196 protein-coding genes and 1 pseudogene (2 of these 197 running past the window's edge) are annotated in these 228,731 nt (G+C 68.0%); 88 read left to right on the forward strand and 109 right to left on the reverse strand.

Annotated features, from left to right (window positions below):
* Positions 1-934: the 3' portion of an exodeoxyribonuclease VII large subunit gene (gene xseA / locus AC07OC_RS02800; RefSeq protein ID WP_218338503.1), read on the forward strand. Its footprint begins 392 nt before the window's first position; the window shows 934 of its 1,326 coding nt (coding positions 393-1,326); its start codon lies beyond the left edge, outside the window; its stop codon occupies positions 932-934.
* Between the two features lie 181 nt (positions 935-1,115).
* Complete coding sequence (locus AC07OC_RS02805; protein ID WP_218338504.1) at positions 1,116-1,697, forward strand: superoxide dismutase; 582 nt, start codon at positions 1,116-1,118, stop codon at positions 1,695-1,697.
* A 103-nt stretch (positions 1,698-1,800) separates the two neighbouring features.
* On the opposite strand, the gene AC07OC_RS02810 is transcribed toward AC07OC_RS02805, so the two are convergent.
* Complete coding sequence (locus AC07OC_RS02810) at positions 1,801-2,325, reverse strand: DUF192 domain-containing protein (RefSeq protein ID WP_218338505.1); 525 nt, start codon at positions 2,323-2,325, stop codon at positions 1,801-1,803.
* Positions 2,326-2,533: 208 nt separating this feature from the next.
* On the reverse strand, positions 2,534-2,764 hold the full coding sequence (locus AC07OC_RS02815; RefSeq protein ID WP_218294896.1) for a hypothetical protein: 231 nt from the start codon (positions 2,762-2,764) through the stop codon (positions 2,534-2,536).
* Positions 2,765-2,957: 193 nt separating this feature from the next.
* On the opposite strand from AC07OC_RS02815, the gene icd reads away from it, so the two are divergent.
* From icd to AC07OC_RS02835, 4 genes are all read left to right on the forward strand, one after another.
* Positions 2,958-4,220 (forward strand): NADP-dependent isocitrate dehydrogenase, encoded by a 1,263-nt coding sequence (gene icd / locus AC07OC_RS02820; protein WP_494600368.1) that lies wholly within the window; start codon positions 2,958-2,960, stop codon positions 4,218-4,220.
* Between the two features lie 325 nt (positions 4,221-4,545).
* Positions 4,546-6,396 (forward strand): PAS domain S-box protein, encoded by a 1,851-nt coding sequence (locus AC07OC_RS02825; protein ID WP_218338506.1) that lies wholly within the window; start codon positions 4,546-4,548, stop codon positions 6,394-6,396.
* Entirely contained in the window at positions 6,393-6,788 is a 396-nt protein-coding gene (locus AC07OC_RS02830; protein ID WP_218294899.1) for a response regulator, read from the forward strand. The genes AC07OC_RS02825 and AC07OC_RS02830 overlap by 4 nt, the downstream gene beginning before the upstream one ends.
* A gap of 18 nt (positions 6,789-6,806) precedes the next feature.
* Entirely contained in the window at positions 6,807-10,448 is a 3,642-nt protein-coding gene (locus AC07OC_RS02835) for an EAL domain-containing protein (RefSeq protein WP_494600369.1), read from the forward strand.
* A gap of 50 nt (positions 10,449-10,498) precedes the next feature.
* Here the strand turns inward: AC07OC_RS02835 and mmsB are convergent, their stop codons facing one another.
* The 11 genes from mmsB to AC07OC_RS02890 all read right to left on the reverse strand — a co-directional run bounded on the left by mmsB (position 10,499) and on the right by AC07OC_RS02890 (position 20,408).
* Positions 10,499-11,392 (reverse strand): 3-hydroxyisobutyrate dehydrogenase, encoded by an 894-nt coding sequence (gene mmsB / locus AC07OC_RS02840; RefSeq protein ID WP_218294901.1) that lies wholly within the window; start codon positions 11,390-11,392, stop codon positions 10,499-10,501.
* Positions 11,393-11,498: 106 nt separating this feature from the next.
* Positions 11,499-11,888: a DUF488 domain-containing protein gene (locus tag AC07OC_RS02845; protein ID WP_218338508.1), complete on the reverse strand. Its 390-nt coding sequence runs from the start codon at positions 11,886-11,888 to the stop codon at positions 11,499-11,501.
* A gap of 30 nt (positions 11,889-11,918) precedes the next feature.
* The gene (locus AC07OC_RS02850) at positions 11,919-12,362 is read right to left on the reverse strand and encodes a TfoX/Sxy family protein (RefSeq protein WP_218294903.1); all 444 of its coding nucleotides are present in this window, start codon (positions 12,360-12,362) and stop codon (positions 11,919-11,921) included.
* A gap of 71 nt (positions 12,363-12,433) precedes the next feature.
* Entirely contained in the window at positions 12,434-13,600 is a 1,167-nt protein-coding gene (locus AC07OC_RS02855; protein ID WP_369642527.1) for an acyl-CoA dehydrogenase family protein, read from the reverse strand.
* A 45-nt stretch (positions 13,601-13,645) separates the two neighbouring features.
* Positions 13,646-14,026, reverse strand: a complete 381-nt coding sequence (locus AC07OC_RS02860; RefSeq protein ID WP_218339046.1) for a lysozyme inhibitor LprI family protein — start codon at positions 14,024-14,026, stop codon at positions 13,646-13,648.
* 198 nt (positions 14,027-14,224) lie between these two features.
* Positions 14,225-15,748: a CoA-acylating methylmalonate-semialdehyde dehydrogenase gene (locus AC07OC_RS02865; protein ID WP_218338510.1), complete on the reverse strand. Its 1,524-nt coding sequence runs from the start codon at positions 15,746-15,748 to the stop codon at positions 14,225-14,227.
* Between the two features lie 223 nt (positions 15,749-15,971).
* A complete protein-coding gene (locus AC07OC_RS02870) occupies positions 15,972-16,514 on the reverse strand; it encodes a phage tail protein (RefSeq protein WP_218338511.1) in 543 nt (180 codons plus the stop codon).
* 12 nt (positions 16,515-16,526) lie between these two features.
* The gene (locus AC07OC_RS02875) at positions 16,527-17,714 is read right to left on the reverse strand and encodes a type 1 periplasmic-binding domain-containing protein (RefSeq protein WP_218338512.1); all 1,188 of its coding nucleotides are present in this window, start codon (positions 17,712-17,714) and stop codon (positions 16,527-16,529) included.
* Complete coding sequence (locus tag AC07OC_RS02880; protein ID WP_218338513.1) at positions 17,711-18,739, reverse strand: sulfotransferase family protein; 1,029 nt, start codon at positions 18,737-18,739, stop codon at positions 17,711-17,713. Before AC07OC_RS02880 ends, AC07OC_RS02875 begins: the two co-directional genes overlap by 4 nt.
* Positions 18,727-19,575, reverse strand: coding sequence for an aspartyl/asparaginyl beta-hydroxylase domain-containing protein (locus tag AC07OC_RS02885; protein ID WP_218338514.1), 849 nt, complete (start codon positions 19,573-19,575; stop codon positions 18,727-18,729). Before AC07OC_RS02885 ends, AC07OC_RS02880 begins: the two co-directional genes overlap by 13 nt.
* Positions 19,572-20,408: a hypothetical protein gene (locus tag AC07OC_RS02890; protein ID WP_218338515.1), complete on the reverse strand. Its 837-nt coding sequence runs from the start codon at positions 20,406-20,408 to the stop codon at positions 19,572-19,574. The genes AC07OC_RS02885 and AC07OC_RS02890 overlap by 4 nt, the downstream gene beginning before the upstream one ends.
* A gap of 444 nt (positions 20,409-20,852) precedes the next feature.
* On the opposite strand from AC07OC_RS02890, the gene AC07OC_RS02895 reads away from it, so the two are divergent.
* The 4 genes from AC07OC_RS02895 to AC07OC_RS02910 all read left to right on the forward strand — a co-directional run bounded on the left by AC07OC_RS02895 (position 20,853) and on the right by AC07OC_RS02910 (position 23,596).
* The gene (locus tag AC07OC_RS02895; RefSeq protein WP_218338516.1) at positions 20,853-21,776 is read left to right on the forward strand and encodes a LysR family transcriptional regulator; all 924 of its coding nucleotides are present in this window, start codon (positions 20,853-20,855) and stop codon (positions 21,774-21,776) included.
* 114 nt (positions 21,777-21,890) lie between these two features.
* The gene (locus AC07OC_RS02900; RefSeq protein WP_218338517.1) at positions 21,891-22,250 is read left to right on the forward strand and encodes a hypothetical protein; all 360 of its coding nucleotides are present in this window, start codon (positions 21,891-21,893) and stop codon (positions 22,248-22,250) included.
* Positions 22,237-22,689, forward strand: a complete 453-nt coding sequence (locus AC07OC_RS02905; protein WP_218338518.1) for a YiiD C-terminal domain-containing protein — start codon at positions 22,237-22,239, stop codon at positions 22,687-22,689. The genes AC07OC_RS02900 and AC07OC_RS02905 overlap by 14 nt, the downstream gene beginning before the upstream one ends.
* Before the next feature lie 337 nt (positions 22,690-23,026).
* Positions 23,027-23,596, forward strand: a complete 570-nt coding sequence (locus tag AC07OC_RS02910; RefSeq protein WP_218338519.1) for an EF-hand domain-containing protein — start codon at positions 23,027-23,029, stop codon at positions 23,594-23,596.
* A 151-nt stretch (positions 23,597-23,747) separates the two neighbouring features.
* On the opposite strand, the gene AC07OC_RS02915 is transcribed toward AC07OC_RS02910, so the two are convergent.
* The 5 genes from AC07OC_RS02915 to AC07OC_RS02935 all read right to left on the reverse strand — a co-directional run bounded on the left by AC07OC_RS02915 (position 23,748) and on the right by AC07OC_RS02935 (position 29,169).
* Positions 23,748-23,906, reverse strand: a complete 159-nt coding sequence (locus tag AC07OC_RS02915) for a DUF3309 family protein (protein WP_007856361.1) — start codon at positions 23,904-23,906, stop codon at positions 23,748-23,750.
* A 240-nt stretch (positions 23,907-24,146) separates the two neighbouring features.
* Positions 24,147-25,781, reverse strand: coding sequence for a DHA2 family efflux MFS transporter permease subunit (locus AC07OC_RS02920; RefSeq protein WP_255590773.1), 1,635 nt, complete (start codon positions 25,779-25,781; stop codon positions 24,147-24,149).
* A 15-nt stretch (positions 25,782-25,796) separates the two neighbouring features.
* Positions 25,797-27,101: an HlyD family secretion protein gene (locus AC07OC_RS02925; RefSeq protein WP_255590774.1), complete on the reverse strand. Its 1,305-nt coding sequence runs from the start codon at positions 27,099-27,101 to the stop codon at positions 25,797-25,799.
* A 53-nt stretch (positions 27,102-27,154) separates the two neighbouring features.
* A complete protein-coding gene (locus AC07OC_RS02930) occupies positions 27,155-28,624 on the reverse strand; it encodes an efflux transporter outer membrane subunit (RefSeq protein ID WP_370627703.1) in 1,470 nt (489 codons plus the stop codon).
* Between the two features lie 41 nt (positions 28,625-28,665).
* On the reverse strand, positions 28,666-29,169 hold the full coding sequence (locus AC07OC_RS02935) for a MarR family winged helix-turn-helix transcriptional regulator (protein ID WP_218338520.1): 504 nt from the start codon (positions 29,167-29,169) through the stop codon (positions 28,666-28,668).
* Between the two features lie 160 nt (positions 29,170-29,329).
* Here AC07OC_RS02935 and AC07OC_RS02940 point away from each other — a divergent pair, with 160 nt between their 5' ends.
* Positions 29,330-30,016 (forward strand): Pr6Pr family membrane protein, encoded by a 687-nt coding sequence (locus tag AC07OC_RS02940; protein ID WP_218338521.1) that lies wholly within the window; start codon positions 29,330-29,332, stop codon positions 30,014-30,016.
* Between the two features lie 82 nt (positions 30,017-30,098).
* Positions 30,099-31,052 (forward strand): ketopantoate reductase family protein, encoded by a 954-nt coding sequence (locus tag AC07OC_RS02945; protein WP_218338522.1) that lies wholly within the window; start codon positions 30,099-30,101, stop codon positions 31,050-31,052.
* A 35-nt stretch (positions 31,053-31,087) separates the two neighbouring features.
* Here the strand turns inward: AC07OC_RS02945 and metE are convergent, their stop codons facing one another.
* The gene (gene metE / locus AC07OC_RS02950; RefSeq protein ID WP_494600370.1) at positions 31,088-33,466 is read right to left on the reverse strand and encodes a 5-methyltetrahydropteroyltriglutamate--homocysteine S-methyltransferase; all 2,379 of its coding nucleotides are present in this window, start codon (positions 33,464-33,466) and stop codon (positions 31,088-31,090) included.
* A gap of 108 nt (positions 33,467-33,574) precedes the next feature.
* Here metE and AC07OC_RS02955 point away from each other — a divergent pair, with 108 nt between their 5' ends.
* Entirely contained in the window at positions 33,575-34,501 is a 927-nt protein-coding gene (locus tag AC07OC_RS02955; protein WP_218338524.1) for a LysR family transcriptional regulator, read from the forward strand.
* On the opposite strand, the gene AC07OC_RS02960 is transcribed toward AC07OC_RS02955, so the two are convergent.
* Positions 34,479-34,913 carry a nuclear transport factor 2 family protein gene (locus AC07OC_RS02960; protein WP_218338525.1) on the reverse strand — a complete coding sequence of 145 codons (435 nt, stop codon included), beginning with the start codon at positions 34,911-34,913 and terminating at the stop codon, positions 34,479-34,481. The genes AC07OC_RS02955 and AC07OC_RS02960 overlap by 23 nt on opposite strands.
* Before the next feature lie 97 nt (positions 34,914-35,010).
* Here AC07OC_RS02960 and AC07OC_RS02965 point away from each other — a divergent pair, with 97 nt between their 5' ends.
* Both AC07OC_RS02965 and AC07OC_RS02970 read left to right on the forward strand, forming a co-directional pair.
* Complete coding sequence (locus tag AC07OC_RS02965; RefSeq protein ID WP_218338526.1) at positions 35,011-35,877, forward strand: LysR family transcriptional regulator; 867 nt, start codon at positions 35,011-35,013, stop codon at positions 35,875-35,877.
* Positions 35,878-35,987: 110 nt separating this feature from the next.
* On the forward strand, positions 35,988-37,289 hold the full coding sequence (locus tag AC07OC_RS02970; protein ID WP_218338527.1) for a M20/M25/M40 family metallo-hydrolase: 1,302 nt from the start codon (positions 35,988-35,990) through the stop codon (positions 37,287-37,289).
* Between the two features lie 88 nt (positions 37,290-37,377).
* On the opposite strand, the gene AC07OC_RS02975 is transcribed toward AC07OC_RS02970, so the two are convergent.
* The 4 genes from AC07OC_RS02975 to AC07OC_RS02990 all read right to left on the reverse strand — a co-directional run bounded on the left by AC07OC_RS02975 (position 37,378) and on the right by AC07OC_RS02990 (position 40,952).
* Positions 37,378-38,346 carry a 2-hydroxyacid dehydrogenase gene (locus AC07OC_RS02975; protein ID WP_494600371.1) on the reverse strand — a complete coding sequence of 323 codons (969 nt, stop codon included), beginning with the start codon at positions 38,344-38,346 and terminating at the stop codon, positions 37,378-37,380.
* A gap of 76 nt (positions 38,347-38,422) precedes the next feature.
* Positions 38,423-38,884 (reverse strand): nuclear transport factor 2 family protein, encoded by a 462-nt coding sequence (locus AC07OC_RS02980; protein WP_218338529.1) that lies wholly within the window; start codon positions 38,882-38,884, stop codon positions 38,423-38,425.
* A 133-nt stretch (positions 38,885-39,017) separates the two neighbouring features.
* The gene (gene kdgD / locus AC07OC_RS02985) at positions 39,018-39,929 is read right to left on the reverse strand and encodes a 5-dehydro-4-deoxyglucarate dehydratase (RefSeq protein WP_218339050.1); all 912 of its coding nucleotides are present in this window, start codon (positions 39,927-39,929) and stop codon (positions 39,018-39,020) included.
* 51 nt (positions 39,930-39,980) lie between these two features.
* The gene (locus AC07OC_RS02990) at positions 39,981-40,952 is read right to left on the reverse strand and encodes a Bug family tripartite tricarboxylate transporter substrate binding protein (protein ID WP_218294926.1); all 972 of its coding nucleotides are present in this window, start codon (positions 40,950-40,952) and stop codon (positions 39,981-39,983) included.
* Positions 40,953-41,323: 371 nt separating this feature from the next.
* On the opposite strand from AC07OC_RS02990, the gene AC07OC_RS02995 reads away from it, so the two are divergent.
* Together AC07OC_RS02995 and AC07OC_RS03000 are read left to right on the forward strand one after the other, a co-directional pair.
* The gene (locus AC07OC_RS02995; protein ID WP_218338530.1) at positions 41,324-42,430 is read left to right on the forward strand and encodes a lactonase family protein; all 1,107 of its coding nucleotides are present in this window, start codon (positions 41,324-41,326) and stop codon (positions 42,428-42,430) included.
* 81 nt (positions 42,431-42,511) lie between these two features.
* Complete coding sequence (locus AC07OC_RS03000; RefSeq protein ID WP_218338531.1) at positions 42,512-43,504, forward strand: Bug family tripartite tricarboxylate transporter substrate binding protein; 993 nt, start codon at positions 42,512-42,514, stop codon at positions 43,502-43,504.
* A 69-nt stretch (positions 43,505-43,573) separates the two neighbouring features.
* On the opposite strand, the gene AC07OC_RS03005 is transcribed toward AC07OC_RS03000, so the two are convergent.
* The 13 genes from AC07OC_RS03005 to AC07OC_RS03065 form a co-directional block, all read right to left on the reverse strand.
* Positions 43,574-43,873: a helix-turn-helix domain-containing protein gene (locus AC07OC_RS03005; RefSeq protein WP_218294929.1), complete on the reverse strand. Its 300-nt coding sequence runs from the start codon at positions 43,871-43,873 to the stop codon at positions 43,574-43,576.
* Positions 43,874-44,110: 237 nt separating this feature from the next.
* Entirely contained in the window at positions 44,111-44,440 is a 330-nt protein-coding gene (locus tag AC07OC_RS03010) for an EthD family reductase (protein WP_218338532.1), read from the reverse strand.
* A 164-nt stretch (positions 44,441-44,604) separates the two neighbouring features.
* Positions 44,605-46,440, reverse strand: coding sequence for an ABC transporter ATP-binding protein (locus tag AC07OC_RS03015; RefSeq protein ID WP_218338533.1), 1,836 nt, complete (start codon positions 46,438-46,440; stop codon positions 44,605-44,607).
* Positions 46,441-46,548: 108 nt separating this feature from the next.
* Complete coding sequence (locus AC07OC_RS03020; protein WP_370627704.1) at positions 46,549-47,346, reverse strand: sulfite exporter TauE/SafE family protein; 798 nt, start codon at positions 47,344-47,346, stop codon at positions 46,549-46,551.
* An 88-nt stretch (positions 47,347-47,434) separates the two neighbouring features.
* Positions 47,435-48,367 (reverse strand): LysR family transcriptional regulator, encoded by a 933-nt coding sequence (locus AC07OC_RS03025; protein ID WP_218338534.1) that lies wholly within the window; start codon positions 48,365-48,367, stop codon positions 47,435-47,437.
* A 23-nt stretch (positions 48,368-48,390) separates the two neighbouring features.
* Positions 48,391-48,858, reverse strand: coding sequence for a CopD family protein (locus tag AC07OC_RS03030; protein ID WP_218294934.1), 468 nt, complete (start codon positions 48,856-48,858; stop codon positions 48,391-48,393).
* Between the two features lie 112 nt (positions 48,859-48,970).
* Positions 48,971-49,285 carry a hypothetical protein gene (locus AC07OC_RS03035; protein WP_218338535.1) on the reverse strand — a complete coding sequence of 105 codons (315 nt, stop codon included), beginning with the start codon at positions 49,283-49,285 and terminating at the stop codon, positions 48,971-48,973.
* 31 nt (positions 49,286-49,316) lie between these two features.
* A complete protein-coding gene (locus AC07OC_RS03040) occupies positions 49,317-50,681 on the reverse strand; it encodes a sensor domain-containing protein (protein ID WP_218294936.1) in 1,365 nt (454 codons plus the stop codon).
* 199 nt (positions 50,682-50,880) lie between these two features.
* Positions 50,881-51,744 (reverse strand): isocitrate lyase/PEP mutase family protein, encoded by an 864-nt coding sequence (locus AC07OC_RS03045; protein ID WP_218294937.1) that lies wholly within the window; start codon positions 51,742-51,744, stop codon positions 50,881-50,883.
* A 73-nt stretch (positions 51,745-51,817) separates the two neighbouring features.
* Positions 51,818-53,005, reverse strand: coding sequence for a 2-methylaconitate cis-trans isomerase PrpF (prpF, locus tag AC07OC_RS03050; RefSeq protein ID WP_218338536.1), 1,188 nt, complete (start codon positions 53,003-53,005; stop codon positions 51,818-51,820).
* 36 nt (positions 53,006-53,041) lie between these two features.
* A complete protein-coding gene (gene acnD, locus AC07OC_RS03055) occupies positions 53,042-55,678 on the reverse strand; it encodes a Fe/S-dependent 2-methylisocitrate dehydratase AcnD (RefSeq protein WP_218338537.1) in 2,637 nt (878 codons plus the stop codon).
* A 53-nt stretch (positions 55,679-55,731) separates the two neighbouring features.
* Positions 55,732-56,904 carry a bifunctional 2-methylcitrate synthase/citrate synthase gene (gene prpC, locus AC07OC_RS03060; protein WP_218338538.1) on the reverse strand — a complete coding sequence of 391 codons (1,173 nt, stop codon included), beginning with the start codon at positions 56,902-56,904 and terminating at the stop codon, positions 55,732-55,734.
* Positions 56,901-57,305: an acyl-CoA thioesterase gene (locus AC07OC_RS03065; protein ID WP_218338539.1), complete on the reverse strand. Its 405-nt coding sequence runs from the start codon at positions 57,303-57,305 to the stop codon at positions 56,901-56,903. Before AC07OC_RS03065 ends, prpC begins: the two co-directional genes overlap by 4 nt.
* Before the next feature lie 123 nt (positions 57,306-57,428).
* On the opposite strand from AC07OC_RS03065, the gene AC07OC_RS03070 reads away from it, so the two are divergent.
* From AC07OC_RS03070 to AC07OC_RS03105, 8 genes are all read left to right on the forward strand, one after another.
* A complete protein-coding gene (locus AC07OC_RS03070; RefSeq protein WP_218338540.1) occupies positions 57,429-58,913 on the forward strand; it encodes a short-chain fatty acyl-CoA regulator family protein in 1,485 nt (494 codons plus the stop codon).
* Between the two features lie 249 nt (positions 58,914-59,162).
* Positions 59,163-62,318, forward strand: a complete 3,156-nt coding sequence (locus AC07OC_RS03075) for a bifunctional diguanylate cyclase/phosphodiesterase (RefSeq protein ID WP_218294944.1) — start codon at positions 59,163-59,165, stop codon at positions 62,316-62,318.
* A gap of 288 nt (positions 62,319-62,606) precedes the next feature.
* Positions 62,607-66,131 carry a chromosome segregation protein SMC gene (gene smc, locus AC07OC_RS03080; protein ID WP_218338541.1) on the forward strand — a complete coding sequence of 1,175 codons (3,525 nt, stop codon included), beginning with the start codon at positions 62,607-62,609 and terminating at the stop codon, positions 66,129-66,131.
* Between the two features lie 157 nt (positions 66,132-66,288).
* Entirely contained in the window at positions 66,289-67,410 is a 1,122-nt protein-coding gene (locus AC07OC_RS03085; protein ID WP_218294946.1) for a cell division protein FtsZ, read from the forward strand.
* Positions 67,411-67,418: 8 nt separating this feature from the next.
* Entirely contained in the window at positions 67,419-67,886 is a 468-nt protein-coding gene (locus AC07OC_RS03090; protein WP_218294947.1) for a GNAT family N-acetyltransferase, read from the forward strand.
* Entirely contained in the window at positions 67,879-69,966 is a 2,088-nt protein-coding gene (gene ligA, locus AC07OC_RS03095; RefSeq protein ID WP_218338542.1) for an NAD-dependent DNA ligase LigA, read from the forward strand. The genes AC07OC_RS03090 and ligA overlap by 8 nt, the downstream gene beginning before the upstream one ends.
* A 28-nt stretch (positions 69,967-69,994) precedes the next feature.
* Positions 69,995-72,343 carry a penicillin-binding protein 1A gene (locus tag AC07OC_RS03100; RefSeq protein ID WP_218338543.1) on the forward strand — a complete coding sequence of 783 codons (2,349 nt, stop codon included), beginning with the start codon at positions 69,995-69,997 and terminating at the stop codon, positions 72,341-72,343.
* A gap of 885 nt (positions 72,344-73,228) precedes the next feature.
* Positions 73,229-74,038 carry a hypothetical protein gene (locus tag AC07OC_RS03105; protein ID WP_218366890.1) on the forward strand — a complete coding sequence of 270 codons (810 nt, stop codon included), beginning with the start codon at positions 73,229-73,231 and terminating at the stop codon, positions 74,036-74,038.
* 69 nt (positions 74,039-74,107) lie between these two features.
* Here the strand turns inward: AC07OC_RS03105 and AC07OC_RS03110 are convergent, their stop codons facing one another.
* A complete protein-coding gene (locus AC07OC_RS03110) occupies positions 74,108-74,659 on the reverse strand; it encodes an NUDIX hydrolase (RefSeq protein ID WP_218294951.1) in 552 nt (183 codons plus the stop codon).
* A 121-nt stretch (positions 74,660-74,780) separates the two neighbouring features.
* Complete coding sequence (locus AC07OC_RS03115) at positions 74,781-75,476, reverse strand: fumarylacetoacetate hydrolase family protein (protein WP_218294952.1); 696 nt, start codon at positions 75,474-75,476, stop codon at positions 74,781-74,783.
* A 141-nt stretch (positions 75,477-75,617) separates the two neighbouring features.
* Between AC07OC_RS03115 and AC07OC_RS03120 the strand changes: the two genes are divergently transcribed.
* From AC07OC_RS03120 to pgeF, 3 genes are all read left to right on the forward strand, one after another.
* Complete coding sequence (locus AC07OC_RS03120) at positions 75,618-76,073, forward strand: MarR family winged helix-turn-helix transcriptional regulator (RefSeq protein WP_218294953.1); 456 nt, start codon at positions 75,618-75,620, stop codon at positions 76,071-76,073.
* A 110-nt stretch (positions 76,074-76,183) separates the two neighbouring features.
* A complete protein-coding gene (gene maiA, locus AC07OC_RS03125) occupies positions 76,184-76,852 on the forward strand; it encodes a maleylacetoacetate isomerase (RefSeq protein WP_218294954.1) in 669 nt (222 codons plus the stop codon).
* Positions 76,849-77,724 (forward strand): peptidoglycan editing factor PgeF, encoded by an 876-nt coding sequence (gene pgeF / locus AC07OC_RS03130; RefSeq protein WP_218338546.1) that lies wholly within the window; start codon positions 76,849-76,851, stop codon positions 77,722-77,724. Before maiA ends, pgeF begins: the two co-directional genes overlap by 4 nt.
* On the opposite strand, the gene AC07OC_RS03135 is transcribed toward pgeF, so the two are convergent.
* Positions 77,644-77,979 (reverse strand): hypothetical protein, encoded by a 336-nt coding sequence (locus tag AC07OC_RS03135; protein ID WP_218338547.1) that lies wholly within the window; start codon positions 77,977-77,979, stop codon positions 77,644-77,646. The genes pgeF and AC07OC_RS03135 overlap by 81 nt on opposite strands.
* Before the next feature lie 124 nt (positions 77,980-78,103).
* On the opposite strand from AC07OC_RS03135, the gene AC07OC_RS03140 reads away from it, so the two are divergent.
* The 3 genes from AC07OC_RS03140 to phbB all read left to right on the forward strand — a co-directional run bounded on the left by AC07OC_RS03140 (position 78,104) and on the right by phbB (position 82,209).
* Complete coding sequence (locus AC07OC_RS03140) at positions 78,104-79,804, forward strand: PHA/PHB synthase family protein (RefSeq protein ID WP_218338548.1); 1,701 nt, start codon at positions 78,104-78,106, stop codon at positions 79,802-79,804.
* Positions 79,805-79,991: 187 nt separating this feature from the next.
* Positions 79,992-81,170: an acetyl-CoA C-acetyltransferase gene (locus AC07OC_RS03145; protein ID WP_218338549.1), complete on the forward strand. Its 1,179-nt coding sequence runs from the start codon at positions 79,992-79,994 to the stop codon at positions 81,168-81,170.
* A gap of 301 nt (positions 81,171-81,471) precedes the next feature.
* Positions 81,472-82,209, forward strand: coding sequence for an acetoacetyl-CoA reductase (gene phbB, locus AC07OC_RS03150; RefSeq protein WP_218294959.1), 738 nt, complete (start codon positions 81,472-81,474; stop codon positions 82,207-82,209).
* A gap of 490 nt (positions 82,210-82,699) precedes the next feature.
* Here the strand turns inward: phbB and AC07OC_RS03155 are convergent, their stop codons facing one another.
* The 6 genes from AC07OC_RS03155 to dapC form a co-directional block, all read right to left on the reverse strand.
* Positions 82,700-84,757: an ABC-F family ATP-binding cassette domain-containing protein gene (locus AC07OC_RS03155; protein WP_218338550.1), complete on the reverse strand. Its 2,058-nt coding sequence runs from the start codon at positions 84,755-84,757 to the stop codon at positions 82,700-82,702.
* A 111-nt stretch (positions 84,758-84,868) separates the two neighbouring features.
* On the reverse strand, positions 84,869-85,801 hold the full coding sequence (prmB, locus tag AC07OC_RS03160; RefSeq protein ID WP_218338551.1) for a 50S ribosomal protein L3 N(5)-glutamine methyltransferase: 933 nt from the start codon (positions 85,799-85,801) through the stop codon (positions 84,869-84,871).
* Complete coding sequence (gene dapE / locus AC07OC_RS03165) at positions 85,798-87,003, reverse strand: succinyl-diaminopimelate desuccinylase (RefSeq protein WP_218338552.1); 1,206 nt, start codon at positions 87,001-87,003, stop codon at positions 85,798-85,800. The genes prmB and dapE overlap by 4 nt, the downstream gene beginning before the upstream one ends.
* A 156-nt stretch (positions 87,004-87,159) precedes the next feature.
* Positions 87,160-88,323, reverse strand: coding sequence for a PilT/PilU family type 4a pilus ATPase (locus tag AC07OC_RS03170; RefSeq protein WP_218294963.1), 1,164 nt, complete (start codon positions 88,321-88,323; stop codon positions 87,160-87,162).
* A gap of 78 nt (positions 88,324-88,401) precedes the next feature.
* Positions 88,402-89,235 carry a 2,3,4,5-tetrahydropyridine-2,6-dicarboxylate N-succinyltransferase gene (gene dapD, locus AC07OC_RS03175; RefSeq protein ID WP_218294964.1) on the reverse strand — a complete coding sequence of 278 codons (834 nt, stop codon included), beginning with the start codon at positions 89,233-89,235 and terminating at the stop codon, positions 88,402-88,404.
* A 16-nt stretch (positions 89,236-89,251) separates the two neighbouring features.
* Positions 89,252-90,457, reverse strand: a complete 1,206-nt coding sequence (gene dapC, locus AC07OC_RS03180) for a succinyldiaminopimelate transaminase (protein ID WP_218338553.1) — start codon at positions 90,455-90,457, stop codon at positions 89,252-89,254.
* A 168-nt stretch (positions 90,458-90,625) separates the two neighbouring features.
* Between dapC and AC07OC_RS03185 the strand changes: the two genes are divergently transcribed.
* Positions 90,626-92,116, forward strand: a complete 1,491-nt coding sequence (locus AC07OC_RS03185; RefSeq protein WP_218338554.1) for a methyl-accepting chemotaxis protein — start codon at positions 90,626-90,628, stop codon at positions 92,114-92,116.
* A 68-nt stretch (positions 92,117-92,184) separates the two neighbouring features.
* Here AC07OC_RS03185 and AC07OC_RS03190 read toward each other — a convergent pair whose 3' ends face one another.
* From AC07OC_RS03190 to AC07OC_RS03200, 3 genes are all read right to left on the reverse strand, one after another.
* On the reverse strand, positions 92,185-92,838 hold the full coding sequence (locus AC07OC_RS03190) for an RnfABCDGE type electron transport complex subunit B (protein ID WP_370627706.1): 654 nt from the start codon (positions 92,836-92,838) through the stop codon (positions 92,185-92,187).
* A gap of 71 nt (positions 92,839-92,909) precedes the next feature.
* On the reverse strand, positions 92,910-94,448 hold the full coding sequence (locus AC07OC_RS03195; RefSeq protein WP_218338555.1) for a polyhydroxyalkanoate depolymerase: 1,539 nt from the start codon (positions 94,446-94,448) through the stop codon (positions 92,910-92,912).
* Positions 94,449-94,654: 206 nt separating this feature from the next.
* Positions 94,655-95,749: a GTP pyrophosphokinase gene (locus tag AC07OC_RS03200; RefSeq protein ID WP_218338556.1), complete on the reverse strand. Its 1,095-nt coding sequence runs from the start codon at positions 95,747-95,749 to the stop codon at positions 94,655-94,657.
* Positions 95,750-96,000: 251 nt separating this feature from the next.
* On the opposite strand from AC07OC_RS03200, the gene AC07OC_RS03205 reads away from it, so the two are divergent.
* The gene (locus AC07OC_RS03205; RefSeq protein ID WP_494600372.1) at positions 96,001-98,808 is read left to right on the forward strand and encodes a bifunctional diguanylate cyclase/phosphodiesterase; all 2,808 of its coding nucleotides are present in this window, start codon (positions 96,001-96,003) and stop codon (positions 98,806-98,808) included.
* Between the two features lie 6 nt (positions 98,809-98,814).
* On the opposite strand, the gene dusA is transcribed toward AC07OC_RS03205, so the two are convergent.
* Positions 98,815-99,831 carry a tRNA dihydrouridine(20/20a) synthase DusA gene (gene dusA, locus AC07OC_RS03210; protein WP_370627708.1) on the reverse strand — a complete coding sequence of 339 codons (1,017 nt, stop codon included), beginning with the start codon at positions 99,829-99,831 and terminating at the stop codon, positions 98,815-98,817.
* 364 nt (positions 99,832-100,195) lie between these two features.
* Here dusA and AC07OC_RS03215 point away from each other — a divergent pair, with 364 nt between their 5' ends.
* Positions 100,196-100,783, forward strand: coding sequence for a lysophospholipid acyltransferase family protein (locus tag AC07OC_RS03215; protein WP_218294985.1), 588 nt, complete (start codon positions 100,196-100,198; stop codon positions 100,781-100,783).
* Between the two features lie 102 nt (positions 100,784-100,885).
* On the opposite strand, the gene AC07OC_RS03220 is transcribed toward AC07OC_RS03215, so the two are convergent.
* A complete protein-coding gene (locus tag AC07OC_RS03220; RefSeq protein ID WP_218338559.1) occupies positions 100,886-101,338 on the reverse strand; it encodes an Lrp/AsnC family transcriptional regulator in 453 nt (150 codons plus the stop codon).
* A 171-nt stretch (positions 101,339-101,509) separates the two neighbouring features.
* On the opposite strand from AC07OC_RS03220, the gene AC07OC_RS03225 reads away from it, so the two are divergent.
* Positions 101,510-102,640 (forward strand): saccharopine dehydrogenase family protein, encoded by a 1,131-nt coding sequence (locus AC07OC_RS03225; protein ID WP_218294987.1) that lies wholly within the window; start codon positions 101,510-101,512, stop codon positions 102,638-102,640.
* Between the two features lie 187 nt (positions 102,641-102,827).
* Here the strand turns inward: AC07OC_RS03225 and AC07OC_RS03230 are convergent, their stop codons facing one another.
* The gene (locus AC07OC_RS03230; protein WP_218294988.1) at positions 102,828-104,687 is read right to left on the reverse strand and encodes an AMP-dependent synthetase/ligase; all 1,860 of its coding nucleotides are present in this window, start codon (positions 104,685-104,687) and stop codon (positions 102,828-102,830) included.
* Between the two features lie 328 nt (positions 104,688-105,015).
* On the opposite strand from AC07OC_RS03230, the gene AC07OC_RS03235 reads away from it, so the two are divergent.
* Entirely contained in the window at positions 105,016-106,176 is a 1,161-nt protein-coding gene (locus tag AC07OC_RS03235; RefSeq protein ID WP_218338560.1) for a sensor domain-containing diguanylate cyclase, read from the forward strand.
* A gap of 8 nt (positions 106,177-106,184) precedes the next feature.
* On the opposite strand, the gene AC07OC_RS03240 is transcribed toward AC07OC_RS03235, so the two are convergent.
* The gene (locus AC07OC_RS03240; protein ID WP_218338561.1) at positions 106,185-106,820 is read right to left on the reverse strand and encodes a GntR family transcriptional regulator; all 636 of its coding nucleotides are present in this window, start codon (positions 106,818-106,820) and stop codon (positions 106,185-106,187) included.
* Positions 106,821-106,949: 129 nt separating this feature from the next.
* Between AC07OC_RS03240 and scpA the strand changes: the two genes are divergently transcribed.
* The 8 genes from scpA (at position 106,950) to bioB (ending at position 117,167) form a co-directional block, all read left to right on the forward strand.
* On the forward strand, positions 106,950-109,121 hold the full coding sequence (gene scpA, locus AC07OC_RS03245) for a methylmalonyl-CoA mutase (RefSeq protein ID WP_218338562.1): 2,172 nt from the start codon (positions 106,950-106,952) through the stop codon (positions 109,119-109,121).
* A 35-nt stretch (positions 109,122-109,156) separates the two neighbouring features.
* Positions 109,157-109,627, forward strand: coding sequence for a GNAT family N-acetyltransferase (locus AC07OC_RS03250; protein WP_494600373.1), 471 nt, complete (start codon positions 109,157-109,159; stop codon positions 109,625-109,627).
* Complete coding sequence (meaB, locus tag AC07OC_RS03255) at positions 109,624-110,640, forward strand: methylmalonyl Co-A mutase-associated GTPase MeaB (RefSeq protein ID WP_218294993.1); 1,017 nt, start codon at positions 109,624-109,626, stop codon at positions 110,638-110,640. The genes AC07OC_RS03250 and meaB overlap by 4 nt, the downstream gene beginning before the upstream one ends.
* A gap of 40 nt (positions 110,641-110,680) precedes the next feature.
* A complete protein-coding gene (locus AC07OC_RS03260; protein WP_010458871.1) occupies positions 110,681-112,213 on the forward strand; it encodes an acyl-CoA carboxylase subunit beta in 1,533 nt (510 codons plus the stop codon).
* Between the two features lie 21 nt (positions 112,214-112,234).
* On the forward strand, positions 112,235-114,283 hold the full coding sequence (locus AC07OC_RS03265; RefSeq protein WP_218338564.1) for an acetyl-CoA carboxylase biotin carboxylase subunit: 2,049 nt from the start codon (positions 112,235-112,237) through the stop codon (positions 114,281-114,283).
* Positions 114,270-115,115, forward strand: coding sequence for a YdcF family protein (locus tag AC07OC_RS03270; protein WP_370627709.1), 846 nt, complete (start codon positions 114,270-114,272; stop codon positions 115,113-115,115). Before AC07OC_RS03265 ends, AC07OC_RS03270 begins: the two co-directional genes overlap by 14 nt.
* Positions 115,116-115,195: 80 nt before the next feature.
* Complete coding sequence (locus AC07OC_RS03275) at positions 115,196-115,666, forward strand: VOC family protein (RefSeq protein WP_218294996.1); 471 nt, start codon at positions 115,196-115,198, stop codon at positions 115,664-115,666.
* A gap of 409 nt (positions 115,667-116,075) precedes the next feature.
* Entirely contained in the window at positions 116,076-117,167 is a 1,092-nt protein-coding gene (bioB, locus tag AC07OC_RS03280) for a biotin synthase BioB (RefSeq protein ID WP_218338565.1), read from the forward strand.
* On the opposite strand, the gene AC07OC_RS03285 is transcribed toward bioB, so the two are convergent.
* The 3 genes from AC07OC_RS03285 to AC07OC_RS03295 are packed head-to-tail and all read right to left on the reverse strand — an operon-like array spanning position 117,164 to position 121,980.
* Entirely contained in the window at positions 117,164-118,351 is a 1,188-nt protein-coding gene (locus tag AC07OC_RS03285) for a response regulator (RefSeq protein WP_218294998.1), read from the reverse strand. The genes bioB and AC07OC_RS03285 overlap by 4 nt on opposite strands.
* Complete coding sequence (locus AC07OC_RS03290) at positions 118,344-121,418, reverse strand: hybrid sensor histidine kinase/response regulator (protein WP_218338566.1); 3,075 nt, start codon at positions 121,416-121,418, stop codon at positions 118,344-118,346. The genes AC07OC_RS03285 and AC07OC_RS03290 overlap by 8 nt, the downstream gene beginning before the upstream one ends.
* Positions 121,419-121,449: 31 nt before the next feature.
* A complete protein-coding gene (locus AC07OC_RS03295) occupies positions 121,450-121,980 on the reverse strand; it encodes a putative pterin-binding protein (protein WP_255590777.1) in 531 nt (176 codons plus the stop codon).
* A 276-nt stretch (positions 121,981-122,256) separates the two neighbouring features.
* On the opposite strand from AC07OC_RS03295, the gene AC07OC_RS03300 reads away from it, so the two are divergent.
* The 7 genes from AC07OC_RS03300 (at position 122,257) to AC07OC_RS03330 (ending at position 129,937) form a co-directional block, all read left to right on the forward strand.
* Entirely contained in the window at positions 122,257-122,601 is a 345-nt protein-coding gene (locus AC07OC_RS03300) for an ArsR/SmtB family transcription factor (RefSeq protein ID WP_218295000.1), read from the forward strand.
* A gap of 326 nt (positions 122,602-122,927) precedes the next feature.
* Positions 122,928-125,894, forward strand: coding sequence for an EAL domain-containing protein (locus tag AC07OC_RS03305; protein ID WP_218338567.1), 2,967 nt, complete (start codon positions 122,928-122,930; stop codon positions 125,892-125,894).
* A 15-nt stretch (positions 125,895-125,909) separates the two neighbouring features.
* Positions 125,910-126,239: a hypothetical protein gene (locus AC07OC_RS03310; protein ID WP_218338568.1), complete on the forward strand. Its 330-nt coding sequence runs from the start codon at positions 125,910-125,912 to the stop codon at positions 126,237-126,239.
* Positions 126,236-127,078, forward strand: a complete 843-nt coding sequence (locus AC07OC_RS03315) for an HDOD domain-containing protein (protein ID WP_218338569.1) — start codon at positions 126,236-126,238, stop codon at positions 127,076-127,078. The genes AC07OC_RS03310 and AC07OC_RS03315 overlap by 4 nt, the downstream gene beginning before the upstream one ends.
* Before the next feature lie 14 nt (positions 127,079-127,092).
* The gene (locus tag AC07OC_RS03320; RefSeq protein WP_218338570.1) at positions 127,093-128,046 is read left to right on the forward strand and encodes an ATP-binding protein; all 954 of its coding nucleotides are present in this window, start codon (positions 127,093-127,095) and stop codon (positions 128,044-128,046) included.
* A gap of 3 nt (positions 128,047-128,049) precedes the next feature.
* Positions 128,050-129,387: a response regulator c-di-GMP phosphodiesterase, NosR family gene (nosR, locus tag AC07OC_RS03325; protein WP_218338571.1), complete on the forward strand. Its 1,338-nt coding sequence runs from the start codon at positions 128,050-128,052 to the stop codon at positions 129,385-129,387.
* A 16-nt stretch (positions 129,388-129,403) separates the two neighbouring features.
* On the forward strand, positions 129,404-129,937 hold the full coding sequence (locus tag AC07OC_RS03330; RefSeq protein WP_218295004.1) for a response regulator: 534 nt from the start codon (positions 129,404-129,406) through the stop codon (positions 129,935-129,937).
* A gap of 55 nt (positions 129,938-129,992) precedes the next feature.
* On the opposite strand, the gene AC07OC_RS03335 is transcribed toward AC07OC_RS03330, so the two are convergent.
* The gene (locus AC07OC_RS03335) at positions 129,993-133,013 is read right to left on the reverse strand and encodes an EAL domain-containing protein (protein ID WP_218338572.1); all 3,021 of its coding nucleotides are present in this window, start codon (positions 133,011-133,013) and stop codon (positions 129,993-129,995) included.
* Positions 133,014-133,260: 247 nt separating this feature from the next.
* Between AC07OC_RS03335 and AC07OC_RS03340 the strand changes: the two genes are divergently transcribed.
* From AC07OC_RS03340 to AC07OC_RS03360, 5 genes are all read left to right on the forward strand, one after another.
* Positions 133,261-135,135: a TOL_0244 family TonB-dependent receptor gene (locus tag AC07OC_RS03340; protein ID WP_218338573.1), complete on the forward strand. Its 1,875-nt coding sequence runs from the start codon at positions 133,261-133,263 to the stop codon at positions 135,133-135,135.
* Entirely contained in the window at positions 135,132-135,707 is a 576-nt protein-coding gene (locus AC07OC_RS03345; protein ID WP_218338574.1) for a TOL_0243 family YfiR-like periplasmic protein, read from the forward strand. Before AC07OC_RS03340 ends, AC07OC_RS03345 begins: the two co-directional genes overlap by 4 nt.
* Positions 135,708-137,234, forward strand: coding sequence for a sensor histidine kinase, YfiR-like protein-associated (locus AC07OC_RS03350; RefSeq protein WP_494600374.1), 1,527 nt, complete (start codon positions 135,708-135,710; stop codon positions 137,232-137,234).
* Entirely contained in the window at positions 137,221-137,661 is a 441-nt protein-coding gene (locus tag AC07OC_RS03355) for a response regulator (protein ID WP_218338576.1), read from the forward strand. Before AC07OC_RS03350 ends, AC07OC_RS03355 begins: the two co-directional genes overlap by 14 nt.
* 197 nt (positions 137,662-137,858) lie before the next feature.
* Positions 137,859-138,662 carry an SDR family NAD(P)-dependent oxidoreductase gene (locus AC07OC_RS03360; RefSeq protein WP_218338577.1) on the forward strand — a complete coding sequence of 268 codons (804 nt, stop codon included), beginning with the start codon at positions 137,859-137,861 and terminating at the stop codon, positions 138,660-138,662.
* Between the two features lie 75 nt (positions 138,663-138,737).
* Here the strand turns inward: AC07OC_RS03360 and AC07OC_RS03365 are convergent, their stop codons facing one another.
* Genes AC07OC_RS03365 through AC07OC_RS03380 form a run of 4 tightly spaced genes read right to left on the reverse strand, consistent with a single transcriptional unit; the run spans position 138,738 to position 142,497 of the window.
* The gene (locus AC07OC_RS03365) at positions 138,738-140,162 is read right to left on the reverse strand and encodes an MATE family efflux transporter (RefSeq protein WP_494600375.1); all 1,425 of its coding nucleotides are present in this window, start codon (positions 140,160-140,162) and stop codon (positions 138,738-138,740) included.
* Positions 140,146-140,652: a MaoC family dehydratase gene (locus AC07OC_RS03370; protein ID WP_218338579.1), complete on the reverse strand. Its 507-nt coding sequence runs from the start codon at positions 140,650-140,652 to the stop codon at positions 140,146-140,148. Before AC07OC_RS03370 ends, AC07OC_RS03365 begins: the two co-directional genes overlap by 17 nt.
* Before the next feature lie 47 nt (positions 140,653-140,699).
* On the reverse strand, positions 140,700-142,016 hold the full coding sequence (locus tag AC07OC_RS03375) for an MFS transporter (RefSeq protein WP_494600376.1): 1,317 nt from the start codon (positions 142,014-142,016) through the stop codon (positions 140,700-140,702).
* Entirely contained in the window at positions 142,006-142,497 is a 492-nt protein-coding gene (locus tag AC07OC_RS03380) for a MarR family winged helix-turn-helix transcriptional regulator (RefSeq protein WP_218295013.1), read from the reverse strand. The genes AC07OC_RS03375 and AC07OC_RS03380 overlap by 11 nt, the downstream gene beginning before the upstream one ends.
* 79 nt (positions 142,498-142,576) lie before the next feature.
* Between AC07OC_RS03380 and AC07OC_RS03385 the strand changes: the two genes are divergently transcribed.
* Together AC07OC_RS03385 and gloA are read left to right on the forward strand one after the other, a co-directional pair.
* Positions 142,577-143,128: a PaaI family thioesterase gene (locus AC07OC_RS03385; protein WP_218295014.1), complete on the forward strand. Its 552-nt coding sequence runs from the start codon at positions 142,577-142,579 to the stop codon at positions 143,126-143,128.
* On the forward strand, positions 143,125-143,538 hold the full coding sequence (gene gloA / locus AC07OC_RS03390) for a lactoylglutathione lyase (RefSeq protein ID WP_010458830.1): 414 nt from the start codon (positions 143,125-143,127) through the stop codon (positions 143,536-143,538). Before AC07OC_RS03385 ends, gloA begins: the two co-directional genes overlap by 4 nt.
* 129 nt (positions 143,539-143,667) lie before the next feature.
* Here gloA and AC07OC_RS03395 read toward each other — a convergent pair whose 3' ends face one another.
* Entirely contained in the window at positions 143,668-144,186 is a 519-nt protein-coding gene (locus AC07OC_RS03395; RefSeq protein WP_218295015.1) for an OmpA family protein, read from the reverse strand.
* Positions 144,187-144,291: 105 nt separating this feature from the next.
* Here AC07OC_RS03395 and AC07OC_RS03400 point away from each other — a divergent pair, with 105 nt between their 5' ends.
* Both AC07OC_RS03400 and AC07OC_RS03405 read left to right on the forward strand, forming a co-directional pair.
* Positions 144,292-144,879: a gamma-glutamylcyclotransferase gene (locus AC07OC_RS03400; protein WP_218295016.1), complete on the forward strand. Its 588-nt coding sequence runs from the start codon at positions 144,292-144,294 to the stop codon at positions 144,877-144,879.
* A gap of 95 nt (positions 144,880-144,974) precedes the next feature.
* Positions 144,975-145,505, forward strand: coding sequence for a superoxide dismutase family protein (locus AC07OC_RS03405; protein WP_494600377.1), 531 nt, complete (start codon positions 144,975-144,977; stop codon positions 145,503-145,505).
* A gap of 100 nt (positions 145,506-145,605) precedes the next feature.
* On the opposite strand, the gene AC07OC_RS03410 is transcribed toward AC07OC_RS03405, so the two are convergent.
* The 5 genes from AC07OC_RS03410 to AC07OC_RS03430 all read right to left on the reverse strand — a co-directional run bounded on the left by AC07OC_RS03410 (position 145,606) and on the right by AC07OC_RS03430 (position 149,962).
* Positions 145,606-146,202, reverse strand: a complete 597-nt coding sequence (locus AC07OC_RS03410) for a nucleotidyltransferase family protein (RefSeq protein ID WP_494600378.1) — start codon at positions 146,200-146,202, stop codon at positions 145,606-145,608.
* Between the two features lie 36 nt (positions 146,203-146,238).
* On the reverse strand, positions 146,239-146,397 hold the full coding sequence (locus AC07OC_RS03415; RefSeq protein ID WP_494600379.1) for a hypothetical protein: 159 nt from the start codon (positions 146,395-146,397) through the stop codon (positions 146,239-146,241).
* 38 nt (positions 146,398-146,435) lie between these two features.
* Positions 146,436-148,730, reverse strand: a complete 2,295-nt coding sequence (locus AC07OC_RS03420; protein WP_494600380.1) for a xanthine dehydrogenase family protein molybdopterin-binding subunit — start codon at positions 148,728-148,730, stop codon at positions 146,436-146,438.
* Positions 148,731-148,745: 15 nt separating this feature from the next.
* Positions 148,746-149,207, reverse strand: coding sequence for a (2Fe-2S)-binding protein (locus AC07OC_RS03425; RefSeq protein ID WP_192425055.1), 462 nt, complete (start codon positions 149,205-149,207; stop codon positions 148,746-148,748).
* Between the two features lie 182 nt (positions 149,208-149,389).
* Positions 149,390-149,962: a TetR/AcrR family transcriptional regulator gene (locus AC07OC_RS03430; protein WP_192425053.1), complete on the reverse strand. Its 573-nt coding sequence runs from the start codon at positions 149,960-149,962 to the stop codon at positions 149,390-149,392.
* A 93-nt stretch (positions 149,963-150,055) separates the two neighbouring features.
* Between AC07OC_RS03430 and pdxH the strand changes: the two genes are divergently transcribed.
* Complete coding sequence (gene pdxH / locus AC07OC_RS03435) at positions 150,056-150,694, forward strand: pyridoxamine 5'-phosphate oxidase (protein ID WP_492245959.1); 639 nt, start codon at positions 150,056-150,058, stop codon at positions 150,692-150,694.
* A 41-nt stretch (positions 150,695-150,735) separates the two neighbouring features.
* Positions 150,736-151,131, forward strand: coding sequence for a VOC family protein (locus AC07OC_RS03440; RefSeq protein WP_494600381.1), 396 nt, complete (start codon positions 150,736-150,738; stop codon positions 151,129-151,131).
* Between the two features lie 33 nt (positions 151,132-151,164).
* Here the strand turns inward: AC07OC_RS03440 and AC07OC_RS03445 are convergent, their stop codons facing one another.
* Entirely contained in the window at positions 151,165-152,136 is a 972-nt protein-coding gene (locus AC07OC_RS03445) for an AEC family transporter (RefSeq protein WP_494600382.1), read from the reverse strand.
* A gap of 228 nt (positions 152,137-152,364) precedes the next feature.
* On the opposite strand from AC07OC_RS03445, the gene AC07OC_RS03450 reads away from it, so the two are divergent.
* A complete protein-coding gene (locus AC07OC_RS03450; RefSeq protein ID WP_218295024.1) occupies positions 152,365-152,907 on the forward strand; it encodes a DUF1697 domain-containing protein in 543 nt (180 codons plus the stop codon).
* Between the two features lie 25 nt (positions 152,908-152,932).
* Here AC07OC_RS03450 and AC07OC_RS03455 read toward each other — a convergent pair whose 3' ends face one another.
* The 20 genes and pseudogenes from AC07OC_RS03455 to AC07OC_RS03550 all read right to left on the reverse strand — a co-directional run bounded on the left by AC07OC_RS03455 (position 152,933) and on the right by AC07OC_RS03550 (position 174,328).
* Entirely contained in the window at positions 152,933-153,625 is a 693-nt protein-coding gene (locus AC07OC_RS03455; RefSeq protein ID WP_369642454.1) for an HAD family hydrolase, read from the reverse strand.
* Positions 153,626-153,632: 7 nt separating this feature from the next.
* Positions 153,633-154,706 (reverse strand): ABC transporter ATP-binding protein, encoded by a 1,074-nt coding sequence (locus AC07OC_RS03460; RefSeq protein WP_494600383.1) that lies wholly within the window; start codon positions 154,704-154,706, stop codon positions 153,633-153,635.
* A gap of 140 nt (positions 154,707-154,846) precedes the next feature.
* The gene (locus tag AC07OC_RS03465; protein WP_494600384.1) at positions 154,847-156,217 is read right to left on the reverse strand and encodes a sensor histidine kinase; all 1,371 of its coding nucleotides are present in this window, start codon (positions 156,215-156,217) and stop codon (positions 154,847-154,849) included.
* Entirely contained in the window at positions 156,214-156,930 is a 717-nt protein-coding gene (locus AC07OC_RS03470) for a response regulator transcription factor (RefSeq protein ID WP_218295027.1), read from the reverse strand. The genes AC07OC_RS03465 and AC07OC_RS03470 overlap by 4 nt, the downstream gene beginning before the upstream one ends.
* Positions 156,931-157,102: 172 nt before the next feature.
* On the reverse strand, positions 157,103-157,501 hold the full coding sequence (locus AC07OC_RS03475) for a hypothetical protein (RefSeq protein ID WP_494600385.1): 399 nt from the start codon (positions 157,499-157,501) through the stop codon (positions 157,103-157,105).
* 77 nt (positions 157,502-157,578) lie between these two features.
* A complete protein-coding gene (locus AC07OC_RS03480; protein ID WP_369642451.1) occupies positions 157,579-158,280 on the reverse strand; it encodes an IPTL-CTERM sorting domain-containing protein in 702 nt (233 codons plus the stop codon).
* 585 nt (positions 158,281-158,865) lie between these two features.
* Positions 158,866-160,488 (reverse strand): PAS domain-containing protein, encoded by a 1,623-nt coding sequence (locus tag AC07OC_RS03485; protein ID WP_494600386.1) that lies wholly within the window; start codon positions 160,486-160,488, stop codon positions 158,866-158,868.
* Between the two features lie 340 nt (positions 160,489-160,828).
* Positions 160,829-160,951 (reverse strand): annotated as a pseudogene (locus AC07OC_RS03490) (IS481 family transposase); the annotation flags it as partial.
* 97 nt (positions 160,952-161,048) lie between these two features.
* Positions 161,049-162,353 (reverse strand): DUF3526 domain-containing protein, encoded by a 1,305-nt coding sequence (locus AC07OC_RS03495; protein WP_494600387.1) that lies wholly within the window; start codon positions 162,351-162,353, stop codon positions 161,049-161,051.
* A gap of 35 nt (positions 162,354-162,388) precedes the next feature.
* Positions 162,389-163,792 (reverse strand): ABC transporter permease, encoded by a 1,404-nt coding sequence (locus tag AC07OC_RS03500; protein WP_494600388.1) that lies wholly within the window; start codon positions 163,790-163,792, stop codon positions 162,389-162,391.
* On the reverse strand, positions 163,789-164,526 hold the full coding sequence (locus tag AC07OC_RS03505) for an ABC transporter ATP-binding protein (RefSeq protein ID WP_494600389.1): 738 nt from the start codon (positions 164,524-164,526) through the stop codon (positions 163,789-163,791). Before AC07OC_RS03505 ends, AC07OC_RS03500 begins: the two co-directional genes overlap by 4 nt.
* Positions 164,526-166,709 (reverse strand): TonB-dependent receptor, encoded by a 2,184-nt coding sequence (locus AC07OC_RS03510; protein WP_494600390.1) that lies wholly within the window; start codon positions 166,707-166,709, stop codon positions 164,526-164,528. Before AC07OC_RS03510 ends, AC07OC_RS03505 begins: the two co-directional genes overlap by 1 nt.
* Before the next feature lie 160 nt (positions 166,710-166,869).
* On the reverse strand, positions 166,870-168,996 hold the full coding sequence (locus tag AC07OC_RS03515) for a TonB-dependent receptor domain-containing protein (RefSeq protein ID WP_218338596.1): 2,127 nt from the start codon (positions 168,994-168,996) through the stop codon (positions 166,870-166,872).
* Positions 168,997-169,255: 259 nt separating this feature from the next.
* Positions 169,256-169,765 carry a hypothetical protein gene (locus AC07OC_RS03520; RefSeq protein ID WP_370627711.1) on the reverse strand — a complete coding sequence of 170 codons (510 nt, stop codon included), beginning with the start codon at positions 169,763-169,765 and terminating at the stop codon, positions 169,256-169,258.
* 57 nt (positions 169,766-169,822) lie between these two features.
* Positions 169,823-170,419 (reverse strand): DUF3299 domain-containing protein, encoded by a 597-nt coding sequence (locus tag AC07OC_RS03525; RefSeq protein WP_218338597.1) that lies wholly within the window; start codon positions 170,417-170,419, stop codon positions 169,823-169,825.
* A gap of 223 nt (positions 170,420-170,642) precedes the next feature.
* Positions 170,643-170,897, reverse strand: coding sequence for a hypothetical protein (locus tag AC07OC_RS03530; RefSeq protein WP_218295037.1), 255 nt, complete (start codon positions 170,895-170,897; stop codon positions 170,643-170,645).
* A 37-nt stretch (positions 170,898-170,934) separates the two neighbouring features.
* Positions 170,935-172,173, reverse strand: coding sequence for an FtsX-like permease family protein (locus AC07OC_RS03535; RefSeq protein WP_494600391.1), 1,239 nt, complete (start codon positions 172,171-172,173; stop codon positions 170,935-170,937).
* On the reverse strand, positions 172,170-172,850 hold the full coding sequence (locus AC07OC_RS03540; RefSeq protein WP_218338599.1) for an ABC transporter ATP-binding protein: 681 nt from the start codon (positions 172,848-172,850) through the stop codon (positions 172,170-172,172). Before AC07OC_RS03540 ends, AC07OC_RS03535 begins: the two co-directional genes overlap by 4 nt.
* Entirely contained in the window at positions 172,847-173,272 is a 426-nt protein-coding gene (locus tag AC07OC_RS03545) for a Fur family transcriptional regulator (RefSeq protein ID WP_218295321.1), read from the reverse strand. Before AC07OC_RS03545 ends, AC07OC_RS03540 begins: the two co-directional genes overlap by 4 nt.
* Positions 173,273-173,491: 219 nt before the next feature.
* Positions 173,492-174,328, reverse strand: a complete 837-nt coding sequence (locus AC07OC_RS03550; RefSeq protein ID WP_218338600.1) for a helix-turn-helix domain-containing protein — start codon at positions 174,326-174,328, stop codon at positions 173,492-173,494.
* 163 nt (positions 174,329-174,491) lie between these two features.
* On the opposite strand from AC07OC_RS03550, the gene AC07OC_RS03555 reads away from it, so the two are divergent.
* Entirely contained in the window at positions 174,492-175,466 is a 975-nt protein-coding gene (locus AC07OC_RS03555; RefSeq protein ID WP_218338601.1) for a class I SAM-dependent methyltransferase, read from the forward strand.
* Between the two features lie 32 nt (positions 175,467-175,498).
* Here AC07OC_RS03555 and msrA read toward each other — a convergent pair whose 3' ends face one another.
* A complete protein-coding gene (gene msrA, locus AC07OC_RS03560; RefSeq protein ID WP_218295042.1) occupies positions 175,499-176,038 on the reverse strand; it encodes a peptide-methionine (S)-S-oxide reductase MsrA in 540 nt (179 codons plus the stop codon).
* Between the two features lie 93 nt (positions 176,039-176,131).
* On the opposite strand from msrA, the gene AC07OC_RS03565 reads away from it, so the two are divergent.
* From AC07OC_RS03565 to AC07OC_RS03590, 6 genes are all read left to right on the forward strand, one after another.
* Positions 176,132-176,854 (forward strand): TetR/AcrR family transcriptional regulator, encoded by a 723-nt coding sequence (locus tag AC07OC_RS03565; RefSeq protein ID WP_218295043.1) that lies wholly within the window; start codon positions 176,132-176,134, stop codon positions 176,852-176,854.
* A 2-nt stretch (positions 176,855-176,856) separates the two neighbouring features.
* Complete coding sequence (locus AC07OC_RS03570; RefSeq protein ID WP_218295044.1) at positions 176,857-178,023, forward strand: efflux RND transporter periplasmic adaptor subunit; 1,167 nt, start codon at positions 176,857-176,859, stop codon at positions 178,021-178,023.
* Between the two features lie 15 nt (positions 178,024-178,038).
* Positions 178,039-181,245, forward strand: coding sequence for an efflux RND transporter permease subunit (locus AC07OC_RS03575; protein WP_494600392.1), 3,207 nt, complete (start codon positions 178,039-178,041; stop codon positions 181,243-181,245).
* A gap of 25 nt (positions 181,246-181,270) precedes the next feature.
* Positions 181,271-181,984, forward strand: a complete 714-nt coding sequence (locus tag AC07OC_RS03580) for a protein-L-isoaspartate O-methyltransferase family protein (protein ID WP_218295046.1) — start codon at positions 181,271-181,273, stop codon at positions 181,982-181,984.
* 47 nt (positions 181,985-182,031) lie between these two features.
* Positions 182,032-182,373 carry a rhodanese-like domain-containing protein gene (locus AC07OC_RS03585; RefSeq protein ID WP_218295047.1) on the forward strand — a complete coding sequence of 114 codons (342 nt, stop codon included), beginning with the start codon at positions 182,032-182,034 and terminating at the stop codon, positions 182,371-182,373.
* An 84-nt stretch (positions 182,374-182,457) separates the two neighbouring features.
* Positions 182,458-183,792 (forward strand): TolC family outer membrane protein, encoded by a 1,335-nt coding sequence (locus AC07OC_RS03590; RefSeq protein WP_218338603.1) that lies wholly within the window; start codon positions 182,458-182,460, stop codon positions 183,790-183,792.
* On the opposite strand, the gene AC07OC_RS03595 is transcribed toward AC07OC_RS03590, so the two are convergent.
* The 3 genes from AC07OC_RS03595 to AC07OC_RS03605 form a co-directional block, all read right to left on the reverse strand.
* On the reverse strand, positions 183,785-185,146 hold the full coding sequence (locus tag AC07OC_RS03595) for a 3-deoxy-D-manno-octulosonic acid transferase (RefSeq protein WP_218338604.1): 1,362 nt from the start codon (positions 185,144-185,146) through the stop codon (positions 183,785-183,787). The genes AC07OC_RS03590 and AC07OC_RS03595 overlap by 8 nt on opposite strands.
* Positions 185,143-185,928 carry a carbon-nitrogen hydrolase family protein gene (locus AC07OC_RS03600; protein WP_218338605.1) on the reverse strand — a complete coding sequence of 262 codons (786 nt, stop codon included), beginning with the start codon at positions 185,926-185,928 and terminating at the stop codon, positions 185,143-185,145. Before AC07OC_RS03600 ends, AC07OC_RS03595 begins: the two co-directional genes overlap by 4 nt.
* A gap of 75 nt (positions 185,929-186,003) precedes the next feature.
* Entirely contained in the window at positions 186,004-187,392 is a 1,389-nt protein-coding gene (locus AC07OC_RS03605; RefSeq protein ID WP_218339059.1) for a phosphomannomutase/phosphoglucomutase, read from the reverse strand.
* Between the two features lie 144 nt (positions 187,393-187,536).
* On the opposite strand from AC07OC_RS03605, the gene AC07OC_RS03610 reads away from it, so the two are divergent.
* The 4 genes from AC07OC_RS03610 to AC07OC_RS03625 all read left to right on the forward strand — a co-directional run bounded on the left by AC07OC_RS03610 (position 187,537) and on the right by AC07OC_RS03625 (position 194,708).
* Complete coding sequence (locus AC07OC_RS03610) at positions 187,537-189,126, forward strand: DNA-3-methyladenine glycosylase 2 family protein (protein WP_218338606.1); 1,590 nt, start codon at positions 187,537-187,539, stop codon at positions 189,124-189,126.
* Between the two features lie 62 nt (positions 189,127-189,188).
* Positions 189,189-189,758 (forward strand): methylated-DNA--[protein]-cysteine S-methyltransferase, encoded by a 570-nt coding sequence (locus AC07OC_RS03615; protein ID WP_492245938.1) that lies wholly within the window; start codon positions 189,189-189,191, stop codon positions 189,756-189,758.
* Entirely contained in the window at positions 189,755-190,690 is a 936-nt protein-coding gene (locus AC07OC_RS03620) for a DMT family transporter (RefSeq protein WP_218295053.1), read from the forward strand. Before AC07OC_RS03615 ends, AC07OC_RS03620 begins: the two co-directional genes overlap by 4 nt.
* Positions 190,691-190,853: 163 nt before the next feature.
* Positions 190,854-194,708: an EAL domain-containing protein gene (locus AC07OC_RS03625; protein WP_218338608.1), complete on the forward strand. Its 3,855-nt coding sequence runs from the start codon at positions 190,854-190,856 to the stop codon at positions 194,706-194,708.
* 96 nt (positions 194,709-194,804) lie between these two features.
* Here the strand turns inward: AC07OC_RS03625 and AC07OC_RS03630 are convergent, their stop codons facing one another.
* Together AC07OC_RS03630 and AC07OC_RS03635 are read right to left on the reverse strand one after the other, a co-directional pair.
* Positions 194,805-195,971 (reverse strand): pyridoxal phosphate-dependent aminotransferase, encoded by a 1,167-nt coding sequence (locus AC07OC_RS03630; RefSeq protein ID WP_494600393.1) that lies wholly within the window; start codon positions 195,969-195,971, stop codon positions 194,805-194,807.
* Between the two features lie 219 nt (positions 195,972-196,190).
* On the reverse strand, positions 196,191-198,086 hold the full coding sequence (locus tag AC07OC_RS03635; RefSeq protein WP_218338610.1) for a propionate--CoA ligase: 1,896 nt from the start codon (positions 198,084-198,086) through the stop codon (positions 196,191-196,193).
* A 339-nt stretch (positions 198,087-198,425) separates the two neighbouring features.
* On the opposite strand from AC07OC_RS03635, the gene chrA reads away from it, so the two are divergent.
* A complete protein-coding gene (gene chrA / locus AC07OC_RS03640; protein ID WP_218338611.1) occupies positions 198,426-199,802 on the forward strand; it encodes a chromate efflux transporter in 1,377 nt (458 codons plus the stop codon).
* Between the two features lie 118 nt (positions 199,803-199,920).
* Here chrA and AC07OC_RS03645 read toward each other — a convergent pair whose 3' ends face one another.
* Both AC07OC_RS03645 and AC07OC_RS03650 read right to left on the reverse strand, forming a co-directional pair.
* Positions 199,921-200,526, reverse strand: a complete 606-nt coding sequence (locus tag AC07OC_RS03645) for an isochorismatase family protein (protein WP_218338612.1) — start codon at positions 200,524-200,526, stop codon at positions 199,921-199,923.
* A gap of 74 nt (positions 200,527-200,600) precedes the next feature.
* Positions 200,601-201,740: a PQQ-dependent sugar dehydrogenase gene (locus AC07OC_RS03650; protein WP_218295059.1), complete on the reverse strand. Its 1,140-nt coding sequence runs from the start codon at positions 201,738-201,740 to the stop codon at positions 200,601-200,603.
* A gap of 218 nt (positions 201,741-201,958) precedes the next feature.
* Between AC07OC_RS03650 and AC07OC_RS03655 the strand changes: the two genes are divergently transcribed.
* The gene (locus tag AC07OC_RS03655; protein ID WP_218295060.1) at positions 201,959-202,534 is read left to right on the forward strand and encodes a C40 family peptidase; all 576 of its coding nucleotides are present in this window, start codon (positions 201,959-201,961) and stop codon (positions 202,532-202,534) included.
* A 54-nt stretch (positions 202,535-202,588) separates the two neighbouring features.
* Here the strand turns inward: AC07OC_RS03655 and AC07OC_RS03660 are convergent, their stop codons facing one another.
* Entirely contained in the window at positions 202,589-202,975 is a 387-nt protein-coding gene (locus AC07OC_RS03660) for a hypothetical protein (RefSeq protein WP_218338613.1), read from the reverse strand.
* A 257-nt stretch (positions 202,976-203,232) separates the two neighbouring features.
* Between AC07OC_RS03660 and AC07OC_RS03665 the strand changes: the two genes are divergently transcribed.
* Positions 203,233-203,484: a GlsB/YeaQ/YmgE family stress response membrane protein gene (locus AC07OC_RS03665; protein WP_218295062.1), complete on the forward strand. Its 252-nt coding sequence runs from the start codon at positions 203,233-203,235 to the stop codon at positions 203,482-203,484.
* 80 nt (positions 203,485-203,564) lie between these two features.
* A complete protein-coding gene (locus AC07OC_RS03670; RefSeq protein ID WP_494600394.1) occupies positions 203,565-204,065 on the forward strand; it encodes a hypothetical protein in 501 nt (166 codons plus the stop codon).
* Positions 204,066-204,081: 16 nt separating this feature from the next.
* Here AC07OC_RS03670 and AC07OC_RS03675 read toward each other — a convergent pair whose 3' ends face one another.
* From AC07OC_RS03675 to AC07OC_RS03685, 3 genes are all read right to left on the reverse strand, one after another.
* Positions 204,082-205,791 (reverse strand): tannase/feruloyl esterase family alpha/beta hydrolase, encoded by a 1,710-nt coding sequence (locus AC07OC_RS03675; RefSeq protein ID WP_218338614.1) that lies wholly within the window; start codon positions 205,789-205,791, stop codon positions 204,082-204,084.
* A gap of 188 nt (positions 205,792-205,979) precedes the next feature.
* Positions 205,980-206,999, reverse strand: coding sequence for a Bug family tripartite tricarboxylate transporter substrate binding protein (locus tag AC07OC_RS03680; protein WP_494598170.1), 1,020 nt, complete (start codon positions 206,997-206,999; stop codon positions 205,980-205,982).
* A gap of 68 nt (positions 207,000-207,067) precedes the next feature.
* Entirely contained in the window at positions 207,068-207,544 is a 477-nt protein-coding gene (locus AC07OC_RS03685) for a DUF3237 domain-containing protein (RefSeq protein WP_218295066.1), read from the reverse strand.
* A gap of 147 nt (positions 207,545-207,691) precedes the next feature.
* On the opposite strand from AC07OC_RS03685, the gene AC07OC_RS03690 reads away from it, so the two are divergent.
* Complete coding sequence (locus tag AC07OC_RS03690; protein ID WP_494600395.1) at positions 207,692-208,624, forward strand: helix-turn-helix transcriptional regulator; 933 nt, start codon at positions 207,692-207,694, stop codon at positions 208,622-208,624.
* Between the two features lie 26 nt (positions 208,625-208,650).
* Here the strand turns inward: AC07OC_RS03690 and AC07OC_RS03695 are convergent, their stop codons facing one another.
* On the reverse strand, positions 208,651-209,094 hold the full coding sequence (locus AC07OC_RS03695) for an Lrp/AsnC family transcriptional regulator (RefSeq protein WP_010458347.1): 444 nt from the start codon (positions 209,092-209,094) through the stop codon (positions 208,651-208,653).
* 134 nt (positions 209,095-209,228) lie between these two features.
* Between AC07OC_RS03695 and AC07OC_RS03700 the strand changes: the two genes are divergently transcribed.
* The 5 genes from AC07OC_RS03700 (at position 209,229) to alkB (ending at position 215,989) form a co-directional block, all read left to right on the forward strand.
* A complete protein-coding gene (locus AC07OC_RS03700) occupies positions 209,229-210,137 on the forward strand; it encodes a DMT family transporter (protein ID WP_494600396.1) in 909 nt (302 codons plus the stop codon).
* A 50-nt stretch (positions 210,138-210,187) separates the two neighbouring features.
* Positions 210,188-213,031 carry a DEAD/DEAH box helicase gene (locus tag AC07OC_RS03705; protein ID WP_494600397.1) on the forward strand — a complete coding sequence of 948 codons (2,844 nt, stop codon included), beginning with the start codon at positions 210,188-210,190 and terminating at the stop codon, positions 213,029-213,031.
* A 247-nt stretch (positions 213,032-213,278) separates the two neighbouring features.
* The gene (gene ada, locus AC07OC_RS03710; RefSeq protein WP_494600453.1) at positions 213,279-214,406 is read left to right on the forward strand and encodes a bifunctional DNA-binding transcriptional regulator/O6-methylguanine-DNA methyltransferase Ada; all 1,128 of its coding nucleotides are present in this window, start codon (positions 213,279-213,281) and stop codon (positions 214,404-214,406) included.
* Positions 214,403-215,140 carry a 2OG-Fe(II) oxygenase gene (locus tag AC07OC_RS03715; protein ID WP_218338621.1) on the forward strand — a complete coding sequence of 246 codons (738 nt, stop codon included), beginning with the start codon at positions 214,403-214,405 and terminating at the stop codon, positions 215,138-215,140. The genes ada and AC07OC_RS03715 overlap by 4 nt, the downstream gene beginning before the upstream one ends.
* Positions 215,141-215,296: 156 nt before the next feature.
* Entirely contained in the window at positions 215,297-215,989 is a 693-nt protein-coding gene (gene alkB / locus AC07OC_RS03720; protein ID WP_218338622.1) for a DNA oxidative demethylase AlkB, read from the forward strand.
* Here the strand turns inward: alkB and AC07OC_RS03725 are convergent.
* The gene (locus tag AC07OC_RS03725; RefSeq protein WP_494600398.1) at positions 215,986-217,356 is read right to left on the reverse strand and encodes a hypothetical protein; all 1,371 of its coding nucleotides are present in this window, start codon (positions 217,354-217,356) and stop codon (positions 215,986-215,988) included. The two genes, alkB and AC07OC_RS03725, sit on opposite strands and share 4 nt — an antisense overlap.
* Before the next feature lie 769 nt (positions 217,357-218,125).
* On the opposite strand from AC07OC_RS03725, the gene AC07OC_RS03730 reads away from it, so the two are divergent.
* Positions 218,126-218,638, forward strand: coding sequence for an EVE domain-containing protein (locus AC07OC_RS03730; protein ID WP_218338623.1), 513 nt, complete (start codon positions 218,126-218,128; stop codon positions 218,636-218,638).
* Between the two features lie 18 nt (positions 218,639-218,656).
* Here AC07OC_RS03730 and AC07OC_RS03735 read toward each other — a convergent pair whose 3' ends face one another.
* Positions 218,657-220,465, reverse strand: coding sequence for a GGDEF domain-containing protein (locus tag AC07OC_RS03735; RefSeq protein WP_218338624.1), 1,809 nt, complete (start codon positions 220,463-220,465; stop codon positions 218,657-218,659).
* Positions 220,466-220,765: 300 nt separating this feature from the next.
* Here AC07OC_RS03735 and AC07OC_RS03740 point away from each other — a divergent pair, with 300 nt between their 5' ends.
* Positions 220,766-221,164 carry a nuclear transport factor 2 family protein gene (locus AC07OC_RS03740; protein WP_218338625.1) on the forward strand — a complete coding sequence of 133 codons (399 nt, stop codon included), beginning with the start codon at positions 220,766-220,768 and terminating at the stop codon, positions 221,162-221,164.
* Positions 221,165-221,209: 45 nt separating this feature from the next.
* Here AC07OC_RS03740 and AC07OC_RS03745 read toward each other — a convergent pair whose 3' ends face one another.
* From AC07OC_RS03745 to AC07OC_RS03760, 4 genes are all read right to left on the reverse strand, one after another.
* Entirely contained in the window at positions 221,210-221,848 is a 639-nt protein-coding gene (locus AC07OC_RS03745) for an exosortase H-associated membrane protein (protein WP_218338626.1), read from the reverse strand.
* Positions 221,838-222,359, reverse strand: a complete 522-nt coding sequence (xrtH, locus tag AC07OC_RS03750; RefSeq protein WP_218295076.1) for an exosortase H — start codon at positions 222,357-222,359, stop codon at positions 221,838-221,840. The genes AC07OC_RS03745 and xrtH overlap by 11 nt, the downstream gene beginning before the upstream one ends.
* A gap of 185 nt (positions 222,360-222,544) precedes the next feature.
* Positions 222,545-223,498 carry a class I SAM-dependent methyltransferase gene (locus AC07OC_RS03755; protein WP_218338627.1) on the reverse strand — a complete coding sequence of 318 codons (954 nt, stop codon included), beginning with the start codon at positions 223,496-223,498 and terminating at the stop codon, positions 222,545-222,547.
* 165 nt (positions 223,499-223,663) lie between these two features.
* Positions 223,664-224,779 (reverse strand): helix-turn-helix domain-containing protein, encoded by a 1,116-nt coding sequence (locus AC07OC_RS03760; RefSeq protein ID WP_255590797.1) that lies wholly within the window; start codon positions 224,777-224,779, stop codon positions 223,664-223,666.
* A gap of 139 nt (positions 224,780-224,918) precedes the next feature.
* On the opposite strand from AC07OC_RS03760, the gene AC07OC_RS03765 reads away from it, so the two are divergent.
* Positions 224,919-227,291, forward strand: a complete 2,373-nt coding sequence (locus AC07OC_RS03765) for a penicillin acylase family protein (protein WP_218338629.1) — start codon at positions 224,919-224,921, stop codon at positions 227,289-227,291.
* A gap of 307 nt (positions 227,292-227,598) precedes the next feature.
* Complete coding sequence (locus tag AC07OC_RS03770; protein ID WP_218338630.1) at positions 227,599-227,850, forward strand: GlsB/YeaQ/YmgE family stress response membrane protein; 252 nt, start codon at positions 227,599-227,601, stop codon at positions 227,848-227,850.
* A gap of 74 nt (positions 227,851-227,924) precedes the next feature.
* Here AC07OC_RS03770 and AC07OC_RS03775 read toward each other — a convergent pair whose 3' ends face one another.
* Both AC07OC_RS03775 and AC07OC_RS03780 read right to left on the reverse strand, forming a co-directional pair.
* The gene (locus AC07OC_RS03775) at positions 227,925-228,557 is read right to left on the reverse strand and encodes an NUDIX domain-containing protein (RefSeq protein WP_494600399.1); all 633 of its coding nucleotides are present in this window, start codon (positions 228,555-228,557) and stop codon (positions 227,925-227,927) included.
* On the reverse strand, positions 228,554-228,731 hold the 3' end of the coding sequence (locus AC07OC_RS03780; RefSeq protein ID WP_218338632.1) for a DUF4406 domain-containing protein. Its footprint extends 233 nt past the window's final position; only the last 178 of its 411 coding nucleotides appear in the window; the start codon falls outside the window, past its right edge; the stop codon is at positions 228,554-228,556. Before AC07OC_RS03780 ends, AC07OC_RS03775 begins: the two co-directional genes overlap by 4 nt.

Raw genomic sequence — 228,731 nt, forward strand, 5'->3', positions numbered from 1 at the left:
CAGCGGCGACCGCAAGCGTCCGCTGCCGCTGCAGCCGCGCGGCATCGGCCTGGTCACCTCCACGGGGGCGGCGGCCCTGCACGACGTCGTCACCGCCTTGCGCCGGCGCGTGCCGCACATCCCGGTGGTGCTGGTGCCCGCGCAGGTGCAAGGGGGCGCCGCACCGGCCTCGCTGGTGGCGGCGCTATCAAAACTGTATCTGCTGGCGCAGGCTGGACAAGCGCCAGGGGCTGATCTGACCCGCAACCCGCCGATCGACGTCATCCTGCTGGTGCGGGGCGGGGGTTCCATCGAAGACCTCTGGGCCTTCAACGACGAGCAACTGGCCCGCACCATCGTGCGCAGCCCCGTGCCGCTGGTCAGCGGCGTGGGGCATGAAACGGACTTCACCATCGCCGACTTCTGCGCCGACCTGCGCGCGCCCACGCCCACCGCGGCCGCCGAGCTGGTGGCCCAGCCCCGCGACGTGTGGCTGGGCGCCCTGGGCCTGCTGGGCGGGCGCATCGGCGACGCGGTGCAGCGCCAGCTCGATGCACGCCACCAGCGGCTGGACCAGGCGGCGGCGCGGCTGGGCCGCCCGTCCGGCCTGGTGGCGCGCCAGCAGATGCAACTGGCGCGCCTGGCCCAGCGCATGCGGCATGAAGTGCTCCTGAAATTGCAGCGCCTGGCGCAGACGCAGAAAGCGCTGGAGGCCGATTTGCCCAACAAGCTGCAGCGCTGCGCCGCGCGGCAGTCGGACCGCCTGGACCGCGCGGCCCTGCGGCTGGAGTTGCTGGATCCGCGCCTGGTGCTGCAGCGCGGGTACGCGCTGCTGACCGATACCGAGGGCCAGGCCGTGACCAGCGCGCGGCAGGCGCACCCCGGCGACGCCTTGCGCGCCACGCTGGCCGACGGCGTGGTGGATGTGACGGTGTCCCAGCCGCGCCTGCTCTGACGGGGGTGCCTGTAGGACAGTGGCGGGTTGTGGCGCTTCGGCACCGATCCGTGTGGCCTCACGCTGCACAGGTCACCTGATCTTCCTACAATGCCCCCTTTGTGCTGTGTCCGACTGCATTGCTCAGGAAAGATCGCGGTGCAGATGGCATCCCAGAATTTCAAACCACGAGGAAACCACCATGGAACATACCCTTCCCCCGCTGCCTTACGCCATCGACGCCCTGGCGCCGCACTACAGCCAGGAAACCCTGGAGTACCACCACGGCAAGCACCACAACGCCTATGTGGTGAACCTCAACAACCTGCAAAAGGGCACTGAATTCGAATCCATGACGCTCGAAGAGATCGTCAAGAAGTCCAGCGGCGGCATCTACAACAACGCCGCCCAGATCTGGAACCACACCTTCTTCTGGAACTGCATGGCACCCCAGGGTGGCGGTGAACCCTCCGGCGCGCTGGCTGCGGCCATCAACGCCAAGTGGGGCAGCTACGCCGCCTTCAAGGAAGCCTTCGTCAAGAGCGCCGTGGGCAACTTCGGCTCGGGCTGGACCTGGCTGGTGAAGAAGGCCGACGGCAGCGTGGACATCGTGAACACCGGCGCCGCCGGCACGCCGCTGACCACGGCCGACAAGGCGCTGCTGACGGTGGACGTGTGGGAACACGCGTACTACATCGACTACCGCAACATGCGCCCCAAGTTCGTCGAGACCTTCCTCTCCAGCCTGGTGAACTGGAAGTTCGCGGAAGCCAACTTCGCCTGACGGATTGCTTGCGCGGTGCCGTGGCAGCCACCTGCCGCGGACAAGAAAAACGGCCCCGCGGGGCCGTTTTTCTTTTGCAGTCCCCCCGGCCCGGGGGGCGGACCTAGGGGCGGCGAAACAGCGCGCCCGAGAGCTTGGCCCCTGCCTTGATGCCCTTCTGGGCAAACCAGCCCTGGTTCATTTCCAGCACATAGCGCACGGGCTTGGCGGAGCAGTGGGAGTCCAGTGTCTGCGGCTTCATGTCCGCCAGGTTCACGATGGTGCCGTCATCCTCCACGAAAGCCGCGGTGAGGGGCAGCAGGGTGTTTTTCATCCAGAAGCACTGCTGTGCCGGCTGCTCGAACACGAACAGCATGCCTTCGTGCTGCGGCATCTCCTTGCGGTGCATGAGGCCGGTCTGGCGTTCCTGGGGTGCAAGGGCGACCTGGGCGTCGATGCGGTGCATGCCCGCCGTCAGTTCGACGCGCCGCAGATTCAGCTGCGGTCCTTCCTGGGCGGCAACCCCGCCCGCATGCAGCAGGGCGGTGGCGGCCACCAGGGTTGCGGCGGCCAGGGCGGCGCGGCGCGCGAAGGACATCACGCGGGCGGTGCGGGCCTGCGGGGCGCGGGCCGGGTGAAGATCGGTCATGGGCAGGGCTTTCATGAAGGCAACACGGACGATGGCAATGAACGGGCAGCGGAAAAATCACGCTGCGGACGATGGCAGATTAGCGCAAACATGCCGGCATGGCGGCACAACGGGGCATTGCACGGCCCCCATCAACAAAAACGCCCGCGGCAGCGGGCGATCTTGAAGCGGCGGGCCCTGGCCCCGCGCGGGCCTGGCGCCCGGCGTTTCAGGCCACCTTCTTGGTGGTTTTCTTCTTGGCGACCTTCTTGGTGCTGTGCGTCTTCTTCTTGGCCGTGGTGGCGGCCTTGTGGGTCTTGGCTACCGGTGCGGGAGCCGCGGCGGGCGCAGCCATGGGGGCTGCGGGAGCAGCAGGGGCGGGAGCGGTTGCTGGCGCTTGCTGTGCGAAAGCACCCGCAGCAAACAGACCAGCCACCAGTACAGCGAGGAGTTTTTTCATATGTGCCGTTTCCAGTGTGAACAAGGGTTGAGGGCCATGCGAAACCCCGCATGGCTCCACCCCCAACGATAGCAGCGGCAGCCGCGTTGACAGGGTCTTGGGCAGAAATATTTGTCATTAGAATTGACCAGATTCAGAGCGCTTTGCCCAATTCGCTGAATCCCGTTTCAGCCACCCCAGGAGACACCCGCCCATGACCAGCTACCAGCACATCAAGGTGCCCGCCGAAGGCCAGAAAATCACCGTCAACGCCGACATGTCGCTGAACGTGCCGGATCAGCCCATCATCCCTTTCATCGAAGGCGACGGCACGGGCCTGGACATCACGCCGGTGATGATCAAGGTGGTGGATGCCGCGGTGGCCAAGGCCTATGGCGGCAAGAAGAGGATCCACTGGATGGAGGTGTACGCCGGCGAGAAATCCACCAAGGTGTATGGCCCCGACGTGTGGCTGCCCGAAGAGACGCTGCAGGTGCTGCGCGAGTATGTGGTTTCCATCAAGGGCCCGCTGACCACGCCCGTGGGCGGCGGCATCCGCTCGCTGAACGTGGCGCTGCGCCAGGAGCTGGACCTGTACGTCTGCCTGCGCCCCGTGCAGTATTTCAAGGGCGTGCCTTCGCCCCTCAAGGAGCCCGAGAAGACCAACATGGTGATCTTCCGCGAGAACTCGGAGGACATCTATGCCGGCATCGAGTTCGAGGCCGAGTCCGACAAGGCCAAGAAACTCATCAAGTTCCTGCAGGATGAGATGGGCGTGAAGAAAATCCGTTTCCCCAACACCTCGGGCATCGGCGTCAAGCCCGTGTCGCGCGAGGGCACCGAGCGCCTGGTGCGCAAGGCCATCCAGTACGCCATCGACAACGACAAGCCCAGCGTGACCATCGTGCACAAGGGCAACATCATGAAGTACACCGAAGGCGGATTCCGTGACTGGGCCTATGCCCTGGCGCAAAAGGAGTTTGGCGCGCAGCTGATCGATGGCGGCCCGTGGTGCAAGTTCAAGAACCCCAAGTCGGGCAAGGACATCACCATCAAGGACAGCATCGCCGATGCCTTCCTGCAGCAGATCCTGCTGCGCCCCGCCGAATACTCGGTGGTGGCCACGCTCAACCTCAACGGCGACTACATCTCGGACGCGCTGGCGGCCCAGGTCGGTGGCATCGGCATCGCGCCCGGGGCCAACATGTCCGATTCGGTGGCCTGCTTCGAGGCCACGCACGGCACGGCGCCCAAGTACGCCGGCAAGGACTACGTGAACCCGGGCTCCGAGATTCTCTCGGCCGAGATGATGCTGCGCCACATGGGCTGGATCGACGCTGCCAACCTGATCATCCGCTCGCTGGAAAAGTCGATCGCCTCCAAGAAGGTGACCTACGATTTCGCGCGCCTGATGGATGGCGCCACGCAGGTGAGCTGTTCCGGTTTTGGCCAGGTGATGATCGACGCGATGGACTGACCGCCGCCGGCGCGCCGCGCGGCACGGATGGAGCCCCTGATCTCCGTGAGGATTTCAGGGGTTTTTGTTTTTCGGCCTCCCACGGCGGATGGCGAAGATGGGTCGGGGTATGGCGCATCGCGGCTTGGGCCGCGCGGTCCCGGGGCGGCCCGCGCCCAGGCGGCCGGGGCGGGTGATCCGCGGGGCAGTTGAGTGTTGGCTATTTGGAGATTTCCCGCCTAAGATGGGATCCGCCATTGGCGAGGGCAATGAGGGCGAAGGCCGCTGCCGTCTGTGCGCGTTGGGCGCGCTGCGCAGGGAGATGGCCTCACACAGGGAGGGCTGCATGGCATCTGATTTTTCCGCCGCATACTGGGAGCAAAACCCCGATGCGCTGCTGGTGCTGTCGCCCGAGGGCATGGTGCTCAACTGGAACCCCGCCGCCGAAGCGATCTTTGGCTACGCGCTGGCCGAGGTGCAGGGCCGGTCCCTGATGGATCTGATCGTTCCCGAGGGACGGGCCCATGAGGAAGACGAGATCCGCGCCGAGGCATTGCGCGGCGTGACGGCGGTGCACGAGTCGGTGCGCCGCCGCAAGGACGGCTCGCTCGTGCACGTGAATGTCTCCACCAAGGCGGTGCGCGATGACGGCGGGCAGCTGCTGTACTTCCTGTCCAGCAAGAAGGATGTCACCCAGCTCAAGGTCCAGCGCGAGGCCAAGTTGCTGGAGGCACGGTTTCGCGACCTGCTCGAATCCACGCCGGATGCCATCGTGATGGTCAATGTGACCGGACGCATCGTGCTGGTGAATTCGCAGGCCGAGCGCGTGTTCGGCTACGAGCGGGCCGAGCTGCTGGGGCAGGCGGTGGAAGTGCTTCTGCCCCACCGCTACCGGGGCGCGCACCTGGGGCACCGCAGCGGCTTCTTCGGGGCACCGCGCACGCGCACCATGGGAGCGGGCCTGGAGCTGTATGGCCTGCGCAAGGGGGGCACCGAGTTTCCGGTGGAGATCAGCCTGAGCCCGATCCACACCGAGGAAGGCGAGATGGTGATGAGCGCCATCCGCGACATCACCGACCGCAAGCGGGCCGACCAGAAGTTCAAGGACCTGCTCGAAGCCGCGCCCGACGCCATGGTCATCGTCGACCGGGATGGCAGCATCGTGCTGGTCAATTCCCAGGCCGTGAAGCTGTTCGGCTGGAGCCGCACCGAGTTGCTGGGCCAGAAGATCGAATTGCTCGTGCCCGAACGTTTCAATGCCCGGCATCCCGAGCACCGCCACCGCTTCTTCGTCGAGCCACGCACCCGCTCCATGGGGGCGGGCCTTGATCTGTACGGACTGCGCAAGGACGGCTCCGAGTTCCCGGTCGAGATCAGCCTGAGCCCGCTGCAGACGGAGGAAGGCCTTTTCGTCTCGAGCGCGATCCGCGACGTGACCGAGCGCAAGCGGATCGAGCGGGTCTTGCGCGACAAGAACCTGGAGCTTGAAAATGCGGCCTTGGTCAAAGACCGCTTCCTGGCCAGCATGTCCCACGAACTGCGAACCCCGCTCAACGCCATCATCGGTTTCACGGGCACATTGCTGATGAAGCTGCCGGGCCCGCTCAATCCCGAGCAGGACAAGCAATTGCGCATCGTGCAGACGGGGGCGCGGCACCTTCTTTCCCTCATCAATGACCTGCTGGATGTGGCCAAGCTCAGCGCCAACAAGGTGTCGCTCAACATCGAGGCGCTCGACTGCCGGAGCATCGTCGCGGAAGTCGCGGCCACGCTGGAGCAGGAGGCCGGGCGCAAGGGGCTGGCGTTCAGCGTGCGCGCGCCCGCCCAGGCCGTCACCCTGCACACCGACCGCCGGGCGTTCAGCCAGATACTCATCAATCTGGTGGGTAATGCCATCAAGTTCACGCCGGAGGGGTCCGTGGAGGTGGTGCTGGAAGAGACGCTGTCGCCGCAAGGCCGCACCGTGCAGGTCCGGGTGCGGGACACGGGGCCCGGGATCGCGCCGCAGGAGCAGTCCCGGCTGTTCGAGGCGTTCTCGCGCGTGGAGACCGCCGACCGGCGCCACCACGAAGGCACGGGCCTGGGCCTGCACCTGAGCCGCAAGCTGGCCGAGGCGCTGGGCGGCAGCGTCGGCTTTGAAAGCACCGAAGGGCAGGGCAGCACGTTCACCGTGGAATTCCAGGAGACCAGCGCATGAAAGCCACCATCCTCGTCATCGAGGACGATGACGCGAGCCGGGAACTCGTCACCTACCTGCTGGAGGCCGCGGGCCACCGCGTGCTGGCCGCCGAGAATGGCGCGCTGGGCATGGGGCTCGCGCTGGCGGAATCTCCCGACCTGATCCTGTGCGACCTGCAGATGCCCGTCATGAACGGCTACGAGGTGGCGCAGAGCCTGCGCTCCCACCACGCGTGGCGCGTGGTGCCGCTGGTGGCCGTCACGGCGTTCTCCATGCCGGGCGACCGCGAGAAGGCGCTCGACGTGGGTTTCGACGAGCACCTTTCCAAGCCCATCACGCCCGAGACCTTCGTGAAGCAGGTCGAGGCATTTCTGGGCTCCTCGTTTCACGCGCCGCCTGCGGCGGCCTGAAGCAGCTACGGCGGCAGCATGGCCAAGATCCTTGTCGTGGATGACCTTCCGGCCAACCGGGCGCTGGTGGCCACGCTCATAGGACACAGCGGCCACCAGGCGCTGGAGGCGGCGGACGGCGCCCAGGCGCTGGACGTGGTGCGGGCAGAACGCCCGCAACTGGTGATCTCCGACATCCTGATGCCCACGATGGACGGCTATGAGTTCGTGCGGCAGTTGCGTGCCGATCCCCAGCTCGCCGCCACGCAGGTGATTTTCTACAGCGCGCATTTCCGCGAGCAGGAGGCGCGCAACCTGGCCCTGGCCTGCGGGGTCGCCCAGGTGCTGGTGAAGCCCTGCGAGCCGCAGGACATCATCGCGGCCATCGAGCAGGCGCTGTCGCAGGTTCCGCCACAGCCCGTGCTCCCGCTGGAGCACAGCTTCCAGACGCGGCACCTGCAGCTCATGGCGGACAAGCTCACCGGCAACGTGGCCGAGCTGGAAGCCATGAACCGCCGGCTGGCGGCGCTGACCGACCTGAACCTGCAGCTGGCGTCCGAGCGCGACCCGCAGGTGCTGCTGGCCAGCGTCTGCCGGGGTGCGCGGGACCTGGTGGGCGCGCAGTACGTGGTGCTGTGCGCCGTGCGCAAGGATGGCCATGCGGCCCTGGTCTGCACCAGTGGCATCGATGCCGCCGCGACGGGGGTGCTGGACCTGCCCGTGGTGTCGCACGGCCTGCTGGGCAGCGTGCGCGCCGAGCGGCGGGCGCGGCGGGTGGCCAACGCCAGCGGCGACCCCCGCGAGGTGGGCTTGCCGGCGGGCTATCCGGCGCTGCACTGCGGCCTGATCGCGCCCATCACATCGCTGTCGTTCTCCTATGGCTGGATCTGCCTGGCCAACAAGCCCGGGTCGCACGAGTTCAGCGCCGAGGACGAGAAGATCCTGTCCATCCTGGGGGCCCAGGTGGGGCGCATCTACGAGAACGGAAGCCTGTACGCGGAGGTGCAGCGCCATGCCGACCAGCTTCAGTTCGAGGTGATCGAGCGCAAGCGGGTCATCGAAGAGCTCCGGGCCAGCGAGGCGGGCCTGCACCGCGCGCAGGTGCTGGCCAAGATCACCCATGTGATCAGCAGCCAGGACGGCGTGTTCGAGAGCTGGCCCGACACCTGCCCCCAGATGCTGGGCGTGGAGCCGTCGGCGATGCCCCGGTCCGCGCGCGAATGGCTGGCCCTCGTGTATCCGGACGACCAGCCCTTGTTCCGTGAGCGCGCGCTGGAGGCTGCCACCGAGGGCGTGCGCCTGGATTTCAACTACCGCCTCGTGCGCGCAGACGGCGCGGTGATCCACCTGCGCCAGGTCATGGAGCCTTTGCTGGCCGACGATGGCGTGGGCAGCGACACCGTCCGCTGGTTCAACACCATCCAGGACATCAGCGTGCAAAAGCGCGCGGAGGAAGAACTGCGCGAGAGCGACCGCCGCTTCAACGACATGCTGGACAAGGTGGAGATGATCTCGCTGATGCTCGACTGCGAGGGGCGCATCACCTATTGCAACGACTACCTGCTGCGCCTGACCGGGTGGCGGCGCGACGAGGTGTCCGGCCAGAACTGGTTCTCGCTGTTCGTGCCGCCCGAGCAGGTGGATGTGCGCGACGTGTTCGCCGACCTGCTGGCCGACCGCCCTTCTGCCTGGCACTACGACAACGAAATCATCACCCGCGGCGGCGAGCGCAGGCTGGTGCACTGGAACAACACCGTGCTGCGGTCGGCGGGCGGCCAGGTGACCGGCGTGGCCGCGCTCGGGGAGGACATCACCGAGCGCAAGGAGGCCGAGCACAAGATCAAGCGGCTCAACCGCGTGTACGCCATGCTCAGCGGCATCAACACGCTGATCGTGCGCGTGCGCAAGCGCGAGGAGCTGTTTCACGAGGCCTGCCGCATCGCCGTGGAGGAAGGGCAGTTCAAGATCGCGTGGCTGGGCAAGGTGGACGCGGCCCGCCAGCAGCTGGTGCCGGTGGCGCTCTCTGGCGCGGGAGAGGACTTCCTCGCGCACATCCGGGACCGGCTGCGGCTGCACGACAAGCCCACCCCGGGCGAGAGCCTGAGCGCGGAGGTGGTTCGCACCGGGCTGCCCGCCGTGTGCGACGACGTGGTGGGCGACCCCCGGATCTTGCTGCCCGGCCTGCTGGCGCAGCGTGGCGTGGCGTCGCTGGCCATGCTGCCGCTGGTCGTGGCCCACGAGGTGGTGGGGGTGCTGGCCCTGTTTTCCGAAGAGATGGGGTTTTTCGACGAGGCCGAGATGAAGCTGCTGACCGAGCTGGCCGGCGACATCGGCTTCGCGCTCGACCACCTCGACAAGGAAGACCGGCTGAGCTACCTAGCCTACTACGACGAGATCACCGGCCTGCCCAACCGCACGCTTTTCCTGGAGCGCGCCGGCCAGCACCTGCGGCCCCGCGAAGGGCCGCGGCCGCTGCTCGGGATCGCGCTGATGGACATCAGCCGGTTCCGGTTCGTCAATGACACGCTGGGGCGGCAGATGGGGGACGAGCTTCTCAAGCAGGTGGCGCAGCGGCTGCAGCATGCGGCGGCCGATGTGCACGGCGTGGCGCGCATCGGGATCAACAGTTTCGGCATGGCCGTGGCCGGCGCCCGCGATGCCGGGGCCGTGGCGCTGGTGGTGGACCATCTCATGCGCAGCTGCTTTGATGCGCCCTTCCTGCTGGGGCAGACCGAACTGCGCATGGCCGCCAAGGCAGGGGTGGCCCTGTACCCCATGGACGGCGTGGATGCCGAAGCGCTGCTGCGCAACGCCGAGGCCGCGGTCGGCAAGGCCAAGGCATCGGCCGACAGCCTGCTGTTCTACACCTCTGAAATGAACACCCGCGTGGCCGAGGCGCTGAGCCTGGAAGGCCGCCTGCGCGAAGCGCTGGAGCAGGGCCAGTTTGTTTTGCACTACCAGCCCAAGCAATGCCTGGCCAGCGGCGTCGTGGCGGGCGCCGAGGCGCTGATCCGCTGGAACGATCCGCACCGGGGCCTGGTGCCACCGGGGCTTTTCATTCCCATCCTGGAGGAGACAGGCCTGATCTACGACGTGGGCCGCTGGGCCCTTCGCCAGGCGCTGGCGGACAACCGGCGCTGGCGGCAGGCGGGCCACGCGCCGCTGCGCGTGGCGGTCAATGTGTCGTTCCTGCAGCTGCGGCACCGCAACTTCGTGGCCGAGGTGCGCGAGGCCTTGGCCCTGGACCCGGGGGCAGGCAGCGGGCTGGAGCTGGAGATCACAGAAAGCATGGTGATGGAGGACGTGGAGCACAGCAGGCGCAGCCTGCACGCCCTGCGCGAGATGGACATCACGATCGCCATCGACGATTTCGGCACCGGGTTCTCATCGCTGAGCTACCTGGCCACGCTGCCGGCCGACACGCTCAAGATCGACCGCTCCTTCATCCTGGGCATGGACACCGGAGCCCAGGGGCAGGCGCTGGTGTCCACCATCATCAACATGGGGCACTCGCTGGGGCTCAAGGTGGTGGCCGAGGGGGTCGAGACGGACGACCAGTGCCGCCGGCTCGCACTGCTGGGCTGCGACGAGATCCAGGGCTACCTGCTCAGCCGGCCCCTGCCCGCGGACGTGTTCGAGGCCCAGTTCCTGGCGGGTTCCGCCGGCGTGCCCGCGCATTGAGTCCGGCGGCGGTCCCGTGGCGGGCCCCGCCGCCGCGCCGCCGCGTGGTGTCAGTGTTTTTGCACCAACTTGATGATGCTGGAGAAATCCAGCGCGCCATGGCCCGCCAGGCTGTGTGCGGCATACAGGCTGCGCGCCAGGCCGCCGAGCGGGGTGGAGGCCTTCACGGCCGCGGCGTTCTCCTGCGCCAGCCCCAGGTCCTTGAGCATGAGGTCGGTGCCGAAGCCGCCCGCATAGCCCTTGCTCGCCGGCGCGGTCTCCATCACGCCGGGCATGGGGTTGTACTTCTCCAGCGCCCAGTTGCCGCCCGAGCTGCGGCGCATGATCTCGGAGAGCACCTTCGGGTCCAGGCCATTGGCCACGCCCAGGGCGATCGCCTCGCTGGTGCCGGCCATCAGGATGCCCAGCAGCATGTTGTTGCAGATCTTGGCCGTCTGGCCCGCGCCCACGGCGCCGGCGTGAAAGATGTTGGCGCCCATCTTCTCGAGCACGGGGCGCGCGCGTTCCAGCGCCGGGGTGTCGCCGCCCACCATGAAGGTCAGCGTGCCGGCGATGGCCCCGCCCGTGCCGCCCGAGACGGGCGCGTCGATGAAGTCCATGCCCCGTGCCTTGGCGGCCTCGGCCACCTTGCGCGACGTGGCGGCGGCGATGGTCGAGCAGTCGATCACCAGCGTGCCCTCGGCCAGCAGCGGCAGCAGGCCGGGTTGCCGGTCGCTGCCCAGATAGAGCGTTTCCACGTGCTGGCTGGCGGGCAGCATGCTGATGACGACCTCGGCCCCTTGCACGCAGGCGCCGGCGTCCGTCGCGATGCGCACGCCATCGGCGGCGAGCTTGTCGCAGGCCGGCTTGGAGAGGTCGAAGGCGCCCACGTCGTGGCCCGCCTTGTGCAGGTTCAGGGCCATGGGGCCGCCCATGTTGCCGAGGCCGATGAATGCAATCTTCATGGTGTGTTTCTCCTGGATGTCGTTGTGGTGGTGAATCGGGTTGGTATGAAATTGATAGCTGCCAGCGCTTGTTTTCAAAGGGCTACCGGCCGAAAAGGCTTGAAAATCACTCGGCGAAATCTGCGCCGCGGGCTTTCAGCTCCGCGCGCAGCACCGAGCGGTGACAACGCGATTCGTCCTCGCAGTAGCAGCCCAGCGACATCGCGGCGTGGCGCGAGAGCGCGGCCAGCAGGTCCAGCGTGCGGCTGGCCTCGGGCTGGGCCAGTTCCTTGCGGAACTGCTTGACGAACGCGTCCCACTCCTTGTCCGTCTGCGCCTGCTGGCCCTGGGCCATGAGTTCGGCCGTGGGGGACAGCAGGGGGTACCACACGTCGTAATAGTCGCGGCTGGCGAACTCGGTCTTGGGCACGCCACGCGGCGGGCGGCGCACGGTGCCGATGCGGGTGCCTTCCCCGGCGGCGCGCGGGGTGCCGAGGCGGACGATGCGAAGGGGCATGGTGGTGGGCTCCAGGGAGGGTGGGGCAGATCAGTCGTCGGCTTCGAAGATGCTGTGCTTCTTCGCGGCGGTTTTTTTGGCGGGCGCTTTCCTGGCCGCGGCCGGGGTGTTGGTTGTTTTCTTCTTGCGCGGCGATGCCTTGGCCAGCGGGTTGTAGGCCAGGGCTGCTTCGAGCCAATGGTTCCACTGTGCGCGCGTGGCGTAGCCATTGGGCTCCACCCAGAAGTAGCCCTTCATGCCGCCGCCGGGCGAGAGCTCGCGGGTGTTCTGCATCTCCTGCACCTCGCCATGGCGCTCCGGCGGCAGGCGCACCAGCAGTTCCTCGCCCTTGACGGCGACACACATCTTGCCGTCCACAAAAAACGCATGGGTGCCGAACAGCGGGCGCTCCTCCACGTCGCTGCGGTGCGCGAGCGCCGTGCGCACGGCGTCGATCAGGTGCAGGGTTTCGTCGGAGAGGGGGCGGGCGGGCATGGTTTCAGGTTAAATAGGCCGCTAGCGCTTGATGGATAAGCGCTGGCAGCTATAAAAACAGGAGTTTTTGCCTAGCGGATGGCCTCCGTCGCATCCCCGTCCAGCATGCGCCGCGCAATGATCACGCGCATGATTTCGTTCGTGCCTTCCAGGATCTGGTGCACGCGCGCGTCGCGCAGCAGGCGCTCCAGCGGGTATTCGCGGATGTAGCCATAGCCGCCGTGCAACTGCAGGGCGTCGTTGATGACGGTGAAGCCCGCGTCGGTGGCGAAGCGCTTGGCCATGGCGCAGTAGGTGGAAGCGTCGCGGGCCCCCGCGTCCAGCTTGCTGGCGGCCAGGCGCACCATCTGGCGCGCGGCCACGAGTTCCGTCGCCATGTCGGCCAGCTTGAACTGCAGGGCCTGGAAGCTGGCGATGGGTTTGCCAAACTGCTTGCGGTCCTGCATGTATTGCTGCGCGGCGTTGAGCGCGCCTTGCGCCGCGCCCACCGAGCAGGTGGCGATGTTGATGCGGCCGCCGTCCAGGCCCTTCATCGCGATCTTGAAGCCTTCGCCCTCGCGGCCCAGCAGGTGGTCGGCCGGGATGCGCACGTTGTCGAAGCTGATGGTGCGCGTGGGCTGGCTGTTCCAGCCCATCTTGTGTTCCTTCTTGCCGTAGGTGATGCCGGGTGCATCGGCTGGCACGGCAAAGGCGCTGACGCCGCTAGCGCCCGAATTCGCGTCGCCCGTGCGCGCCATGAGCACCAGCACGTCGGTGCTGCCTGCGCCGCTGATGAAGGCCTTGCTGCCGTTGATGACGTAGTCGTGGCCCACCAGTTCGGCACGCGTCTTGAGCGAGGCGGCGTCGGAGCCTGCGCCGGGCTCGGTGAGGCAGTAGGACGCGAGCTTCTCGCCCGTGGTCAACAGCGGCCCCCAGTGGTCGCGCACGACGGGGGTGGCCCAGGTGCCCAGCATCCAGGTGGCCATGTTGTGGATGGTGATGAAGGCGGTGGTGCTGGGGTCGATGGCGGCCATTTCCTCGAACACCAGTGTGGCGTCCAGGCGGGGCAGGGCGAGGCCACCGGCGTTCTCGGGTGCATACAGGCCACAAAAGCCCAGCTCGCCCGCCTTGGCGATGGCTTCCTTCGGGAAGATGCCCTCGGCGTCCCACAACGCCGCGTGGGGCGCGAACTCGGCTTGCGCAAAGTCGCGGGCCGTCTGGGCAAAGGCGCGTTGTTCTTCGGTGAGTTCAAAGTCCATGGTGTTCTGTCTCGTCGTCGGTTCTTGTTGTTCTGGGCGCCCGGTTCAGGGCCTGGCGGATGGGTGGTCCAGCGTCAGCCAGCGCATCAGGCCCTTGCGGCGGGTCTCGGTCTCCGTCGTCAGACACTCGTGGTACAGGCGCGGCCACTGGGGCTGCGACTCGGCACTGCGCGTGGCCTGCTTGCAGCGCGTGGTGCGTTTGCGCTGCCAGGTCGTGTGCTCCTGCCGCAGCTGGGGCCGCTCGTGGGCCGACAGGGCGCGCATCACATCACCGTAGAGGATCGCGATCTGCGTGTCTGCCGCCTGAAAGGCCTGCACGGCGCAGGCATTGGTTTCGTCCACGCTGCCGCCGGGCTTGCAGGCGGCACCGGCCTGCGCGTGGGCATTGGCTCCCACCAGCATCACGCAAGCCGCACCGAAGACCATGGCCCATCCCCGCATCATTGTCAGATCAATTTGCATGCCCCGCTTTTACCATCGACCACAGTGGTCACGACTGGCGCGGCCTAAGGCCAGTGCCACCGTGCAAGGGCCGCCCCGCCGCACGGGTGGCGTCCCCCTTCCGCATCGCGCAGCGATGCAAGAGAAGAGAAGGGGGAAGGCGCGCAGCGCCTCAGGGGGATGTCACTTCAAGCTAATCGTCGTGTTCACACCATGCGACGTGGTGCTGTCATCAAACCAGCGGGCCGTCACCGTCTTGGTCTGCGTGTAGAACATGACGACCTGCTTGCCGTAAGGGCCCAGGTCGCCTAGCTTGGACGCGCGCGAACCCGTGAACGAGAACAACGGCACTGGCACGGGGATTGGCACGTTGATGCCGACCTGGCCCACGTCGATTTCTTCCTGGAACTTGCGCGCTGCCGCACCCGACTGCGTGAAGATGGCGGTGCCGTTGCCGTTGGGGTTGCTGTTGATGAACTCGATGGCTTCGTCGATGTCGGCGGCGGGCACCAGGGCCAGCACGGGGCCGAAGATTTCCTGGTCGTAGATGGCCATGCCGGGCTTCACGTTCGAGAAGATCGTCGGGCCCACGAAGTTGCCCTTTTCATAGCCGGGCACCGTGGGCTTGCGGCCGTCCAGCTCCAGCGTGGCGCCGTCGGCGATGCCGCGTTCGATCAGGCCTTCCACACGCGAGAGCGCCGCACAGGAAACGAGCGGCCCCACGTCCGTGCCCTTTTCGGTGCCGCCGTTGACCTTGAGCGTCTTGGCCTTGGCCACCAGATCGGGAATCCACTTTTGCGCCTCGCCCACCAGCACCACCACGGGCAGTGCCATGCAGCGCTGGCCGGCGGCGCCGAACGCGGCACCGGCGATGGCGTTGAGCGACTGTTCCTTGTTCGCGTCGGGCAGGATGATCGCGTGGTTCTTGGCGCCCATCATGCATTGCGCGCGCTTGCCGGCCAGGGTGGCGCGGTTGTACACATGGGTGCCCACCTTGGTGGAGCCCACGAAGGAGACTGCCTTGATGTCCTTGTGGTCGCAGATCGCGTTCACGGCCATTTCGCCGCCGTGGATCACGTTGAGCACGCCGGGTGGAATGCCCGCTTCGAGCGCCAATTCGACCAGGCGCATGGTCACCATGGGGTCCTGCTCGGAGGGCTTGAGCACGAAGGTGTTGCCCGTGGCAATCGCCATGGGGAACATCCACAGCGGGATCATGGCCGGGAAGTTGAAGGGGGTGATGCCCGCGCACACACCCAGCGGCTGGAGCAGGGTGTAGGTATCGACGCCACCGGCCACGTTGTTGGCCAGCTCGCCCAGCTGCAGGTTGCCGATGCTGGCGGCGTGTTCCACCACTTCCAGGCCACGGAACACGTCGCCTTCGGCGTCGGGCAAGGTCTTGCCTTGTTCGGCCGTGAGGATGGCGGCCAGCTCGGCCATGTTTTCGCGGATGAGCTGCTGGTACTTGAGGAAGATGCGGGCGCGCGTGCCGATGGGCGTCTTCTTCCAGGTCTTGAACGCTTCCTTGGCCGAGGCCACGGCGGCATCGATTTCTTCGGCCGTGGCAAAGGGCACGCGGGCCAGCACCTCTTGCGTGGCGGGGTTCACCACGTCGCGCCACTCGGTGGTCTTGGACTCGACGAACTGGCCGCCGATCAGCAGCTTGACGGTGGGGGCCAGTGCGGCCACGTGGGTGGGTGCGTTCATGGTTTTGTCTCCGGGGGGTTGCAAACGGCCCGCGGTGCAGGCCAACCCGTGCATGTTATGCGTGCAAATATGTAATTACAATGCCGCAAACTGCAACGCCAATGTGCCTTTATGCACATCGTCAGGACAACCTGGAGCAAGCTCGGAGCCGTGTGGGATGCCAGAAAAAAAAAAGGCAACCGCTGCCGTTTGCCTTTTTTCGCTTGCTCCCGCTGGGGAGCACTCAGTTTCTGGACGGGAATATGCCCTCCAAGGCGATGATGTAGTTGAGGCCCAGGTAGGGCTGCATAACGGAGAACGGCTGGTTGCCCCCGGTACTGCCTGTCGTCGCGCTGCTCATGGCCAATTGGGTATTCGCGGTGCTGCTGGCTGCATACTGGGCATTGCGCTGGTTGGACCCCGCTGGTATGGCAAGGGGGCCGGGCTCCTGCACCGTGCCCAGGGTGGTGGATGCCGGGATCGTGGGCGCGGCATGCGTATGCGCCGGCATTTCCGTGCTGTTGAGGGTATGTGTGGGGCTGCCTGAAACTTCCCCCAGATCCACTAGCGAAAGTCCCGGACCCTGCCCCGTGCCAACGGGAACACGGCCCCGGAGGTCTGGAAGCCCAAAGGTGGTCTGCCCATTGCCGCCATAGGTGGTGCCCAGCAGGGAGAACAGGGCCGTGTTCTGGGAGATGCTGAGTAGCTGCCCGTTGCACAAGGCCCATCCACGGGGGGCGAAATTGCCGGCGAACATCCTGATTTCAGCAATAAGCGGGTTACTCATAGTCGTTCCTCATCAAGTCAAAAAGTAGCCAGTGGTCCAGCCTCCGTTGGCGCGGGCGGACGGGGATAAAAGGGGTGCGGCGTGGCGCTGGAGCCAAGTTGAGGCATTTGGAGCAGCGCGTTCCCACAGGCTGCCCGTGCTGTCACTGCTGGCGCTTGACCATTGGCGCTCGCCGCGGGGGCCCGACAGGGGGGTGGCGCGCAATTCAGACCAGACATCCTTCGCGTTGCTTCCCGGCAAAGCTGCCACCAGCGCAGAGCCCACGCTACTGCCAGCCTCGGCCCCCAGCAGGGCCGGGGCGGTCCACGCCAAACCTGCCCGCTCGAACTGCAACTTCCAGCGTGGCTCGGCATGTTCGGGTGTAGGCCAACTGGAAACGGACCAGGCGCGCATGCCGGCGTTTTGTTCAAGAAGCCATGGAAACCCCGCCAGCTCGGTGCGCAGCAGGGGCTGCTGCACTTGCCACCACTGCGTGAACCGTTGCGTCTGGCTGCCCGAGAACAATGCGACCACGACGTCTGGCTGCTGGGAAATGATGGCCTCGCGCAGTTCGCCGAACTCGTGGAGTCGCCCTGGTGCGCCTGCGATATGGCGGCCCACGATCTGCCCGCCCAGCGTGCGCCAGCGGTGCTGGAAGGCCTGGATGAAGTCATACCCCGACTCGTGCCAGCCCATCGACAGGAAAGCGCGTGGACCGCACTGCGCATACACCTTGTCGGCAAGCGCTGATGCCATGGCGCATAGCTCGAGGCTGTGGCGAACTTGCAGGGGGGTGTGCTCCGAAGGGGCTGCGATGTCGGCCCCGCTGTCGCTGATCCAGAGGGGTACACCGGCCTTTTCCGTCAGGGCTGATACCTTTTTCGCCAGCAATGGGGGCATCCACCCCATTACCGCATCGATCCTGCCGCCCTGCAGCGCAGACCCGATGGCTTGAGCGGGGGCTGCAGGCAAGGGGCCTGCGGACAGCCAGGTCAGCCCGACCTGCGAGGCGCCAGCCTGTGCAAGGCCCAGCTCCACGCCCCGCCGGTAGTCGTGCGCAAGCTGCGGCAGCTTTTCTGACGCGGGCGCGATGCCCAGAATGTGCCACTGGGGGCGGGACGAGCCGGTGGATGCGAGAACAGGTGCCGAGAGCTGGACGCCAGTAGCCGCCACCGCTCCGCCCGTGGCCAGGAAATGGCGCCGATGCAGGGGCGCGATCATGGCAGTGCCTCCTCAACCAGCGGATGGGAGGCCGCCGGACGGTGGGACTGGCGCAAGTCCTGAATCCTCTGGTAGTGAGGGGCGATCCATTGCGCGGTCAGGGATTGGAGATGGTCGCTTGCCATGCTGTGTTTGGTTTCCGTGTCTGGAACGTAGGCTTGGTGGGGGTGCTTGCCGTGCCGCGTGATGCGTTCGCGCATCCGCGCACGGTCATCTGCCGGCATCTGCCAGCGCATGTGGGCCAGCAGGTCTGTTTCGATGGCGCCGGGTAGCTCGGTGTGGTCCAGCAGCAGTGTGCGTGCGGGGTCGAACTCCCGGGCCATGGCTCCATAGATGTCGCCCAGTACCCGTGCGCAGTAGAGTTCATGGGGCATGAGGGCCAGTTCCTGGAAGCTCAGGCCTTCCAGGCAGGCGCCCAGCGTGCCCGGCACCAGGAAGAACGCGCGCTCCCGCATTTGCGACACCAGCACCGACAGCGGTTCCCGGGCGAGAAACACCCAGCGCGCTTCGGGCCAGGCATCGGCCACCAGCGGGGCCTTGTCCGTGTTCCAGGCGTCGAGCTTGATGCTCACGGATTCGAGCCGTGGGCTGGCGCTGTCGCAGCGCTGGGCCCAGGCGCTGACCCATGCGCGCAATGCACGCACGACCTGCGCCTTGTCGATGAGCCCGCTGGGCAAGGCCTGGCGCAGCAGAAAGTCCACCGGAGCGGGCTCCGACAGTTGCAGATGGTGCGGGCTTTCCGCCAGCGCCTGCGTGATGAGCGTGGAGCCACAGCGCGACACGTGGAAGATGACGAGCGAGGGGTCCAGGCCCGGCGACCGTTCATGCCAGGCCAGCAGGTCGTGAAGCGGCGTCTGGCGCCGGAACGCCAGATGGAAGGGGTGCTGCATCTGGCTCTGGATGCCGTGCTGGAAGAAGGGCTCGCGCAGCGGCTCGTCGAGCATGCGGATCCAGTCCACCATCACCTGGCCCTTGGCGATGTAAAAACGGATCGGGCGCCAGCCGCTGAAGTTCACAGAATCCATTGTTCCACCCACGCGCGGCGCCCGGCCTTCATGGCCGACTCCACATCCGATGCGTCAAATTGAAAGCCGGCGTCCTGTCCCATGCGCACCGATTCCTGCACGAACTCGGCGGTGTTGGTGATGGCGCTGAGCCTTGCGGAGTGTTCCGCATCCGCTCCCACGAAGTCGCGAAACCGGATGAACTGGCTCCACGGGTCGCTGGGGTCGGGCAGGGGCTCGCCGGCATCGCTGGCGCGGAAGGCCTCGAACAGGCGCATGTCCACCGAGGTGTCCGCCACCAGGTGGACCCGGGTCTGGCTGCCACGGTTGCGAACCCGGTGCGGGCGCGATACGTCGACGTACCAGCACTCGCCAGCCCGCAGCGGGATGCGCTCGCCATCGACATGGAAGAACACCTGCTCGCCCGTCTGCAGCGGCACGTGCAGGCGGGCCTCGCCCCGCGCCGCGCACACGCCGGCATCGGTGTGCTCCTTGATTTCGCAGCCCGGCAGCAATTGCATGAGCCGCACGGACTTCCAGGGCAAGGCCATGGTGTCCAGCATGGCGCGCAGCGTGGGGCACTGTTCCAGCGCGGGCGTGTCGGCATAGCCCGATGCCGGCACTTCAACAGGAACGACATCGATGGGGGCCTCGGGCGCGGAACGCAGCGCGAGGGCCTGCCAGCCGCCATCGTGGCGGCCCTCGTTGAAATGGGTGCGCCACAGCGAGGAGGGCAGGGCGTTGACTTCGGCCAGGGCCGCAGCGGCGTCGAACCGCCAGGGCAGCCGGGCTGTTTGCATGCCCTGCACCATCAGGCCCTGGGGCTGTGCTTGCGCAGGTGATTCCAGAGGCGTCATTGCGCGCAGATGGCGTAGGCGATGCAGGCCGACGTCAGGGTGGGAACGCGGTAGGAGTTCAGAAGCCGGATGCTCCAACTTTGCACCGAAGCGCCGCAAGCGCCGCCCGCCGTGGGGTAGTTGGCGGCCATGAACACGCCGCCCGTATCGATCCCGCCAGCCCCGCTGGCACCCTCGTACCCTCCCCCTACAACCTTCTCCCCGGGCAGGCAGCAGGCGGTCGCATTGCAACTGTCCGTGGTGCCGGTGCCGGTTGCGGTCCGCACATTGACACTGAGCGAGCCCGCAGGGCCTGGGAGGCCGGTCGCGCCCGTGGCACCCGTGGCGCCCGCAGGGCCTGTGGCGCCCGTGGGGCCGGTGGCTCCCGCCACGCCCGGAGCGCCGTTGCTACCCGCCGCGCCCGTGGCGCCGGCGGGGCCTGCCGTTCCGGTCGCGCCGGTCGCGCCAGTGGGGCCGGCGGCCCCGGTAGCGCCCGTGGTGCCTGCCGGGCCGGTGGCGCCGGTCGTTCCGATGGCTCCCGTCGCGCCGGTCGGGCCGGTCGCTCCCGTGGCTCCGGACGCCACGCCGGGGGCGCATTGCCCCAGCCGCCCGGACGGGCCGTCAAAGCACAGGACGCTGGTGTTCGTATTGGGCGTGCCCGACAGGCTGGGGACCAGCACTTCGCCGGAGCCTTGCACGCGCAGCCTGTCGGTGTTGGAGGGGCCTTTGATCACAAAGCCGCCACCGACAGGCGGCGTGATGCTCACATCCGCCGCATGGGCACCCAGGGTGGCCAACGCCAGGCAGGCCTGGCCGGCCCAAAGCGACTTGTATGAGAGAGTGGTGCGTGTCATAGATGTCTGAGGCTAAGGAAGCGGGGAGGCAAGAAAAGCGGGGCGTGGCCCGGGATGCGCGGAAAGGAAGCCCGCCGCGCGCGGCTTCCCGAAAGATGCAAGGAATGGGCCCGGGGCGCGGAGGCTGGCGCGGAGAAGCCCGGCACGGGCTTGTTTCTGGCGGGCAGCCGCGGGGGGCTGCATGAATGCATTCATCCTGTCCTCCCTGTGTATCGGCGGCCTTGGGGAATCCCTGGGCTCTTGTGGCTGTGCGCGGTCCCGCTGCTCGGTGCCGGGCGCGGCTGGAGTGTGCAACAAAAAACACAGAGTGTAAATTTTTAACAATCATCGCGTTTACAGCGAAAGGCGCCTGGTGCAGGAAAGGAGGAGGGCGAGCCCGGGGGCGTGCAGGCGTCGCATCCTCTTCTTCCTGGCGACGGGCTCCGAGGGCGCCACAATCGGCCCATGGATTGGGATCATTTCCGCTACTTTCTGGAGCTCGCGCGCGCCGGCACGCTGGTGGGCGCCGCACGCCGCCTGGGCGTGGAGCACACCACCGTGTCGCGCCGCCTGCAGGCGCTGGAGAAACAGGTGGGATCGGCCCTTTTCGCCCGTGAAGCCGGGGGCCACCGGCTCACGGAAGCAGGGCGGCAGCTGATGCCCAAGGTGGAGGCCATGGAGGCCGCGTTCCTCGCGGTGGAGAGTGCGGCGCCTGGTGTGCGGCAAGGGCTGCACGGCCTGGTGCGCATCGGCACCACCGAGGGTTTTGGCAACCTGATCCTCGCGCCGCAGCTGGCCCGCTTCGCACAGAACCACCCGGGCCTGGTGGTGGACCTTCTGGCGCTGCCCCGCCTGGTGCACCTGTCGCGGCGCGAGGCGGACATCGTGATCTCCCTGGAGCGCCCCGTGCGGGGCGCGGTGCTGGTGGTCAAGCTCACCGACTATGTGTTGCAGCTCTACGGCGCGCGCGACTACCTCGCCGGCCATGCGCCCGTCCACACGGCCGACGACCTGCGCGGCCACACCTTCATCAGCTATGTGGACGACCTGCTGTTCAGCAAGGAACTGCAAATCCTCGACGAGCTGCACCGCCCCGCGCATTTCGTGCTGCGCAGCACGAGCATCCTCGCGCAGTACGAGGCGGCGCGCGCCGGTGCCGGGCTGGCGGTGCTGCCCGCGTTCGTGGCGGCCCAAGATCCCTCGCTGGTCCCGGTGCTGCCCGGGGTGGCGCGGTTCCAGCGCACGTTCTGGATGTCGATGCCCGCCGAGAACAAGCACGTGGCGCGCATGCAGGCCACCTGGGCGTTCTTGCGCGAGGCCGTGGCGGCCCGGCAAGGGTTGCTGCTGCCTTCCATTGGTGCTACTGATTTGGGAGCTGCTAGCGCTTGATGGAAAATCCTTACGGGCGCTTTTCATGAATTTTTTGCAGTGCCGCGTGTCCCGGCACCGGTGATTGCACCGCGGGGCCTGGCACGGCGGCATCGCCGATGAAGGAGACCTGTGATGGCCAAGTACCGGATATTGAGCCTGGACGGCGGCGGCCTGCGCGGCCTGATCACGGCACGGCTGCTCGCGCGGCTCAACGGCCATCCGCAGATCGCGGGCTGGCCGGACGTGCTGCTGCTGCCGCGGACTACCAGACCGCGCAGTTGCCGCAGGCGGCGGCTGCCATCGTGGACACGCAGGCGCAGCGCCCTTGTGCAGCCCGTCCACCCCTTGCGTGAGGCTGCCCATGCGGGCCGGCCCGGCCTGAAAGCGGCGCCCCTGCGGGCCCGCCGTGGCAAAGTGGCGGCTTGCGGCGGGCCACACTTCCGCCAACGCTTCCCCGTGACCCTTCAGAGTGCACGCCGTGACTCCCCTTGACCTCCAAGCCTATCTGCACCAGCACATTCCCCTGTCCCACGCCATGGAGGTGACGGTGGTCGACGCCACGCCGCAGCAGGTGGTGCTGGCCGCTCCGCTGCGGCCCAACATCAACCACCGCGATACGGTGTTTGGCGGCAGCGCATCGGCCGTGGCGATCCTGGCCGCCTGGTCGATGCTGCACTTGCGCCTGTCGGCCGAGCAACTGGGCAGCCGCCTGGTGATCCAGCGCAACACCATGGACTACCTCGCGCCCATGGCCGGCGCCTTCACCGCCGTGGCGCAGGCGCCCACGCCGCAGGCCTGGCGCTCTTTCACCCGGATGCTGCAGCGCAAGGGGCTGGGCCGGATCGTGCAGGCGTCGGCGCTGCACTGCGATGGGCGGCCAGCGGGGCGGCTGGAAGGAGAGTTCGTGGCGTTCGGGCCGGGTTACCCGTAGGGCAGGGCCCTGGGCGCACGCCGACTGCGGCGGGCCGCCGGGGCATCCAGCCCCCGGGTTTGTCCCCGCGCTCCGGGCAGGCGAGACGCCGGCGTGCTCCAACGCTGGGGCACGGAGCGCCGCATCGCAGCCGGGATGTGCCTGACAGGTGCCTGACAGGTGCCGAAATGGGGTCCAAAGGGTGCTTTCATCCTGCCACTGCGTCGTGGGGCGCGGCGTACCCTTCATGTCCTGGGCGAAGCGGTGATCACGGTGGCCTTGTCCTTTTGTCTTCTCCAAGCAAGGACCAGCAGGAAGGGCCAGGACACCGGGCTTTGTCCCACAGGAGTCCATGGCGATGTCACCTCTTATCTCCGGCCTTGCGTCCGTAGCCTCTCTGATCTTCAACGCAGCCTCCAGCGGGCCGGGCAAGTCCGCCGCATCGCGGCGCGGCGCTGGCGCGACCGAGCCTGAGCCCTCCACGGTCCTCACCCTGAGTCCGCAGGCCGAGGCACTGGCGGGGTTTGCAGGAAAAGGCATTCTGGTCTCGCAGGGCAAACTCGACGGCCCCGCCGTGGGCGCGGTGGGGCGGGGCGGCGGTTCGGTGCCGGCGGGGGCTTCCGGCGCATCGGGCGGCCGGTCGGTCTCCAGGGAGGATTTTCGGGACCTGCTTGCCCGCTTTGGTGCCACCGAGGCCCAAACCGAGCAGCTGACGGCAGGTTTTGACACCAACAAGGACGGCTCCATCTCGCAGGATGAATTCCTCAAGGGCCTGGCCAGTACCAAGGGCGCCCAGGCGGGCAGTGGTTTTTCGCAGGCGGTGATGCAGCTCATGGACCAGGGCGGCAACGCGGATGGCACGGTGGCGCAGAAGGAGTTCGCGGCGTTCTCGACAGCCTTCGTGGCAGCGGGCCAGCGCCGGGCGTGAAAAGCCGGCCGCAGGGGCATCGAACCCGGTGCCGCCAACGGGCATAAAAAAACGGCGCTTCCAAGGAAACGCCGTTCTCTTGCGGGGCCGACAGGTGCCGCCACCCCCTTGCGGGAGCAGGGCCCCCGGCCTCAGCCGGGAGGCGTCGTCGTCATATCCTGCCCATCAGCAGCAGGATCACGAGAATCAGCACCACCAGCCCGATCCCGCCGCTGGGTCCGTAGCCCCATGAGCGGCTGTGGCCCCAGGTTGGCAGTGCGCCAACCAGGATGAGGATGAGGACGATCAGCAGAATCAGCGAGAGCGACATGGCAGTTCCTTGTTGTGTGTTGCGGTGACTGCATTGTTGGGGCGCCCCCCGGGGGCCGGCCGAAGGTGCCACGCCCGCCTGGAGGTCAGGTTTTTCCGACGTGGCCTGTGGGAGGCCGCGCAGTGCCGCAGGGCGCGGCAGGTGGCTTGAGTGCTATAAAAAAAATAGCTGCCAGCGCTTGTTGTTAAAGCGCTGCAGCCATTTTCCGGTGTTATTCAGCTGCTGCCGGCCCGCTGGCCCTCAATGCGCTCCGGCCGCGTCGGCGGCGCCCGGGCCCTGGGCCCTGGGCGGCCGCCTGGTCAGCCAGATCAGCCCGATCAGCAGCAGGAACAGCCCGGCCGATCCGAGGAAGATGTCGTTGGCCGCGCGGGTGAATGCCTGCTGGTCGATCAGCCGGTTCACCTGCGCCAGCGCCTGCAACTGTGTCAGGCCCGATGCCATCAGGTTGTCCAGCGTGATGGCGAACACGCCCTGGCCCTGCACCAGGCCCTCGGTCAGGTGCGCATGGTGCATGGCGGCGCGGCTTTCCCACAGCGTGGTGGCGATGGACGTGCCCATGGCCCCGGCGGTGATGCGCACGAAGTTGCTCAGCCCGGCGGCGGCCGGAATGCGCTCGGGCGCCACCCCTGCCAGCGTCAGCGTGGTCAGCGGGATGAAGAAGAACGCCATGGCCGCACCCTGCAGCAGCGTGGGGATCAGGATGTGGATGAAGTCGGTCTGCACGGTGAACTGCGAACGCATCCACAGCACGATGCCGAACACGATGAACGCGCCCGTCGCCATGCGCCGGGGGTCCCACTGGCCGACCTTGCGGCCCACCAGCGGCGTGAGCAGGATGGCGAAGATGCCCACCGGCGCCAGTGCCATGCCGGCCGAGGTGGCGGTGTAGCCCATCCACTGCTGCAGCCACAGCGGCAGCAGCACCACGTTGCCGAAGAAGAGGGCATAGGCCACCGACAGCGCGAGCGCGCCGAAGGTGAAGTTGCGGCCCTTGAAGAGCTTGAGGTCCACCACCGGGTGCTTGTCGGTGAGCTCCCAGACCAGGAACACGGCGAACGCCACCACGGCGACGACGGCCATGATGATGATCTCGTTGGAGGCGAACCAGTCGAGCTCCTTGCCCTTGTCGAGCATGAGCTGCAGCGCGCCCACCCACAGCACCAGCAGGGACAGGCCGACGGTGTCGATCGGCAGCTTGCGGATGGGTGTCTCGCGCTTGCGGTAGATGCCCCAGGTGAGCACGCCGGCGAGCAGCCCCACGGGCACGTTGATGTAGAAGATCCACGGCCAGGAGATGTTGTCCGTGATCCACCCGCCCAGGAGCGGCCCCACCACGGGCGCGACCAGCGTGGTCACGCCCCACAGGGCCAGCGCCGTGCCGGCGAGGGCACGCGGGTAGCTGGCCAGGAGCAGCGTCTGCGACAGCGGGATCATCGGCCCGGCGACCAGGCCCTGCAGCACGCGAAAGAAGACCAGCATCTCCAGCGACGAGGCGAAGCCGCACAGCCAGGAGGTGAGCACGAACAGCAGCACGCTCATGGTGAACAGCCGCACTGCGCCGAAACGCTGCGTGAGCCAGCCCGTGAGCGGCACCGAGATGGCGTTGGCCACACCGAAGCTGGTGATCACCCAGGTGCCCTGGCCCGGGCTCACGCCCAGGTCACCGGCAATGGCGGGGATGGAGACGTTGGCGATGGACGAGTCCAGCACGTTCATGAACGTGGCCAGCGACAGCGACAGCGTGCCCAGCAGCAGGGCCGTGCCCTGCAGCGGGGGGTAGGCCGCAGGCGGCCCGGGCGGGGCGGCTGGCGGCGGCGGCGCGGCGGGCAGCGCCGAGGCGCCGGCCTGGTCCGCGGTGGGGTTGGCGGCAGTCATGGAAAAGACTCCGGCTTACTGCACCACAGGGGCGCGCACGGGGGCGGAGGCGTGGTTCTGTGCCTGCCCGGCGCTGCCGCCCGGCGTCTGGACCACCTTGGGCGAGGCCACGGCCAGGGCCTTGCGGCCCAGGTTGGCGGCGATGATCTGGGCCACCTCGTCGTCGGCGGCCTTGAACTGCGCGTCGAACACGGCGGTGGCGGCCACGGGCGTGGTGCGCTGGGTGTCGGACAGGGTCTTGCCGCTCTGGTCGGCCGTGTCCACCTTCACGTCCATCGACAGGCCCACGCGCAAGGCGTGTTCGCTGACTTCCTTGGGGTCGAGGGCAATGCGCACGGGCACGCGCTGCACCACCTTGATCCAGTTGCCCGTGGCGTTCTGCGCGGGCAGCAGCGCGAAGGCGGCGCCCGTGCCGGCACCCAGGCCGGCGACCTTGCCGTGGTAGACGACCTTGGTGCCGTACACGTCGGCCACCAGCTCGGCGGGCTGGCCGATGCGCAGGTTCTGCAGCTGGCTTTCCTTGAAGTTGGCGTCCACCCACAGGTCGTTCAGGGCCACCAGTGTCATCAGCGGGGCTCCGGCCTGCACGCGCTGGCCGACCTGCACGCCGCGCTTGGCGACGTGGCCGTCGAGCGGCGCCACCAGCTGGGCGCGCTGCACGGCCAGGTAGGCCTCGCGCACGCGGGCCGAGGCGCGCTGCACGTTGGGGTGCTGCTCGATGGAGGTGCCTTCGGTCTGCGTCTGGCTGGCGGCCAGTTGCTCCTGCGCGGCCACCACGGCGGCCTGGGCTGCGGCCACGGTGCTTTTGGCGGCGGTGACCTGGGCCGTGGCGTGCTGGAACTCTTCCTTGCCCACGGCGCCGCTGGCCATCAGCGGCGCGCGGCGGGCCACGTCGTCCTGCAGGCGGGCGGCTTCGGCCTGGGCGCGCGCCAGGTCGGCGCTGCGCAGGCTGACCTGGGCCTTCAGCGTGGAATTGTTGGCGAACAGGGTGCGCACTTCACGCACGGTCTGCGCCAGCTGGGCCTCGGCCTGCTCCAGCGCCACGCGGGCATCGGCGGGGTCGAGCTTGACCAGCAGCTGGCCGGCCTTCACGTAATCGGTGTCGTCCGCGCCGATGGAGACCACGGTGCCGCCGATCTGCGGCGTGATTTGCACCACGTTGCCCGCCACGTAGGCGTTGTCGGTGGTCTCCACATGGCGGCCATTGGCCCAGTGCCAGCCGCCCCAGCCGATGGCGGCCAGGGCCACGGCGGCGGCGATCAGGGTCAGGCCCCGGCGGCGGGCGGTGTTGGCTTCTTGGGAGGTGAGGGGTTCGCTCATGGCTGTGATCTTTCGGTAGGTGTTTGTTGTGTGTGTTTTTCGTGTGCCAGGAATCAGCGCGCGGCGGTGCGCAGCGTGTCGGTGTCGTCCGTCCAGCCGCCGCCCAGGGCCTTCATCAGCATGAGGCGGGTGTCGAGCTGGCGCGCGCGCAGGTCCACGGCCAGGCGGCGCTGGGCGAGCACCTGGCTTTCGGTGGACAGCACCACCAGATAGTTGCCCAGGCCCGCGCGGTAGCGCTCCTGCGCGAAGCGGTAGGCCTTCTCGGCGCTGGCGGCGGCATCGTCCTGCAGCGCCTGCTGGCGCTTAAGCGACTGCACCGAGGCCATGGCGTCGCCGGCTTCCTTGACCGCGTCGAGCACCATGCCGTTGTACTGGGCGATGGCGGCGTCGAGCTCGGCCTGGCGGCCGCCCAGCTGCGCGCGCAAGCGGCCGCCGTCGAAGATTGGCAGGCGCAGCGCGGGCGTCACGCCCATCTGGCGCGAGCCGGCGTTGAACAGGTTGTCCAGCCCCAGCGAGTTCAGGCCGATGAAGGCGCCGATGTTGATGTTGGGGTAGAACTCCGTGCGCGCGACCTTCACGCCCTGGGTGGCGGCTTCCACGCGCCAGCGCGCGGCCACCACGTCGGGGCGGCGGCCGAGCAGGTCGGCGCCCAGCGCCTCGGGCACGGGCGCGGGCTGCAGGGCTGCCAGCTGCGGGGTCAGGGTGGTGAGCGCATCGGGCGCCTGGCCGGTGAGCACGGCCACCTGGCGGCGCGCCAGGGTGATCTGCTCGTCCAGCGCCTCGATCTGCGTGCGCGCATCGGGCACGGCGGCCTGGGCCTGGGTCAGCTCGACCTGGCTGTCCAGGCCCGCGGCCACGCGGTCATTGGTCAGGCGGCGCTGCTCTTCGCGCTGCTCCAGCGCGCGCACCGCGACTTCGCGTTGCGACACCAGGCGCGCCAGGGCCACGTAGCTGCGTCCCACCTGGGCAGCCAGGGTGTTGGCTGCCGCGGCAGCATCGGCCTGGGCCGCGCGCGCCTGGCCCAGGGCGGCCTGCAGCTCGGCGGCGTGCTGGCCAAAGAAGTCGGGCGACCAGCTGAACGTCGCCTGCACCGTGCCACTGTTGTAGGTGTTGCCGGCCACCGGGGCGGGCACCAGGCCGTGCGCGGTGTAGCGCTGGCGCGTGGCGTCCACGCCCAGGTTCACCTGCGGGCCGCTGGCGGCTTCGCGCACCTGGCTCAGCGCCACGGCCTGCTCCAGGCGGGCGCGGCTCACGGCCAGGCTGGGGCTGCCCTGCAGGGCCTTGTCGACCAGGGCATTGAGCTGTGCGTCGCCCAGGGTGGTCCACCACTGCGACGGGGCGGCCGATTCGCTGGCCGAGGCGTTCAGACCCGCCCCGGCGGGCGTGGTCTGTGCCAGCGGCGTGTGTGCCGGCCCGGGGCTGGCGCAGCCGACCAGGAACAGGGCGGCCGCCAGCGCGACGGCCGAGACGGCGAAGTGGGCCGCCACGGCGGCGCGGGTTGAAAAGGGGGTGGGTTGGGACACGTCAATCTCCAGGGATTCGAAAAAAGTACGGGGCACCGCGATCAGGGCTGCGCGGGCGGCTGCTGGCGCAGCGCTTCGCCATTGGCCAGCATGCGGCGCAGCATGCGCAGCAGCAGCTGCCATTCGTCGTGGGTGAAGTCGCTCAGGTGGCCGTTGAGCACGTCCGCCAGCACGGCGGGCACCTGGGCGGCCACGGCCTGGCCTTCGGCCGTGAGCGCGAGCTGCACCACGCGGCGGTCCGTGGTGGAACGCTCGCGCAGCACCAGGCCCTTGGCTTCGAGCCGGTCGAGTGCCCGGGTCATCGACGCCGGATCGGTCTCCAGGTCGCGGGCGAGGCTGGCCACCGTGGTCTTGTCGCAGCGCGAGATCTTGTACAGCGGCAGCCACTGGGCGTAGGTCAGGTCGCGCGGAGCCAGCTGCGCATCCGCCTGGGTGCGGATGGAGGACATCACCTTGCGCATGAGGTAGCCCACGCTGTCCTCGGGCTGGAGGTGGTCGGGGCTGTAGAAGCCCTGGATCGAGGGGGTGGGGCGCGCGGAAGTCATGGGCAGGAATTTAATTGACTAGACAATGATTGTCTTTGCAATCAACTGATTCCCGAGTTGTTGCCAGGGGTTATTGCAACTTCCGTCCCTGGGTGAGATGGCCGTGCCACGGCCTTTGGGCTATGGTGCTGGCACATCCCATCGAGAGCAGGGCACACCCTTGAATCCTTCGCCACCCCCGTCTGCGCACGCCGCGCGCCCCACCCCGGCCGAAAGGCGGGCCACCTTTTCCCTTGCACTGCTTGTCTGGTTTGCCGTGCTGCTCCAGCTGGTGCTTTCCCTGCGGCTTGCATTGGCCGGCGGCCAGTCCGCCGTGCAGGGCCTGGTGGCCTATCTGGGGTACTTCACCGTGCTCACGAACATCCTGGTGGCCCTGGTGCTGACCTTGCCGGCGGCGGCCGCAGCCTCCTCCTGGGGGCGGTTCTTCGCGCGCGCGCCGGTGCAGGCGTGTGCCGCCATCAGCATTGTTCTGGTGGGCCTGGCCTACCACTTCCTGCTGCGCAACATCTGGGATCCCCAGGGCTGGCAGAGGCTGGCCGATGTGCTGCTGCACTACGCGGTGCCCGTGCTGTTCGGCCTGTACTGGCTGGGGGCCGCGCCCGGCAAGCGCGGGTTGCGGTGGTGGGTGCCTCTCGCAGCCTGCGCCTACCCGCTGGCGTACTTTGCCTATGCGCTGGTGCGTGGCGTGTGGCTGGGCAGCTACCCGTATCCGTTCATCGATGTGAACGCCCTGGGGTATGCCACGGTGCTGCGCAATGCGGCTGGCCTGCTGGGCGGCTTCGTGCTGGTGGGTTTCCTCTTCCTGGGGGCGGGCAGGTGGGCGGAGCGCGTGCTGCGCGGCGCATGAGCGTGCGGGCGGGCGGCCGATCGCCCGATATAGTCTCAAGGCCCATCGGCCCAGCCTTCTTTTTGTGTCCCCCGGACTTTCCATGACCACAGCCGTTTCCTCCAGCGCCCCGCCCACCCCCGGCCCCTTGCTGCGCATCGCCGTCATGGGCGCGGGGGCGGTGGGCTGCTACTACGGCGCGCTGCTGGCACGCGCCGGGCACCCGGTGACGCTCATTGGCCGGCCCGCCCATGTGCAGGCTGTGCGCGAACGCGGGCTGCGCCTGCAGACAGCCGTGCTGGATGTGCAGGTGCCGCTGGCGGCCAGCACCGAGGCCAGCGCGGTGCTGGGGGCCGACGTGGTGCTGTTCTGCGTCAAGTCCTCGGACTCGGAGGACGCCGCGCGCGGGATGCGCCCGCACCTGGCGCCCGGCGCGCTGGTGCTGACCCTGCAGAACGGCGTGGACAACGACGAGCGCGTGCGCGCCGTGCTCGGCGCCAGCACCCCCGTGGCCGCCGCCGTGGTGTACGTCGCCACCGCCATGGGCGGCCCGGGGCATGTGGTGCACCATGGCCGGGGCGAGCTGGTGATTGCGCCATCGCCACGCAGCGGCGAGGCCGCCCGCCAGCTCACGGCGGCGGGCATCCCCACCCAGGTGTCAGACAACGTGCGCGGTGCGCTGTGGGCCAAGCTGGTGCTCAACAGCGCGTACAACGCGCTCTCGGCCCTGTCGCAACAGCCTTATGGCCCGCTGGTGCAGGTGCCCGGCGTGACGCAGGTGATCGCCGACATAGTGGCCGAATGCCTGGCCGTGGCCGCTGCGGACGGAGTGACGATTGCGGGCGACGTGCAGGCCGCCGTGCGCGGCATCGCTGCCACCATGCCCGGCCAGTTCTCGTCCACCGCACAGGACCTGGCGCGGGGCAAGCCCACCGAGATCGACCATCTGAACGGCTACGTCGTCAGGCGCGGGGCCGCCCTGGGCGTGCCCACGCCCCTCAACCACGCTTTGCTGGTCCTCGTGAAATTGGCGGAGATGAAGGGCGCTGCGGGCTGAGTGGGCGGCCAGGCGATCTCGCGGTCGGGCCTCCGTCATGCCAGGGCCGCTTCCTCCAGCAGCCGCTCGCGCACTTCCTGCGCCGCCTGCACCATGTGGCGCAGCGCGGCTTCGGTCTCGGGCCAGCCCCGGGTCTTGAGGCCGCAGTCGGGGTTTACCCACAGGTGCTCCACGGGCACCACCTCGGCGGCTTTTTCCAGCAGCGCGGCCATCTCCTGCACGCCGGGCACGCGGGGCGAGTGGATGTCGTACACGCCGGGGCCGATCTCGTTGGGATATTTGAAGTCGCCAAAACCCTGCAGCAGTTCCATGTCCGACCGGCTGGTCTCGATGGTGATCACATCGGCATCCATGGCCGCGATGGCGGGCAGGATGTCGTTGAACTCGCTGTAGCACATGTGGGTGTGGATCTGCGTGTCGTTGCGCACGCCGCTGGCGCTGATGCGGAAGGCGCGGGTGGCGCGCTCCAGATAGCTCTTCCACCCGGCGCGGCGCAGCGGCAGGCCCTCGCGGATCGCGGGCTCGTCGATCTGGATGATGGCGATGCCTGCGGCTTCCAGATCGCACACCTCGTCGCGGATCGCCCAGGCGATCTGGTCGGCCGTGGTGGCGCGCGGCTGGTCGTCGCGCACGAAGCTCCACTGCAGGATGGTGATGGGTCCGGTGAGCATGCCCTTCAAGGGGCGGTCGGTCAGGCTCTGCGCGTACTGCGTCCAGGCCACGGTCATGGGCGTGGGGCGGGCCACGTCGCCGTAGATGATGGGCGGCTTCACGCAGCGCGAGCCATAGCTTTGCACCCAGCCGTTGGCGGTGAAGGCAAAGCCGTCGAGCTGCTCGCCAAAGTATTCGACCATGTCGTTGCGTTCGGCCTCGCCGTGCACCAGTACATCAATGCCCAGCGCTTCCTGCTTGCGCACTGCGAGTGCAATTTCGGCCTCCATCTTCTGTTGGTAGTGGGCCGCGTCGAGCGCACCACGCTTGAAGGCGGCGCGTGCGGCGCGGATCTCGGCCGTCTGTGGGAACGAACCAATCGTGGTCGTGGGCAGCAGCGGAAGTTTCAGCCGTGCGCGCTGTGCCTTTTGCCTGGCGGGAAAGGCGTCGTGGCGCTGGTCGGCCCCCGGCGCAGCGGCGGCCAGGCGGGCGGCCACGGTGGCACGGTGAACGCGGGGGCTGGCGCGGCGGGCGGCCAGGGCGATGCGGGCGGCGTGCAATTCATCGTCCACCGCAACCTCGCCTTGCGACAAGGCGGTGGAGAGCACACGCAGCTCGTCGAGCTTTTCGACGGCAAACGCCAGCCAGGATTTCACTTCGGCATCCAGCTGCGTTTCGGCCTCTAAGCTGAACGGCACATGCAGCAGCGAGCACGACGGTGCCACCCACAGCTCGCCCTGGTGCTTGTCGGCCACAGGGCGCAGCTTGGTCAGAGCGGCATCGAGGTCGGTGCGCCAGATGTTGCGGCCGTCCACGATGCCCACCGACAGCACCTTGTGCGAGGGCAGCCAGTCCGCCACGCCCACCAACTCATCCGGCGCGCGCACGGCGTCCACATGCAGGCCCGCCACGGGCAGCTGGCAGGCCAGGCGCAGGTTTTCGGCCAGTGGCGAGAAGTACGTGGCCAGCAGCAACTTGGGCGCGCTGCGCGCCAGATGCCAGTAGCTGGGTTCGAACGCATGGCGCCAGGTGTCGGGCAGGTCCAGGCCCAGGATGGGTTCGTCGATCTGCACCCATTCCACGCCCTGGGCTTTCAGGCGCGCCAGCACGGTTTCGTACACCGGCAGCAATGACTCCAGCAGGCTGAAGCGGTCAAAACCCGCCGTTTTGGATTTGCCCAGCCACAAAAAGCTCAGCGGCCCCAGCAGCACCGCCTTGACGCGGTGGCCCAGGGCCTGGGCCTCGGCCACTTCGGCGAACAGGCGTTCGCTGGCCAGGTGGAACTGGGTGTGGGCGCTGAACTCGGGCACGAGGTAGTGGTAGTTGGTGTCGAACCACTTGGTCATCTCCAGCGCGGGCTGGCCGGTGGTGTGCTTTGCGGTGCAACCGGCGCTGCAGCCTTGGTGGTCTTCGGCGGCGTGGGCCGACACGCCCCGCGCCATCGCAAAGTAGCGCGCCAGCTCGGGCGTGTGGGCGTCAAAGCCAAAGCGCGCAGGCTCGCAGCCCAGCAGCTGGATGTGGTTGGCCACGTGGTCGTACAGCGCAAAGTCGCCCACCGTCACACAACCCAGGCCCGCATCGGCCTGCGCCTGCCAATGCAACTGGCGCAATTGGGCGGCGGTGGCCTGCAGCTCGGCCTCGGTGCTGTCGCCGCGCCAGAAGGACTCGAGCGCGAATTTCAGTTCGCGCTGCGCCCCCATGCGCGGAAAACCCAGGGTGTGCGTGAGCACAGGGCGAGAGGAGGATTGGGCGGCGAGCGACATGGTGATTTCCTTCTTCTGAATGGAGCAGTGCAATGAAGGCACCGATGGTCGCGCGGGCTCGTTTATTATTCAAACGAAAGTTTTATGCGATCAACTTGAAAATTAATAATGAATCAGTCGATTCTGGAAGTGCGCCACCTGCGCACCCTGGTCGCCCTGCGCGACAGCGGCAGCCTGGTGCGGGCCGCGCAGCTGCTCAACCTCACGCAGTCGGCGCTGTCGCACCAGATCAAGCTGCTGGAGGACCGCTACGGCCAGCCGCTGTTTGAGCGCAAGTCCGTCCCGCCGCAGTTCACTGCCGTGGGCGAACGCCTGCTGGCGCTGGCCGATGCGATGCTGCCCCAGGTGGAAGGGGCTGAGCGCGACATTGCCCGCCTGGTGCTGGGGCAGGGCGGGCAGATGCGCATTGCGGTGGAATGCCACACCTGCTTTGACTGGCTCATGCCCGCCATGGACGCGTTTCGCACCCGCTGGCCCGAGGTGGAGCTGGACATCGTGAGCGGCTTTCACGCCGACCCCGTGGGCCTGCTGCACCAGGGCCGGGCCGACGTGGCCATCGTGTCGGAGGTGGATGCCGACGAGGCGGGCGTGGACTACCACGCGCTGTTTGGCTTCGAGATCCGCGCGCTGCTGGCCAACACGCACCCGCTGGTCGCCAGGCCGCACCTGATGGCGCAGGACTTTGCCGACCAGACCATCATCACCTACCCCGTGCCGGACGAAATGCTGGACCTGATCCGCCAGGTGCTGGAGCCCGCCGGGGTGCGCCCGCCGCGCCGCACCACCGAGCTGACGGTGGCCATGCTGCAGCTGGTGGCCAGCGGGCGCGGCGTGGCGGCGCTGCCGCTGTGGGCGGTGCAGAGTTACCTGGACCGGGGGTATGTGACGGCCAGGCCCATCGGAGCCCGGGGGTTGCGGGGCGAACTGCACGCCGCCTGCCTGCCCAGCCTGTCGGCCAAGCCGTACCTGCAGGACTTTGTGCAGGTCACGCGCGAGACGAGTTTTGTCACGCTCAAGGGCGTGGAGTTGTTGTGATAATCGGATCCGGCGCGTACTTGTCGCCCACCTCTTCGCGCAGCGGGTGGGTGTCGTAGACGATGTTCATGTCGCGGATGCGGGTGCTGCCCGCGTCGAACGTGAACACATCCACGCAGGTGAAAGTCACCTCGCGGCCATCGTTCAAGGTCCAGTCGTAGCGGAAATAGGCGGCGACCCGCACGGCGCCGCCGCTTTCTGGTTGGGCGGAGGCGAACAGATCCAGCACGGTGATCACGCTGCGGCTGGAAGCCTGGGCGAGCTTTTGGAAAAAGCCCCTCGCGCGCATGGTGCCCAGAAAGGGCGAATGCACCATGCCATCGTCTTCAAAACAGGCAATCAGCCCGTCGGTATGACTGGCATGCAGGTGGGCGAGGTAGGTGCGGACGGTGTCGATGGGGGAATGGCTCATACGTGGCGATGCAAAGGGCGTGGAGTGGAGTGCGTAGCTTCGCCAACTCCGCGCCGCACGACAAGAGACAATGGTGGCTTGTACATAAAAGGTGTTTATGTATCTGCGCTACCTGCAATACCTCCGTGCGGTCATCGAACAGGGCTCGTTCGCCTTGGCGGCCAAGGCCTGCGGCGTGTCGCAGCCTGCGATCAGCCATGGCATGAAGGCACTGCAAGTCCACTTCGCGAAGCCCTTGCTGGTGCAGGAAGGGCGCCGCCATGTGCCCACCGACCTGGCCCGGGCTGTAGCCGCGCAGGCCCTGCACCTGGCACAAGGGGTTGAGGCGCTGCCCCGCGCGTCAGTGGCTGCGGCAGACCGCTACCTGCTGCGGGTAGGGCTCACGTCTTCAGCGGCGCTGGTCTGTGGCCCGCTGCTGTATGCCAGCTGGTGCCTGCCCAACGCCCGGCGCTCGCTGGAGATGGCGACGGCCGATGAAGGCAGTCTGCTGGAGGGCCTGCTGCAGCGGCGCTTTGATGCGGTCATTGCCCCCAAACCGCGCAAGTTTGCGCATCCCGATGTGACGGAGCGCCCCCTGTACGAGTTGCATCCCCAGGTCTATGCGCGCAAGGGCCACCCATGGGTCCGGGCCCAGTCGCTGGCGCAACTGCAGGGCGCTGCGTGGGCCTGTGTGGGGCCCAGTGTCAGCGGGCCGGTGGATGTGTTGACGGAAGCGCACCGTGTGCGCCGCATGCCCGCGCCCAAGATGTCCGTGCGCTGCCCCGACTTTGCCAGCCTGCTGCACCTGGTGGCGCAGTCCGACCTGCTGGCTGTTGTGCCGCACCCTGCGTTGCTGGGCGGTGCGTCCACGCTGGTGGCGCCCCTGCGGCTGGCGGAATCTCTGCCGCTGTATGGCATGTGGCTGTTCGAACCCCGGGGCTACAAGTCACGGCTGGGTCCCGAGGTGTTTGCGCCCGCGGGCTGAGTCTGGCGCGCAGGCGCTGACCGAAACATTGCAAGGGGGATCAGTGTTTGAAATTGGTGTTGCAAGACTCCATAATCGCTTTCCTCATCCCTTCACCGAGCCTTTGCACCATGCACCATCCGCAGCGCCGCCCACACTCAGCCCCTTCGTTTGTCCGCCCCCTGATGGCCTCGCTGGCGCTGGCGTTTGCCGCCGCCCTGGCCCACGCTGCGCCGGTGGCTGATGTCCATGCGCTGGCCCAGAAGGAGCAGCAGCCGCTGCTCGACACCCTGCGCGACCTGGTGCACATCGAGTCCGGCAGCAAGGACATCGAAGGCCTGAATCAGATCGCCGAGCGCATTGCCAGCCAGCTCAAGCAACTGGGCGGCACGGTGGACGTGCTGCAGACCAGCGACATCTACCGCCTGGACGACACGCCCGAGAAGGTGGGCCCTGCCGTGCAGGCCGTGTTCAAGGGCACGGGCAGCAAGAAGATCATGCTCATCGCGCACATGGACACGGTGTACCTGAAAGGCATGCTCAAAGGCCAGCCGTTCCGCATCGATGGCGACAGGGCCTATGGCCTGGGCATTTCGGACGACAAGCAGGGCATCGCGCTCATCATCCACACCGTGGCCTTGCTGCAAAAGCTCAGCTTCAAGGACTACGGCACGCTCACCGTGCTGATCAATGGCGACGAGGAAATCAGCTCGCCCGGCTGGCGCAGCACCATCACCCGTGTGGCGTCCGAGCAGGACGTGGTGTTGTCGTTCGAAGGCGGCGGCACCGACGGCACGCTGCGCCTGGCCACCAGCGGCATCGGGGCGGCCTACCTCACGGTGCAGGGCAAGGCATCGCACGCCGGGGCCAAGCCCGAGGATGGCGTGAATGCGCTGTACGAACTGTCGCACCAGCTGCTGCAGATGAAGGATTTGTCCAAAACGGACGAAGGCCTCAAGCTGAATTGGACGGTATCCAAGGCAGGCACCAACCGCAACGTGATCCCCGCCGAGGCCACGGCCCAGGCCGATGCGCGTGCGCTGCGCGTGTCCGACTTTGATGGGTTGGAAAAAAGCTTGCAAGAGAAGGTCAAGAGCAAGCTGCTGCCAGCCTCCAAGGTGGATGTGAAGTTTGAAGTGCGCCGCCCGCCGCTGGAGGCCAGCGACGCATCCCGCCGCGTGGCCGGCTACGGCAAGGTCATCTACCAGGAGTTGGGCCTGCCGCTCAATGTGGTCGAGAAAGCCACCGGGGGCGGCACCGATGCGGCCTTTGCGGCGCTCAAGACCAAGGGCGCGGTGGTGGAGGGTATGGGCCTGTCGGGCTACGGCGCCCACTCCAATGATGCGGAGTACGTGCAGATCAACACCATCGTGCCGCGCCTGTACCTGGCCACGCGCATGATCATGGACATCTCGCGCGACAGGCTGAAGTGACTCCCTGAGCCGCTTCGTGCCTCCCCCCTGCGGGGGCGTCTCCGGTGCTGCAGGGCGAGGAGCCAGGCACGGAGGCGCTGTTTACGGCTTACTCAAGTACCAAGGTGCCAGGCACCGGCGCCAGCACGGCACCGGTGGTGTAGAACGATTCCAGGTTTTCCAGCACCAGGTCGGCCATCGCGCGTCGGGTTTCGTGCGTGGCGCTGGCGGTGTGGGGCGTCAGCACCACGTTGTCCAGCGCCATCAGCGCGGCGGGCACGGTGGGCTCGTTCTCGAACACGTCCAGCCCTGCACCGGCGATGCGGCGTTCGGTCAGCGCTTCGGTCAATGCGGCTTCGTCCACCACGCTGCCGCGCGCCACATTGACGAGGTAGCCGTTCGGCCCCAGGGCATCCAGCACATCGCGGTTGACGAGGTGGCGCGTGCCAGCGCCGCCCGCCACGGTCAGCACCAGATAGTCGGCCCACTGCGCCAGCGCGGTCAAGGACTCGAAATAAGGGAGTGCGCAGCCCTCGGCCTGCCGACGGTTGTGGTAGCCCACCTCCATGCGGAAGCCGCCCGCACGATCGGCCACCGCCTGGCCGATGCGGCCCATGCCCACGATGCCCAGGCGCTTGCCCGACACGCGGCTGCCGAGCGCAAACCTGGCCTTCGGCCATTCGCCACGGCGCACAAAACAGTCGCTGGCGGCAAGGTTGCGCGACACATCCAGCATCAGCGCAAACGCCATGTCGGCCACGCAGTCGTTGAGCACGCCGGGCGTGTAGCCCACCTGCACGCCACGCGCCTTGGCCGCATCGATGTCCAGCGCGTCAAAGCCCACGCCAAAGCTGCTGATGACCTGGAGGTGGGGCAGCGCGGCGATGACCTCGCCCTTGAAGCCGATGGCGGCGGTGGTCACCACCCCGGTGAACTCCGCACCGTGTGACGCCAGAAAAGCCGCTGGATCGGGCTGTTCGGCCAGGCAGGCGACGCTGTAACGGGCCGCCAGTTCGGCCTCCAGCGCGGGAAGGGGCAGGCGGCCGATTTGCAGGATGCGGTGGGGAGTCGTGGTCATGGTTTCGTGGGGCAGCAGTGCCAAAAAATGCAACGGGCGGCATACGGCGGCACACAGCCGCCCCGATGTGTCTACATCATGCCGCGACGCGCACGGCCTGGCGCGCCAGCAGCTTCCACTGGTCGCCTTGCTGCTGCCACACGCCCAGGATCTTGATCTGCACCTTGCCGGGCTTGCCCGAGTCATTGGTATCGGCCGTGAGGGTGTGGCGCACGATGGCAGTGTTGCCCACGACCTTGATGGTCTGGTCGGAGATGGCGATGGTGACGAAGTCGGATTTTCCTGCGATCAGGTCGCCGATGAAACTGTCCTTGGTGTCCACGCGGCCCCCCGAATGGCCGTAGCTCAGGTCGTCGGCGACGAGTTGGGCGAGGGCCGTGGGCGTGGGATCGATCATGGCCACGCGCAGTTTTTCCGCAGCCGCGGCCACCGATTGCTCGGACGATGCCGAAGATGCAGCGGGTGCGCTGGCGGCGCAGCCCGTGAGCGCGGCAATGGCCAAGGCGGCGGCCGTGGCGAGAACGATTTGCTTGAACATCTTGTCTGTCTCCGTTGTGGTGTTGGGGATGTGTGTGCGTGCCACGGCTGCACCACGCGCCCGTGCACGGCCAGGCGCGTGGTGGAATGCAACCAAAGAAAAGGGGCCTGGCTTGCCAGGCCCCTCGGCGCGCTTACTGCGGGCCGAGCTTGTCGATGAGCGCCTTGAGCTCTTCCATCTCGCTGGGCTTCAAGTCCGTCAGCGGCGCGCGCACCGGCCCACCGTCATGGCCCACGATCCTGGCGCCCGCCTTGATGATGCTCACGCCATAGCCTTCCACCCGGTTGCGGATGGCCAGGTAGGGCATGAAGAACTCCTTGAGCAGCTTATGCTGGGTGGCCGTGTCGTCTGCCGCCACGGCCTTGTAGAAGTCCATCGCCGTCTTGGGAATGAAGTTGAACACTGCGGACGAATACACCGGCGTGCCCAGCGCCTTGTAGGCCGCCGCATACACCTCGGCCGTGGGCAGGCCGCCCAGGTAGGAGAAGCGGTCACCCATCTTCATGAAGATGGAAGACATGGTCTCGATGTTGCCCACGCCGTCCTTGAAGCCGATAAGGTTGGGGCAGCGGTCGGCCAGGATGGCCAGGGAATCGGCGGTGAGCTTGGTGCGGTCGCGGTTGTAGACGATCACGCCGAACTTCACGCTGTTGCACACGGCGGCCACATGCTCGATCAGGCCCTCCTGGCCGGCTTCGGTCAGGTAGTGGGGCAACAGCAGGATGCCGTGGGCGCCCAGGCGCTCGGCCTCCTGGGCATGGGCGATGGCGGTGCGGGTGGGGCCGCCGGCGCCGGCAATGATGGGCACCTTGCCACGGCAGGTGTCCACGGCGGTCTTGATGACCTGGCCGTACTCGGGGCCCGAGAGCGAGAAATACTCGCCCGTGCCGCCGGCGGCGAACAGGGCGCTGGCGCCATAGGGGGCGAGCCATTCCAGGCGCTCGATGTAGGTCCTGGGGCGGAATTCACCCTGCTCGTCGAAGTCCGTGATGGGGAAGGACAGCAGGCCGGAGCCCATGATGGATTTGAGGTCTTGCGGGGTCATGGTCATTGCAACGAGGGAGAAAGGTGAATGAAACAGGGGGGTGTGAAGTGCTCAGTCGAGCTTGATGTTGGCGGCCTTGACCACGCTGGCCCAGCGCGCACGCTCCTTGACGAAGAACTGGTCCTGCTCGGCGGAGGTCATGGTCACCACCTCGGCGCCCTGGCCGGCCAGGCGCGAGCGGATCTCGGGTGCGCGGATGGCGGTGATGAGGGCCTTGTTGAGCTTTTGCACGACGGCATCGGGCGTGCCGCGTGGCAGCAGCACGCCTTGCCAGGTGCCGGACTCGTAGCCGGCCACGCCCTGCTCGGCAATGGTGGGCACGTCGCCGATCAGGGGCATGCGCGTGGACTTGGACACGCCCAGCACCTTGAGCTTGCCGCTCTGCACCTGGGGCAGGGTGGCCAGCATGCCGTTCATCAGCACCTGGGTCTGGCCGGCGACGGTGTCCTGGATGGCGGTGACGCCGCCCTTGTAGGGGATGTACTGCCAGCGCGCGCCGCTGGCGCGCTCCAGCGCCACGCCAGCCAGGTGGGGAGCGCTGCCGGTGGCCGTGACGGCAAAGTTCAGGTCGTTCTTCTTGGAGTAGGCGACCAGCTCCTTGAGGTTGCTCACGGGCACCGAAGGGTGCACCACCAGCAGGTGGGGCGAGTAGGCCAGCATGGTCACGCCACGCAGGTCCTTGGAGGGGTCGAACGACAGCTTGGTGTAGACCGAGGGGCTGATGGCCAGCGCGCCCACGTCGCACAGCAGCATGGTGTAGCCGTCCGGCTCGGCCTTGGCGACGAAGTCCGCCCCCAGGTTGCCGTTGGCCCCGGGCTTGTTCTCGACGATGACGGTCTGCTTGAGCGCCTCGGACAGCGACTGGCTGATCGAGCGCGCAATGATGTCCGAGCTGCCGCCTGGAGGGTAGGGCACCACGATGCGCAGCGTCTTTGCTGGCCATTCCGCCGTCTGGGCGGTGGCGGAGGCTGCTGCCAGGGCGGCGGTACAGGCCAGGAGGATGGCGCGTCGGTTCAAGGTCATGGAATGTCTCCGTTGCATGGATTGTTGTTAGTCATCGTACAACTAGACGCGATCCAAAACAACCGACCAGCCTGGAAATGTCGGGTTTACCCTTAAAAAATCAGGGTAAGTACCAGGGTTTTGGGAGGCTGTTTCCTTATGGCGACAGGGGCTCGGCGCACCAATCGAGTGTCAAGAAACTTCGGGTAATCCCTTTAGGGTTCCGGGTGGGAGTGGCTCCACAATCGCCTCTTTGTTGTATGACGACATATGACAAAAGACTCCCACCCCGCGCCCGGCAGGCCGTGAAATCGCCCGGCGGGAAACGACCACCATGGCAACGCGAGTGCGCTGTTCCCCAGCCTTCGCCGCCATCTGCCCAAGGAATACGGATGATTGCAGCACTTCGCTCCCGCCGCAGGGCCGCACGGCTGGCGCATGTGGCCGTTGCCGTGGCCGCCGCACTGGCCACGCCGGGCGCCTGGGCCGCTACCTGGGTCTATGTCTCCAACGCGGACAGCCAGGACGTGTCGGTGTTCGAACTGGACCGCAGTGCCGCCGCGCTCAAGCCGGTGGACACCACGCCGCTGGGCGGTATGGCGATGCCCATGGCCGTGAGCCCGGACAAGAAGATGCTGTACGTGGCGCTGCGCTCACAGCCGTTCAGGGTGGTGAACCTGGCGATCGATCCCGCCAGCGGCAAGCTGCGCAAGCTGGGCGAGGCGCCGCTGGCCGACAGCATGGCCAACATCGACACCGATGCCACCGGGCGCTGGCTGTTCGCGGCCTCGTACCCCGGCCACAAGATCACGGTCAACAGCATTGGCAAGGACGGCGCGGTGGGGGCGGTGCAGCAGCTCATTCCCACGGCGCCGAATGCGCATGCCATCCATGCGGATGCCGCCAACCGCCATGTGTTCGCCACCAGCCTGGGCGGAGACAACCTCTCGGCCTGGCGCTTCGATGCCGAGACGGGCAGGCTCAGCGCGCACGAGCCCGCCCTCACCACCGTCGCCCCTGACAAGTCGGGCCCGCGCCACTTCGTGTGGGACAAGGGCCAGCGCTTCATGTATGTGCTCAACGAACTGGACGCCGCCGTGCACGTGCTGGCCTACGACTCGGCGCGGGGCACGCTGCGCCCAGTGCAGCGCGCCACGGCGCTGCCCGCAGGGTTTGCGGGAAAGCCCTGGGCCGCTGACATTCACCTGTCGCCCGACGGCCGCACGCTGTATGCGTCGGAGCGCACTTCCAGCACCCTCAGCAGCTTCCGCGTCGACGCGGTCACGGGCCAGCTGCAGCCGCTGGGCCAGGTGCCCACGGAAAAGTCCCCGCGCGGCTTTGCGGTGGACTCTTCGGGCCGCTTCCTGGTCGCGGCGGGGCAGGAGTCCCACCAGGTGTCGCTGCACCCCATCGACCCTGCCACCGGCGTTCCGGGCACCCCCACGCGCGTGCCAGCGGGCAAGAACCCCAACTGGGTCGAGATCGTTGACCTGCCTTGAGACGGACTGAACCGTGGAAATGCCTGAACGGTTCTTCCATTCGGTCCCGCCATCCACCATCCACAAACCAGGAGACCCTTCATGCAACGCAGAACCCTCATCCACACAGCGGCCCTGGCTGCCGCCGTGGGCCTCATCGGCCTGCCCACCGCCGCCCAGGGCACCTGGCCCACGGGCAAGCCCATCAGCTACGTGGTGCCGTTTGCCGCTGGCGGCACCACCGACACGCTCGGCCGCCTGATCGGCCAGCAACTGGGCACCGCCCTGGGGACCACCGTGGTGGTCGAGAACAAGGGTGGCGCGGCCGGCAGCATCGGCTCGGAAGCCGCGGCGCGCGCCGCGCCCGACGGCTACACGCTGCTGGGCGGCACCGTCAGCTCCCACGCCATCAACGTCAGCCTGTACCCGAAGCTGGGCTACGACCCCATCAAGTCGTTCAGCCCCGTGACGCTGATCGGCACCAATCCGGTGGTGCTGGTGGTGTCGGCCAACAGCCCGCACAAGACGCTCAAGGACGTGCTGGCCGCCGCCAAGGGCAAGGAGGGCGGCCTGTCGTCGGCCTCCGCCGGCACCGGCAGCTCGCAGCACCTGGCCGTGGAACTGCTGGCCTACAAGTCGGGCGTGAAGTTCACGCACATCCCGTACAAGGGCAGCGGCCCCGCCATCCAGGACGTGATCAGCGGCCAGGTCGACATGATGTTCGACACCACCGTGGTCGCCGCCCCGCACATCCAGAGCGGCAAGCTGCGCGCCATCGCGGTGACCTCGCCCAAGCGCCTGGCCTCCATGCCCGACGTGCCCACGGTGGCCGAATCGGGCGTGAATGGCCTGGCGGACTTCCAGGTGCAGTCGTGGCAGGCGATCTTCGTGCCGGCCGGCACGCCCGCGCCCACCGTCACGCGCCTGCACGACGAGATCCGCAAGATCCTGGCCCAGCCCGACATGCAAAACCGCCTGAAGGGCTTTGGCATGGAGCCGGCCGACATGACCACCGCCCAGATCGCCAGCTTCCAGAAGGCCGAGGTGGACAAGTGGGCCCAGGTGATCAAGGCCGCCAACATCAAGGTGGACTGAGCCACCCGCTGTTTCGGCGATCTCCCTGCAAGCAGTTCGCGGAAGGGTCTTTGGACCGTTCCGCTTTTTTCATGGGGCGACGGCGGATGGGGCCGCACCGGAGCGCCGGGCCAGCACGTAGTCGGGATGCTGCCCCGTGAGCAGCAGGAACATCGCGTAGACGGGCCCCTGCATGTTGCGCTCGTCGGTGGTGCTCTCCAGCGCCTGCCAGGTGCGCGACTGCACGCCCCCCCGGCTGCCGGTCTGCAGCGGATAGCCCATCAATTCCGCGGCCTGGGCCTGGCTGAGCCCGGCAGCGGCGCGGCTGGCCTTGAGCTGGTCGCCGGTGGGCGCGGGCATGTCGAGTGGGATGGGGGTGCTGGTGGTCATGGAGCTGCGGCCTGGAATGTATGTTGCTATTAAATTTATAGCTTGATGCGCAATGCAAACCTGCGCGAGGGCCTATTTTTATCCATGTGGGGCCAGGCGGCGCTGCCGGTTGCCTTCCCCGGGCCTTGGACTGGCCGTCCACCGCGTGCCACGTGCTGGCCGCCGTGCCGGGGCCGGGCAGGGCGGTGTGTGCGCCTGTTGCCCAAGGCCGTGCGCGAGCGGTGGATCGACGCGCTCTCAGGCCGTTGCCACCTCGTGCGCCAGCATCTGCGCGAAGTAGGACTCGGGCGTGATGTTGGTGTAGTTGGGGATGTCCACCGTCAGTTGCGCCGCCGTTTGCCTGGCTGCGGCCTGGGCCTGCTTCAGGTCGCTGAAGAACGCGTTGGTCAGCGCCACCACCTGGCCGGGGCGGGGCTCGCCGGGGTAGAGCACGCGGTCGCTCTCGAGCCGCACCAGGCCCAGGGGCTGAAGCGCCGCGCGGGCGATGCGCATGTGTTCGCCGTGGTAGTAGTCGTGGTTGAACGTGGCGCCTTCGCGCCAGCGGTACACCGCCGTGACCTTGATCATCGGATCGTCTCCTTCGGTTGGCCAGGCCACCATGGCCCGTGCAGGGCTGCAACGGTAGAACGTGCGCGGGCCGCGCACAGCCGCCTGGGCGACAGGCCGGTGCCGTGCTGTCGCGTGGGTGGCAGGCAGCCCGGCTGGCTGGCTGGGCGGCGAGGCAGTGGCTGTCAGTCTTCTTCCGATTCGCCCAGGAATCCGCCGCTCTGGTGCCCCCACAGGCGTGCATACACGCCGCCCTGGCCCAGCAGCTGCGCGTGCGTGCCTTCTTCCACGATGCGGCCCGCGTCCATCACGATGAGGCGGTCCATGGCCGCGATGGTGGACAGGCGGTGCGCAATCGCGATCACGGTCTTGCCCTGCATCAGGCTGTCCAGGCTTTGCTGGATGGCGGCCTCCACCTCGGAGTCGAGCGCGCTGGTGGCTTCGTCGAGCAGCAGGATGGGCGCGTCCTTGAGCATCACCCGCGCGATCGCGACCCGCTGGCGCTGGCCGCCCGACAGCTTCACGCCGCGTTCGCCCACATGCGCCTCGTAGCCCGTGCGGCCTTGCAGGTCGGTCAGCGTGGCGATGAAGTCCGCCGCCTCGGCGCGCTCGGCCGCCTTGTGCAGGTCGGCCTCGCTCGCGTCGGGGCGGCCGTACAGGATGTTGTCGCGCATGGAGCGGTGCAGCAGCGAGGTGTCCTGCGTCACCATGCCGATGGAGCGGCGCAGGCTGTCCTGCGTGACGTGGGCGATGTCCTGGCCATCGATGAGGATGCGGCCCGAGCTGACGTCGTGAAAGCGCAGCAGCAGGTTCACCAGCGTGGACTTGCCGGCGCCCGAACGGCCGATGAGCCCGATCTTCTCGCCCGGCCGGATGACCAGGTTCAGCCCGTCGATCACGGGCCGGCCGTTGCCATAGGCAAAGCTCATGTTGTCAAAGCGCACCTCGCCCTGGGTCACGGCGAGTGGCTGGGCATCGGGTGCATCCACCACCGTGCGCGGCCTGGTCAGCGTGTTGATGCCGTCCTGGATGGTGCCCACGCTCTCGAACAGGGTGGTCATCTCCCACATCACCCAGTGCGCGTGGCCCGACACGCGCAGCGTCATGGCGGTGACGGCGGCCACGGCGCCCGCGCCCACCTCGCCGAGCGACCACAGCCACAGCGCCGTGCCGCACGCACCCAGGATCATGACCACCACCAGGATGTGATTCACGATCTCGAAGAGGCTCACCAGGCGCATCTGCGCGTAGCCGGTGAGCTTGAAGGCGTCCATGGCCGCGCGCGCGAATTCGGATTCGCGGCGCGTGTGCGAGAACAGCTTGACGGTGGCGATGTTGGTGTAGGCATCGGTGATGCGCCCGGTCATCACCGAGCGCGCATCGGCCTGGGCCTTGCCCACCTTGCCCAGGCGCGGCACGAAATACCAGCAAGCCAGCCCGTAGGCCACCATCCAGGCGGCGAACGGGGCCAGCAGCCGCACGTCAAACCCGGCCAGCAGCACGAGGATGGTGACGAGGTAGACGCCCATGCCGATCACCACGTCGGTGGTGGTGAAGATCATGTCGCGCACGGCCAGCGCGGTCTGCATGATCTTGGTGGTGATGCGGCCCGCGAACTCGTCGGCATAGAAGGCCATGCTCTGGCCCAGCATCAGGCGGTGGAAGTTCCAGCGCAGGCGCAGCGGGAAGTTGATGGCCAGCACCTGGTGCTTGATGGCCGTCTGCAGCGCCACCAGGCCCACGGAGCCCAGCAGCAGCGCGGTGATGCCGAGGATGGAGGCCTTGTGCTGCGTCCACAGCGCACCGGGTGCGACGGTGGAGAGCCAGTCGACCACATGGCCGAGCACGGCGAACAGCAGGGCTTCGTACACCGCGATGGCGGCGGACAGCCCCGCCATCGTGGCGACGTAGCCACGCAGGCCACGCGTGCCATCCCAGACGAAGGCCATGAAGTCCTTCGGGGGCAGGTGGGGTTCGGCGGGGGGATAGGGGGGAAGGCGGTTTTCGAAAAACTTGAACACGTAGCGCGGCTCCTCTTCGCCCGATGGTAGAGGACCGGGGCGCGGCGCGCGCGCCGGCGGGCCCTTGTCCGCAACCCAAGTAGGTGAACCGGCGGCCGGGGCCTGCGGCTATGCGCCCGCCCACTGCCGCCACAGCAGCAGCACGCCCGAGCACAGCACCACCCCGTGGACCACGCGCAGAAATTGTTCGCGCGACAGGCGCAGCGTGATGCGCCGCCCGATGGCCGTGCCCAGCAGCATGGCCGGCACCAGCGCGGCCGCCAGCACCAGCATCGGCGCCTGCGCGTACACACCCGCCAGCAGGAACAGCACCGCGCGGGTCAGCGTGCTCAGCCCGATCAGGGTGGACTGCGTGACGCGGATACGGTCCTTGTCGTCCAGCCGCCCCGCCAGGTAGATGGCATAGAGAAAACCGCCGCTTCCAAAGAGGGCCGAGAAGATGCCGCCGATGAAGCCAAAGGGGAGGGCCGCGCGCGGGGGCAGCGCCGACCGGGGCTTGTGGCCGCTCAGCGCATGGAGCGCATAGCCCGTGGCGAATGCGCCCAGGGCCCACTGCAGTGCATCGGGCCTCCCCCAGAGCAGCAGCGCGGCCCCCGCGAGGCTGCCCGCGGCCAGGAACGGGACCAGGCGGCCCAGCTCGGCGCTGTCAGCCGCATGGCGGTCGCGTGCGATGTTGGTGGCGGCGGCGAAAAAATCGAGCAGCGCCAGCAGCGGCACGATGGTCGCGACGGGGATGAAGTGGGCCAGCACCGGCCCGGCCACCAGGGCGGTGCCGAAACCGGCCATGCCGAAGATCACGTAGGCGGCGGTCACCCCCGCGCAGATGAGGGCCAGTTGCCACGGCTGGACGGCGGGCAGAAAGTCGGCAAGGGTGGAGAGCGGCATGGTGGCGGGGGCAACAGGCACGGTGGACGAATGCGATGCACTCTACCGGCGGTCCCCCTGCACATCCAATACCGAATGGGGCGGGTATCTATCTCGAAATCAGCTGGGTTCAGCCCGCAGGCGGGTGGGAGCCGGGGGCCTGTGGCAGCGGGGCGAAGCTGCGCACCATGGCATCCGCGAACTGCTGCACCAGGGGCGCTGCGTCCTGGCGCCACAAGACCAGCACCGCCGTGCGGTGACCCGTGCTCCCGGCCAGTGGGCGCACGGGCACACCCGGCGGTGCCCATGCCGCCAGCGATTCGGGCATCACCGCCACGCCAAAACCTCCCTGCACCAGGGCCAGCTGCGACCATTTGCGCGAGCGTACCCGCGCGCTGCGCGGCTCGAACCCGGCCGCCCGGCACAGCTGGGCCACGTGGTGGCTGAGGCCGCCCCGGTCCAGGTGGGGCGTGGCCACGAAGGACTCCCCGCGCAAGTCGCCCAGTGCGATCTCGGGCGCTTGCGCCAGCGCATGGCCGGGGGGCAGGGCCACCACCAGCCCCTCGGTGTACAGCGGCTCATAGTGCATGCCGGGGTAGCGGCGCAGCACCGGCGCGCGCGCCAGGCCCATGTCGGCGCGCGCCTGGGCGATGTCGGGGGCCTGGTGCTCGGACGAGGATTGCGATACCTCGACCGACACCCCCGGGTGCTGCGCCAGATGGCGGCGCAGAAAGGACTGCAGCGCGGGCGTGAGCGGCACCGAGCTGGCATGCAGCAGGTGCACCGTGCCCTCGATGCCGCGCTGCGCATCGCGCGCGTTGACGGCGGCCTGCTGCAGGTCGGCGAGGATGCGGCGCGCGTCGGCATACAGCGACCGCCCCGCGGGGGTGGCCTGCAGGTGCCGCGTGCCGCGCTCGAGCAGGGGTACCTGCAGCGCCTGTTCCATGTCCTTGACCTGGCGGCTCAGCGCCGACTGGGCGATGAACAGCCGCTCGGCCGCCAGGCTGAAGCTGCCCGCGTCCACGATGTCCACGAAGTAGCGCAGCTGCTTGTGCGTGAGCATGGGCAGGAAGCGGCGGCGCGCCGTCAGGCCAGCAGGGTGACGACGATCGTGACCACGCCCAGCGCCAGATTGACGCCCACCCAGCTGCGGATGCTGGCGAGGGCCTGGCCGCCGGCAGGCCAGTCCGAGGCGGCCACCGCACGCTGCAGGCGCCTGAACAGCGCGAAGCGGATGTGGCCGAAGATGGCCATCATCACCAGGCCCAGGGTGGCCATGACGGTCCAGTCCAGCGGCATGGAAAACGAGCCGCCGGCCTGCACGGCCTGCCTGGCCACGCGGCCGATCATCCACAGCCCGCTGGCCAGCACGACCACGACGGCCACCGACACCGCCGCGAGAAAGCGCTGGAGCACGTCGTGCATCAGCCGCACGCGCTGCGCGGGCTCCAGCGACTGCGCGGCGGGGCGCAGGAAGAAATGCGCGAACACCATGCCTCCTATCCACACCACGATGGACAGGACATGGGCGAGCTTGAGGGCGTTGTAGAGCATGGGGGCGGGGCCGTAGGCCGTGGGTGAAGGGCGCGGGTGCGAAAGGCGCATTGTGCAGCGACATCGCCGCCAGCCGCCGGGGGGCGTGGCGCAGCGGCTTGCCGGGCGGTGGCTAGTGCCCCGCCCGGTGGCCCCGGGCCGGGCGCAGGCTTCGCACGGCGCGCAGCAGGGCCGGCCCCGCCAGGGCGAGCGCGAGCAGCCCCCAGGTGGCCAGGTAGCACCAGCTGGCTGGGCCTTCGCGGCCCATGCTTTCGATGCCGGTCGTGCGCTCCAGCCACGACCAGAACGGAAAGGCCGCGAACGTGAGGACCATCGCCACCGGCAAGGCCAGCACGGCAAGGCCCAGCCGCTTCAGCAACTGCAGGGCCGCCGCGCGGCGGCGGGGCGTGGGCGCGGCGCAGGTGTCGCCGGGGCGTGGGGCGTGCATGGCGGTCCGGTGGTGCGGGCGGCCCAGGCCGCTACGGGCCCCTGTCCGCGCGGGGCTGCGGCGCAAGCCGCACCTGGTTGCCCCCGTTTTTCTTCGAGAGGTACATGGCGGCGTCGGCGTGGCCCAGCAGGTGGTGCACCTCGCTGCCGTGCTCGGGGTGCAGGGCCACCCCGATGCTGGGGTGGATCGCCAGCCTCGTGCCCTCCAGGTCGAAGGCCTGGCCGAATGCCGCCAGGATCTTTTCGGCCACCGCCGTGGTGTGCCCTTGCGCGGGGCCATGCTCGAGCAGCACCACGAACTCGTCGCCGCCCAGGCGGGCCACGGTGTCGGAGCCGCGCACGCATTCCAGCAGCCGCTGCGCCACCCGCTGCAGCAGCAGGTCGCCCATGGCATGGCCCAGGGTGTCGTTCACGTCCTTGAAATGGTCCAGGTCGATGAACAGCAGCGACAGCTGGCCCTGGTCCCGCCGGGCGCGGGCGAGGGCGGTCTTCAGTCGGTCCAGGAACAGCTGGCGGTTGGGCAGGTGCGTGAGCTGGTCGTACTGCGCCATGTGCTCCAGGCGCTCGTGCATCTGCTGGCGTTCGATGGCGGCCGCGACCTGGGTGGAGACGAACTGCAGGAGCTCCTTGTCCTTGTCGGTGTAGCGGTACTGCCCGGTATGGCTTTGCAGCACCAGCGCGCCGATGGCGCCCTGCGGTGTCTGCAGCGGCACGCCCAGCCAGTACAGCGGAAGGTGTTCGTGCGGCACCTCCACGGGCAGCCCGGCCCGCGTGGTGGGCGTGAGCAGCAGGGTGCTGCCGTTGCGGATGACCTCGGCGCACAGCGAATCGCGCACCAGCGCCATGGGGGCGGGCATGGGCAGCCCGTCGCTCACGTGGTAGGGAAAGCTCAGAGCGCCGTTCTCGCGGTCGTACAGCGCCACCGAAAAATCGGTGGCGGGCAGCAGCTGCCCGACGGTGTGGTGGATGCGCCCGAACAGCGTATCCAGGTTGGGCGCTGTCTGCGCCGCTTCGGAGATCGCGTAGATCGCCCCGCGCATGGACTCGGTGAACTTGCGTTCGGTGATGTCGTGGGCCACGGCCAGCCGCAGCTGCCGGTCGGGCAGCCAGCGCGCCGTCCAGCGGATGTGCGCGACGGTGCCGTCCTTGCGCACATAGCGGTTCTCGAACTGAAGCTGCAGATGGCCCTCGGTCACGCTGCGCGCCTGGCGCTCGGTGGCCTCGAGGTCTTCGGGGTGGACCATGTCCAGCATGCGCCGCCCCACCACCTCCTGGGGCGCATAGCCAAAGATGCGCTCGAAGGCAGGGCTCACGAACACGATCCGGCTGTCGGCTTGCACGATGCAGACGGCATCCAGCAGCAGGTCTACGATGTTCGCGGAAGAAATGCTTTGCATTGGCAGGGCGCGCACAAGGTACGGAAAACCCATTGTGCAGCGCGGCCCGCGGCTGTGCCGTGGCGTGTGCGTAAAACGCTACGCCGTCGCGCGCTGGCTTGACGCCCGCGGATTGGCCGCACCGCGTGGCGTCAGGCCGTTTGATTGCTATTGAATATGTAGCTGCTTGCGCTTTTGCAGCAAGCGCCAGGACTGCTTTTTATTGGTATTTGCGCTCCAGCGCATCCCATTCGGGCTTGCGCACCAGGCGCTGGCGTTCTGCAAAGGGCGCGACCAGGGCGGGGTCTTCGTCGATGCGCCGGGTTTCGCGCAGCACCGCCAGCGCCTTCTGCATGCCGGCCACGGCACCTTGCAGCGCGGCATTGGCGTACAGCACGATGCCGTAGCCCAGGCCCGCCAGTTCCTCGGCGCTGACGATGGGGGTCTTGCCGCCGATCACCATGTTCATGAGCTGGGGCCTGTCGGCCAGGCGCCGGGGCAGGGTGCGGATTTGCTCGGCCGTGGTCACGGCCTCCACGAACAGGATGTCGGCGCCGGCCTCGCCGTAGCGCTGCGCGCGCTCCACGGCGGCTTCGAAGCCCTGGGTGGCGCAGGCGTCGGTGCGGGCCAGGATCAGGGTGTCCGGGTCGCGGCGCGCGTCCACCGCCGCCCGGATCTTGCCCAGCATCTCCTCGGTGGAGATGACCTCCTTGCCGTTGAAATGCCCGCAGCGCTTGGGGCTGACCTGGTCTTCGAGCTGGATGCAGTCGGCGCCCGCGCGCTCCAGCGTGCGCACCGCATGGTAGGTATTGAGCGCGTTCCCGAAGCCGGTGTCGGCGTCCACGATGAGCGGCAGCTCCACCGCGTCGCGGATGCGCGCCGTGTGGTCGGCGATGTCCGTGAGGCCCATGAAGCCCTGGTCGGGCAGGCCGAACCACATATTGGTGACGCCCGCGCCGGTGACGTAGAGAGCCTCGAAGCCCAGGTCGGCCACGACGCGGGCGGAGAGGGCGTTGAACGCGCCGGGCACGAGGATGCCGCGGCGGGCTTCGGCCAGGGACTTGAGTCGCTGCTTGGTGTTCATCATTTTCTTCTTCGCTGTTGGTTCAATGGCGGCACGCAGGCGTGCCGCACTTTTCCTGAAACCGCGCCGCCGCTCAGGGGACGGGCACCCTGACCCAGCCTTCCATGAGGATGCGGGCGCTGCGGCTCATCACGGCCTTGGTGACCTGCCACCGGCCGTCGACCTGTGCGGCCTCGGCGCCCACGCGCAGCGTGCCGGACGGGTGTCCGAAGCGCACGGCACCGCGCGGGCCGCCGCCCGCCGCGAGGTTGACCAGCGTGCCCGGGATGGCGGCGGCGGTGCCGATGGCCACGGCCGCCGTGCCCATCATGGCGTGGTGCAGCTGGCCCATGGAGAGCGCCCGCACGAGCAGGTTCACGTCCTGCGCCTCGACGCGCCTGCCGCTGGAGGCCGTGTAGCCGGCGGGCGGTGCCACGAAGGCGATCTTGGGCGTGTGCTGGCGCGTGGCGGCCTCGGCCAGCTCCCGGATCAGGCCCATCCTCAGCGCGCCGTGCGCGCGGATGGCCTCGAAGCGCGCGAGCGCCTGCGCGTCGCCGTTGACGGCGGCCTGCAGCTCGGTGCCGGTGCAGCCGATGTCCCGGGCATTGAGGAAGATGGTCGGTATGCCCGCGTTGATCAGCGTGGCGTGGAAGCTGCCGACGCCCGGCACGTCCAGGCGGTCGACCAGGTTGCCCGTGGGGAACATCGCGCCGCCGTCCTCGCCCTCGTCCGCCGGGTCGAGGAATTCAAGCTGTACCTCGGCGGCCGCGAAGGTCACGCCGTCCAGCTCGAATTCGCCCGTCTCCTGCACCTGCCCGGCGGCCATCGGCACGTGCGCCACGATGGTCTTGCCGATGTTGGCCTGCCAGATGCGCACGGCGGCGGTGCCGTCGCGCGGCACGCGCGCCGCATCGACCAGCCCCATGTGGATGGCGCAGGGCCCCACGGCGGCCGAGAGGTTGCCGCAGTTGCCGCTCCAGTCCACGAAGGGCTGGTCGATGGAGACCTGGCCGAACAGGTAGTCCACGTCATGGCCGGGGCGCGTGCTGCGGCTGAGGATCACGGCCTTGCTGGTGCTCGACGAGGCATTGCCCAGGCCGTCGATCTGCTTGCCATAGGGGTCGGGGCTGCCCAGCACGCGCAGCAGCAGCGCGTCGCGCGCGGCGCCGGGCTGCCGGGCCGCCTCGGGCAGGTCCTGCAACTGGAAAAAAACGCCCTTGCTGGTGCCGCCTCGCAGGTAGGTGGCGGGGATCCGGATCTGTGGCGCAAAGAGTGTCGTCATGTCGGATTTTTCAAATTTGATAGCAGTCAGCGCTTGTCATGACTGCGCCAGGGGCTGTTTTTGCTTGACATTCTGGGCCAGGAAGTCCTGGGCGAAGCGCTGCAGCACGCCGCCCGCTTCGTACACGGAGACTTCCTCGGCGGTGTCCAGGCGGCAGGCCATGGGCACGTTCACCACCTCGCCATTCTTGCGCCGGATGACGAGCATGAGCGTGGCGCGTGGCTGCGGCTGGCCTTGCACGTCGTAGGTTTCGGTGCCGTCGAGCCCCAGGGTCCGCCGCGTGGTGCCGTCCTTGAACTCCAGCGGCAGCACGCCCATGCCGATCAGGTTGGTGCGGTGGATGCGCTCGAAGCCCTCGGCCACCACGGTTTCGACGCCCGCCAGGCGCACGCCCTTGGCGGCCCAGTCGCGGCTGGAGCCCTGGCCGTAATCGGCGCCGGCGATGATGATCAGCGGCTGGCGGCGGTGCAGGTAGGTTTCGATGGCCTCCCACATGCGCATGACCTGGCCTTCGGGCTCCACCCGGGCGAGCGAGCCCTTGCGGACCTGGCCATCCACCACGGCCATCTCGTTGACGAGCTGCGGGTTGGCGAACGTGGCGCGCATGGCGGTGAGGTGGTCGCCGCGGTGGGTGGCGTAGGAGTTGAAGTCCTCCTCGGGCAGGCCCATGCTGTGCAGGTACTCTCCGGCCGCGCTGTCGGGCAGGATGGCGTTGGAGGGCGAGAGGTGGTCGGTGGTGATGTTGTCCGGCAGGAGGGCCAGCGCCCGCATGCCCTTCAAGGTGCGCGGGTTCGCGGCCAGCGCGCCCACGCCTTCGGTGTCCCAGTAGGGCGGGCGGCGGATGTAGGTGGACTGCGCCCGCCAGCCGTACTGCGGCGATACGCGCTGGCCGTCGTCGTGCCGGATGGCGAACATCGGTTCGTACACGGCGCGGTACTGTGCGGGCTTCACGGCGGCCTTCACGACGGCGTCGATTTCCTCGTCGGCGGGCCAGATGTCCCTCAGGCGCACGGGCTTGCCGTCCACCACCGTGAGCACGTCGTTCTCGATGTCGAACCGCACCGTGCCCGCGATCGCATAGGCCACGACCAGCGGCGGCGAGGCCAGGAACGCCTGCCGGGCATAGGGGTGGATGCGCCCGTCGAAGTTGCGGTTGCCCGAGAGCACGGCGGCCGTGTGGAGGCCGCGGCCGATGATCTCCTGCTGGATGGCCGGATCGAGCGCACCGCTCATGCCGTTGCAGGTGGTGCAGGCGAAGGCCACGATGCCGAAGCCCAGCTTTTCGAGGTCCTGCAGCAGGCCGGCTTCCTTCAGGTACAGCTCCACGGCCCTGGAGCCGGGGGCCAGCGAGGTCTTGACCCAGGGCTTGCGCGCCAGGCCCAGCCGGTTCGCATTGCGGGCGAGCAGGGCGGCGGCGATCACGTTGCGCGGGTTGGAGGTGTTGGTGCAGCTCGTGATGGCCGCGATGATCACGGCGCCGTCGGGCATCGTGCCTTCTTCCGGCGTGGGCATGCGCCAGGCGCCCGCGATGCCCTTGGCCGCCAGATCGGCGGTGGCCACGCGCGCATGCGGGTTCGACGGGCCCGCCAGGTTGCGCACCACGCTGGACAGGTCGAACTCCAGATGGCGTTCGTACACGGCCTCCCTGAGCGAGTCCGACCACAGGCCGGCGTGCTTCGCGTAGGTCTCGACCAGCCTGACCTGCTCCGCCGCGCGGCCCGTGAGGGTCAGGTACTCCAGCGTCTGCGCGTCGATGCTGAACATGGCGGCGGTGGCGCCGTATTCGGGGGCCATGTTCGAGATGGTCGCGCGGTCGCCAATGGTCAGCCTGGCCGCGCCTTCGCCATGAAACTCCAGGTAGGCACCCACCACCCTGGACTTGCGCAGGAACTCGGTCAGGGCCAGCACCACGTCGGTGGCGGTGATGCCGTCCTGGCGCTGGCCGGTGAGCTTGACGCCCACGATCTCGGGCAGGCGCATCCAGCTGGCGCGGCCCAGCATCACGTTCTCGGCCTCCAGGCCGCCCACGCCGATGGCGACCACGCCCAGGGCATCCACGTGCGGCGTGTGGCTGTCGGTGCCCACGCAGGTGTCGGGATAGGCCACGCCGTTGTCCGCATGGACCACGGGCGACATTTTCTCCAGGTTGATCTGGTGCATGATGCCGTTGCCCGCGGGGATGACCTGGACGTTGGAAAACGCTTTTTTCGTCCACTCGATGAAGTGGAACCGGTCCTCGTTGCGGCGGTCCTCGATGGCGCGGTTCTTTTCGAACGCATGGGGGTCGAAGCCGCCGCACTCCACGGCCAGCGAGTGGTCCACGATGAGCTGCACGGGCACCACGGGGTTCACCTGGGCCGGGTCGCCGCCCTGGGCCGCGATGGCGTCGCGCAGGCCCGCCAGGTCCACCAGCGCGGTCTGCCCGAGGATGTCGTGGCAGGCCACGCGTGCCGGAAACCACGGAAAGTCCCGTTCGCGCCTGCGTTCGATGATCTGCACCAGGCACTCGCCGACGATGGCCGGGTCGGCCCGGCGCACGATGTTCTCGGCGTGCACGCGCGCGGTGTAGGGCAGGCGGTTCCAGGCGCCGGGCTGCAGCGCCTCGACGGCTTGGCGGGCGTCGAAATAGTCCAGATCGGTACCGGGCAGGTTCTTGCGGAAGAGGGTGTTCATGGCGTGGGGCGGGCGCGGACGGTGGCACCGTCCGTCGCCGCTGGGGGGCGAATTTACTTGCGGTCCTGGATGGGCACGAACTGCAGGTCGTCCGGGCCGGTGTAGTGCGCGCTCGGGCGGATGATCTTGTTGTCGATGCGCTGCTCGATGATGTGCGCCGCCCAGCCGCTGGTGCGCGCGATGACGAACAGCGGCGTGAACATCGCGGTGGGCACGCCCATCATGTGGTAGCTCACGGCGCTGAACCAGTCGAGGTTGGGGAACATCTTCTTGGCCTCCCACATCACCGACTCCAGCCGCTCGGCGATGTCGAACATCTTGGTGCTGCCGGCATCCTCGGAGAGCTGGCGCGCCACGCGCTTGATGACCTCGTTGCGCGGGTCGCTCACGGTGTAGACCGGGTGGCCGAAACCGATCACCACCTCCTTGGCCTCCACCCGGCGGCGGATGTCGGACTCGGCCTCGTCGGCGTTGTCGTAGCGCTTCTGGATCTCGAAGGCCACCTCGTTGGCGCCGCCGTGCTTGGGCCCGCGCAGCGCGCCGATGGCGCCGGTGATGCACGAGTACATGTCGCTGCCGGTGCCGGCCACCACGCGCGCGGTGAAGGTGGAAGCGTTGAACTCGTGCTCCGCGTACAGGTTCAGCGAGGTGTGCATGGCGCGCTCCCACGCGGCGGGCGGCTTTTGGCCGTGCAGCAGGTGCAGGAAGTGCGCGCCGATGGAGTCGTCGTCCGTCTCCACCTCGATGCGCTTGCCCTGGGTGGACCAGTGGTACCAGTACAGCAGCATCGAGCCGAGCGATGCCATCAGCCGGTCGGCGATGTCGCGCGCGCCGGGCGTGTGGTGCCCGTCCTTCTCGGGCAGCACGCAGCCCAGGGCCGACACGCCCGTGCGCATCACGTCCATGGGGTGGCTGCTGGCGGGCAGCTGCTCCAGCGCCTCCTTCACATTGGCCGGCAGGCCGCGCAGCGCTTTCAGGCGTGCCTTGTAGCCGCGCAGTTCGGCGGCGGTGGGCAGCTTGCCGTGCACCAGCAGGTGGGCGATCTCCTCGAACTCGCAGACATCGGCGATGTCCAGGATGTCGTAGCCACGATAGTGCAGGTCGTTGCCCGTGCGGCCCACGGTGCACAGCGCCGTGTTGCCGGCGGTCACGCCCGACAGGGCGACGGATTTCTTGGGCCTGAAGCCCGCGGGTGCGCTGGTGCTCGGGGTTGCGGTATCGCTCATGGTGTCTCCATCGGGGAAAAAGGGGTGGGGCGGCCCGTGGCGTCCACGGCCACCATTTCAAACGTGCCGCACAGGGCGGGCAGGTGCCGCCCCGAGGCCAGGTCATGTGCCGCGCCTTCGACCTGCACGGTCATTGAGCTGGCACCGGTGCGCACCACGCGGGCCTGGAGTTCCAGCGCCTGCCCCTGGGGCACGGGCGCCAGAAAGTCCACGCCGCCGCAGCGCGCCATCACCACGGCGCTGCGCGCATGCCGGCTGGCCGTGACGAAAGCGGCCTGGCCCATGAGCAGCAGCGCCTGGCCGCCAAACAGGGTGCCGTAGTGGTTGGTGCGTCCGGGGAACACCATTTCGGTGAACGCCTGGGTGCCGGGGGGCTGGTGGGGGTGGGTCGCTTGGTGCATGATTCGCAATGTACGCACCCGGGATTCGCGGCACCACCCCTGAATCGGCGAATGATTGCGAAGTATTTCTGGATGATTTGCAAATATTGCAAATATTCATCTTCTTGACCCCTGGACCTTGCGATGAGAAAAACCTTCATGGGCGTGCGCCTGCGCCGCCTGCGCGAAGAACGCGGCATGACGCAGGTTGCGCTGGCACGCGCGCTGGACCTGTCGGCCAGCTACCTCAACCAGCTGGAGCAGAACCAGCGGCCCCTCACGGTGCCGGTGCTGCTCAAGATCAACGCGGTGTTCGGCGTGGATGTGCAGCGCTTTTCGGACGACGACGAGGCGCGCCTCATCACGGGCCTGCGCGAGGTGCTGGCCGACCTCCCCGCGGGCCTGGGCGGGGAGGGGGCGGGCGATGCCGTCTCGCTGGCCGAAATCCGGGAGCTGGCCGCCGGGATGCCCGCCGTGGCCCGCACCTTGCTGGCATTGCACCAGCGCCACCGGCAGGCCCTGGAGCGGCTGGAAGCCCTGGGCGCGCTCAATGCGCAGTGGGGCCTGGGCGACGAGCGCGGCATGCCGCCGCTGCAAGGCCACCCCCCCATGGCATACGAAGAAGTGCGCGACTTTTTCTTTGCCCGGCAGAACCATATTGCCGAGCTGGACGACGCGGCGGAGCAGTGCGCCGCCGATTGGTCGCTGCAGCCCGGGCGCTCGGACGAGGGCCTGGCGGAGCGGCTGCTGGCCGCCCATGGCGTGCGGGTGGGCAGCGCGGCGGATGCACTGCCGGGCAATGCGCAGCGCGTCTTCGAGCCCGGGACGCGGGTGCTGAAGCTCGCCGCGGGGCTGGAGCCGGGCCAGCGCGCCTTCCAGATGGCGACGCAGCTGGCGTTCCTGGAGCAGGGGCCGCTGCTGCGGCGCATCGCCGACGGCGCGGGACTGTCCGGCGACCAGGCCCGGGCGCTGGCGCGCATCGGCCTGGCGAACTACTTTGCGGGCGCCCTGGTGCTGCCGTACACGGCCTTCCTGCGCGCGGCCGAAGCCGTGCGCTACGACCTGGACCGGCTGGGCCACCAGTTCGGCGTGGGGTTCGAGACGGTGTGCCACCGCTTGTCCACCCTGCAGCGGCCCAGCGCGCGCGGGGTGCCGTTCTTCTTCGTGCGGGTGGACCGGGCGGGCAACATCTCCAAGCGCCAGTCGGCGACGCACTTTCACTTCAGCAAGATCGGCGGCACCTGCCCGCTGTGGAACGTGTACGAGGCGTTTGCCCAGCCCGGGCGCATCGTGCCCCAGCTGGCGCGCATGCCCGACGGCCGCGCCTACCTGTGGGTGGCGCGCACGGTCTCGCGCGGCGGCGGCGGCTGGGGGGCGCCGGGCAAGGAGTTCTCGGTGGCGCTGGGCTGCGATGTCCGCCACGCGCCGCAGCTGGTGTATTCGCAGGGGCTGGATCTCGCGAACCCGTACGGGGGCGTGCCCATCGGCATGGGCTGCAAGGTGTGCGAGCGCGACGCCTGCCCGCAGCGCGCGTTTCCTCCCATTGGCCGGGCGCTGGACGTGAACGAGAACTGGAGCCGGTTCGCGCCGTACCCCGTGGCCGACAGCCGCACGGGGCCGGCGTCCTGACGCAGGTTATGAAATGTGCTCATCAATTCATAGCTGCTGGCGCATGAGGGTGTTGCGCTGACGGCACTTTCCACCAAATAACTCATTGGTAACCAGTTGTTCTGCCGCAGGTTGCTCCAAAGGGCTGCGGATTGCCGCTATCCTGCGCCTTGCGGCCGGGCCCTGGCGCGGCCAACAACCCACCGCAACACCACCCACCACCACGGCCCAGACGCTGTTCTGATTCTGCATGCCCACCCGTTTCCTGCCATGGCTTCCTTGACGCCAGACGGTCGCTATCGGCACTGGCTGGCCGGGCTGGGCGTGGCCGTGCTGGGCGTGGCGGTCAGCCTGTGGCTGGCCTGGCAGCAGGCCGACTCGGTGGCCCAGGCCGGGCAGACCCGGTTCATGCAGGAGGCCCGCGCGTTCGCCGACGCGCTGAGCCAGCGGATCGAGGGGCATACCGAAGTCGTCAACGGCCTGCGCGGCCTGTTCACGGCCAATCCGCACCTGACCCGCGCGGAGTTCGAGCGCGCGGCGAGCGACCTGGAAGTGGGCCAGCGGTATCCCGGCGTGCGCAACCTGTCGTTCACCCGCTGGGTGCCGGGCGCCGAGCGAGCCGCCTATGAAGCCCGGGTGCGCGCCGACACCTCGCTGTCCACCCACGGCTACCCCGACTTCGCCATCCGGCCACCGGGCGAGCGGGCCGAGTATTTCGTGGCCGAGTACCTGTGGCCCATGGCGGGCAATGAAAGCGTGCTGGGCCTGGACATCAGCGCCCAGCCCACCAACCTGGCCGCCATGCAGTACAGCCGGGACAGCGGCCACACGGTGGCCTCGGCCCCGTTCGACCTGCTGCAGGAGGACAAGCACCGCGCGGGCTTCGTGATCCGCGTGCCGGTGTTCGACTACACGGCGGGCACGCCGGAGCCGCGCTTCCTGGGCGCGGTGGCGTCCACCATCCGGGTGTTCGACCTGGTGCAGGCGCTGGGGAGCCAGGGCCTGCTCAACGGCATTGCCGTGTCGATGGAGGACCATGGCTCGGTGCGCGCGGGCTCCACCGACACCACCGTCCGGCCCCTGCTGGCGCAGTCGTCGGCGGCGCTGCCCGATGCGCAGCCGTTTGTGCGCGACCTGCTCGTGCACGACCGGCGCTGGCGCCTGACCTTCCATCCCGCGCGCTCGTTCCTCTCGCCGTCCGAGGCGCGGCTGCCGGTCCTGGCGGGGCTGGGGGGCATCCTGGTGTCCCTCCTGCTGGCTTCCACGGTCGGGCTGCTGGTGCGCCAGCGCACCATGGCGCTGGTGCGCGCGCAGGCGTCGGACGAGGCCCGCCACGAGAGCGAGGAGCGTTTTCGCGCCCTGTTCAACCAGGCCAGCGTGGGGGTCGCGCTGCTGGACACCTCCACCGGCCGGTTCCTGCGCGCCAACCAGCGCTATGGCGACATCGTGGGCTACAGCCCCGAGGAGATGCAGGAGCTCAACATCCGGGCCATCACGCACCCCGACGACCTGGAGACGGACGCGCAGCACCTGGAGCGCCTCAAGTCAGGGGAGGTGCCCGAATACCGGCTGGAAAAGCGCTACATCCACAAGCGCGGCCATTCGGTGTGGGTCGACCTCACCGTGTCGCCGATGTGGGTGCCCGGGGCCACGCCCGACCACCACATCGCCGTGGTGCAGGACATCACCTCGCGCAAGCGCATGGAGGACACCCTGCGCACCAACGAACACCGGCTGCGGGGCATTCTGGAGCGCCTGCCCATGGGCCTGTGCCTGGTGCAGCCCGACGGGCGCATCAGCTTTCGCAACCAGCGCTACGTGCAGATCTGCGGGTACACCGAGGCCGAGGTGCCCGACGTGGACACCTGGTGGGAGCGCGCGTTCCCGGAGCGCGAGGAGCGCGAAACCGTGCGCCAGGGCTGGCGCGAGGCGGCGCAGAGCGCCCAGGCCGGCGACGGCGTGATCCCCGGCGCCGAGTACCTCATCCGCTGCCATGACGGGCAGCTGCGCCCCGTCGAAGTCTCGGGGGTGCAGGTGGAAGGCGGGCACCTGGTCACCATGCAGGACCTGAGCCAGCGCAAGGCGGCCGAGGAGGAGATCAACCACCTGGCCTACTACGACCCGCTCACGCGCCTGCCCAACCGCCGCCTGCTCATGGACCGGCTGCAGCAGGCGCTGGCCACCAGTGCCCGCCACGGGCGCAGCGGCGCCTTGCTGCTGCTCGACCTGGACAACTTCAAGACACTCAATGAAACCCGGGGCCATGACAGCGGCGACCACCTGCTGCTGCAGGTGGCGCACCGCCTGCGTGGCTGCGTGCACGAGGACGACACCGTCGCCCGCCAGGGAGGCGACGAATTCGTCGTGGTGCTGGAAGACCTGGGCGACAACCCCGAGGAGGCCGCGGCCCGCAGCGAAGAAGTGGGCCAGCGCATCCTGGCCACCCTGCGCGAGCCCTACATGCTCAACGGCACCGCGCACCACAGCTCGCTGAGCATGGGCGTCACCATCTTCAGCGGCATGCGCGAGACCGTGGACGAACTGCTCAAGCGCGCCGACCTGGCGCTCTACCAGGCCAAGAACGCCGGCCGCGACACGCTGCGCTTCTACGACCCCCAGATGCAGGCCGCCGTGAGCGCACGGGCTGCGCTGGAGCGCGACATGCGCATTGGCCTGGCGCAGGGCCAGTTCGAGCTGTACTACCAGCCGCAGATCGACCGGGGCCGCATCACCGGTGCCGAGGCGCTGCTGCGCTGGCGCCATCCACGCGACGGTTTTGTCTCCCCCGCGCATTTCATCCCGCTGGCGGAGGAGACAGGCTTGATCCTCCCGCTGGGCGAATGGGTGCTGCAGGTGGCCTGCGGGTGCCTGGCCCGCTGGGCCGCGCAGCCCGAGCTGGCCGTGCTGAGCCTGGCGGTGAACGTGAGCCCGCGCCAGTTCCACCAGGGCGATTTCGTGGCCCAAGTCCTGGCCGCGCTGGCCAGCTCGGGCGCCCAGGGGCACCAGCTCAAGCTGGAGATGACCGAGGGCCTGCTGCTGGACGACGTGGAAGACACCATCGAGAAGATGGGCCAGCTCAAGGGCTACGGCGTGGGCTTCTCGCTGGACGACTTTGGCACGGGGTACTCGTCGCTGGCCTACCTCAAGCGCCTGCCGCTGGACCAGCTCAAGATCGACCAGAGTTTCGTGCGCGACGTGCTCACCGACCCCAACGACGCCGCCATCGCCCGCACCGTGGTGGCGCTGGGCACCAGCCTGGGCCTGCGCGTGATCGCCGAAGGGGTGGAAACCGAGGCCCAGCGCGAGTTTCTGGAGCGCCACCACTGCCACGCCTGGCAGGGCTACCTGTTCAGCCCGCCCGTGCCGGTGGCCGAGTTCGAGGCGCTGGTGCGCAAAACGAATGGGACGGGCGCGCAGCACGCGTAGCCCTGGCACACCGGCCCGCACCAGCCCGCCCGCCACCCTGCCGGTACAGAGTTTGTCAAAATAGATAGCATGAAATCAAGGCGGGATAAGTGCAATAGCTGGTTTTTGCCAAATGTTTGCGCTGCACCCCGGCCGTGTGCCCCTGCCCGTCAGCCGGGGGCCGGGGGGCTGCAGGCGGCGCGGTATCATTCCGCCCTTGCTGCGGCCTGGGTGTTCCGGCCTGGAACGTCCGCCTGGCGCCACTTTTGCACCCCCGCCTTCATTCTCTTTTTGCCCGTTCCCTGACCCGTGCGTCTTACCTCGATCAAGCTTTCCGGTTTCAAGTCGTTCGCTGAACCCACCAATTTCATGCTGCCCGGGCAACTGGTCGGTGTGGTGGGCCCGAACGGCTGCGGCAAGTCCAACATCATGGACGCGGTGCGCTGGGTGCTGGGCGAGAGCAAGGCCAGCGAGCTGCGTGGCGAGTCCATGCAGGACGTGATCTTCAGCGGCACCACCACCCGCAAGCAGGCCAGCCGCGCCAGCGTGGAGCTGGTGTTCGACAACTCCGACCACCGCGCGGGCGGCCAGTGGGGCCAGTACGGCGAGGTCGCGGTGCGGCGCGTGCTCACGCGCGACGGCACCAGCAGCTACTACCTGAACAACCAGCCCGTGCGCCGCCGCGACGTGCAGGACGTGTTCCTGGGCACGGGCCTAGGGCCGCGCGCCTACGCCATCATCGGCCAGGGCACCATCAGCCGCATCATCGAGTCGCGCCCGGAGGAACTGCGCCTGTTCCTCGAAGAAGCCGCTGGTGTCTCCAAGTACAAGGAGCGCCGCCGCGAGACGGAAAACCGCCTGTCGGACACGCGCGAGAACCTCACGCGGGTCGAAGACATCCTGCGCGAGCTGAACGCCAACCTCGAAAAGCTCGAAAAGCAGGCCGAGGTGGCCGCCAAATACAACACCCTGCAGGCCGACGCCACGCTCAAGCAGCACCAGCAGTGGTTTTTGAAGCGCGCCGAGGCCGAAGAGCAGCAGAACAAGGTGCGCCTGGACGGCCTCCAAGCCGTCAACGACCTCGAATCCCGCATGGCCGACCTGCGCGCCGTGGAGTCCGACCTTGAAACCATCCGCCAGGCCCACTACGCGGCCGGCGACCAGGTGAACCAGGCCCAGGGCCGGCTGTACGAGGCCACGGCCGAGGTCGGCAAGCTCGAAGCCGAGATCCGCTACGTGATCGAAGGGCGCCAGCGCGTGGAGCAGCGCCTGGTCACGCTGGCAGAGCAGATCGCCCAGTGGCAGGCCCGCAAGGAAGAGGCCGATATCGAACTCGAAAACCTGGCCGGTGCCGGTGTGGACGCCGAAGAGCGCGCCGAGATGCTGGCCGCCCAGGTCGAAGAGCAGGCCATGCAGCTGCCCGACCTGGAAGAAGCCCTGCGCCAGGCCCAAAGCCGCACGGCCGAGCAGCGCAGCAGCGTGGTGCAGGTGCAGCAGCAGATTGGCGTGCTGGCCGCCGAGCAGCGCAGCATCGACGAACAAAGCCGCCAGCTCGACAGCCGCTTCGAACGCCTGCGCACCGACCGCAATGCGCTGGCCGCGCCCGATGAAGCCCGCCTGACGAACCTGCGCGAGCAGCTCGAAGAGGCGCAAGAGATCGCCGAGACCACGGCAGCCCGACTGCACGAGCTGCAGGAGTCCGTGCCCCAGCTGGATGACGACCGCCGCGCCCGCCAGCAGGCCGTGAACACCGAAAGCGCGCGCCAGGCCGACCTGTCGGCGCGCATGGAAGCGCTCAAGGCGCTGCAGGAAAAGGTCAAGACCGACGGCAAGCTGCGCCCCTGGCTGGCCAAACACGGGCTCGACGGCCTGCAAGGCCTGTGGAGCCGCATCCACATCGAGCCCGGCTGGGAAAACGCGCTGGAAGCCGCGCTGCGCGAGCGCCTGGCTGCGCTGGAAGTGGGGCGCCTGGACATGGTGCGTGGCTTCCTGGGCTCTGGCGGCACCGACGCGCCGCCCGCGCGCCTGGCCTTCTACAGCGCTCCCGCCGCGGGCCACCCCGAAACCTCGTCACCCCACGCCCGCCTGTCGGACCTGCTGCGCCTGAACGATGCCGGCCTGCGTGCCGTGCTCACCGACTGGCTGCAAGGCTGCTACACCGCGCCCACGCTGGACGAAGCCCTGGGCCGCCGCGGCACGCTGCAACCCGGGGAGGTGGTGTTTGTTCCTACCGGCCATGCGGTCAGCGCCCACAGCGTGAGCTTTTACGCGCAGGACTCCGAGCAGTCCGGCATGCTGGCCCGCGCGCAGGAGATCGAGCACCTCGAAAAAGAATTGCGCGCGCAGGCGCTCATCGCCGAAGAATCGCGCACGGCCCTGGTGCGGGCCGAAGCCGCGTACGCCGATGCCTCGCAGCGCCTCGTGGTCGCGCGCCGCGAAGCCACCGAAACCCAGAGCCGCGCCCACGAGCTGCAGGTCGAGACCCTGCGCCTGACCCAGCTGGCCGAACAGACCCGCGCGCGCAGCCAGCAAATCGACGGCGACCTGGCCGAGGTGGAGGCCCAGCTGGCCGACCTGCAGGAACGCCGCGTGGCCGCCGAGGCGCGCTTTGAAGAACTCGACATGCAGCTGGCCGACAGCCAGGAGCGCGAGGCCCAGCTGGGCGACCGTGTGATCGAGGCCGAGCGCAAGCTCACCGCCTGCCGCGAACAGCAGCGCACGCTGGAGCGCCAGGCACAAGAGGCCACGTTCTCGCAGCGCAGCCTGGAGGCGCGCCGCGCCGAACTCAACCGTTCCATCGAAACCGCCACGCAGCAGGCCACGGCCCTGGCCGACGAGCAGCAGCGCGCGCGCGATGAGCTGGCCCGCCTGTCCGACGCCGCCGCGCAAGGTGGCCTGCAGGCCGCCCTGGAGGTGAAGATGGAGCGCGAAAAAGCGCTCGGCGCCCAGCGCAGCGAATACGACGACCTCACCACCAAGCTGCGCGCCAGCGACGAGCGCCGCATGCAGCTCGAACGCGCGCTCGACCCGCTGCGCGCCCGCATCACCGAATTCCAGCTCAAGGAACAGGCGGCGCGCCTGGGCCTGGAGCAGTACACCACCTTGCTGGCCGACGCGCAGGCCGACCTCGAGGCCGTGGCCCAGTCGATCACCGACGGCAATGTGCGCGTGGGCGGTCTGCAAAGCGAAATCGACCGCCTGCACCGCGAGATCGCCGCCCTGGGCGCTGTGAACCTCGCCGCGCTGGACGAACTCAAGCTCGCCAGCGAGCGCAAGGTCTTCCTCGATGCGCAGACGGCCGACCTGACCGAGGCCATGAACACGCTGGAAGACGCGATCCGCAAGATCGACGGCGAAACACGCCAGCTGCTCTCGGGCACCTTCGACACCGTGAACGCGCACTTTGGCCGCATGTTCCCCGAGCTGTTCGGCGGCGGCCAGGCCAAGCTCATCATCACCGGCGACGAAATCCTTGATTCCGGCGTGCAGGTGATGGCGCAGCCGCCCGGCAAGAAGAACCAGACCATCCACCTGCTGTCGGGCGGCGAGAAGGCTCTCACGGCCATCGCGCTGGTGTTCGCCATCTTCCAGCTCAACCCGGCGCCGTTCTGCCTGCTGGACGAGGTGGACGCGCCGCTGGACGACGCCAACACCGAGCGTTACGCCAAGCTGGTGTCCAGCATGAGCAAGGGCACGCAGTTCCTGTTCATCAGCCACAACAAGATCGCGATGGAAATGGCCGAACAGCTGATCGGCGTGACCATGCAGGAGCAGGGCGTGTCGCGCATCGTGGCCGTCGATATGGAGTCGGCCCTCTCCATGGCGGAAATATGAGCACCCCCCTGAGGCGCTTCGCACCTTCCCCCCAGGGGGACGACGCCCTTGCTGCGGGGCGGCCCTTGCTCGGCGTCTCGCGCACAGGCCGCGCGCATTTTCACCGCGGCGGCCCTTGCGCCATGCAGCGGATAGCCGTTAGCCGAGAATTTCTTTTATGAGCACATTGCAACTGAGTCTGGCCATCATCGGCGGCCTGGTGCTGGCCCTCATCGTGGCCTACAACACCTGGACCTCGCGCCGCAACGCGCCCAAGCGCGCCTTGCCGCCAGAGCCGGAACGCGAGCGCGCGGCCGAGCCCGCGCTGCGCCAGGAGCCAGGTTTCGAGGCGGGCGCGGCCGCCGACCTGCCCCCCGGGGACTTCCACGGCCTGGACCGCGGGCCCGAGCCTTCCGAGCACACGGTGGATGCCAGCGAGGCCCTGCAGATGCCCGTGCCGCCGTTCTCGCTGGAGCGCCGCCCCGGGCTGGACCCGCTCATCGACGTGATCGCACCGCTGCAGCCGGAGGTGTCCGTGTCCGGCGATGCCGCGCTGGCGGCGCTGCCTCCCACGCGCCGGGCCGGCAGCAAGCCGTTTGCGATCGAAGGCCTGAACGAAGCCACCCAGCAGTGGGAGACGCCGGCGCCCGGCCAGCGCTACCAGAGCTTCCAGGCGGGCGTGCAGCTTGCCAACCGCATGGGCGCGCTCAACGAGATCGAGTTCTCGGAATTCGTCGTCAAGGCCCAGGCGTTTGCGGACGCCATCAATGCCGCCCCCGATTTTCCAGACATGCTGCAGGAAGTGGCCCGCGCCCGCGAGCTGGACCAGTTCGCCAGCGACCACGACGCGCAACTGGCCTTCATGCTGCGCGCGCGCCAGGCCGCCTGGAGCCCCGGCTACGTGCAGCAGAACGCCGCGCGCGTGGGCTTCGTGCCGGGCGCCATGCCCGGGCGCCTGGTGCTGCCGGCCGGCGCGCAAGGCCTGCCGCCATTGCTCACGCTCGGCTACGACACGCAGGCGGCACTGGCCGAAGACCCGGACCAGTCCGCCATCCGCGACATCACCCTGAGCCTGGACGTGGCGCAGGTCCACCGAACCGAACAACCCTTTGCGCGCCTGCGCGAGGCCGCCGCCGCGCTGTGCGAGGCCATGGACGGCGTGCTCTGTGACCAGAATGGCCAGCCGCTGCCTGCCATGGCCATGGACCCGATCGCCTCGGACCTGGAGCTGCTGTACGACCAGCTCGACGGGCGCGACCTGTCGGCGGGGTCGGTGCTGGCGCGCCGGCTGTTCAGCTAGGCCGCCGCATGAGCGCAACGCTGGTCCGGCTGGCGCACGAGGCCGATCACGGCGCCGTCAGGGCGCTGTACCGCGAACTGCGGCCCCAGGACCCTGTGCTGGGCGACGATGCATCGCTGGACAGCTTTCGCGCCGTGTTGCGGTCCCCCAGCGCGCGGCTGGTGGTGGCGCTGCGGCATGGCGAGGTCGGCGCGACCTGCATGCTGGCGCTCGTGCCCAATTTCGCCAGCGCCGGGATGCCCATCGGCGTCGTCGAGCATGTCATCACGGGCGGGCGCTTCCGGCGCCAGGGGCTGGCCCGGGCAGCGCTGGAGTTCGCCCTGGACGCGGCCTGGGCCCTGAACTGCTGCAAGGTTTTCCTGCTGTCGGGCGCGCAGCGCGCGCAGGCCCACCGGCTCTATGAATCCGTGGGCTTCGCGGGCGGCAGGGAACTGGGGTTTGTCAAAAGGAATCCCAGCTTGGGCCACCATGACTGAACAATCAGAACTTTTTTCGGCCGCAGCGCAGACCAGCCAAGCGCAGGCAGCTATCAAAATCAAAGCGCTGCGCGAGCAGCTCCACCGCTGGGCGCACCAGTACTACGTGCTGGACGAGCCCACCGTGCCCGATGCCGAGTACGACCGCGTGTTCCGGGAGCTGCAGGCCCTGGAGACGGCGCACCCCGACCTCATCACGTCCGACTCGCCCACGCAGCGCGTGATCGGGGCGGTGATGGAAGGCCTCACGCCCGTGCGCCACGCGGTGCCCATGCTCAGCATCCACACCGAAACCGACACCGAGGCCACCGGCGCGCAGGCGTTCGATGCGCGCGTGCGGCGCGAGCTGGGCCTGGCGGAATCGGACCCCGCCATCGAGTACGTGGCCGAGCCCAAGTTCGATGGCCTGGCCATGAGCCTGCGCTATGAAAACGGCCGCCTCGCGCAGGCCGCCACGCGGGGCGACGGCGAGGTGGGCGAGGACGTGACGCATAACATCCGGACCATTCGCCAGATACCCCTGACCTTGCCCGAGGGCGTGCCCCCGCTGCTCGAAGTGCGTGGTGAGGTCTACATGCGCCGCGCTGATTTCGATGCGCTCAACGAGCGGCAGCGGGAGCAGGGCGGCAAGACCTTCGTGAACCCGCGCAACGCCGCAGCCGGCGCGGTGCGCCAGCTGGACTCGAACATCACCGCCCAGCGCCCCTTGAGCTTTTTTGCGTATGGCCTGGGCGCCGTCACGCCGCCCGGCGAGGGAGGGCCGGTGTTCCGCACGCACTACGAGATGCTGCAGACCCTGAAGTCATGGGGTTTTCCGGTGGCGGCGCAGGTGCAGATTGCGGCGGGTGCTGCGGAATTGGTAGCATTTCACCAGCAGGTGGGCGGCAGCCGCGATGCGCTGCCCTACGACATCGATGGCGTGGTCTACAAGGTCAACTCGCTGCAGCTGCAGCGCGACCTGGGCTTCAAGACGCGCGAGCCGCGCTGGGCCGTGGCGCACAAGTACCCGGCGCAGGAGATGGCCACCAAGATCGAAGGCATCGACGTGCAGGTGGGCCGCACCGGCAAGATCACGCCCGTCGCGCGCCTCGCGCCCGTGTTCGTGGGAGGCGTCACCGTCACCAACGCCACGCTGCACAACCTGTTCGAGATCCGCAAGAAGGGCGTTCGGGTGGGCGACACCGTCATCGTGCGCCGCGCGGGCGATGTGATTCCCGAAGTCGTGGGCGTGATGCCGGGCAACCGGACCGGCTACGTGCCCAACTTCAAGATGCCCAAGGCCTGCCCCGTCTGCGGCAGCGCCGTGGTGCGCGAAAAGGGCGAGGCCAACCACCGCTGCACGGGCGGCCTGTTCTGCGCCGCGCAGCGCAAGGAGGCCATCCTGCACTTCGCCGCGCGCCGCGCCATGGACATCGAGGGGCTGGGCGACAAGCTGGTGGACCAGCTGGTGGACACCAATGTGATCCGCACGCTGCCTGACCTGTACCGCCTGGGCCTCACCTCCCTCATCGCGCTGGAGCGCATGGCCGAGAAGTCGGCCCAGAACGTGCTGGCCGCGCTCGAAAAATCCAAGCAGACCACCTTGCCGCGTTTTCTGTTCGGCCTGGGCCTGCGCCACGTGGGCGAGGCCACGGCCAAGGACCTGGCGCGGCACTTTGGCACGCTGGACGCCATCATGGACGCCAGCGTGGAGCAGTTGCTGGAGGTGAACGATGTGGGCCCGGTGGTGGCGCAGAGCCTGCACACGTTCTTCCAGCAGCCGCACAACCGCGAGGTGGTCGAGCAGCTGCGCGCCTGCGGCGTGACCTGGCCCGAGGGCCCGGTGGCCGAACGCGCCCCGCAGATCCTTGCCGGCAAGACCGTGGTGCTGACCGGCACCCTGCCGACCTTGAGCCGCGACGCGGCCAAGGACATGCTGGAAGCCGCTGGCGCCAAGGTGGCCGGTTCGGTCAGCAAGAAGACCAGCTATGTGGTGGCGGGCGATGAAGCCGGCAGCAAGCTGGCCAAGGCCCAGGAGCTGGGCGTGCCCGTGCTGGACGAAGCGGGCATGCTGGCGCTGCTGTCGGGCCCGCGCGCCTGAGGCGCTCTCCCCTTACTCCGAGTTCTTGATGCGCACATTGCTGCTTTCCTTCCAGGCCCGCGCCGCGGCCCTGTTCCGCTGGCTGGCCGGCCTGTTTGCCTGGATGCCCCGCCCGCTGCGCCGCGCGCTGCTATGGTGCGCCCTCGCGCTGCCTGCCGCGGTGCTGGCGTACACCCTGGTCCTGATCCCGTTCACGCCCTCCATCAGCGACATCCGCAAGGCCAAGAGCGAGCTGCCCGCGCAGCTCATGTCGGTGGACGGAAAGCTGCTGGCCGAGTACCGCTGGGCCAATCGCGAATGGGTGGAGCTCGACAAGATTTCTCCGCATGTGGTGAACGCGCTCATCGCCACCGAGGACCACCGCTTCTACGACCACTTCGGCCTGGACTGGAGGCGCACGGTATCGTCGGTGGTGCACACGCTGCGCGGCGCCCCGCAGGGCGGCTCCACCATCACGCAGCAGCTGGCGCGCAACCTGTTTCCGGAGGAGATCGGCCGCTCGCGCGTGTTCCCCCAGGCCCTCACGCGCAAGCTCAAGGAGGCCATCACGGCGCTCAAGATCGAGTTGTCGTATTCCAAGGACGAGATCCTGGAAACCTACCTCAATACCGTGCCCTTCCTGTACAACGCGTTTGGCATCGAGATGGCCGCGCGCACGTACTTCGACAAGTCGGCCGACAAGCTCAATGTGCTGGAAAGCGCCACGCTGATCGGCATGCTCAAGGGCACGGCCTACTACAACCCCGTGCTCAACCCCGAGCGTGCGCAGGCCCGGCGCAACACCGTGCTGTCGCAGATGGTCAAGCGCGGCAAGCTGGAGCAGGCACAGTTCGACACGCTGCAAAAGCGCCCGCTGCGCGTCAACTTCGAGCGCCAGACCGAGGTCATGGGGCCCGCGCCGCACTTTGCGATCCAGCTGCGCAAGCAGCTCATCGACTGGGCCGACAGCAAGGGCTACAGCCTGTATTCGGATGGTCTGGTGATCCGCACCACCATCGACTCGCGCCTGCAGGCCTATGCCAATCAGGCCGTGGCGCGCCAGGGCCGCCAGCTGCAGGGCGTGGCCGATGCCGCCTGGAGCAAGCGCGATGGCTGGGGGCCCCAGAACGAACTGGTGCAGACCCTGGTGCGCGAAAGCAGCGAATACCGCGCCGCGCTGGACAAGGGGGAAGAGCCCGCCGAGGCGCTCAAGGCGCTCCTGGCCGACGACGCCTTCCTGCAGAAGCTGCGCCTCGAGAAAACGCGCGTGCAGGCGGGGTTTCTCGCGCAGGATCCCGTCACGGGCCATGTGCTGGCCTGGGTGGGCAGCCGCGACTTCGCCCAGGACCCCTTCGACCACGTGCAGGCGGCCCGGCGCCAGCCCGGCTCCACGTTCAAGCCCTTCGTGTACGGCGCGGCCTTTGCCAAGGGGGCATCGCCCGGCGACACGCTGATGGATGCCGCGGTGGAGATACCGCTGGGCGGTGGCCGCGTGTGGCGCCCCACCGACGGGCGCCCGCCCAGCGACGAGCCCATGACGCTGGCGGATGGACTGGCGCTCTCCAAGAACACCATCACCGCGCAGGTGATGCAGCAGGTCGGCCCCGCCCGCGTGGCCGAAGTGGCGCGGGCGCTGGGGGTGCGGCAGTCGCCGCTCGAGGAAGTGCCATCGCTGGCGCTGGGCACGAGCCCGGTCACGCTCAAGGAGATGATCTCGGCCTACAGCAGCATCGTGAACCTGGGGCGCTATGTGGAGCCGGTGCTCATCACCAGCATCGAGGACCGCCACGGCAAGGTGCTCGAGACCTTCGCGAAGCCGGTGCCCGAGGCGGTCTTCGAAGGCCGCGCGGCCCAGACGCTGCGCAACACCATGCGCGGCGCGGTGGACAGGGGCACCGCCACCGCGATCCGCTCACGCTATGGCATCCAGGCCGATGTGGCGGGCAAGACCGGCACGACGCAGGACAACACGGATGGCTGGTTCATCCTCATGCATGCCCGCGTGGTGGCGGGGGCCTGGGCGGGCTTCAACGATGGCCGCATCACGCTGCGCAGCGACTACTGGGGGCAGGGCGCCCGCAGCGCGCTGCCCATGGTGGGCGAGTTCATGCAGCAGGCGATCCGGGCCAAGGTGATCGACGGCCAGGAGCGGTTCTTCGATGAGTTCGACACCACCCCACCGCCCCCGCCGGCGGATAGCTCGCTCGGCGTCATGCGCGACTGGATACGCGGGCTGTTTGGCAGCGACACGGCACCGCCAGCACCGGTGCCCTCCGCGCCAGCAGCGTGGCCCCTGGGTCCTGCTGCGCCCCGGCCGCCTGGAGGCCAGGGCCTGCCTCCCGTCACGACCGATCCGGGCTATCCCCCGGCACCCGCCGAAGAGCGCGTGGGCGGCTGAGCACGGCTGCGGGCGGCTCGCGGTCCCGGCCGGGCCGGTCACTTTTTGCTGGCGCCAGCCCATGACCGCCGCTAGGATGCGCGGCGATGAAATTGTTACGTGTGCCGTCCCCGGGGGGGCATTTTCCGCAAATGTGCTTTGCCTGGGGCCGGGCGCTCCCGCCGGGTGCTTTTACGGGCCACCGGAGACCCGCCGTGACCCATTTCATTCATCCCTTCACCGCGGTGTGCCTGCAACCGGTCCTGTCGCCCTTGGCAGGGAGCGAAGCTCGCCGCGTCCCGCCCATCGTGCATCCACGACCCACAGAAAATGACTCCAAGACGCTTTCGTTTCTCGCTGCCGAGCTATGCCCTTGCTTGCGGTTTTGCACTGACCCCCTGCCTCGGCGGGGCCGCAGATATCCGGTTGACGCCTCCACCTGGCGGCGCCCTCGTGGTGACCGATTCGGCAACCCAGACCGTGCGTTTTCGCGTGGACGATGCGGGCAGGATCCGGATGCCCGGACTGGCTGGTGCGCCCGCACAAGGCAGCCTGCTCTGTTTTGAAAGCGCAAGCGGCGCGGTGGGAGGCTGCACGGCGGGCGTCGCCACGGGGCCGATGGGGCCCGCAGGGCCTGCCGGAGCGGCAGGCGCCCCGGGAACCCCGGGAGCGGTGGGCCCTGCAGGCGCGGCCGGTCCTGAGGGTGCCACCGGCCCCGTGGGCCCAGCGGGCGCCACGGGGCTGCAAGGGCCTGCAGGTGCGCAGGGGCCCGCGGGGCCCCAAGGGCCCGCAGGCTCCGTCGCGGCGTATGGTGATGGCTCCGCGGGGGCCTATACCGTGTCGATCGCCTCGACCATCGACCTGTCCACGACAGCAGGGTTCAACAGCCTTGGCGGACGGCACCACATGCAGTTTTCCACGATCGACATCGCGGGAGCGCTGACGCTTCCCAGCGGGACCGTGCTGCGCGCGACCGGCGACGTGACCATTTCCGGCTCCATCACCGTCCTTGAAGGGTCGCAAGGGGCCAGCAATGTCACGCCACACCCCGGTATTGCGCTGTCGTCACCCGGGACACCCCAAGGCGGTATCGGACTGCCAGCACTCTCTGCCGCGCGGCTCTTGAAACCGCCAGCCGCCGCGGGTGGGGCGGGTAGCCGGCCGAACGCGCAGGACACGGGTGGAGGCGGGGGCGGATCACTTGTGATCCTTGCCGGGGGCAATGTGACCGTCACCGCATCGGGCGTGATCAAGGCCAATGGCGGCAACGGGCAGAACGCCATGACCCAGGGCGCGGACGCCGCCGGGGCCGGTGGCGGGGCAGGAGGCGTGATCGTCATCGCGGCCGGCGGCGACATCACGGTGGCGGGCGCACTGTTGGCCAATGGCGGGCATGGCGGAAATGGCTTCAACGGCAACCTTGGCAACGCGGTGGGCGCGGGCGCGGGAGGTGGTGGTGGGGGCGGCATCATCCACCTGGTGGCGTCCTCCACGCCCGTGGTCACGGGATCGCTGCTGGTCAATGGCGGCGCGATGGGTCTGGACGATTTCTCGGGGGGATCGTCCCTTGCTGGAGGGGGCGGCGGGGCCAGCGGCGGAAACGGCGGCAACGCGGGCGTGGTGAATGCGTCGGTGGTTCAGCCGGCGCAGGCGGGCTTCAGCGGCCGCTCCATCCTCACCACCGTTCCTGCACCCTGGAACCTGTTTCTCCACTGAGGCAGGGTCGGCACGTCCGGCGGACCGGGGGCACGTACCCCCCGGGCTGGGCCGTCCAGGGGCCGGGCGCTATTCGATATCGATGCAGTGCAGCCCGAAGCTGCCCGCCTTGCGGTCGGCAAAAAACGCTTCCAGCGTTTCCTTGACGGTACGGAAGGCGATCTCGTCCCAGGGCACCTCGTCTTCGGTGAAGAGCCGCGCCTCTATGGTTTCATACCCGGGGTTGAACTGGTCGCTGAGCAGGTGGGCCCTGTAGAACAGGTGCACCTGCCCCACACGGCGCACATTGAGCAGGCTGAACAGCGGGCCCATCTCGATCTGTGCGCCGGCTTCCTCGTCCGTCTCGCGCGCAGCGCCCTGGGCCGTGGTTTCGTCCAGTTCCATGAAGCCCGCCGGCAGCGTCCACTTGCCCCAGCGCGGTTCGATGTTGCGTTTGCACAGCAGCACGCGTCCATCGGGCAGGGTCGGCACGGTGCCCACCACGTTGAGCGGGTTCTCGTAGTGCACCGTGCTGCAGGTGGGGCACACCGCGCGCTGCTTGGTGTCGCCGTCGTCCGGCAGGCGGTAGACCACGGCGGTGCCACAGGCGCGGCAGTGTTTGATGGGGCTGCGGAAGGTCATCGGGGGTTTTGATTCAAATAGGCTGCTGGCGCTTGTTCCATCAGCGCTGGCAGCTATGAAAAGGATAGCTTTTGGCTGCGCGCCGGGGGCCTGTGCGCCAGGTGGCCCAGGCCGCAGGGCGTCACACCACGCTCAGCCGCAGCGTGCCCAGGCCGTCCACGCCGCCCTCGAGCACGTCGCCGCGCACCACGGCGCCCACGCCTTCGGGCGTGCCGGTGTAGATCAGGTCGCCGGGCTGCAGCTCCCATGCGGCCGACAGGTGCTCGATGGTCTCGGCGATGTTCCAGATGAGCTGGGCCACGGTGCTGCGCTGGCGGTCCGCGCCGTTGACCTGCAGCCAGATGCCGGCCTTCTCCACGTCACCGGCCTGCGCGGCGGGCGTGATGGGGCCGATGGGCGCGCTCGCGTCGAAGCCCTTGCCGATGCACCAGGGGCGGCCCTGTTTCTTCATGTCGTTCTGCAGGTCGCGGCGCGTCATGTCCAGGCCCACGGCGTAGCCGTAGATGTGGGTGAGCGCATCGGCGGCCTGGATGTTCTTCCCGCCCTTGCCAATGGCCACGACCAGTTCGATCTCATGGTGCAGGTTGGCCGTGAGGCTGGGGTAGGGCAGCTGGCCCGTCTCGCCCGCATTCACCACCACGATGGCATCGGCCGGCTTCATGAAGAAAAACGGCGGCTCGCGACCGGTGAAGCCCATTTCCTTGGCGTGTTCTTCGTAGTTGCGGCCCACGCAGTAGATGCGGTGCACGGGGAACCGGTCGGCGCTGCCGGCCACGGGTACGCTGGCCACCGGTGCGGGAGAAAACACGTAGCTCATGTCTGCCTTTCTTCTTGTCTCTGGGTGCGATGGAACGGGTGCGGGCCTGGCGTGCGGGCGGGTTGCCCTGCGGGCCGGGCCGAAGTGTGGCAGTGTGCCATGGGTGCGGGCGTCTTGCTGTGGGACGCTACACTCGCGCCCATGGCAAAGAGCTTCGATTTCCACAACACGCCAGGCCACCTGGTGCGCCGTGCCCACCAGCGTACCGTGGCGCTTTTCATGGAGGAGACAGCGGGGTTTGACGTGACGCCCGTGCAGTTCGCCATCCTGCATGAACTGCTGGCCCGGCCCGGGGAAGACCAGGTCACCTTGGCATCCCGCGTGGCGTTCGACGCGGCCACCTCGGGGTCGGTGATCGGGCGCCTGGAAAAGCGCGGCTGGATCCGCCGCGAACCCGACACCCGCGACCGCCGCCGCAAGCTGCTGTGGATCACGCCGGAAGGCGAAGTGGCGGCCCTGCAGATGCGCGATGCCGCCCAGCGCGTGCAGGAGCGTCTGATGGCGCCCCTCAACGCGCAGGAGCGCGGCGACCTGATGGTGCTGCTCACCAAGGTCGTCTACAACCACCAGGACCCGGCCGGCGCCTCGGGCGCATGACGCCGGCCCCGCCGGGCCGTGGCAGGGCTTGCGGGACGCACCGTACAACCGCCGCTCTCCACGGCACGCACGCCCACCGATCCATCGACGCAATCCCCATCCCCATCCCCATGCAGCTGTACAACTACTTCCGCTCCTCGGCCTCGTTTCGCGTGCGCATCGCGCTGCAGATCAAGGGCCTGGCCTACGACTACATTCCCGTGCACCTCGTGAAGGGCGAGCACCAGCAGCCTGCCTATGCGGCCCTCGCCGCCGATGCCCTGGTGCCCACGCTGGTGACCGATGGCGGAGAGGCATTGTCGCAATCGATGGCCATCATCGAATACCTGGACGAGACCCATCCCACACCCGCCCTGATGCCCGCCACGGCCCTGGACCGGGCGCGCGTGCGGGCGCTGGCGCAGATGGTGGCGTGCGAGATCCACCCGATCAACAACCTGCGCGTGCTCAAGTATCTGGTGCGGGAGCTGAAGGTGGATGAAGCCGCCAAGAACGCGTGGTACCACCACTGGCTGCGCAGCGGGCTCGAGGCCTTCGAGCGGCAGCTGGTGCTGCTCTCGCAGGAGCGCGCGGCCCAGGGGCTGGCGCCCTCGGTGCTGTGCTGGGGCGGCACCCCCACGCTGGCCGACTGCTGCCTGGTGCCGCAGATCTTCAACGCCCAGCGTTTCAAGGTCGACCTGGGCGGCCTGCCGCTCACCATGGGCGCGTTCGACGCCTGCATGGCGCTGCCCGCATTCCAGAAGGCCCAGCCTTCCGCCTGTCCGGACAACGAAGCTTGACCCTTCGCACGCACTCCCCGCAGGCCACCGACTGGCTGGTGCCGGACTGGCCCTTGCCGCCGGGCGTGCATGCGCTGTGCACCACCCGCGCGGGTGGTGTGAGCCTGCCCCCGTATGACAGCCTGAACCTGGGCATGCATGTGGGGGACGACCCCGCCGCTGTCCGCGCCAACCGCCTTCGGCTTCAGTCCGCCCTCGAAGGAGTGACAGCGGGCACGCGGCCCGTGTTTCTGAGCCAGGTGCATGGCGATGGCGTGGTGCAGCTCGACGGCGGCACGCCCGACGGCATCGAGGCCGACGCCTGCGTGGCGGCGGTTCCCGCGGTCGCCTGCACCATCATGGTGGCCGACTGCCTGCCGGTGCTGTTCGCCCACCGCTCAGGCCGGGCCGTGGCTGCGGCCCATGCGGGATGGCGCGGGCTCGCGGGGGTGGACGGGCAGGGGGTGCTGGAATCGGTTTTCAAGCGTTTTGTCGCGCTGGCCAAGGCGGATCAAGCGCACGATGCTATAAAAATTGAAGCAATCCTGCCCTTGCAAGGGGTGGCGCAGGACACGCTGGCCTGGCTGGGGCCCTGCATCGGCCCGCAGGCGTTCGAGGTGGGTCCCGAGGTGCGGGCGGCTTTTTGCGACACCGCCCCGGCCTTGCAGGATTGCTTCGCGCCCAGCGGCCACGCCAGCGGCAAGTACCTGTGCGATCTGGCGGGCCTCGCGCGGCGGCGGTTGCAGGCGCTCGGAATCACCCATGTCCACGGCAATGACGGAACACCGCCATGGTGCACCGTCACGAACGCATCAAGGTTCTTTTCCCACCGGCGCGACAGCGCCACCCTGGGCGGCAGCGGGCGCTTCGCTGCCTGCATCTGGCGCGGCTGAGGAATCGGGGCCGCCAGCCTCGCGGGCCGCCGCGGCCTGCTCGGCATCGTGGGCAGCCTGCTCCGCGGCTTCACGCGCCTTGATCGCGCGCTTGCGCGAAGGCGTGCCCAGGATGTACACCAGAATGCCCATGGGCAGCAGCCCATACAGCGCGAACGTGATCACGGCGCCCAGCAGCGTCCCGGTGGGGCTGGTGGCTTCGGCCACCGCCATCATGAGGGTGACGTAGGTCCAGGCGATGACGATGAGGTACATTGGTTTATGTTCGCTGCAAGCGTTGAATCCGTTGCCATGCTGAAGTGGGTCGGCAACAATGAACCCGAGACACAAAAAACAAGAAGCCCTGCCGCTGCGAGCGACCAATCACTGAGGAAAGAGCATGAATTCTGAATCACCATGGGCCGAGAGCGCCCAGCAGTTCCAGCAGATTTTCGGGCAAAGCTGGTCACAGGCACTGCAGTCGTTCCAGAAGCTGGACCTTGGTACGCAGGTACCCGCCACCCCCCCTCTGAAGTTTTCACCCAGCAAGCTGCAGGCGCTGCAGCAGCAGTACCTGAAGGAAGCGCAGGAACTGTGGGCCCAGGGCCTGCAGGGCGCGCCCGAGGTCAAGGACCGCCGCTTCGCCGGCGAGGGCTGGGCCAGCAACCCCGTCGCGGCCTTCTCGGCCGCCGCCTACCTGCTCAATGCGCGCACCCTGATGGGCCTGGCCGAGGCGGTGGAGTCCGACGAAAAGACCAAGGCCCGCATCCGTTTCGGCGTGGAGCAATGGATGGCCGCCATGGCGCCGAGCAACTTCCTGGCCTTCAACGCCGAGGCGCAGAAGAAGGCCATCGAAACCAAGGGCGAGAGCATTGCCAAGGGCATGCAGAACCTGCTGCACGACATCACACAGGGCCATGTGTCGATGACCGACGAAAGCCTGTTCGAGGTGGGCCGCAACGTGGCCACCACCGAGGGCGCCGTGGTGTATGAGAACGAGCTGTTCCAGCTGCTCGAATACAAGCCGCTCACCGCCAAGGTCTATGAGCGCCCCTTCCTGCTGGTGCCGCCGTGCATCAACAAGTTCTACATCCTCGACCTGCAGCCCGAGAATTCGCTGATCCGCTACGCCGTCGAACAAGGCCATCGCACCTTTGTCGTGAGCTGGCGCAACCCCGGCGATGCCCTGGCCCACAAGACCTGGGACGACTATGTGGAAGACGGCGCGATGGCGGCCATCGACGTGGTGCGGAACATCACCGGCGCCGAACAGATCAACGCGCTGGGCTTCTGCGTGGGCGGCACCATCCTGAGCAATGCGCTGGCCGTGCTGGCGGCACGGGGCGATGAGCCCGTGGCCAGCGCCACGTTCCTCACCACCCTGATCGACTTCACGGACACCGGCATTCTGGATGTGTTCATCGACGAGGCGTTCGTGAAGTTCCGCGAGATGCAGATGGGGCAGGGCGGGCTGATGAAGGGGCAGGACCTGGCATCGACCTTCAGCTTCCTGCGTCCCAACGACCTGGTGTGGAACTACGTGGTGGGCAACTACCTCAAGGGCGAGACGCCGCCGCCGTTCGATCTCCTGTACTGGAACAGCGACAGCACCAACCTGCCCGGGCCGTTCTACGCGTGGTACCTGCGCAATTTCTACCTGGAGAACAACCTGGTCAAGCCCGGCAGGCTCACCGTGTGCGGCGAGAAGATGGACCTTGGAAACCTCACGCTGCCGGTGTACATCTACGGCTCGCGCGAAGACCACATCGTGCCCATCAACGCCGCCTATGCATCCACCCAGGTGCTGCCTGGCAAGAAGCGCTTCGTGATGGGGGCCTCGGGCCACATCGCCGGCGTCATCAACCCCCCCGCCAAGGGCAAGCGCAGCCACTGGATCCGCGCGGACGGCAAGCTGCCCGCCACGCTGGACTCGTGGCTGGAGGACGCGACCGAACACCCCGGCAGCTGGTGGACCGATTGGTCCGGATGGCTCAAGGGCCATGCCGGCAAGCAGATCGCGGCCCCCAAGGCCTACGGCAAGGGCACGAAATTCAGGGCTACCGAGCCGGCACCGGGCAGCTACGTCAAGCAGAAGGCGTGACATGCGCAAGCCCCTGGGTCGCCTCTGGCGTGCATTGCCGATCAGGGACGGCGGCGCCGCCCCGCATTGCGGCACCTGTCTGGCGCCCCGCGCCGGGGCAGCGCCGGCACCGGCGGATACGCAAAAGCACTGATCCGCGGCGCTGCGAGAATTACCAAGCAACAACCCCCAACCACAAGGACATTCCATGGAAGACATCGTCATCGTTTCGGCCGCCCGCACCGCCGTGGGCAAGTTTGGTGGCGCACTGGCCAAGACGCCCGCGACCGAGTTGGGCGCCATCGTGATACGCGAAGTCATCGCGCGCGCGGGCCTCTCGTCCGACCAGATTGGTGAAGTCATCATGGGCCAGGTGCTGACCGCGGGCGTGGGCCAGAACCCGGCGCGCCAGGCCTCCATGAAGGCCGGTGTGGCCAAGGAGACCCCCGCGCTCACCATCAACGCCGTGTGCGGCTCGGGCCTCAAGGCCGTGATGCTGGCGGCGCAGGCCGTGGCATGGGGCGACAGCGAGATCGTCGTGGCCGGCGGGCAGGAGAGCATGAGCCTGTCGCCCCACGTGCTCAACGGTTCGCGCGACGGCCAGCGCATGGGCGACTGGAAGATGGTCGACTCGATGATCGTCGATGGCCTGTGGGACGTCTACAACCAGTACCACATGGGCATCACGGCCGAGAACGTGGCCAAGCAGTACGGCATCACCCGCGACATGCAGGACGCCCTGGCGCTGGCGAGCCAGCAAAAGGCCGCTGCCGCGCAGGATGCCGGCAGGTTCGCTGACGAAATCGTGGGCGTGAGCCTGCCGCAGAAGAAAGGCGATCCCATCGTCTTCAATGCCGACGAATACCTCAACCGCAAGACCAATGCCGAAGCGCTGGCCGGCCTGCGCCCCGCGTTCGACAAGGCAGGGAGCGTGACGGCGGGGAATGCCTCGGGTCTCAATGACGGCGCGGCCGCCGTGGTCGTGATGAGCGCCAAGAAGGCCGCCGCACTGGGTCTCAAGCCCCTGGCACGCATCGCGGCCTTCGGCACCAGCGGTCTGGACCCCGCCACCATGGGCATGGGCCCTGTGCCTGCATCGCGCAAGGCGCTGCAGCGCGCGGGCTGGAGTGCCGCGGATGTGGACCTGTTCGAACTCAACGAAGCCTTTGCCGCCCAGGCCTGTGCCGTGAACAAGGAGTTGGCCATCGATCCGGCCAAGGTCAATGTGAACGGCGGCGCCATCGCCATCGGCCACCCCATCGGCGCGTCCGGCTGCCGCATCCTCGTGACGCTGCTGCATGAAATGCAGCGCCGCGACGCCAAGAAGGGGCTCGCCGCGCTGTGCATTGGCGGAGGCATGGGCGTATCGCTCGCGGTGGAGCGCTGAGGCGCCAGGGGGGCGCGGCAGTCCATGCCGCGCAACCTCCACCGATCCCGGGCCGACGCCGCGTTCGCGCGGCTTTTTTTATTTCCGGACGCTAGTCAGGCTGCGGTCCGCATGCCGGTATGGCCGTGGACCTTTTTTGTATCAAGGCGTGGCAGCGCGCGCCGAATTCAGGGCGTCCTGGCCGCGGTGCAGGCCAATCTGTCAAAAAGGAAAGGGCTTCAGTGTTTTCCTTCACGGCAGTGTCCGATTTCTTGGGTAGAGTGGACGCTGAAGGCATCACCAATCAACAAGGAGAAATCACATGAGCCAGAAAGTTGCATACGTCACCGGCGGCATGGGCGGCATCGGAACCGCCATTTGCCAGCGCCTGCACAAGGAGGGCTTCAAGGTCATTGCCGGTTGCGGACCGACCCGCGACCATGCCAAGTGGCTGGGTGAGCAAAAGGCCCTGGGCTACACCTTCCATGCGTCAGTGGGCAATGTGGGCGATTGGGATTCCACGGTCGAGGCCTTCGGCAAGACCAAGGCGGAACACGGCAACATCGACGTGCTGGTGAACAACGCGGGCATCACGCGCGACCGCATGTTCCTCAAGATGTCGCGCGAAGACTGGGATGCGGTGATCGAGACCAACCTGAACAGCATGTTCAACGTCACCAAGCAGGTGGTGGCCGACATGGTGGAAAAGGGCTGGGGCCGCATCATCAACATCAGCTCGGTCAATGGCGAGAAGGGCCAGGCAGGCCAGACGAACTATTCGGCCGCCAAGGCGGGCATGCATGGGTTTTCGATGGCCCTTGCGCAGGAACTGGCCACCAAGGGCGTGACGGTCAACACCGTGAGCCCTGGCTACATCGGCACGGACATGGTCAAGGCGATCCGCCCTGACGTGCTCGAAAAGATCGTGGCGACCGTTCCCGTCAAGCGCCTGGGCGAACCCAGCGAAATCGCATCGATCATTGCCTGGCTGGCATCGGAAGAAGGGGGCTATGCCACCGGGGCTGACTTCTCGGTCAATGGCGGCTTGCACATGGGCTGATGGCCTGGGCCCGCTGTTTGCCGTAAAGAACAAAAACCCCGCAGCGCGGGGTTTTTTGTTGGGGAGGAGCAAGAGGGAAGGACTGCCGGGCGTCTTGCCTCGATGGGGCTATGAAATGCGCCACCCGGTGCAAGCATGGCCCACACCTTGGTATGGTTCGTGCTTCATGGTGGTGGCTGGCATTTGAGGGCCTTCGGGCGGGAAACGCTGGCTGCGGCGCCTTCAGAGGCGGGCGGGAGCGCGCTTGCGGTCGCGTTCGTCTTCGGGCCAGGCGGACAAGATTGCGGTGGTATTCATGCTGAAAACTCCTGTGATGTACCAACAACGCAGCCAATCCACAGTCCGTTGACAGCGTTTCGCAAAAAAATGCAACCGCCAGTGCCCGTCTGTTTACAATGTAAATCGCTATCAAAAATGAAGCACTAAATGCTTTCCAGGTATGCGCCAACGCCAAAAAATAGAGTCTTTTGGCTTACATGGATTTACATTTTCAACCCGCTGCCGACGCCGACATTTCTTCCAGGACCGAAGAAATTTCCAGCCAACGCTCCTCCAGCCTGGCTGTCTCGTCGTTCCCTGCCTTGAGGTTGCGGCCACACTCGGCGATCTCCGCCGGCGCAAGGGCCTGGGTGAGCTTGTGCTCCAACGTGGCCCGCTCGGTGGACAGGGCGGCCAGGCGCTTGTCGATTTGTTCCAGCTCCTTTTTCAGGGGCCGGGTTTTTTCCGCCTGCTGCTGACGCACCTGGGCATCGAGCTTGCGCTGCTCCCGTCCATCGCGCGAAGGGGCGGGGGCGGCGGCCGGTGTGGGGGCCGGGGCGGTCACGGGGGCGGGATGTGCCACCGCTGGCGAAGGTGCCACGGCGGCTGGGGGTGGTGTCTGGCTCGCCGCTGAGGATGTCTGCGCCTGCTCGGCCAGGCGGGCCTCCTCGCGCAGGCGTTTGGATTCCTCGAGCAGGTAGCGCTGGTAGTCGTCCAGATCCCCGTCAAAAGGCCCCACGACGCCCCGGCCCACCATCCAGAAGTCCTCGCAGACCGAGCGCAGCAGCGCACGGTCGTGGCTGACCAGCATGACCGTGCCATCGAAGTCGTTGAGCGCCATGGCCAGGGCTTCGCGGGTTGCCAAGTCGAGGTGATTGGTGGGCTCGTCCAGCAGCAGCAGATTGGGGCGCTGCCAGACGATCATCGCCAGCACCAGCCGCGCCTTTTCGCCGCCGCTCATGGTGCCCACGGCCTGCTTGACCATGTCGCCTGTGAAGTTGAACGTGCCCAGGTAGCTGCGCAGGTCCTGTTCGCGGCTCGGTTGCTTGATATCGGGCCCCAGCTCCTTGGCCAGGCGGATCATGTGCTCCAGCGGGTTCTCCGCGGGGCGCAGCACGTCCAGTTCCTGCTGGGCGAAGTAGCCGATGTTCAGTCCCTTGCCCTCGGTCACGCTGCCGCCCAGGGGTTTCATGGTGCGGGCGATGGTCTTGACGAGGGTGGATTTGCCCTGGCCGTTGGCGCCCAGGATGCCGATGCGCTGGCCCGCCAGCACCGAGCGGTTCACGCCCCTGAGAATGGTGGTGGCCGCGCCCTCGTCATCCACATAGCCGAACGATGCGTCGCTGATCGCCAGCATCGGATTGGGCAGGTTGGTCGGCTCCTTGAACTCGAACGTGAAGTCCGCTTCGGCCAGCACCGGCCCGATCTTCTCCATGCGTTCGAGCTGCTTGACGCGGCTTTGCGCCTGCTTGGCCTTGCTGGCCTTGGCCTTGAAGCGGTCGATGAACTTCTGCAGGTGGGCCATCTTCTCCTGCTGCTTGGCAAAGCTGGCCTGTTGCAGTTCGAGTTGCTGCGCGCGCAATTCCTCGAACTTGCTGTAGTTGCCGCCGTAGCGGTTCAACTCGCCTTGCTGGATCTGCAGGGTGACGTTGGTGATGGCGTCGAGGAACTCCCGGTCGTGGCTGATCACGATCATGGTGCCCGCATAGCGCTTGAGCCAGGCTTCCAGCCAGACCAGCGCGTCCAGGTCCAAGTGGTTGGTGGGCTCGTCCAGCAGCAGCAGGTCGCTGGGGCACATCAGGGCCCGCGCCAGCTGCAGGCGCATGCGCCAGCCGCCCGAAAAGCTGTTGACCGGCTGCTCCAGCTCGCTCACGCGAAAGCCCAGGCCCAGGATCAGCGCCTGGGCGCGCGCCACGGCGTCGTGTGCGCCGGCGTCGTGCAGGTCGGAATACGCATGGGCAATGGCCATGCCGTCGTCGCTGGCCTCGGCCTCCACCAGCTGCTGCTGGACCTCGGCCAGCCGCGTATCGCCTTCCAGCACGAACTCGGTCGCGGACTGGTCCGTCTCGGGCATGTTCTGCGCGACCTCGGCCATGCGCCAGCTCGCGGGGATGTAGAAGTCTCCACCGTCTTCATGGAGCTTGCCGCTGAGCAGCGCGAACAGGCTGGACTTGCCCGCGCCGTTGCGGCCCACGAGTCCGACGTTCTCGCCGGGGTTGATGGTGGCGGAAACGCTGTCGAGCACGACTTTGGCGCCGCGTCGCAAGGTAACGTTCTTGAGGGTGATCATCCGGAGTTCACAAAAAGGCGCACCCGCGCTGGGCGGGTGGCATGAAAAAGCAGGGGGCCAGCGCTGCTGCAATCGGTGCAGCCGATGCAAGCGGCAGCGGCGCGCAACCCTCTATTGTGCCGCGAGACGGGATTGGGCGGCCAGGGCCCGCCGGGTCACCAGCAAAACCTGGTCTTCGCCAGCGCTGGTATCGAGCCAGAACACGGGCAACTGGGGGAAGGCTGCTTCAAAGTAGGCACGCTCGTTGCCGATCTCCAGAATGATCACGGCATCCTCGCTCATGCAGGCGGGCGCGGCAGCAAACAGCTGGCGCACGAAGTCCATGCCATCACTGCCGCCGGCCAGGGCGAGTGCGGGCTCGGCGCGGTACTCGGCGGGCAAGGTGGCCATGCTGGCCGCATTCACGTAGGGCGGGTTGCACAGGATCAGGTCCCAGGGGCCGGGCAGGGCCTGAAGGCCGTCGGAGAGCTGCAGCTGGATGCGGTCCTGCAGGCCGTGCTTGTCCACATTGATCCGGGCCACGGCCAGGGCGTCGGGCGAGATGTCGGCACCCGTCACCAACACCTCGGGCCAGGCCATGGCGGCCAGCACGGCCAGGCTGCCGTTGCCCGTGCACAGGTCCAGCACCCGGTGGGTGTGGTCGCTCAGGTACTCGTCCGCGCCGCCGTCGACAAGCAGCTCGGCGATGAAGCTGCGCGGGACGATGGCGCGTTCGTCCACGTAGAACGGCACGCCCTGGAGCCAGGCCTCCTGCGTGAGGTAGGCGGCGGGCTTGCGCGTGCGGACGCGTTCTTCGAAAAGGGTGGCCACCAGGGCGACCTGCTCGGGTGCGACAGACTGGTTCCTCAGGGAATCGGGCGCGTCCGACAGGTCGCTGTCCAGCGGCAGGCCCAGGCGCCACAGCACGAGCCAGGCGGCTTCATCGTGGGCGTTCGTGGTGCCATGGCCAAAGGAAACGCCAGCTTCGGCCAGCTGCCGGCTGCCCGATTCGACGAGCGCGCCGACCGTGGTGCCCGCCACGGCGTGGGGTGCCGCCGTGCTCATGCACGCACCGCCGGGGCGGCCTCGGGGGCTGCCAGCGCCTGCGCATGCAGGTTTTCCAGTGTGCGGCGGTAGATATTCTTGAGCGGCTCGATGTCGGCCACCACCACGTGTTCGTCGATCTTGTGGATGCTGGCGTTGGGCGGGCCCAGTTCGATCACCTGGGGGCAGACCTGCGCGATGAAGCGGCCATCGCTGGTGCCACCCGTGGTGGAGAGCTCGGTCGTGAGGCCGGTCTCCGCCGCGATGGCCTGTTGCACGGCGTCCACCAGTTCACCCGGCGTGGTGAGAAAAGGCTGTCCGCCCAGCGTCCAGCGCAGGTCGTACTCCAGCCCGTGGCGGTCGAGCACGGAGTGCACGCGCTGCTTGAGGCCTTCCGCCGTGGATTCGGTGGAGAAGCGGAAATTGAAGTCCACCACCACGTCCCCCGGGATGATGTTGGTGGCGCCCGTACCGCCATGCATGTTGCTGATCTGCCAGCTGGTGGGCGGGAAGAAGGCATTGCCCTGGTCCCATACCGTCGAGGCCAGTTCGGCCAGGGCAGGCAGCGCCTGGTGGATGGGGTTGCGCGCCAGTTGCGGGTAGGCGATGTGGCCCTGGATGCCCCGCACGGTGAGCTTGCCGCTGAGCGTGCCGCGCCGGCCGTTCTTGATCATGTCGCCGGTGCGCTCGACCGACGTGGGCTCGCCGACGATGCAGTAGTCCAGTTGCTCGCCGCGCGCCTTGAGCTGCTCGACCACGACCTTGGTGCCGTCCACCGACGGGCCTTCCTCATCGCTGGTGAGCAGGAAGGCGAGCTGGACCAGGGGCTCTGGCGTGTGCGCCAGGAATTCCTCGACCGCCACGACGAACGCGGCGATGGAAGTCTTCATGTCGCTGGCGCCCCGGCCGTAGAGCTTGCCGCCACGGTGTGTGGGGACGAAGGGATCGCTGCTCCACTGCGCCAGCGGCCCCGTGGGCACGACATCGGTGTGGCCTGCGAATACTATTGTTTTGATAGCTGATGGCGCTTTTCCAGACTGGGCTGCAGCCCGTTTTGCCCACAAATTGCTGACGCGGAAATCCGCCGGGCCGCTGTCCAGCCGTTCGCACACGAATCCCAGCGCGGCCAGGCGGGCCGCCAGCACGTCAAGGCAGCCCGCGTCCTCGGGGGTGATGGAGGGCAGGGCGATGAGCTGTTCGGCCAGATGCAGTGTGCGGGACATGGGAAGGGGTGGGTAAGACAGGGGGCGTTTAAATAGTCGATTGTCCCAGACGCCGCGTCATGCACCGGCGCGGCCCGGGCGTGTGGCTCCGGGCACGCGCCGCAGCCAGGGCGCCGTCACCCCGGGGGCAGTGCGCCGAAGGCGACTCAGGAGGGATCATGCAGCCGGTTTAACGTCCAAAACGATCTCGGTGAACGAAGGCTGGTCGTCCGGGGTATCCCGCGCTTCTTTCTGGGCCTTGGCCGCATTGGCCGCCAGGGAGAAGTCGTTCTGCAGGCGCCACATGAGGTTGGTGGGGGAATCCGCGTACGCCAGGCCTTCCTTGCGGTCGATCTTGGATTCCATGATCAGGTGCGCCAGCGCTTCCTCAAAGGTCTGCGAACCTTCCGCCATGGATTTCTCCATCGCTTCCTTCACGCCGGAGAAATCGCCTTTCTCCACCAGCTCGGACACCAGCTTGGAATTGAGCATCACTTCCACCGCGGGGACGCGGCCGCCGTCCGATTTGCGGACCAGGCGCTGCGACACCACGGCCTTGAGCGCGGAAGCCAGGTCGCCCAGCATGGTGGGGCGCACTTCCACGGGGTAGAACGACAGGATCCGGTTGAGCGCGTGGTAGCTGTTGTTGCCGTGCAGCGTGGCCAGGCAAAGGTGGCCCGATTGCGCATACGCAATGGCGGCGGACATGGTTTCGCGGTCGCGGATTTCCCCGATCAGGATCACGTCGGGCGCCTGGCGCAGCGCGTTCTTCAGGGCCGTCTGCAGCGACTGCGTGTCGCTGCCGATCTCGCGCTGGTTGACGATGGATTTCTTGTTCTTGAACTGGTACTCGACCGGATCCTCGATGGTGAGGATGTGGCCGGTCAGCGCTTCGTTGCGGGTGTCGATCATGGAAGCGAGCGTGGTGCTCTTGCCCGAGCCCGTGGCGCCCACCACCAGGATGAGCCCGCGCTTTTCCATGATCAGCTCGCGCAGCACGGGAGGCAGGCCCAGGGAACTGAATTCCGGGATCTGCTGCGAGATGAAGCGGATCACCACCGCATAGCTGCCCCGCTGGCGCATGGCGCTGACGCGAAAACGCCCCACGCCGCTGAGTGGCACGCCCATGTTGAGTTCGCCGGTTTCTTCCAGCTCTTCGATGCGGTCCGGAGGGACCACTTCGGAGAGCAGGTTGCGCGGAGCATCCGGCGGCAGGATCTGGTTGTTGATCGGCACGCACTCGCCGTTGATCTTGATCAGCGCCGGCGCATTGGCCGACAAATAGACGTCGGAGGCTTTTTTCTCGGCCATCAGGCGAAGAATCCGTTCCATCGTGCTCATGGTGTGTCCCTCTGTTTGTCGTCTTTGTCTGGGGTGGCGCTGATCGTGCCGGTCAGGTGCGGGGCCGGTCAGCCGCGATCAGTCGCGCAGCAGGTCGTTGATGCTGGTCTTGGAGCGCGTCTGCGCGTCCACCTGCTTGACGATGATGGCGGCGTACATGCTGTAGGGCGCGCCGTTGGCGGCCGTCTTGGGCAGGTTGCCGCTGACCACCACCGAGCCAGAGGGCACGCGGCCATAGCTGATCTCGCCCGTGGCGCGGTTGAAGATGGGGGTGCTCTGGCCCAGGTACACGCCCATGCCCAGCACCGAGTTTTCTTCCACCACCACGCCTTCGACGACTTCGGAGCGCGCGCCGATGAAGCAGTTGTCTTCGATGATGGTGGGGCCGGCCTGCAGCGGCTCCAGCACGCCGCCGATGCCCACGCCGCCCGACAGGTGCACGTTGGCGCCGATCTGCGCGCACGAGCCCACGGTGGCCCAGGTGTCGACCATGGTGCCTTCGCCCACGTAGGCGCCGATGTTCACGTACGACGGCATCAGGATCGCGCCCTTGGCGATGAAGCTGCCGCGGCGCGCTACGGCGGGGGGCACCACGCGCACGCCCGTGGCTTTCATCTCTTCTTCGGAGAGGTGGGCGAATTTCGTCTGCACCTTGTCGTAGAAGCCCAGGTCGCCGGCCTTGACCACTTCGTTGTCCTTGAGGCGGAACGACAGCAGCACGGCCTTCTTGATCCACTGGTGCACGGTCCACTGGCCCACGCCTTCGCGCGTGGCCACGCGCAGCTTGCCGTTGTTCAACTCGGCGATCACGTGCTCGACAGCGTCCTGGATTTCCTTGGGGGCGGCGGAGGGCGAGAGGCTGGCGCGGTTGTCCCAGGCGTTGTCGATGAGGGTTTGGAGTTGTTGGGTCATGTCGTTGTCGATCAGATCAGGCAGTACGGGATTGGATGAATTGCACGATGCGCAGCGCGGCTTCCACGCATTCTTCGGTTTCGGCCACCAGGGCCATGCGCACGCGCTGGGCGCCGGGGTTGCTGCCCTGGGCCTCGCGGGCCAGGTAGCTGCCGGGGAGCACGGTGACATTGTATTGAGCCAAGAGGGCGCGCGCGAACTCGGCGTCGTCCATGCCCAGGGCTTCGGGCACCTTGGCCCACAGGTAGAAGCCGGCATCCGGCAGGGCGACTTCCATGACGCCCGCGAGCAAGGGCGTGACCTGGGCGAATTTCTTGCGGTAGCGCGCGCGGTTCTCCACCACGTGCTGTTCATCGCCCCAGGCGGCAATGCTGGCCGCCTGCACGATGGGGCTCATGGCGCTGCCATGGTAGGTGCGGTACAGCAGGAACGCCTTGATGAGGGCCGCGTCACCCGCCACGAAGCCGCTGCGCATGCCGGGCACGTTGCTGCGCTTGGAGAGGCTGGTGAAGGAAATGAGGTTCCTGTAGCCGCCGCGGCCCAGCTGGTCTGCGGCTTGCAGGCCGCCCAATGGAGGTTCGTCGCGGAAGTAGATCTCGCTGTAGCACTCGTCCGAGGCAATGACAAAACCATAGCGGTCGCTCAGTTCAAAGAGCTTCTTCCATTCGCCGAGCGGCATGACCGCGCCGGTGGGGTTGCCGGGGGAGCACACGAAAAGCAGCTGGGTCCGCTGCCACACCGTTTCCGGCACGGCGTCCCAATCCACCGCGAAGTTGCGCGCCGGATCGCTGGCCGCGTAGTAGGGGGTGGCGCCCGCCAGCAGCGCGGCGCCTTCGTAGATCTGATAGAACGGATTGGGGCAGACCACCAGCGGCTGGCCCTGTGAAGGGTCGATGACGGTCTGCGCAAACGAGAAAAGCGCTTCCCGCGAACCGTTCACGGGCAGGACCTGGGTCGCGGGGTCCAGGGTGATCGCATACCGCTGATTCAGCCATCGGGTGAAGGCCTCGCGCAGAGCCGGCTCCCCCGCCGTGGCCGGGTAGCTCGCCAGCCCACTGAGGTTGTTACTAAGTGCATCTTTGATGAACTGCGGTGTAGGATGGCGTGGCTCGCCCATGCCCAGGCTGATGGGACTGTAGGCTGCCGGGGGAGCCACCCCCGCGAATAGCTGCCGCAGCCGCTCGAAAGGGTAGGGCTGGAGATGGGAAAGCAGGGGATTCATGGGGCGCCATTATGGGCGATGGGGCCCGGTCCATTGCTGCAGCATGCGCGGGCTGCGGGCCCGGGTGGGCGGCGCCCCGGCAGGCCCCCTGCACCCGGTCTGTCAATCCGCCGTAAGTGCCGGCCCCTAGGATTCGCGCCAGTTGCAAGAACGACAAGAGGAGACATGATGTCAGGATTCCTACCGCTGCGTCCGGGACTTTGGTGGATGCGCAGGTGGCATCTGCCTGGCAAACTGCTCTCGCTGGGTTTCCTGGTGGCGGCCGCGCTCGCCATCGCGGCATGGGGATCGCCCTGGTGGCTGTTCGCGCTGGGTGCCGGAGTGGTGGCCTATGCCCTGCTGGCGCTCTACATCAGCCTCTCGAGCGACCTCGCCGGGCTGGCGCGGACCATCGAGCTGACCCAGGGCGGGGATCTGCGCGCACAGGCCCGCGGCGACCATGGGCACGATGAGGTCGCAGAGATGGCGAAGTCGCTCGACCGCATGGTGATCACGCTCTCCTCCATGGTGGCCGACATCCGCAGCAACGCGGCGCTGGTGGCCCATGCGGGCCAGAGCCTGGCCGAGGGCAACCGGTCCCTGGCCGACCGCACCGAGCAGCAGGCGGCCAATCTGGAACAGACAGCGGCCAGCGTGGAACAGTTGTCGTCCGCCGTGCAGAACAACGCGCAGACGGCCCAGAGTGCCGATGCGCGGGCCGCCCAGGTGCGCAGCGCGGCCGATGCGGGCGCGCAAGCCATGGCACGTGCCGTTCAATCGGTCGAGGCCATCCAGCAAGGGGCGCGGCGCATGACCGAAATCATCGGCGTCATCGACAGCATTGCATTTCAGACCAACATCCTGGCCCTGAACGCCGCCGTCGAGGCCGCACGGGCGGGCGAGCAGGGCCGCGGGTTTGCCGTGGTGGCCGCGGAGGTGCGCACGCTGGCCAAGCGGTCCAGCGATGCGGCGCACGAAATCCGCGAGCTGATCGGCGCCTCGGTCAGCCAGGTCGAGACCAGCGCGGGCCTGATCCGTTCGGCCGGGGAGGGCATCTCCGACATGGCGGGAGGTATTCGCAGCGTGGCGGCCAGCATGTCCGAGATCTCCGGGTCGAGCACCGAGCAGAGCACGGGCCTGCGCGAAGTCAGTGCCGCCGTGCAGCAACTGGACCAGATCACCCAGCACAACGCCCAGATGGTGGGCCATGCCGTGCAACAGGCCGAAGCCCTGGAGAGCCGGGCATCCACGTTGTCGCGCGCGGTGTCGGCATTTCGCCTGCAGCAGGGCACCGCCGAGGAGGCCGTGGCGCTGGTGAGCAGGGCCGTGGCATTGCACAAGAGCACTTCGCGCGACCAGTTCCTGCGAAGCATTACCGACAAGAGCCAGCCGTACCACGACCGGGACATGTATGTGTTCGTGCTGGATACCGCCGGCACCTATCTTGCCTTTGGTGGCAACACCGCCAAGGTGGGCACACGCGTACAGGACATTCCAGGCATCGCGGGGGACCGCCTCGTGAGCGATATCGTCGGCCAGGCCGACCATGCCCCAGGCTGGGTGGAGTACAACATCACCAACCCCTCCACCGGCGCGGTGCAGACAAAGATGTCCTATGTCAGCCGCGTGGGAGATCTGTATGTGGGGTGTGGGGTGTACAAGGCGCTGGCGGCGCGCTGAGCACACCTGGCGGGCTTCTGTGCAGAAGGCAGAAGGAAGGGCGGAGGCCTCCTCACTGCCTTGTGCGTCTAGCGCGGGTTTTGGGCGCGCCGCTGGCGGGCACGTTCCAGCGCGGCGGCAATGGCGGCCTGGCGCAGTGCCTGGGCCTTGTCCTCTTCGCCTCGGATGAGAGAGGTGGACGGATTGTGGTCTGCCGAGGCTATGGTGGGCATGGCAGCCCCGTTGATCTCGGGAAAATCCTTGTCTTCCACCACCGCCTCCAGGGGCAGGCGTTCGCGGTGTGCCTGATAGCGCTGGCGTGCCTGCTGGGCCAGCGGCGCGGACCAGGCGGACCAGCCGGTGGCGGCGCCGCTGATGTTTTCCATGTGGATGCAATCCACCGGACACACATGCACGCACAGTTCGCAGCCGGTGCAGTAAGGCTCAATGACCGTGTGCATTTTCTTGTGGGTACCCACGATGGCGTCGGTCGGGCAGGCCTTGATGCACAGCGTGCAGCCTATGCACCACGCTTCGTCGATGAAAACCACGGCGCGCGGGGCCTCCGTGCCATGCTCGGCGCTCAGCGGCAAGACCGGCTGCCCGGTGATGGCGGCGAGGCGGGCAATGCCCTCGGCTCCGCCGGGAGGGCACTGGTTGATGGGGACGCCATGTTCCGCAATGGCGTGGGCGTATGCCGCGCAATCCGGGTAGCCGCAGCGCGTGCATTGCGTCTGGGGCAATGCCGCGTCAATCCGCACCGCAAGCGCTGACGGTGCTGCGGGGGGAGGGCTGGGAATGTGCGGCGGTACGCTCAAGCCTTGCGGGCCGCGCTGCGGCGGGTGCGGGATGGCGTTGCGGCGCTGACGGTCGCCTTGGCCGCCGCGACCGGGTCTGCCTCGGCGGGCGCCGCCGCTCCCGTGGGCTTGGTGCGGTTGCCAGCGGGGGCCACCCAGCGGGTGGCCACGGGCGCCGCGGCTTTCACAGCCGTCCTGGCGGCTGCCTTGGGGGCCGCGACCTTTTTTGGCGCCAGGCTGGGGGGGTTGTCGTCCGGGGTTTCCGTCACGGGTACCGCGGCCTTTTTCTGGGGCTGTTCATGCTGCAGGATGAAGGCGCGCACCTGCGGGTACACCACTTCGCGCCAGCGCCGGCCGCTGAAGATGCCGTAGTGGCCTGCACCCTTGGCTTCCAGGTGGCGCTGCTCCTTGCGCACGATGCCGCTGCACAGGTCATGCGCGGCCTCGGTCTGCCCCGAACCTGAAATATCGTCGAGTTCGCCCTCGACGGTGAACAGCGCGGTGGTCTTGATGTCCTGCGGGCGCACGCGCTCGATCTTGCCTTCGGGGGAGCGAACGTCCCACGTGCCGTTCACCAGCTTGTAGTCCTGGAACACGGTCTGGATGGTTTCCAGGTAGTAGTCCGCGTCCATGTCGAGCACGGCGTTGTATTCGTCGTAGAACTTGCGGTGGGCCTCGACGCTGGCGTCGTCGCCCTTGATCAGGTCCTTGAAGTAATCGTAGTGGCTGCTGGCGTGGCGGTCAGGGTTCATGGCCACGAAGCCGGTGTACTGCAAGAAGCCGGGGTACACACGCCGCCCCGCGCCGGGGAAGTTCTCTGGCACGCGGTAGATCACGTTGTTCTCGAACCATTCGAAGCTGCGGTTCGTTGCCAGGTTGTTGACGGCCGTGGGCGACTTGCGGGCGTCGATCGGCCCCCCCATCATGGTCATGCTCAGCGGCGTGGTTTCACCCCGGCTGGCCATCAGCGACACGGCAGCCAGCACCGGCACCGTGGGCTGGCAGACGCTGATCACATGACAATTGCCATAGATGCCCTGCAGGTGGCGGATGAATTCCTGCACGTAGTTCACATAGTCATCGAGGTGGAATTCGCCATCGGCCAGGGGCACCAGGCGGGCATTCTTCCAGTCGGTGATGTAGACCTTGTGGTCCTTGAGCATGGTGCGCACGGTGTCGCGCAGCAAGGTGGCGTAGTGGCCCGACAAGGGAGCCACGATCAGCACCACGGGCTGGGCCTTGAGCTTGGTCAGGGTCGCGGGGTCGTCCGAGAACCGCTTGAAGCGGCGCAGCTCGCAGAACGGCTTGTCCATCTCGATGCGTTCATGCACCGCGACGCCCACGCCATCCACATCCACGGAGTGGATCTCGAACGCCGGCTTTTCGTAGTCCTTGCCCAGGCGGTACAGCAGTTCGTAGCCTGCGGACATGCGCTGCGCCAACGGGCTTTCGCTGAACGGCGACATGGGGTTGCTGAACAGCTTGGCAGCGGCCTGTGCGAAATCGGTAAATGGCTCCATCAGCGAGCGCTGGGTTTCGTAGATGTGATACAGCATGGGCGAAACTCCGTTTTGTTGCAGTGCAATATAGCAGCACTTGGTAACAAGCGCATGGAGGAAAACCACCAATGACCAGTCACCTATGCGACAGGCCGGGGGTGTTCAGGGCACGTCCCGGTCCTGCCGGATGCCCCAAGCCCGCCTTGCTACAAACCCAATAGCAAAGAAGGTAATGAGACAGGGCGTGGAATGCCTTTCGCGGGCTATTGCGGCCTGGGCTCCGCGTGATCCTGCAGCCACGCTTCAAAGGATTCGCGCGCCGAGTTGCGCAATGCCGGGCGGAACGCCGCCTTGTTACTCAGGTACAGGCAGTGCCGGATCACGGTGTAGGGGTTGAAGCTCGCCTGGGGGTTCTGCTCTTCAAAATGCTGCTTGTAGCGCTTGACCACGCCCACGGTCTCGCGCATCAGCGCGTTGAAGCGTGCCCGTGTCATGCCGGGAGACCAGACCTGGATGTCATCCACGAAACCGTCCACCTTGGACGGCTCGAACTCGAAGTCCTTGAAGAAGTGCGTCGCGATCTTGAGGAAGGTGAACGCGTTGAGCTCGCTGCTGGGCGCCGGTGTCTTGCTGGGAGCCTGCGGGTTGCTGTCGTCGGGTGCGGCATCGGCGAGGGGTTCTTCCGTCTCGTCGGGCGCCTGGAGGAGTTCCGCGGCCGTGGCATCGCGGATCTGGCGGAACTCGCGGTCGGCCAGCTCGAACAGGGCAGACAGCACATTGATGCGCCGCTTGAGCTGGCCGGGAATGGACTTCTTGTACTTGATCCGGTGGTCCAGCACGCTCCAGGAGTCCTGGATGATGGTGCGCACTTGCAGCTCGAAGGGCAGGTGGGCGTAGGCCGCGTGCTCGGGCAAGCCGCGTTCGGCGGTGCTCAGCTTGAGGTCCAGGTGCAGGCCCTTGTAGCCAAACGATGCCTCGGTGCTTTCCACCGCCGTCACCTTGTCCGTGACATCGATCACCGCGAAGTGCGAACGCACGATCTGGGCGATCTTCTCCAGTTCATCCTCATAGAGGCACACCACGCGCACGCCGACCAGGTCCGTGATGTAGCCCTGGATCTCGTAGGCCGTGTTGCCTTCTTCCAGTGACGGACGATATTTGCGCACGAACTTGCGGATGCATTCATCCACCTCCTTCACCCGGCCTTCCACCTTGGCGATGTCCACGCCTCCCGCACGCGTGACCACGGCCGCGACCATGCCCGTGAGGGCTGCGCAGGCCGCCTCCAGCGCGGCGGACTGCTGCGCGTAGAACGCGCGGAAATGGGATTCCTCCAGGTCGAAATCAAGGGATGGCATGCCGTGTCTCTGCGTTCTGGGTGGGTTCGGATCGGTGGGCTGGCGTGGCGCCTGTCCATGCAAGCATATCCGCCACGGCGCCGGAGCCTGATGCAGGATGTACGGAAAGCCCGTGGGGACGCCCCTGCCTCTTTGCCGCGGGGGGGCGGGGCCGATAATGGTGCCGATCTGTCCCCACCTGTCCAAGGGAACCCGCACGCCTTGTCCCATCCGCCGTCCTCCACGCCCTTCCCGGCAAGGCCAGGAAAGCCATGACCCGGCCGCCGCATCCCCCAGGGGGCCCGCCTGCGGCGGCTGATGGCGTGCGCGAGGCTTCGCGCCTGGACGGCGCCGCCAGCCAGCGGTGGCTGGCCGTGGTGCTGCCACCCCTGGTCGCGGCACTCATGCTGGGGTTGACCTTTTTGTACTGGCAGAGCGAGGAGCGCGGCGCGCGGGCCAAGCGCGAGCAGAATTTCCAGGTGGCGGCTGACCACATCGCCTACAACCTTGCGGACCGCCTCGCGACGTACGAGGTGGTGCTGCGCGGGGTCAAGGGGTACTTCGAAGGGTCGGAGCGCATTGACCGTGAAGAGTTTCAAGCCTATGTGGGCGCGCTGCAACTGCAGGAGACCCGGCCCGGCCTGCAGGGCATCGCGCTCATCCTGCAGTTGCCCGCCTCGGCCCTTGAAGCGCACACCCACGACATGCGCACGCGCGGTTTTCCGGGCTACAGCGTGCGGCCCGCAGGAGCGCGGCCCCTCTACGCGCCCATCACCCATGTCGAGCCGCTGGAAGGTGGCAACCTCGACACCCTGGGTTTCGACACCTTGACGGTTCCCGCCGCCAGGGAGGCGCTCGACAGGGCCCGCCTCACGGGCGAATTGGCGCTGTCCGGCCCGCTGGCGCTTCGCCCGGACAGCGAGCCAAGCCTGGCGATGTACCTGCCTTTGCACGATACCGTGGCCGACATGCGGTCTGGCGATGGCCGGCGTGCGGGACTGGTGGGCTGGGTCAGCGCCACTTTTCGCATCGCCGATGTGGTCCGCGGCATGGCCAGGGAGTTCGATTCGGACATCGGGTTTCAGATCCTCGACGGCATGGTGCCGGGCCCCACGGCATCCGGCACGCGCCTGTTCACCAACACCGAGCCCGCGGCGCAGGCCCCCGCCGCGGAAGCCCCAGGGCTTCAGGCCACCCGGGAGCTGAAGTTTGGCGGGCGGCGCTGGACCCTGCAGATGTCGCCACTGCCCGCGTTCGAGCTGCGTCACGAGGACAACAGCCACCTGCCCGTGGCCGTGATGGGCACGGCATTGAGCCTGCTGCTGGCGTGGTTCACGTGGCTGCTGGCCACGGGGCGCGAGAGGGCGGTGGCGCTGGCGCTGGACATGACGGCCGCGCTGCGGGCCACGCGCGACGACCTGGAAAGCACCCTCAACGCGATTCCCGACCTGCTCTTTGAACTGGGGCTGGACGGCCGCATCCACCACTACCGGTCGGCGCGCTCCGAGCTGCTGGCGCTGCCGCCCGAGATGTTCCTTGGCCGGCTCGTGACGGACGTGGTGCCCCCCGAGGCGGCCGCTGGCTGCCATGCCGCGCTGCAGGAGGCGCACCGCACCGGCTATTCCACCGGCCAGCAGTACCGGCTGGAACTCGATGGCACCACGCACTGGTTCGAGCTGTCCATTGCGCGCAAGGAAAGCGCGGCGCCGGGCGACGGGCCACGGTTCATCGCCTTGTCGCGCGACATCACCGAACGCAAGCTGGCCGAGGCGCGCACCCATCAGCTCGCCTACTTCGACGGACTCACCGGCCTGCCCAACCGGCGCATGCTGCTCGACCGCATGGAACAGGCGCTGCGCAGTGCCCGCAAAGCGGCCCAGGTCGGCGCGGTGCTCTACATCGACCTGGACAACTTCAAGCAGATCAACGACGCGCGCGGCCACACGCTGGGCGATGCCTTGCTGATGCAGGTGGCCGACCGCCTCGTGCAGCGGCTGCGCCCCGGGGATACGGTAGCGCGCCTGGGCGGGGACGAGTTCGTGGTGCTCGTGCACAACCTGGCCTCCGACATGGAATCCGCCGGCCGGGCCGCCCTGCAGATGGCCGAGGAGATGCGGCTGGCGCTGGAGGCTCCCTACACCATCGACACCCATCTTTACAGCAGCACCGGCAGCATCGGCATCACGCTGTTTCCCCAGCGGGACGAGGGCGTGGAGGACCTGCTGCGCGAGGCCGACACGGCCATGTACCGCGCCAAGGACCTGGGCCGCAACCGCGTCCGCTTTTACGAGGCTGCGATGCAGTCCGACGTGCAGGAGCGCCTGGCCCTGGAGCAGGACCTCAAGCAGGCCCACGCGGAAGGGCAACTGGCCGCTTTCGTGCAAAACCAGGTGGATGCGGCCGGGACGGTGGTCGGCGGCGAGTTGCTGATGCGCTGGGACCACCCCGAGCGCGGCGCCGTGCCGCCCAGCCGCTTCATCCCCATCGCCGAAAGTTCGGGGCTCATCCTGCGCATGGGGGACTGGATGATCCAGCAGGCCTGCGAAACCCTGGCGCGCCTGCAGGCGGCGGGGCACAGCCTGTCGCTGTCGGTCAACGTGAGCCAGCGGCAGTTCCGCCAGGACGATTTCGTGGAGCGCATCCGCCATGTGCTGGCCCGCACCGGCGCCCTGCCGGCGAACCTCATCCTGGAGGTCACGGAAAGCCTTCTCATCGAGAACCTGGACGACACCATTGCCCGCATGACCGAGATCGTGCGGCTGGGCGTGCGCTTTTCCATCGACGACTTTGGCACGGGCTACTCCAGCCTAGCCTACCTCAAGCGGCTGCCGCTGTACGAACTCAAGATCGACAGGAGCTTCGTGCAGGACACGCCCGACGACCCGGACGACACCGCCATCGTGCAGTCCATCATTTCCGTGGCCCGCCACCTGCGCCTGCGCGTGGTGGCGGAGGGCGTGGAAACCCGCGCCCAGGCGGACTTCCTGGCCGACAGCCAGTGCGACTGCCTGCAGGGCTATCTGTTCGGGAGGCCAGAGCCTCTGGAAACCTGGCTGGACAGACAGGCGCCGCGGGCGTGAACCGCGCTATGCCACCGCTTGTGCGGCAGCGGACGGCGCATACGACTGCATCGCGAGCGCATGCACTTCCCGCGCGGGGCGGTCCTTGAGCAGGTGGTTGCTCCACACCTGGCGCCAGACGCGGGCGCCCGGCAGGCTGTGGCGCAGGCCCAGCATGTGGCGGGCGATGTGGGGCCAGGGCGTGCCATGCTGTGCGGCCTCGCGCTCCATGTACTCGACCATGGCCAGCTCGACCTCTTCGCGGGTCAGGGGGCAGGGCGTGCCACCTTGACTGCCGTAGTAGAGCTGGTCCCAGCGCGCCATCCACCAGGGGTTGTGGTACGCCTCGCGGCCGATCATCACGCCGTCGAGGTGTTCGAGCTGCTGCAGCACCACCTCGTCGGCCTGGATACCGCCATTGATGGCGATCGTGAACTGCGGGAACTCGGCCTTGAGCTGGTGCACCACCTCGTAGCGCAGGGGCGGGATGTCGCGGTTCTCCTTCGGAGACAGGCCCTGCAGCCACGCGTTGCGCGCGTGCACGATGAACACGGTGCAGCCCGCCTCGGCCACCGTGCCGATGAAGTCGCGCACGAAGCCGTAGTCTTCCTGCTTGTCGATGCCGATGCGGTGCTTGACCGTCACGGGCACGGCCACCACGTCCTTCATGGCCTTCACGCAGTCGGCCACCAGCTGCGGCGCCTTCATCAGGCTGGCGCCAAACGCGCCGCGCTGCACCCGGTCGCTGGGGCAGCCGCAGTTCAGGTTGATCTCGTCATAGCCCCATTCCTCACCCAGCCGCGCGGCCTGGGCCAGCTTGTCGGGTTCATTGCCGCCCAGCTGCAGGGCCACGGGATGCTCTTCCGTGTTGAAGCGCAGGTGGCGCTCGGTGCCGCCGTGGATGATCGCGCCCGCATTCACCATTTCGGTGTACAGCAAGGTCTGGCGCGTCAGCAGGCGGTGAAAGTAGCGGCAATGGCGGTCGGTCCAATCCATCATCGGCGCGACGGACATGCGCCAGGGGCTCAAAGCGGGGGATTCCACAGCAGGCAAACAGGCAAGGAGAACGGGGGAAAGGCCCGCAGCGGCACGCCCGGACGGGGCGGGCGACGGAGGCTGCAGGGGAGGGCCGTGATTATCCCATTGGCCAACGATCCGCGCCAGCCTGTGGCCATGAGAAAAAAAGGACGCTGCCGCTTGATCCACAAGCGCTTGCCGCTATCAAAATGAAAGCGCCCCGCGTCCCCGCCGTGGCGACAGGCGCCAAGCCTTGTCCTGCCGCAAGGCGGGGCCAAGGCCGCATCGGCGATACTCGCGGCGCTTTTTGATGTTCCTGCCCCATGCCTGCCGGGTGACTGGCTGCCTTGCAGCCGCCTTCTGCGCGGGCGTCGCCTGCCCCTGTTTCCCCATGCACCACACGATTTTTGACACGCCGGTTGTCAACACGCTGCTGCGCGCCTTCTCGCGCGCCACCCTGCGCCTGACGGGCTGGAAGGTGGAGGGAGCCTTGCCCGCCCACGCCGCCAAGAGCGTGCTGATCGCCGCCCCCCACACCAGCAACTGGGATCTGCCGTACACGCTGATGCTGGCGTTTTCGCTGCGCCTGCGGGTGTACTGGATGGGCAAGCAGAGCCTGTTCAGGGCGCCGTTTGGCGGCGTGATGCGCTGGCTGGGCGGGATTCCGGTGAACCGGGAGCAGGCGAACAACCTGGTGGCCAGCTCGGCCCAGGCCATGCGGGACGCGGACGGCCCCATGCAGCTGATCGTGCCGCCCGAGGGCACGCGCGGCAAGACGCGGCACTGGAAGACGGGGTTCTATTACATCGCCCAGCAGGCGGGCGTACCCATCGTGCTGGCTTTCGTGGACTACGGCCGCAAGGTGGGAGGCCTGGGGCCTGTGTTCGAGCCCACGGGCGATGTGGAACGCGACCTGGCGAGCATCAAGGCGTTCTACGCGCCCATCCAGGGCAAGAACCCGGCGCAGTTCGACGCCTGAGTTTGCCCGTCAAGGTTTTTCAATGAAATGGGCCTCTGGGGCTTATCCATAAAGCGCTAGCAGCTATGAAAATTGAAGTGAATACGCTGGCGGCAGCCGCCGTCACACCCCCACACTGCGCCGGTCGATCTTGCGGCTGAGCACGATGCTGGTCTGCGTCTGGTGCACGCCGTCGAGCTGGCCCACCTTGTCGAGCAGGGTGTCGAGCTGCTCATGGCTCGTGCAGCGCAGGAACACCAGGTAGTCAAACGGCCCGCTCACGGCGGATACCTCTTCGACCTCGGCCATGGCCTCCAGCGCGCGCAACACGGCGGGCGCTGTTTTGGGCAACACGCTGATGGAGCACCACGCGCGCACGGTGGTGGCATCGAGCCGGGCCCCCAGCCGCACGCCGTACCCCGCGACCACGCCCGAGCGCTCCAGCCGTGCAATGCGCGCCACCACGGTGGTGCGGGCCAGCCCCAGCTTGCGCGCCAGCGTGGCCGTGCCCTCGCGGGCGTTGGCCTGGAGCAGGCTCAGCAGCTGGCGGTCGGTGTCGTCCAGGGCCTGGGTCATGGGCAATTTCTCCAGAAAGTCATAACGTCCATCATATTCGCCGTTATGAAAAAACAAAGAGCAGTTTTCGACGATATAAGCACTACACATTGACAGCGCCCTTGCCTAGCATCAAGGCATCTGCAACACCTCTCACCGCTTCACGCGGTGGGCACCACCGGGAGCACCGCCATGACCATCCTTTCCACCACTTCCAGCACCGCCGCCCGTCGTGCCATCACCATCCTCGGCGCGGGCCACATCGGCTTTGCCATGGCGCTGCTGCTGCAGCAGGCTGGCGACTACGACATCCTGGTGGTGGACCGTGACCCGGCGCGCCTGGCCGAAGTGGCCGCATTGGGCGTATCCACCCGGCTGGCGACGGACGACGCGAGCCTGAAGGCGGTCATCGACGGCCGTTTCGCCGTGCTGAACGCGCTGCCGTTTCACCGCGCCGTATCCGTGGCCACGCTGTGCGCAACCGCAGGCGTGCACTACTTTGACCTGACCGAGGACGTGGCGAGCACCCAGGCCATCCGCGCACTCGGCGCCAGTGCCCGCAGCGTGCTCATGCCCCAGTGCGGTCTGGCGCCAGGCTTCATCGGCATCGTGGGCAACGACCTGGCCCGCCGCTTCGACACGCTGCACACCCTGCGCATGCGCGTGGGGGCGCTGCCGCGCTACCCGCAGGGCGCCTTGCGCTACAACCTGACCTGGAGCACCGAGGGCCTCCTCAACGAATACTGCAACCCCTGCGAAGCCATCGTGGATGGTGTGCGCACCACCGTGCCGGCGCTGGAGGGCCTGGAGACCTTCGCGCTCGACGGCGTGGAATACGAGGCCTTCAACACCTCGGGCGGCCTGGGCACGCTGACGGAGACGCTGTCCGGGAAAGCGCGGCAGGTGGACTACCAGTCCATCCGCTATCCCGGCCATTGCGCCATCCTGAAACTGCTGCTCAACGACCTGCGCCTGCGCGACCGGCGCGACCTGCTCAAGGACATCCTGGAAACCGCGGTTCCCACCACCGACCAGGATGTGATCGTCATCTTCGCCACCGCCGCGGGCCTGCGGGGAGGCCGGCTGGTGCAGGAGTCGTATTCCGCCCGCATCGTCGGCAGCCAGGTGGCAGGGCACACGCTGAGCGCCATCCAGCTCACCACGGCGGCGGGCATCTGCACGGCGCTGGACCTGGTGGCACAGGGGCGGCTGCCGCAGCAGGGGTTCGTGGGGCAGGAGTCGGTGCGGCTGCGGGACTTTCTGGCGAACCGGTTTGGCGCGGCCTATGCGGCAGAGGCGGGCTGGACGGCCATGGCGGCGTAGATCCCATCCCAAAACAACACACCCTTGCCGCCTGCTGCGACTGGACCAGCAAGCCGGAGAGCCAACAGGCGGCTGACCCCCAGCGCGGCCCCGGCGGGCAGAGGAAGCCCGACCCCCATGCGCTGCGGGTGGGGGACTGGCGATGGCGGGCGGATTTTCGTGCCTGCCTGCCTGCCTGCCTGCCTGTCTATCGCCCGCCCGGCTTCTGGTACATCCCCTCGATCGCCTCCGCGTAGAACGCCATCAGGTTGTTGCGCTTGAGCTTGAGCGTGGGCGTCATGAAAGTGTTCTCGATCGTCCAGGGCGTGAGCGTGCAGTGCACGGCGCGGGGCACGGCATAGCGGGCGAAGCTGGCGGTGTTTTTTTCGATGCGCGCCAGCACGGCCCGGTGCACGCTGGGGTGGTTCAGGCTGGCGGCGTCCTGCGCGGAGAGGCCCAGGTCGGCCGCCAGGCGCTGCCATTCGTCGCGCTGCAGGACGGCCACGCAGGCGATGAAGGGGCGGTTTTCCCCCACCACGAAGGCCTGCTCCAGCAGCGGATCGGCCAGCAGCGCCAGCTCCAGGTCCCCGGGCGGCACTTTTTCGCCGGTGGAGGTGACGATGATTTCCTTGATGCGCCCCCTGATGTAGATGCGGCCGCCCACGATGTCCGCCTGGTCGCCCGTGCCCAGCCAGCCGTCGGGGCCGAGGATGCGTGCCGTGTCTTCGGGCCGCTTCCAGTAGCCCTTCATGACGATGGGGCCGCGCACCTGCAGTTCGCGGTTCTCGCCAATGCGCACTTCCACGCCGGGCAAGGCCTTGCCCACGCACGCCGGATCGTTGTCGTGCAGTGCGTTGACGGACACCACGGGCGCCGTCTCCGTCATGCCGTAGCCCTGGATGAGCGGCAGGCCCAGGCCCAGAAAGCACTTGGCGATGGTGGGCGACAGCGGGGCGCCGCCGCTCACGGCCACCCGCACACGGCCGCCAAACTGGGCCAGCAAGGGCGTGGCCACCAGGGCTTGCAGCAGCGGCCAGGGCAGTGCGGCCATCCAGCCTCCCGCAGTCTTGCCGGCCTCGGGGGCGGGCGCCGGCAAACCCTGCGCCGCGCAGAAGCGGGCCCAGCCCCTGTTCTGTGCGGCCTCGTACAGCTGCATTTTCCAGGGCGATGGCGAGAGCTTTTCGAGCAGCCTGGCGTGGATGCGTTCGTAGATGCGCGGGACCGAGACCAGCACCGTGGGGCGCACCGTCTTCAGATCCTCGGCCAGCAGGGCCACGGAGCGCGCATACGCCACGCAGCTGCCTGCCGCGATGGGAAGGTAGTAGCCGCCCGTGCGCTCGAACGTGTGCGAGAGCGGCAGGAACGACAGGAACACGTCGTCCACCGTGGGCGCGATGCGCTCCAGCACGGCCTTCACGTCGCTGACCACGTTGCGGTGCGTGAGCATCACGCCCTTGGGCTTGCCGGTGGTGCCCGAGGTGTAGACGATGGCGGCGAGGTTGTCCGGGCCGGGCGCGGGGGGCAAGGCCTGCTGCGCTGCCTGTGCGGCGCCTTCGAGCCACTGCGCCAGCGAGCCCACGGCGGGGCCGTGCGACGAGGGCGGGGTGGCGGCGAAGGCGGCGTCCGGCTCGGTCACGATCACCGCGCGCAACGCGGGGAATTCCGTGCCTGTGTCGCGGATCCTCTCCCATTGCTGGGCACTGGCCACGATGAGCATCGAGGCCTCGCAGTCCGAGAGGATGTAGGCGATGCTGCCGGGGTTGTCGATAGCGTGCAGCGGCACCGGCACGCAGCCGGCGGCCAGGGTGGACTGGTCGGCGCACATGGCGTGCAGGCCGTTGGGCAGCAGGATGGCCACGCGCGCGGCCGCGGGCAGCTGCATGGCGGCCAGGGCCTGCGTCCATTCGGCCACGCGCTGCGCGGTCTGCCGCCAGGTCAGGCTTGCCCACGCCTGCGCGGTGGTGTCGAAGGCACGGTAGGCCTCGGCGTCCGGGGTGAGGGCCGTGCGCAAGGCAAGAAGCTGCGGCAGCGTCTGGACGCTGGCGATATCGGGAAGGGAGGGGGTCATCGAACTCGGCGGCGGTGGCGGCGTCGGGCGCGGGCCGCGCCGTTGCCTCGGTGGAAACCCGGGGGATCATAACGACCGGGCCCGCACCAGGGCGGGGCGCAACACCCTGTTGCGTTGCAAATGGTGCATTCCGGTTTGTGGAATGATGTGCCCCAGTGTGCCCCGTGCCGCGCGAAATCCGTGGCACCGGCGCGGCGCCTCGGCCACAATCCGCACAGGCTCGCTCGCACGTCCCTCGCACAGCCATGGCATCACCGTGGCGTGCCGACCCCTTCCTCTCCATCTCCCGCCGCTGCCCGGACCGCCGTCTCTACCGCGCCCTTCCGCCATGGACCCCATCACCATCTTTATCGTCGCCACGCTGATGATGCTGGCCAATGGCTGGGTCCTGGGGCTGATGCGCAACGACTTTCCCGAGGCCTTGCGGCCCAGCGCGGGAACCTGGCGCACGGCCACGCTGCTGCTGGCCGCCAGCGCGGTGCTGTACGCGGTGCAGTACCGGCTGCCGCTGGGGCTGGCATCGCCCATGGCCAATGGGCTCGTGCTGCTGGGGTGCACCGGCTACTGGCGCGCGCTGCGGCAGTTCTATGGGCTGCCGGACAGGCTCTGGCTGCTGGCCCCTGCGATCGTGGGGATTGGCGGCATTGCCTGGTTCGCCATCGCACGGCCGCACACGGGCATGCGCGTGCTGATCCTGTCGGGCAGCTGCGCCTTCCTGCTGCTGGCGTGCTTCGCGCTGCTGGCCTCGCAGAAGTCGCATGACGGCGCGCGCAGCCGCCGGGTGATGGCCAGCCTGTTTGCCGCCGTGGCGGCGTTCACGGTATTTCGCGCAGGCTACTTCCTGCTCAAGGGCGTGAGCCCGTCGTTCGATGTCACGGGAGATGGGGCCTGGATCAACATGGCCAGCCCGATGATCACCGCCATCCTGCCCGTGGTGGGCACCACCGGCTTCCTGCTGATGTGCTCGCAGCGCATCGGCCGCCAGTGGGAGCTGGCCGCCTCAACGGACTATCTGACGGGCCTGGCCAACCGCCGCACCCTGGTTGCGGTGGGCGAACAGCGTTTCGCGCAGGCGGGTGCGCGCGGGGGCGGCCTGGCCCTGGCGCTGATCGACATCGACCACTTCAAGGCCATCAACGATTGCCATGGGCATGCGGTGGGCGACGTGGCGCTCAGGCATGTCGCCGGGCACCTGCAGGCCTCCTGCCGTGGGGCCGACTTCGCGGCGCGCCACGGCGGAGAGGAGTTCGTGGTGCTGTGGGACGCCGCGGACAGCCGGGCCGCGCGGGCCGCCGGGGAGAGGCTGCGCAGGCTTGTGGCCACCCGCCCGCTCTCGGTGGACGGACTGCCGCTGGCCATGACCATTTCCTTGGGCGTGGCCTTGAAGAACGAGGGGGACAGCAGCTTTGACGAGCTCCTGCACCGAGCGGACGAAGCCCTCTACGCGGCCAAGACCGGGGGCCGCAACCGCGTGGAAGTGGCTGGCTGAATGCCCGGTCAGGTCGCGGCTTCCAGGCCGTGGGCGAAATGGGCCTGCATGGCGCGGGCCGTGGCCTGGGCATCGCGCGCCACCATCGCCGCCAGGATGGCGCGGTGCTCGTTCAGCGAGTCCTCGATCCGCCCCTGCTTGAGCAGCGAGTTGTGGCGGTTGAGCTTCATCACCTTGCGCAGGTCGGCCACCATCTGGCTGCGCCAGCGGTTATCGGCCAGTTCCAGCAGCAGCATGTGAAAACGCTCGTTCACGGCAAAGAACCGTTCACGTTCGCCGGCGGCCGCCTCCAGTTCGGCATGCAGGTCCTGCAGCGCCTGCAGTTGCGCCGCGGTGGCGGTGGCGGCCACCACGCCGGCCGCGTCGCTCTCCAGCAGGCTCAGCAGGTGGTAGACATCGCGCAGGTCCTTCTCGGACATTTCGGTCACATAGGCGCCACGGCGCACCTTCATCGTGACCAGGCCTTCGGCGGCCAGCACCTTGAGCGCCTCGCGCAGGGGGGTGCGGCTGATGCCGAATTCCTCGGCGATCTTGAGTTCGTCGATCCAGCTGCCGGGCTCCAGCTCACGGCGGAAGATGCGCTGGCGCAATTGCTCGGCGACTTCTTCGTACAGGGCACGCGGCGTGAGGGTAAGGGCAGACATGGGGCGGATTGTAAGCTCAGAGGAATATTTTGAATCAATAATTATGAATGATGTAAACTCGCCGCCACATCGGGAACCGTCCCCGCGCCGTTTTACGCCTGCAACGCCATCTTCGGAGAAGTTTTCGCCATGAGTGACACCCCCCCCAACCACACTCCCGAATTCGCCGCGTCTTCGCTCGAAGCCTGGGCCAAGGCCGCCGCCAAGTCGGCACCGGGTGGCGACGTCGGCGCCCTCAACTGGGTCACGCCCGACGGCATCACCGTCAAGCCGCTGTACACCGCGCAGGACACGGCCGGCCTGCCATACGCCAACACCTTGCCCGGCTTCGAGCCCTACCTGCGCGGCCCCCAGGCCACCATGTACGCGGTGCGCCCCTGGACCATCCGCCAGTACGCTGGCTTTTCCACCGCCGAGGAATCCAACGCCTTCTACCGCAAGGCGTTGGCCGCAGGCGGGCAGGGCGTGTCGGTGGCGTTCGACCTGGCCACGCACCGGGGCTATGACAGCGACCATCCCCGCGTGACGGGCGACGTGGGCAAGGCCGGCGTGGCCATCGACTCGGTGGAGGACATGAAGATCCTTTTCGACCAGATCCCGCTGGACAAGGTGTCGGTCTCGATGACCATGAACGGCGCCGTGCTGCCGGTGCTGGCGGGCTACGTGGTGGCGGCGGAAGAACAGGGCGTGAGCCAGGACAAGCTCTCCGGAACGATTCAGAACGATATTCTGAAAGAGTTCATGGTGCGCAACACCTACATCTACCCGCCCAAGCCGTCGATGAAGATCATTGGCGACATCATCGAGTACACGGCCAGGAACATGCCGAAGTTCAACTCGATCTCGATCAGCGGCTACCACATGCAGGAAGCTGGCGCCAACCAGGCGCTGGAGCTGGCCTTCACGCTGGCCGACGGCAAGGAATACGTGAAGACCGCCATCGCCAAGGGCATGGACGTGGACGAGTTCGCCGGGCGCCTGAGCTTCTTCTGGGCGATCGGCATGAACTTCTACCTGGAAGTGGCCAAGATGCGCGCGGCGCGCCTGCTGTGGTGCCGCATCATGAAAGAAACCGGCGCCAAGAACCCCAAGAGCCTGATGCTGCGCACGCACTGCCAGACCAGCGGCTGGAGCCTGACGGAGCAGGACCCCTACAACAACATCGTGCGCACCACCATCGAGGCCATGGCGGCCGTGTTTGGCGGCACGCAGAGCCTGCACACCAACGCGCTGGACGAGGCCATCGCGCTGCCCACCGAATTTTCCTCGCGCATCGCGCGCAACACGCAGCTCATCATCCAGGAAGAGACGCACATCACGAACGTGGTGGACCCCTGGGCCGGCAGCTACATGATGGAAAAGCTGACCCAGGACATGGCCGATGCCGCCTGGAAGATCATCGAGGAGGTCGAGGCCATGGGCGGCATGACCCAGGCCGTGGACAGCGGCTGGGCCAAGCTCAAGATCGAGGCCGCCGCCGCCGAGAAGCAGGCGCGCATCGACAGCGGCAAGGACGTGATCGTGGGTGTCAACAAGTACAGGCTGGCCAAGGAAGACCCGGTCGATATCCTGCAGATCGACAACGTCAAGGTGCGAGACGGGCAGATCGATCGCCTGAAAAATATCCGTGCAAAACGCGATCCAGACCTTGTACAGCAAGCGCTGGATGCTCTTACTTCCGCAGCAGAAAGCGGCGAAGGCAACCTGCTCGACCTGGCCATCAAGGCGGTGCGCCTGCGCGCCACGGTGGGCGAGGTGTCGGATGCGCTCGAGAAGGTTTTTGGGCGCCACCGCGCCGATACGCAAAAGGTGACCGGTGTGTACGCAGCAGCCTATGACTCGGCCGAAGGCTGGGACAAACTCAAGACCGAGATCAACGAATTTGCCGAAAAGGAAGGCCGCCGCCCGCGCGTGATGATCGCCAAGCTGGGCCAGGACGGCCACGACCGGGGCGCCAAGGTGGTGGCCACCGCGTTTGCCGACCTGGGCTTCGACGTGGACATGGGCCCGCTGTTCCAGACGCCCGAGGAGTGCGCGCGCCAGGCGATTGAAAACGACGTGCACGCCGTGGGCGTGAGCACGCTGGCCGCCGGCCACAAGACACTGGTGCCCGCCATCATCCAGTCCCTCAAGGACCAGGGCGCGGACGACATCATCGTGTTCGTGGGCGGGGTGATCCCGGCGCAGGACTATGAGCACCTGTACGAAGCGGGCGTGAAGGGCATCTACGGCCCGGGCACGCCGATTCCGGCCAGCGCCAAGGATGTGCTGGAGCAGATTCGCAAGGCGGTTACCGCTTGAGTTCGCCTTTTCCTTCCGAGCCTTTTCGCCATCCCATGTTTGGCTTTGAAAGCGTTGCGCAAGCAGACTTTGAGTCCATGGCCGACCTGCGTGCAGAGGCCATGCGCGAAAGCCTGGAGCGATTGGGACGCTTTGACCCCGTGCGGGTGCGGGAAAGGCTTCGCGATGCCTTTGTGCCGGCCTATATGCGGCACATCGTGGCAGGTGACGAGCGCATTGGTTACCTCACGCTGCTCCCGTATGCGGACCCCGCACGCATGAGGCTGCACCACCTGTACGTCCGACCCGGTCGCCAGGGCCGGGGCGCCGGGGCGTGGGCCCTGGAGTGGGCCAAGGCACAGGGCAGGGCGCTGGGCCAGGACATCACCCTGGGCGCCTTGCGCGGCAGTGGCGCCAACCGCTTTTACGTGCGCAATGGCTTTCAACTGGTGGAGGAGCAGGAGTTCGACCTGGAGTACCGGTGGAGCCCCGCATTCGAGAAGGCCGCCGCGAGGATGTCGCCATGAACCTCTATCCAGGTGTGCTTGGCCAGCCCGGCCCCACGCAGCGCCGCGCGATGTCCAAGGCCATCACCCTGCTCGAATCGACGCGGGCGGACCACCGCGCCCAGGCGGATGAATTGCTCACGCAGCTGCTGCCCCATACCGGCAAGGCGTTTCGCCTGGGCATCAGCGGCGTGCCCGGCGTGGGCAAGTCCACCTTCATCGAAGCGCTCGGGCTGTACCTGATTGGCCAGGGCCATCGCGTGGCCGTGCTCACCATCGACCCCTCCAGCACCGTCTCGGGCGGCTCCATCCTGGGTGACAAGACGCGCATGGAACACCTGTCGGTGCACGAGAAGGCCTACATCCGCCCCAGCCCCTCCAGCGGCACGCTGGGCGGCGTGGCAGAGAAGACGCGCGAGGCCATGCTGGTCTGCGAGGCCGCGGGCTACGACGTGGTCATCGTCGAAACCGTGGGCGTGGGCCAGAGCGAGATCGCGGTGGCGGGCATGACGGACATGTTCGTGCTCATGCAGCTGCCCAACGCGGGCGACGACCTGCAGGCCATCAAGAAGGGCGTGATGGAGATTGCCGACCTGGTGGTCATCAACAAGGCCGACATCGACAAGAACGCCGCCACGCGCGCCGAGGCCCAGATCACCTCCAGCCTGCGCCTGCTCGGCATGCACGGCAACCCTGACCACGCGACGCACGGCGCGCTGTGGCAACCGCGCGTGCTGCAGATCAGCGCTCTGCTGGGGCAGGGGGTGGATGCTTTCTGGACCACCGTGGCGCTGTTTCGCGACATGCAGTCCACCAACGGCCGCCTGGCAGCGCGGCGCGAAAAACAATCGCTCGCCTGGATGTGGGAGCGCATCGACGCGGGCCTCAAGCTCGCGTTTCGCCAGCACCCGCAGGTCAGGGAGCTGCTGCCCCAGATGCAGGCCGATGTGGCCGCAGGGCGCATCGCGGCATCGACTGCAGCACGAAATCTGCTGCTGGCGCAATCCAGTACAGCGCAAGCAGCTATCAAATAAATAGTAAACAAACCACCGAATTCACCAAAGGACGACGACCATGCAAGACATCCTGGATCAACTGGAGAAAAAGCGTGCGCTGGCACGCCTGGGCGGCGGGCAAAAGCGCATCGATGCGCAGCACGCCAAGGGCAAGCTCACCGCGCGCGAGCGCATCGAGCTGCTGCTGGACGACGGCACGTTCGAGGAATGGGACATGTTCGTCGAGCACCGCTGCACCGACTTCGGCATGGAGGACAACAAGATCCCCGGCGATGGCGTGGTGACGGGCTACGGCATGATCAACGGCCGCCTGGTGTTCGTGTTCAGCCAGGACTTCACGGTGTTTGGCGGTGCTTTGAGCGAAACGCACGCCGAAAAGATCTGCAAGGTGATGGACCAGGCCATGAAGGTCGGCGCACCGGTCATCGGCCTCAACGACTCGGGCGGCGCCCGCATCCAGGAAGGCGTGGCCTCGCTGGGCGGTTATGCCGACGTGTTCCAGAAGAACGTGCTCGCCAGCGGCGTGATTCCGCAGATCAGCATGATCATGGGCCCGAGCGCCGGCGGCGCCGTGTACTCACCCGCCATGACCGACTTCATCTTCATGGTGAAAGACAGCTCGTACATGTTCGTGACCGGCCCCGAAGTCGTGAAGACCGTGACGCACGAAGAAGTGACGGCCGAAGAACTGGGCGGTGCCGTGACGCACACCACCAAGAGCGGTGTGGCCGACATGGCGTTCGAGAACGACGTGGAGGCGCTGATGATGCTGCGCCGCCTGTACAACTACCTGCCCCTGAATAACCGGGAAAAGGCCCCGGTGCGTCCCAGCAACGACCCGGCCGACCGCATGGACCGGAGCCTGGACACGCTGGTGCCCGAGAACCCCAACAAGCCCTACGACATGAAGGAGCTGATCCTCAAGACCGTGGACGACGGGGATTTCTTCGAGCTGCAGCCCGAGTACGCCAAGAACATCCTGATCGGCTTCGCCCGCATGGAAGGCCAGACCGTGGGCATCGTGGCCAACCAACCGCTGGTGCTGGCGGGCTGCCTGGACATCAAGAGCTCCATCAAGGCCGCGCGCTTCGTGCGCTTCTGCGATGCGTTCAACATTCCGGTCGTCACGTTTGTGGACGTGCCCGGCTTCATGCCCGGTACCAGCCAGGAATACGGCGGCATCATCAAGCATGGCGCCAAGCTGCTGTACGCGTATGCCGAGTGCACCGTACCCAAGATCACCGTCATCACCCGCAAGGCCTACGGCGGCGCGTACGACGTGATGAGCTCCAAGCACCTGCGCGGCGACGTGAACCTGGCCTGGCCCAACGCCGAGATCGCGGTGATGGGTGCCAAGGGTGCCGTGGAAATCATCTTCCGCGAAGACAAGAACGACCCCGTGAAGCTGGCCGCACGCGAGGCTGAATACAAGCAGCGTTTTGCCAACCCGTTCGTGGCCGGCGCACGTGGCTTTATCGACGACGTGATCCTGCCGCACGAGACACGCAAGCGCATCTGCCGGTCGCTGGTGATGCTGCGGGACAAGAAGCTGGAAAACCCATGGCGCAAGCACGGCAACATCCCACTGTGAGCGGACAAGGAGCATAAGAACATGTTTACGAAAATCCTGATCGCCAACCGTGGCGAAATTGCGTGCCGCGTCATCGCCACCGCCCGCAAGATGGGCATCGCCACCGTCGCCGTCTACTCCGACGCCGACAAGGAAGCGCGCCACGTCAAGCTGGCCGACGAGGCTGTGCACATCGGCGCGGCGCCCTCGCGCGAGTCGTACCTGCTGGCCGACAAGATCATTGCCGCCTGCAAACAGACCGGCGCGCAGGCCGTGCACCCCGGCTACGGCTTCCTGTCGGAGAACGAAGCCTTCGCCAAGCGCTGCGAGGACGAGGGCATTGCCTTCATCGGCCCCAAGGCGCATTCGATCGCGGCCATGGGCGACAAGATCGCCTCCAAGAAGCTGGCCAACGAGGCCAAGGTCAACACCATCCCGGGCTACAACGACGCCATCGCGGGCCCCGAGCAGGCGGTGGAAATCGCCAAGGGCATCGGCTTCCCCGTGATGATCAAGGCCTCGGCCGGGGGCGGCGGAAAGGGCCTGCGCGTGGCGTTCAACGACAAGGAAGCGTTTGAAGGCTTCACCAGCTGCCAGAACGAAGCCCGCAACAGCTTTGGCGACGACCGCATCTTCATCGAGAAGTTCGTGCAGGAGCCGCGCCACATCGAGATCCAGGTGCTGGGCGACAGCCACGGCAACGTGATCTACCTGAACGAGCGCGAATGCTCCATCCAGCGGCGCCACCAGAAGGTGATTGAAGAGGCTCCGTCGCCCTTCATCAGCGACGCCACCCGCAAGGCCATGGGCGAGCAGGCGGTGCAGCTGGCCAAGGCGGTCAAGTATCAGAGCGCGGGCACGGTGGAGTTCGTGGTCGGCAAGGACCAGGACTTCTACTTCCTCGAAATGAACACCCGCCTGCAGGTGGAGCACCCGGTGACGGAATGCATCACCGGCCTGGACCTGGTGGAGCTGATGATCCGCGTGGCCGCAGGCGAGAAGCTGCCGCTCGCGCAAGCCGACGTGAAGCGCGACGGCTGGGCCATCGAGTGCCGCATCAACGCCGAGGACCCGTTCCGCAACTTCCTGCCATCGACCGGCCGCCTGGTGCGTTTTCAGCCGCCGGAGCAGAGCATGTTCCAGGGCGACACCGACAAGAAGCTGGGCGTGCGCGTGGACACAGGGGTGTATGAGGGCGGCGAGATCCCGATGTACTACGACTCGATGATCGCCAAGCTCATCGTGCACGGCACCGACCGCGACCATGCGATCGCCAAGATGCGCGCGGCGCTCAACGGCTTCGTGATCCGGGGCATCAGCAGCAACATTCCGTTCCAGGCGGCCCTGCTGGCCCACCCGAAATTCGTGACCGGCGAGTTCAACACCGGCTTCATCGCCGAACATTACGGCAAGGGCTTCCACTCCGAGGACGTGCCACACGAGGACCCGCTGTTCCTGGTGGCGCTGGCCGCTTTCATGAACCGCCGCTACCGTGCGCGCGCCTCGGGCATCAGCGGCCAGCTGGCAGGGCACGAGGTGAAGGTGGGCGAGCAGTTCGTGGTGGTCACGCTGGGGGCCGAGGGGCAGAACGAGCACCACGCGGTCTCGGTCACCGACTTCCAGGACAAGTCGGGCTCCAGCGTGGTGGCCGTGGACGGCAAGAGCTACCAGATCAGCAGCGCCGCCACGCTGGGCCAGATCCGGGTGCAAGGCCAGTGCAATGGCGCCGGGTTTACCGCGCAGGTGGAGCGCGGCGTGGGCAAGAACCCGCTGGCCCTGCGCATCGCGCACAACGGCACGCAGATCGATGCGCTCGTGCTGTCACCCCTCGGTGCACGCTTGCACAAGCTGATGCCCTTCAAGGCGCCGCCGGACCTGTCCAGGTTCCTGCTTTCGCCCATGCCCGGCCTGCTGGTGGATGTGGCGGTGCAGCCCGGCCAGAAGGTGCAGGCCGGTGAAAAACTGGCCGTGATCGAGGCCATGAAGATGGAGAACATCCTCTTTGCCGCGCAGGATGGCGTAGTGGGCAAGGTGGTGGCGGGCAAGGGCGAGTCGCTGGCGGTGGACGACGTGATCATTGAGTTCCAGTGATGCCGCCGAGCGCCCCGGTCCGCGCAACACGCTGGCCTGGCCACACACCGCGATGACCGTGGTCTTGCGTGTGCTGCTCGGGCTGGCCGGCGCCGTGCTGCTGGTGGATGGCGCCGTGCTCATGGTCCTGGGGCACCTCGATCTGGGCACCATGCTGCCCGCCGCGTTGGGGGCGGTCTTCCTGGCCCTGGCCGCGTGGTGGACTCCGCTGGCGGGCTGGCGGCACCGTGGGCGGCGGCGCCAGCAGCTGTGGCGCGCGGGCTGGTGGGGCCTGGCGGCCTGGATGGCCAGCCTGGGGGTTTTCTGGGCCTTTCTGGAGAATGCCGGCATCCCGCCTGCACAGGTGCCGCCCGTGCAGGCCATCGTGGTGCTGGGGGGCGGCATCCAGAACGGGCAACCCCGGCCGGCGCTGGCAGCACGGCTGGACACGGCGGCCGCGCTGGCCCGCCTGCAGCCCACCGCCCTGATCGCCGTGTGCGGCGGCGAGGTATGGGGTGAAACGCACACCGAAGCCGAGGTGATGGCCCGCTATCTGCAGCAGCGCCATGGCGTCGCCGCAGGGCGCCTGGTGCTGGAGGCGGAAAGCACCAGCACCGCGCTGAACCTGGCGCTGGGGCGCCCCCTGCTGCTGGCGCGTGGGGTGCCGGCCACGGCCCCGCTGGCCCTGGTGACCAGCGACTTCCACCTGCCGCGCGCCCTGCGCATCGCGCGACGCCATGGCTTCACGGCCATGGTGCCGGTGGCGGCGCCCACCCCCCTGGCCACGCGCTACAACGCGCGGCTGCGCGAATACTTCGCCACGCTGAGCAGCTGGGTGCTGCGCGAGGCATGAGGCCAAGCGGCCTTCTGCGCGGAATAGGCCGCGTGCGCTGTACGTAACTGCATTTATAGCTATCAATCAAGGAGCAAATCATGACGGCAAAAGAGCGGCCCTTCAAAGTCCTGGGCATTCAGCAGGTCGCCATCGGCGGCACGGACAAGGCACGCATGAAGACCCTGTGGGTGGACATGCTGGGCCTCACGCAGACGGGCACGTTCCAGAGCGAGCGCGAAAACGTGGATGAAGACATCCTCGCGATGGGGCGGGGCGCCTGGAAGGTGGAGGTGGACATCATGCAGCCGCTGGACATCGACAAGAAGCCCGCCGTGCACACCACGCCGCTCAACCACATCGGCCTGTGGATCGACGACCTGCCCATGGCGGTGGAATGGCTCACTGCCAAAGGCGTGCGCTTTGCGCCCGGCGGCATCCGCAAGGGCGCTGCGGGCTATGACATCACCTTCCTGCACCCCAAGAGCAACGACGAGTTTCCGATCGCTGGCGAAGGCGTCCTGATCGAGCTGGTGCAGGCGCCGGCCGAGGTGATCGCGGCGCTGGGCTGAACAACGGCTGGCTGCCGATGGTGCGGGGGCGACGGCATGCGCCAACGTCGCCCATCGTCAGGCGCCCCCGGGCCACGCGGGGCGGCAGATGGGCACAGATAGCGCCGCGTTGCGGTTGCATCGCGATGGTCGCGTTCCACCACGCGCCAACCTGCCGTCAAATGCGCTGAAAACCCCGTGTTCTGCGCACAAAAAACCAAGGACTTGGGGGCTGTTGGCGACGTACTTTTGTTGGCACTTTTTGTGACCCTTCGGCGTGCGTTTGTGCCTTTTTCTCCTCCAGAATCCGCCCACGTCGCCGCGCACCGGCCGGACCACCTCCTGGCCCAGGCCGCGCGCGCTGTGTAACCCCTGCCGATGGCGGCCCCGTGCCGCCATGGAGCAGATGACTTGAAGGGAACCGATCGCCATGACTTCCATGACCTCCGCCACCGCGGCCACCCAGACCGTTCAGCTGCATCGCCGGCCCGCGCCGCCAGCGCCGCAAGGCCCCTGGAGCGTGGACGCCATCCAGGCGCTGCTCGACAGGCCGCTGATGGACCTTCTTTTCGAAGCGCAGACGGTGCATCGCCAGCACTGGCCCGAGGGAGACATCGAACTGGCCACGCTGCTGTCGGTGAAGACCGGAGGCTGCCCCGAGAACTGTGGCTACTGCCCGCAGGCCGCCGAGTTCGACACCGGTGTGAAGGCCGACAAGCTGATGGAGGTGGACGAGGTGGTGCGGGCTGCCCAGGCCGCGAAGGACGCCGGCGCCACGCGGTTCTGCATGGGTGCGGCATGGCGCGCCCCGAAGGACCGGGACATCGAGAAGGTCAGCGCCCTGATCGGCGCCGTGAAGGGCCTGGGCCTGCAGACCTGCGCCACGCTGGGCATGCTCGAATCGCACCAGGCGCAGGCGCTCAAGGATGCGGGCCTGGACTACTACAACCACAACCTCGACACCGCGCCCGAGTACTACACCGACGTGGTCAGCACCCGCGCCTACCAGGATCGGCTCGACACCCTGCAGCACGTGCGCAGCGCGGGCATCAGCGTGTGCTGCGGCGGCATCGTGGGCATGGGCGAGGCGCCCGTGCACCGCGCGGGGCTCATCGCGCAGCTGGCCAACCTCAGCCCGTACCCCGAGTCCGTGCCCATCAACAGCCTGGTTCGCGTGCCGGGCACGCCGCTGGCCGACAGCGAGCCCATCGACCCGCTAGACTTCGTGCGCATGATCGCCGTCGCCCGCATCACCATGCCCAAGGCCCGCGTGCGCCTGTCCGCGGGGCGCCAGCAGATGGGCGAAGCCGTGCAGGCACTGTGTTTCCTGGCCGGGGCCAATTCGATCTTCTATGGCGACAAGCTGCTGGTGACGGGCAACCCGGATGTGGATGCCGACGTGCGGCTGCTCGCCAAGCTGGGACTGGACGGCCACCGGACGGCGGCGGTGGCAGCGCAGGAGGACGGTGGCAGCGTGCAATCTCCTTGCCACCACCCGCATGAAGAGGGCATCTGCGGCTAGGCGCCCTGGCCGCCTGGCACCAGGCGGTCTTCCTCGGTCAGGTCGCTGGCCATGCGGTCGATCTGGGCCTGCAGCGCGTGCTCTCCGTCGGCGAAACGCTGGGCAATGCGCCGGAACTCCTCGGAGAGCGACAGGAAGGCGTCCACCATGTCGGGATCGAAGTGGCTGCCCCGGCCGTCGCGGATGATCTCGACCGCGTGCTCGTGGGAGTAGGCGGGCTTGTAGACCCGCTCGGAGATGAGCGCGTCATACACGTCGGCCACCGCCATCAGCCGTGCCGACAGGGGAATGGTGTTGCCCACCAGCCCCTCGGGATAGCCTGAGCCGTCCCACTTTTCCTGGTGGCTGTAGGCGATCTCCTTGGCGTAGCGGAAGAAGGGGTTGTCCTGCGTGGTTTCGCTTTCGGCCGCCACGATGGCGTCGCGCCCCAGCGTGGTGTGGGTCTTCATGATCTCGAATTCTTCGGGCGTGAGCTTGCCCGGCTTGAGCAGGATGCGGTCGGGTATGCCCACCTTGCCGATGTCGTGCAGGGGGGCGGACTTGAAGATCACCTCGATGGCATCCTCCGTGAGCTCATCGCGAAAGCGCGGGTGGTTTTGCAGCTTGCGGGCCAGCGCTTCCACATAGTGTTGCGTGCGCCGGATGTGGTTGCCTGTCTCGTTGTCGCGCGTTTCCGCCAGCGATGCCATGGCACGGATGGTGGCGTCCTGCAGTTCGGCCAGGGCACGCGTGCGGTTGGCCACCTCCTGCTCCAGAAAGTGGTTGTGGTGGGCCAGCAGGTCCCGCGCGCGCTTGAGCTGCAGATGGTTGCGCACCCGGGCCATGGTGATGGCGGGGTTGACGGGCTTGGTGATGTAGTCCACGGCGCCCAGCTCCAGTCCCACCGTCTCGTCGTCGGTGGCGCTCATGGCCGTGAGGAAAATCACCGGGATGGCCTCGGTGTCGGGGTTGAACTGCAGGCGCCGCAGCACCTCGTAGCCGTCCATGTCCGGCATCATGATGTCCAGCAGGATCAGGTCGGGTTTTTCGGCCGCCACGATCTGCAGCGCGCGCTCGCCGCTGGGGGCCAGCTTGACCTTGTAGTCCGGCCGCAGGAGGTCGCTCATCAAGGAGAGATTGCCGGGCGTGTCATCCACCACCAGCACCGTGCATTTGCCGCCGCTTGATTCCAATGGACTATTCATGAACTGGGTCCTCCGTGTGTCGTGCGTCGGGAATCCACGCCTGGCGCAGCACCGCGAGTGCGTCGGCGAAGAGATAGTTGTCCAGCAGCCGCTTCATGTCGGCATAGGTGGCGGGCCCCAGCCGGGCCTGCAGGCTGGGGCCGGAGTCCCTGAACAGCTCCACGGCTTCCGAGTCGCTGTCCGCCAGCAAGGCGTCCAGGCGTGCCAGGAGGTCGCGGGCGTGCGCCGCATCCATGGGCGCGTGCGGTGACCCAGGGGGCGCGGCGGCCGCGCTGGTGGCGGCGTCGGGCTCGGGGGGCAGGGCTTCCTGCAGGGCCGTCACCAGCGTCTGGCAGGCGGCTTCCACCGGCTGCAGCAGGGCCTCCAGGGGGCCGGCCTGCGCGTTCTGCGCGATGGCCTGTTCCGCGGCATGCGCCAGTTCGGCCAGGCCCACCGCGCCAATGGTGCCTGCCGAGCCTTTCAGCGTGTGTATGGCGCGCCGAGCCGCCTGCGGCTGGCCTTCCGCCAGATGGGCGCGCGTCTCCTGCACGGCGTGGGCCTGGCCAACCACGAACTTGCGCAGCAGGCTTTCGTAGGCGGCGCGTTTGCCCAGCACCCGCCGCAGCCCGGCGGCCGTATGGAGGCCTTCGATGTGTGCCAGGGGGTCGGCTGCCGGCGCCATTGCCGCGGCGGGCGCATCCGCCGTGGGCCGCGCTGCAAGCGCTGCATCGCCGGTGCCCCCCGTGTGGGGCAGTGCAATCCACTGCCGCAGCGCGGCAAACAGGGCCTCCGGGTCGATGGGCTTGGCGATGTGGCCGTTCATGCCGGCGTCCAGGCACTGTTCGCGGTCGCCACTCATTGCGTTGGCCGTCATCGCCAGCACGGGCAGGCGCGCCCAGGCTGGGTTCTCACGCAGCCGGCGGGTGGCCGTGAGGCCGTCCATCACCGGCATCTGCATGTCCATGAGCACGATGTCGTAGGCGCCGCGGGCCAGCATGTCGAGCGCTTCCTGGCCGTTGGCGGCCGCATCCACCACCAGCCCGGCACTGGCCAGCAGTTCACGGCCCACCTGCTGGTTCAGGTCGTTGTCATCCACCAGCAGCACGCGCGCACCCCGGATCGAGTCCAGGCCTGCGCCCCGCGCCGGGGGCAGCATGCGCCGCGCTTCGTCCACCCGTTGTGTTCCGCCCAATGCCCGCATGGCGGCATCGAACAGCTGTGATGGGTTCACCGGCTTGGTCAGCATCAGCCCGACGCCCGTGCGGGTGAGTTCGTCCAGCACATCGTCGCGGCCATGCGCGGTGACGATGACGGGGCGGGGAGGGTGGGGCAGCCGTGCGAGCTGGCGGGCGGTTTCGAACCCGTCCATGCCGGGCATTTTCCAGTCCAGAAAGGCGATTTCACAGGGCCGCCCGGCCTCGCCGGCGGCGCGTGCCAGTTCCACGGCCTGGGCCCCTGAGCTGGCGAGTGTCACCGAAAAACTCATGCTGGACAGCAGCTCCGCGAGGATCTGCCGCGCCTGTTCGCTGTCGTCCACCACCAGCACCCGGCGCCCGCGCAGGTCGGGCTCCGGCAGCAGCGGGCGCTGGGTGGAGTCTCCCAGGCCGAGCCGCGCCGTGAACCAGAACGTGCTGCCCCGGCCGGGCAGGCTTTGCACGCCCACGTCCCCGCCCATCAGGCCGGCCAGCTTCTTGGAGATGGCCAGCCCCAGCCCGGTACCGCCGTACTTTCGCGTGGTGGAAGTGTCGGCCTGCTCGAAAGAGCGAAACAGCCTTGATTGCTGTTCCTCGGTGAGGCCAATGCCGGTGTCCTGCACCTCGAAGCGCAGCAGCACGCCCTGGGTATCCCGCGCCGCCTCGCGGACCCGCACGATGATCTCGCCCTCGTCCGTGAACTTGACCGCATTGTTGGCGTAGTTGACGAGGATCTGCCCTAGCCGCAGCGGATCTCCCCGCAGGTCGGCGGGCAGGTGCGAGTCCACGTCGAACATCAGCTCCAGGCCCTTGGCGGCGCATTTGTCGCTCAGCAGGTTGGCCACGTTGTCGAGCACGCCATGCAGGTCGAAATCCACCACCTCGACCTCGAGCTTGCCCGCCTCGATCTTGCTGAAATCCAGGATGTCGTTGATCAGGCCCAGCAGGTGCTGGCCCGACCGCTGGATCTTCTCGATGTAGTCGCGCTGGCGTGCGGTCAGCTCCGTTCCCAGGGCCAGATGGCTCATGCCAATCACGGCGTTCATGGGCGTGCGGATCTCATGGCTCATGTTGGCCAGGAAGTCGGATTTCATGCGCGATGCATCCTCGGCCTTGGCCTGGGCCACCACCAGTTCATCTTCGTGTTCCCGCAATGCCGCGTTGACCTGCTGCAGCTGCTCCGTGCGCTGGGCCACGCGGGCTTCCAGCGCCTCCTCGTTGCGCCTGAGGGCGTCCACCAGTTCGGCCTGTGCTGCCAGGGCGAGGGATCTGGCCTTTTCGCGCTTGAGAAACTGCCGGGCCATCGCGAACGCGAGCAGGAAGGTCAGGATGGCCTGGAATGCCGTCAACCCGGTGGTCAGCAGTGTCTGGCGCTTCACTTCCGCATTGCGCCGGTCGCCCAGCAGGGCCGAGATGCGCGATGCCTGCAGCGACAGTTCCTGGATGATGTCGCGAAGCCTGTTCAGCTCCACCCGCAAGAGCTTCATGTTCGCGTGGCGGGAGGCCGCGTCGACGCTCTGTCCAAAATGGCTGTCTCCCGCGGCGACAAAGTTCTGCAATGCGTCGAGGGCGTTGCCGTAGATGGGCTCTCCCTGCATCAGGGTGCGGGCGGTACCGCTCTCCAGTGCGCTGAAACGGCTCAGGAACAGGTCGTAGCGCAGCTCCAGGCGGTCGGGGGGCATGCTGGCGGGATCGATCTCGAAATGGTGCAGCGCGTGGTCGAGCTTCTCGTATTCGACACTGAGCTGCAGGAACGACCACAGCGCGTTGACGTCACCCCGGCGCATGACCGCTTCCACGCTGCGGTACTGGTGGTACTGCACGCCGGCGATCGCCACATACGCCACCACCAGGCCCGCAATGATCAGCCGCAGAAGGTGTTTGCTGCGCAGCATGGCGTGGTGCTGGGGATCAAGGGCCCAGGCGCTAGCGGATGCGCAGCACGTTCAGCTGCCAGGCCGCGCGGTTGTAGTACAGCTCGCTGCGCAATTCCGCCTTGGTATCGAACGGGTAGACGATGAAAAGCGGGCCTTTCTCGCGCACGCGCATGGGGCGGTTGTTCATGAGGCGGGCGATGATCACGTCGTGGCGCGTGGCGTCATCCACGGGAATCTCCGTCTTGTAGTCGTTCAGCGCCACGGCCGTGATGCTCGTCCCCTTCGCCCCGACCGCCGCCAGGACATCCCGCAGGAGCGGGCCGGTGAAGGAGACCGCGCTGGGATACCACGGCGTCTGGGTGGAGAAGCTGTGCTGGGGCAGCTTTTCCAGCATCGCCATGTCGAACTGGGCCTGCGAACCGTTGTTCGCCTGGCTGATCGCCCCCTCGATGGTGAGGACCACGGGACCCGCGGGCTTGTCCAGCGCATGGGTTGCGGGCCCTGCCAGCGCGAATCCGACCAGAACCGCCACTTTCACCCAGCAGGCAACGCAACGTGCCGCCGAAAACCTGGAGAGCATGTCGACCCCCTTTTTTGCAACAGTCTTACAGACCGTCGCTCAAAATGTAAACTGATTTGTGACCGGTGCCTGTTGTTTCAGTGTGAGGTATCGTTTTTGAGCGGCCGCGGTGCGCGCTGCACCCGCCGCCCGCGAGGCTGCCGGGCTGAAGGCGCGCTCTGAAGCATCAAAATCCGAAGGCGCTGCTGAAACCCGGGCCGGCGATGATGTCCCGCGCTGGCGCAGACTTGTTCCCTCGCAACCCATAACACCTGAATCGAAACCACAGCGATGACCATGCCCATCGACACCGCGAGCGACCTCGACCGACTTCGCCGCGCCTCCGACGCTGCCTGCCGCCTGATGAAAGTGCTGTCCAACCCCGACCGCCTTCTCCTCTTGTGCCAGCTCACGCAAGGCGAGAAAAGGGTGGGGGAGCTGGAAGCACTGGTGGGCGTTTCCCAGCCGACCCTGTCCCAGCAACTGGGCGTACTGCGCGAAGAACGCCTGGTGAACACGCGCCGGGAAGGGAAACACATCTACTATGAGATCGCCAGTCCGCAGGCCCTGGCGGTCTTGGACGTGCTGTTCGAGCAATTCTGCGCCGCCCCGCCAGGGGCTCCCTCCATCCCGCCGGGTTGACGGGCGCCTACCGCGTCCGGCGCAAAAAATGGTGTGCAAGGGGCCGCGGCACCGGCACATATTCTCCGCGCAAAGCGCCTTCGCGTTGCTGGGAATACCCTCGTGGTGCATTGATCGCAATATCGTGACAAGCGGCAACGAGATGGGTAAAGTTGCCAGCAAGCCTTGTGCGCCGCAGCGGGCTACTGCGGCCCTTGGGCACTGATCAATGAGGAAGCATCCGGCTCACGGCCGGCCTCGCTTCATTCTTCGCAACGCATGGCCAATTTCAGAGTCGAGGGTCCCCCTTTGAGTCGCAAATACCCGACGCCGTTGAACGAACTCGGTTGCGTCCCTTTCCCCGGCGGCAAAGGCTTTCTGCAATGAGTACCCATACAGTCGAAGGCACCCCCTTCGACACGGAGGTTCATCTGTCCGATGCCGACTACCAGCGGCTGGTGGAGCAGGTGCAAGCGGCCGTATTTGTGATTCGCAAGGGCAGATTCCTCTTCGTGAACCCCAAGCTCGTGGAGCTTTTCGGCTACACCAAGGAGGAAATGCTGGAAAGCATGGATCCCATGCTGCTGTGCGCGCCGGAGCACCGGGACATGGTGCGCGAGCAGGCCAATGCGCGGGTCGCCGGAGTCCCCGGCAAAGCCTATGAGATCGAATGCCTGCGAAAGAACGGCGAGAAGTTCAATGCCCAGGTATGGGGCGTGCGGATCTTTCTGGGGGAGGAAGCGGCGGATCTGGTCACGCTGCACGATGTCAGCGCCATTCGAACGGCGACCCGCTACGCGCAGCAACGCGCTCAGTTGTTCAGCAATGCCGAGGAACTCGCCCGCATCGGCTCCGCCGAGATGGATCTGGTGTCAGGCACCGTCACCCTGTCGTCCGGCATGCACGCCATCTTCGGAATCCCCCAGACGGACGCTCCGGCCGGAAAGGACTGGCTGCTGGCCCGGGTTCCCGCTGTGGAACGGCCGTATGTGCAGGCGATCAGCGAAGGCGTGTCACCTGACGATGTCTGCGAGTTCCAGCACCGCATCGTTCATTCGGACGGCAGTTTGCGCACGGTGCTGCACCGCGTGCTGGCCGACGCCGACGACGAGGGCCGGGTGGTCAGGACGGTCACGCTCCTGCAGGACATCACGCTGCAGCGCGCGGCGGAGCAGCGGCTGGACAAGCTTGCGAACACGGATGAAGTGACCGGATTGCCCAACCGCAGCGCGTTGACGGAGTATCTTGATACGAGGATGCGCGAGGCGGCGCGGGAAGGGCGGCAGATTGCCGTCCTGAGCGTGGAGATCGACCGGCTCAAGCTCGTGAGTGAATCGCTGGGCTACGCGGCAGGGGACCAGCTGCTCATGGAGGTGGGAACGCGGCTGCAACCCCAGGCGTTCGAGGATGACCTGCTGGCGCACTTTGGCAGTGGCGAGTTTTCGCTGGTGCTGGCGCGCGAGGGCAATGTGGACGAGCAGTTGGCGCGCACCGTCGCGGCCTCGCTGGTGGATGCGCTGTCGCTGCCCGTCGCGATTGGCGACAACGAAATCAAGGTGACGTGCGACATCGGAATATCCCTGTACCCGGCGCACGGCGAGGACCCGGAAAAGCTGCTTCAGCAGGCTCAGGCGGCCATGTACCGTGCCCATGAACTGGGCAAGAACCAGATCTGCGTGTTCAGCTCCGGCATGCACTCCAAGGCCATCTCCAGGCTCGCCATGGAGTCCGGGCTGCGCCGGGCCCTGGAGCGCAATGAGCTTGATCTGCACTATCAGCCCAAGCTGGAACTGGTCAGTGGAACCGTCATTGGCGCCGAGGCCTTCCTGGAGTGGAACTCCCCTGACGGCACCCTGATACCCAGGTCCAGCTATATACGCGTCGCCGAGGAAACCGGCCTTATCGTGCCCATCGGCGAATGGGTGCTTCGCGCTGCCTGCCGCCAGGCGCTGGAGTGGCAGCGTGCCGGGCACGCCAGCTTCCGGATTGCCGTCAACCTCTCGGCCCGCCAGCTCCAGCAGCCTGATCTGGTCCAGCGGATACAAAAGGTGCTCATTGAAACCGGCCTTGATCCCCGGTTGCTGGGACTGGAGATCACCGAAGGCGCCCTGATGGGCGAGAGCACGCGCATCGCGCGGATTCTGGGCGACCTGAAGGCGCTGGGCATCGAGATCTCGCTCGATGATTTCGGGACGGGCTATTCCAGCCTGAGCTACCTGCGCACACTGCCCATCGATGTCGTGAAGGTGGACCGTTCGTTCGTCCACGACGTCACGGCGGCATCGCAGGACGTATCCATCACGCGCGCCATCATCAACATGGCGCACAGTCTGCAGATGAAGGTGTTGGCGGAAGGCGTGGAAACCGAAGGCCAACTGGCGCTGCTCATCGCCAACCGCTGCGACCAGATGCAGGGCTTCTACTTCAGCGGCCCCGTCTGCGCCGACGACATGAGCGCGTTGCTGAGCAAAGGCCAGGCACTGCCGGAGCACCTGCTGCTGCGCCGCACCCACCGGCGCACGCTGCTGCTGGTCGATGACGAGGACAGCATCGTTTCGGCGCTGCGCAGGTTGTTGCGCCGCGATGGCTATCACATCGTGACCGCCAACAGCGGTGCGCAGGGCTTGCAGCGGATGGCCGAGAATTCGGTGGACGTGATCGTTTCGGATCAACGCATGCCCGGCATGACGGGGGTGGAGTTTCTGCGCCGGGCCAAGGAGCTGTATCCCGACACCATCCGCATGGTTCTGTCCGGCTATACCGAACTGCAATCCATCACGGATGCCATCAATGAAGGGGCCATCTACAAGTTCCTCACCAAGCCCTGGGATGACGAGAGGCTTCGCAACCACGTCGCGGAAGCGTTCTCCCAAAAGGAGATGGCGGATGAGAATCGGCGCCTGGCCAATGCGGTGCTCAGTGCCAACGAGGAGCTCAGCGCGGTCAATGACCGCCTGCAACAGCTGCTGGCGAACCAGCGGGAGCAGATCCACCGTGAAGAGAGTAGCCTGAGCGTTGCGCGGGAGGTGCTGGACAATATTCCGGCCGCCGTCATCGGGATCGACCTGGAAGGCATGGTGGCGTTTGTGAACGCGGATGCCGAAGCGCTCTTTGGCACCACGGCGGCTTTGCTCGGGCAGGACGCGGAGCAGGTCCTGCCGGAGGATCTTCGCAAGGTATGGCATTTCGCGGACCAGAGCTACCACGATGTCCAGGTTGCCGGCGGGGCGTTTCGCGTGGTGTGCAGATCGGTGGGAGGGGAAAATCATTCACGGGGGCGGCTGCTGGTCCTGGTTCCCAGCAGCGCGGCCTGACACCTACGGACTCCCATGCAAGCTCTTTCCACCTCGATTGAATGGACCCCGGAGGGGATGCTCCTGGCCCAGCCGGTGCTGGACGCGCACGGACAGCTTCTGCTCCCGGCGGGGACGCCCATCACGCGCGGGATCCTGAACAGCCTGCAGCAGCGGGGAATCGACACCGTCTTCGTCAATCCGCCGGAAGGTGTTTCGGGCATTGTCGACAAGCTGGATCCAGCCACACAGCAGGCACATACGGAAAAACGCCTGCTGCATCTGTTCCGGCCTGCCATGAGGGCCGGCCAGCTCAATCCGCTGTTTCATCTGATCCTGCGATATCGCTCCGCGGAGACACCATGAAGCAGCTCACTGCAGATGCCATATTGCGCAGTGTCCATGAGCTGCCGGCGCTTCCCGCGGTGGTGCTGGAACTGATCCAGTCTTTTGGGGACAGCCATGTTTCCGCCGAACAGCTGGCCGTGAAGATATCGCACGACCAGGCCATCGCCGCCAAGACGCTTCGGCTGGCGAACTCTTCCTTCTATGGCCTTCCTCGCCAGGTCACCTCCATCGCAGAGGCCACCGCGATTCTCGGGCTTCGCACCCTGCGCAGCGTGGCCACGGCCGCGGGATTGGTGGGCGGTTTTGCGAACTCCCGCTGCCAAGGGTTCGACTTTGATGCGTTCTGGCGCCATGCGATCGGCACGGCACTCACCGCCAGAGCCTTGGCGCAGCGCACGCGATTGGACGAGGATGCGGCGTTCACCCTGGGGCTGGTGCATGACATCGGGCGGCTGGTGCTCGTGAGCTCCTACGAGGACGAGTATGCCCAGGCCATTGCTTACCAGCTGGAACACGATTGCCTGATGCATGCCGCGGAGCGCCACTATTTTGGTGTTGACCATGCCGAGGTCGGCGGGGTGATCGCGGAGCATTGGCATTTTGCGCCGGAGATTGTTGCGGCCATTTCATGCCACCACCGCCCGCCGCCTGCCAGCCGCCTGTGCCTGACGGACCTCGTGCATGTCGCCGACAACATTGCGCACGGCCTGGATCTTTCTCACAAGGAAAACGATATGGTGCCCTTGCTGGCCTTGGATGCCTGGGGCAGACTGGCACTGGACGACGGTGACTACATGGCAGTTTTCGATGCGGTGGCAGAGCAGCATGAGGTTGTCTGCCACGCACTCCTGGCCTGAAAGAGGTGCCCTACATGAATTCTCACGACCCACTACTTCGCGAAAGCACCGTGGACACGCCGTCGGCCGTGTCCTCCCCTGACACCACGGAAGACAGGGTCAAGGAGCTGCTGCGATCCAACGAAGAGTTGACGCAGCTCAATGCAAAGCTCTCGGATGCGCAGGACAAGCTGATGCAGTCGGAAAGGATGGCATCCATCGGGCAGCTGGCCGCGGGTGTCGCCCACGAAATCAACAACCCCATTGGATTCATATTCTCCAATTTCGGCACCCTGGAGCGCTATCTGAGCGACCTGTTCCAGATGCTCGCGGCCTATGAAGAGGCGGAGTCTGCGCTCGGTGATACCCCGGTGGCGGTGCGCCTCAAGGCATTGCGCGAAAAAATAGAGCTGGATTTCCTGAAGGAAGACATTCCCTCCTTGATGGCGGAATCGAAAGACGGCATTACCCGCGTGCGCAACATCGTTCAGAACCTCAAGGATTTCTCGAGGGTGGACACCTCCCAGAAGTGGGTGCTGGCCGATCTGCACCACGGCATCGATTCCACCCTGAACATCGTCAATAACGAAATCAAATACAAGGCGGACGTTGTCAAGGCATATGGGGAGCTTCCCGACATCGAGTGCCTCCCCTCCGAACTCAACCAGGTCTTCATGAACCTCCTGGTCAATGCCGCCCATGCCATCCAGGCGGACAGGGGCACCATCACCATCCTCACCGGCGCCGACGACTCACGGGTGTGGGTGGAGATCCAGGACACGGGCGAGGGCATCGCCAAGGAGAATCTGGGGCGCATCTTCGATCCGTTCTTCACCACCAAGGCGGTCGGCAAGGGCACCGGGCTGGGCCTTTCGCTTTCGTACGGAATCGTCAAGAAGCACCTGGGAAGCATCGATGTCTTCAGCGAACCGGGTGTCGGGACGCGCTTTCGCGTCACGCTGCCGATACGCCACGCAGCGGAGGCGTAAGGGGTGAACTCCGATATCGACGTCACGGCCGCCCTTCCAACCTTGTCTCCGGAGGTCGGCCAATCGCGGGAGGATGCACGCGTCTGGCGAATTCTGTGCGTGGACGACGAGCCCAACATCGTGGCTTCGCTCAAGCGCCTGTTCCGGGGCAGTGGATACCAGGTAACGACCGCCACCAGCGGTGCCGAGGCGATTGCCCAGATGGAGCAGGAACCCGCGGACCTGATCTTCTCCGACATGCGGATGCCAGGAATGAGCGGCGCCCAGTTGCTGGAACAGGTGCGCCAGCGCTGGCCCCGAACGACGCGAATCCTGTTGACGGGGTACGCGGACATCGGATCCACCATCGCGGCCATCAACAGCGGTGAAGTCTATCGGTACATCACCAAGCCCTGGGATGACGGGGAAGTGCTTGCGACGGCCCACCAGGTGTTCGAGCGCCATGCCCTGGAGCATGAGAAGGACCGCCTGGAGGCACTTCTCAGGTCCAAGAACCAGGCATTGATGGAGCTCAATGAGACCCTGGAGGAAAAGGTTGCTGCACGCACCGGTGAGTTGCTCCAGCTGAGCCAGAAGATCAAGAAAAACTACCTCACTTCCATCAAGGTGTTCTCCAACCTGATGGAGTGGAGGGGAGGGCAGCTCTCCGGCCATTCACGGCGCGTGGCGGACCTGGCCCGCCGCACCGCGCGCGCCATGAACATGAGCGAGGCGGACCAGCAGGACGCGTTCATCGCCGGCTTGATGCACGACATCGGCCAGATCGCCTTGCCCGATACCCTGCTGGCCCGGCCTGTTCCCAAGCTATCCGAGGAAGAAACCGTCCAGTACCGCCGTCACGCCGTGCTCGGGGAGCAGGCGCTCATGGCGCTTGACGACATGCAGGCGGTGGCCAACATCATCCGAAGCCACCATGAGCGGCACGACGGCCTGGGCTATCCGGATGGCCTGGTGGGGGAGATGATTCCCATGGGCGCGTGCATTCTCGCCGTGGCGGACACGTATGACGACCTGCAAATCGGCCACCTCAGCTCCACGCCCTTGAATGCCGCGGATGCCAGGTCGATGATCGCGCGGGGCAGGGGGACCCAGTTCCACCCCGAAGTCGTCGATGTCTTCCTGCAAATGCTGCTGAAGGCTGCGCCCGGCGCGGAAACGCCCCCGCGCATGTTGCGCACCGTACAGCTGCGGCCGGGAATGATCTTGGCGCGGGACCTCCTGTCCACCGAAGGCGCCGTGCTGCTCGCGGCGGACCACGTGCTGACGGCCGAGCTGATCAAGCGGCTGAGGTTGCGCGAGGGACGGGACGGTATTGAAATGATCCTGCCGATCAAACCGTAATACGAAGGACTCAGGCATGCAGAGAATTCTCCTACTGGATGACGAGCCCCATGTCCTGGCGGCGATAAAGCGGAGCCTGCGAGCGGGACTCGGGGCTGATCTGCGCATTGAAGAAACGGTGGAACCGGAAGTGGCATTGGCCAAGCTGAGAGAGGCCGTTTTCGATGTGGTGATTTCGGACTACCGGATGCCCCTGATGACCGGCGTGGAGTTTCTGAGCCTCGTGCGGACCATTCAGCCCAGGGCGGTGCGGATGGTGCTGAGCGCATCGTCAGATTCGGAAAACCTGATGCGGGCGGTCAATGATGCGGAAGTCTTCCGCTACCTGCTGAAACCTTGGGATGAGAAAGACCTTCTCGGGCATGTGCGCTCGGCCCTGGAGCGGGCCGATCAGCTTCGCCACGAGAACGATCTGGCCGATGTCGGGCGTCACGAGTTTGGCCAACTCAGCGCCACGGAACTGGAACGCCGCCGATTGGAGGCTCTGGAGCCGGGACTGACCCATGTGACATGGGGGCCGAATGGAGAAGTCCTGGGGCCGGACAGCTAAGGACCGCGGCCTCACAGCCCTGGGCCTTCAAAATCCCCGGGGCGGTTTGCGCCATTCAAGCGCCTTTGCGCTGGGCAGCGTCATGGTGCCTGAATGCTTCGCGGATATTTTCCCGCAGCAGATCGTCGTCCCAGGGCTTCGTCAGAAATTTATAGATGGCGCCTCGGTTGATCGCGTCCGAAATGGATTCCAGATCGGTATACCCGGAAAGAACAATCCGGATGGTTTCGGGGTAAAGCTCCCGGGCCCGGGAGAGAAATTCCGTTCCAGACATCTCGGGCATGCGCTGGTCTGAAAGAATGACCTGCACTTCTTGTTGCGCCAGGATGTCGAAACCATCTTTTGCACTGTTGGCGGTCAATATTTCATACCCATCACGCCGCAACAGACGCCGCATCGAAGCCAGTATTCCTGGTTCATCGTCCACGATCAGAATTCTCTTGGGGGGTTCTGCGGATTTTTCGGGAATCCTGAGGGTGACGCCATCGGCCAGCAGGCGTCCAAAATCCTCGGCAGGTACCGGCCTGCTGAAATAGTACCCCTGGATTTCATCGCACTTCTTGCGATGCAGATAGCTCATTTGCGCCTCTGTTTCCACGCCTTCGGCAATGACCTTGAGCTTGAGATTGTGGGCCAGGTCGATGATCGCAGTGCAGATCGCAGCGGCATCGGGGTCGTAGATGACCTCTTTGACGAAACTCTGGTCGATTTTCAAATAATCGATGGGAAACCGCTTCAGATAGGCCAGCGAAGAATAGCCCGTCCCAAAATCATCGATCGCCAGGCGGACACCCATTTCACGGATGTCGTGGAGGCGCTGGATGTTCACGTCAATATCCTCCATGAAGAGGCTTTCCGTGATCTCGATATCGATGGGGACTTCACCGCCCTTGCTGCCTTTCAGGCAAAGGCCGAGGATCTTCGAGAAATCGGACCGCCGCATCTGGACGGCTGAAACATTCACGGCGATCCTTGGAGGTGTCAATCCTTGGCTGCGCCACTTGTCATGGTCGCGAATGGCTCTTTCCAGAACCCATTGGCCGACATCGATGATCATTCCCGTTTCTTCGAGGATGGGAATGAAAACCGAAGGTGGAACCAATCCTGACTCGGGGTCATTCCAGCGAATGAGTGCCTCCATGCCGGTGATTTTTCCGTCAAGGAGCGCGACCTTGGGCTGGTAGTGCAGAACGAACTCGTCGTTCTCCAAGGCCCTGTGCAGCTTGCTTTCTATGCTCAGCTGGCTGTGCACACGGGTATTCATCGAGGCGGTATAGAACTGATACCGTCCCTTGGCCGCACCGGCCTCGCGCGATGCGGCTTCCGCATGCGCAAACAGCATGTCCGCCTCCCGCCCATCGTCCGGATAGAGGGATATGCCTGTGCGAAAAGTCAGGTACAGCTCTTTCGCCTCCACAACGAACGGACGGTCCATCAAGGGGAATATCTTTTCCGACAAAAGATGCGCTATTTCCGCGGGAACACTGCGATAGGTCGCAATGATGCCGAAATGATCGGCACCCATTCTGGCAATCTTGTCGTTGGAGCCCAGGGCTTCCACCAGCCGCCTGGCCACCGCCTGGATCACCGCGTCTCCCGCATGCCTGCCCAGGGTATCGTTGATATTCTTGAACCGGTCGATGTTCATCCAGACCAAGGCCACACACGCCGCGTCCTCCGCAGTGCTGGCGGCGCCTTGAATCAGCTGGTCCAGGCGGTCCTGCAACAGGCTTCTATTGGGAAGCCCCGTCAGTGCATCGTAGTAGGCCAGGTAATTGAGCCGCTCGGATTTTTCAAGATGGTCCAGCGAGAAGGCAATGTCAGAGGCCAGTTCTTGCAGAAGCTGGATTTCGGCATCATCAAAGAAATCTCTCTCGGACGAATACAGTGCCATCAGTCCGATGACTTTCTTGTTGACCGACAGCGGGAACAGGCCAAAGCTCTGAAATCCCCTGTTGATTGCCTCATCCCTCAAGACAATTCTCGGGTCGGTTCTGACGTCCTGAACCAGGATGGTTTCCGAGCTCCCGACGCATTCGCCCACCAGGCCGTGGTTCTCACGTTCGAGAACATTCAGCCCCATGGGAATGTGCTCGATGTAATCTTCTCCGGCCCCTGCCCAGGCCGCCGCGGCCACATGCTGCTCTTCCATGTCAGCGATGCCGATCCAGGCCAGGCGAAAACCCCCTGCATTGACGGCGATCTGGCAGGCCTCGTGAAACAGCTCTTTGCGATCCTGCGTCCGCACGATCAGCGAGTTGATGCTGCTCAATACCGCATAGATCCTGTTGAGACGCTTGACCTTGAGCTCCGCATTCTTGCGCTCGGTGATGTCCACCACGGAGCCCGCCATATAGGTTGCCTTGCCGCTTTCATCCCAGACGGCTTGCCCTTTGGCATGCGACCAGCGGTAGGAGCCATCCTTGGCGAGTGCCCGGTATTCGACGTCGTAGGGAACCTGCTGCCTGATGTGGGCAGCGAAAGCGTCCAGCACCATCTGGCGGTCGGACGGCTCCAGCAGGCCCAGCCACGCCGCCGCGGTATTTTCTATTTCATGGTCCTGGTAGCCCAGGCGAAATTTCCATTGCGCGGAGATTTGCGCGATGCCCGTGTCGACATTCCAGTCCCACACATCGCCGGTGGAGGCCGCCAGCCGAAACCGCAATTCGCTGTGCCTTAGCGCCTCCTGCGTGCGCTTTTGCTCGCGTGCCGACAGGGCGTCATTGAGGGCGCGGCGGACCGCGGGGGCCAGCCGCCCCAGGTCATGCTTGAGGATGTAGTCCGTCGCCCCGCTCTTGAGGGCATTGATGGCGTTCTCTTCCCCGATGGTTCCCGACACGAAGATGAACGGGACGTCCGGACACACCTCCCTGGCCACCGACAGGGCATCGAGGCCACTGAAGCGCGGCATGCTGAAGTCGGACAGGATGATGTCCGGCACATCCACCCGCAGCTCATGGCGCAGCCGCTCCTCGGTGTCCGCGCGGCGGCTCGTGAAGTTGAACGCCGCGCGCCGCAACGCGTGCGCTACGAGTTCCGCGTCGTTGGGCTCATCCTCGACCATCAGGATATTCAAGGGGACCACTTGCAAATATTCCTCCTGCCACAGGGACACCCCTGTGGAACACTGCCGTGTGGAGACGAGTCTAGGGGGCTGCACCCCAGGTATCAAGAGATTCTTAATTTGCGCGGTTCGCGTGCGCGGCCGCCGTTGAACGGTAGGCAATACCCGGTTTTCAACCTACCATTGTTTCCAAGTCGGCGCTGACGGCTTGGCATCCACAAACCCGGGGAGGCAGGCGGTGATTCAACCCAGAGCATGCTTGGCAGGATTGCTGGCCCTGTCCCTGTCGCCGATCCAGGCCCAGGATAACAAAGCCTCCGCGCTTGCCGAACTCTCACTGGAAGAACTGGCAAGCATCCAGATCACCTCCGCGGCCCGGCACCCCGAGTTCCTCGGGGATGCTTCCGCCGCCATCTTTGTGATCACCTCCGACAGCATCCGCCGCTCCGGCGCCTCCACGCTGCCCGAGGCATTGCGGTTGGCGCCCAATCTCCAGGTGGCCCGCCTGGACGCGAGCCAGTACGCGATCAGCGCGCGCGGTTTCAACAATGCCATTGGCAACAAGCTGCTGGTGTTGATCGACGGCCGCACGGTCTACACGCCGTTTTTCTCCGGGGTGTTCTGGGACCAGCAGGACGTCATGCTGGAAGACGTTGACCGGATAGAGGTCATCAGTGGACCGGGAGGTACCTTGTGGGGCGCCAACGCCGTCAATGGCGTGATCAACGTGATCACGAAATCCTCCGCCAGCACCCAGGGCGGGCTTGTCGCCGTGGGTGCCGGCAACCAGGGCCGGGACGCATCGTTCCGATATGGCGGCGTGCTGGGAGGAGGGGGGACGTTCCGTGTCTACGCCAAGGGCGACGCGACCCGGCCCGTGGTACAGACCGGAAGTGCCGCGGTAACGGATGGACGTTCGCGCGGGCAAATGGGATGGCGCGCGGACTGGGTGGACAACGGCAGCGAACTGACCTTTCAGGGCGACGTATACGCTGGGGCCACCGACAGCCGCGGCCTGTTTGGCCGCTTTGACCTGGGGCGGGTCGAGGCGTCGGGGGGCAACGTTCTTGGGCGCTTGACGCGAAAACTTCCGGCAGGGCAGGACGTTCGCCTGCAGGCCTACTACGACTATACGGACCGCAAGGATGCCTTCCTCTACCAGCCGCGGCAACGGGTTCTGGATGTGGAGTTCCAGCATGGCGTGCCCCTGGGAGCCCACCGGCTGCTGTGGGGCGGGGGATACAGGCAGGCCCGGGACGACATCCGCCCTGGCGTGATATTTGGATTCACGCCGGCAGCAGCTTCGCTGCGCTGGGCCAATGTGTTTGTGCAGGATGAATTCAAGCTGACCGACCGCCTCAACCTGACGCTTGGCACCAAACTGGAGAAGAATGACTTCACGGGGACGGAGTCGCTTCCGAGTGCGCGCTTCGAATGGAAACCGAGCCCGCAGCAGCTCTGGTGGGGCGCCGTGTCGCGGGCGGTACGGGCCCCGGCACGCCTGGACCGCGACATACGCCTGCCCCCGACCCCCCCATTTCTGATCGCCGGAGGCCCGGATTTCCAGTCGGAAATCGCCAAGGTGCTGGAGCTGGGCTACCGCTCCCAGCCCTCGGCCTCGCTCTCCTACTCCGTCACGGCCTTTCAGCACCATTGGGACAAATTGCGCAGCGGTCAGCGTCCTCCCGGGGCACAGGTGCAGAACATGATCGAGGGAAAGACCTGGGGCCTGGAAGCCTGGGGTGAATGGCATGCGGCACGCCATCTGCGCCTTGCGGGCGGGCTGTCCTTGCTGCGCAAGAACCTTCGGGTCCGGCCGGGCAGCTCGGACCCCGAGGGGCCCCGCGCGCTGGGCAATGATCCCCGCCACCAGTGGATGCTGCGTGCCGGGCTCAATCTGCCCCACCGCCAGGAGCTCGATGTCATCGTGCGCAGGGTAGGGGCCTTGCCGGACCCCGCCGTGCCTGCGTACACGGCCGTCGATCTGCGTTTTGGCTGGACGGTGCGGCCTGGCGTTGAACTGTCGATCGTGGGCCAGAACCTGTTCGACGGATCCCACCCGGAATTCAATGCGGCACTGAACCGCAGGGAAATTCCGCGCAACGTGGCGTTGCGAGTCAGGTGGTCTCTGTGAACACCTGGAGATCGCCGTGGCGGCTGGGGCGAGGGGTGGCGCTGTGGGTGCTCCTGGTCGGCCTGGCCTGCGGGCCCTGCGCCGCCCAGCCGGACTGGCCGAACGACGAGTCGCAGATCAAGGCCGCGTTCCTGTACAAGTTTGCCGGGTATGTGGATTGGCCCGAAGGCTTTCTGGGCAGCGTGGAGACGCCATTCACGATCGGCGTGCTGGGGGCCGATCCCATTGCAGATGAACTGGTGCAGATCGTCCAGGGGCGCAAGATCCATTCGCGCAGCATCGTGGTGAGCCGGCTCAAGGCCGGAGACCCGCTGGAGGACGTGGCGATCCTGTTTGTGGGCAAGGGGGACGCCGCCCGCCTGAAACCCGTGCGGGGCACATTGCAGGCGCAGCCCATCCTGGTAGTCACCGAGGAGCCCGCAGGCCTTGCGCTGGGCGGCATGATCAATTTTCTGCTGGTGGATCGCCATGTGCGTTTCGAGGTTGCGCTGGCGCCCGTGGAAAAAAGCGGGCTGCGCCTCAGCTCCCGCTTGCTCGCGGTGGCCCAGAGAGTCCACGCCGAAGGGCGCTAGATGCTCAACGCCATAGCACGCTCGCTGCGCCACAAGTTCGCGTTGGCGATGCTCGCGGCAACCTTCGTGTCGCTGTCGGTGGCGGGAACCGCGCTCGCCCTGTATGAACTCCAGGCCTACAAGCAGAACGTGACCAGTGACCTGCTGACGCAGGCCGAAATCCTGGGGCGCGCGACAGGCCCCGCCCTGGCGTTTGACGACCACAAATCCGCGGAGGAAAACCTGTCCCTGCTGGAAACCCGGCGCCAGATCCGGGCAGCCGCCATTTACAACGCCCGCGGAAAGATGGTGGCCCAGTACCGCGGTGCGGGTGCCCATGCCGAGCACAAGGTCCCTGCATTGCCCGAAGCCGACGGCGTGCGACTGCAAGACGGCGAACTGGTCGTTTTCAAGCGGATTCTCGAAAACAAGGAGATCGTCGGAACGGTCTACATGAGCGCGGACTACGAACTGGCGCAACGGTTTCGGGGCTACCTGGGCATCCTCGCGAGCGTCATGGGGCTGAGCCTGCTGGTGGCGGCAGGCATGTCGGCATGGCTTCAGTCGGCCCTGACCAAGCCCATCCTCGCCGTCACGAACGTGGCGCGCCAGGTGACGGAGCGCAAGGACTTTTCACTGCGCGTGCAGAAGACGACGAAGGACGAGCTGGGCTATCTGGCGGATGCGTTCAACGACATGCTGTCGGAGATCGGCCGGCGCGCCGAAGACCTGGAAACGGCCAACAAGGCCCTGGAGCGCGAAGCGCAGGAGCGCCGGCGCGCCGACCAGGACGTGCGCCAGCTCAACGCGGAGCTGGAACAGCGGGTGTCCCAGCGCACCTTGCAGCTGGAAACCGCCAACCAGGAACTGGAGAGCTTCAGCTACTCGGTGTCGCATGACCTGCGCGCGCCCCTGCGGTGGATCGTTGGCTTCTCCGAGGCGCTGATGGAAGACCACGGCGCGAACCTGGACGACGAGGCCCGGCGGAAAATCCAGATCATCCAGAACGAGGGGCGGCGCATGGGCGTGCTCATCGACGACCTGCTCGCCTTTTCTCGGCTGGGGCGGCGTGCGCTCAAGGTGAGTGACGTGGAGATGGGGGTGCTGGTGCTGGCCACCTGGAATGCGCTCAAGGAGCGCGAGGATTTCAGCCGCGTCCAGCTTCACATCGGCGCCATGCCCGTGGCGACGGGAGACCGCGTGCTCCTCGGACAGGTGTGGACCAATCTGTTGTCGAACGCCCTCAAATTCAGCTCGAAACAGGAAAATCCACGCATTGAAATCGGTGCCATCACGGACGATCAGGAACACATTTTCTTTGTGCGTGACAATGGTGCCGGATTCAATCCAAAGTACAAGGCCAAGCTGTTCGGCGTTTTTCAGCGCCTGCACGACACCAGCGAATTTCCGGGAACGGGCGTAGGTCTCGCCTTGGTCCAGCGGATAGTCCACCGCCACGGAGGCCGCGTCTGGGCCGATGGCAACCTGGGCGAAGGCGCGACGTTTTATTTCACTGTCCCACGGGAGAGCCGCGATGGAGCTGTTTGAAGAAATCGACATCCTCCTGGTAGAGGACAGTCCCAACGACGCGGAGCTGGCGATCCGCGCCCTGAAGAAGCGGGGATTTGCCAACAAGATGCTGTGGGTCAAGGATGGCGAACAGGCCATCAACTACCTGTTTCGGCTTGGCGAGTATTCGCAACAGCACGATGAAACCAGCCCGAAGCTGGTGCTGCTGGATCTGAAGATGCCGCGGGTGGATGGCATGGAGGTGCTGCGCGCCATCAAGGAGGACCAGCGCACGCGCCGCATTCCCGTGGTGATACTGACGTCGTCCCAGGAAGAGCGGGACCTGACACTGTCCTATGACCTGGGGGTCAACAGCTATGTGGTCAAGCCCATGGACTTTGACGAGATGGCGGATGTGGTCTGTCAGGCCGGGTCGTATTGGCTGACCGTCAACCGCACGCCGTAGCTGGCCCGGGCGGTCATCCGGGATCTTTCATCCAAGGAGAGCGCGGGGTTGCGCAGAGCGTGCCGCGAAGGGATGCTCGAACTCAAGCGCGCTCAATGATATTTGTTATTTAACATAATATACATCGTATAAAATCATAAGGGAACCACCAAACCCCGCCAGATCCGTGCCGCCATCAGCCGCTACCATCCCTCTCCATGACCCTCCCCACCACGACCCCATCCACTCCGTCTTCTTCCATCCACTTCGGCCACCAGGGCCGTGTCTGCATCGTCACTGGCGGCGCCCAGGGCATTGGCGAGGCCTGCGTGCGGCGGTTTGCCGCCGAGGGCGCCAAAACGGTCGTCGCGGATGTGGACGATGCGCGCGGCCAGGCGCTGGCGCAGGAACTGGGCGCGCTGTATGTGCGCTGCGATGTGGGCGACAAGGCGCAGGTGGATGCGCTGGTGGCCCGGACCCTGGCGGCCCACGGGCGCATCGACGTGCTGGTGAACAACGCGGGCATCTTTCGCGCGGCGGATTTTCTGGACGTGACCGAGGCCGATTTCGATGCCGTGCTGCGGGTCAACCTGAAAGGCTCGTTTCTTGTCGCACAGGCCGTCGCGCGCGCCATGGTGGTCTCGGGCGGCGGCACCATCGTCAACATGAGCTCGGTCAACGGCGTGCTGGCCATCCCCAATATCGCCAGCTACAACGTGAGCAAAGGCGGCGTGAACCAGCTCACGCGCGTGATGGCCCTGGCGCTGGCCGACAAGAATATTCGCGTGAACGCCGTCGCCCCCGGCACGATCGCCACCGAGTTGGCCGCCAAGGCCGTGCTGACCAGCGACGAGGCCAAGCAGAAGATCATGAGCCGCACCCCCATGAAGCGGCTGGGCGAGCCATCGGAGATTGCCGATGTGGTGGCCTGGCTGGCCAGCGATGCCGCCAGCTATGTGACCGGCGAGATCGTGACCGTGGATGGCGGGCGTATGACGCTGAACTACACCGTTCCGGTCTGACGCGCCGAATTACTATTGAATTGATAGCTGTCTGCGCTTGATGTACAAGCGCTGTCGGCTATTTTTATTCAATTTTCAAGCCTGCGGCATGCGCCGCAGCAGGCCCGCCATGCTGCGCGGCCAGCCGACCGGGCCGAACCAGGCGCCGCCTGCAATCGCCCAGGCGTTGACCACGCCATACAGCACCAGCGCCACGCCCTGTGCGGCGAACACCGCCGCCAAGCCGCCGCCCCAGCGCAGCGCCAGCCAGCCGCCCGTCACCGCCACCGCCAGGCGCGTGATGTTGCCGATGACGGGCCAGAGCAGGCGCCCTGCCCCTTGCGAGGCAAAGTACAGCACCAGGCCCAGGCCGAAAAAGCCGTACACCGGGCCGACGGTGCGCAGATACAGCGCGCCGGCCTCCAGCATGGCCTGATCGCTGTTGAACAAGGACAGCCACGCGTTGGGAAACGCAGCCGCCCACAAGCCAATCGCCTCGGCCATCACAAATGCCATGCCGGCACCGATCCAGGTGGCGCGCAAGGCCCGCTCACGCTGGCCCGCGCCAATGCAGGTGCCCACCATGGCCACCAGCGGCGCACCCAGGCCGAAGACCAAGGGCACCAGCAGGTATTCCAGGCGCGACGCGGTGCCGTAGCCCGCGATGGCCGCCGTGCCGAAGCCGCCCACCAGCGCCGTGGTGACGCCGATCGCCAGGTTGGTGGCGACGGTGGAGACGGTGCCCACCAGCCCGACCCGCAGGATGTCCTTGAACAGAGTCCAGTGGAACCGGATGTGCGCCAACGATGGCCGCAGCAGGCTGCGCGGCGACCACAGGTAGGCTGCCAGCACCGCGCTGCCAATCAGGTAGTACGCCATCAGCGCGATGGCCCCGCCAGCGATGCCCAGGCCGGGCATGGGGCCCCAGCCAAAGATGAACAGTGGCGACAACGGCACCAGCACGAAGGCGCCCAGCACCGTGACATAGGCCGGCACGGCCATGTTGCCGGTACCCCGGATCACGGCCGACAGGGTGTTGAACAGCCACACCAGAAACGCGCCCGCGAACACCCAGTTGGAATAGACCAGCGCGGCATCCAGCGCGCCGCCCGTGCCGCCCATGCGGGTGTAGAGCCAGCGCCCTCCTCCCACCACGCCCACGGTAAAGACCAGCGAAAACACCGCCGCAATGGCGAGCGCATGCAGCACCAGCGCATCGGCATCGTCCCGCCGCCGGGCGCCCAGGGCGCGGGCGATGGCCGACGCGATGCCGCCGCCCATGGCGCCGGCCGAGGTCATCTGCATCAGCATGACCACCGGGAACACCAGGGCCATGCCCGCCAGCGCATCGGTGCCCAGCTTGCCGACAAAGTAGGTCTCGATCAGCCCGACGCCCGCCTGCGCCAGCATGACCAGCACATTGGGCGCCGCCAGCCGCAGCAGCGTGGGCGCGATCGGCGCCTCCAGCAGCATGCGGGTGCGTGGGTTCAGGGGTTCGGTCACATCAGGCCCCTGCCCCATCGGCCGCAGGCCTGCGCGGCACCACGATGCGCACGGTGGACAGCTGCAGCACATCGCCGTGCTGGTTGCGGGTTTCGCTGCGCACGGTGACCATGCCACGGTCGGGCCTGGATTTGGAGGGCTGGATCTCCAGCACCTCGCTCACCACGTGTAGCACGTCGGTGGCGCGCGTGGGCCGGGGCCAGCTCACCTCGGCGCCCGCGCCGATGATGCCGCCCGCGATCGGCAGGCCGGTGGTGACCTGCAGGCGCATGGTCACGGACGCCGTATGCCAGCCGCTTGCGGCCAGACCGCCGAACAGCGTGGCGCGGGCGGCGGCATCGTCCATGTGAAAGGGCTGCGGGTCGAACTGGGCGGCAAAGGCCTTGATCTGCGCCTCGTCCATGGCGTGTTCGCCGCTTCTGAACTGGTCGCCCACGGCCAGATCGTCCAGGTACACGGGCTGCATTCCGGTGGGGGCGGATGCGGTGGAAACAGGGTGAGCGGTCATGGCAACAAATGGGGAGATGAGGGGATGGCGGGTGGATGTTGTCGTGGTCAGGCTGCGGCGGGCGCGGGGCGCACCAGGCGGGCTTCGCGGATCGGCAGGTTGACCAGGGCCGCGCCCACGGCCAGCACGATGTCGATGTACCAGACCCAGTCATAGCTGCCGGTGGCCTGGAAGACGGTACCGCCCAGATAGGCACCGAAGAATCCGCCAATCTGGTGCGCCAGCATCACGATGCCAAACAGCATGGCCATGTTGGCCGTGCCGAACATCTTGGCCACCAGCCCCACCGTGGGGGGCACGGTGGAGAGAAACGTCACACCCATCACGGCGGCAAAGACCAGCACCACGGCGGGCGTCTTGGGCGCCAGCAAAAAGATCAGCACCGCCAGGCCGCGCGTGGCATACAGCAGCGACAGCAACGACTTCATGCGCCAGCGCCCCACGGCCCAGCCCATGGCCAGGCTGCCGACAATGTTGAACAAGCCGATCATGGCCAGCGACCACCCGCCGATCTCAGGCGGCAGGCCACATGCGGCGATGACGCCCGGCAGGTGCGTGGCCAGGAACGCCACGTGAAAGCCGCACACCAGAAAGCCCGCCGCCAGATACCGGTAGCTCGGCGTGGCCAGCGCCTGGGCGATGGCCTCGCGCGCCGTCAGCGCCTTCTGGCCGGATGCGGCGGCGGCCTGTGCGGCCAATGCGTTCGAATTGCCCCGGAGCACCCACACCGCAGGCAGCGCCAGCAGCACCAGCACACCCAGCCACTGCATGGCACTGGCCCAGCCTACCGCGGCGGTCAGGCCAATGGCAATGGGCGCCATCACGAACTGCCCGAACGACCCGCCCGCGTTGACGATGCCGCTGGCCAGCCCGCGCTTGTGGGCGGGTACCAGCCGCGCGGTGGCCGCCATCAGCACCGACGGCCCGGCCATGCCCGCGCCGCCGGCGGCCAACACGCCAATCGCAAAAATCAACCCGGCCGTGGTGGTCATGTAGGGCGTGATGAAGGTGCCCAGCGCCACCAGCGCCACGCCCAGCAGGATCACGCGGCCCGTGCCGATGCGGTCGGCCACGGCGCCCGCAAACGGCTGGGTCAGGCCCCACCAGAGCTGGCCGAACGCAAAGGCCAGGCTGATGCTGCCAATGCCCAGCGCGGTGGACGTGTTGAGCGCCGACAGGAACAGGCCCATGGTCTGGCGCGTGCCCATGGTGAGGGCGAACGCGCCCGCAGCGGCCAGCAGCACGAGCCACAGCGCGATCGGTGTGCCCCGTGCGCCCGGTGAGCCCGGGGTGGCAGGAGCGGCGGGCGCCGCGAACACGTTGCCGCCGCCCAGGTTGCGGGAAGGTTGGGTGTCATTCGTCATCGCCGTGCTCCTGCTTTTCCTGCATGCTGGCCAGCAAAGCCAGGGAGTCGTCCACCAGCGCATGCAGGGCGTTCACGCGCTCCGCGCCCAGGGTGTCGTTGAGGGACAGCTGCGCCACTTTCCAGCAGCGCTGGGCCTGCGCACGCTTGTCGCGCCCCGCGTCGGTGATGTGCACCAGCCGGCTGCGCGCATCGGCCCCCGCCTCCAGCGTGACCCAGCCGGCATCCACCAGGGGCCGCAGGTTGCGGGTGAGCGTGGAGGCGTCCATCTTCATTTCCACCGCGAGGTCGCCCGGACGGATGGGCCCGAGCTTGAGCACGTGCGACAGCAGCGAGTACTGCGTGGTCTTGAGCCCACACCGGGCCATCTCGGTGTCATAGTGGTGCGCCACGCGCCGCATCAGCTGGCGCAGCTTGAAATTGGTGCAGCCCTGGGGCGGCACGGCGGCAGGCGCGTTTGCGGGGGTGATTTCAGCTTGCATGCGATCAATTGTATCTGCAATAATTGCATATGCAACTAGCCGGCTGGCCCATCAACCCCATTCCCTTCCGAGGTATCGCATGACCCAGAACAACCAACTCGAGCAATGGCTCGCGCAAGAGCGTGAAATCGCAGCCCGCCTGGAGGCCGGCGTGGGCGCGGGGGTCTCGCGCCCCGACCAGGTCGCCGGCCTGAACGGCCTGCAGATGATGCAGGCCATGCTGCGCGGTGAACTGCCCTACCCTCCCATCGCCCGCACGCTGGACTTCCAGCTGATGGAGGTGGGCGAAGGCCTGGCCATCTTCCAGGGAACCCCTGGCGCGGCCCACCTGAACCCCATGGGCACCGTACACGGGGGCTGGTTCGCCACCCTGCTCGACTCGGCCCTGGGCTGCGCCGTGCACACGCGCATGCAGCCGGGGCGCGGCTACACCACGGCCGAGCTGGGCGTGAACCTCGTCAAGGCGCTCACGCCCAAGGTGCAGCGCGTGCGCGCCGAAGGCCGCGTGATCCACTGCGGGCGCCAGCTGGCCACGGCCGAGGCCCGCCTGGTGGGGCCCGACGGCACGCTGTATGCCCACGCCACCACCACCTGCCTGGTTTTTGACATGCCTGCACAATCGAAGGGATGAAATTCCTCCACACGATGCTGCGCGTTGGCAACCTTCAACGCTCGATTGATTTCTATACCCAGGTGCTCGGCATGCAACTGCTGCGCCAGTCCGAGAACCCCGAGTACAAGTACTCGCTGGCCTTCCTGGGCTTTGACGGCGGCAACCCCGGCCAGGCCGAGATCGAGCTGACCTACAACTGGGGCACCGAGAGCTACGAGATGGGCACGGCCTATGGCCACATCGCGCTGGGCGTGCCCGATGCGTACGCCGCGTGCGAGAAGATCAAGGCCTCGGGCGGCAACGTCACGCGCGAAGCGGGCCCGGTCAAAGGCGGCACCACGGTCATCGCGTTTGTGACGGATCCCGATGGCTACAAGATTGAATTGATCCAGCGTGCCGAGGGGACTGGTGGCGCAGGCTTGCGCTAATAATAACTATCAAATATATAGCTGCTGGCGCATGATGGATAAGCGCTAGAGGCAAATTTGAACCCATAAAAAACCCGGCACTGCCGGGTTTTTTCATGGGGCGACCTGCTGGAGGTCACTGCACAGGGACTAGGCGCCCAGGGCCACTTCCACGCGGCGCGCTTCGGCGTTGCTGCCGGTGGCGGTGGTTTCTTCGGGCTTCTTCAGCTCGATCTTGTCTTCCGCCACGCCCAGGCCCTTGAGCGCATCGCGCACCGCAAAGGCGCGTTGCTTGGCCAGCTCGGCATTCAGGGCGGCATCGCCCGTGGCGTCGTGAAAGCCCGAGATCACGGCCTTCTTGCCTTCGGCCACGCCCTTGACCACGTCGGCCAGGGCTTCGTTGGCGCCTGCGGCAAGGTCGGCCTTGGCGCTGGCAAAGTAGAACTTCACCACGCCGTTTTCCACCCGGACGCTGGCCGCGTCAGCCGCGGCGACCACGGCGGGCGCGCTGGCTGCAACGGCCGTGGCGGGCGCGGGCTTGGCGGCGCCGGAAGCGCCGACACGCTTGACCACCACGGTGCCCACCACCACGGAGATCACCAGTGCGATCAGGGCGAACAGGAAACCCAGGGCGAAACGTTGTTGGCTATCGTCGTCAGAACTAGACATTGGAGATCCCCGAAGTGATGAAAAAAGAAGGTGTGGCGGCCCTGGAACCTCGCGGCGCAAGTCCCCAGGGCGCTGAAGCAAAGCTTTCGATTGTAGAGTGATCGCATGACGAATCTTCCCGCGCCCCTTCGCGACCCGGCCCCCATGCTGGAGCGCGCGCTCAAGGAATGGGGTGGCCACGACGACCTGTGGATCTTTGGCTACGGCTCGCTCATCTGGCGCCCGGATTTCGACTACGCCGAGCGCCGCGCCGCCAAGGTGCACGGCTGGCACCGGGCGCTCCGGATGTGGAGCCGCATCAACCGCGGCACGCCGGAATGCCCGGGCCTGGTGTTCGGCATGCTGTCGGGCGGCAGCTGCCGGGGCATGGTCTTCCGCGTGGACAAGGCGCATGCCCGGCAGGTGCTCATCAACCTGTGGCAGCGCGAGATGGTCACGGCCGTGTACGACCCGCGCTGGCTGCCCTGCCGCACGCCCCAGGGGACCGTGTCCGCGCTCGCTTTCACTTTGTCACGAAAAAGCCCCAACCACACGGGGGAGCTGCCCGACGACGAGTACCGCCGCATCTTCGCGCAGGCCTGCGGCCGTTTTGGCACCACGCGCGACTATGCCCAGGCCACGTACGAGGAACTGCGCAAACACGGCATCCACGACCGCGCGCTCGCCAGGCTGCTTGCGCTGACCCACAAATAGTGCACACTTTTGGCGGGCGAACCTGCTCCCTGTCTTGCACCAGCGCGCAGGGCGTCCGCATGATGCACCGTCTCTTAACGTTCAAGGAGTATTTGATGAAGCAAAGGAATCGTTGGGCCTTCGGGCTCTCGTCCATCGCCGTGCTGGCCCTGGCGGGCTGCGCCGCCTATTCGTCGGGCCCGTCTGCCACGGCCAAGCTGGAGCCCACGCGCGGCAGCACCACCTCGGGCACGGTGGCGTTTGCCCAGTCCGGCGACGTGGTGAAGGTGTCGGGCGAGGTCCGCGGGCTCAAGCCGGGCGCCGAACACGGTTTCCATATCCATGAAAAGGGCGACTGCTCCAGCGGCGACGGCATGAGCGCCGGCGGCCACTTCAACCCGGGCGGCAAGCCGCACGGCCACCACGGCGCGGGCGGGCACCACACGGGTGACCTGCCCAGCCTGAAGGCGGATGCCAACGGCGTGGCCACCTTCAGCTTCGAGTCGCGAACGATCCGCGTGGGCAGCACGGCCAACGACATCGTGGGCAAGGGCCTGATCGTGCACCGCGACCCCGACGACTACAAGACCCAGCCCACGGGCAACGCCGGCCCGCGCCTGGCCTGCGCTGTCATCGCAGCGAAGTAGAGACCGCCGAAAAAGGAAAAGACGGCGCGCCGGCAGGGCGCGTCCGGCACACGACCCGCTCGCCGCGACCTCGGCCAGCGGGTCGTTTCCTTTGCGGGTGTCAGGCCCGGCGCGCGGCCAGGATGCGCTCGGCCCGCGCGAGGTCCTGCACCGTGTCGATGTCCGTCACCGTGCCTTCGTCCTGCACGTCCACGGTCCGGACCCCGCCCCGCAGCGTCTGCTGGCGCACCACGCCGGCAGCGCCCTGTTCGCCGGAGAGCGCCAGCAGATCCGGCAGGCACGGCGCGGCAAAAGCCACCGGATGGCCGCGTTCTCCGTGGAACAGCGGAATGGCCACCGCGCAGCGCCCCAGGGCCGCCGCCATGGTGCGCAGCGTCGCGGGCTGGACCAGCGGCAGGTCGCCGGGCAGCACCAGCCAGCCGCCCGCCCCCGCCGTGGCGCGCACGGCCGCCGCGATCGAATCGCCCATGCCTGGATGGCCCGCGTCCTCGAGGTGCCAGGCGAGCCCGCTGGCACGCACGGCGTTCAGGGTGTGCTCCAGCACCGGCAGCCCGGCCAGCAGCGCGCGCAGCTTGTGCACCTGGCCGCCGGAGGCCGCGAAACGCGCGCCCCGGCCGGAGGCCAGCACCAGCACGACGGGCACCGGCGGCCCGTCCGGCTTCATGGGGGGGGTATCGGCGAGGTGCGGGGTGGACATCGCCAGCATGCTACGGCAACGCGGCCGCCGCGCGCCTCAGGCCAGCGTAGAGCCGCCGTCCACCACCAGGTGGTGGACGCGGATGAAGCTGGCGGCGCCCGGCAGCTGGAACAGCACTGGCGCCGCCATCTCGTGCGCCAGCGCGGGGCGGCCCGCCGGGGACGCCTGCAGCAGGGCGCGTGCCGGTGATGGCATGCCCCCTCCTTCCCTGCCCTCCCCGGGCGCCAACGCCGTCAGGCGAGCTTGAACGGCAGCTCGCGCGGGGTCTTGCCCGTGAGTTGCGCGATGGCGTTGGCGAACGCCGGCGCCAGCGGCGGCAGGCCGGGCTCGCCCATGCCCTTGGGTGGGTCGGCGCTGGGCACGATGTGCACCGTCACCTGCGGCATGTCGGTGATGCGCGGCACGGCAAAGTCGCCAAAATTGCTCTGCTCCACCACGCCGTCCTTGAGCGTGATGGCGCCGCCGGGCAGGCACATCGACAGGCCCATCAGCGCCGCGCCCTGCACCTGGGCTTCCACGCTCTTGGGGTTGACCACCAGGTTGCAGTGCACGCCGGCCGTGATCGTGTGCAGCTTGGGCGTGCCGTCCTTGACGGAGGCCTCGACCACATAGGCGACCACCGACTCGAACGATTCATGCACCGCCACGCCCCAGGCGCGGCCGGCCGCCAGCTTCTTCCTGCCGTAGCCCGACTGGGCCACGGCCAGCTGCAGCGCGGCCTTGTGGCGGGGGTGCTTGTCGCCCATCAGGGCCATGCGGTAGGCCACGGGGTCTTGCTTCGTGGTGCGCGCCACTTCGTCGATGAGGGTTTCCATGGCGTAGGCCGTGTGGGTGGAGCCCACGCTGCGCCACCACAGCACCGGCACGTTCACGTCGGGGTGGTGCACCGACAGCTTCATGGGCACGTTGTACGGCTCGCCCATGCCCTCGGTGGTCGTGGCGTCGATGCCGTTCTTGACCATGAAGGCCTCGAACGGCGAACCCTTGGTGATGGACTGACCGACGATGGTGTGGTCCCACGCCAGGATCTTGCCCTGTGCGTCGAACCCGATTTCGGCGCGGTGCACGTGCATGGGGCGGTAGTAGCCGCCCTTGATGTCGTCCTCGCGGCTCCAGAGGGTGCGCACCGGCGCGGTGATGCCCGCCGTGCGCGCGGCCTTGGCCACGCCGCAGGCCTCCACCACGTAGTCGCTGGTGGGGATGGCGCGGCGGCCAAAGCCACCACCGGCCATCTGCGTGTTCACCTTGATGTTCTGCGGCTGCAGGCCCAGGGTTTTGGCGGCGGCCATGGCGTCCAGGCCGGGCATCTGCGTGCCCATCCACAGCTCGGCCTTATCGCCATCGAGCTTCACCGTGCAGTTGAGCGGTTCCATGGGCGCGTGCGCCAGATACGGGAAGACAAACTCGGCGCTGATCTTGTGGGGTGCACCCGCCAGCGGCGCCATGTCGGCCTGCATGGCCACGTTGCCGGGCTTGGCGGCCAGTTCGCGGTACTGCGCCAGCAGTGCCGTGGTGTCGGGCTTGCCCACCGCGCTGGTGTCCCATTCCACCTTTAGAGCGTCGCGCCCCTGCTTGGCGGGCCAGTAACCATCGGCCACGATGGCCACGCCCTCGCCGCCCCGGTCGGTGGGCACGCGCAGCACGGCCTTCACGCCCTTGATGGCCTTGGCGGCGCTGTCGTCCAGCGACTTCAGCTTGGCGCCAAACACGGGCGGGCGGGCCACCACGGCCGTCAGCATGCCGGGCAGGCGCACGTCGATGCCGTAGTCCTGCTGGCCGCTCGACTTGGCCTTGGCATCGAGCCGCCCGGTGGGCTTGCCGATGAGGCGGAACTGCTTGGGGTCCTTCAGGGTGACCTTTTCGGGCACGGGCTGCTTCATGGCCGCTTCGGCCAGCGCGCCGTAGCCCAGCTTCTTGCCGCCAGGGCCGACGACGAAGCCATTGCTGGCGCGCAGTGCCGAGGCATCCACGCCCCACTGCGCCGCGGCGGCCGAGACCAGCATGGCGCGGGTGCGGGCGCCCAGCTCGCGGTACTGGGTGTACGAGTTCTTGATGGAGTTGGAGCCGCCCGTGAGGTGCATGCCCATCATCGGGTCGGCATAGGCCTGGTTGGCATCGCCGTGCACGCTGCGCACCTTGCTCCAGTCGGCGTCCAGCTCCTCGGCCAGGATCATGGGCAGGCCTGTCTGCACGCCCTGGCCAAAGTCCAGGCGGTTGATGGTGACGGTGACCGTGCCATCGGCGTCGATGCGGACAAAGGCTGAAGGCTGCTCGAACGGCTTGAGGCCTGTGGGTGCGGCGGCGGCCCCTGCGCCCTGCGCTGTGGCCACCAGCGGAAACGCGCCCAGGGCAAAGCCCGAAGCCGCCGACACCTTGAGGAAGGTGCGCCGTGCGAGACCTCCGATGCCTTCCATTGCACCGTTTACTCCTGAATTGGTAGCTGCTTGCGCTTTATCCATAAGCGCCAGAAGGTGTTTTGGCATGAAAACATGGGCCTGGCCCTGCAGGGCCTGTGCGTCGAAGTGCATGGTGTTCTCCTTCAATCAAGCCAGGGTCTTGGCAGCGTCATGGATGGCCGCGCGAATGCGCACATAGGTGCCGCAACGGCACACATTGCCCGACATGGCGGCGTCGATGTCGGCGTCGCTCGGCTTCTTCTTGCCCTTGAGCAAGGCGGTGGCGCTCATGATCTGGCCGCTCTGGCAGTAGCCGCATTGCGCCACGTCGTGTTTCACCCAGGCGGCGTGCACGGCCTTGCCCACCTTGTCGCTGGCCGTGACGGCCTCGATGGTGGTGATCTTCTGCCCCGCAGCGGCCGAGATCGGCGTGATGCACGAGCGCACCGGCGCGCCGTTCAGGTGCACCGTGCAGGCCCCGCACAAGGCCTGGCCGCAGCCGAACTTGGTGCCGGTCATGCCCAGCGTGTCGCGCAGGGCCCAGAGGATGGGAGTGGATTCATCGGCATCCACAGCCGTGTCTTTGCCATTGATGTTGAGGGTGGGCATCGCGGGGTTCTCCGTGGGGAAGGTGTTGTTGTGTTGCGGGCGCGGTCAAGGAGACAGGGGGTGGCGTCAGCGACGCCATCGGCCATGAAGGGGTTGGAGCGTGGTGCGTGGCATTTTTAAGAGAATATGAATTCGATTAAAAGATCAACCCCGGGCGGCAAAAAAGCATCGCTGTCTCCCGCTCAGGCCTTCAAGGCGTCCCAGCACAGCCCAAAAGCCATCTGGTGCACGGCGTCTTCGTCGGGCAGCACCTTGGTGCGGATCAGGTTGCCCGTCTCTCGCACCGACCCCACCAGGCTGGCGGTGAGCAGCGGTATCGGCACGGCCTTCAAGATCTCCTGCTGCTGGCCCTCTTCCATGAGCGCAAAAAAACCGGCCATCAGGCGGGTCGAGAATTCGCGGTTGCCCTCGGTGAACCAGGGCGAGTTGTAGTACTGCTCCTGGAACACCACTTCGGCATACTGGTCCAGCCGGTGCCGCAGCAGGTTGCCCCAAGCACGCCGCACGCGGGCGCGGTAGGGCATGCCGGGCGCGATGCCTTCCATGATGCGCGCGGCCGTGACCGTCTTGGCATCCTGGTAGAGCTGGCTGATGAGTTCATCCTTGGACGGGTAATACACATACAGCGTGCTGGTGGCAATGCCCGCCGCGCGGGCGATGTCGGCCAGGGTCAGGCCGCTCAGGCCCGTCTGGGCCACCAGCTCGAAGGTGGCCTGGGCAATGGCGCGCTGTTTTTCGTCGTCTTTGGGTTTCATCGGTGTGCCAATATAAGCGAATATCCATTCGGCAACAACCGGGGCCACGGAAGGCCCCGCGCCGTCACAAAACCGGCGTGCACAATCGTGCCCATGACCACCTCCATCGCCGACCTTCGCAAGAGCTACGAGCGCGCCGAACTCAACGAAGACGCCTCGCACGCCGCCCCCCTGCAGCAGTTTGACCAGTGGCTCCAGGAAGCCATCAGCGCCGAAGTGCCCGAGCCCAACGCCATGACCCTGGCCACCGTGGGCAGCGACCTGCGCCCCAGCACCCGCATCGTGCTCATCAAGGGCTACGACGAGCGCGGCATCGTCTGGTTCACCAACTATGACAGCCGCAAGGGCCGCCAGATCGCGGGCAATCCCTATGCGGCCGTGCAGTTCCACTGGGTGGAGCTGGAACGCGTGGTGCGCATCGAAGGCATTGTGGAGAAAGTCAGCGACGAAGAAAGCGACGCGTATTTCAACAGCCGTCCGCTCGACTCGCGCATCGGCGCCTGGGCCAGCCCGCAAAGCCAGGTGATCTCCGGCCGGGGCGTGCTGGTGGCCAATGCCGCCAGGTACGGCGCGCAGTTCTTGCTGAAACCACCCCGCCCGCCGCACTGGGGCGGGTACCGCCTGAAGCCGGACCAGTGGGAGTTCTGGCAGGGGCGCAAGAGCCGCCTGCATGACCGGCTGCGGTATCGGATGGATGCGGGGGAGTGGGTGCGGGAGCGCCTGGCGCCCTGAACGTTTCCTGCCCGGCGGCACCAGCACCGACAAGGAGCAGCATGTTTTCGCACATCTTCGTGGGCGTGACGGATTTCGACCGCGCCCTGGCCTTCTATCAGCCGCTGATGGCCGCCCTGGGCGTCGCGCAGCGCTTTGTAGACCCATCCCGCCCCTGGGCCGGCTGGCAGAGCAGCCCCGACCCCCGCCCCCTCTTTCTCATCGGCATCCCCTTTGAAGGCGCGCACGCGCCGGGCAATGGCCAGATGACGGCTTTTGCCGCCCGCAGCCGCGCGCAGGTGGATGCCGTGCACGCCGCGGCCTTGGCCCACGGCGGCCATTGCGACGGCCCGCCGGGCCTGCGCCCGCAGTACCACGCCCACTACTACGGCGCGTATTTCCGGGATCCCGACGGCAACAAGTTCTGCGTGGCCTGCCACGTCCCCGGGGACGCCTGAGCCACCGCGCCCGATCGCCTTCGCAGGCCGCGTCTACGGCGCTGCCACCACCCAGCGCGTCACCGCCAGGATCACCACCGGCATCGTCACCAGGCCCAGCGCGGTGGACACCGCCACGCTCGCCGTCACCTCGTCCTCGGCCACGCCATAGCGCTGCGCGAACAGAAACACGTTGGCGCCCACGGGCAGCGAGGCCGCCACGATCATCACGGCCAGCGGCAGGCCCGACAGGCCCAGCGCCCAGCCCAGCGCGGCCAGCACGAGGGGGTGCGCCACGCACTTGACCAGGGCGATGCGCATCGCGGCCTTGAAATGGCGTCCCACCCTGGTGAAGGCGAGCGTCACGCCCACCAGCAGCAGCGCGATGGGCCCCAGGGCCTGGCCCAGCAGCAGCAGGGGCTTGTCCACCACCTGCGGCACCACCAGCCCGGTCTGCGCGAACAGCAGGCCCGCGATGATGGGCAGCGGCACGGGGTGCACGATGCCGTTGCGCATGGCCTGCAGCACCGTGCGCCACAGGGGCTGGTGCGCCCCGCCACCGCCGCCGTCCGCGGCCGCATGCTCGCGCGCCGCCGCGAGTTCGAACACCACGGTGGCAGCGGTCAGCAGGATCAGCGAGTGCACCGAGATCAGCGTGAACAGCGTGACCAGGCCCGCGTCGCCAAACACCAGGCCCACCAGCGGCACGCCGATCATGAGCGTGTTGCTGAAGGTGTTGGCCAGGGCCCGCGCCGCCGCCAGGGTGTTGAAGCCCTGCAGCGCCAGCGTGGCCGCATACACGATGCCAAACGCCACGAAGTAGATGCCCACGGGGCCGAAGTCGAGGTCCTGGATGCGCACCGTGCTCATGGTGCGGAACAGCAGCGCGGGCGTGAGCACCATGAACACCAGGTTGGCCAGGTCCTTCACCGCGGCCGCCCGTATCCAGCCGCGCTGCCCCACGTAGAAGCCGAGGGCGATGAACAGGATGACGGGGATCAGCGAGGTGAAGACGGCGGAGCTCAAGATCAGAAACCAACGGCGGACAGGTGGGCGCGTATTGTGCGCCTGGCCGGCGGGCCCCTGGCTCCGGGATGCTATATTTTCGATAGCTGGCGGCGCAAGTGGATACAGCGCCAGATGGCATTTTGGCCTGATTCAATGCGCGTGCAAGGCAGCGTCCGTCTGCGCGGACCCGCCCGCCGGGCCTGGCGCCCTCCTGTATTCTGGAACACCGCCCTGCCCCCTGCGTCCATGAAGTTCGCCGCCTTCTTCCGCAACCTGAACCTCGGCCATGGCCATGCACCGTCGCGCATGGCACTGGAAAGCGCGTTCTTGCAAGCTGGCGCCGATGAGGCCGCCTCGTTCCAGACCAATGGCACGGTCGCCTTCAGCGCGCGCGGCGTGCGGCCCGCGCAGGGGATTGTCCGCACGGTGCAGCGGTCGCTGCGCGGCGGGCATGGATTCGATGAACCCGTGTTTCTGCGCAGCATGGCCTATCTGCACACGCTGCTGGCGCGCGATCCGTTCGAGGGCATGGCCAAGGCGCCGCCCATCTACGACTTCTACGTGACCTTCCTGCACGACGGCGCGAAGCTGCTGCCCCCGCTGCCCACCCGCAATGCCCGCGAGGACGTGCGCGTGCTGCTCTACACCGGCTCCGAGGCCCTGTCGTACAACCACCTTGTCGGCAAGACCATGGGAAACCCGAACGTCTTTGCCGAGCAGCAGCTCGGCCTGCCGGCCACCACGCGCACCTGGGGCACGGTGGCCCGGCTGGTGCGCAAGCACGGCTGACAAGGCCAGGGGCCCGCGCCCGCGCTCAGGCCCTTGCCGGCCCTTCGCCCGTGTGCGGCGGGCCGGGCGGCGACAGCAGCTGCAGCACGCCCTCCAGCCCCTGCACCTGGTGGTCGGCCAGCTCCCAGGGCCGCACGCCGGGCCGCACGGTCTGCACGGTGGTGGCCCCCAGCGCGCGCCCGGCCGCGAGTTCGGACAAGGGGTTGTCGCCGATCACCAGCGCGTGCCGGGGTGCGCAGCCTTCGCGCGCCAGGATCTGTTCGAAAATCGGCTGCTTGCCGTGCGGTGCGCCATCGCTCGCCGGGCGGTCGTCCACCGCATCGATGAACACCTGTTCAAACCAGGGCCGGATGCCCAGGGCGTCGATCTTGCTGTCCTGCAGGCGCCGAAAGCCGCTGGTGACCAGGTAGCGCCGCAGGGGAATGCGCGGCAGCAGGCCGATGTCGGGGTAGCCGTGCAGCGGGGCGCGCACCTGCAATTGGCTGAACTGCCGCCAGCCCGCCGCGCGCATGGCCGGGGTGAAGCGGTAGCGCTCGGCCACCAGGTCAAACGCCGTGAACCAGCATTGGTACAGGGCCTGCTCCAGCATGGCGGGGGCCAGCGCCCCCTGGTTGGCCTGCCGGATGGCCTCGAACGCGGGCTCGAACAGCGGCCCCACGGCCCGTGCGTCGAGCAGGCAGTTGTCCAGATCGAAAATCGCTACGGCGCAGTGCTCCATCGTGCGCTCACCCCGCCACCACGGACACCCCGTGGTCCGCCAGCGTCAGGCTCACGGGGGCGCCCACGTCCAAGGGCGACTTCACCAGGGGCGAGACCACGAAAATCTCGCCCAGCGCGCTGGCGAAGGTGTATTCCATGATGCTGCCCAGGTAGGTGCGCTTGGTCAGCCGCGCGGCCACGCCGGCGGCGGTGGCGGGCCCGATGACCCAGGCCTCAGGCCGCACCGCGATCTTCACCGGGCCGGAGGCCAGCGAGGCGGGAGACGGCACGCGCAGCGGGCCGAACTCGGCATGGCTGGCGCCCGCCGGGCCGCCGGCGTGGTTGCGGCCCTCGAACAGCATGGCCTCGCCCATGAAGCCCGCCACGAACTCGGACGCGGGCTGCTCGTACAGCTCGCTGGGCGCGCCGCGCTGGGCGATGGCGCCCTTGTTCATCACCACGATCTGGTCGCTGACCGCCAGGGCCTCGCTCTGGTCGTGGGTGACGTAGGCCACCGTCAGCCGCAGGCGCTGCTGCAGCGTGCGGATTTCCTCGCGCATGGAGCGCCGCAGGCGTGCGTCCAGGTTGGACAGCGGCTCGTCGAACAGCAGCACCGCCGGCTCCAGCGCCAGCGCCCGAGCCAGCGCCACGCGCTGCTGCTGCCCGCCCGAGAGCTCGTGGGGCCTGCGCAGGTCCAGGCCGTGCAGGCCCACGGTGTCGAGCATGGCGCGCGCCTTCTCGCGGGCCGGCCCCTTCTTCATGTCCGACATGGCGAGGCCATAGCACACGTTGTCGATGACGTTCATGTGCGGAAACAGCGCATAGCTCTGGAACACCAGGCTCACATTGCGCTGCGCGGGGCCGAGGGCGGTCACATCCTGGCCTTCGATGAGGATGCGCCCCGAGGTCGGGGACTCGAGCCCGGCGATCATGCGCAGCGTGGTCGTCTTGCCGCAGCCCGAAGGGCCCAGGATGGTGGTGAGCGTGCCGCGCGGCACGGTGAAGCTGATGTGGTCCACGGCCAGCGGGTCATGGCTGCCGGGGCCATAGCGCTTGCTCACGCCCTGGAATTCAATGCCGTGGGAATCGGGGTTCGTCATGGTGGGCATGCGTGAATGTGTCCGAAAGCCTGTTCAAAGTCCTGCTGGAGCCGCGCGAGCACTTTGCCGGGATGCGATGCCAGGTCCGGGACTGGTGGGTGAAAAAAACCGAAAGCCGGCATGGGTGGGACGGCATGCGCTCAGCCCCAGGCCAGCAGGGCGTCCACGCCGATGACCTGGCCCTGGTCGAGGCGGTTGAACAGCGTGACCTCGGCGCCCATGGCCTCGGCGATCTGGCGGCAGATCGACAGCCCCAGGCCCACGCCGCCCTTGCCGGCGGAAAACGGCTGGAACAGCCGCTGGCGCACGGCGTCGTCGATGCCCGGACCTTCGTCCCACACCAGCACCTCCTTGTGGCCAGTGCTGTCGCGCAGCAGCACGCCCAGCCGCCCGTGCGCGGGCGTGTGGTGGATGGCGTTGGCCAGCAGGTTGCGCATGAGCTCGCCCAGCAGGGCGGCGTCGCCGGGGGCCCACAGCGCCTCGGGGCCCTCGAGCGCGAAATCCAGGCGCTTGGCGGCGATCAGCGGCGCCAGCTCCATGACGGCCTCGCGCGCGATGGCGTTCAGGTCCACGCTGGGCAGCTCGCCCACACGCTTGAGCTGCTCCACCTTGCTCAGGCTCAGCAGCTGGTTGGCCAGGCCGGAGGCCCGGTCCACCGTGTGCAGCATCTGGTGCAGCGCATCGGCGACCAGCACGTCGCCGGAAATGGCCGACTGCAGCTGCGTGCGCAGCACCGCCATGGGGGTGCGCAGCTGGTGCGTGGCATCGGCCAGAAAGCGCCGCTGCTCGTCGATCCAGCGGCTCTGGTTTTGCTGCAGCTCGCCAAAGTGCCGCACGGCGGGCGCCAGCTCCGAGGGGCCTTCGTCGCCGTGGCCCGGGTTCCCGGCGCCCGGCCGGGTAAGCGACACATCGGCATGGAGCAGCCAGCCCGATGCCACGCGCGCCACCACCACCACCATGGCCGTCATGGCCAGCGCCAGCAGGTGCATCCCGCCCACGCCCGCCCCGCCGACGGCCAGGCTGGGCAGCCGGGGCGCGCGTTCGCTCCAGGGACGGGCCACCTGGCGCACCACCACGGGGGCGGCGCCCTGCCCTCCTTGCGCCGCCGGGGGCGGATGCAGCGTGACCGCCACCCGCACCAGCTGGTCCCCCGCCTGCGCCAGGTAGAAATGCACATTGCCCGGGCCCCGCGCGGCTTCGGCGGGGGGCACGCGCGGCAGGGCGGCGCTGCCGGCCAGGCGCTCGCCATCCAGGTTGCTTTCGCGATACCAGACCGGCGTGGAGCCGTGCGCCGTGGGCAGTGTGTCGGGGGGCGCCACGGGCCAGTCCGCCAGCGCCGCGCGCAGTGCCTCGTCCTGCGCGGCGGCATCGTGCCGCACCTGCTGTGCCACCTGCACCAGGGTGATCAGCGCCACCAGCGCCCACAGTGGAACCAGCAGCCACACCAGCAGCAGCCGGTGCAGCGAACCGCCCCGGGGGCGCCACGGCCGCCACCACCTGCGCACACTCACCGGGGTACCCCGCCCTTGTCCGATTTGTCGCCTTTTTGCGCGGCCATGCTGTCGGCGTCGCACAGCAGGTAGCCTACGCCGCGCAGGGTCACGATCTCGGCATTGGTGCCCACCAATTTCTTGCGCAGGCGGTGCACCACCACCTCCACCGCGTCGGCCTGCACCTGCTCGCCCGTGTCGGCGAACACCTGCGTGCGCAGCTCTTCCTTGCTCACCACGCGGTCGATGCGCGACATCAGGAGCCGCAGCAGCTCGGCTTCGCGCTGCGACAGGTCCAGCGGCAGCGCCTCGTTGTAGAACACGCCGCTGGCCGGGTCGCGGTAGAGCGCGCCGCAGCGCAGCTGCCCGTCGCGCCCCACCCGCCGCGTCAGGGCCCGCAGGCGCGCCACCAGCTCGTCCAGGTCGAAGGGCTTGGCCAGGTAGTCGTCGGCCCCGGCCTCCAGCCCGGCCACGCGGTCGGTCACCGCGGCGCGGGCCGTCAGCGCCAGCACGGGCGTGGTGCTGCCGCCGTCGCGCAGGCGCCGCAGCACCTCCAGGCCGTCCAGGCCCGGCAGCGACAGGTCGAGCGTGATCACGTCGAAGGCCGTGCGCCGCGCCGCGGCCAGGGCCTCCTTGCCATCCGCGCAGCACAGCACCTCGAAGCCGCGCGCCACCAGGCTGCGGCTCAGGGCGCCGGCCAGGTCAAAATCGTCCTCCACCAACAGCAGTTTCATCCCGCGATCATGCCCTCCCGCCGGGGGGGCCGGCCACTGTGCTTCTACGGAGGCCGGGTGAAAGCAAGTCGAAAGCGTGCGGAGCGCGGCGCGGGCGGGCGCGGCCCACGGTGGGTGAAACCCCGCCAGCCCGCACAAGGGCCTGTGCTGCCCGCCGCGCCCTGTCCCTTCTCTAGGCCGTCCGCGCCTCGATCCGCCTTATTTCCTGAACCGCCAGTTCCGTCAAAGCCCGGGCGCTGAACGGGCGGCCGATCAGCACCGTGTTGTTGTTGTCGGAGGACGCGCACAGCTGGATGCGGTCGGGCTCCCCGCCGGCATCGAAGAGGACGCGGAACACCCGGGTGCTGCGCGCCGGATGCCATTCCACCTTCTGGTGAAAGTAGGTGCACGACACGGCGTTCGCCAACGGCTGGGGCACCAGCCCCAGCGTGTTCACCAGCAACCCATGAAGTGCTTCGCGGTTCATCTGCGTTCCGAAAGAAAAGAAGGCCTGCCGGGCACCTTCGGCGGTGGCCTGAATCAGCCCGCAGGCCTGGACGAACGTGGGCAGCACGAAGATGAAATCCAGCAACCGGGCACCTCGCGCAAGGGGTTGGCGGGATGGTGCGGCGTGCGCCGGCGGCAGCTTGAGCTGGCAGGCCGGTGACGTCAGCGCTGCCCGTGGCGCTTGCCGTCACGGCGCTGCAGCCGCTGCAAGGCCACCATGGCCATCCACACCGCCATGGCCATCAACGCCCACTCGGAAAGGGTTGGTATGGAAGAAGCCGCCACCGCGGCAGACCACACCAGCGAAACAGGGATTGCAGAAGAGGTGCTGGTATCGCTGCCGGCGAAGCCGCATGAATCTGCCACGCCTGCGGTGGAAACGGCGATCCCGCTGCAGAACATGTTGTGCCTTGCTGATGTGGTGCTGGTCTCAAAGAAGGAAAACCGGTCACCGATGCCGTGGGGAGCCGTGCCAGAAATCCAGCGCTGGATCAGAATGTTCACACCCGTGATCGCGCCGCTCGCATCGGTCGTGACGCGGAAGTTCCAGACCCGGACGTTCGGGTCTGCATGGGTGTACGTGGTGAGGCCATCTGAAAAACTGAAGGCCGAGACCAAGGCGCCCAACTGTGCAGACGCCAGGTTGGCGGCCAGCGGCGCGGTGGTCGTGAACGAGCCAGACGTGTTCATCGCCGTGGTGAAGTTCTGGCACGGTGGCGTGCCGCACACCGTGAAGTTTGTGAAACCCGTGTAGTTGCCCGCCGCGGTGGCCACGTAGGTGGTGGACTGCGCTTGAGCCGCCCCCGCAGCGCCCAGCAAACAAGCAAGCGATCCCAGCCACTTCCAGACGATCTTTTTGAACATTTTGGTTTCCACGGTTGGTGAGCACGTTGCGCCGTCCCGGGCACTGGGTCCCCCTTGACTGCGCCAAGCGCCGCCCATGCCAGCCTCGGCGCCTCAGCATGTTACCCGTGCGGGCCGCGCGGTTGCGCCCTGGATCCGGGCCCGGCGTATCCCGCTTGACCCGCCTTTGCTCCAGGCACCGTGACCGGTCTTCTGACCGGCATCTTTGAATTCGTCGCTGAAGTGCCGGTGTTCAGGTGCCAGCGCGCCAAGCTCTGGAGAGCCCGTTTTTCGTCCTGATCAAGGCAAGGCCCCTTGGGTTGGCTGGCGCCAAGCGTGCCCCATCCGTCAAGGCCTGCCACGGTCAACGCGAGGCCGGGATGTCATCGATTGCTATATTTACGATAGCTGCCAGCGCTTGATGAACAGGCGCAGAAGTCCAAAAACATGTTCGATTGCCGGCCTCCATCGGAGGCAGCACATCGACCAGCAGTAACCCCCCCTGGTTCCACACTGGAAGCACCCCAGCGAAACCACCGAAAACCAGAAGGGGATGAGGAAGGCAAGCCATGCGACAGCCTCGCAGGCAATTGTCCCCGACACGCTTTATGGAAACACGCACACGCCCAATGACTGACTCTTGGCCCGGTACATGGCGGTGTCTGCAGCGCGCAGGTAGTCGTCGACCGTCGCCAGCGTGGATGCGCTGCTGGCCAATCCGATACTCGCACCACTGATCACGGTGTGCCTGCCAATCACGTAAGGCACTTCCAGGGCGGCGGCAATCTGCTCCGCGCGTTGGCTGGCTTCAGCGGGATCAATGGACTCCAGCAGCACATTGAACTCGTCGCCACCCATGCGGGCGACCAGATCCCCCGTCCGCACGCAGGATTCGAGCCGCCGTGCCACCTGTTGCAATAGCTGGTCGCCCACGTGGTGCCCGTAGCTGTCATTGACGGCCTTGAAACTGTTGAGATCCAGCAGCAGCACGGCGAACATCGTGGCTCCATCGCGTGTCGGCATGCCACCACCGTTCGCCACCTCGTTCTGGTGCAGCGCGATGAGATGAGCGAGGCGATCGCGGAACAATGGCCGGCCGGGCAAGTTGGTCAGCGCATCGTAGGAACTGCCACGTTCGGCCAGATCGCTCAAGGAGCCCGCCATGCGCACCGCAACGCCGTCTTCGAACTCGGCGAGCCCGCGCCAATTGACCCACACCAGCCGCCCCGCCCCGTGGAACGCGCGGAAATCCACCGAAAAGTTCGGGCTGTTCCCCGATAGGTGCCTGCGGTAGGCCTCCTGCACGCGCCCGCGATCCTCGGGATCGATGAGCTGCTCAAGAAAGCGCCAGCCTCCGCTATGCACAATATCGGCGCTACCCAGCCCGACGATCTGGAGAAAACGCCCGGACACATGCAGGGCATCCGTTCGCAAGTCCCAATACCAGATGCCGTCATTGGATCCGCGCGTCGCCAGCGAATAGCGGTTTTCGGAGCGCAACAACTCGAGTTCGGTGTTCTTCTGCTGGGTGACGTCGATCATCAGGCCGATCATGCGGTTCGGTCGCCCCGGCTCGACCACTGCACGGCACAGATCGCGCACCCATACCACCTTGCCAGACTTGGCAATCAGCCGATAGCTCATCTCGTAGGCATGGCTGTGCGTGGCGTTGTAGGCGGCATCGTCGATCAGCAGGGCCTGCGCCAGATCATCGGGATGCACATGCGCCCGCCAGAAGCCGGGGTCGGCCCGCCACTCCTCGACGGAGTAGCCGAACAAGCGTTCGACCTGCGGGCTCAGAAAGGTATTGCCCACGCCGATTTCAGCTTCCCAAACCACGCCATCAATGGTTTCCAGCAAGCGCAGAAAGCGCTGGCGAATTTCCACCAGCACCTGCTCGGTGACCTCGGTGATCTCGATCAGGACACCCTGGCGGCTGATCACCCGATCCGCCGCATCCGTCTCCGGGTGGAGCTGCAGACGCACCCAGCGATAATCCGCATCGGCAAAGCGCAAGCGGAACACCGGCATGCCCGAGCGCATGGTGCCGATGTCGTCGGGATGCACGAATTCAAGCAAAGACCTGCCGAGCGCCGCCGCCACCGAATGGCCGGTGAGCTTGTGCCACGCCGGATTCAGATAAGTGATCTCCCACAGCGCATCGGTTTGCACCACCGCCTCGGGTAACAGTTGCAGCAGCTTTGCGGACGGCGTGGGAGTGGTGGGCATGCAGGGCTGTTGCAAAAAGGGGGGCAAATACATCCAACGGATAGCAAAATCAACCACGTAAGATCAAGTATGGCACGGGTTTATGGCACTTGCGGCCCCGTTGTTTCGGTGGTTTGGTGCAGCGATAGGGTGCAAGCCAGCAACGCCCTCCCCCTGCGGGCGCTCGTGCACATCACGACGGCATCGCCCGTCAGAACGCCACGTTCACGCCCACCGTCAGATTGCGCCTTACCAACGGCACGGCAGTCTTGACAAAGGATGTAGGTGCGTAGGCCAGCCAACCCGTCCGGTTGTCGGCCTTGAGGGTGCGACTGCCACGGCGCACCGCTGCTGAACTGGCTGTGGGCGGTCGGACACCTTGTACAGCAGCGGCTTGTGCAGCGCTCAGGCCCTGCAGCGTCATCTGCTGGACCATCTCCAGGCGACGGGCAAACGTAAGTCGGGCGCGCTTATGGATGTTCATTCGGTTGGGTGTCCTGAGTCGATTGGGTGTTTGGCGACTTCCAGTCTCTCAACCCAATCCGGATGAACACCGGATACAACCTATTGAATCCTCACATCTAGCCAGGGTGGCCATGTGGTTCTTCAAACCGAGGCAGCTGCCGCAGTTCTTCGACCCGCATTCCCTGTTTGCTCATCACGCGCGGCACCAAGAACGCTCTCCACCGCTGCTCAAATGCGTCCACCTGCTGCTGGTAGCGCGTGTGGCTGTCCACATCTGTGCCGGCGAGCCGTTCGCCATATAGCGCCAGCGCCAGGCCGGGTGACAGCCATGACCATGCCGACACCTGTTGGGCTTGCCGTACACGGCTTTGGCGGAACTGTTCCACCAAGGGCTGCAGCGTTTCGTCCTGGTCCAGCACGCGCACTACAAAGCTGGCGGGCCATGCAGCGGGCTGTTGCGCGGGGATGTGCGGGTGTTCGTCGTACCAGGCTTCGGCCAGCGCCTGCTCGTTGTCCTCGGCCTGGTGCTGTGCGTCGCGCAGGGCCACCACGGCTGACAGGCGCGATGGCAGGGGCGCGGCTTTTTGCGCCAGCAACACCAGACCCGCGGGCACGGCAAACGTCAACGCCAGCCACAGCCCCAGCGCAGCCAGTATGCTGGTGGCGCCGCTGATGGGCAGGCACGACAAGATGCCGCCCAGTGCCACCCACAACGCGCAGAACGCGCCCAGCGCGGCAGCCCACTGCAAGGCGACCGCAGCGGTGGCACCAGGGTCCAGCAGCAGCGCCGGCATGGTGGCTGCCACCGCAACCATCCACAGCGCCAGCAGCCTCCAGCCCAGAGCGGCGAGCAGGATGGGGCCGATGCCGTAGTGCGACTGCACCCGCAGCAGGCCCAGCCGGCCCTGCTCACGCTCTTCCTGCAGCAGCCCGGCGCACAGCACCAGGGCCACCAGCGGCAGCAGCAGCGCCACCATGGCTGGCAGGCCGGGCAAACCGGTGTCCGTGAGCAAAGGGTTGCGCAGCGGACCCGGGTCGCGCGAATCGACATGCCGGGTGTCCAGCGACGCCTTGGTGCGCGACGGCAAGACCTGCAGCCGCTGCACGCCCAGCGCCAGGCCTGCCTCTACCGGCATGCGGGTGACGCCCAGATCGCTGCGGCCCAGCTGGTAGGTGGCGGTGGCACTGGCCGCGCTGGGTGCGGGGCTGGCCTGCAGGCGCAGTTGCTGGGCTTGCAGTTTGTCGGCGAATGCGGTTTCGTCCTGCGCTGCGGCTTGGCGCCAGGCTTGGGCGTCCAGGCCCGCCACGGTGGCAGAGGCCAACAGCACCAGCAAAAGCGCAGCCAGCGCCCACCACGCCACGGGTTGGCGGTACAAGCGCAGGCCCTCGGCCTGCCAATGGATGAGGCGTGGATATGGCATGCGACGGGTTGTGGTTGTAGTGGTGACAAGGGCCGTCAAGGGTTCAGCCTCCTGGCGCCCAGGCAGAGTGCCGTCAGGGCCGCCAGCAGCCAGGCCGCCAGGGCAGCCCAGTCAGCGGCGCTGTGGCGCAGCGCAAAGCCGATGCCGGGTGGTGTGTAAGTCCATTCCGGAATCGCCTGCCACAGCGCGTTGCCTGCGTAGCGGCTCTCGAACGAAGTGACCCCCTGGGTAGCTTGCAGGTCCCATTCGTCCACCAGGGTGGTGAAGCGCTCGCGGTATTGCTCGGCGGCTTCTTCAAAGTGCTGCTGGTGGGCCAGGTCGGTGCCCGCCAGTGCGCTGGTCACGGCCCGCATCGGGGCGTAGGGCGATACGGCGGTCAGCCATCGCAGCAGGTATTGCTGCTGTGCCTGCGTGTCCCACAACTGGCCGAAATGGAGTGCGTACACCTTGGTGGCATACGCATCCCTGAACAGGCGGCGCTTGGCATTGGCGCCAAAGGGCAGGTCTTCCAGGCGCGCCACGCCGTTGTCGGCCAGCAGTTGCGCGTCAAACGCCTTCATGCGCTGAGCGGCGCTGCCCTCCCCCGGCAGGCCCTGGTCAATGTCGCGCTGGATACCGGCCCAGAACGCCTCGCCCGTGGGCAGTGGCGCCAGCGCCTCGACCGTGGACGCCGCCAGGCGCGGCACGATGAACACCCAGCCCACCCACAGCGCCAGCAACACCAGCAGCGCGCCGCGCGAAGTGCGACACCTGGACGACACCCCGACCGTGACGGCCGCCCAGGTGGCGTAGTACGCACCGAGCGCCGCCAGCAGCATTGCGGCCTCAGCCGCACCCTGCCGTGCAACCAGCAGCCAGCCTGCAACCAGCGCAGCGGGTGCCAGCACCAGGGCCACGCTGGCACACAGCCCCAGCCACTTGCCCAGTACCAGCGGCACGCCGCGCATTCCACACGCATGCAGCATGCGCAGGGTGCCTTGCTCCCGTTCTTGCGTGACAGAGCCATGGCCCAGCACGGCGAGCAGCAATGGCACCAGCGCCAGCAGCACAAACGCCGGGGTGAAGTCGCCCAGGCCCATGGACGGGGCGGCGTCAGCGGCGGGTGCGTGCAGCGCCATGTTGCGCTTGTGCGGCTCCAGCCACAGCGCCTGACCGGTGCGCGCATGGATGCCAGGGTCTACGCTGGACAGTGGCAGTTCAGGCTTGAACGCATACAGCCCGAAGTGCGCTGCACGGTGGGGGTTGCGGTCGCCCTGGTGATCCCACTGCGCACGCGCGGCGGCCTCGACCTGATGGCGCTCCTGTTCTGCCACCTGGCGCTGGTGCACGGCCGACACCAGCACGGCCGCCAACAGCAGTACCAGCACCAGCCCGAGTCCCGACAAGCGCCCGTCGCGCAGCAACGCGCGCATCTCCTTGGCGGCGATGGATGCGATCATGGTGCGGTGTCCTCCACCACGCCGCGCGCATGCTGCAGGTAGATGCGCTCCAGCTCGTTGTGGGCGATGTCGTGCGCGGCAAACTCCGCCACCAGGCGCCCTTCGCGAAGGATGCCGATGCGGTCAGCCACCTGAATGGCATTGAACAGGTCGTGTGTGGCCATCAGCACGGCCATACCGCCCTGCTTGGCCTGCAGCACGCTTTGCGCAAACTCGTTGGCAGCAGCAGGGTCCAGCCCGGAGGTGGGCTCGTCCAGCAGCATGGCACTGGCACGGCGCGCTTTGGCAATCGCCAGGCCTACCTTTTGTCGCATGCCCTTGGAATACCCGCCAACCCGGCGGCCCTGTGCATCGGGTGCCAGGCCCGACGCTGTGAGCAGGTCGTGCGCTTGCGCGCTGTCGAGTGCAATGTCTGACAGCTTGCAGAAGTAGCGCAGGTTCTCCACCCCCGACAGGTAGGGGTACAGCGCCACGTTCTCGGGCAGATACGCCAGGTGAGCGCGTGCCTGCTGCGGCTGCAGCGAGGCGTCCACCCCGTTGACCAGTGCCTGGCCCGACGCGGCGGGAACAAAACCCAGCAGCGCGTTCAGCGTGGTGGTTTTGCCCGCGCCGTTGCCGCCCAGCAGCGCATACACGCTGCCCGCCGTGACCGCTAGGTTGAGCGCCTGCAGCGAGACCTGGTCGCCCCGTCGGATGGTGAGGGCGCGGGTCTCAAGAATGGCCGCGGCTTCCATCAGAAGAAGTAGCGCAGCGTGGCGCCAAACGTGCTGCGGGGAAGGGGCGACATCATCAGCCCTGCGGCACTGCCGTAGGCGATTTCGGTGCCGTAGCGGTGGGGCTGGAAGGTGGCGTACAGCGACAGCTGCGTCTGCTTCCAGTCGTACGTGGCGCGCAGGTCATAGCGCGTGTACAGAGGCATGGTGCGCTCTTGCGTGGCGGGCGTGCCTACGTAGTACGGCATGTCCGCGATCAGGTAGGCATCTGCATTGAGTGTGAGCTGGCCTTCGCCCAGCCGCAGCTTGTGCTGGGCCCCGGCCTTGAGTTGCGTGGCAGGCACCGTGAGCTTGGCACCGGTATTGGGTGCCGGGTTGTCCACCTTGGCCTCCAGGATCTTGCCGATGCTGGCGTACACGCTGGTGGCGCTGCTGGCGCGCCAGCGGGCTTCCAGCTCCAGCCCTTTGCGCGTGGTCTCGCCCACCGATTTGAAAGAGCCATCGGCCTGACCCACGATTTCGTCGGAATTCTGAATGGCGTACCCCACGCCCGACACTGTCCAGCCGCTGGCAGGCGATGCGGTGAAGCCCAAGTCGAACGAACGCACCTTGCTAGGCGCGATCTGGCTGATGACACCGCCTGTCGCACCCAGCGGGCCAGTGGCGCCGCTGCTGCTGATCTGCTCGGCCGAAGGCGACCGCATGCCTTCGGCCACGTTGGCAAACAACTCCACCTGCGGTGTGAGCGACCACGACGCGCCCAGCTTGGGCGTGAACACGCCCTTGTCGTAGCCGGTGCTGGCCGCGGGCAGCTTGAGGTTGGCGATGTCGTAGTCAAACCGGTCGTAGCGCGCACCGGCGCTCAGTTTGAGGGTATCGGTCACGCGCCACTGGCCCTGCGCAAACAGCCCGTAGGTCAGCAGGTCCAGGTCTTGCGCATTGACGTAGCTGGCCGATGGTGCGCGGTTGACGTAGATCTGGCGGTAGGCGTCGCCACGGTCCTTGCGCAGCTCGGCGCCGAAGGCAATGGCGGCATTGCCAAACGTGGTGTTGTGCAGCACGCGCGCGCCAAGGATGTCCCGGTCGTCCACACCCACCGTATGGTGGGTGGCGTTGGCCGTGATGCCGCGTTTGCGATTGAGGCTTTCCGCATAGGCCGTGGCATACCATCCCGCCTCACCTTCGGCCGGGGCGCGGTTGAACACCAGGCTGGTGCGCCGCGCATTCCCGAAGCCGGCGTTGTTCGATTGGGTGGAGCGTGGGTCCAGCCCAGCTTCCAGCGCGGGCAGCAGCAGATACCCAGGCGCATCAAAGTCGGCCACGTAGCGCATCACGCGCAGGCTGTATCGGGCGCCTTGGTGCTGGGTAGACAGCTTCCAGAACAACGTGTCGCGGCCGGTGCGGGACGCATAGCGGTAGCCATCGTTGTGGTACACATCGGCCATCCACAGCGAGTCGATGGTGGAAAAGCTGGTGGGAATGGTGCTGGACAGCACCAGGGTACTGCGGCGCAGGCCATGGCGCTCGGCGCTGATACTGACGCTAGACGGCGTGGCACTGCCGCCGTTGCGGGTGCGGATGTCAACAGCGCCTGCGCGGTTCTGGTCGCCATACAAGGCAGAGATAGGACCTTTGATGACGTCCACGCCGTCGATCAGGTCGGCGTGGAGCCATTCCAGAAACACCGGGCCGTGCCCTGCCCCACCCTGGCTGGACGGAATGTTCTGCGGCACACCGTCAACATACACGGCGGTATCGGCGCCGTGCGTGCCCTGGGTGGCAAACCCGCGCATGCGAAATCCGTTGCCGGTTTCGCCCTGGTCGATGTTGTTGGCCAGCACGCCGGGCACGCGGCGAAAGATGTTGGAAATATCGCGGCCAACATTGGTGTTGGCAATGTCGTCCTGGTTGAGTTGCTGCACCGTTGCGGGGAGTGCGCCTGGCTGGAGCGTGACGGCAGCGCGTTCGCCGGGCGTGCGCGTGGCGGGGGCGGTCGTGCCCAGCACGTCCACTGCCGCAAGAGCGCGTGCGGGCTGGGTGATTGCTTCTGATGCGGAAGCTGCGGCAGGTTCCTGTGATGTCTGTGCATGGGCCCACGGCACCAGTGCCGCCGCCAGTGCGGCAGCAGTGAGCTTGGCAACGGGCTTGCGGTTGAGCGCAGCACGGCTGCGCGATGGAGAAGGGGAAAAACGGGTTGGGTTCATGGCGGGTTTCGTCAACGGACGATTTGGGGTACGGGCACGAGTACGAGCGCGCGCACGCGCTGCCCAACCGCTGAGGGATCGGCGGCAGTCAGAGTGCGCTTGGAAGTACGTGAGCGAGTGAGTGAATGGGGCTGGGCAGGCCGCGCAATGCGGCCAGCTTTTAGAAAGCCACCTTCACCCCTACCGTCACGTTGCGCCCCATCAGCGGCGCTGCGTTTTTGATGAAGCTGGTGTGTGCATACGCCAGGCGGTCCGTCAGGTTGTTCGCCTTCAGATACACCTGCCACGGCGTGCCGCTGCTGAACTGGCCGTTGTAGCTCACCCCCAGGTTCAGCATGCCGTAGCCCGGCGTCGCGGTTTCGAACTCCGCCACGCGGTTCTGGCGGGCCACCTGCACCCATTCGACCTGACCTTCCCAGGCTTGCCAGTTGCCGTCCAGGCGGATGCCCGCGCGCGTGGCGGGGATGCGGGGCAGCAGGCCGCCGCCGTCGTTGAGCCGGGCGCGCACGGTGTCGCCGAACAGGGTGATACCCAGGTTGCGGTTCAGGCGCTGGCGCACCTGGCCTTCGATGCCGGTGAAGGTGGCGTCGGCCTGGCTGTACTGCAGCAGTTGCAGCCCGTCCACCGCATCGAGCGTGCGGCCGTAGATGTAGTTGTTGATGCGGTTGCGGAAGATGCTCACGCCAAAGGTGGTGTCACCGCTGGTCTTCCTCAGGCTCACATCGATGTTCTGCGAGATCTCGGAGCGCAGGTCGGCGTTGCCGCGCTCATAGGTGCTGGTGGCCATGTGCAGGCCCTGGGCGTACAGTTCTTCGGCCGACGGCGCGCGGCTGGCGCGGGTGAACGAGGTACCCACCTGGTAGCCGGGCGTGAATTTCCACACCGCGCCCAGCGATGCCGACGTGCCGTTGTGGCTGCGCTCGATGCCGCTGGCCTGGGCCTCGGCGGTCTGGCGGTCGTGGCGCAGGGCGGCTTCGAAGCGCCAGTCCCCCACGCGGTATTCCTCCAGCGCGAAGAAACCCAGCTTGCGGGTGACCGTGGGCTGCACATAGGCCTCTTCGCCCTCGGCGCTGAACTTGCGCTGCGAGGTCTGCAGGCCGACGACGCCCTTGAACCCGGCCAATGGCTCGTGCTGCAGTTCGATGCGCGTGTCGTAGGCCTTGTTCTTGAAGGTGGTGCTGATGGCGCCGTCCTCGACCTCGTCGTGCACATAGTCGGTGACCCCGGCGCGCAGGCGCAGGGCCGAGAAGCCGGCAAAGGGGTTGCGCAGCTCGCCCCGGATGTCGAAGCGCTCGCTGCGCAGGTCCACCACGGGCACGTCGCCATGCTCTTCGGCGCCGTGGTCGTGGCCGTCTTCCCCTTCACCCGCGTGGGCGCCGCAGTGCAGGTGGTCTCCATGGGTGTGGCAGCCCTCGAAGCTGTGGTTGTGGCCCGGCAGGCCGTACTTGGCGCTCTGGCGCGTGTAGGCGGCGCCCAGGTAGCCCTGCTCACCCACCCACGACAGGCCGACGCTGCCGGTGTTCGTGCGGTTGAAGCTGCCCAGCACCTTGCGGGCGGGCTCGCCCTCGGGGGCCCAGCCCTTGCCCACGCGGTAGTCGCCCGCGTCGCGCGAGACGCCCTCCACGTGCACCGCCAGGTTGCCGGTGCCGCCCGTGAGCGAGAAGGCCCCCGCCCCTTCGCCCGCGCCGGTGTTGGCGCGCAGCTCGGCGCTGCCTTCGTAGCCCTTTTGCGGGATGGCGGTGGGGATCTTGCCGTCCAGCACGTTGACCACGCCGCCCACGGCGCCGTTGCCGTAGACCAGGGCCGAGGGGCCGCGCAGCACCTCGATCTGCGTGGCGAGCAAGGGCTCGGAGACCACGGCGTGGTCAGGGCTGATGGTGGAGGCGTCGTGCAGCTCGGCGCCGTCGCTCAGCACCTTGACGCGCGGGCCGTCCATGCCGCGGATGATGGGGCGGCTGGCACCGGCGCCGAAGTGGCTGCTGGTGATGCCGGGTTCGCTGTTGAGCGTCTCGCCCAGCGTGGCCTCGCGGCGGCGCACGAGCTCGTCGCCCTCCAGCACGGTGACGGGCGTGGTCATGTCGCTGGCGCCCAGTTGCAGGCCGCTGGCCGACACGGTGACGGACGGCAGGCTGGGCGCTGCCTCGGTGGCGGGGCCGGCGGCGGGCGCGGCCTGCGCGTGGGCGCTGCCCGCGCCCGACAGCGCCAGCATGGCGGCCAGGGCCACGGGGTGGAGGGCTGGACGGGCGCGCCGCGCTGGCGCGCAAGGGGCAAAGGAGGTGTGGATCATGGTGATGCTTGCAACAGGGGGCGCGCCGCGCCGGCCAGGCCAGGCGTGCAGCGCGCGGCTTCACGCCACGGGGCGGGAAGCCATGAATAAAAAATGCCTCCAGCGCTTGATGGTCAAGCGCTGGCAGCTATGAAATCAGGAGTTTTGATGTAAACGAAGCACGGGGTGCGCCGTGGGGGAACCTGCTCCGGCGGCGTTCGCGGCCCTGCGGCAGAGGCGGGGGCGGCCGGCGCGTGGAAAAGGCCCGGGGCGTGGTGCTTCAGGCCCGGCCGGGCGGGCCGCGCGCCTGGAACAGCGCGACATGCGCGACGGCGACGCGCTCCGCGGGGTCGGCGGACGGTGCCTGCGCGGGCACCGCATGGGGCAGCGCCAGGGGGGCGCTGTGCAGGGCATCGCCCAGCGCGAGCTGGTCGAGCACGAGGCAATCGACGGGAGCGTGGTGGCCCAGGAGCAGCGGCAGCAGCAGGCCGTGGCCGTGCCCGTCGCCGCTCGCCGAAGCGGCGGCCCCTGGTGCAATGGACGCCGCGGATGCGGCGGAAGACAGCGCCTGCCCCGCATGCACCCGGTCCAGCGCGCCGCCGTGCACCACCTGGTGCAGGCGCCCGAGCGTGGGCACGGCCACCAGGGCCAGCAGCAGCCAGGCCAGCGCCAGCCGCACCACCTGCGACGGCAGGCGGTGGCTCCCCCGCCCTTGCCCGCGCGCACCCTGCCCCGCGCCGCGCAGGGCATGCGGCCGCGTGGCTGGTCGGGGGCGGAAGGCGGAGGTCACGGTAAAAAAATAGGGGGAGGGGGCGGCGCGGACAGGCAAAGCGCCGGCAACCTGCGATTATTTCACCGGCACGGCCTCGACCACGCGGTAGTACAGGCCGTACTGGTCGTTGTGGAGCACGGTGAACCTGCCTTCGACCACCACGGGCTCCAGCGAATAGCGCACGGGCGTCTTGGCCTTGACCTCGACCATGCTCTCGGGCCCGCCGGGCAGGCAGAACGAGCAGGTCAGCGGCACCGAGGTGAGCAGGAAGTGCGTCTGCGTGGCCTTGGCGTCCAGCGGCATCATGAAGCCCTGGATGCGCTGCGTGGTCTTGTCCATGCCCTTTTGCGCGTCGTTGAACACGGGCAGGATGCCATCCTTGGTCGTTTTCTTGGTCAGGTCGGTCAGCACCGACCAGGGGATCACGTCATTGCGCTGCGGCAGCGGCGCGATGGGACTGTTCGGGCTGTGGTAGCCCGCACCGGAGCCCGACGGCACACCCGCCACCGGCGCACCCCCAGCCCCCGCCGGCAAGGGCGAACTGAGCGCAGGCGCCGCGGAAGGCTGGCCCTGTGCCAGGGCGGTGCCGGAGATGCCGACACCCAACGCCAGCGCCAAAGGCAGAGCGACAGAGCGCCCGGGCACAAACCGAGGCAACAAACGATGGTGCATAAAAATCCCCTTCCGTGAACGCCCCGTGCGCACAGGGCCAACTGTTCCATGACCGCATCAACGCCGTCGAGGAACCACTTGACTCCACCCGACCTTATTTGCGGCTGCGCCCGACAAAACCGGCGCGCCCCCATGCCAGTGCCCCCGTGGAACCGGCTCCGCCGGGCCACCAGGGGCGTCCCCCCCTCAGGGGGGAAGGCGCGCAGCGCCTCAGGGGGGAGCTTTAGTGCATGTGGCGCATGCCGCAGTATTTGCCAATGCCCAGACCCTTGCACGCGGCCTGGAGTTCCTTCTGGCAGGTGTCGTGGCCCTTGCCGGCCTCCAGGCACTTGGCGGCGGCCTCGTGCGCGGCGGCCATGGCGCGGTGGCGCTCGGCATCGGCCTTGGTTTCCTTGTCGGAATGCGCGCCCTGGGCATGCGCCAGCGCGCCCGCCAGCAGCAGGGGTGCCAGGGCCAGGGCGGTGAAGAGCTTCTTCATGGTGAACCTTTCGAATCGGTGGGTCGGAAATGGAAATTCAGGGTTGGCTCAGCAGGTCCGCGACCTCGGTGCGGTAGGCCTGCATCGCTGGCAGCAACGCCGCCAGGGCCGCCACGCCGGCGGCCAGCAGCGGCACGCCGGCCTCCGCGGGCAGCCACACCAGGCCGCTGACGGGCAGCAGGCCCTGTGCCTGCAGTGCCCAGCCCAGCGCGTGGGCCAGGCCGTGGCCCAGCAGCAGGCCCAGGGCGCAGGCCATGGCGGCCAGCCACAGGGCCTCCCACAGCACCAGCCCGGCCACGCGGCCCGGCGGCGCGCCCAGCATGCGCAGCATGGCCAGGTCGGCGCGGCGTTCGCGCACCGCGTTCCACAGCGCGATGAACACGCTGAGGGCCGCCACGGCCAGCAGCACGCCGCCAAAGGCGCGCAGCACATCGGCGCCCACGCCCAGCAGGCGCAGCAGGCGCGTGACCTCGATGGCGGGCGCGGCCGCCTGCATGCCCGTGTCGGCATTGATCCGGCGCGGCAGCGTGACGGCGGCGAGCGGCGTGCGGTAGCGCACCAGGGCCACGGTGACCTCGCGGTCGTCCTTCAGCAGTTCCAGGTCCTCGTCATCGGTGGCCATGGCGCTCTCGTGCACCATCCAGACGGATTCGGTGCTGGTGAGGATGAGCCGGTCGAGCACGCAGCCGCAAGGCGCCAGCACACCGCTCACGCGGTAGGGGTGGTCGCCGTGCGCGTGCCCTCCCCCGCCCAGCCCGTGGCTGCCCACAAAGGTGGCACCCACCAGCTGCGCACCGCCATGGCCGGCCCTGACAATGCCGCGCGCCACGGTGGTGCCCAGCACCGCATCCATGGGCTGGCGCCACAGCACGCCTTCGGCCAGCGCGGCCTCGTAGTGCGCCACGTAGTCGGGCGTGGTGCCCACGATGCGAAAGCCCTGGTAGCTGTCGCCCAGGCTGAGCGGGATGACCTGCGCCACCAGCGGGTTCTTCTGCAGCGCCTGCACCTCCTGCAGCGGAATGTTGCCCGTGGGCACGTCGATGTGGAACACCCCCGCCAGGATGAGCTGCAGCGGGCTGCCCTTGGCGCCCACCACGAGGTCGATGCCCGCGAGGTCGCGCTCGAACGCCTTGTCCAGCTGCGTGGCCACCAGCAGCACCAGCGTGATGGCCGCCAGGCCCAGCGTGAGCACCAGCAGGTTGAGCACGGCCGCCAGGGGGCGCGACCACAGGTAGCGCCAGGACAGGCGGGCCAGCTTGATTGCTACTGAATTCATAGCTTTTCGCGCTTGTCCTGCAAGCGCCCGGGGCCAATTTCGTTCAAATCCAGCATCTGCGCGCTGGCCAGGGCCTGCACCACGCGCTGGTCGTGCGTGGCAATCACCAGGCTGGCATCGCAGGCGGCGGCGCTTTGCCGCAGCAAGTCCAGCGCATCGGCGGCGGCCTCGTCGTCCAGGCTGGCCGTGGGCTCGTCGGCCAGCAGCAGCTCGGGCGACAGCAGCACGGCCCGCGCCAGCGCGACGCGCTGCGCCTGCCCGCCCGAGAGCTGGTGTGGCCGGCGCGTGGCGAGTTCGGCCACGCCCACCTGCGCCAAGGCACGGGTGATAGCGGCATCGTCGCGCGGCAGCCCGGCGGCAAAGTAGACCAGCGCCAGGTTGTCGGCCACCGTGAGCGCGCTGGAGAGGTACAGCTTCTGCGGCAAAAAGCCGATGCTGCGCGCGCGCCAGGCGTCAATCTCGGCGCCCCGCTGCGTGCCCAGCTGGGTGCCCGCCACGAACAGATCGCCGCCGCTGGCACCCCGCAGGCCGGCGATGAGCGACAGCCAGGTGGACTTGCCGGTGCCCGAGCGCCCCCGCAGCAGCAGCATGCCGCCCTGGCGCAGGTCCACATCGGGGAAGCGCAGCGGCGCGTCGCCGCCGGGGTAGGCATAGGAAAGGCCCCGGGTGCGGATCATGCGGCGGCGCCCTCGGCAGGGTGCGCGCAGCCCGCGCAGCGGCCGCGCACCGCGATGTCCACCGCCAGGCTCTCATGCCCCGCCGTGGCCAGTGCCTGCAGCACCTGCCTGAGCGCGGTCCGCACCTTGGCCGAGCCCTGCGACAGGCGGAACTGGCGGTGGCAGTCATCGCATTCAAAGCGCGGCGCCGCGCCGTCGTCGCCCTGCGGCGCGAGCGCGTAGCGCGTGACGCGGGCGGCATCCACCTGCTTGTGCAGCAGGCCCGCGGCGGCAAACCGGTCGAGCATGCGGTAGACGGTGACCTTGTTGACGGGGGCGCCAGCGCCAGCCAGCGCGGCTTCCACCTCTGCCTCGGACAACGCAGCCTCAGGGCGCGCCGCGTACAGCGCCGCCAGTGCCCGCGTGGCACGGGTGGCGCGCATGCCGGCGGGCAAGGTCCAGGTGGCGGCGGGCACTGTGGCGGGGGAGCGGCGGGGTGTGGGCATGGCGGGTGCGGGGCGGCGGCGCCTGTAACGCAATCAGCTTGCATTATGCAGGCAGCCGGCACCCCGCGGCGGCAATCACCGCCCGTGGGCACGGGCCATCCCGCCCCTTCAGTGCCTTCTGGCCGCCGCGCCAGCACCGTCCCGGGGCGCGAGGCCTCAGGACCAGAGGCGGTAAAGCCAGTAGCTTTCGTCCTCGGCCTGCACGCGCCGGGCCAGCTCGGAGGGGCTTTGTCCCGTGACGCGCTGCGTCTCGCGGCACAGGTGGGCCTGGTCGGCGTAGCCCGCGCCCAGCGCCACGTCGTGCCAGCGTGGCGCGTGCCCCGACTGTTCGCTCTCCAGCCGGGCCCGCGTGAGCGTGGTTTCCGCCCGCGACAGCCAGCCAAGGCGCCGCAGCGACTGGCCGGCCCAGGTCCGCACGTGGCGCTCCAGGCTGCGCAGGCTGCCCCCCAGGCCCCGGGCGGCAGCGTGGGCCTGCAATTCGCGCATCCAGCGCACGGCCGCGGCGGCGCCCGCCGCAGGGGCCTCTGCATGCGCAGGTTCCTGGCTGGCCACGAAGTCCTCCAGCAGCGCCATCCGCTGCGCATCGCTGGCGGCCGCGCGCACGCCGTCGCACAGCGCGAGCCAGGCGGGCGGCAGAACGTCCTGCACGGGCAGCAGTCCGTCTACCAGGGTGCTGATGTCCAGGCCCGTGAGCCGGTGGAATGCCTGCGGATGGAAGACCACGCCAAAGGTGCGCACCGGGCCGGGGTTGCGGGTCACCAGCGGCCGGGTCTGGGGCCCCAGCAGCAGCGTGGCCGGCAGCGCCCGCACCGCCTGCTGGCCGGGGCCGAGCTGCTCGGAGCTGCCCTCCAGGTACCAGGCGATGCCGCAGTACACCGAGGCCGGATAGCGGTTGAGCTGCGGGCCTTGCGCCGTGCCGTGCGCACGGCGCGTGGTGTCCTTGGTGATGTACGCGCGGATGCACCCCGCCAGCGGCGAAGGCGGCAGGACCACGGTGGCAAAAGGGAGCTGGAACCGGATTCGCACAGGCCCGCATCGTAAACAGGTCCGCCCCGGATCCCAACGCTGGACCACCAGGCGCCAGGCCTGCGGCACGCCGCGCCTGGCGAAAACGTTCAAGACGGCACCGCCGGCGCGCGCCAGAATCACCCGCACCATGACACCCACGACCCGCTCCGCCGCACCTGCCCCCTCCACCCCGCAGCAGCCGCTGCTGGCATCGGCCCGGCCCAGCCATACCGCCCTGCTGTGCGGCATCGCGCGCGCCCGGCACCAGTTGATCGAGGGCGGCGAGATCTTCGCCGACCCGCTGGCGCTGGACATCCTGGGCCCCGCCGGGGCCGCGCAGGTGCGGCAGGCGCTTGAGGGCGATGGCCCGCAAGGCCTTGCGAGGGACGCGGGGAGTTTTTCGCAGGCCATGCGCGGCGCCCTGGCGGTGCGCAGCCGCATTGCCGAGGACACGCTGCGCGAGGCCGTGGCCGCCGGGGCCACCCAGTACGTGGTGCTGGGCGCGGGCCTGGACACCTTTGCCTTGCGCGGTGAATGGCCGCGCGGCCTGGCGCGCGTGTTCGAGGTGGACCACCCGTCCACCCAGGCATGGAAGCGGGGCCTGGCCGCTTCGGCGGGCTTGCGCATGCCCCCGGGGGCTGCCTATGTGCCGGTGGACTTCGAGCGCCAGGATTTCATGGAGCAGCTGGCGGCCCAGGGCCTGGACGCGGGCCAGCGCACGGTGTTCTCCTGGCTGGGCGTGACGATGTACCTCGCCCCCTCGGCCGTGCAGGCCACGCTCGCGCGCATCGGTGCCGGGGCGGCGCCGGGGAGCGTGCTGGTGTTTGACTACGTGCGCCGCCCGGGGGCGCTGCAATGGGGCCGCAAGCTGGCGCTGGGCCTGATGGCGCGGCGTTTCGGCCGCATGGGCGAGCCCTGGCGGTGTTTCCTGCGCGATGCCGAGCTGCGGGCCCTGCTGGCGGGCCATGGCTTCGAGCCTGCCGAGTTCATCACGCCCGCCATGATCCGCAGCACGCTGCTGGCCCACCGGCCCAGCACGCGGCGCCAGCGGGTGCTGGGCGGGCTGCTGGGTGGCGTCGTGCGGGTGCGTGTGGGTGCGCGGGCCCCCGCGGCGGCCCGGTGACCACCGCCGCGGCCTGCGTCACCGCCGCTCCGTCACGCCGGCTTGAGATAGCGGGCGAAGGTCTTGCGGAACTTGTCCACCTTGGGGCCCACCACGAAGGCGCAGTAGCCCTGGTTCGGGTTGTTCGCGAAGTAGTCCTGGTGGTAGGCCTCGGCCGCGCTGTAGTTGGCCAGCGGCTTCACCTCGGTGGTGATGGGCGCGCCGAACAGCTTGTCCTGCGACATCTGGCGGATCATGCCGTGGGCGATGTCGCCGTGCGCGGGGTTGTCGTAGTAGATGCCGCTGCGGTACTGCGTGCCCACGTCGTTGCCCTGGCGGTTGAGGGTGGTCGGGTCGTGGGTATGGAAGAAGATCTCCAGGATCTCCTCCAGGCTGATCTCGTCGGCGTCGAACGTCAGGCGCACCACCTCGGCATGCCCGGTGTCGCCCCGGCAGATCTGCTCGTAGCTGGGGTTCAGCGTGTGGCCGTTGGTATAGCCGCTCTCCACGTCGGTGATGCCCCGCACGCGGTCGAACACGGCCTCGGTGCACCAGAAGCAGCCGCCGCCCAGAGTGATGGTTTGCAAGGTCATGGTGGTCCTTTGGTTGTGCTTTGCGATTATGAATTGACGCTCCGGCAGGTGCTTGCTACATTACTAACCGGTCAGTCATTAACAGAATTTCCCTTGTCCCCCACGCCCAACCCCTCTTCCGCCCCCCCGGGCACCAAGCGCGAGCGCCGCAAGGAAGCCCGTCCTGGCGAGCTGCTGGAAGCGGCGCTGGACCTTTTTGTCGAGAAGGGCTTCGCCGCGACCCGTGTGGATGAGGTGGCGGCGCGTGCCGGGGTTTCCAAGGGCACGCTGTTCCTGTATTTCCCCAGCAAGGAAGAACTCTTCAAGGCCGTGGTGCGGCACAACATCGCCGGCCGCTTCGAGGAGTGGACGCAAGAGCTGGAGACCTTCGAAGGCACCACCGCCGAGCTGCTGCGCTATTGCTACGAGGTGTGGTGGGAGCGCATCGGCTCCACCAAGGCCTCGGGCATCACCAAGCTGATGTTCAGCGAAGCCCAGAACTTCCCCGAGATCATGCAGTTTTACCAGCAGGAAGTGATCCAGCCGGGCCAGGGGCTGATCCGCCGCATCATCCAGCGCGGCATCGAGCGCGGCGAGTTCCGGCCGGTGGCGCTCGACTACATCGTGCACGTGGTGCTGGCCCCCATGATCTTCCTGATGATGTGGAAACACTCGCTGGCGGTCTGCATCCCCGACGGCCTGGGCCTGCAGCCCGAGCTGTTCATCCAGGCGCAGATCGACAACGTGCTGCATGGGCTGCTCGTGCGGCCCGATGCACCCCCGTGCGCCCCTCCCTCCTCCTCCCCTTCTTCTTCTCCGCCCGTGCGCGGCGCCTGACCATGAAACGCTGGATTCCCTGGGTGGCGGCAGCCATCGTCGTTGTGTTGCTGGGCGGCGGCGCGTGGCGCGCCATGGCGGCCCGCCAGGCGCAGCAGAAGGCGCTGAGCGAGGCCAGCGCCCAGAAGGCGCAGGCGCCGCTGCAGCTGGCCGCGGACGAGATCGTCACCGTGCGGCGCCAGAGCCTCACGCTGGAAGTGCCGGTGTCGGGTTCGCTGCGGGCGGTCGAGTCGGCCATGGTCAAGGCCCGCGTGGGCGGGGAACTGCAGGGCCTCATCCTGCGCGAGGGCGACAGCGTCAGGGCCGGCCAGGAAATCGCCCGCATCGACCCCACCGAAGCCCGCGCACGGCTGCGCCAGGCGCAGCAGCAGGCCGATGCCGCCAAGTCCCAGGTGGACATCAACCAGCGGCAATACGCCAACAACCGCGCGCTGGTGGACCAGGGTTTCATTTCGCCCACGGCGCTGGTCACCTCGCAGGCCAGCCTGGAGGCGGCGCAGTCGAGCCACCAGGCCGCCGTCTCGGCCGCCGACGTGGCGCGCAAGGCGCTCGACGACACCGTGCTCAAGAGCCCGATCACCGGGCTGGTGGCCCAGCGCCTGGCCCAGCCCGGCGAGCGCGTGGCCGTGGACGCCCGCATCATCGAGGTGGTGGACCTCTCCCGCCTGGAGCTGGAGGCGCTGCTGAGCCCCGCCGATTCGCTGGCCGTGCGCGTGGGCCAGAAGGCCCTGCTCACCATGGAAGGCTCGGCCGTGCCCGTGCCCGCCACCGTGGCGCGCATCAACCCCAGCGCACAGGCCGGCAGCCGCACGGTGCCCGTCTACCTGCGGGTGGAGCAGGCCCGGGGCGAAACGCCGCTGCGCCAGGGCCTGTTCGTGCAGGGCACGCTCGACACCGGCCGCGCCGAGGTGCTGGCCGTGCCGCTGGATGCCGTGCGCACCGACAAGCCAGCGCCCTACCTGCAGACGCTCAAGGACGGCCGCGTGGCCTACGTGGAGGTCAAGACCGGTGCGCGGTCGGTGCTGAGCGGCCAGACCTGGGTCGCCATCGAGGGCGTGGCCGAGGGCACGCCCGTGATCGCCGGCCGCATCGGACAGCTGCGCGAGGGCACCGCCGTGGCGGCTGCCGCGCCCGCCGCCCCGGCCTCCGTGCCCCGCACCGCCCCCTGACCGCGCCGCACCGCCATGTGGTTCACCAAAGTCAGCCTCAAGAACCCCGTGTTCGCCACCATGGTGATGCTCGCCATCGTGGTGCTGGGCCTGTTCTCGTACCAGCGCCTGAAGGTCGATCAATTCCCCAACATCGACTTCCCGGTGGTGGTGGTCACCGTGGACTATCCCGGTGCGTCGCCGGAAATCGTCGAAAGCGAAGTCACCAAGAAGATCGAGGAAGGCGTCAACTCGATCGCCGGCATCAACGCCCTCACCTCGCGCAGCTATGAGGGCACGGCCGTCGTCATCATCGAGTTCCAGCTGCACATCGACGGCCGCAAGGCCGCCGAGGACGTGCGCGAGAAGGTGGCCACCGTGCGCCCCCTGCTGCGCACCGAGGTCAAGGAGCCGCGCGTGCTGCGCTTCGACCCCGCCAGCCGGGCCGTGTGGTCGCTGGCCGTGCTGCCGGACGACACGGCGGGCGCCACGGCCCGCAGTGCCGTGGAGCTGACCACCTGGGCCGAGCAGACGCTGAAGAAGCGCCTGGAGAACGTGCGCGGCGTGGGCGCCGTGAACCTGGTGGGCGCCACCAAGCGCGAGATCAACATCTACCTGAACCCGCAGGCGCTCGAAGCCTTCGGCGTGACGCCCGACCAGGTGGCCAGCGCCGTGCGCAACGAGAACCAGGACCTGCCCGTGGGCTCCATCCGGTCCCTCGCGCAGGAGCGCGTGGTGCAGATCGACGCACGCATGCAGCGCCCCGAGGACTTCGGCAGGATCATCGTCGCGCGCAAGAACGGTGCGCCCGTCCGCCTGGACCAGGTGGCCCGCGTGAACGACGGCGCGCAGGAAGTCGAAAGCCTGGCCCTGTACAACGGCCAGCGCACGCTGCTGCTGTCGGTGCAGAAGTCGCAGGGCGAGAACACCATCGAGGTGGTGGACGGCCTGACCGCCGCCGTGGCCGAACTCAAGAGCCAGTTGCCGCCCGGCGTGCGGCTGGAGACCATCGGCGACAGCGCCCGCCCCATCCGCGTGGCGGTGAACAACGTGCGCCAGACGCTGATCGAGGGCGCCATCCTCACGGTGCTCATCGTCTTCCTGTTCCTGAACTCCTGGCGCTCCACGGTGATCACGGGCCTCACCTTGCCCATCGCGCTGATCGGCACCTTCCTGTTCATGAACATGTTCGGCTTCACCATCAACATGATCACGCTGATGGCGCTGAGCCTGTGCGTGGGCCTGCTGATCGACGATGCCATCGTGGTGCGCGAGAACATCGTGCGCCACGTGCAGATGGGCAAGGGCGCTTACGACGCGGCGATGGACGGCACGCAGGAGATCGGCCTGGCCGTGCTGGCCACCACGCTGTCCATCGTGGCGGTGTTCATGCCCATCGGCTTCATGGGCGGCATCATCGGCAAGTTCTTTCACGAGTTCGGCATCACCATCGTCGCGGCGGTGATGATCTCGATGTTCGTGAGCTTCACGCTCGACCCCATGCTGTCGAGCATCTGGCACGACCCGAGCATCCACGCCCACGCCCACGGGCAGCGCACCGAGCCGGTCACGTTCTACGACAAGACCATCGGCCGCGTCACGGGCTGGTTCGACCGGGCCACCGATGCGCTGGCCGAAGGCTACCAGGGCATCCTGCGCTGGTCGCTGGTGCACAAGCTGGCCACCATGGGCATTGCGCTGGCCATCTTCGTGCTGAGCATTTTCATGGTGCCGCTGCTGGGCACCGAGTTCGTGCCCAAGGCCGACTTCTCCGAAACCACCGTCAATTTCTACACGCCGGTGGGCTCCTCGCTGGAAGCGACCGAGGCCAAGGCCCGGCAGGTGGAAGGCATCCTGCGCGAGATGCCGGAAGTGCGCTACACCCTGGCCACCATCAACACCGGCAGCGCGCAAGGCAAGATGTACGCCAATCTGTACGTGCGCCTGGTGGACCGCAAGGACCGCAGCCGCAGCGTGGACCAGATGTCGGACGTGCTGCGCGAGCGCCTGAAGCAGGTGCCCGGCATCACGGTGACCCACGTGGGCCTGCTCGATGCCGTGGGCGGCCAGAAGCAGGTGGAGTTCTCGCTGCAGGGCCCCGACCTGCAGGAGCTGGAGCGCCTGACCAGGATCGTCACGGACAAGATCCGCGACATCCCGGGCCTGGTGGACCTGGACACCAGCGCCAAGCCCGACAAGCCGGTGATCGCCCTCGATGTGCGCCGCGAGGCCGCCTCCGACCTCGGCCTGGCCGTGGCCCCCATGGCCGCCTCGCTGCGCACGCTGGTGGCGGGCACCACCGTGGGCAACTGGCGCGCGCCGGACGACCAGACCTATGACGTGAATGTGCGCCTGGCCCCCGAGGCCCGCACCGCCCCCGCAGACCTGGAGCGCCTGCCCTTCGCGCTGACGGCCGCCGACGGAACCACGCGCATCGTGCGCCTGAACCAGGTGGCCCGCGTGACCGAATCCACCGGCGCCAACCAGATCAACCGGCGCGACCTGACCCGCGAGGTGGCCGTGAACGCCAACGTGGCCCAGCGCTCGGCCGGCGAGGTGTCCAACGACATCAAGAAGGCGCTCGAGAGCGTGAGCTTCCCGCCCGGCTACCGCTACCAGTTCGGCGGCTCCACCAAGAACATGGCCGAGTCCTTCGGCTATGCCATCTCGGCCCTGGCCATGGCCATCATCTTCATCTACATGATCCTGGCGAGCCAGTTCAAGAGCTTTTTGCAGCCGCTGGCGCTCATGACCTCGCTGCCGCTCACGCTCATCGGCGTGGTGCTGGCGCTCCTGATGTTCCGCTCCACGCTGTCGATGTTCTCCATCATCGGCGTGGTGATGCTGATGGGCCTCGTGACCAAGAACGCCATCCTGCTGGTGGACTTCGCGATCCGCGCCCGCGAGGAACACGTGAACGACGAAGGCCGCACCGTGCCCGGCCTGCCCCGGGCGGACGCCCTGCTGCTGGCCGCGCGCGTGCGGCTGCGCCCCATCCTCATGACCACGCTGGCCATGATCTTCGGCATGGTGCCGCTCGCGTTCGCGCTGTCCGAGGGTTCCGAGCAGCGCGCGCCCATGGGCCAGGCGGTGATCGGCGGGGTGATCACCTCCTCGCTGCTCACGCTGGTGGTGGTGCCGGTGGTGTATTGCTACATGGACGATCTGGCGCAATGGGCCCTTCGCCGCATGGGCCGCGGCCGCCCCCTGGCCGGGGCCTCTAAAATCGAGGGTTTGTCCTGACCCACGCCTCCCCTGGAGAAATCCCATGAACATGCCTCTGAACACGTCCGCCAATACCAGCGACCCCGTCGCCCAGGCCCGCTACAACATGATCGAGCAGCAGATCCGTCCCTGGAACGTGCTGGACGCCGACGTGCTGGACCTGCTGGCGATCGTTCGCCGCGAAGATTTCGTGCCTCCGGCCTACCGCAACATGGCGTTCATGGACATTGAAGTGCCCCTGCTCGGCAATGACGCCGAAGAGGCCGTGCGCCTGGGCCACAGCATGCTGCAGCCGCGCGTCGAGGCGCGCATCCTGCAGGACCTGCAAATCAAGCCCACCGACCGCGTGCTGGAGATCGGCGCGGGCTCCGGCTACATGGCCGCCCTGCTCGCCCACCGCGCCGAGCGCGTGGTGTCCCTCGAGATCAACCCCGAGCTGGCCGAGATGGCCCGCGAGAACCTGCGCGACGCGGGCATCCAGAACGCCGACGTGCGCCAGGGCGACGGCGCCCGCGATGCCATCCCCGATGGCCCGTTCGACGTGATCGTGCTCAGCGGCTCGGTCGCCGAAGTCCCCACGGCCCTGCTGTCGCACCTGCGCGATGGCGGCCGCCTGGGCGCCATCGTCGGCGGCGAACCCGTCATGCGCTTCACCGTGACCCGCCGCGCCGGCGACCGTTTCGAGACGGTGTCGCCCTGGGACACCATCGCGCCGCGCCTCGTGAACTTCCCCGAGCCGTCCGGCTTCACGTTCTGACCCCGGCTCCCCGAGCCTTGCATCCTGAGTCCCCTTCGGAGTCCTGCATGATCGATCACGTCCGTCCCGCCCAGCTGTCCGCCTGGTTCGCCGCCGCCCCCGAAGGCGGCCAGCCCCTGGTGCTGGACGTGCGCGAGCCCTGGGAGCTGCAGACCGCCAGCGTGCGTGCGGACGGCTTCGAGCTGGCCGCCATCCCCATGGGCGAGCTGTCCGGGCGCCTGGCCGAGCTGAACCCCGCCCGCCCCATCGCCTGCCTGTGCCACCACGGCGCCCGCAGCCTGCGCGTGGCGGCCTTCCTGCAGCACCACGGTTTTGAGCAGGTGGCCAACATCACCGGCGGCATCGACGCCTGGTCGCAGGAAAGCGACCCCGCCGTGCCCCGCTATTGACGACGGCGGCGGCCGGACCGCCCGCAGCCACCGCGCCTGTTTTGCCCCATTTTCGACACGCAGACTCTTTTCCGAAGGACCTCCATGACACCGCTACGGCCCCTCTCCCTGTCCCTTCTGTCCCTGGCGCTCGGCGCGGCACTGTGTGCCCCGGCGCAAGCCCAGAGCCTGCTGGAACTGGTGGAATCGGCCCGCACCTATGACACGGCGTGGCAATCGGCCCGCGCCCAGCTCGATGCGGCGGCCCGCCGCGCCGACCAGGCCCGCGCGGGCCTGCTGCCCAGCGCCGGGCTCACGGCCGGGCTCAGCCGCGCCAATGTGGAGCTGAGCCGCCCGCCGGTGGAAAACACCGGCACCACGCAGACGCTGGGCATGCAGGCCTCGCAGCCGCTGTACCGCCCCGCCAACCGCATCACCCTCGAACAGGGCCAGCGTGGCGTGGATGTCGCCCAGGCGCAGCTGGATGCGGCCACGCAGGACCTGCTGGTGCGTGTGAGCCAGGCTTACTTTGACGTGCTCGCGGCGCAGGACACCCTGGCCTTCGTGCAGGCGCAGAAAGCCGCCGTGTCCGAACAGCTGGCGTCGGCCAAGCGCAACTTCGAGGTGGGCACCACCACCGTCACCGACTCGCGCGAAGCCCAGGCCCGCTACGACCTGGTGGTGGCGCAGGAAATCGCCGCCGAAAACGACCTGCGGGTGAAGCGCCTGGCGCTGGACCAGCTCGTGGGCATCACAGGCACCACCCCCAAGCCCCTGGCGCTGCCCGTGCCGCTGCCCTCCGTGCAGCCCGACAACGTGACCACCTGGGTGGATACCGCGCGCGACCAGCAGCCCGGCGTGCGCCAGGCCGCGATCGCGCTGGACATCGCCCGCCTGGAAACCAGGAAGGCCGAAACCGGCCATCTGCCCACGGTGGACCTGCAGGCGGGATACAACATCACGCGCAACCCGAACGGCACCATCACGTCGCCCGGCGTGAACAACCGCACCAACAGCGCCAGCGTGGGCGTGGCGTTCAACCTGCCGCTGTTCGCCGGCTTCTCGGTGCAAAACCGCATCAGGGAAACCCTGGCCCTGGAAGAAAAGGCCACGGCCGACCTGGAAACCACCCGCCGCAACGTGGCCCAGGCCACGCGCGCTGCCTTCTTTGGCGTGCAGTCCGGCCAGGGCCAGGTGCAGGCCCTGGAAGCGGCCGAGGCCTCCAGCCAGAGTGCGCTGGACGCGAACAAGCTGGGCTACCAGGTGGGGGTGCGCATCAACATCGACGTGCTGAACGCCCAGAGCCAGCTCTTCCAGACCAAGCGCGACCTGGCCCAGGCACGCTACAACGTGCTGCTGGGCACGCTCAAGCTGCGCCAGGCGGCGGGCACGCTGACGCAGCAGGACGTCGAGGCGATCAACGCCCTGCTCGTCAAGTAGAGGGAGACAGGGAAGCCCCGGCGGGCTGCACGATCGCGCGCACCGCCCGGGCCGTTGCCAGCGCCGCCCCACGGTGGTCGCTGGCGAAGCGGCCCGCACGTTCGCTGGCGGCCTGCTGGCGGCCGGCGTCCAGTGCCAGCGCCGCAGCGCACGCGATGCCGGCGGCCATGTCGGGCACGCGCTGCGCGGCGCCCGCCGCGCAGGCCCGCTCGGCCGCCTCCGCAAAATTGAAGGTGTGCGGCCCCAGCACCACCGGGCACCCGCCAGCGGCGGCCTCGATGAGGTTCTGGCCGCCCAGCGGCGCAAAGCTGCCCCCCAGCAAGGCCACGTCGGCCAGGCCGTAGTACAGCGCCATCTCGCCCAGCGAATCGCCCAGCCACACATCGGCCGCCTCGGGCCTGGCCGCCCAGGTGCTGCGGCGCGACACGCCGAGCCCGGCGCGCTGGAGCAGCTGGTGCACCTCGTCAAAACGCTGCGGGTGGCGCGGCACGATGAGCCACTGCACGTTACCTGCTTCGCTATTGATAGCTGCTGGCGCTTTGCCAGCAAGCGCTGGAGGTTGTTTTTGCTTGAAATTTTCCAGCCACATCGCCTCCTCGCCCTCACGGCTGCTGGCCAGCAGGACCACGGGGCGTCCCGCGCGCGCGCGCCAGGCGCGGCCCTGGGCGGTCTGGGCGGCGTCGGGCACCACATCGAACTTGAGGTTGCCAAACACGCCGCGCACCGGGGCGCCGATGGCCCGCAGGCGGGCCGCGTCGTCCTCGGTCTGGGCCCAGACGGCGGCCAGGCCGCCATAGGCCGGGCGCGCCAGCGGCGCCAGCCGCTGGGCCTTGCGCAGCGACGTGGCGTTGAAGCGAGCATTGGCCAGCACCAGGGGCACGCCGCGCCGCTGGCAGCCGGCCACCAGGTTGGGCCAGACCTCCGTCTCCATGAGGATGCCGATGGCCGGGCGGAACTTGCGCAGGAAACGTGCGACCGCGCCCGGCGTATCCCACGGTTGCCACACCTGCACGTCACCGGGGTGCAGCAGCCGCTCGCCCTCGGCCCGCCCCGTGGCCGTGCCGTGGGTGAGCAGCAGGCGCATGCCCGGCAGCTGTTCGCGCAGCTGCCCGAGCAGGATGCCGGCGGCGCGGGTTTCGCCCAGGGATACGGCATGGATCCAGACAAAGCGGCCGAGCGGGTCGGAGCTGCTGTGCGGCATGAGGCTGTCCATGGGCGCCGGGTAGCGGCCAAACCGCTCGCCCACCGCATGCCCATAGCCGGGCTCGGCCACCGCGCGGCGGCGCAGCTTGCGGCGCAGCAGCGGCTGCGCGCACCAGGTCACCAGCGAATACAGGGCCCGCGCGGCGTTCATACCGGAAGGGGCAGGTCCAGCACGCCGCCGCTCCAGCCGCTGTCGCCGCGCGCGGCCCAGACCAGGCAAGGCCGGTCGTGCGTGGCCGCGGCCACGCACCCGCCCCCGGGCTCCCAGACCGCGCTGCGGCCGGCGCTGGCGTAGCCGCCCGAGGCCCCGCTGTAGTTGGCCAGGAGCACGGCCATGCCGTGGTCCCGCGCATAGCCGCGCAGCAGGTCCGACTCGGGCCCGTAGCCTTTTTCGGAAATCAGCGCGCTGGCGGCATAGAGCACCGCGCCCGCCCCGTGCGCGGCGCGCGCATGCTCGGGGTGGGTGATGTCGGCGCAGATGGCCAGCCCCGTGGGTTCGCCGGCGAGCAGGTGCACCTGCGCGTCGTCCATTCCCGCGCTGGCGAATGACGCTTCGCTGGCATGCAGATGGCGCTTGCGGTACAGCGCCGCGCTGCCATCGGCGCCCAGCACCCATGCGCCGATGGAGGGCAGCAGCGCGCCCGGCGCCACGGGGGCCGCGGGCGCGCCCACCACCAGCGCCATGCCGTGGTCGCGCGCCGCCTGCCGCAGCGGCGCCAGCACGCCATGGTCGGCATCCAGCACCTGGGCGGCCAGCACCGCCGGCTCGTAGCCCGTGAGCGACAGCTCCGGAAACACCAGCACCTGCACCCCGTGGTGCGCCGCCACCCGCGCGAAGGCCAGGTGCGTCTGCACGTTGCGCGCCACGTCCCCGGGCACGGACGGCGACTGCGCGGCAGCGATGCGCAGGGGGGTGGACAGGTGCGAATTCACGGTCGGCGGATGGGCGAAAGGGTCAGGGAAAGTTCGGCGGGGCGAATGCGCCGTGCGGGCATCATCGCGCCCGGCTCAGTGGCTCGCGGCCCCCACGTGCGCACCAGGCTTCACGCGGTGCAGCAGGGCCAGCATGGCCGATTCGATGCGCGCCAGCGCCTCGCTCGTGTGGCCTTCGAAGCGCAGCACCAGCACGGGCGTGGTGTTGCTGGCACGGATCAGGCCAAAGCCGTCCGGCCAGTCCACGCGCAGCCCGTCGATGGTGCTGACCGTGGCGGGCGCCGCGAAGGTGCCGGCGGCCAGGGCCTGCAATTCGGCCGTCAGGCGGTGCGGCTCACCCTCGGCGCAGGCCACGTTCAGCTCGGGGGTGGAGAAACTCGTGGGCAGTGCGTTGAGCACGGCGCTCGGGTCGCTGCTCCTGCTCAGGATCTCCAGCAGGCGGCAGCCCGCATAGGTGCCGTCGTCGAAGCCGTACCAGCGCTCCTTGAAGAAGATGTGGCCGCTCATCTCGCCGCCCAGCGGGGAGTTGGTCTCCTTCATGCGGGCCTTGATGAGCGAATGGCCGGTCTTGAACATCACCGGCACGCCGCCGGCGGCCGCAATGGCGGGCGCCAGGCGCTGGGTGCACTTCACGTCGAAGATGATCTCGCCGCCGGGCACGCGCGAGAGCACGTCCTGCGCGAAAAGCATCATCTGGCGGTCGGGGAAGATGTTGGTGCCGTCCCTGGTCACTATCCCTAAGCGGTCGCCATCGCCGTCGAAGGCCAGGCCCAGTTCTGCATCGCTGGCCTTCAGGGCGTCGATCAGGTCGCGCAGGTTCTCCGGCTTGCTCGGGTCGGGGTGGTGGTTGGGGAAGTTGCCGTCCACCTCGGAAAAGAGCTCGATCACCTCGCAGCCCAGCGCGCGGAAGATGGCCGGCGCCGACGCACCGGCGATGCCGTTGCCGCAGTCCACCACCACCTTGAGCGGACGGGCCAGCTTGATGTCGCCCACGATGCGCGCGGTGTAGGCCGGCAGCACGTCCACATGCCGCACCGAACCGCCGGGCAGCAGCTGCCAGCTTTCCTGCTCCATGGTGCGGCGCAGGCCCTGGATCTCCTCGCCGTAGATGGCGCGGCCATTGAGCACCATCTTGAAGCCGTTGTAGTCCTTGGGGTTGTGGCTGCCCGTGACCTGAATGCCGCTTTGGCACAGTGTGCTGGCCGCGAAGTACAGCAGCGGCGTGGTCACCAGGCCCACGTCGATCACCTCGATGCCCGCCTCGACCAGCCCCTGGATCAGCGCGGCCGACATGGCCGGGCCCGACAGGCGCCCGTCGCGCCCCACGGCCACCGTGGTCTGCCCTTCGGCGCGGGCGGCGGTGCCAAAAGCCCGGCCCAGGCCCAAGGCCACTTCTTCATTCAGGGTGGACGGCACGATGCCGCGGATGTCGTAGGCTTTGAAAATGGCGGGCGTGGGGTGCACGTAGGGGCCTTTCACGAAGAGGGTTGAAACGTCCGCAGCATTGTAGGCGGCCCCTTCCGCCTCCTTGCGCACGCCGCCCGGGGGCGCCGAGGCACATGTCCGAAAACGGCCAGTGCGCGCGCCGCCGGGGCCTATCATTCCGCCATGACCTCGCCCCACCTGCCTTCCTCCACGGACACCGACATGGCCTCGGACGAGGGCCGCTATCTTGCCGTGCTGGCCCGGGACGCGCGCTTTGACGGACGCTTCTTCACCGGCGTGACCTCCACCGGCATCTATTGCCGCCCGGTGTGCGCCGTGCGCACGCCGCGCCGCGAGAACTGCCGCTTCTTCAGCCTTGCCGCCCAGGCCGAGAGCGCGGGCTTCAGGCCCTGCCTGCGCTGCCGGCCGGAGCTGGCGCCGCAGGCGCTGGTGTGGTCGGTGCAGGATGCCAGCGGCATCCTGGTGCAGCAGGCCGTGCGGCTGCTGGATGCGCCCGACCTCTGGCCGGCCCGGCCCACGCGGGGCGACAGCGGCGCCACCGTCGCCCGGCTGGCCGAACGCCTGGGCGTGAGCGACCGCCACCTGCGCCGCATCTTCGAGGCCGCGCTGGGCGTGTCGCCCCTGCAGTACCTGCAGACCCGGCGGCTGCTCACGGCCAAGCAGCTGCTCACCGACACCCCGATGCCGGTCACGCAGGTGGCGCTGGCCAGCGGCTTCGCGAGCGTGCGGCGCTTCAATGCGGCGTTCGCGGGGCACTACGGGCTCAATCCCACCCAGCTGCGGCGCAGCGGCGCGGGCCCCCTCAAGGCGGACGCGTCCGGCACCGGCAGCACCTTGCGCCTGGCCTGGCGCCCGCCCTTCGACGTGGCGGCGCTGCTCGCGTTCTTCGAGCGGCGGCAGTTCCACGGCGTCGAATGGGTGCTGCCCCACGAGGCCACGCTGCGCCGCACCGTGCGCCTGCCGTCCGCCTGCACCGGCATGGCGCAGGAGACCACCGGCTGGTTCAGCGCGCGCTTCGACGTGGTCCGCCACCAGGTGCTGCTGCAGACCAGCGACAGCCTGTACCCGGTGCTGCCGCTCGTGATCCGCCGCGTGCGCGCCATGCTGGACCTGGACGCCGACCCGGCGGCCATCAACGCCGTGCTGCACCCGCACTTCCCGGACGGCGACGGCCTGCGCGTGCCCGGTGCGTTCGACGGCTTCGAGCTGGCCGTGCGCGCCGTGCTGGGCCAGCAGATCACCGTGGCGGCCGCGCGCACGCTGGGGCAGCGGCTGGTGGAGCGGCTGGGCGAGCCCATCGCCACGCCCTGGCCCGGGCTGAACCGGCTGTTTCCCACGGCCGCCACGCTCGCCGTGGCCGACGGCGACACCCTGGGCCAGCTGGGCATCGTGCGCCAGCGCCAGGCCGCCATCGTGGCGCTGGCCCGCGCCGTGGACAGCGGGGGCCTGGCCCTGCATGCCGGCGCCGATGTGGCCGCGACCACGGCCGCCCTGTGCGCCCTGCCCGGCATTGGCGACTGGACGGCGCAGTACATCGCCATGCGCGTGCTGCGCTGGCCCGATGCCTTCCCTGCCGCCGACGTGGCGCTGCACAAGGCGCTGGGTGTCCAGGGCCAGAAAAACCCGGCGCGCGCCGCCAGCGCGGCGTCCGAGGCGTGGCGCCCGTGGCGCAGCTATGCGGTGCTGCGCGCCTGGGCGGCGGGCACGGCGGAGCCCGCCATCCCGGCGCCTGAAACACTATCAAAACAATAGCTTTTCGCGCTGATCCAGCAAGCGCTGGCGGCTTGTTTTATTCAAAATCACCGAGATTCCCCATGCAATACCACCCCCACACCGTGCAGGCGCGGGCCAGCACCGCCCTTGGGCCGGTGCGCCTGGCCGCATCGCCCGCCGGCCTCTGCGGCGTCTGGTTCGAAGGCCAGCGCCACGAACCCGCCAGCTTTCTCCACGGCGGGCACGCCTGGGCCGAGGCGGCCGGCCATCCCGTGCTGCAGGCCGCCGCCAGCCAGCTGCAGCAGTACCTGCGGGGCGATCGGCAGGACTTCGATCTGCCGCTGGATCTCTCGGGCGGCACGCCGTTCCAGCAGGCGGTGTGGCGCGCCCTGCTGGCCATCGGCCGCGGCGGCACCACCAGCTATGGGCGCCTGAGCCAGCAACTGGGCCGGCCGCTGGCCGTGCGCGCCGTGGGCGCGGCCGTGGGGCGCAACCCGCTGAGCGTGGTGGTGCCCTGCCACCGCGTGCTGGGCGCGGACGGCAGCCTGACAGGCTACGCGGGCGGGCTGGACCGCAAGACGGCCCTGCTGACCATGGAGAATGCGCTCTTCGCGCCCCCGCGGCCGCCCGTGCCGGCGGGCGCCCTGCCCCCAGAGAAAGGCCATGAATGAACAGCCCGAACAGCCCGGGAACCCAACCCGTCACCACCTGGATCGGCGAATTCATCCTGCTGGCGGCGCTCTGGGGCGCCTCGTTTCTTTTCATGCGGCTGGGGGCGTCCGAGTTCGGCCCGCTGCCCACCGCCGGGCTGCGCGTGGCGCTGGCCACGGTGTTCCTGTGGCCCATCATGCTGCGCCAGGGCCATGGGCCCGCGCTGCGCAGGCACTGGCGGCCCATCATGTTCGCCGGGGTCATCAATTCGGCGATTCCGTTCGCGCTGTTTTCCTGGGCGGTGCTGCACCTCGCCACGGGCCTGACCTCGATCCTGAATGCCACCGTGCCCCTGTTCGGCGCGCTGGTGGCCTGGCTCTGGCTGGGCGACCGCATCAACCGCCTGCGCTGGGCGGGCCTGGCCCTGGGCTTCGTGGGCGTGGCGCTGCTCGCGTGGCGCGCGCCGGCCGGCACGGGTTTCAAGAGCGACAGCGCCGAATGGGCGATCGCGGCGTGCCTGCTGGCATCATCCTTCTACGGCCTGTCGGCCAGCTTTGCGCGCCGTTTCCTCACGGGCATACCGCCCCTGGCCACCGCCACGGGCAGCCAGCTGGGCGCGGCGCTGGGCCTGGCCGTGCCCACCCTGTGGCTGTGGCCGGCGCAGATGCCGGGCCCCCGCGCCTGGGGCTGCATCGTCGCCATCGCGGTGCTGTGCACGGGCATCGCCTACATCCTGTACTTTCGCCTCATCGCCAGCGCGGGGCCCAGCCGGGCACTGGCCGTGACCTTCATCGCGCCCGTGTTCGCGGTGCTGTATGGCGCGATCTTCCTGGGCGAGCGCATCACGCCGTGGATGCTGGGCTGCGCGCTCGTCATCGTGTGCGGCACGATGCTGTCAACGGGGCTTATCAGGACACTGCGGCCGGGCCGGACGGCGCCGGAACAGCCATAAACTCGGGGAATGGTTTTTTCCCCGGGCCGCTGCGATCTGAGTCTTGCGTTGGACGGCGCGGGGCACCGCGCCGCCGCACACCACCCGGGCCGGTCGGCGCGGGCAGCGGTTTGCGCTGAAGCCGTCCCGGCCCCCTGGCCCTGCCTTTGCAGCGCGCTCCGCCATGGGTAACAACACGCTCCTGGCCGGCACGGTGCTGATGACGCTGCTCCTGGTGCTGGAGTGGCTCCCGCCCCAGGAGGCGCTGCGGCCATCGCGGCGCACGCTCTGGCTGCTGGGCGTGGCGGGCGGCGCGGTGTCGGCGGTGTCGTTCACCGCGCTGCACTGGAATGCGCCCGAGCTGAGGCTGGTGGCCTATCCCACCGTGGCCGCCTTCATGGGACTTTATTTCGGCGGCCTGCCGGCCGCCGTCACCGCCCTGGTGGCGCTGCTGGCCGTGGTCGCGACGGCCCCCTCCGCCACCCCGCCCGCCGTGCTGGTGCTGGGCGCCACGTGGCTGCTGGCATGGCTGTGGCGGCGCATGGCCCGGCGCCTGCCCCTGCGCCCGGCGGCATGGATCGCGCTGGTGGGCCTGGCCATCACCCTGCCCCTGGTGGTATCGGCCTGCCTCTGGCTCGCGAACCTCGCGCCGCCGGCCGGGGCCCCGTGGCCGACGAGCCTTCCCTGGCACCATGGCGCGGGCGTTCTGATGCTGGGCGTGGGCCGCCTGCTTCTGGCCAGCAAGGCCCGCGCGGAGCTGGCGCGCACCAGCACCCAGCAAGCCCTGGTGCAGCGCGAACAGCAGCTGCAGCTGGCCATGGACTCCCTGGGCGGAGGCCGGTGGGAATGGGACGTGGTCCAGCGCCAGTTCCGCTGCCACGGCCGGTTCTACGAGGCGTTTGGCATCAGCTGCGACGACGCGGACGCCCAGGGCCTGTGGGAGCGCTGGTATGCGCTGCGCCACCCCGCCGACGCCCAGCGCAACGCCGCCCGGCTGGCGCGGGCCATGGACGGGCTGGACGAGACGTACGAAGCCGAATTCCGCGTGATGGACACGCGCGGCCAGTGGCGCTGGCTGATGTCGCGCGGCGCCGTGGCCCGCCGCGATGCGGGCGGGCGCCCGCTCAGCCTGATCGGCATGGACGTGGACATCACGGCCCACCGCGAGGTGGAGGACGCTCTGCGCTCCTCGGAGGCCAAGTACACCACCTTCTACCAGACGCTCCCCGATCCTGCGGGCATCTCGCGCATCTCCGATGGGCGCTACATCGACGTGAACCCTGCCTTTTGCGAGGTGCTGGGCCGCCCGCGCGACGAGGTGATCGGGCGCACGTCCTCCGAGCTGAAGATCTGGGCCTCCGAGCAGGAGCGCGCACGGCTGGTGGACACCTTCCGCCGCGAGGGCAAGGTCGACCGCCTGCCCCTGGTGGCCCAGCGCGACGGAATCCGCATACCGGGGCTGATGTCGGCACGCTCCGTGCTTGTGGATGGCGAAAACTGTTTTGTCTTCGTTTTCCACGACATGACCGAAGCCCACCGCGCCAGCGACGAACTGCGCGCCCTCAACAGCCTGCTGCAGCAGGCGGGCCGCCTGGCCCGTCTGGGCGCCTGGGAGGACGAGCGCGGCAAGGGCCTGGTCTACTGGTCGGACGTGTGTTTCGACATCCATGGCCTGGCGCCCGGCTCCCCGCTGCCGCACGACTACATCGACCGCCACGTGGCCCCCGCCTACCGGGAACCCCTGCGCGACCGTTTCCGCCAGAGCATCCTCGAGCGCGCCGAGTGGAGCATGGAGATGGAGGTGCTGCACACCGACGGGCGGCTGGTCTGGGTGCGCGCGCGGGGCGAGCCCGTCATCGAGAACGGCCGGGTCACCCGCGTGCGCGGCGTGATGCAGGACATCGACGAGGCCAAGCGCGCCGAGCAGCGCCTGCGCCAGTCCGAGGAGCGCTTCTCGCGCATCTTTCACCTCATGCCCTACCCCATGGGCCTGTCGCGCCGCATGGACGGGCGCTACGTGGACATCAACCCCGCCTGGGTGGAGATGCTGGGCATCCCGCGCGAGGAGGCCATCGGCCGCACCGCCATCGAGCTGGGCATCTTCACCGCCGACGACCGCCAGCGCCTCATGGATGCGGTGGCGCGCTCCGGCCAGCTCAACAGCTACGAGGTGAAGCTGAACGTGCGCGGCGGCCCGCCGCGCACCGTGCTGCAGTCCATGCGGGCGACCGAATTCGACGGCGAACCCTGCTGGCTGTTCTCGGTGCACGACATCACCGACCGCAAGCGCGAGGAAGAGCAGGTGCGCGAACGCGAGGCGCTGCTCTCGCTCACCATCTCGGCCGCGTCGCTGGGCCTGTGGGACTGGAACCTGCAGACCGGCACCGTCACGGGCGACAGCCGCTGGCGCGCGATGCGCGGCCTGCCCGCATCGCACGGCCCTTTGGGCGCCACGCAGTGGACCAGCGGCATCGCCCCCGACGACATCGACCGCATCACCACCGAGGTCGCCCGCCACACCGCCCACCCCGGCACGCCGTTTGACGCCACCTGGCGCGTCAACCAGAGCGAGGCCGGCGACGACGCCGTGCGCTGGGTGCGCAACCTGGGCAAGATCGTCGGCCTTGACGCCATGGGCCGCCCCGAACGCATGCTGGGCGTGGCGATCGACGTGACGCCCCAGCGCGAACAGGAAGTGCTGCTGCAGCGGCTGGCGCTGTTCGATGCCCTCACCGGCCTGCCCAACCGCGTGCTGCTGGCGCGCAAGCTGCAGGAATGCATGGACCAGGCGCGTGCAAACGGCACGCAGCTGGGCGTGGCCTACCTGGACCTGGACGGCTTCAAGCCCGTGAACGACCGGCTGGGCCACGGCGCGGGCGACCGCCTCCTGGTGGTGGTGGCCGGCCGGCTTACGCGCGCGCTGCGTCCGCTCGACTGCGTGGCCCGCCTGGGGGGCGACGAGTTCGTGATCCTCATGCCCGGGCTGGACTCGGCCAACGGTTGCGAAGCCATGCTCCACCGCGTGATGGAAAGCATCTCGGCCCCCTACACGCTCGACGCCGAGCGCGTGGTGGTCACGGCCAGCATCGGCTACACGGTGTTCCCGCAGGACGACGCCGATGCCGATGCCCTGCTGCGCCATGCCGACCAGGCCATGTACGCCGCCAAGCAGGCCGGGCGCAACCGCTTCCACCAGTTCGATGCCGCCCAGGAGCGCGCCCTGCAGCTGCTGCGCGCGCAGGGGCGCCACCTGCGCGACGCGCTGGCCGATGCCCAGTTCACCCTGTACCTGCAGCCCAAGGTGGACATGAAAAGCGGCGCCGTGGTGGGCGCCGAAGCCCTCGCGCGCTGGCAGCACCCGCAGCGCGGCCTGGTGCCGCCCGGCGAATTCCTGCCGCTGCTGGAAGGGACCGAGCTGGAGATCGGGTTCGGCGAATGGGTGGTCGAGGCCGCGCTCTCCATCCTGGAAGAGCTGCAGGCGCGCGGCATGGCCCTGCCGCTGAGCGTCAACATCGCCGCCCAGCACCTGCAGCGCCCCGACTTCGCCGACTGGATGGCCCGGTGCATCGCGCGCCACCCCGGCGTGCCCGGGCACCTGGTGGAAATCGAGATCACCGAAAGCGCCGCGCTGTACGACCTGGCGGCCGTGGCGCACACCCTGACCGCGCTGCGTGGGCTGGGGGTGGTGGTGTCGCTGGACGACTTCGGCACCGGCTACTCGTCGCTGACCTACCTGCGCCGCCTGCCCATGGACACGCTCAAGATCGACCAGAGCTTCGTGCACGGCATGATGGGCGATCCGGGCGATCTGGCCATCGTGCAGGGCGTGATCGGCCTGGCGCGCTCGTTTGGCTACCGCGTGATCGCCGAAGGCGTGGAAACCATCGAGCAGGGACAGATGCTGCTGCAGCTGGGCTGCACCCAGGCGCAGGGCTATTGCATCGCGCGGCCCATGCCGCTGGCGGACTTCACCGGCTGGGCGGCCCAGTGGCAGCTGCCATCGGGCTGGCAGCGGCAGGCCCAGGGAAGTTTCAGGTAAAAACCGCGCAAGCGCTTTCCAGGCAAGCGCATGAAGCTATTAAAAATATAGCAAACTGCACCGGGCATGCTGCTGCCACGTGCACTCTGCCCCCCATCAACCCCGGCTGGACCGCGCCAGCCAGGCCTGCAGGCGCTCCACGCCCGCCTCCAGCCGCGCGGGGTCCCTGGAGGCAAAACACCAGCGCAGCCAGCCCTGGGCCTCGGGCGCGAACGCATTGCCCGGCGCCAGGCCCAGGCCGGCCTCGCTCACCAGCCGCTGGGCGACCGCCAGCGAATCGTCAAAGCCGTGCAGGCGGAAGAAGGCGTACATGCCGCCGAGCGGGCTGGCCACCTCCACCTGCGGCAGCGCGGCCAGGCGGGGCAGCAGCGTGTCGCGGCAGCGGCGCATGCGCGCCACCAGGGGCGGCGTGATCTCGCCCGCATGCTCCAGCGCCGCCAGGCCCGCGCGCTGGGTGAACACGCTGGCGCAGGAGGTGTTGAATTCGATCAGCTTGCCCACGGCGTCCACCAGCGCGGGCGGCAGCACGAGCCAGCCCAGGCGCCAGCCGGTCATCAGGAAGCTCTTGGAAAAGCTCTGCACCACGATGAGCCGGTCCTCGGGCGCGGCGATGTCCAGGAAACTCGGCGCGCAGCCGTGGGGGGTCGCCTCGTAATACAGGCGTTCGTACACTTCGTCCGCCAGCACCCAGGTGCCGGTGCGCCGGCAATGGTCCAGGATGGCCTGCTGCTCCGCGCGCGTGAGCGTCCAGCCCGTGGGGTTGTTGGGTGCGTTGACGATGAGCAGTCGTGTGGCCGGCGTGATGGCGTCGAGCAGCACCTGCAGGTCCAGAGTCCAGGCACCGCCCTCGGCGCGCAGCGGCACGCACCGCACACGGGCACCCAGCACGGCGGGCTGGGCCGTGAGGTTGGGCCACACGGGCGTGACGGCCACGACCTCGTCCCCCGCATCGAGCAGCGCCTGCATGGCCACCATCAGCGCGCTCACGCCCCCCGAGGTCACGGCGATCCGTTCCGCACCGATGGGGCCATGCAGCGCGCTGGCGTAGGCGGCTATCGCCTGGCGCAGCTCGGACAGGCCGAGGTTGTGGGAGTAGAAGGTCTCGCCCCGCTGCAGGGACTCGATGGCCGCCTGGCGCACGGGCTCGGGCGTGACCTCGTCGCTTTCGCCGAACCAGAAGGCCAGGACGTCGGCCCGGCCCATGCCGGCGTTGGCGACTTCACGGATCTTGGAGGCTTCGAGGTTTTCTACGGCGAGGCGCATGGGGTGGTCCTTGGAAAGCGCAGGAGTGGCGATGGTCGAGCATAGCGCCAGCTGGAGCGGGGCGGCGCCTTGATGGGAGGCGGCTCGGGTGCAGGGGCGGAAGCCGGGATGTCGCCCCGGCCTCCGCCTTCAAACCAGGCACGCGATCAGATCAGCACACAAACCCAGCAGGCTCCGACAAGCTCAGCCCAAACAACCCAGAAGAACCCTCGAGCCCGTTCACTCCCCCACCAGTTCCCGCACCTGCTGCAGCGCCGCCGGATCCTCCATCGTCGTCAGGTCTCCCGGATCCCTGCGCTCGGCCACCGCCTGCAATGCCCGCCGCAACAGCTTGCCGCTGCGCGTCTTGGGCAGCACGCTCACGAAGTACACGCGCGAGGGCCTCGCCACGGCACCCAACTGGCTGTCCACCTGCTTCATGACCTCGCCCTCGAGCTTCAGGCGCGCGGCATCGGTGTCGAGTCCGCTCGCATCGCGGGCCACGGCAAAGGCCATGGCCACCTGGCCCTTGAGCGCATCCGCCACGCCCACCACGGCCACTTCGGCGATGTTGGGGTGCGCGGCAATGCTCTCCTCGATCTCGCGCGTGCCCAGGCGGTGGCCCGCGACGTTGATCACGTCGTCGGTACGGCCCAGGATGAAGTGGTAGCCATCGGCATCGCGGATGCCCCAGTCGAAGGTGCTGTAGATCAGTCGGCCAGGGATGCTCTTCCAGTAGGTGTTGACGAATCGCGCGTCGTCGCGCCACACGGTCTGCATGCAGCCGGGGGGCAGCGGGCCCTCGATGGCTACCACGCCCTTCTGGTTCTCGCCCGCCAGCTCCTGGCCCGTGGCTTCGTCGATGAGCTTCACGTCATAGCCGTACATCGCCTTGCCCGGGCTGCCGAAGCGCGTGGTTTGGGGTTCCACGCCATTGGCCAGCGTCAGGATGGGCCAGCCGGTTTCGGTCTGCCAGTAGTTGTCGATGATGGGCACCGAGAGCGCGTCGCTGATCCACTGGGCCGTGGGCTCATCGAGCGGCTCGCCGGCCAGCCACAGGGCCTTGAGGCTTTTCACGCTGTATCTGGCCAGGTAGGCAGGGTCCTGCTTCTTGAGCACCCGCACCGCCGTGGGCGCCGAGAACATGTGGGTGACCTGGTACTTCTCGACAATGCTCCACCACACGCCCGCGTCGGGGCGCGTGGGCAGGCCCTCATACATGATGGTGGTCATGCCCGCGATGAGCGGGCCGTAGATGATGTAGCTGTGCCCCACCACCCAGCCGATGTCGCTGGTCGCGAAATACACCTCCCCCGCCTTCGCGTCAAAGATGTGCTTCATGCTGGCCGCCAGCGCCACCGTGTAGCCACCGGTGTCGCGCTGCACGCCCTTCGGCTTGCCCGTGGTGCCGCTGGTGTAGAGCGTGTAGCTGGGGTGCGTGGACTCGACCCATTCGCAGGGGACCACGGTGGCCAGGTGTTTTTCGCGCAGCGGCGCCCAGTCGTGGTCGCGGCCGGGCTGCAGGTGCATCGGCGCCAGGCCCCGGTTGACCATGAGCACGGCGGCGGGCTTGTGCCTGGAGAGCGCGATGGCCTCGTCCAGCAGCGGCTTGTAGGGCACGACCTTGCCGCCGCGCGAGCCCGCATCGGCGCTGACCACGGCCACGGGTTCGGCGTCCTCGATGCGCGAGGCCAGCGAGCCCGAGGCAAAACCGCCAAACACCACCGAATGCAGCGCGCCAATGCGCACGCAGGCCAGCATGGCGAACGCCGCCTCGGCGATCATGGGCATGTAAATGAGCACGCGGTCGCCCTTCTTCACGCCCAGCGACAGCAGCACGGCCGCCATGCGCTGCACCTCGGCGTGCAGCTCGGCAAAGCTGTAGCTGCGCTCTGTGCCGGTTTCGGTGGAGATGGCCACCAGCGCGGGCTGGCTGGCGCGCGTGGCGAGGTGGCGGTCGACCGCGTTGTGGCACAGGTTGGTGGTGCCGCCCACGAACCACCGGGCAAACGGCGGGTTGCTGTAGTCGCACACCTGCAGGGGCGGGGTCTGCCAGTCGATCAGCCGGGCCTGCTCGGCCCAGAAGGCGTCGCGGTGATCAATGGACTGGCGGTAGAAATCGGCGTAGCGGCTCATCGTGGTGTCTCCTCGGCATCTCTTCCGGCCCGCCTGGATGGCAGGTTTTGAATTCATAATTATTCATGACGGGCTTGCGGCAAACTGACGCAACCGGCAGGGAACACCGCGCCACGCCCTGTGCACCCTCCCATCCAGGCCCCTCCCATCCGCTGTGCGCAGGGGTCAGGGCGCAGGAAGAACCCCTCGGCGGCAGGGACGGCGCGCCGCCGGATGGCGGCGCGGAAACAACGGTGGGCCCCGGACCGTCACGGGTTGGGCGGATACTCGCGCGCTGCATGCATTCGCGCATGCAGCGCGCAACCCCCATCGAGACGTCCCGCCCAGAACTTTCATGCCATGACCTCCGCGCACCCTGCCCCGCCGCCGGACGAGACGGCCGCCACCAGCCCTGCCCCGGTTCCTTTCGCCGAGGCTTTCCGCTTCTGGCTCAAGCTGGGCTTCATCAGCTTTGGCGGGCCCGCCGGACAGATCGCGATCATGCACACCGAACTGGTGGAGCGGCGGCGCTGGATCAGCGAACAGCGCTTTCTGCACGCGCTCAACTACTGCATGCTGCTGCCCGGCCCCGAGGCCCAGCAGCTGGCGACCTACATCGGCTGGCTCATGCACCGCACCTGGGGCGGCATCGTGGCGGGTGCGCTGTTCGTGCTGCCCTCGCTATTCATTCTGGTGGCGCTGTCGTGGGTGTACCTGCGTTTTGGCGATGTGCCGGCGGTGGCGGGCGTGTTCTATGGCATCAAGCCCGCCGTGACGGCGCTGGTGCTGCATGCCGCGCACCGCATCGGCACCCGCGCGCTCAGGAACCGGTGGATGTGGGGCATCGCGGCTGCGTCCTTCGTGGCGATTTTTGCGTTCCACGCCCCCTTCCCCGCCATCGTCCTGGCGGCGGGCCTCATCGGCCACTTCGGTGCCCGGCGCTGGCCGGCGGTGTTCGCCCTGGGGGGCGGGCATGCGGGCGCGGCCAGGGGCTACGGCCCGGCCCTGATCGACGACGACACCCCGACACCGGCGCACGCCCGCTTCTCGCGCGGCCACCTGGCCAGGGTGCTGGGGGCGGGCCTGGCCCTGTGGCTGGCGGCCATGGCGGTGCTGGTGGCCACGCAGGGCTGGGAAGGCACGCTCACCCAGATGGGCTGGTTCTTCACCAAGGCCGCGCTGCTGACGTTTGGCGGCGCCTACGCCGTGCTGCCCTATGTGTACCAGGGCGCGGTCGAGCACTACCAGTGGCTCAATGGCCCGCAGATGATCGATGGCCTGGCGCTGGGCGAGACCACTCCGGGTCCGCTCATCATGGTGGTGGCCTTCGTCGGTTTCGTGGGAGGCTGGCTGCAGCAGGTGTGGGGGCCCGATGCGCTGTTCGCGGGCGCGGCGGCTGCGGCCGTGGTGGTGACCTTCGTCACCTTCCTGCCATCGTTCATCTTCATCCTGGCCGGCGGCCCCATGGTGGAGGCCACCCATGGCAGGCTGGGCTTCACCGCGCCGCTGTCCGCCATCACCGCCGCCGTGGTGGGCGTGATCCTGAACCTGGCGCTGTTCTTTGCCTACCACCTGCTGTGGCCCCAGGGCTTTGGCGGCGCGTTCGATGCGATCTCCGCCGTGATTGCCCTGGGAGCGGGGGTGGCGTTGTTCCGCTTCAAGGCCGGCGTGCTGCCATTGCTCGGCGGCTGCGCGGCGGTCGGGCTCGCGGTGACACTTCTCAAGCCGTGGCTGTGACCTGAGCCCATGGGAGGCTGGCGCGCCCCCGGCTTCGGCGCCGCTGATTTGCTATGTTTTTTATAGCTTCCGGCGCATGAAGGGAAAGCGCCAGCGCCCCAAAAGACCTGATGCCGGGCTACTTGATCAGACCGAGCACATCCTTGAAGGCCGGGTGCTCGCAGCTGCCCAGCCATTCAAACGCCACCATCTCGGTCGTCACCAGTTCCGCCCCCGCGCCGGCCAGGCGGTCGAAGGCCGCGTCGCGGTTGCGCTCCGTGCGCGAGCCGCAGGCATCGGTCACGACCCAGACCTCGAATTCGTCGTCGATCAGGTCCAGCGCGGTCTGCAGCAGGCAGACGTGCGCCTCGCACCCGGCGATGACGATGGTGCCGCGCTCGGCGCCTTGTGCGGTGGCGGGTTTCTGCAGGTGCTTGGGCAGGCTGCGCGCGTTGCCGCCCTGGGGCTTCGCGGGCGGGCGCAGCCATTCGCCCAGGCCTTCCTCGGCCGCGCTGAAATGCATCTTGGCCAGGGTTTTCTGGCACAGGGCGCGCAGCGCGGCATCATTGGCGCCCAGGCGCGAGGGATTCTGCTCCGTGCCCCACACGGGCACCTCCAGCATGCGCGCGACCTCGGCCAGGCGGCGGGCATTGGCCAGCACGGCAGGGCCCTCGAAGATCGCGGGCATCAGGCGCTCCTGGTAGTCGACCAGGACGAGTTGGGATTCAGTGGCGTCAAGCAGCATGGTGTGGACCGCTCCGGGCGGCCGGATTCTCTGGAAATGGGGCATTGTCGCAGCCCCGCCGGCGTGCCCGCCGATCAGGAGGGCTGCAGGCGCAGCAGCTGGCCCTGCGGGCTGTCGGTCAGCAGGTAGATCAGGCCGTCAGGCCCCTGGCGCACGTCGCGGATGCGTTCGCCCTGGCCCTGCAGCAGCTTTTCCTCGCGCAAGACCTTGCCCGGGGCGACTTCCAGCCGGTGCAGGGTGCCGAACTTGAGAGACCCCACGAACAGGCTGCCCTGCCACGCCGCGCCGTAGCGCGCGCTGGTGAGGAACGCCATGCCCGAGGGCGCAATCGACGGCACCCAGTAGTGCAGCGGCTGCTCCATGCCCGCCTTGGCCGTGCCTTCACCCATCCTGCCGCCCCCGTAGTTCTCGCCGTAGGTGATCACGGGCCAGCCGTAGTTGCGGCCGGGCCGGGGCAGGTTGATCTCATCGCCCCCCTGGGGGCCGTGCTCGTGCATCCACAGCTGGCCGTCAGGGCCCAGGGTGGCGCCCTGGGGATTGCGGTGGCCGTAGCTCCAGATCTCCGGCAAGGCGCCCGCGCGCTGGCGAAACGGGTTGTCGGCCGGCACCGCGCCGTCCGGGGTGATGCGCACGATCTTGCCGTGGTGGTTGTCGAGCCTTTGCGCATCGTCCTTGCGCTGGTAGCGCTCGCCCAGCGCCAGGAACAGGTTGCCGTCGGCCGCCTGCACGATGCGGCAGCCGAAATGCTGGGCGCTGGCCACCTTGGGCTGCTGGCTGAAGAGGACCTTGACCTCCTGCAGGCTGCGCGCATCCGCGGACAGCGTGGCCCGTGCCAGCGCCGTGCTGTTGCCGGACGCGCCACCCGGGGCGGGCTCCGAAAAGCAGAAGAAGATGCGGCGGTTGCGGGCGAAGTCGGCATCGGTCACCACGTCCAGCAAGCCGCCCTGCCCGCCCGCGGCGACGGCCGGCACGCCCGCCAGCGCGGGCCCCACCTGCCCGCCCGCGCTGACCACCCGCATCCGGCCCCGCCGCTCGGTGACGAGAAACTGCCCTTCGGGCAGGAAGGCCACGGCCCAGGGGTGTTCCAGCCCCCGTGCCACGGTTGCCACGGACACGCCCGGCGGCGTGCCCTGGGCGGAAACACCGCCATGGTGGGCGCCCGCCACGGCCCAAAGCGCCGCCAGGCACGCCCGCGCGGCCCGCGAAAGGGGCATTTTCCGTGTCCATTCCATCTCGTGGCGCTCCTGAAAAAGTTGAACACCATACCCCCAGAGCCGCCGCCCGGCCAGGCCTGACATGGCGGCCCTCCACGGCGGCGCAGCCGCGGATTCCCTCCGGCAAATCCCTGTTCGGGATTTACTTGAACGAAATCAATAGCTTGCACAGGTGATTATTTTTGATAAGTAAGCATACCGTGGTACCCTTCGCCCCCATGTCCCGATGGCTTTGCACCCTCCTCCTGGTCTGCGCAACCTCTGCCCAGGCTGCGCCGCAAGCGGCAAACCCCGACGATATGGACCGGTTCATCACCGACAAAGGCCTGCTCACGCGGCTGGAGGATGTGAGCCACCGGGTAGCCGACAAGGCCCATACGGTGGCGGACCGCGCGTCCGGGCTCGTGGTGAACGCCATGGGATTCCTGGGCGTACCGTACAAGCGGGGCGGAAACAGCGCGGAAACCGGCTTCGACTGCAGCGGCTTCGTGCGGGCCATGTACGAGCAAACCGTCGGCCTGCTGCTACCCCGCCGGGCCGACCAGCAGGCTGCCGCCACCCAGGTCATTGACAAGAAGGAACTTCAGCCCGGGGATCTGGTGTTCTTCAACACCATGCGCCGCAACTTCAGCCATGTGGGCATCTACGTGGGGGACAACAAGTTCATCCACGCTCCCCGCAGCGGCGCCGAAATCCGCGTGGAAGACATGGGCGTGGCTTACTGGGCACGCCGCTTCAACGGCGCCCGCCGCGTCGCGGGCTCGGGCAGCGACGACCTCGCGCAAGCCAAATAGCAACCACGCCGCTCGCCCGGCCAGGATGTCCCCTCGCAGGCGTCCTGCCTGCGGCTAGCGTTTGATCTCGTACACCGTCTCGGTGCTGCGGATCGGTCCCCCCACCACATTCACCGGGCCTATCGACGGGTCGCGCAGCATGGCCTTGGCCTTGGCCATATCGGCCTGGTACGTGGCGCGTGCCTGGGATTCGCAGCTGCGGCGGTCCGCCGAGGGCATGGCCCGGCATTCCTCCAGGCTCACCTTCAACCCACCGCCGGCTTCGCGGATGGCGGTCTGGTAGCGCTGCTGGGGCGTGGTGTCCGGCACCGCGCCGCGGGACAGCGAGGCCTCGTCGCTACTTTGGGCCGCGGCGGTCGTGGGCCCCGCCAATGCCGCCCCCAGCGCGAGCACCGCCACAAACACCAGGGGGAAGGAACGGGTCTTGAAATTTGTTGTCATCGGTCTTCCTTTCAGTGGAGACGCTTCACTGTACGGCGCCGCCGGTCCCGCAGGCGGCAAGTACCCGCCGCGCCGTGGTGTCGGACGGGACCCACAGCCGGGCCCTTCATGACGCCGGACCTCGCTTTCCACCCTCACCCGTGTCGGGAACGCGCGCCCCGCAATGGGACGCGCACAGTGCGCGTTGTCCGACAAGCTGGCGGCGCGCGCGCTCCTTAGAGTGGGCAGATCGCGTCGCAGCATGCAGGGGAAACATCATGGGAACATTGCTAGGAACATTGCTGGTGGGTTTGATGGTCGGGCTTCTGGCCCGTGCCCTGAAACCCGGGGAGGACAAACTCGGATGGATACTGACCGCGCTGCTGGGGGTGGCGGGCTCGTTTCTCGCCACCTATCTGGGTTTGGCGATGGGCTGGTATGCACAAGGGGAAGCCGCTGGCTGGATCGCGTCGGTCGTGGGGGCCATGCTACTTCTGGCCGCGTTCACCCTCGTCAAGGGAAAAACCTGAAACGGCTGCTGAAGAATCTCCTTGCGCGGCCACGGGCGTTGCCCTTTGCCAACCACCACCGCATCAGGTACAACCCGCCCATGCCCACTTCCTTGCAAATGGCGGCTGGCAACGCGGCACTCACCGCTGCCGTGCAGCGCAGCCGCAAATTGCTGCATCGGCGCGCATTGGTCGCGGCGGCCGCCAGTTCCCTACCCGTGCCGGGGCTCGACTGGGCCGTGGACGCGGCGCTGCTGTCCCGCCTGCTTCCGCAGATCAACGCCGAGTTCGGCCTGTCCGCGCAGCAGATCGATCAGCTCAATCCGCACAAGCGCGAGCAGGTGCAGAAGGCGGTGGCCCTCGTGGGCTCCGTGCTGATCGGCAAGCTGGTGACGCGCGAGCTGGTCATCCGGGCCACTCAGACCGTGGGCGTGCGCCTGACCGCCAAGCAGGCGGCGAAGTACGTGCCGCTGGCGGGCCAGGCGGTGGCCGCGGGCATCGGCTATGCCACGCTGCGCTACCTGGGCGAGCAGCACCTGCGCGACTGCGTGCGCGTGGTGCGGGAGGTCGGCCTGCAGTTGCCCGCCCCCGCCCGCACCTAGCGTGGCCTGACCTCGCTTACTCCGCCGCGCAGACGAAGCTGCTGGCATCCTCCACGCTGCCCGAGCCCTTGTATTTGGCGAACTTCGGGTAGGCACACAAGGGCCGTGTGCGATTGGGCATGTCGGTGCTGGCAGGCAGTGCCTTGGCGGCAAGGGTCTCGGGTGCCACGCCCTTCTCCACCCAGTCCACCATGGCCTGGATCGAATCGAAATTGTCCGTGGCCGGGCCGCCCGAGCAGTGGTTCATGCCGGGCACCAGGAACGTGCGCGCGAAACCCTGCGTGGCCGCGATACCTCCGTGGTGGGACGCCAGGCGCTCGTAGTAGTCCAGGGTGTCCAGCGCCGAGAAGATCGGGTCGGACATGCCATGGATGAACAGCATCTTGCCGCCGCGCTGCTTGAACGCGGCGAGCTTGTCGTCGCGGTACGTGTCGTAGATGGCCGAGTAGGCCTCCATGCGCGCGGGGTCGGTGTCGAAGTTGAACGTCAGCGGGTTGAACGTGAGGTCCGGCGGGGTGAGGAATTCGTTGACCAGGGCATCCACCATCAGCGTGATGTAGCGCGCATCCGGCGTGGCGGTGGTGGAGCTGCCCAGCGTCCAGCTGCGCCAGCCCGGGGCGGCCAGGCCCGGGTCCCACGGCTGGCCCGCATACAGCGCCTGGCCGGCCGAGTTGCGCGGGCCCGCGAACACGCTCTTGAGCGCCCCGACCTGGGCGCTGCTCAGGCAGTCGGCCTGCTTGCCGCCGCGGCACTGGAGCACGGCGGGGTCGAACTGGCAGGCCTTGACGTTGTTCACCATGCCGTCGGCCACGCCATCGGCGGCATCGCACGACGCCTTCACGCCGTTGGCCACCAGCTGGAGGTCGGCATTGCTGAAGGCCTGCGACAGGATGCGCTTGCCCGCCGCGTCCTGCGGGGCGATGGCGTTGAACTGAATGGTGTTCCACATCGCCGCCACCGTGGCGCCGCTCGACACGCGCATGGCGGGCGCGCCGGCGGTGATGGCGTCGAAGTAGTCCGGGAACCGCTGCGAGAACATCATGCCCTGGCGCCCGCCGCCCGAGCAGCCCGAGAAGTACGAATGGTCGGGCCTGCGGCCATACAGGGTCGAGATCAGCGACTTGGCGGCCACGGCCGTCTTGTCGTAGGAGTTGTAGGCATGGTCGATGCGCGCCTGCGGGTCCGCCCCGAAGCTGGCCGAGGTGCCGCTGTGCCCCGCGTCGGTGGAGACCACCGCGAAGCCCTGCCCCAGCGGCGACGGCGTGCCGCCCGAGATGCTGGAGCTGAGGGAGGTGTCGCGCAGGATGCCGTCATTGCCGCCGCCACCGATGAACAGGAAACGCCCGTTCCATTGGTCCGGCAGGCTCAGCTGGAAGCCAATGGCGTAGTTCTTCCCATCGACTCCCACGCGGGGGTTGATGCTGCCCGTGACCACGCAGTGGCCGGGCAGGAAGGCGCCGGTGCTGGCGCCGCCCGGCCGCCTGGTGTCCGCCGCCACGTAGCTCGCCGTGAGCGTGGTGGCCGCGAGGCCCGCCTGGCTGGGCAGCGCAGCGCAGGCCGCCGCCGGGGTGGCGGGCTGGGCCGATGCATTGCCATTGCCGCCGCCGCAGGCCGCCATCAACAAGGGCATGGCAAGCGCGGCGGGGACGACCTGGCGGCGCAGCCGGGATGGGCGCGCGGCCGTGGAGGCGGGTGGCAGGGCCCGCGAGGCATGGGCAAAAGGCATGGCGTATGTCTCCTGAGGTGGTGGGTGGGGTGTTTGTGCTGTGTGGCGCCGGGGATGCAGGGCGCAGCGCTGACAGGGCGCGGGTGCGCCGTGGCGCCGGCCGCCCGCGTGCGCAGGTGCAGGAGTGCTGGAGGTGGCCTGGGTTGGGGCCTGAGCGGCGTCAACCGCTCTGCCGCGCTGTCAGCCCATCAATCCGCCTTGAAGCCCGTGGCGGCCACGGCCTTGCCCCAGGTGACCGTGTCGGCGGCGATGGTGCGGGCAAAGTCCTGCTGGCTCGTGCCCGTCACGCGGAAACCCGCCTCCTCCATCTTGGCCCGGCCCTCGGGCGATTGCACGGCCTTGACGATGTCGGCGTTGAGCCTGGCGATGATCTCCGGCGGCGTCTTGGCGGGTGCCACGATGCCGAACCACGAGGAGAACTCCAGGTTGGCGTAGCCCTGCTCCTTGATGGTGGGCACGTCCGGCAGCGTGTTGGTGCGGGTGGCGCCGGTGGTGCCCAGCGCGGCCAGCTTGCCGGCCTTCACGTTGGGGGCGGCCAGGCCCACGCTGGCGAACACGCCCTGGACGTCGCCGCTGAACAGCCCGCCCAGCGCATCGGCCGTGTTCTTGTAGTGCACCGGCTCGGGCTTGAGCTTGACCGCATCGCCGAACATGAACGCGCCAAAGTGCCCCGGCGTGCCGGCCCCGAAGGTGGCCAGGAACAGGCCCTTTTGCTGCTTGGTCCAGTCCACGAACTCCTTGACGTTGCGCGCGGGCACCTTCTGTGGATTGACCAGCAGCACGAAGTCGGACGTCACCACCTGGCTCACGGCCGTGAAGTCCTTGGCGGGGTCGTAGGGCAGCTTGTTGTAGCTGCTGGGCGCAATGCTGAGCTGGCCCGTTTCGCCCAGCATCAGCGTGTACCCGTCAGGCGCGGCGCGCGCGGCTTCGCTGGCGGCGATCAGCCCGCCCGCGCCGGGCTTGTTGTCCACGATCACGCCCGCGTTGCCCCAGCCCTCGGACAGCTTTTGTGCCAGCAGGCGCGCCACGATGTCCGGCCCCGTGCCCGCCGGAAAGCCCACGATGATGCGCACGGGCTTGCTGGGGTACGTGGCTGCCCCCTGCGCCTGGGCGCCGGCCCAGGGCATCAGCCCTGCGAGCATGGCGGCGGCCAGAAGGGCGCGGCGTGGCGTGGCGATGAAAGAGGTGGGCTTGGCAGTGGTCTTCATGGATGTCTCCAGGTTTCTTGTACGTTGGGAAGATTCAAAAATTCAGAAATTGCCCGGGGTGCCGGACGCTAGCGCAGCTCAAAAAAGCGCATGGCCACCGCATCCGGGTAGCGCGCGCCGGTGCCGACGAACATGCGCTCGGCGATCCAGGCCAGCGCCGGGGACGCCGTCTCGAAGCTCGGGCTGCAGCGGAAATAGACTTGCGCCGGGTCCACCGCCTCGCCGCGCACCAGGCGGGCGATCAGCTCGGCGGGGCCGGAGCGCACGGCCCGGTTTTGTACGTAGATGAGATCGCCACCATCGGTTTCGAGCACGTAGCGGGCGTCCAGCTCCGACAGCCGGTCGTTCACGATGAGCTGGAAGTCCGCACCGCCGGGCAGCACCCGTGCGCGCCAGCCGTCGCCAGAGGCGCTGCCGCCCAGGATGGGAATCAGCCGGCGCAGCCCGTGCACGGTGTGGCCCACCTCCTGGGGGGTGCCGACCTCCACGCGCAGGTCGGCAAAAAATCGGAATTGCGGGTCGGGCAAGGGGATGAGATCAGGCATGGGACCTAGCGTAAGTCCCGTTGCCACCCGAGCCTGTCATCCCAGAGGATGACGGGATAACCCGGGCTTTCGGCGACGGAATCGGGGGCGTTTTCAGCGCACACTCCACGCTTTCGGCAACGAACACTCCAATTTCCGACTTTTCCCATGCGGCAGTGGCTCCCCCCTTCCCTGCAGAAAGCACCCGGCCGGCAGGTGCTGCAAAACCCCGCCAGCGAGACCCTGGCGAGCATGGTTCACCGCCTGGGCGGCAACGGCTTTGCCAAAGGGCTTCTGCAGGACCTGGAGCCCGTGCTGCCTGCGGCCTCGTGGTCGGTGTACCGCACGGGCCACCGCTGCAAGCCCACACTGTTCATGTCGGCCAGCCGGGGCGTGCCCGACACCACGCAGGATTGCTGGTGGGCGTACCTCTCGGGCCCCTACCGCAGCGATCGCACCTGGGGCCGGGCTTTTGACGAGGCGCCCTTTGCCCAGCCCGAGACGCGGCTGTGCCACGTCACGGCCACCGAGGTGGAGGGCGAACACCGTGCCCGGGTGTATGAGGCCCACGGCGTGGCCGAGCGCGTGTCGGTGGTCGAATACGAAAGCGATGGCTCGGTGTTCGCCGTCAACTTCTACCGCCACCAGCACCAGCGGGCGTTCAGCGACCGGCAGATCGGCGCGTTCGAGTCCGTGGCGCCCGTGCTGCTGGCCCTCACGCGCAAACACATTGTTCTGTCGCACCCGTTTCCACCCACAGCCACGGCTGCCTGGCGAACAGAGGACAGCCGCCCAGGCCCGGCAACGTTGACCGTGAATACATCGGGCGCCCCCGCACTCCTGCCAGCCGGCGCCGCACTGGCCCCGCTGGCCGCCGATGGGCTGCCGGTGCTGCGCATGCGCCTGGTGCGCCTGCAGGCCGAGCTGACCGACCGCGAACTGGACGTGTGTGCCCGGCTGCTGCAGGGCATGACGCACGAGGGCATCGCCAGCGACCTGGGCCTGAGCGTGCCCACCGTCAAGACCTACCGCAACCGCGCCTTCGCGCGCCTGGGCATCCACTTTCGCAACGAGCTGTTTGCGCGGGTGCTGGGCGGATAAAAAGGGCCTCCCCCGCTCTCAAAATCTCAGACGCCCGGCGACCATGGCGGTGGCCGCCGCCGGATGGTCTGCGCCTTCACGATGGCCGTGCTCGTCTGCGCCTTGTCGGCAATGCGGTCCAGCACGCCGTCGAGCTGCTCGATGGAACGCACATACACCCGGGCGACAAAGCAGTCGTCGCCGGTGACCTTGTCGCACTCGCAGAACTCCGGCGTCTCCTGGATCAACTTCTCCACCGCCGCCAGCTGGCCCGGCAGCGGCTTGATGCGCACGATGGCCTGCAGCTGATAGCCCAGCGCACGCGGTTCGATGTCCACCGTGAACGCGCGGACCACCCCGCGCTCTTCCAGCCGCCGCAGCCGCTCGGACACGCTGGGCGACGACAGGCCCACACGTTCGCCCAGCACCTTGAGTGAAGTGCGGGAGTCCTGGTGCAGCACGGTCAGGATGGCCTGGTCGATGGAATCCATGGAAAGCAGCTCCTCAAAGTCAATGGTTGCCTCAGATTATGAGGGTTTACTGAATAAATGCCTTTCTTCATCCATTCCACGCACAGGCCCGTTTTCCTATAGTCATTTCATCAACCCCCGGATGGAGTGACCCCATGGACAAGAAAACGCAAGGCACGCTGGAGATGGGCACCGCCATGGCCATATCGGGCACCATCGGCTGGTTTGTCGTGGAATCCGGCCTGCCGGCACTGAACGTGGTGTTCTGGCGCTGCGTGTTCGGCGCGGCCACGCTGGCGGCCGTGTGCGCCGCCATGGGCCTGCTGCGCGGCGTGTTGACCTGGCGCACGGCAGCATGGGCGGCCCTGGGGGGCGTGGCCATCGTCACCAACTGGCTCCTGCTGTTTGGGGCGTATTCGCACGCTTCCATTTCGATTGCCACGGCGGTCTACAACACCCAGCCCTTCATGCTGGTGGTGTTTGGCGCCCTGCTCTTTGGCGAGCGCATCACCCCGGCCAAGCTCGGCTGGCTGGCCCTGGCATTCGGCGGCATGCTGCTCATCGTGCAGGCCCGGCCCGGCGCGAGCCAGGGTGGCACGCACTATGCGCTGGGCATCGCCATGGCGCTCGGTGCTGCCTTCTTCTGGGCCATAGCCTCGGTGATCGCCAAACGCCTCACCGGCACGCCGCCCCACCTCATTGCCCTGGTACAGGTCTGCGTGGGCGTGCTCCTGCTGGCGCCGTTTGCCAACCTGGGTGCCCCCCCGCAAGGTGCCCGCACCTGGCTGCTGCTGACCACGGTGGGCGTGGTGCACACGGGCCTCATGTACATCCTGCTGTACGGCGCCGTGCAGAAGCTGCCCACCTACCTGCAGGGCGCGCTGTCCTTCATCTATCCGGTGGTGGCGATTGGCGTGGACTTCGCCGCGTTTGGCCACCGCCTGCAGCCGGCCCAGTGGCTGGGAGCCGCCGCCATCCTGCTCGCCGCGGCCGCCATGCACCTGCAGGGCAGCCGCCCCCGGGCGACGACCGCCGCGCAACCGGCGGCACAAGGCGCCAAATAGCACCGCATCCCGCCAGGCCCGGCCCATGGGCACGGCACAATCACCGGCCAGTGACACACCCCGGTGACCTCCCTTCCCCCGCCGAGCCGCCCGCACCGCCGCGATCCGACCGCCAGGCGGTGATCGCCGCCTGGGTGGCCGCCCTGCGCCGCCAGGCCGATGCAGCGGCACTGAAGGCCCTGCCCCCGCTGACGGACGCCGAGGCCGCGCGCGTGATGGCGCTGATGCGGGGCGACGAGACCGGCACGGAGACGGCCACGCCGCCCGCCGGGCGCACCGCGCCACCGCCCGGCATCGCCACCGGGCACTTCCGCCCGCGCATCACGCTGATGACCCTGGGCCGGGGCGACGGTCTGCTGGGCCTCAAGCCCCAGGGCAAGATGGGGCCGCGCGGCGACAGCGTGACGCTGGCCCAGATCGACTGGACCTACCGCACCGACGACACACTCCCAGGCGCCATCGCCTGGCAGACGCCTGCGCCCACGTCCATCCTCAACTCGCGCCCCGCCCCGCTGCAGGATCTGTACGACACCGGCGGCCCCGTGGTGCGCATGCAGCGCGACGTGGCGGCCGAGTCGGACGCCATGGACCTCGTGTGGGATCTGGGCCTGTTGCCCGTGGACGCACGCTCGCTGCAATGGCGCAACCGCGATGCCGCCGCCAGCCTGGGCCCGCTGTGGACGCTGGCGCAGGAGGCCTTCTTTGGCGACTTCTGGGCCGAGCAGATCCCCCAACTCCGCGCCAGAGGCTGGAGCGTGGTGGTGCAACCGGGCTTCGCGCACGAGAGCGTGCCCGTGTTGCGCTGGAAGCTGCACATCGCCCCTGACACCGGCGAACTGCTGGGCAAGGAAGTGGACGGCCCACTCGGCCCACGCGAGCGCCCCGTGCAGAAACTGCAGCTGCCCGAGCGCGAAGGCGCCTGGCTGCTCAGCCTGGGCATCGAGATCGACGATGAAACGCTGGACCTGGCCCCCATGCTGGCCGACCTGCTGCGCCGCGACGCGCGCTGGCTCAATGCCCGGCAGATGGCCTCCATTGACGACATTGCCATCATTTCGCTGCGCGCCCCGGGCGGCAAACGCATCGACGCGCCCGCCGGCCCGCTCAAGGCCATCGTGGGGGCCATGATCGACCTGCTGACCGACCCGACCCGCAACCAGCGCAAGGACGGCGACCCGCTGCACCTGGGTGCGTGGGAGGCCCGCCGCATCGAGGCTCTGCGCGCCGGGCTGGTGCTGGCCCACCGCGTGGGCACGGTCAATGGCTGGAACAACGACTGGCAGCTGCAGGGCGACGTGGGCCTGGCCCAGCTCGCCAAGCGGTTGCGCACCATCGGCGCCCCGCAAGCGGTGGCTGCACCGCAAGGCCTGCAGGTGCAACTGCGCCCCTATCAACTGGAAGGCCTGACCTGGCTGCAATACCTGCGCGCCCAAGGCCTGGGCGGCATCCTGGCCGACGACATGGGCCTGGGCAAGACCGCGCAGGCGCTGGCCCACGTGCTGGCCGAGAAGGAGGCCGGGCGCCTCACCCGCCCCGCCCTGGTGGTGCTGCCCACCTCGCTGCTCTTCAACTGGCAGGCCGAGGCCGCGCGCATGGCACCCGGCCTGCGCGTGCTGGCGCTGCATGGCGCCGGCCGAGGCCAGCGCTATCTGCAGATGGCCGACCACGACCTGGTGCTGACCACCTACCCGCTGCTCTGGCGCGACGTGGAGGCGCTGGCCGCACAGCCATTCCACCTGCTCATCCTGGACGAAGCGCAGATGGTGAAAAACGCCGGAAGCCGCAGCGCCCGCGCCCTGCGCCAGCTGAAGGCCCCGCACCTGCTGTGCCTGACGGGCACGCCGCTCGAAAACCACCTGGGCGAGCTGTGGGCCCAATTCGACTTCCTGATGCCCGGCTTTCTGGGCGATGTGCGCAGCTTCAACGCCCGCTGGCGCAAGCCCATCGAGGAAAACGGCGAAACCCTGCGCGCCCAGCTCCTGTCGCAGCGCGTGCGCCCGTTCATCCTGCGCCGCCGCAAGCAGGACGTGGCCACTGAGCTGCCGCCACGCACCGAGGTCATCCAGCGCGTGCAGTTGCAAGGCAGGCAGCGCGAGCTGTACGAGGCCGTGCGCACCACGGCCGACAAGCAGGTGCGCCGCGCGCTCGAGCGCCAGTGCTTCGACGGCGCGCAGATCACCATCCTCGACGCCCTGCTCAAGCTGCGCCAGGTCTGCTGCGACCCCAGATTGGTCAAAGGCACCACAAAAACGGCGCAGACGATGGAGCGCGCCAAGCTCGAACTACTGGCCGACATGCTGCCCGCCCTGGTCGACGAAGGGCGCCGCGTGCTGGTGTTCTCCCAATTCACCGAAATGCTCGCGCTGGCGGCCGAGCTGCTCGACACCCTGGCCCTGCCCTACCTCACCCTCACGGGCCAGACACCGCCCCGCCAGCGCGGCGCGGTGGTGCGGCGGTTCCAGGCACGGGACGCAACCAGCGCCCCCATCCTGCTCGTCAGCCTCAAGGCCGGGGGCCTCGGCCTGAACCTCACCGCCGCCGACACCGTGATCCACCTCGACCCCTGGTGGAACCCCGCCGTGGAAGAGCAGGCCACCGCCCGCGCCCACCGCATCGGGCAGGACCAGCCGGTGTTTGTCTACAAGCTGGTGGTGGAAGGCAGCATCGAAGAACGCATGCTGGAACTGCAGGCCCGCAAGGCCGCGCTGGCCCAGGGTGTGCTGGGCCATGACGCCGAGGGCGCCGTCAAGTTCAGCGAGGCCGACCTGCACGCCCTGCTGGCGCCCCTCTCCGAACCAGCCAACAACCCGCTGGGCATTCCGGGCGAGGACGCGCTGCGCTGGGGCGGCACGGGCAAACGGCGCCCCCGGCCGCTGCAGCCGCCCGAGGCTTGAAGGTTTTTGGCTGTCAGCGCTTTTCCAGCAAGCGCCAGCAGCTATCAAATTGAAAGCAGTCCGGGCCCTGTGCCTGCCTGCCCCGAAAAGTGCAGAATTCAAAAGCAAGCAACGGAGTGCGCCCCGCCCACCCCGTCCCTAGAGTGCATGGCATCGCAACCCACCTTGTGAGCCATCCGCCATGAATCCGAACTCCGCCCACCTCCACGCGAAAGCCCCGCCCCTGCATTCCACCCGCGTTGCCACCATGCCCCACCGCGCAACACCCTCCGCCAAGGCCGCACAGGCCGCTGCCGCCACCCAGGCCGACCCGCGCTGGGCGGCGGTGGTGGCGCGCAGCGCGGCGGCGGATGGCAGCTTCTGGTACTCGGTGCAGACCACGAGCGTGTACTGCCGCCCCAGTTGCGCGGCGCGCACGCCCCGGCCCGAGAACGTGCGGTTCCATGCCAGCTGCGACGAGGCTGAAGCAGCCGGATTTCGCCCCTGCCAGCGCTGCAAGCCCCGGCAGCCCTCGGCGCTGGCACACCATGCTGAGCTGGTCACGCAGGCCTGCCGCATCATCGAAGCCGAAGAAGCCACCACGCTCGATGCGCTGGCGGCCCGCGTGGGGCTGAGCAGTTCGCACCTGCACCGCGTCTTCAAGCAGGCCACCGGCCTCACGCCCAAGGCCTACGCCGCCGCCCGGCGGGAGCAGCGTGTGCGCAGTGCCCTCGAACAACAACCCACGGCCTCCGTGACAGACGCCATCTACGGCGCGGGTTACCAGTCGAGCAGCCGGTTCTATGAGAAATCCGCCCAGGTGCTGGGCATGACCCCCACGCGCTACCGCGCGGGCGGCGCGGCGCAGCGCATCCGCTTTGCGGTGGGGCAGTGCTCGCTGGGCGCGATCCTGGTGGCGCACAGCGGCCAGGGCCTGTGCGCCATCCTGCTGGGCGACGACCCCGAAGCCCTGGTGCACGACCTGCAGGACCGTTTTGCCCAGGCCCAGCTGGTGGGCGGCGATGCGCAATTCGAATCGCTCGTGGCCCAGGTCGTGGCCTTTGTCGAAGCGCCCGGCCTGGGCCTGGACTTGCCGCTGGACGTGCGGGGCACGGCCTTCCAGCAGCGCGTGTGGCAGGCGCTGCGTGCCATTCCCCCGGGGCAGACCGCCAGCTATGCCGACATCGCCCGGCGCATCGGCGCGCCCACCGCCACCCGCGCCGTGGCGCAGGCCTGTGGCGCCAACACGCTGGCGGTGGCCATACCGTGCCACCGGGTGGTGCGCAGCGACGGCGCGCTCTCGGGCTACCGCTGGGGCGTGGAGCGCAAGCGGGCGCTGCTGGACCGCGAAGCCGGCGCCGCTGAACCAGCACACACGCGGGAGAAGGCCGCATGAGTGCCCTGCCCCAGGACACGCACCCCTGGCCTGCCCGCGTGGCGGCCCTCGACTGGGCCCAGGCCACCGACGACCTGCACACGCAGGGGCATGCGGTACTGCCTCGGCTGCTGGGCGAGCACGAATGCACAGCGCTCGCGGGGCTGTACCGCCACGCCGGCCCGCCCCTGTTCCGCAGCCGCGTGGTGATGCAGCGCCATGGTTTTGGCCTGGGCGAGTACCAGTACTTCAGCTACCCGCTGCCGGACGTGGTGGCCGGGCTGCGCGATGCGCTGTACCCCCATCTATGCCCCATCGCCAACCACTGGAACGCCGCCATGGGCATCGATGCGCGCTACCCGCCGCGCCATGCCGACTTCATCGCGCGCTGCCACGCGGCGGGCCAGTTGCGCCCCACGCCACTGCTGCTGCAGTACGCGAGCGGCGACTACAACTGCCTGCACCAGGACCTGTACGGCGAGCACGTGTTCCCGCTGCAGGTGGCCATCCTGCTGTCGGAGCCCGGCCGCGACTTCACCGGTGGCGAGTTCGTGCTGACCGAGCAGCGCCCGCGCATGCAGTCGCGCGCCGAGGTCGTCCCCCTGTGCCAGGGCGATGCCGTGGCCTTCGCCGTGCACCACCGCCCCGTGCAGGGCACGCGCGGCGTCTACCGCGTCCACATGCGCCACGGCGTGAGCCGCGTGCGCTCGGGGCAGCGGCACACGGCGGGCATCATCTTTCACGATGCTGCATAGCGATGCTCCCGCCGAGGCGCCTTCGGGGCCTTCACCCCTCTCTCGCGGCGCGGGAGGGCCGCGCCCGGTGGCCTGGCGGAGCCAGTTCCACGGGCGCGCTCGCCCGGATCGCGCCCGTTGCACCGGCCCGGGCCATCACGCTAGAACCATGAATCCATGAACCTCGGTCTTTTTGATGAACTGCCCGCCACGCCCCAGGCGCCCGAATGGCTGGAGCCAGGCGCCGTGGTGCTGCGCGGCTTTGCCCTGGCGCAGGCGGCGCAGCTGCTGCAGGCCGTCGAGGCGGTGGCGGCCCGCGCACCGTTCAGGCACCTGGTCACGCCCGGCGGCAAGCGCATGTCGGTGGCCATGACGAACTGCGGGCCGCTGGGGTGGATCAGCGACCGCAGCGGCTACCGCTACGGCCCCACGGACCCGCTGACGGGCGAACGGTGGCCGCCCATGCCGGAGGTTTTCCATGCGCTGGCCCGCGAGGCCGCAGGGGCGGCGGGCTACCCCGGCTTCGCGCCCGACGCCTGCCTCATCAACCGCTACAGCCCGGGCACGCGGCTGTCGCTCCACCAGGACCGCGACGAGGGCAACTACGACCACCCCATCGTGTCCGTCAGCCTGGGCATCCCGGCGGTCTTCCTGTGGGGTGGCGCGCAGCGCACGGACAAGGCCCGCCGCGTGGGGCTGCTGCATGGCGACGCGGTCGTGTGGGGCGGCCCGGCGCGCCTGCGGTTCCATGGCGTGCTGCCGCTGGCCGAGGCCGCGCATGCGCTGACGGGCGCGCAGCGCATCAACCTCACCTTTCGCCGGGCGCGCCAGGAACCTGGGCCGGTCTCTTCAGCAGGCGGCGCTGCCTAGCGCGGATACCCCGTCTGCGACGCGATGGAGGCCAGCAGGTGGTCGGCCGCCGCGCGCCCGCGCAGGCTGTCGGCCACGGTGAGCCGCTTGCCGTTGCGCAGCTCCACCTCGATGCGGTAGAAGGTCTCCTGCCGCGCCCCCGTCTGGGTGGAATAGCTTTCGGCCACCCGCAGCCGGGCGATGTCCGTGGCGGGCGCCTGGTGGTGGACCAGCATGAGCCCCAGGAGCCGCCGCTCGGTGCGGATGCCCCGGCCGTCCAGCTCCACGCTGAGGCTGTTGGCCACCGCGTAGAAGCCGCCCACCACCGCCGCCCCGCCCAGGCCGCCGAAGGCGATGAGGAAGAGCACCGGCACATCCTGGCCGCCCGCCAGCGCGGCAATGCCCACGAACACCGCCCCGGCGAGCATCCAGACGATGGTCTGCTTCCAGGCGCGCCCATACGGCAGGTACAGCCGCACCCCACCGGGAATGCGCTCCAGCTCGCTCACCGCGGCCACCTCGGCGTGGCGCATTTCCCGCAGCTGCGGATGCTGCGCCGCGTCCGCGCGCGCCCCGTGGGAAGCCGCGCCGGTGGCGTACACCGGCACGTCGAACACACGCAGGAACCTGAGCCCGGGATCGGCCGATTCCACCTGCAGCCGCCATGCGTGGTGTTCGCTGTCCACCGGCTCCGTGGCGGGCAGGCCCGCCGGCACCCGCAGGCGCAAACCCAGCTGGATGCCATCGCCCCGGGGCTCGACCTGGGCCACGCCCTGGCTCTGCCATACCGTGGTTTCGCGCGACTCGCTCTTGCCGCCAGTGCGGCTGCGGTAGTGCCGCACGCAGCTGAGCGTGACCGCGAAGTGCTGCTGCCCGGGCCGGTGCGCCACGGGCAGCGCGAGCGTGGCGCCAAAATCGCCGCCGATGGCGCCTGGAAACGGGTCCAGCACCAGCCGTACATCGCCAAAGCGCCAGGCATCCAGCGTGGCCCGCACGGCCCACACCAGCGTCGCGACAGCAGCCAGCAGCAGGGCCCCGAACACGGCCACCAGCAGGTACTGGGGGCCGTCCAGCGCCTCGTCCCGGTGGGCGATCGCGGACGGCCATGCGATCGCATTGCAGACCAGGGCAAATGTCCATGCGACCCACACCTCATAGCGCTTGTTCGACCGGATGCTGTTGCCCGCCCAGGCCGGCCGCCCCATCCAGGGCTGGGCCGATGCCTCCAGCGCCTGCGTGCCGCGCCCGGCGCGGGGGTCGCGCCATGCGCCATGGAGCATGCCCAGGCCCACGCCGCCGAACAGCACCACGAACAGCATCTTGAACAGCTGCATGCCCGGGCGCAGGCTGCGGTCCAGCACGGCCTCGTGGGGGTTCGACGGGTTCACCCGGCTGGCCCTCGCGCTGGGCAGCCTCCAGGCGTTCCCCCAGCTGCTCCTGGAAGTCGCCGATGTTGTCCGCGCCGGACCCAATCGCCACGCGCTGGCCTTGATAGTCCCGGCCCCCCACCTGGTAGCGGTAGCTGGCCGACACGCTGTAGGTGGTGGACTTGCTGCCACGCGAGGTCTCCAGACGCGCCGACACCAGCGTGGCCGACACCGGCTGCCAGCCCTGCATGCGACCCCAGTCGTACAGCGTGGGCAACACGCCGAAAAGCAGCATGCCCACGCCCACGGCGGCAAAGGGCAGCGCGAACAGCGCCATCGCCCAGGTGCCGGACTTGCCCCCGCCCTTGCGCGCCTGGGCCTCGCGGTGCTTCTTTCTCCGGGTGTTGCTGGTGGCCATCGGTGTGCTGATGACGTGGCGCATGGCGGCCGGGGCCCTGCCCGCCACCGGCAGCGTGGCGGGCAAGGCGCGGCCGGCCACGGCGTCACGTCCTCCTCCCTGTGTTCTTGTGTGCTGGAAAAATTTGCGCCTCCCGTGCGCTGGCACGGCCTGGACGGGGGCCGCGCGGCGCCCGGACGGGGGCAGGCCTGATTCTGCGACCCGCCGCGCGCACGCGCAATGCATGTGGGGTGGTTGTCGTTTTTTGAATCTTTCAGGGCCCTGGCGCTTCATGGATATGCGCCGATAGCTACATATTCGATAGCAAAAGCACCCCTGCCCCGGCAGCCCATCGGGGCACCAGGGCGAATCGGCCTTTGCCAGAATGGCGCCATGACCACGCCCACCGCATCCCACCGCGCGCCCCGCTACTGGCTCATGAAGTCCGAGCCGGACGAGTGCTCCATCGACGACGCCCTGGCTGCCCCGGACGCCACCGTGCCCTGGACCGGGGTGCGCAACTACCAGGCGCGCAATTTCATGCGCGACGAGATGCACATCGGCGATGGCGTGCTGTTCTACCACTCCAGCTGCCCGGAACCGGGCATCGCGGGCATTGCCCGCGTGGCGTCTTCCGTGCGGCCCGACCCCACCCAGTTCGATCCGCAATCGCCCTACCACGACCCCAAATCCCCGCCGGACAAGCCGCGCTGGCTGCTGCTGGACGTGCAGGCGGTGCGCAAGACACGGCTCGTCAACCTGGCGCAGCTGCGGGCGCGCCCCGAACTGGGGGAGATGCGGGTGCTGCAGCGGGGCAACCGCCTGTCGATCACGCCGGTGGAGCCTGCCGAGTGGAGCCTGATCCTGGAGATGCTGGAGCCGCGCGCGGCGGCCCGCCAGGGGTAGCGGGAAACGGCCCCGGGGCTACCCTGGCGGGAGTGGCACGGGTACCGGCCCGTCTTGCGGCACCGGCGCCATGGGCGCCGAGCGCACGCAGTTGCGGCCGTCCGCCTTCGCGCGGTACAGCGCGGCATCCGCCCGTTCCACCAGCTGCGGCCATCCGGCCTCGCCCCGGTAGCCGCACGCCACGCCAAAGCTGGCCGTGACGCGCAGCGCGGTGTCCTCCGCCGAGGTGAAGGTTTCCCGCTCGAGCGCCTGGCGCAGCTTCTCGGCGATCACGAGGGTCCCGGCCATGTCGTCCCCCGCAACCAGCACCGCGAACTCCTCCCCGCCAAAACGGGCCACGATGTCGTTGGAGCGCAGAACCGTGCGCAGCAGCCTGGCGACCTGGATGAGCACGCGGTCGCCGGTGGGATGGCCGTGGGTGTCGTTGACGGCCTTGAAGTGGTCGATGTCCAGGAGGATGAGGCACATCGGGCCCCCCGCGCCCCTTCCGGCCCGCGGGGCCTGCGCGTGCCCGTCGAGCGCCCGGCGGTTGAGCAGCGAGGTCAGGCCGTCCGTCTCCGCCAGGCTCTTGAGCTCGTTGGCCATGGACGCCCGCTCCCTGAGCTTGCCCTGGAGCACCTCGATGGCGCGAAAGAGGCCGGTGACCTCGCCCGCGGCCGTGGGGTGCCCGTAGGGCACGGCGGGCCGGTCTTCGGCCAGCCGCAGGACCGCCGCGTGGGCATGGAGCAGCGGGCGGAAGACGCGGGCCCGCACCGAAAGAATCAGCCACACCAGGATCGCGAAGATGGCGCCCGTCACGACCGCCACCGCCGCCAGGGTGGCCAGCGCCGCATCCCTGTTGTGCTCGGACCGCTTGACCGCCGCGTCCAGGAAAACGCTGCGGTAGGTTTCAATCGGCCGCATGGTCGGCACGTAGCGCTCGGTGAACTCGGTCGCCGACATCGTGTAGCGGGCGCCCGGGCGTCCTTCGGCGATCAGCCGGTCGATCAGCGCAAAACCATCGCCGAAGTAGCCGCGTTCGATCTCTTCGCGGGTTCTTGCCAGCGTTTCATTGTCATGCAGCCCCCCGTGGGCGCCGATCACCTGCCACAGCGCCCTCAGCCGCCCCTGCGTTTGCCGGCTCTCGATGATGTTCTTGAGCGGCAGGCGCTGCCTCAGGGCGATGGGCGCCATGATCTGCGAGGCGGCCCGTCCCCCATAGTCCCGGAAGTCGTTGAGCATCTGGCCGATCAGGACGGGAGAGGCCAGGCTCGCGTCGTGGTGCAGGATCTCGTTGGCCTGCCAAGCGATGATCGCCTGGACTTTGTCGGACGCCTCGAACATGCCCTGGATGGCCGCATCCAGCTCGTCCGGACGCAGCGAGGCCAGGGGCACCGCCGCCGCCTCGTCGACCTGGCGCCGCGCCCGGGCCAGCTGCTGCGTGACACCCTCCAGCAACTCCGGCGGCACGGGGTGGTGGTGCAGGCCCCAGCGCGGCGGCTGCGGCTGCGCCAGCGCCGCCAGCGCGGCGTCCACCCGGGACCGCAACTGTGCCAGGCGCCGGGTTCCCGCGCTGTCGGGCGCGGGCGCTTCGGACATCACGACATTCGCGGGCCCCCGCTCCGCCGCGACCAGGGTGGCGATATCGAGAACGCGCCGGAAATGCTGGATGTCGTGCAGCCCCTGCCGCGCCATCTCGAATTCGTGGAACGTCGGCACCACGATCGTCAGCGCGAGCAGCGCCGTGGCGAGGATCGCGATCGCGACATGGATCGACAGCCTCGTGTTGAAGCTGCGCTCCGGCGACACCGCGGGGCTGGCGTCCTGCGCGGTGTCCGCCGCGTCCATGGCGCCCGCCGCGCCCTCTCCTTCTTCTTTTTTCTCTGTGGAAAACAGTGGAAAGAACAGCTTGAACCTCCTGGAGCCCCGAAATTGCACCCATTGCGCGCAGCGGCATGCCGCCCGGCTGCCAGACTAGGTTACCACCTGCAACCAGAGGCCCAGGGGGGTGATACCCGCAGGGCCCCGCCCCACGGCATGCCGGGCGCCGGTAGGAACGTGCTGACGGGCGCCTGCTTTCCCGTCCGACATCCGGCGGGCCGGCCGGCGCGCAGTGTGGTCCCTTTCACCACCACCTAGGAGCACGACATGCGCACGGCAAGCAATGAGCTCATGCAGCTGGAAAGGAAATTCTGGCAATCGATGGTCGACGAGGACACGGACACCGCCCTCGCCATGCTCGATGAACCGGCACTGATGGTCAGCAGCCACGGCGCCATGCAGTTTGACCACGCAACCTACCGGCGGATGGCGGAACAGGGCCCGATGGTGATCAAGTCCTTCGAGCTGAGCAACATGAACGTGCTGTTCCCCGACGACAACACGGCCGTCCTGACCTACCACGCGCGGCAGGCCCTCACGCCCCGTGGAAAGTCGGAAGAAATCAATCAGGAAATGACGGATTCGTCCGTCTGGATGCGCAAGGACGGCGAGTGGCGCTGCGTGATGCACACGGAAACACCCGTGGACGCCCGCCCGCAGCACTGACCTCCCCGCCCGGGCCCACCGCGCAACCGGCCACGGCCGTGCGGCCTACTCAGGTTGCTGGGGTTGCTGGGGTTGCGGCGGCTGCTGGACAGCGGCCGCCGCCCGTGCCTGGGCATGCAGCTTGGCCAGGAACTCCCGGTCCAGCAGCAGCCACAGCATCACCGGGGCCAGCGCGGTGAAGATGAACAGGTTGAAGTGGTAGAGGAACGCCACCACGTCGGCCACCCACCCGGGCAGCCCCGTCTGCACGAACACCTCGCGCCCAGCGCGGTTGAAGGCGTCGTTGCACCACTGCAGCGCGACGTTGACCGCCTGGATCGGCAGCATGGCCACCGAGCCGATGAGCAGCTTTCGCACCCAGCCGCGAGGAAACGAGGCAAGCAGCAATGCCCACAGGATCACGATGCCGTAGCCCAGCAGGCGGTAGTCCACCACGGGGGCGAGCTTGCCCGAGCGGAACTGGCCGTTTTGCACCGAGACCACCTTGAGCGTGGTGTTCAGCACCCCGGTGGTCTCCTTCTGGGTGTAGCTCAGCGCCCAGTGGAACACGGCGGAAGACGCCTCGCCCGCCATGAAGAACACGGGCTTGGAGAGTTGCGGCGACAGGTAGTACCACAACGGCATCAGGCACAGCAGGCTGCCAATGGCGACCAGCAGGAAACGTCCGACCGAACTAAGCTGCATTGGCGAGGGGGGGTTGAGGGGGTGAGGGAGGTTGTTGCCGGGCGATCCAGCGGATCCAGAGCATCCAGACCACCAGCACATCCAGCATGATGAGCGCCTGCCAGAGGTACAGGTGGGCAAACTCGAACACGGTCATGTTCCACTTGCCCAGGTAGTACAGGCTGATGATGCGCAGCAGGTTGACGGCCTGCACCGCCGCGATGCCGATGGCGATGCCGGCGAGCTTGTGCTTCCAGCTCGAAGGAAACGCGATCATGCCGGCGATGAGGATGATCGCTGCCTCCACCCCGTTGCAGCCCGCCTCGATGGACACCGCGAAGCCCGTGGCCTTGCTCATGAGGATGCGGCCGTGGTGCGCCACGTCGGCATCGAGCGGGGTCATGAGCGCCGCGCTGGCGGTGGCTAGCAGGCTGGTCCAGGGCTCGATGGCGACCCGTTGCACCTCGTCGAGCATGTCGATGCGAAAGAGAACCGCCAGCACCACGATGAAAATGAGAAAGAATCGGACCATACGTCGATGAGAAGAACCTGGTGAGGCGCACCAGCGCGCCAGGATTGCGGCAGGCGGCGAGGCCATGACAATGCGGGCCCGTTCACTCGGGCGCCGCAAAGAATATCAGAAGCCATCCCAAATCCACAAAGCCCGAATGGCATGGGCATGGCGTTGGTCCCCGGCGCATGTCCCGGAGACGGCGCTTAAAGGTCCGGCGCCGCGTACACCAGCACCTTGAGGGCGCGTTCCGGGTCCACGTCCGCAAATGCCGCCGGGTTGTCCACCCTCTCCACGAACGACAGCCCGGGCGCCAGCGCCTGCATCTGCTCCCGCAGGAATCCCTCGCCCAGCTCCGGCGCGTTCAGGCACAGCAGCGCGTGTCCGCCGGGCGCCAGCAGGTCCGGCAGGCGGCGCATGAGGCGGGCATAGTCCTTCGTGGCCACGAAGCTGCCCTTCTGGTAGCTCGGCGGGTCCACGATGACCAGGCCATACGGCCCGCTGCGGGTGATCTTGCCCCAGCTGCTGAAGATGTCGTGCGCCAGAAAACTCGCGCCCGTGGCGATGCCGTTGAGCTGGTGGTTCTGCTGGCCCACGGCGATGGCGCCATGGCTCATGTCCACGTTGACCACCTGCCGCGCGCCCGCCTGCAGCGCCACGACCGAGAACGCACAGGTGTAGGCAAAGAGGTTGAGCACCTTCAGGCCGTAGCGGTCCGCGCCGCGCGCGGCGGCAAAGTCGCGCACCCAGCGGCGGCCGCCGGCCATGTCCAGGAACAGGCCGTGGTTCTGCCCGCGCAGCACGTGCACGCGAAAACGTGCGCCGGCCTCGGTGACCGCATGCGGGTCGGGCACGGCGCCCGCCATGAGGCGGGTATCGCTGCGGCCCTCGGCGCGCAGCGCCTCGCCCCGGTGCTGGAACACCCAGTTCAGCGGCTGGCCATCCGGCGCGATCAGCGACCACCGCGCCTGCAGCGCGGCGCCAATGGCGTCGAGCGCTTCCTCGGTGGCCGGGGCAAAGCTGGTGAGTACAAAAACGGGCGGGTACACATCGAGCACCCATTGCTCGCAGCCCGGGTGCAGCCCGCCCCGGCCGTGGAAGATGCGCTGGGCATCGGTGGGCAGGGGCATCGCGGCGATGGCGTCGAGCAGGGCTTGCATGGAGAAAAAAGGCTTCAATGAACGGAAATCAGGAGAAAGCGGCCGCATGCGCTGGTGCACTCATGCCGCACAGCTATTATTTCAATAGCAACCATGGATTATCGCCTGTGGCCCGGCGCGGGCGGGCTGCGGCCGGGTGGCTTGTGCACCCGCCGTGCCGGCCTGTCAGGCTTCTCCTGCGCTGTCGGCCCCGGGCGGGGCCTGCCGCGCCAGCCACTGCTTGCGCGAAGTGCGCAGCTTGAAGCGCTGGCGGTAGGCCCCTGGCGTCACCCCGCACACGCGGGCGAACACCTTGCGAAAGCTGCCCGTGTCGCTGTAGCCGCATTGCTGCGCCACATCTTCCACGGTCAGGTAGGTGGTCTGCAGCAACGCCTGCGCCTGGGCGATGCGCAGGCGGTGCAGGTAGTCCTGGGGGCTTTCGCCATGCACCTGGGCAAACCAGCGCAGCAAGGTGCGCGGACTGGTGGCAGCGGCGCGGGCCGTGGCCTGCAGGCTGTAGGGTTCGTTGCGGTGGGCCTGCAGCCAGCGCCGCGCCAGCTCCAGGGCGCCCGCGGCCAGCGGATGGCCGGTGGGGGTTTCCATGGCGGCGGTGGCCGTCAGCTGCCGCTCCCGGTCGAACAGCAGCGCGTGCATTGCCGCCTGCGCCAGTTCGGCGGCGGGCGTGTGGCCGAGCAGGTCCAGCACGGCTGGGAGGGTGTCCTGCAGGGATGCCGTGGTCCACAGGGCGCCATCGCGTTGCCAGGCCTGCTCCCGCTGCCACACCACGTCGGCAGGAGGCGCCCCATCGGCGGCAGCCGGCCCGCTCTCGCTGGACTGCAGCACGATGGACGGCGCGAACACCCACGGCAGCGCCGCCTTGCGCCCCGCCAGCAACCCGCAGTGGGCCAGCAGGCTGGAGCCGTTGAACAGCGCCAGGGCCCTGCCGCCCCCGCGCAGGTGGCTGTGCAGCATGGCGCCGAAGTGCTGGCTGTAGCGGCTGCTGACCTCGCGCAACTGGGGCCCCGTGGGCACCAGCCAGCCGGGGATGACGACCACGTGCAGAGGGCCTTGCCAGCCATCGCCCCCTGCTGGCACGGGGGGCGGGGTGGCATCGCCCTCATGCGGCATCGGCAGCCAGAACCAGCGCAGCGCGGGCTGCGCGCCACCGGGCCGCATGGCGGCCAGCATGTTCATGGCACGCAGGGCGTCCACCACCGCGGTGGCCGTGCTGGCAATGCTGTCGCGCCCCCAGAGGATGCCCACATTCACGCAGGACGAAAGGACGGTGGTGCGGGTGGACATGGTGGCGATATTGCCACCATTCGTGGCCAGACCACCACCCCGTTGAGGTGTTACCGGGCAGTAGCATGGCTGCGCGACCACAGCACCCCGCCGGCGATGCGAACCGCCCGCGGGTCCAACACCCAGGAGACCTGAACCCATGCGACAGACCCCAGCCACCGCCGGCCAGACGACGGCATTGACCACCCTCGCCGCTGCCTGCGCCGCCCTTTTTCTGGCGGGTTGCGCCATCCAGCCCGGCGCGGCGGGCAGCGACCGCGGCGTGACCATCGAGCGCACCACCTACGGCATTCCGCACATCACCGCGCAGGACCCCGAATCGCTGGCCTACGGCGTGGCCTATGCCTATGCGCAGGACAACGTCTGCATGACGGTCGACCAGCTGGTGACCGCGCGCGGCCAGCGCAGCAGCACCTTCGGCGGCCAGGCCATCGGCCTGCTGGGGCGCCGCTACATTCCCAACGAACAGATCGACCTGTTCATGGCCGCCCACATGGACGACGCCGCGCTGGAGCGCCACTGGGCGGCCACGAGCCCGCAGGTGCAGGCCATGGCGCGCGGCTACGTGGCGGGCTACAACCGCTACCTGGCCGACAACGCCGCCGCGCTGCCCGATGCCTGCCGCGGCAAGCCCTGGGTGCAGCCCATGACGCTGGCGCAGTACCGCCGCATGGCCGAAGTGGTGGCCGTGCAGGCCGGCATCGCCGCGCTGGCCGACGGCATGCTGGGCGCCCAGCCGCCCGCCGCCAAGGCCGCGCAGGCCCCCGCCCCTGGCGTGGAGCTGGCCGACGCCGCCCAGGCGCTGCGCGAGGTGGGCCTGCTCGACTCGCCCCTGGGCTCCAACGCCTGGGCTTTTGGCAAGGACGTGACGGCCAACGGCAGCGGCATGCTGCTGGGCAATCCGCACTTTCCGTGGAGCGGCCCCAACCGCTTCTATGAAATGCACCTCACCATCCCCGGCCAGATGGATGTGATGGGCGTGGGCATCGGCACCTACCCCATGGTCTCCATCGGCTTCAACAAAGATGTCGCCTGGTCGCACACGGTGTCCACCGGCAAGCGTTTCACGTTCTACGAAGTGACGCTGGCCGAGGGCGACCCCACGACCTACCTGGTGGACGGCAAGCCGGAGAAGATGACGGCCCGCAAGGTCAGCGCCCAGGTTCCCGGCCCGGACGGCAAGCTCCAGGCGCGCGAGCACACCGTGTGGTCCACCCGCTGGGGCCCGCTGGTGGTGGTGCCCCGCGCCGGCCTGACCTGGAACGCCAGGACCGCCTACGCCCTGCGCGACGCCAACACCGGCAACACCCGCATGATGGACGCGGCCCTGGCCTTTGCGCGCGCCCGCTCGGTGCAGGACCTGCACAAGGCGCACGCCAACCTGGGCCTGCCCTGGGTGAACACCCTGGCGGCCGACCGCAGCGGACAGGCCATGTACGCCGACGTGAGCGTGGTGCCGGACATGGACGCCGCGCAGCTCGCGCGCTGCGCCCCCAGCCAGCCCGCCGCCGCGCTGCGGGCCGCCGCAGGCCTGGTGGTGCTGAACGGATCGCGCGCCGACTGCGACTGGCACCGCGACAGCGCATCGCCCGTCCCGGGCCTGATCCCCATCGGCCGCATGCCCGTGGCCTTCCGCACGGACTGGGTGCACAACAGCAACGACAGCTTTGTCTACACCCACCCGGGGCAGAAGTTCGACGGCATCTCGCCCATGGTGGGCGACGCCAGCCTCACGCGGCCCCGCACGCGCGCCGGCCTCGCGGAAATCCCCGAGATGCTCGGCCGCGGCAAGGTCACGCCGCAGGCCATCCAGGACCAGCTGTTCCAGAACCGCAACTTCATGGCCCAGGTGGTGGTGCCCGACCTGCTGGCCGCCTGCGACAAGGCGCCCTCGGCAGAGTCGCGCGGCGGCTGCGCCGCCCTGAAGGGCTGGGACCGCCGCAACAACCTGGACGCGCGCGGCGCCCATGTGTTCCGCGAGTTCTGGCGCACCGCGCGCAACATCCCCGGCGTGCACCGCGTGCCGTTCGATCCGGCACGACCCGTGGCCACGCCCGCCGGCCTGAAGATGGACGACGCCGCCACCGCCGCCAAGGTGTGGGAAGCCCTGGACGGCGCCGTGAAGACCGTCCGCGCGAGCGGCTTTGCGCTGGACGCCACCCTGGGCAGCGTGCAGCGCCCGGACATCACCGAAGAGCCCATCGCGCTGCATGGCGGCGAGGAGTTCGAAGGCGTGCTCAACAACCTGGGCCGCCAGGAACCCGCGCCGCTCAATGCGCGTGGCCTGCGCATCGACTACGGCACCAGCTACGTGCAGACGGTGACCTTCGACGCCAAAGGCCCGGTGGCCCAGGCCATCCTGACCTACGGCCAGTCCACCAACCCGGCATCGCCACACGCCAACGACCAGATGCGCCTGTTCTCTGCCAAGCAGTGGCACACCCTGCCCTTCCACCGCGAGGACGTGGTGAAGGCGCGCATCGGCGAGCCGCTGCGGCTGGTGAGGCACTGAGCCTGTTCGAGGTTTTCTAGAAGTCGCGCAAGCGCCTGGCCACAATGGGATGCCAGGCGCGGCGCGCCGCCCGGATAGCCCGCAAGGAGCCCGCCGACAGCCCGGCTACGGGCAAGCGCCGCAACGCAGCAGGCCGCCCGGCAAGGCGCTTGCCCGAAGGCTGGAATGTCATCGGGCGATTGCACGCCAATGCGATCCCCGAAAAGACCTGGAACGGGTTCCGAGAGCCGCCGGCTCCGAAAATGCCATTACAGTCATTGCCGGAGCCCACTGCCGGGCCTGCGCACTCTTGATTGAAAGGAATTGCATGCTGTCCATCCTCGGAACCATCATCGTCGGCTTCATCGTCGGGCTGATCGCGCGCGCCGTGAAACCCGGCGACGACAAGCTGGGCTTGATCATGACCACCGTGCTGGGCGTTGCCGGGTCGCTGGCGGCAAGCTATGTGGGCAGCGCCATGGGCTGGTACGCGCCCGGCGCGCCCGCCGGATGGATCGCGTCGGTGGCCGGTGCCATCGTGCTGCTGGTGATCTACGGGCTGGTCAAGAAGAAGGCCTAGCCACCGCGCCCGCTGGCCCGCCGGTTTGAAGAAAATCGGCCTCCAGCGCCCATGGGTAAAGCGCAAGCAGCTATCTAAACAGTAGCAAATTGCTGCCGCAGCGCCACATGCTGCAGCAGCATGATCGTCTTTCCGTCCTGGATGGCGCCCCCGGCGATGCCCGCCAGGGCCTCGGCCAGCGGCATCTCGATGACCTCGATGTCCTCGCCCTCGTTCACCAGGCCGCCTCCGGCCCGCACGCGGTCCTGCGGCTCGTACTCGGCAATGAAGAAGTGCAGCTTCTCGGTGACCGAACCCGGGCTCATGTACGCCTCGAACACCTTGCGCGGCTGGCGCACGCGGTAGCCGGTTTCCTCCTGCGCCTCGCGGCGGATGCAGGTCTCGGGGTCGTCCCCGTCAAGCAGCCCGGCGCAGGCCTCGACCAGCAATCCGTCCGCGCACCCATTGAGGAAGGCCGGCAGCCGGAACTGGCGCGTGAGCACCACCGTGCCCCTGCGCGGGTCGAACAGCAGCAGCGCCGCGCCGTTGCCCCGGTCATAGGCCTCACGGCTCAGCGTCTGCCACTGGCCGTCGCGCCGGCGCAGCGAAAAACTGACCTTGCGCAGCACGTACCAGTTGTCGGACAGCAGTTGCACGTCCAGCAGCTTCACGTGCTCCGCGCGGGCATTGAGCTCGGCGATGGGCACGGCGGGCACCGGGCGGCTCATGCGGCATGCCCCCGGGCGCCAGCCTGGCGCCGGGGCAGCTCATCGACGTGGTGGAACACGGGCAGCCCGCGTGCCCGGGCCCGCGCCACGTCCATGTCCGCGCCGCGCGACGCGCCGGGCAGGCGCAGCACGGCATCGCAGCGCGCCAGCAGCCGCTCTGCCACCGGGTACTGG

It is taken from the genome of Acidovorax sp. GW821-FHT10E04 (assembly GCF_059415185.1).

Coding starts and splice junctions, on each gene's coding strand:
- AC07OC_RS02805 (WP_218338504.1), top strand. CDS start 1,116: ATGGAACATACCCTTCCCCCGCTGCCTTACGCCATCGACGCCCTGGCG.
- AC07OC_RS02810 (WP_218338505.1), bottom strand. CDS start 2,325: ATGACCGATCTTCACCCGGCCCGCGCCCCGCAGGCCCGCACCGCCCGC.
- AC07OC_RS02815 (WP_218294896.1), bottom strand. CDS start 2,764: ATGAAAAAACTCCTCGCTGTACTGGTGGCTGGTCTGTTTGCTGCGGGT.
- icd (WP_494600368.1), top strand. CDS start 2,958: ATGACCAGCTACCAGCACATCAAGGTGCCCGCCGAAGGCCAGAAAATC.
- AC07OC_RS02825 (WP_218338506.1), top strand. CDS start 4,546: ATGGCATCTGATTTTTCCGCCGCATACTGGGAGCAAAACCCCGATGCG.
- AC07OC_RS02830 (WP_218294899.1), top strand. CDS start 6,393: ATGAAAGCCACCATCCTCGTCATCGAGGACGATGACGCGAGCCGGGAA.
- AC07OC_RS02835 (WP_494600369.1), top strand. CDS start 6,807: ATGGCCAAGATCCTTGTCGTGGATGACCTTCCGGCCAACCGGGCGCTG.
- mmsB (WP_218294901.1), bottom strand. CDS start 11,392: ATGAAGATTGCATTCATCGGCCTCGGCAACATGGGCGGCCCCATGGCC.
- AC07OC_RS02845 (WP_218338508.1), bottom strand. CDS start 11,888: ATGCCCCTTCGCATCGTCCGCCTCGGCACCCCGCGCGCCGCCGGGGAA.
- AC07OC_RS02850 (WP_218294903.1), bottom strand. CDS start 12,362: ATGCCCGCCCGCCCCCTCTCCGACGAAACCCTGCACCTGATCGACGCC.
- AC07OC_RS02855 (WP_369642527.1), bottom strand. CDS start 13,600: ATGGACTTTGAACTCACCGAAGAACAACGCGCCTTTGCCCAGACGGCC.
- AC07OC_RS02860 (WP_218339046.1), bottom strand. CDS start 14,026: ATGGTCTTCGGTGCGGCTTGCGTGATGCTGGTGGGAGCCAATGCCCAC.
- AC07OC_RS02865 (WP_218338510.1), bottom strand. CDS start 15,748: ATGAACGCACCCACCCACGTGGCCGCACTGGCCCCCACCGTCAAGCTG.
- AC07OC_RS02870 (WP_218338511.1), bottom strand. CDS start 16,514: ATGAGTAACCCGCTTATTGCTGAAATCAGGATGTTCGCCGGCAATTTC.
- AC07OC_RS02875 (WP_218338512.1), bottom strand. CDS start 17,714: ATGATCGCGCCCCTGCATCGGCGCCATTTCCTGGCCACGGGCGGAGCG.
- AC07OC_RS02880 (WP_218338513.1), bottom strand. CDS start 18,739: ATGGATTCTGTGAACTTCAGCGGCTGGCGCCCGATCCGTTTTTACATC.
- AC07OC_RS02885 (WP_218338514.1), bottom strand. CDS start 19,575: ATGACGCCTCTGGAATCACCTGCGCAAGCACAGCCCCAGGGCCTGATG.
- AC07OC_RS02890 (WP_218338515.1), bottom strand. CDS start 20,408: ATGACACGCACCACTCTCTCATACAAGTCGCTTTGGGCCGGCCAGGCC.
- AC07OC_RS02895 (WP_218338516.1), top strand. CDS start 20,853: ATGGATTGGGATCATTTCCGCTACTTTCTGGAGCTCGCGCGCGCCGGC.
- AC07OC_RS02900 (WP_218338517.1), top strand. CDS start 21,891: ATGGCCAAGTACCGGATATTGAGCCTGGACGGCGGCGGCCTGCGCGGC.
- AC07OC_RS02910 (WP_218338519.1), top strand. CDS start 23,027: ATGTCACCTCTTATCTCCGGCCTTGCGTCCGTAGCCTCTCTGATCTTC.
- AC07OC_RS02915 (WP_007856361.1), bottom strand. CDS start 23,906: ATGTCGCTCTCGCTGATTCTGCTGATCGTCCTCATCCTCATCCTGGTT.
- AC07OC_RS02920 (WP_255590773.1), bottom strand. CDS start 25,781: ATGACTGCCGCCAACCCCACCGCGGACCAGGCCGGCGCCTCGGCGCTG.
- AC07OC_RS02925 (WP_255590774.1), bottom strand. CDS start 27,101: ATGAGCGAACCCCTCACCTCCCAAGAAGCCAACACCGCCCGCCGCCGG.
- AC07OC_RS02935 (WP_218338520.1), bottom strand. CDS start 29,169: ATGACTTCCGCGCGCCCCACCCCCTCGATCCAGGGCTTCTACAGCCCC.
- AC07OC_RS02945 (WP_218338522.1), top strand. CDS start 30,099: ATGACCACAGCCGTTTCCTCCAGCGCCCCGCCCACCCCCGGCCCCTTG.
- metE (WP_494600370.1), bottom strand. CDS start 33,466: ATGTCGCTCGCCGCCCAATCCTCCTCTCGCCCTGTGCTCACGCACACC.
- AC07OC_RS02955 (WP_218338524.1), top strand. CDS start 33,575: ATGAATCAGTCGATTCTGGAAGTGCGCCACCTGCGCACCCTGGTCGCC.
- AC07OC_RS02960 (WP_218338525.1), bottom strand. CDS start 34,913: ATGAGCCATTCCCCCATCGACACCGTCCGCACCTACCTCGCCCACCTG.
- AC07OC_RS02965 (WP_218338526.1), top strand. CDS start 35,011: ATGTATCTGCGCTACCTGCAATACCTCCGTGCGGTCATCGAACAGGGC.
- AC07OC_RS02970 (WP_218338527.1), top strand. CDS start 35,988: ATGCACCATCCGCAGCGCCGCCCACACTCAGCCCCTTCGTTTGTCCGC.
- AC07OC_RS02975 (WP_494600371.1), bottom strand. CDS start 38,346: ATGACCACGACTCCCCACCGCATCCTGCAAATCGGCCGCCTGCCCCTT.
- AC07OC_RS02980 (WP_218338529.1), bottom strand. CDS start 38,884: ATGTTCAAGCAAATCGTTCTCGCCACGGCCGCCGCCTTGGCCATTGCC.
- kdgD (WP_218339050.1), bottom strand. CDS start 39,929: ATGACCCCGCAAGACCTCAAATCCATCATGGGCTCCGGCCTGCTGTCC.
- AC07OC_RS02990 (WP_218294926.1), bottom strand. CDS start 40,952: ATGACCTTGAACCGACGCGCCATCCTCCTGGCCTGTACCGCCGCCCTG.
- AC07OC_RS02995 (WP_218338530.1), top strand. CDS start 41,324: ATGATTGCAGCACTTCGCTCCCGCCGCAGGGCCGCACGGCTGGCGCAT.
- AC07OC_RS03000 (WP_218338531.1), top strand. CDS start 42,512: ATGCAACGCAGAACCCTCATCCACACAGCGGCCCTGGCTGCCGCCGTG.
- AC07OC_RS03005 (WP_218294929.1), bottom strand. CDS start 43,873: ATGACCACCAGCACCCCCATCCCACTCGACATGCCCGCGCCCACCGGC.
- AC07OC_RS03010 (WP_218338532.1), bottom strand. CDS start 44,440: ATGATCAAGGTCACGGCGGTGTACCGCTGGCGCGAAGGCGCCACGTTC.
- AC07OC_RS03025 (WP_218338534.1), bottom strand. CDS start 48,367: ATGCTCACGCACAAGCAGCTGCGCTACTTCGTGGACATCGTGGACGCG.
- AC07OC_RS03030 (WP_218294934.1), bottom strand. CDS start 48,858: ATGCTCTACAACGCCCTCAAGCTCGCCCATGTCCTGTCCATCGTGGTG.
- AC07OC_RS03035 (WP_218338535.1), bottom strand. CDS start 49,285: ATGCACGCCCCACGCCCCGGCGACACCTGCGCCGCGCCCACGCCCCGC.
- AC07OC_RS03040 (WP_218294936.1), bottom strand. CDS start 50,681: ATGCAAAGCATTTCTTCCGCGAACATCGTAGACCTGCTGCTGGATGCC.
- AC07OC_RS03045 (WP_218294937.1), bottom strand. CDS start 51,744: ATGAACACCAAGCAGCGACTCAAGTCCCTGGCCGAAGCCCGCCGCGGC.
- prpF (WP_218338536.1), bottom strand. CDS start 53,005: ATGACGACACTCTTTGCGCCACAGATCCGGATCCCCGCCACCTACCTG.
- acnD (WP_218338537.1), bottom strand. CDS start 55,678: ATGAACACCCTCTTCCGCAAGAACCTGCCCGGTACCGATCTGGACTAT.
- prpC (WP_218338538.1), bottom strand. CDS start 56,904: ATGAGCGATACCGCAACCCCGAGCACCAGCGCACCCGCGGGCTTCAGG.
- AC07OC_RS03065 (WP_218338539.1), bottom strand. CDS start 57,305: ATGCACCAAGCGACCCACCCCCACCAGCCCCCCGGCACCCAGGCGTTC.
- AC07OC_RS03070 (WP_218338540.1), top strand. CDS start 57,429: ATGAGAAAAACCTTCATGGGCGTGCGCCTGCGCCGCCTGCGCGAAGAA.
- AC07OC_RS03075 (WP_218294944.1), top strand. CDS start 59,163: ATGGCTTCCTTGACGCCAGACGGTCGCTATCGGCACTGGCTGGCCGGG.
- AC07OC_RS03085 (WP_218294946.1), top strand. CDS start 66,289: ATGAGCACATTGCAACTGAGTCTGGCCATCATCGGCGGCCTGGTGCTG.
- AC07OC_RS03090 (WP_218294947.1), top strand. CDS start 67,419: ATGAGCGCAACGCTGGTCCGGCTGGCGCACGAGGCCGATCACGGCGCC.
- ligA (WP_218338542.1), top strand. CDS start 67,879: ATGACTGAACAATCAGAACTTTTTTCGGCCGCAGCGCAGACCAGCCAA.
- AC07OC_RS03100 (WP_218338543.1), top strand. CDS start 69,995: ATGCGCACATTGCTGCTTTCCTTCCAGGCCCGCGCCGCGGCCCTGTTC.
- AC07OC_RS03105 (WP_218366890.1), top strand. CDS start 73,229: ATGCAGTTTTCCACGATCGACATCGCGGGAGCGCTGACGCTTCCCAGC.
- AC07OC_RS03110 (WP_218294951.1), bottom strand. CDS start 74,659: ATGACCTTCCGCAGCCCCATCAAACACTGCCGCGCCTGTGGCACCGCC.
- AC07OC_RS03115 (WP_218294952.1), bottom strand. CDS start 75,476: ATGAGCTACGTGTTTTCTCCCGCACCGGTGGCCAGCGTACCCGTGGCC.
- AC07OC_RS03120 (WP_218294953.1), top strand. CDS start 75,618: ATGGCAAAGAGCTTCGATTTCCACAACACGCCAGGCCACCTGGTGCGC.
- maiA (WP_218294954.1), top strand. CDS start 76,184: ATGCAGCTGTACAACTACTTCCGCTCCTCGGCCTCGTTTCGCGTGCGC.
- AC07OC_RS03135 (WP_218338547.1), bottom strand. CDS start 77,979: ATGTACCTCATCGTCATCGCCTGGACCTACGTCACCCTCATGATGGCG.
- AC07OC_RS03140 (WP_218338548.1), top strand. CDS start 78,104: ATGAATTCTGAATCACCATGGGCCGAGAGCGCCCAGCAGTTCCAGCAG.
- AC07OC_RS03145 (WP_218338549.1), top strand. CDS start 79,992: ATGGAAGACATCGTCATCGTTTCGGCCGCCCGCACCGCCGTGGGCAAG.
- phbB (WP_218294959.1), top strand. CDS start 81,472: ATGAGCCAGAAAGTTGCATACGTCACCGGCGGCATGGGCGGCATCGGA.
- AC07OC_RS03155 (WP_218338550.1), bottom strand. CDS start 84,757: ATGATCACCCTCAAGAACGTTACCTTGCGACGCGGCGCCAAAGTCGTG.
- prmB (WP_218338551.1), bottom strand. CDS start 85,801: ATGAGCACGGCGGCACCCCACGCCGTGGCGGGCACCACGGTCGGCGCG.
- dapE (WP_218338552.1), bottom strand. CDS start 87,003: ATGTCCCGCACACTGCATCTGGCCGAACAGCTCATCGCCCTGCCCTCC.
- AC07OC_RS03170 (WP_218294963.1), bottom strand. CDS start 88,323: ATGAGCACGATGGAACGGATTCTTCGCCTGATGGCCGAGAAAAAAGCC.
- dapD (WP_218294964.1), bottom strand. CDS start 89,235: ATGACCCAACAACTCCAAACCCTCATCGACAACGCCTGGGACAACCGC.
- dapC (WP_218338553.1), bottom strand. CDS start 90,457: ATGAATCCCCTGCTTTCCCATCTCCAGCCCTACCCTTTCGAGCGGCTG.
- AC07OC_RS03185 (WP_218338554.1), top strand. CDS start 90,626: ATGTCAGGATTCCTACCGCTGCGTCCGGGACTTTGGTGGATGCGCAGG.
- AC07OC_RS03195 (WP_218338555.1), bottom strand. CDS start 94,448: ATGCTGTATCACATCTACGAAACCCAGCGCTCGCTGATGGAGCCATTT.
- AC07OC_RS03200 (WP_218338556.1), bottom strand. CDS start 95,749: ATGCCATCCCTTGATTTCGACCTGGAGGAATCCCATTTCCGCGCGTTC.
- AC07OC_RS03205 (WP_494600372.1), top strand. CDS start 96,001: ATGACCCGGCCGCCGCATCCCCCAGGGGGCCCGCCTGCGGCGGCTGAT.
- AC07OC_RS03215 (WP_218294985.1), top strand. CDS start 100,196: ATGCACCACACGATTTTTGACACGCCGGTTGTCAACACGCTGCTGCGC.
- AC07OC_RS03220 (WP_218338559.1), bottom strand. CDS start 101,338: ATGACCCAGGCCCTGGACGACACCGACCGCCAGCTGCTGAGCCTGCTC.
- AC07OC_RS03225 (WP_218294987.1), top strand. CDS start 101,510: ATGACCATCCTTTCCACCACTTCCAGCACCGCCGCCCGTCGTGCCATC.
- AC07OC_RS03230 (WP_218294988.1), bottom strand. CDS start 104,687: ATGACCCCCTCCCTTCCCGATATCGCCAGCGTCCAGACGCTGCCGCAG.
- AC07OC_RS03235 (WP_218338560.1), top strand. CDS start 105,016: ATGGACCCCATCACCATCTTTATCGTCGCCACGCTGATGATGCTGGCC.
- AC07OC_RS03240 (WP_218338561.1), bottom strand. CDS start 106,820: ATGTCTGCCCTTACCCTCACGCCGCGTGCCCTGTACGAAGAAGTCGCC.
- scpA (WP_218338562.1), top strand. CDS start 106,950: ATGAGTGACACCCCCCCCAACCACACTCCCGAATTCGCCGCGTCTTCG.
- AC07OC_RS03250 (WP_494600373.1), top strand. CDS start 109,157: ATGTTTGGCTTTGAAAGCGTTGCGCAAGCAGACTTTGAGTCCATGGCC.
- meaB (WP_218294993.1), top strand. CDS start 109,624: ATGAACCTCTATCCAGGTGTGCTTGGCCAGCCCGGCCCCACGCAGCGC.
- AC07OC_RS03260 (WP_010458871.1), top strand. CDS start 110,681: ATGCAAGACATCCTGGATCAACTGGAGAAAAAGCGTGCGCTGGCACGC.
- AC07OC_RS03265 (WP_218338564.1), top strand. CDS start 112,235: ATGTTTACGAAAATCCTGATCGCCAACCGTGGCGAAATTGCGTGCCGC.
- AC07OC_RS03275 (WP_218294996.1), top strand. CDS start 115,196: ATGACGGCAAAAGAGCGGCCCTTCAAAGTCCTGGGCATTCAGCAGGTC.
- bioB (WP_218338565.1), top strand. CDS start 116,076: ATGACTTCCATGACCTCCGCCACCGCGGCCACCCAGACCGTTCAGCTG.
- AC07OC_RS03285 (WP_218294998.1), bottom strand. CDS start 118,351: ATGAATAGTCCATTGGAATCAAGCGGCGGCAAATGCACGGTGCTGGTG.
- AC07OC_RS03290 (WP_218338566.1), bottom strand. CDS start 121,418: ATGCTGCGCAGCAAACACCTTCTGCGGCTGATCATTGCGGGCCTGGTG.
- AC07OC_RS03295 (WP_255590777.1), bottom strand. CDS start 121,980: ATGCTCTCCAGGTTTTCGGCGGCACGTTGCGTTGCCTGCTGGGTGAAA.
- AC07OC_RS03300 (WP_218295000.1), top strand. CDS start 122,257: ATGCCCATCGACACCGCGAGCGACCTCGACCGACTTCGCCGCGCCTCC.
- AC07OC_RS03310 (WP_218338568.1), top strand. CDS start 125,910: ATGCAAGCTCTTTCCACCTCGATTGAATGGACCCCGGAGGGGATGCTC.
- AC07OC_RS03315 (WP_218338569.1), top strand. CDS start 126,236: ATGAAGCAGCTCACTGCAGATGCCATATTGCGCAGTGTCCATGAGCTG.
- AC07OC_RS03320 (WP_218338570.1), top strand. CDS start 127,093: ATGAATTCTCACGACCCACTACTTCGCGAAAGCACCGTGGACACGCCG.
- AC07OC_RS03330 (WP_218295004.1), top strand. CDS start 129,404: ATGCAGAGAATTCTCCTACTGGATGACGAGCCCCATGTCCTGGCGGCG.
- AC07OC_RS03350 (WP_494600374.1), top strand. CDS start 135,708: ATGCTCAACGCCATAGCACGCTCGCTGCGCCACAAGTTCGCGTTGGCG.
- AC07OC_RS03355 (WP_218338576.1), top strand. CDS start 137,221: ATGGAGCTGTTTGAAGAAATCGACATCCTCCTGGTAGAGGACAGTCCC.
- AC07OC_RS03360 (WP_218338577.1), top strand. CDS start 137,859: ATGACCCTCCCCACCACGACCCCATCCACTCCGTCTTCTTCCATCCAC.
- AC07OC_RS03365 (WP_494600375.1), bottom strand. CDS start 140,162: ATGGGGCAGGGGCCTGATGTGACCGAACCCCTGAACCCACGCACCCGC.
- AC07OC_RS03370 (WP_218338579.1), bottom strand. CDS start 140,652: ATGACCGCTCACCCTGTTTCCACCGCATCCGCCCCCACCGGAATGCAG.
- AC07OC_RS03375 (WP_494600376.1), bottom strand. CDS start 142,016: ATGACGAATGACACCCAACCTTCCCGCAACCTGGGCGGCGGCAACGTG.
- AC07OC_RS03380 (WP_218295013.1), bottom strand. CDS start 142,497: ATGCAAGCTGAAATCACCCCCGCAAACGCGCCTGCCGCCGTGCCGCCC.
- AC07OC_RS03385 (WP_218295014.1), top strand. CDS start 142,577: ATGACCCAGAACAACCAACTCGAGCAATGGCTCGCGCAAGAGCGTGAA.
- gloA (WP_010458830.1), top strand. CDS start 143,125: ATGAAATTCCTCCACACGATGCTGCGCGTTGGCAACCTTCAACGCTCG.
- AC07OC_RS03395 (WP_218295015.1), bottom strand. CDS start 144,186: ATGTCTAGTTCTGACGACGATAGCCAACAACGTTTCGCCCTGGGTTTC.
- AC07OC_RS03400 (WP_218295016.1), top strand. CDS start 144,292: ATGACGAATCTTCCCGCGCCCCTTCGCGACCCGGCCCCCATGCTGGAG.
- AC07OC_RS03405 (WP_494600377.1), top strand. CDS start 144,975: ATGAAGCAAAGGAATCGTTGGGCCTTCGGGCTCTCGTCCATCGCCGTG.
- AC07OC_RS03410 (WP_494600378.1), bottom strand. CDS start 146,202: ATGTCCACCCCGCACCTCGCCGATACCCCCCCCATGAAGCCGGACGGG.
- AC07OC_RS03415 (WP_494600379.1), bottom strand. CDS start 146,397: ATGCCATCACCGGCACGCGCCCTGCTGCAGGCGTCCCCGGCGGGCCGC.
- AC07OC_RS03420 (WP_494600380.1), bottom strand. CDS start 148,730: ATGCACTTCGACGCACAGGCCCTGCAGGGCCAGGCCCATGTTTTCATG.
- AC07OC_RS03425 (WP_192425055.1), bottom strand. CDS start 149,207: ATGCCCACCCTCAACATCAATGGCAAAGACACGGCTGTGGATGCCGAT.
- AC07OC_RS03430 (WP_192425053.1), bottom strand. CDS start 149,962: ATGAAACCCAAAGACGACGAAAAACAGCGCGCCATTGCCCAGGCCACC.
- pdxH (WP_492245959.1), top strand. CDS start 150,056: ATGACCACCTCCATCGCCGACCTTCGCAAGAGCTACGAGCGCGCCGAA.
- AC07OC_RS03440 (WP_494600381.1), top strand. CDS start 150,736: ATGTTTTCGCACATCTTCGTGGGCGTGACGGATTTCGACCGCGCCCTG.
- AC07OC_RS03450 (WP_218295024.1), top strand. CDS start 152,365: ATGAAGTTCGCCGCCTTCTTCCGCAACCTGAACCTCGGCCATGGCCAT.
- AC07OC_RS03455 (WP_369642454.1), bottom strand. CDS start 153,625: ATGGAGCACTGCGCCGTAGCGATTTTCGATCTGGACAACTGCCTGCTC.
- AC07OC_RS03460 (WP_494600383.1), bottom strand. CDS start 154,706: ATGACGAACCCCGATTCCCACGGCATTGAATTCCAGGGCGTGAGCAAG.
- AC07OC_RS03470 (WP_218295027.1), bottom strand. CDS start 156,930: ATGAAACTGCTGTTGGTGGAGGACGATTTTGACCTGGCCGGCGCCCTG.
- AC07OC_RS03480 (WP_369642451.1), bottom strand. CDS start 158,280: ATGTTCAAAAAGATCGTCTGGAAGTGGCTGGGATCGCTTGCTTGTTTG.
- AC07OC_RS03485 (WP_494600386.1), bottom strand. CDS start 160,488: ATGCCCACCACTCCCACGCCGTCCGCAAAGCTGCTGCAACTGTTACCC.
- AC07OC_RS03495 (WP_494600387.1), bottom strand. CDS start 162,353: ATGCCATATCCACGCCTCATCCATTGGCAGGCCGAGGGCCTGCGCTTG.
- AC07OC_RS03500 (WP_494600388.1), bottom strand. CDS start 163,792: ATGATCGCATCCATCGCCGCCAAGGAGATGCGCGCGTTGCTGCGCGAC.
- AC07OC_RS03505 (WP_494600389.1), bottom strand. CDS start 164,526: ATGGAAGCCGCGGCCATTCTTGAGACCCGCGCCCTCACCATCCGACGG.
- AC07OC_RS03510 (WP_494600390.1), bottom strand. CDS start 166,709: ATGAACCCAACCCGTTTTTCCCCTTCTCCATCGCGCAGCCGTGCTGCG.
- AC07OC_RS03515 (WP_218338596.1), bottom strand. CDS start 168,996: ATGATCCACACCTCCTTTGCCCCTTGCGCGCCAGCGCGGCGCGCCCGT.
- AC07OC_RS03525 (WP_218338597.1), bottom strand. CDS start 170,419: ATGCACCATCGTTTGTTGCCTCGGTTTGTGCCCGGGCGCTCTGTCGCT.
- AC07OC_RS03530 (WP_218295037.1), bottom strand. CDS start 170,897: ATGAAGAAGCTCTTCACCGCCCTGGCCCTGGCACCCCTGCTGCTGGCG.
- AC07OC_RS03535 (WP_494600391.1), bottom strand. CDS start 172,173: ATGAATTCAGTAGCAATCAAGCTGGCCCGCCTGTCCTGGCGCTACCTG.
- AC07OC_RS03540 (WP_218338599.1), bottom strand. CDS start 172,850: ATGATCCGCACCCGGGGCCTTTCCTATGCCTACCCCGGCGGCGACGCG.
- AC07OC_RS03545 (WP_218295321.1), bottom strand. CDS start 173,272: ATGCGCGCCACCCGTGCCACGCGGGCACTGGCGGCGCTGTACGCGGCG.
- AC07OC_RS03555 (WP_218338601.1), top strand. CDS start 174,492: ATGACACCCACGACCCGCTCCGCCGCACCTGCCCCCTCCACCCCGCAG.
- msrA (WP_218295042.1), bottom strand. CDS start 176,038: ATGACCTTGCAAACCATCACTCTGGGCGGCGGCTGCTTCTGGTGCACC.
- AC07OC_RS03570 (WP_218295044.1), top strand. CDS start 176,857: ATGAAACGCTGGATTCCCTGGGTGGCGGCAGCCATCGTCGTTGTGTTG.
- AC07OC_RS03575 (WP_494600392.1), top strand. CDS start 178,039: ATGTGGTTCACCAAAGTCAGCCTCAAGAACCCCGTGTTCGCCACCATG.
- AC07OC_RS03580 (WP_218295046.1), top strand. CDS start 181,271: ATGAACATGCCTCTGAACACGTCCGCCAATACCAGCGACCCCGTCGCC.
- AC07OC_RS03585 (WP_218295047.1), top strand. CDS start 182,032: ATGATCGATCACGTCCGTCCCGCCCAGCTGTCCGCCTGGTTCGCCGCC.
- AC07OC_RS03590 (WP_218338603.1), top strand. CDS start 182,458: ATGACACCGCTACGGCCCCTCTCCCTGTCCCTTCTGTCCCTGGCGCTC.
- AC07OC_RS03595 (WP_218338604.1), bottom strand. CDS start 185,146: ATGAACGCCGCGCGGGCCCTGTATTCGCTGGTGACCTGGTGCGCGCAG.
- AC07OC_RS03610 (WP_218338606.1), top strand. CDS start 187,537: ATGACCTCGCCCCACCTGCCTTCCTCCACGGACACCGACATGGCCTCG.
- AC07OC_RS03615 (WP_492245938.1), top strand. CDS start 189,189: ATGCAATACCACCCCCACACCGTGCAGGCGCGGGCCAGCACCGCCCTT.
- AC07OC_RS03620 (WP_218295053.1), top strand. CDS start 189,755: ATGAACAGCCCGAACAGCCCGGGAACCCAACCCGTCACCACCTGGATC.
- AC07OC_RS03625 (WP_218338608.1), top strand. CDS start 190,854: ATGGGTAACAACACGCTCCTGGCCGGCACGGTGCTGATGACGCTGCTC.
- AC07OC_RS03630 (WP_494600393.1), bottom strand. CDS start 195,971: ATGCGCCTCGCCGTAGAAAACCTCGAAGCCTCCAAGATCCGTGAAGTC.
- AC07OC_RS03635 (WP_218338610.1), bottom strand. CDS start 198,086: ATGAGCCGCTACGCCGATTTCTACCGCCAGTCCATTGATCACCGCGAC.
- chrA (WP_218338611.1), top strand. CDS start 198,426: ATGACCTCCGCGCACCCTGCCCCGCCGCCGGACGAGACGGCCGCCACC.
- AC07OC_RS03645 (WP_218338612.1), bottom strand. CDS start 200,526: ATGCTGCTTGACGCCACTGAATCCCAACTCGTCCTGGTCGACTACCAG.
- AC07OC_RS03650 (WP_218295059.1), bottom strand. CDS start 201,740: ATGCCCCTTTCGCGGGCCGCGCGGGCGTGCCTGGCGGCGCTTTGGGCC.
- AC07OC_RS03655 (WP_218295060.1), top strand. CDS start 201,959: ATGTCCCGATGGCTTTGCACCCTCCTCCTGGTCTGCGCAACCTCTGCC.
- AC07OC_RS03660 (WP_218338613.1), bottom strand. CDS start 202,975: ATGACAACAAATTTCAAGACCCGTTCCTTCCCCCTGGTGTTTGTGGCG.
- AC07OC_RS03665 (WP_218295062.1), top strand. CDS start 203,233: ATGGGAACATTGCTAGGAACATTGCTGGTGGGTTTGATGGTCGGGCTT.
- AC07OC_RS03670 (WP_494600394.1), top strand. CDS start 203,565: ATGCCCACTTCCTTGCAAATGGCGGCTGGCAACGCGGCACTCACCGCT.
- AC07OC_RS03675 (WP_218338614.1), bottom strand. CDS start 205,791: ATGCCTTTTGCCCATGCCTCGCGGGCCCTGCCACCCGCCTCCACGGCC.
- AC07OC_RS03680 (WP_494598170.1), bottom strand. CDS start 206,999: ATGAAGACCACTGCCAAGCCCACCTCTTTCATCGCCACGCCACGCCGC.
- AC07OC_RS03685 (WP_218295066.1), bottom strand. CDS start 207,544: ATGCCTGATCTCATCCCCTTGCCCGACCCGCAATTCCGATTTTTTGCC.
- AC07OC_RS03690 (WP_494600395.1), top strand. CDS start 207,692: ATGCGGCAGTGGCTCCCCCCTTCCCTGCAGAAAGCACCCGGCCGGCAG.
- AC07OC_RS03695 (WP_010458347.1), bottom strand. CDS start 209,094: ATGGATTCCATCGACCAGGCCATCCTGACCGTGCTGCACCAGGACTCC.
- AC07OC_RS03700 (WP_494600396.1), top strand. CDS start 209,229: ATGGACAAGAAAACGCAAGGCACGCTGGAGATGGGCACCGCCATGGCC.
- ada (WP_494600453.1), top strand. CDS start 213,279: ATGCCCCACCGCGCAACACCCTCCGCCAAGGCCGCACAGGCCGCTGCC.
- AC07OC_RS03715 (WP_218338621.1), top strand. CDS start 214,403: ATGAGTGCCCTGCCCCAGGACACGCACCCCTGGCCTGCCCGCGTGGCG.
- alkB (WP_218338622.1), top strand. CDS start 215,297: ATGAACCTCGGTCTTTTTGATGAACTGCCCGCCACGCCCCAGGCGCCC.
- AC07OC_RS03730 (WP_218338623.1), top strand. CDS start 218,126: ATGACCACGCCCACCGCATCCCACCGCGCGCCCCGCTACTGGCTCATG.
- AC07OC_RS03735 (WP_218338624.1), bottom strand. CDS start 220,465: ATGGACGCGGCGGACACCGCGCAGGACGCCAGCCCCGCGGTGTCGCCG.
- AC07OC_RS03740 (WP_218338625.1), top strand. CDS start 220,766: ATGCGCACGGCAAGCAATGAGCTCATGCAGCTGGAAAGGAAATTCTGG.
- AC07OC_RS03745 (WP_218338626.1), bottom strand. CDS start 221,848: ATGCAGCTTAGTTCGGTCGGACGTTTCCTGCTGGTCGCCATTGGCAGC.
- xrtH (WP_218295076.1), bottom strand. CDS start 222,359: ATGGTCCGATTCTTTCTCATTTTCATCGTGGTGCTGGCGGTTCTCTTT.
- AC07OC_RS03755 (WP_218338627.1), bottom strand. CDS start 223,498: ATGCAAGCCCTGCTCGACGCCATCGCCGCGATGCCCCTGCCCACCGAT.
- AC07OC_RS03760 (WP_255590797.1), bottom strand. CDS start 224,779: ATGTCCACCCGCACCACCGTCCTTTCGTCCTGCGTGAATGTGGGCATC.
- AC07OC_RS03765 (WP_218338629.1), top strand. CDS start 224,919: ATGCGACAGACCCCAGCCACCGCCGGCCAGACGACGGCATTGACCACC.
- AC07OC_RS03770 (WP_218338630.1), top strand. CDS start 227,599: ATGCTGTCCATCCTCGGAACCATCATCGTCGGCTTCATCGTCGGGCTG.
- AC07OC_RS03775 (WP_494600399.1), bottom strand. CDS start 228,557: ATGAGCCGCCCGGTGCCCGCCGTGCCCATCGCCGAGCTCAATGCCCGC.